General features: G+C 38.5%; 248 protein-coding genes, 1 tRNA gene, 1 other RNA gene, 2 pseudogenes and 2 riboswitches (2 of these 254 only partly in view). Of the genes and pseudogenes, 59 read left to right on the top strand and 193 right to left on the bottom strand.

The features are described from left to right. Positions 1-109, top strand: the 3' portion of a protein-coding gene (locus LIS78_RS24915; RefSeq protein ID WP_195781685.1) for an AMP-binding protein. Its footprint begins 1,478 nt before the window's first position; only the last 109 of its 1,587 coding nucleotides appear in the window; its start codon lies off the left edge, out of view; it ends in the stop codon at positions 107-109. A gap of 119 nt (positions 110-228) precedes the next feature. Next, entirely contained in the window at positions 229-906 is a 678-nt protein-coding gene (locus LIS78_RS24920; protein ID WP_013059577.1) for an MgtC/SapB family protein, read from the top strand. A gap of 27 nt (positions 907-933) precedes the next feature. Here the strand turns inward: LIS78_RS24920 and LIS78_RS24925 are convergent, their stop codons facing one another. The 7 genes from LIS78_RS24925 to LIS78_RS24955 all read right to left on the bottom strand — a co-directional run bounded on the left by LIS78_RS24925 (position 934) and on the right by LIS78_RS24955 (position 6,803). Further along, complete coding sequence (locus LIS78_RS24925; RefSeq protein ID WP_195781684.1) at positions 934-1,542, bottom strand: NAD(P)-binding protein; 609 nt, start codon at positions 1,540-1,542, stop codon at positions 934-936. After that, on the bottom strand, positions 1,523-2,290 hold the full coding sequence (locus LIS78_RS24930) for a sirohydrochlorin chelatase (RefSeq protein WP_229754516.1): 768 nt from the start codon (positions 2,288-2,290) through the stop codon (positions 1,523-1,525). Before LIS78_RS24930 ends, LIS78_RS24925 begins: the two co-directional genes overlap by 20 nt. A gap of 13 nt (positions 2,291-2,303) precedes the next feature. Further along, positions 2,304-3,083 carry a uroporphyrinogen-III C-methyltransferase gene (gene cobA, locus LIS78_RS24935; protein ID WP_057239738.1) on the bottom strand — a complete coding sequence of 260 codons (780 nt, stop codon included), beginning with the start codon at positions 3,081-3,083 and terminating at the stop codon, positions 2,304-2,306. A gap of 91 nt (positions 3,084-3,174) precedes the next feature. Then, entirely contained in the window at positions 3,175-3,774 is a 600-nt protein-coding gene (cysC, locus tag LIS78_RS24940; RefSeq protein WP_014457932.1) for an adenylyl-sulfate kinase, read from the bottom strand. 12 nt (positions 3,775-3,786) lie between these two features. After that, positions 3,787-4,938 carry a sulfate adenylyltransferase gene (sat, locus tag LIS78_RS24945; RefSeq protein WP_195781681.1) on the bottom strand — a complete coding sequence of 384 codons (1,152 nt, stop codon included), beginning with the start codon at positions 4,936-4,938 and terminating at the stop codon, positions 3,787-3,789. A gap of 52 nt (positions 4,939-4,990) precedes the next feature. Further along, on the bottom strand, positions 4,991-6,070 hold the full coding sequence (cysP, locus tag LIS78_RS24950) for a sulfate permease (protein ID WP_195781680.1): 1,080 nt from the start codon (positions 6,068-6,070) through the stop codon (positions 4,991-4,993). Between the two features lie 19 nt (positions 6,071-6,089). Then, positions 6,090-6,803 carry a phosphoadenylyl-sulfate reductase gene (locus LIS78_RS24955; protein ID WP_209150721.1) on the bottom strand — a complete coding sequence of 238 codons (714 nt, stop codon included), beginning with the start codon at positions 6,801-6,803 and terminating at the stop codon, positions 6,090-6,092. A 254-nt stretch (positions 6,804-7,057) separates the two neighbouring features. After that, a riboswitch (SAM riboswitch) is annotated at positions 7,058-7,160 on the bottom strand. A gap of 313 nt (positions 7,161-7,473) precedes the next feature. Between LIS78_RS24955 and cdaS the strand changes: the two genes are divergently transcribed. From cdaS to LIS78_RS24970, 3 genes are all read left to right on the top strand, one after another. Next, positions 7,474-8,100 carry a sporulation-specific diadenylate cyclase CdaS gene (gene cdaS, locus LIS78_RS24960; RefSeq protein WP_195781678.1) on the top strand — a complete coding sequence of 209 codons (627 nt, stop codon included), beginning with the start codon at positions 7,474-7,476 and terminating at the stop codon, positions 8,098-8,100. A 97-nt stretch (positions 8,101-8,197) separates the two neighbouring features. Further along, positions 8,198-8,581 carry a VOC family protein gene (locus LIS78_RS24965; protein ID WP_060745800.1) on the top strand — a complete coding sequence of 128 codons (384 nt, stop codon included), beginning with the start codon at positions 8,198-8,200 and terminating at the stop codon, positions 8,579-8,581. Positions 8,582-8,648: 67 nt separating this feature from the next. Then, positions 8,649-9,437, top strand: a complete 789-nt coding sequence (locus LIS78_RS24970) for a potassium channel family protein (RefSeq protein WP_028409582.1) — start codon at positions 8,649-8,651, stop codon at positions 9,435-9,437. 9 nt (positions 9,438-9,446) lie between these two features. Here the strand turns inward: LIS78_RS24970 and LIS78_RS24975 are convergent, their stop codons facing one another. From LIS78_RS24975 to LIS78_RS24990, 4 genes are all read right to left on the bottom strand, one after another. Then, positions 9,447-9,851: a YugN-like family protein gene (locus LIS78_RS24975; RefSeq protein WP_195781677.1), complete on the bottom strand. Its 405-nt coding sequence runs from the start codon at positions 9,849-9,851 to the stop codon at positions 9,447-9,449. A gap of 97 nt (positions 9,852-9,948) precedes the next feature. Next, on the bottom strand, positions 9,949-10,128 hold the full coding sequence (locus tag LIS78_RS24980; RefSeq protein WP_195781676.1) for a hypothetical protein: 180 nt from the start codon (positions 10,126-10,128) through the stop codon (positions 9,949-9,951). A gap of 131 nt (positions 10,129-10,259) precedes the next feature. After that, positions 10,260-11,609, bottom strand: coding sequence for a glucose-6-phosphate isomerase (locus LIS78_RS24985; protein WP_013059589.1), 1,350 nt, complete (start codon positions 11,607-11,609; stop codon positions 10,260-10,262). Between the two features lie 245 nt (positions 11,610-11,854). Then, positions 11,855-12,103 carry a hypothetical protein gene (locus tag LIS78_RS24990; protein ID WP_229754515.1) on the bottom strand — a complete coding sequence of 83 codons (249 nt, stop codon included), beginning with the start codon at positions 12,101-12,103 and terminating at the stop codon, positions 11,855-11,857. 214 nt (positions 12,104-12,317) lie between these two features. On the opposite strand from LIS78_RS24990, the gene LIS78_RS24995 reads away from it, so the two are divergent. From LIS78_RS24995 to mnhG, 7 genes are read left to right on the top strand one after another with little or no spacing between them, the layout of a single operon-like run. Next, entirely contained in the window at positions 12,318-14,723 is a 2,406-nt protein-coding gene (locus LIS78_RS24995) for a Na+/H+ antiporter subunit A (RefSeq protein WP_209150723.1), read from the top strand. Further along, positions 14,720-15,142 carry a Na(+)/H(+) antiporter subunit B gene (locus LIS78_RS25000; protein ID WP_013085301.1) on the top strand — a complete coding sequence of 141 codons (423 nt, stop codon included), beginning with the start codon at positions 14,720-14,722 and terminating at the stop codon, positions 15,140-15,142. Before LIS78_RS24995 ends, LIS78_RS25000 begins: the two co-directional genes overlap by 4 nt. Continuing rightward, positions 15,142-15,483, top strand: coding sequence for a Na(+)/H(+) antiporter subunit C (locus LIS78_RS25005; RefSeq protein WP_013059592.1), 342 nt, complete (start codon positions 15,142-15,144; stop codon positions 15,481-15,483). The genes LIS78_RS25000 and LIS78_RS25005 overlap by 1 nt, the downstream gene beginning before the upstream one ends. After that, positions 15,473-16,957 (top strand): Na+/H+ antiporter subunit D, encoded by a 1,485-nt coding sequence (locus tag LIS78_RS25010; RefSeq protein WP_252284481.1) that lies wholly within the window; start codon positions 15,473-15,475, stop codon positions 16,955-16,957. Before LIS78_RS25005 ends, LIS78_RS25010 begins: the two co-directional genes overlap by 11 nt. Positions 16,958-16,963: 6 nt before the next feature. Beyond that, entirely contained in the window at positions 16,964-17,440 is a 477-nt protein-coding gene (locus LIS78_RS25015) for a Na+/H+ antiporter subunit E (protein WP_252284482.1), read from the top strand. Then, positions 17,441-17,725, top strand: a complete 285-nt coding sequence (locus tag LIS78_RS25020) for a Na(+)/H(+) antiporter subunit F1 (protein WP_013059595.1) — start codon at positions 17,441-17,443, stop codon at positions 17,723-17,725. Further along, positions 17,709-18,071, top strand: a complete 363-nt coding sequence (gene mnhG, locus LIS78_RS25025) for a monovalent cation/H(+) antiporter subunit G (protein ID WP_195783201.1) — start codon at positions 17,709-17,711, stop codon at positions 18,069-18,071. Before LIS78_RS25020 ends, mnhG begins: the two co-directional genes overlap by 17 nt. A 42-nt stretch (positions 18,072-18,113) precedes the next feature. Here the strand turns inward: mnhG and LIS78_RS25030 are convergent, their stop codons facing one another. After that, positions 18,114-19,277, bottom strand: coding sequence for an iron-containing alcohol dehydrogenase (locus LIS78_RS25030; protein WP_043977206.1), 1,164 nt, complete (start codon positions 19,275-19,277; stop codon positions 18,114-18,116). A 220-nt stretch (positions 19,278-19,497) separates the two neighbouring features. Here LIS78_RS25030 and LIS78_RS25035 point away from each other — a divergent pair, with 220 nt between their 5' ends. Further along, a complete protein-coding gene (locus LIS78_RS25035; RefSeq protein ID WP_013059598.1) occupies positions 19,498-19,728 on the top strand; it encodes a DUF378 domain-containing protein in 231 nt (76 codons plus the stop codon). Between the two features lie 36 nt (positions 19,729-19,764). On the opposite strand, the gene yugI is transcribed toward LIS78_RS25035, so the two are convergent. The 3 genes from yugI to LIS78_RS25050 all read right to left on the bottom strand — a co-directional run bounded on the left by yugI (position 19,765) and on the right by LIS78_RS25050 (position 22,034). Next, positions 19,765-20,166, bottom strand: coding sequence for a S1 domain-containing post-transcriptional regulator GSP13 (yugI, locus tag LIS78_RS25040; RefSeq protein WP_013059599.1), 402 nt, complete (start codon positions 20,164-20,166; stop codon positions 19,765-19,767). Between the two features lie 207 nt (positions 20,167-20,373). Then, positions 20,374-21,534, bottom strand: a complete 1,161-nt coding sequence (locus tag LIS78_RS25045) for an aminotransferase (RefSeq protein WP_013059600.1) — start codon at positions 21,532-21,534, stop codon at positions 20,374-20,376. Continuing rightward, positions 21,534-22,034, bottom strand: a complete 501-nt coding sequence (locus LIS78_RS25050; protein ID WP_013059601.1) for an Lrp/AsnC family transcriptional regulator — start codon at positions 22,032-22,034, stop codon at positions 21,534-21,536. Before LIS78_RS25050 ends, LIS78_RS25045 begins: the two co-directional genes overlap by 1 nt. Before the next feature lie 158 nt (positions 22,035-22,192). Between LIS78_RS25050 and LIS78_RS25055 the strand changes: the two genes are divergently transcribed. After that, positions 22,193-23,041, top strand: coding sequence for an alpha/beta fold hydrolase (locus LIS78_RS25055; protein WP_252284483.1), 849 nt, complete (start codon positions 22,193-22,195; stop codon positions 23,039-23,041). Between the two features lie 167 nt (positions 23,042-23,208). Beyond that, positions 23,209-24,381, top strand: a complete 1,173-nt coding sequence (locus LIS78_RS25060) for a MalY/PatB family protein (RefSeq protein WP_195781671.1) — start codon at positions 23,209-23,211, stop codon at positions 24,379-24,381. A 35-nt stretch (positions 24,382-24,416) separates the two neighbouring features. On the opposite strand, the gene LIS78_RS25065 is transcribed toward LIS78_RS25060, so the two are convergent. Both LIS78_RS25065 and LIS78_RS25070 read right to left on the bottom strand, forming a co-directional pair. Then, the gene (locus LIS78_RS25065; RefSeq protein WP_252284484.1) at positions 24,417-24,941 is read right to left on the bottom strand and encodes a superoxide dismutase family protein; all 525 of its coding nucleotides are present in this window, start codon (positions 24,939-24,941) and stop codon (positions 24,417-24,419) included. Positions 24,942-25,044: 103 nt separating this feature from the next. Further along, complete coding sequence (locus tag LIS78_RS25070) at positions 25,045-25,242, bottom strand: hypothetical protein (RefSeq protein ID WP_116516552.1); 198 nt, start codon at positions 25,240-25,242, stop codon at positions 25,045-25,047. An 85-nt stretch (positions 25,243-25,327) separates the two neighbouring features. Between LIS78_RS25070 and kapB the strand changes: the two genes are divergently transcribed. Further along, a complete protein-coding gene (kapB, locus tag LIS78_RS25075) occupies positions 25,328-25,708 on the top strand; it encodes a kinase-associated lipoprotein KapB (protein ID WP_195781669.1) in 381 nt (126 codons plus the stop codon). A gap of 36 nt (positions 25,709-25,744) precedes the next feature. Here kapB and kapD read toward each other — a convergent pair whose 3' ends face one another. Together kapD and LIS78_RS25085 are read right to left on the bottom strand one after the other, a co-directional pair. Further along, positions 25,745-26,359 carry a 3'-5' exonuclease KapD gene (gene kapD, locus LIS78_RS25080; RefSeq protein WP_013059607.1) on the bottom strand — a complete coding sequence of 205 codons (615 nt, stop codon included), beginning with the start codon at positions 26,357-26,359 and terminating at the stop codon, positions 25,745-25,747. Positions 26,360-26,703: 344 nt separating this feature from the next. After that, positions 26,704-27,087: a hotdog fold thioesterase gene (locus tag LIS78_RS25085; RefSeq protein ID WP_195781668.1), complete on the bottom strand. Its 384-nt coding sequence runs from the start codon at positions 27,085-27,087 to the stop codon at positions 26,704-26,706. Positions 27,088-27,193: 106 nt separating this feature from the next. Between LIS78_RS25085 and LIS78_RS25090 the strand changes: the two genes are divergently transcribed. The 3 genes from LIS78_RS25090 (at position 27,194) to LIS78_RS25100 (ending at position 28,583) form a co-directional block, all read left to right on the top strand. Then, positions 27,194-27,562 carry a YuzC family spore coat inner layer protein gene (locus tag LIS78_RS25090; RefSeq protein WP_195781667.1) on the top strand — a complete coding sequence of 123 codons (369 nt, stop codon included), beginning with the start codon at positions 27,194-27,196 and terminating at the stop codon, positions 27,560-27,562. A 176-nt stretch (positions 27,563-27,738) separates the two neighbouring features. Continuing rightward, a complete protein-coding gene (locus tag LIS78_RS25095; RefSeq protein ID WP_209151776.1) occupies positions 27,739-28,275 on the top strand; it encodes an HD domain-containing protein in 537 nt (178 codons plus the stop codon). Positions 28,276-28,391: 116 nt separating this feature from the next. Then, the gene (locus LIS78_RS25100) at positions 28,392-28,583 is read left to right on the top strand and encodes a hypothetical protein (RefSeq protein ID WP_013059611.1); all 192 of its coding nucleotides are present in this window, start codon (positions 28,392-28,394) and stop codon (positions 28,581-28,583) included. 52 nt (positions 28,584-28,635) lie between these two features. Here the strand turns inward: LIS78_RS25100 and LIS78_RS25105 are convergent, their stop codons facing one another. Both LIS78_RS25105 and LIS78_RS25110 read right to left on the bottom strand, forming a co-directional pair. Then, on the bottom strand, positions 28,636-29,955 hold the full coding sequence (locus LIS78_RS25105) for a Na+/H+ antiporter family protein (RefSeq protein WP_252284485.1): 1,320 nt from the start codon (positions 29,953-29,955) through the stop codon (positions 28,636-28,638). Between the two features lie 266 nt (positions 29,956-30,221). Continuing rightward, complete coding sequence (locus LIS78_RS25110; protein WP_195781665.1) at positions 30,222-31,715, bottom strand: leucyl aminopeptidase; 1,494 nt, start codon at positions 31,713-31,715, stop codon at positions 30,222-30,224. Between the two features lie 246 nt (positions 31,716-31,961). On the opposite strand from LIS78_RS25110, the gene LIS78_RS25115 reads away from it, so the two are divergent. After that, entirely contained in the window at positions 31,962-32,438 is a 477-nt protein-coding gene (locus tag LIS78_RS25115; RefSeq protein WP_045291581.1) for a divergent PAP2 family protein, read from the top strand. A gap of 42 nt (positions 32,439-32,480) precedes the next feature. On the opposite strand, the gene spsC is transcribed toward LIS78_RS25115, so the two are convergent. The 3 genes from spsC to LIS78_RS25130 all read right to left on the bottom strand — a co-directional run bounded on the left by spsC (position 32,481) and on the right by LIS78_RS25130 (position 34,871). Beyond that, positions 32,481-33,128: a stationary phase survival protein SpsC gene (spsC, locus tag LIS78_RS25120; RefSeq protein WP_209150726.1), complete on the bottom strand. Its 648-nt coding sequence runs from the start codon at positions 33,126-33,128 to the stop codon at positions 32,481-32,483. An 81-nt stretch (positions 33,129-33,209) separates the two neighbouring features. Next, complete coding sequence (locus LIS78_RS25125) at positions 33,210-33,533, bottom strand: YuiB family protein (RefSeq protein WP_195781663.1); 324 nt, start codon at positions 33,531-33,533, stop codon at positions 33,210-33,212. Positions 33,534-33,656: 123 nt separating this feature from the next. Next, complete coding sequence (locus tag LIS78_RS25130) at positions 33,657-34,871, bottom strand: NAD(P)/FAD-dependent oxidoreductase (RefSeq protein ID WP_195781662.1); 1,215 nt, start codon at positions 34,869-34,871, stop codon at positions 33,657-33,659. Positions 34,872-35,364: 493 nt separating this feature from the next. Between LIS78_RS25130 and LIS78_RS25135 the strand changes: the two genes are divergently transcribed. Beyond that, the gene (locus LIS78_RS25135; RefSeq protein WP_195781661.1) at positions 35,365-36,357 is read left to right on the top strand and encodes an NAD(P)/FAD-dependent oxidoreductase; all 993 of its coding nucleotides are present in this window, start codon (positions 35,365-35,367) and stop codon (positions 36,355-36,357) included. Positions 36,358-36,383: 26 nt separating this feature from the next. On the opposite strand, the gene LIS78_RS25140 is transcribed toward LIS78_RS25135, so the two are convergent. The 4 genes from LIS78_RS25140 to LIS78_RS25155 form a co-directional block, all read right to left on the bottom strand. Continuing rightward, complete coding sequence (locus tag LIS78_RS25140) at positions 36,384-36,902, bottom strand: hypothetical protein (protein ID WP_195781660.1); 519 nt, start codon at positions 36,900-36,902, stop codon at positions 36,384-36,386. Positions 36,903-37,051: 149 nt separating this feature from the next. Then, positions 37,052-37,417 (bottom strand): HesB/IscA family protein, encoded by a 366-nt coding sequence (locus tag LIS78_RS25145; RefSeq protein ID WP_013059620.1) that lies wholly within the window; start codon positions 37,415-37,417, stop codon positions 37,052-37,054. 75 nt (positions 37,418-37,492) lie between these two features. Beyond that, entirely contained in the window at positions 37,493-38,347 is an 855-nt protein-coding gene (dapF, locus tag LIS78_RS25150) for a diaminopimelate epimerase (RefSeq protein ID WP_195781659.1), read from the bottom strand. A 302-nt stretch (positions 38,348-38,649) separates the two neighbouring features. Then, entirely contained in the window at positions 38,650-38,889 is a 240-nt protein-coding gene (locus tag LIS78_RS25155; RefSeq protein WP_033580454.1) for a YuzB family protein, read from the bottom strand. Positions 38,890-39,272: 383 nt separating this feature from the next. Here LIS78_RS25155 and LIS78_RS25160 point away from each other — a divergent pair, with 383 nt between their 5' ends. Beyond that, entirely contained in the window at positions 39,273-40,337 is a 1,065-nt protein-coding gene (locus LIS78_RS25160; RefSeq protein ID WP_013085326.1) for an NAD(P)/FAD-dependent oxidoreductase, read from the top strand. Between the two features lie 43 nt (positions 40,338-40,380). On the opposite strand, the gene LIS78_RS25165 is transcribed toward LIS78_RS25160, so the two are convergent. Next, on the bottom strand, positions 40,381-40,707 hold the full coding sequence (locus tag LIS78_RS25165) for a YuzD family protein (RefSeq protein ID WP_195781658.1): 327 nt from the start codon (positions 40,705-40,707) through the stop codon (positions 40,381-40,383). A 193-nt stretch (positions 40,708-40,900) separates the two neighbouring features. Here LIS78_RS25165 and LIS78_RS25170 point away from each other — a divergent pair, with 193 nt between their 5' ends. Beyond that, positions 40,901-41,131, top strand: a complete 231-nt coding sequence (locus LIS78_RS25170; RefSeq protein WP_013059625.1) for a NifU family protein — start codon at positions 40,901-40,903, stop codon at positions 41,129-41,131. An 89-nt stretch (positions 41,132-41,220) separates the two neighbouring features. Here LIS78_RS25170 and thrB read toward each other — a convergent pair whose 3' ends face one another. The 5 genes from thrB to yutH form a co-directional block, all read right to left on the bottom strand. Continuing rightward, positions 41,221-42,135, bottom strand: a complete 915-nt coding sequence (thrB, locus tag LIS78_RS25175) for a homoserine kinase (RefSeq protein ID WP_195781657.1) — start codon at positions 42,133-42,135, stop codon at positions 41,221-41,223. Beyond that, complete coding sequence (gene thrC / locus LIS78_RS25180; protein ID WP_025752680.1) at positions 42,129-43,190, bottom strand: threonine synthase; 1,062 nt, start codon at positions 43,188-43,190, stop codon at positions 42,129-42,131. The genes thrB and thrC overlap by 7 nt, the downstream gene beginning before the upstream one ends. Next, on the bottom strand, positions 43,190-44,491 hold the full coding sequence (locus LIS78_RS25185; protein WP_195781656.1) for a homoserine dehydrogenase: 1,302 nt from the start codon (positions 44,489-44,491) through the stop codon (positions 43,190-43,192). Before LIS78_RS25185 ends, thrC begins: the two co-directional genes overlap by 1 nt. A gap of 241 nt (positions 44,492-44,732) precedes the next feature. Beyond that, positions 44,733-45,722 carry a 2-hydroxyacid dehydrogenase gene (locus tag LIS78_RS25190; protein WP_209150728.1) on the bottom strand — a complete coding sequence of 330 codons (990 nt, stop codon included), beginning with the start codon at positions 45,720-45,722 and terminating at the stop codon, positions 44,733-44,735. A 117-nt stretch (positions 45,723-45,839) separates the two neighbouring features. Then, positions 45,840-46,841 carry a spore coat putative kinase YutH gene (gene yutH, locus LIS78_RS25195; protein ID WP_013059630.1) on the bottom strand — a complete coding sequence of 334 codons (1,002 nt, stop codon included), beginning with the start codon at positions 46,839-46,841 and terminating at the stop codon, positions 45,840-45,842. Between the two features lie 176 nt (positions 46,842-47,017). Between yutH and LIS78_RS25200 the strand changes: the two genes are divergently transcribed. Continuing rightward, entirely contained in the window at positions 47,018-47,518 is a 501-nt protein-coding gene (locus LIS78_RS25200) for a phosphatidylglycerophosphatase A family protein (RefSeq protein ID WP_013059631.1), read from the top strand. A gap of 37 nt (positions 47,519-47,555) precedes the next feature. Here the strand turns inward: LIS78_RS25200 and LIS78_RS25205 are convergent, their stop codons facing one another. Both LIS78_RS25205 and LIS78_RS25210 read right to left on the bottom strand, forming a co-directional pair. Then, the gene (locus LIS78_RS25205; RefSeq protein ID WP_013059632.1) at positions 47,556-48,326 is read right to left on the bottom strand and encodes a TIGR01457 family HAD-type hydrolase; all 771 of its coding nucleotides are present in this window, start codon (positions 48,324-48,326) and stop codon (positions 47,556-47,558) included. A gap of 71 nt (positions 48,327-48,397) precedes the next feature. Continuing rightward, positions 48,398-48,835, bottom strand: coding sequence for a DUF86 domain-containing protein (locus tag LIS78_RS25210; protein ID WP_195781652.1), 438 nt, complete (start codon positions 48,833-48,835; stop codon positions 48,398-48,400). Positions 48,836-48,997: 162 nt separating this feature from the next. On the opposite strand from LIS78_RS25210, the gene LIS78_RS25215 reads away from it, so the two are divergent. Further along, positions 48,998-49,264, top strand: coding sequence for a DUF3055 domain-containing protein (locus LIS78_RS25215; RefSeq protein WP_195781651.1), 267 nt, complete (start codon positions 48,998-49,000; stop codon positions 49,262-49,264). Between the two features lie 48 nt (positions 49,265-49,312). Here LIS78_RS25215 and LIS78_RS25220 read toward each other — a convergent pair whose 3' ends face one another. Further along, positions 49,313-49,588, bottom strand: a complete 276-nt coding sequence (locus tag LIS78_RS25220) for a YutD family protein (protein ID WP_013059635.1) — start codon at positions 49,586-49,588, stop codon at positions 49,313-49,315. A gap of 196 nt (positions 49,589-49,784) precedes the next feature. Here LIS78_RS25220 and LIS78_RS25225 point away from each other — a divergent pair, with 196 nt between their 5' ends. Then, positions 49,785-50,426 (top strand): YhcN/YlaJ family sporulation lipoprotein, encoded by a 642-nt coding sequence (locus tag LIS78_RS25225; protein ID WP_252284486.1) that lies wholly within the window; start codon positions 49,785-49,787, stop codon positions 50,424-50,426. A gap of 119 nt (positions 50,427-50,545) precedes the next feature. Here the strand turns inward: LIS78_RS25225 and lipA are convergent, their stop codons facing one another. After that, complete coding sequence (gene lipA, locus LIS78_RS25230; RefSeq protein ID WP_013059637.1) at positions 50,546-51,445, bottom strand: lipoyl synthase; 900 nt, start codon at positions 51,443-51,445, stop codon at positions 50,546-50,548. A 316-nt stretch (positions 51,446-51,761) separates the two neighbouring features. Here lipA and LIS78_RS25235 point away from each other — a divergent pair, with 316 nt between their 5' ends. After that, positions 51,762-52,763, top strand: a complete 1,002-nt coding sequence (locus LIS78_RS25235) for a M23 family metallopeptidase (protein ID WP_280640298.1) — start codon at positions 51,762-51,764, stop codon at positions 52,761-52,763. A 61-nt stretch (positions 52,764-52,824) separates the two neighbouring features. Here LIS78_RS25235 and yunB read toward each other — a convergent pair whose 3' ends face one another. The 20 genes from yunB to LIS78_RS25335 form a co-directional block, all read right to left on the bottom strand. Next, on the bottom strand, positions 52,825-53,577 hold the full coding sequence (gene yunB, locus LIS78_RS25240; protein WP_013059640.1) for a sporulation protein YunB: 753 nt from the start codon (positions 53,575-53,577) through the stop codon (positions 52,825-52,827). A gap of 89 nt (positions 53,578-53,666) precedes the next feature. Then, the gene (locus LIS78_RS25245; RefSeq protein ID WP_013059641.1) at positions 53,667-53,969 is read right to left on the bottom strand and encodes a YunC family protein; all 303 of its coding nucleotides are present in this window, start codon (positions 53,967-53,969) and stop codon (positions 53,667-53,669) included. Between the two features lie 131 nt (positions 53,970-54,100). Further along, on the bottom strand, positions 54,101-54,955 hold the full coding sequence (locus LIS78_RS25250) for a DUF72 domain-containing protein (protein ID WP_252284487.1): 855 nt from the start codon (positions 54,953-54,955) through the stop codon (positions 54,101-54,103). 102 nt (positions 54,956-55,057) lie between these two features. Next, positions 55,058-56,455: a Fe-S cluster assembly protein SufB gene (gene sufB / locus LIS78_RS25255; RefSeq protein ID WP_013059643.1), complete on the bottom strand. Its 1,398-nt coding sequence runs from the start codon at positions 56,453-56,455 to the stop codon at positions 55,058-55,060. Between the two features lie 45 nt (positions 56,456-56,500). Beyond that, entirely contained in the window at positions 56,501-56,935 is a 435-nt protein-coding gene (sufU, locus tag LIS78_RS25260) for a Fe-S cluster assembly sulfur transfer protein SufU (protein WP_013085338.1), read from the bottom strand. Then, entirely contained in the window at positions 56,925-58,145 is a 1,221-nt protein-coding gene (locus LIS78_RS25265) for a cysteine desulfurase (RefSeq protein WP_252284488.1), read from the bottom strand. The genes sufU and LIS78_RS25265 overlap by 11 nt, the downstream gene beginning before the upstream one ends. Continuing rightward, positions 58,145-59,452, bottom strand: coding sequence for a Fe-S cluster assembly protein SufD (gene sufD, locus LIS78_RS25270; RefSeq protein ID WP_014457887.1), 1,308 nt, complete (start codon positions 59,450-59,452; stop codon positions 58,145-58,147). Before sufD ends, LIS78_RS25265 begins: the two co-directional genes overlap by 1 nt. 17 nt (positions 59,453-59,469) lie before the next feature. Further along, complete coding sequence (gene sufC, locus LIS78_RS25275; RefSeq protein WP_013059647.1) at positions 59,470-60,255, bottom strand: Fe-S cluster assembly ATPase SufC; 786 nt, start codon at positions 60,253-60,255, stop codon at positions 59,470-59,472. 239 nt (positions 60,256-60,494) lie between these two features. Next, positions 60,495-60,860, bottom strand: coding sequence for a carboxymuconolactone decarboxylase family protein (locus LIS78_RS25280; protein ID WP_013059648.1), 366 nt, complete (start codon positions 60,858-60,860; stop codon positions 60,495-60,497). Positions 60,861-60,982: 122 nt separating this feature from the next. Next, a complete protein-coding gene (locus tag LIS78_RS25285) occupies positions 60,983-61,819 on the bottom strand; it encodes a MetQ/NlpA family ABC transporter substrate-binding protein (protein WP_013059649.1) in 837 nt (278 codons plus the stop codon). Positions 61,820-61,836: 17 nt separating this feature from the next. Next, positions 61,837-62,505: a methionine ABC transporter permease gene (locus LIS78_RS25290; protein WP_013085342.1), complete on the bottom strand. Its 669-nt coding sequence runs from the start codon at positions 62,503-62,505 to the stop codon at positions 61,837-61,839. Further along, positions 62,498-63,523 carry a methionine ABC transporter ATP-binding protein gene (locus LIS78_RS25295; protein WP_252284489.1) on the bottom strand — a complete coding sequence of 342 codons (1,026 nt, stop codon included), beginning with the start codon at positions 63,521-63,523 and terminating at the stop codon, positions 62,498-62,500. The genes LIS78_RS25290 and LIS78_RS25295 overlap by 8 nt, the downstream gene beginning before the upstream one ends. Positions 63,524-63,654: 131 nt before the next feature. After that, a riboswitch (SAM riboswitch) is annotated at positions 63,655-63,762 on the bottom strand. A gap of 180 nt (positions 63,763-63,942) precedes the next feature. After that, positions 63,943-64,242 (bottom strand): thioredoxin family protein, encoded by a 300-nt coding sequence (locus tag LIS78_RS25300; RefSeq protein ID WP_013059652.1) that lies wholly within the window; start codon positions 64,240-64,242, stop codon positions 63,943-63,945. A gap of 14 nt (positions 64,243-64,256) precedes the next feature. Further along, entirely contained in the window at positions 64,257-64,607 is a 351-nt protein-coding gene (locus LIS78_RS25305) for a toprim domain-containing protein (protein WP_013059653.1), read from the bottom strand. 181 nt (positions 64,608-64,788) lie between these two features. Further along, positions 64,789-65,034, bottom strand: a complete 246-nt coding sequence (locus LIS78_RS25310; protein ID WP_013059654.1) for a YusG family protein — start codon at positions 65,032-65,034, stop codon at positions 64,789-64,791. Between the two features lie 79 nt (positions 65,035-65,113). Continuing rightward, the gene (gene gcvH / locus LIS78_RS25315; RefSeq protein WP_013059655.1) at positions 65,114-65,497 is read right to left on the bottom strand and encodes a glycine cleavage system protein GcvH; all 384 of its coding nucleotides are present in this window, start codon (positions 65,495-65,497) and stop codon (positions 65,114-65,116) included. A gap of 135 nt (positions 65,498-65,632) precedes the next feature. Further along, positions 65,633-65,989 (bottom strand): arsenate reductase family protein, encoded by a 357-nt coding sequence (locus tag LIS78_RS25320; RefSeq protein WP_013059656.1) that lies wholly within the window; start codon positions 65,987-65,989, stop codon positions 65,633-65,635. 115 nt (positions 65,990-66,104) lie between these two features. Then, positions 66,105-67,889: an acyl-CoA dehydrogenase FadE gene (locus LIS78_RS25325; RefSeq protein ID WP_013059657.1), complete on the bottom strand. Its 1,785-nt coding sequence runs from the start codon at positions 67,887-67,889 to the stop codon at positions 66,105-66,107. 23 nt (positions 67,890-67,912) lie between these two features. Beyond that, entirely contained in the window at positions 67,913-69,091 is a 1,179-nt protein-coding gene (locus LIS78_RS25330) for an acetyl-CoA C-acetyltransferase (RefSeq protein WP_013059658.1), read from the bottom strand. 12 nt (positions 69,092-69,103) lie between these two features. Next, positions 69,104-71,485: a 3-hydroxyacyl-CoA dehydrogenase/enoyl-CoA hydratase family protein gene (locus LIS78_RS25335; protein WP_180896375.1), complete on the bottom strand. Its 2,382-nt coding sequence runs from the start codon at positions 71,483-71,485 to the stop codon at positions 69,104-69,106. Between the two features lie 184 nt (positions 71,486-71,669). On the opposite strand from LIS78_RS25335, the gene LIS78_RS25340 reads away from it, so the two are divergent. Then, positions 71,670-71,819, top strand: coding sequence for a YuzL family protein (locus LIS78_RS25340; RefSeq protein ID WP_013059660.1), 150 nt, complete (start codon positions 71,670-71,672; stop codon positions 71,817-71,819). A 79-nt stretch (positions 71,820-71,898) separates the two neighbouring features. Here LIS78_RS25340 and LIS78_RS25345 read toward each other — a convergent pair whose 3' ends face one another. From LIS78_RS25345 to LIS78_RS25370, 6 genes are all read right to left on the bottom strand, one after another. Continuing rightward, positions 71,899-72,816, bottom strand: a complete 918-nt coding sequence (locus LIS78_RS25345; protein WP_013059661.1) for a proline dehydrogenase family protein — start codon at positions 72,814-72,816, stop codon at positions 71,899-71,901. Positions 72,817-72,993: 177 nt separating this feature from the next. Then, the gene (locus LIS78_RS25350; RefSeq protein WP_013059662.1) at positions 72,994-73,251 is read right to left on the bottom strand and encodes a YusU family protein; all 258 of its coding nucleotides are present in this window, start codon (positions 73,249-73,251) and stop codon (positions 72,994-72,996) included. Beyond that, on the bottom strand, positions 73,244-74,014 hold the full coding sequence (locus tag LIS78_RS25355) for an IucA/IucC family C-terminal-domain containing protein (RefSeq protein ID WP_013059663.1): 771 nt from the start codon (positions 74,012-74,014) through the stop codon (positions 73,244-73,246). Before LIS78_RS25355 ends, LIS78_RS25350 begins: the two co-directional genes overlap by 8 nt. Next, positions 74,004-74,831 (bottom strand): ABC transporter ATP-binding protein, encoded by an 828-nt coding sequence (locus LIS78_RS25360; RefSeq protein ID WP_013059664.1) that lies wholly within the window; start codon positions 74,829-74,831, stop codon positions 74,004-74,006. Before LIS78_RS25360 ends, LIS78_RS25355 begins: the two co-directional genes overlap by 11 nt. 26 nt (positions 74,832-74,857) lie before the next feature. Further along, positions 74,858-75,907: a FecCD family ABC transporter permease gene (locus LIS78_RS25365; RefSeq protein ID WP_013059665.1), complete on the bottom strand. Its 1,050-nt coding sequence runs from the start codon at positions 75,905-75,907 to the stop codon at positions 74,858-74,860. After that, a complete protein-coding gene (locus tag LIS78_RS25370; protein WP_013059666.1) occupies positions 75,904-76,908 on the bottom strand; it encodes a FecCD family ABC transporter permease in 1,005 nt (334 codons plus the stop codon). Before LIS78_RS25370 ends, LIS78_RS25365 begins: the two co-directional genes overlap by 4 nt. A 179-nt stretch (positions 76,909-77,087) precedes the next feature. Between LIS78_RS25370 and LIS78_RS25375 the strand changes: the two genes are divergently transcribed. Continuing rightward, a complete protein-coding gene (locus tag LIS78_RS25375; RefSeq protein ID WP_013059667.1) occupies positions 77,088-78,074 on the top strand; it encodes an ABC transporter substrate-binding protein in 987 nt (328 codons plus the stop codon). 111 nt (positions 78,075-78,185) lie between these two features. Continuing rightward, a complete protein-coding gene (locus tag LIS78_RS25380) occupies positions 78,186-78,359 on the top strand; it encodes a YozQ family protein (protein WP_013085357.1) in 174 nt (57 codons plus the stop codon). A 34-nt stretch (positions 78,360-78,393) separates the two neighbouring features. Here LIS78_RS25380 and LIS78_RS25385 read toward each other — a convergent pair whose 3' ends face one another. Both LIS78_RS25385 and LIS78_RS25390 read right to left on the bottom strand, forming a co-directional pair. Further along, entirely contained in the window at positions 78,394-78,531 is a 138-nt protein-coding gene (locus LIS78_RS25385) for a hypothetical protein (RefSeq protein WP_014457868.1), read from the bottom strand. A gap of 36 nt (positions 78,532-78,567) precedes the next feature. Then, a complete protein-coding gene (locus LIS78_RS25390) occupies positions 78,568-81,678 on the bottom strand; it encodes an efflux RND transporter permease subunit (RefSeq protein WP_013059669.1) in 3,111 nt (1,036 codons plus the stop codon). Positions 81,679-81,947: 269 nt separating this feature from the next. Between LIS78_RS25390 and LIS78_RS25395 the strand changes: the two genes are divergently transcribed. Beyond that, positions 81,948-82,820, top strand: a complete 873-nt coding sequence (locus LIS78_RS25395) for a TetR/AcrR family transcriptional regulator (RefSeq protein WP_252284490.1) — start codon at positions 81,948-81,950, stop codon at positions 82,818-82,820. 24 nt (positions 82,821-82,844) lie between these two features. On the opposite strand, the gene LIS78_RS25400 is transcribed toward LIS78_RS25395, so the two are convergent. After that, positions 82,845-83,429 (bottom strand): DUF502 domain-containing protein, encoded by a 585-nt coding sequence (locus LIS78_RS25400; protein WP_013059671.1) that lies wholly within the window; start codon positions 83,427-83,429, stop codon positions 82,845-82,847. A 171-nt stretch (positions 83,430-83,600) separates the two neighbouring features. On the opposite strand from LIS78_RS25400, the gene LIS78_RS25405 reads away from it, so the two are divergent. Together LIS78_RS25405 and LIS78_RS25410 are read left to right on the top strand one after the other, a co-directional pair. Beyond that, positions 83,601-84,023 carry an SDR family oxidoreductase gene (locus LIS78_RS25405; RefSeq protein ID WP_013059672.1) on the top strand — a complete coding sequence of 141 codons (423 nt, stop codon included), beginning with the start codon at positions 83,601-83,603 and terminating at the stop codon, positions 84,021-84,023. Between the two features lie 129 nt (positions 84,024-84,152). Continuing rightward, positions 84,153-85,355 (top strand): MFS transporter, encoded by a 1,203-nt coding sequence (locus LIS78_RS25410; RefSeq protein ID WP_013059673.1) that lies wholly within the window; start codon positions 84,153-84,155, stop codon positions 85,353-85,355. Positions 85,356-85,546: 191 nt separating this feature from the next. On the opposite strand, the gene LIS78_RS25415 is transcribed toward LIS78_RS25410, so the two are convergent. The 4 genes from LIS78_RS25415 to LIS78_RS25430 form a co-directional block, all read right to left on the bottom strand. After that, on the bottom strand, positions 85,547-86,173 hold the full coding sequence (locus tag LIS78_RS25415) for an FMN-dependent NADH-azoreductase (protein ID WP_013059674.1): 627 nt from the start codon (positions 86,171-86,173) through the stop codon (positions 85,547-85,549). 142 nt (positions 86,174-86,315) lie between these two features. Further along, positions 86,316-87,671 (bottom strand): sensor histidine kinase, encoded by a 1,356-nt coding sequence (locus LIS78_RS25420; protein ID WP_013059675.1) that lies wholly within the window; start codon positions 87,669-87,671, stop codon positions 86,316-86,318. Beyond that, positions 87,649-88,374, bottom strand: a complete 726-nt coding sequence (locus tag LIS78_RS25425) for a response regulator transcription factor (protein WP_013059676.1) — start codon at positions 88,372-88,374, stop codon at positions 87,649-87,651. Before LIS78_RS25425 ends, LIS78_RS25420 begins: the two co-directional genes overlap by 23 nt. A gap of 158 nt (positions 88,375-88,532) precedes the next feature. After that, positions 88,533-89,660: an MGDG synthase family glycosyltransferase gene (locus LIS78_RS25430; RefSeq protein WP_013059677.1), complete on the bottom strand. Its 1,128-nt coding sequence runs from the start codon at positions 89,658-89,660 to the stop codon at positions 88,533-88,535. A gap of 162 nt (positions 89,661-89,822) precedes the next feature. Here LIS78_RS25430 and LIS78_RS25435 point away from each other — a divergent pair, with 162 nt between their 5' ends. The 4 genes from LIS78_RS25435 (at position 89,823) to LIS78_RS25450 (ending at position 92,036) form a co-directional block, all read left to right on the top strand. After that, the gene (locus LIS78_RS25435; RefSeq protein ID WP_252284491.1) at positions 89,823-90,449 is read left to right on the top strand and encodes an undecaprenyl-diphosphatase; all 627 of its coding nucleotides are present in this window, start codon (positions 89,823-89,825) and stop codon (positions 90,447-90,449) included. A gap of 135 nt (positions 90,450-90,584) precedes the next feature. Further along, a complete protein-coding gene (locus tag LIS78_RS25440; RefSeq protein WP_252284492.1) occupies positions 90,585-90,830 on the top strand; it encodes a hypothetical protein in 246 nt (81 codons plus the stop codon). 99 nt (positions 90,831-90,929) lie between these two features. Further along, entirely contained in the window at positions 90,930-91,367 is a 438-nt protein-coding gene (locus LIS78_RS25445; protein WP_013085370.1) for a MarR family winged helix-turn-helix transcriptional regulator, read from the top strand. Positions 91,368-91,394: 27 nt separating this feature from the next. Then, a complete protein-coding gene (locus tag LIS78_RS25450; protein ID WP_252284493.1) occupies positions 91,395-92,036 on the top strand; it encodes a nitroreductase family protein in 642 nt (213 codons plus the stop codon). Positions 92,037-92,073: 37 nt separating this feature from the next. On the opposite strand, the gene moaD is transcribed toward LIS78_RS25450, so the two are convergent. The 5 genes from moaD to LIS78_RS25475 are packed head-to-tail and all read right to left on the bottom strand — an operon-like array spanning position 92,074 to position 95,585. Then, positions 92,074-92,307 (bottom strand): molybdopterin converting factor subunit 1, encoded by a 234-nt coding sequence (gene moaD, locus LIS78_RS25455; protein WP_195781631.1) that lies wholly within the window; start codon positions 92,305-92,307, stop codon positions 92,074-92,076. 2 nt (positions 92,308-92,309) lie between these two features. Then, positions 92,310-92,774, bottom strand: a complete 465-nt coding sequence (locus tag LIS78_RS25460) for a molybdenum cofactor biosynthesis protein MoaE (protein ID WP_195781630.1) — start codon at positions 92,772-92,774, stop codon at positions 92,310-92,312. Beyond that, on the bottom strand, positions 92,771-93,298 hold the full coding sequence (mobB, locus tag LIS78_RS25465; protein WP_195781629.1) for a molybdopterin-guanine dinucleotide biosynthesis protein B: 528 nt from the start codon (positions 93,296-93,298) through the stop codon (positions 92,771-92,773). The genes LIS78_RS25460 and mobB overlap by 4 nt, the downstream gene beginning before the upstream one ends. Then, complete coding sequence (locus LIS78_RS25470; RefSeq protein ID WP_209150745.1) at positions 93,286-94,551, bottom strand: molybdopterin molybdotransferase MoeA; 1,266 nt, start codon at positions 94,549-94,551, stop codon at positions 93,286-93,288. The genes mobB and LIS78_RS25470 overlap by 13 nt, the downstream gene beginning before the upstream one ends. 17 nt (positions 94,552-94,568) lie before the next feature. Beyond that, positions 94,569-95,585, bottom strand: coding sequence for a molybdopterin-synthase adenylyltransferase MoeB (locus LIS78_RS25475; protein ID WP_195781627.1), 1,017 nt, complete (start codon positions 95,583-95,585; stop codon positions 94,569-94,571). Positions 95,586-95,746: 161 nt separating this feature from the next. Between LIS78_RS25475 and mobA the strand changes: the two genes are divergently transcribed. Beyond that, on the top strand, positions 95,747-96,316 hold the full coding sequence (gene mobA / locus LIS78_RS25480) for a molybdenum cofactor guanylyltransferase (protein WP_195781626.1): 570 nt from the start codon (positions 95,747-95,749) through the stop codon (positions 96,314-96,316). A 12-nt stretch (positions 96,317-96,328) separates the two neighbouring features. Here the strand turns inward: mobA and moaA are convergent, their stop codons facing one another. The 3 genes from moaA to LIS78_RS25495 form a co-directional block, all read right to left on the bottom strand. Further along, entirely contained in the window at positions 96,329-97,345 is a 1,017-nt protein-coding gene (moaA, locus tag LIS78_RS25485) for a GTP 3',8-cyclase MoaA (RefSeq protein WP_195781625.1), read from the bottom strand. A gap of 46 nt (positions 97,346-97,391) precedes the next feature. Next, positions 97,392-98,138 (bottom strand): formate dehydrogenase accessory sulfurtransferase FdhD, encoded by a 747-nt coding sequence (fdhD, locus tag LIS78_RS25490; protein ID WP_434092372.1) that lies wholly within the window; start codon positions 98,136-98,138, stop codon positions 97,392-97,394. 66 nt (positions 98,139-98,204) lie between these two features. Continuing rightward, positions 98,205-98,549, bottom strand: coding sequence for a Na-translocating system protein MpsC family protein (locus tag LIS78_RS25495; RefSeq protein WP_013085380.1), 345 nt, complete (start codon positions 98,547-98,549; stop codon positions 98,205-98,207). A gap of 350 nt (positions 98,550-98,899) precedes the next feature. Here LIS78_RS25495 and fdhF point away from each other — a divergent pair, with 350 nt between their 5' ends. From fdhF to modB, 4 genes are all read left to right on the top strand, one after another. Continuing rightward, positions 98,900-101,839 (top strand): formate dehydrogenase subunit alpha, encoded by a 2,940-nt coding sequence (gene fdhF / locus LIS78_RS25500; protein WP_195781623.1) that lies wholly within the window; start codon positions 98,900-98,902, stop codon positions 101,837-101,839. Positions 101,840-101,850: 11 nt separating this feature from the next. Continuing rightward, positions 101,851-102,330 carry a helical membrane plugin domain-containing protein gene (locus LIS78_RS25505; RefSeq protein WP_195781622.1) on the top strand — a complete coding sequence of 160 codons (480 nt, stop codon included), beginning with the start codon at positions 101,851-101,853 and terminating at the stop codon, positions 102,328-102,330. Between the two features lie 125 nt (positions 102,331-102,455). Continuing rightward, a complete protein-coding gene (gene modA / locus LIS78_RS25510) occupies positions 102,456-103,253 on the top strand; it encodes a molybdate ABC transporter substrate-binding protein (RefSeq protein ID WP_252284495.1) in 798 nt (265 codons plus the stop codon). A gap of 7 nt (positions 103,254-103,260) precedes the next feature. Continuing rightward, positions 103,261-103,917 carry a molybdate ABC transporter permease subunit gene (modB, locus tag LIS78_RS25515; RefSeq protein WP_013059693.1) on the top strand — a complete coding sequence of 219 codons (657 nt, stop codon included), beginning with the start codon at positions 103,261-103,263 and terminating at the stop codon, positions 103,915-103,917. A 155-nt stretch (positions 103,918-104,072) separates the two neighbouring features. On the opposite strand, the gene ssrA is transcribed toward modB, so the two are convergent. The 15 genes from ssrA to LIS78_RS25590 form a co-directional block, all read right to left on the bottom strand. After that, positions 104,073-104,434: a transfer-messenger RNA gene (gene ssrA / locus LIS78_RS25520) on the bottom strand. 137 nt (positions 104,435-104,571) lie between these two features. Then, on the bottom strand, positions 104,572-105,039 hold the full coding sequence (smpB, locus tag LIS78_RS25525; protein ID WP_013059694.1) for an SsrA-binding protein SmpB: 468 nt from the start codon (positions 105,037-105,039) through the stop codon (positions 104,572-104,574). A gap of 151 nt (positions 105,040-105,190) precedes the next feature. Then, positions 105,191-107,533, bottom strand: a complete 2,343-nt coding sequence (rnr, locus tag LIS78_RS25530; RefSeq protein ID WP_209150747.1) for a ribonuclease R — start codon at positions 107,531-107,533, stop codon at positions 105,191-105,193. Positions 107,534-107,571: 38 nt separating this feature from the next. Beyond that, complete coding sequence (locus LIS78_RS25535; RefSeq protein WP_195781619.1) at positions 107,572-108,312, bottom strand: alpha/beta hydrolase; 741 nt, start codon at positions 108,310-108,312, stop codon at positions 107,572-107,574. Positions 108,313-108,579: 267 nt separating this feature from the next. Continuing rightward, complete coding sequence (gene secG, locus LIS78_RS25540; protein ID WP_014457843.1) at positions 108,580-108,813, bottom strand: preprotein translocase subunit SecG; 234 nt, start codon at positions 108,811-108,813, stop codon at positions 108,580-108,582. A gap of 208 nt (positions 108,814-109,021) precedes the next feature. Then, on the bottom strand, positions 109,022-110,317 hold the full coding sequence (gene eno / locus LIS78_RS25545) for a phosphopyruvate hydratase (RefSeq protein ID WP_195695730.1): 1,296 nt from the start codon (positions 110,315-110,317) through the stop codon (positions 109,022-109,024). A 24-nt stretch (positions 110,318-110,341) separates the two neighbouring features. Further along, positions 110,342-111,874 carry a 2,3-bisphosphoglycerate-independent phosphoglycerate mutase gene (gene gpmI, locus LIS78_RS25550; protein ID WP_209150748.1) on the bottom strand — a complete coding sequence of 511 codons (1,533 nt, stop codon included), beginning with the start codon at positions 111,872-111,874 and terminating at the stop codon, positions 110,342-110,344. Then, positions 111,874-112,629, bottom strand: coding sequence for a triose-phosphate isomerase (tpiA, locus tag LIS78_RS25555; protein WP_013085385.1), 756 nt, complete (start codon positions 112,627-112,629; stop codon positions 111,874-111,876). Before tpiA ends, gpmI begins: the two co-directional genes overlap by 1 nt. A 175-nt stretch (positions 112,630-112,804) precedes the next feature. After that, positions 112,805-113,989, bottom strand: a complete 1,185-nt coding sequence (locus LIS78_RS25560) for a phosphoglycerate kinase (RefSeq protein ID WP_195781618.1) — start codon at positions 113,987-113,989, stop codon at positions 112,805-112,807. A 309-nt stretch (positions 113,990-114,298) separates the two neighbouring features. Beyond that, the gene (gene gap / locus LIS78_RS25565) at positions 114,299-115,306 is read right to left on the bottom strand and encodes a type I glyceraldehyde-3-phosphate dehydrogenase (protein ID WP_013059702.1); all 1,008 of its coding nucleotides are present in this window, start codon (positions 115,304-115,306) and stop codon (positions 114,299-114,301) included. Positions 115,307-115,352: 46 nt separating this feature from the next. After that, complete coding sequence (locus LIS78_RS25570) at positions 115,353-116,381, bottom strand: sugar-binding transcriptional regulator (RefSeq protein WP_013085386.1); 1,029 nt, start codon at positions 116,379-116,381, stop codon at positions 115,353-115,355. A gap of 133 nt (positions 116,382-116,514) precedes the next feature. Further along, positions 116,515-116,763 carry a glutaredoxin family protein gene (locus LIS78_RS25575; RefSeq protein WP_043977322.1) on the bottom strand — a complete coding sequence of 83 codons (249 nt, stop codon included), beginning with the start codon at positions 116,761-116,763 and terminating at the stop codon, positions 116,515-116,517. 12 nt (positions 116,764-116,775) lie between these two features. Further along, the gene (rpoN, locus tag LIS78_RS25580; protein WP_074681734.1) at positions 116,776-118,086 is read right to left on the bottom strand and encodes an RNA polymerase factor sigma-54; all 1,311 of its coding nucleotides are present in this window, start codon (positions 118,084-118,086) and stop codon (positions 116,776-116,778) included. 291 nt (positions 118,087-118,377) lie between these two features. Continuing rightward, positions 118,378-119,052, bottom strand: a complete 675-nt coding sequence (locus LIS78_RS25585) for a DUF8580 domain-containing lipoprotein (RefSeq protein WP_195781616.1) — start codon at positions 119,050-119,052, stop codon at positions 118,378-118,380. A 201-nt stretch (positions 119,053-119,253) separates the two neighbouring features. Further along, positions 119,254-119,325, bottom strand: a tRNA-Arg gene (locus LIS78_RS25590). A gap of 220 nt (positions 119,326-119,545) precedes the next feature. On the opposite strand from LIS78_RS25590, the gene clpP reads away from it, so the two are divergent. After that, positions 119,546-120,133: an ATP-dependent Clp endopeptidase proteolytic subunit ClpP gene (gene clpP, locus LIS78_RS25595; protein ID WP_013059707.1), complete on the top strand. Its 588-nt coding sequence runs from the start codon at positions 119,546-119,548 to the stop codon at positions 120,131-120,133. Between the two features lie 33 nt (positions 120,134-120,166). Here clpP and LIS78_RS25600 read toward each other — a convergent pair whose 3' ends face one another. From LIS78_RS25600 to uvrB, 25 genes are all read right to left on the bottom strand, one after another. Next, complete coding sequence (locus LIS78_RS25600) at positions 120,167-120,421, bottom strand: HPr family phosphocarrier protein (protein ID WP_013059708.1); 255 nt, start codon at positions 120,419-120,421, stop codon at positions 120,167-120,169. Between the two features lie 28 nt (positions 120,422-120,449). After that, entirely contained in the window at positions 120,450-121,394 is a 945-nt protein-coding gene (gene whiA / locus LIS78_RS25605; RefSeq protein WP_013085390.1) for a DNA-binding protein WhiA, read from the bottom strand. Positions 121,395-121,427: 33 nt separating this feature from the next. Next, positions 121,428-122,414 carry a gluconeogenesis factor YvcK family protein gene (locus LIS78_RS25610; RefSeq protein WP_013085391.1) on the bottom strand — a complete coding sequence of 329 codons (987 nt, stop codon included), beginning with the start codon at positions 122,412-122,414 and terminating at the stop codon, positions 121,428-121,430. Further along, positions 122,411-123,304 (bottom strand): RNase adapter RapZ, encoded by an 894-nt coding sequence (gene rapZ / locus LIS78_RS25615; RefSeq protein ID WP_013059711.1) that lies wholly within the window; start codon positions 123,302-123,304, stop codon positions 122,411-122,413. The genes LIS78_RS25610 and rapZ overlap by 4 nt, the downstream gene beginning before the upstream one ends. Before the next feature lie 41 nt (positions 123,305-123,345). Beyond that, a complete protein-coding gene (locus tag LIS78_RS25620; protein WP_013059712.1) occupies positions 123,346-123,804 on the bottom strand; it encodes an 8-oxo-dGTP diphosphatase in 459 nt (152 codons plus the stop codon). Positions 123,805-124,107: 303 nt separating this feature from the next. Beyond that, the gene (trxB, locus tag LIS78_RS25625) at positions 124,108-125,061 is read right to left on the bottom strand and encodes a thioredoxin-disulfide reductase (protein ID WP_013059713.1); all 954 of its coding nucleotides are present in this window, start codon (positions 125,059-125,061) and stop codon (positions 124,108-124,110) included. A 111-nt stretch (positions 125,062-125,172) separates the two neighbouring features. Then, the gene (locus LIS78_RS25630) at positions 125,173-126,675 is read right to left on the bottom strand and encodes a tetratricopeptide repeat protein (protein ID WP_209150749.1); all 1,503 of its coding nucleotides are present in this window, start codon (positions 126,673-126,675) and stop codon (positions 125,173-125,175) included. A 181-nt stretch (positions 126,676-126,856) separates the two neighbouring features. Next, positions 126,857-127,480, bottom strand: a complete 624-nt coding sequence (hisIE, locus tag LIS78_RS25635; protein WP_098602610.1) for a bifunctional phosphoribosyl-AMP cyclohydrolase/phosphoribosyl-ATP diphosphatase HisIE — start codon at positions 127,478-127,480, stop codon at positions 126,857-126,859. Next, complete coding sequence (gene hisF / locus LIS78_RS25640) at positions 127,477-128,235, bottom strand: imidazole glycerol phosphate synthase subunit HisF (protein WP_025752585.1); 759 nt, start codon at positions 128,233-128,235, stop codon at positions 127,477-127,479. The genes hisIE and hisF overlap by 4 nt, the downstream gene beginning before the upstream one ends. Then, positions 128,235-128,969 (bottom strand): 1-(5-phosphoribosyl)-5-[(5-phosphoribosylamino)methylideneamino]imidazole-4-carboxamide isomerase, encoded by a 735-nt coding sequence (gene hisA / locus LIS78_RS25645; protein WP_195781614.1) that lies wholly within the window; start codon positions 128,967-128,969, stop codon positions 128,235-128,237. The genes hisF and hisA overlap by 1 nt, the downstream gene beginning before the upstream one ends. Continuing rightward, complete coding sequence (gene hisH, locus LIS78_RS25650; RefSeq protein WP_195781613.1) at positions 128,956-129,603, bottom strand: imidazole glycerol phosphate synthase subunit HisH; 648 nt, start codon at positions 129,601-129,603, stop codon at positions 128,956-128,958. Before hisH ends, hisA begins: the two co-directional genes overlap by 14 nt. Continuing rightward, on the bottom strand, positions 129,604-130,188 hold the full coding sequence (hisB, locus tag LIS78_RS25655) for an imidazoleglycerol-phosphate dehydratase HisB (RefSeq protein WP_013059719.1): 585 nt from the start codon (positions 130,186-130,188) through the stop codon (positions 129,604-129,606). Positions 130,189-130,263: 75 nt separating this feature from the next. Continuing rightward, on the bottom strand, positions 130,264-131,532 hold the full coding sequence (hisD, locus tag LIS78_RS25660; RefSeq protein ID WP_209150750.1) for a histidinol dehydrogenase: 1,269 nt from the start codon (positions 131,530-131,532) through the stop codon (positions 130,264-130,266). A gap of 15 nt (positions 131,533-131,547) precedes the next feature. Further along, positions 131,548-132,180, bottom strand: coding sequence for an ATP phosphoribosyltransferase (gene hisG, locus LIS78_RS25665; protein WP_013059721.1), 633 nt, complete (start codon positions 132,178-132,180; stop codon positions 131,548-131,550). Beyond that, a complete protein-coding gene (locus LIS78_RS25670) occupies positions 132,180-133,361 on the bottom strand; it encodes an ATP phosphoribosyltransferase regulatory subunit (protein WP_043977360.1) in 1,182 nt (393 codons plus the stop codon). Before LIS78_RS25670 ends, hisG begins: the two co-directional genes overlap by 1 nt. Before the next feature lie 183 nt (positions 133,362-133,544). After that, the gene (locus LIS78_RS25675; protein WP_013059723.1) at positions 133,545-134,072 is read right to left on the bottom strand and encodes an acyltransferase; all 528 of its coding nucleotides are present in this window, start codon (positions 134,070-134,072) and stop codon (positions 133,545-133,547) included. Beyond that, a complete protein-coding gene (gene ppaX / locus LIS78_RS25680; RefSeq protein ID WP_209150751.1) occupies positions 134,069-134,716 on the bottom strand; it encodes a pyrophosphatase PpaX in 648 nt (215 codons plus the stop codon). The genes LIS78_RS25675 and ppaX overlap by 4 nt, the downstream gene beginning before the upstream one ends. Positions 134,717-134,776: 60 nt before the next feature. Next, complete coding sequence (gene lgt / locus LIS78_RS25685) at positions 134,777-135,610, bottom strand: prolipoprotein diacylglyceryl transferase (RefSeq protein ID WP_028412041.1); 834 nt, start codon at positions 135,608-135,610, stop codon at positions 134,777-134,779. A 16-nt stretch (positions 135,611-135,626) separates the two neighbouring features. Further along, on the bottom strand, positions 135,627-136,562 hold the full coding sequence (gene hprK / locus LIS78_RS25690) for an HPr(Ser) kinase/phosphatase (protein ID WP_013059726.1): 936 nt from the start codon (positions 136,560-136,562) through the stop codon (positions 135,627-135,629). A gap of 191 nt (positions 136,563-136,753) precedes the next feature. Further along, positions 136,754-137,119, bottom strand: a complete 366-nt coding sequence (locus LIS78_RS25695; RefSeq protein WP_013059727.1) for a phage holin family protein — start codon at positions 137,117-137,119, stop codon at positions 136,754-136,756. 2 nt (positions 137,120-137,121) lie between these two features. Continuing rightward, complete coding sequence (locus LIS78_RS25700; protein ID WP_013059728.1) at positions 137,122-137,316, bottom strand: PspC domain-containing protein; 195 nt, start codon at positions 137,314-137,316, stop codon at positions 137,122-137,124. A 41-nt stretch (positions 137,317-137,357) separates the two neighbouring features. Next, entirely contained in the window at positions 137,358-138,449 is a 1,092-nt protein-coding gene (locus LIS78_RS25705) for a DUF4097 family beta strand repeat-containing protein (RefSeq protein WP_057244835.1), read from the bottom strand. Between the two features lie 38 nt (positions 138,450-138,487). After that, on the bottom strand, positions 138,488-138,799 hold the full coding sequence (locus tag LIS78_RS25710; protein WP_014457822.1) for a hypothetical protein: 312 nt from the start codon (positions 138,797-138,799) through the stop codon (positions 138,488-138,490). A gap of 87 nt (positions 138,800-138,886) precedes the next feature. After that, positions 138,887-141,763, bottom strand: coding sequence for an excinuclease ABC subunit UvrA (uvrA, locus tag LIS78_RS25715; RefSeq protein WP_060745844.1), 2,877 nt, complete (start codon positions 141,761-141,763; stop codon positions 138,887-138,889). A 6-nt stretch (positions 141,764-141,769) separates the two neighbouring features. Continuing rightward, entirely contained in the window at positions 141,770-143,749 is a 1,980-nt protein-coding gene (uvrB, locus tag LIS78_RS25720) for an excinuclease ABC subunit UvrB (RefSeq protein ID WP_055991626.1), read from the bottom strand. A gap of 336 nt (positions 143,750-144,085) precedes the next feature. On the opposite strand from uvrB, the gene LIS78_RS25725 reads away from it, so the two are divergent. Beyond that, entirely contained in the window at positions 144,086-145,747 is a 1,662-nt protein-coding gene (locus LIS78_RS25725) for a sigma-54 interaction domain-containing protein (RefSeq protein WP_252284496.1), read from the top strand. A gap of 65 nt (positions 145,748-145,812) precedes the next feature. On the opposite strand, the gene pruA is transcribed toward LIS78_RS25725, so the two are convergent. From pruA to ftsE, 8 genes are all read right to left on the bottom strand, one after another. Continuing rightward, positions 145,813-147,384: an L-glutamate gamma-semialdehyde dehydrogenase gene (gene pruA / locus LIS78_RS25730; protein ID WP_252284497.1), complete on the bottom strand. Its 1,572-nt coding sequence runs from the start codon at positions 147,382-147,384 to the stop codon at positions 145,813-145,815. Between the two features lie 27 nt (positions 147,385-147,411). After that, complete coding sequence (locus tag LIS78_RS25735; protein ID WP_195783195.1) at positions 147,412-148,326, bottom strand: proline dehydrogenase family protein; 915 nt, start codon at positions 148,324-148,326, stop codon at positions 147,412-147,414. Positions 148,327-148,643: 317 nt separating this feature from the next. Beyond that, the gene (locus LIS78_RS25740) at positions 148,644-148,868 is read right to left on the bottom strand and encodes a DUF2198 family protein (protein ID WP_195781608.1); all 225 of its coding nucleotides are present in this window, start codon (positions 148,866-148,868) and stop codon (positions 148,644-148,646) included. Between the two features lie 26 nt (positions 148,869-148,894). Then, positions 148,895-150,085, bottom strand: a complete 1,191-nt coding sequence (locus LIS78_RS25745) for a PDZ domain-containing protein (protein WP_116074765.1) — start codon at positions 150,083-150,085, stop codon at positions 148,895-148,897. Positions 150,086-150,247: 162 nt separating this feature from the next. Next, on the bottom strand, positions 150,248-151,687 hold the full coding sequence (locus LIS78_RS25750) for a S41 family peptidase (protein WP_252284498.1): 1,440 nt from the start codon (positions 151,685-151,687) through the stop codon (positions 150,248-150,250). Between the two features lie 173 nt (positions 151,688-151,860). Further along, positions 151,861-153,069: a murein hydrolase activator EnvC family protein gene (locus tag LIS78_RS25755; protein WP_252284499.1), complete on the bottom strand. Its 1,209-nt coding sequence runs from the start codon at positions 153,067-153,069 to the stop codon at positions 151,861-151,863. A gap of 161 nt (positions 153,070-153,230) precedes the next feature. Then, positions 153,231-154,121 (bottom strand): permease-like cell division protein FtsX, encoded by an 891-nt coding sequence (gene ftsX, locus LIS78_RS25760; protein ID WP_014457813.1) that lies wholly within the window; start codon positions 154,119-154,121, stop codon positions 153,231-153,233. Next, positions 154,111-154,797: a cell division ATP-binding protein FtsE gene (gene ftsE, locus LIS78_RS25765; RefSeq protein WP_014457812.1), complete on the bottom strand. Its 687-nt coding sequence runs from the start codon at positions 154,795-154,797 to the stop codon at positions 154,111-154,113. Before ftsE ends, ftsX begins: the two co-directional genes overlap by 11 nt. A 341-nt stretch (positions 154,798-155,138) precedes the next feature. Between ftsE and LIS78_RS25770 the strand changes: the two genes are divergently transcribed. Next, entirely contained in the window at positions 155,139-155,675 is a 537-nt protein-coding gene (locus LIS78_RS25770) for a flavodoxin family protein (protein ID WP_195781605.1), read from the top strand. Between the two features lie 25 nt (positions 155,676-155,700). On the opposite strand, the gene cccB is transcribed toward LIS78_RS25770, so the two are convergent. The 6 genes from cccB to secA all read right to left on the bottom strand — a co-directional run bounded on the left by cccB (position 155,701) and on the right by secA (position 162,923). Continuing rightward, positions 155,701-156,021: a cytochrome c551 gene (gene cccB / locus LIS78_RS25775; RefSeq protein WP_195781604.1), complete on the bottom strand. Its 321-nt coding sequence runs from the start codon at positions 156,019-156,021 to the stop codon at positions 155,701-155,703. Between the two features lie 124 nt (positions 156,022-156,145). Then, positions 156,146-156,862, bottom strand: coding sequence for a twin-arginine translocase subunit TatC (gene tatC / locus LIS78_RS25780; RefSeq protein ID WP_209150753.1), 717 nt, complete (start codon positions 156,860-156,862; stop codon positions 156,146-156,148). Positions 156,863-156,921: 59 nt separating this feature from the next. Further along, positions 156,922-157,140 (bottom strand): twin-arginine translocase TatA/TatE family subunit, encoded by a 219-nt coding sequence (locus LIS78_RS25785; RefSeq protein ID WP_114896989.1) that lies wholly within the window; start codon positions 157,138-157,140, stop codon positions 156,922-156,924. 29 nt (positions 157,141-157,169) lie between these two features. After that, on the bottom strand, positions 157,170-158,903 hold the full coding sequence (gene phoD, locus LIS78_RS25790; protein ID WP_425334728.1) for an alkaline phosphatase PhoD: 1,734 nt from the start codon (positions 158,901-158,903) through the stop codon (positions 157,170-157,172). Between the two features lie 305 nt (positions 158,904-159,208). Then, positions 159,209-160,307 (bottom strand): peptide chain release factor 2 gene (prfB, locus tag LIS78_RS25795; RefSeq protein ID WP_195781601.1). Its coding sequence is split into 2 segments (ribosomal slippage): positions 159,209-160,243 and positions 160,245-160,307, totalling 1,098 coding nucleotides; the frame shifts between segments, so codons are not numbered across the junction. 99 nt (positions 160,308-160,406) lie between these two features. Continuing rightward, on the bottom strand, positions 160,407-162,923 hold the full coding sequence (gene secA / locus LIS78_RS25800; RefSeq protein ID WP_195781600.1) for a preprotein translocase subunit SecA: 2,517 nt from the start codon (positions 162,921-162,923) through the stop codon (positions 160,407-160,409). A gap of 226 nt (positions 162,924-163,149) precedes the next feature. Here secA and LIS78_RS25805 point away from each other — a divergent pair, with 226 nt between their 5' ends. Continuing rightward, positions 163,150-163,554, top strand: a complete 405-nt coding sequence (locus LIS78_RS25805; protein ID WP_209150755.1) for a GNAT family N-acetyltransferase — start codon at positions 163,150-163,152, stop codon at positions 163,552-163,554. Between the two features lie 71 nt (positions 163,555-163,625). Here LIS78_RS25805 and hpf read toward each other — a convergent pair whose 3' ends face one another. The 5 genes from hpf to LIS78_RS25830 all read right to left on the bottom strand — a co-directional run bounded on the left by hpf (position 163,626) and on the right by LIS78_RS25830 (position 167,817). Then, positions 163,626-164,177, bottom strand: coding sequence for a ribosome hibernation-promoting factor, HPF/YfiA family (hpf, locus tag LIS78_RS25810; RefSeq protein WP_013059750.1), 552 nt, complete (start codon positions 164,175-164,177; stop codon positions 163,626-163,628). A gap of 189 nt (positions 164,178-164,366) precedes the next feature. Beyond that, positions 164,367-164,705 carry a flagellar protein FliT gene (gene fliT, locus LIS78_RS25815; protein WP_209150756.1) on the bottom strand — a complete coding sequence of 113 codons (339 nt, stop codon included), beginning with the start codon at positions 164,703-164,705 and terminating at the stop codon, positions 164,367-164,369. Between the two features lie 2 nt (positions 164,706-164,707). Further along, entirely contained in the window at positions 164,708-165,109 is a 402-nt protein-coding gene (fliS, locus tag LIS78_RS25820) for a flagellar export chaperone FliS (protein ID WP_209150757.1), read from the bottom strand. A 16-nt stretch (positions 165,110-165,125) separates the two neighbouring features. Then, positions 165,126-166,934: a flagellar filament capping protein FliD gene (fliD, locus tag LIS78_RS25825; protein ID WP_209150758.1), complete on the bottom strand. Its 1,809-nt coding sequence runs from the start codon at positions 166,932-166,934 to the stop codon at positions 165,126-165,128. A 202-nt stretch (positions 166,935-167,136) separates the two neighbouring features. Further along, the gene (locus tag LIS78_RS25830; protein WP_195781595.1) at positions 167,137-167,817 is read right to left on the bottom strand and encodes a hypothetical protein; all 681 of its coding nucleotides are present in this window, start codon (positions 167,815-167,817) and stop codon (positions 167,137-167,139) included. 332 nt (positions 167,818-168,149) lie between these two features. Here LIS78_RS25830 and LIS78_RS25835 point away from each other — a divergent pair, with 332 nt between their 5' ends. After that, the gene (locus LIS78_RS25835; RefSeq protein ID WP_209150759.1) at positions 168,150-169,547 is read left to right on the top strand and encodes an amino acid permease; all 1,398 of its coding nucleotides are present in this window, start codon (positions 168,150-168,152) and stop codon (positions 169,545-169,547) included. A 37-nt stretch (positions 169,548-169,584) separates the two neighbouring features. On the opposite strand, the gene LIS78_RS25840 is transcribed toward LIS78_RS25835, so the two are convergent. Then, positions 169,585-171,297, bottom strand: a complete 1,713-nt coding sequence (locus LIS78_RS25840; protein WP_195781593.1) for a high affinity choline transporter 1 — start codon at positions 171,295-171,297, stop codon at positions 169,585-169,587. A 629-nt stretch (positions 171,298-171,926) separates the two neighbouring features. Here LIS78_RS25840 and betB point away from each other — a divergent pair. Both betB and gbsB read left to right on the top strand, forming a co-directional pair. After that, on the top strand, positions 171,927-173,417 hold the full coding sequence (gene betB / locus LIS78_RS25845) for a betaine-aldehyde dehydrogenase (protein WP_195781592.1): 1,491 nt from the start codon (positions 171,927-171,929) through the stop codon (positions 173,415-173,417). 21 nt (positions 173,418-173,438) lie between these two features. Further along, entirely contained in the window at positions 173,439-174,641 is a 1,203-nt protein-coding gene (gene gbsB, locus LIS78_RS25850; RefSeq protein ID WP_195781591.1) for a choline dehydrogenase, read from the top strand. 42 nt (positions 174,642-174,683) lie between these two features. Here the strand turns inward: gbsB and cudC are convergent, their stop codons facing one another. The 16 genes and pseudogenes from cudC to LIS78_RS25930 all read right to left on the bottom strand — a co-directional run bounded on the left by cudC (position 174,684) and on the right by LIS78_RS25930 (position 186,571). After that, a complete protein-coding gene (gene cudC, locus LIS78_RS25855; RefSeq protein ID WP_195781590.1) occupies positions 174,684-175,238 on the bottom strand; it encodes a choline uptake/conversion transcriptional regulator CudC in 555 nt (184 codons plus the stop codon). Positions 175,239-175,464: 226 nt separating this feature from the next. Further along, on the bottom strand, positions 175,465-175,695 hold the full coding sequence (gene csrA, locus LIS78_RS25860; protein WP_115655067.1) for a carbon storage regulator CsrA: 231 nt from the start codon (positions 175,693-175,695) through the stop codon (positions 175,465-175,467). Between the two features lie 24 nt (positions 175,696-175,719). Further along, positions 175,720-176,142 (bottom strand): flagellar assembly protein FliW, encoded by a 423-nt coding sequence (gene fliW, locus LIS78_RS25865; RefSeq protein ID WP_209150760.1) that lies wholly within the window; start codon positions 176,140-176,142, stop codon positions 175,720-175,722. 81 nt (positions 176,143-176,223) lie between these two features. Then, a pseudogene (flgL, locus tag LIS78_RS25870) lies at positions 176,224-177,103 on the bottom strand (flagellar hook-associated protein FlgL). A 2-nt stretch (positions 177,104-177,105) separates the two neighbouring features. Beyond that, positions 177,106-177,579: a flagellar basal body rod C-terminal domain-containing protein gene (locus tag LIS78_RS25875; RefSeq protein WP_434092373.1), complete on the bottom strand. Its 474-nt coding sequence runs from the start codon at positions 177,577-177,579 to the stop codon at positions 177,106-177,108. After that, positions 177,580-178,629: pseudogene (flgK, locus tag LIS78_RS25880) on the bottom strand (flagellar hook-associated protein FlgK); the annotation flags it as partial. Positions 178,630-178,647: 18 nt separating this feature from the next. Then, complete coding sequence (locus LIS78_RS25885) at positions 178,648-179,109, bottom strand: flagellar protein FlgN (protein ID WP_229754667.1); 462 nt, start codon at positions 179,107-179,109, stop codon at positions 178,648-178,650. A gap of 21 nt (positions 179,110-179,130) precedes the next feature. Beyond that, positions 179,131-179,385, bottom strand: a complete 255-nt coding sequence (gene flgM, locus LIS78_RS25890) for a flagellar biosynthesis anti-sigma factor FlgM (protein WP_195781587.1) — start codon at positions 179,383-179,385, stop codon at positions 179,131-179,133. 159 nt (positions 179,386-179,544) lie between these two features. Next, positions 179,545-179,958, bottom strand: coding sequence for a TIGR03826 family flagellar region protein (locus LIS78_RS25895; RefSeq protein WP_209150763.1), 414 nt, complete (start codon positions 179,956-179,958; stop codon positions 179,545-179,547). Between the two features lie 61 nt (positions 179,959-180,019). Beyond that, entirely contained in the window at positions 180,020-180,712 is a 693-nt protein-coding gene (locus LIS78_RS25900) for a ComF family protein (RefSeq protein WP_209150764.1), read from the bottom strand. Then, the gene (locus LIS78_RS25905; protein WP_252284502.1) at positions 180,709-182,217 is read right to left on the bottom strand and encodes an ATP-dependent helicase ComFA; all 1,509 of its coding nucleotides are present in this window, start codon (positions 182,215-182,217) and stop codon (positions 180,709-180,711) included. The genes LIS78_RS25900 and LIS78_RS25905 overlap by 4 nt, the downstream gene beginning before the upstream one ends. A 79-nt stretch (positions 182,218-182,296) precedes the next feature. After that, positions 182,297-183,142 (bottom strand): DegV family protein, encoded by an 846-nt coding sequence (locus tag LIS78_RS25910; protein ID WP_252284503.1) that lies wholly within the window; start codon positions 183,140-183,142, stop codon positions 182,297-182,299. A gap of 106 nt (positions 183,143-183,248) precedes the next feature. After that, positions 183,249-183,686: a YaaR family protein gene (locus tag LIS78_RS25915; protein ID WP_209150766.1), complete on the bottom strand. Its 438-nt coding sequence runs from the start codon at positions 183,684-183,686 to the stop codon at positions 183,249-183,251. A gap of 148 nt (positions 183,687-183,834) precedes the next feature. Further along, positions 183,835-184,239 (bottom strand): flagellar export chaperone FliS, encoded by a 405-nt coding sequence (gene fliS, locus LIS78_RS25920; RefSeq protein ID WP_245210726.1) that lies wholly within the window; start codon positions 184,237-184,239, stop codon positions 183,835-183,837. A gap of 422 nt (positions 184,240-184,661) precedes the next feature. Further along, positions 184,662-185,345 carry a response regulator gene (locus LIS78_RS25925; protein WP_013059772.1) on the bottom strand — a complete coding sequence of 228 codons (684 nt, stop codon included), beginning with the start codon at positions 185,343-185,345 and terminating at the stop codon, positions 184,662-184,664. Between the two features lie 77 nt (positions 185,346-185,422). Further along, the gene (locus tag LIS78_RS25930) at positions 185,423-186,571 is read right to left on the bottom strand and encodes a sensor histidine kinase (RefSeq protein WP_013059773.1); all 1,149 of its coding nucleotides are present in this window, start codon (positions 186,569-186,571) and stop codon (positions 185,423-185,425) included. Between the two features lie 439 nt (positions 186,572-187,010). On the opposite strand from LIS78_RS25930, the gene LIS78_RS25935 reads away from it, so the two are divergent. Together LIS78_RS25935 and LIS78_RS25940 are read left to right on the top strand one after the other, a co-directional pair. Continuing rightward, positions 187,011-187,646 carry a YigZ family protein gene (locus LIS78_RS25935; RefSeq protein ID WP_013085443.1) on the top strand — a complete coding sequence of 212 codons (636 nt, stop codon included), beginning with the start codon at positions 187,011-187,013 and terminating at the stop codon, positions 187,644-187,646. 196 nt (positions 187,647-187,842) lie between these two features. Continuing rightward, entirely contained in the window at positions 187,843-188,841 is a 999-nt protein-coding gene (locus LIS78_RS25940; RefSeq protein WP_028412005.1) for an LCP family protein, read from the top strand. Between the two features lie 38 nt (positions 188,842-188,879). On the opposite strand, the gene LIS78_RS25945 is transcribed toward LIS78_RS25940, so the two are convergent. Beyond that, positions 188,880-189,932, bottom strand: coding sequence for a glycosyltransferase family 4 protein (locus LIS78_RS25945; protein ID WP_013059776.1), 1,053 nt, complete (start codon positions 189,930-189,932; stop codon positions 188,880-188,882). A 630-nt stretch (positions 189,933-190,562) separates the two neighbouring features. Here LIS78_RS25945 and LIS78_RS25950 point away from each other — a divergent pair. Both LIS78_RS25950 and floT read left to right on the top strand, forming a co-directional pair. After that, complete coding sequence (locus LIS78_RS25950; RefSeq protein WP_013085444.1) at positions 190,563-191,096, top strand: NfeD family membrane protein; 534 nt, start codon at positions 190,563-190,565, stop codon at positions 191,094-191,096. Between the two features lie 20 nt (positions 191,097-191,116). Then, positions 191,117-192,646 carry a flotillin lipid rafts scaffold protein FloT gene (gene floT / locus LIS78_RS25955; protein WP_013085445.1) on the top strand — a complete coding sequence of 510 codons (1,530 nt, stop codon included), beginning with the start codon at positions 191,117-191,119 and terminating at the stop codon, positions 192,644-192,646. Between the two features lie 36 nt (positions 192,647-192,682). On the opposite strand, the gene LIS78_RS25960 is transcribed toward floT, so the two are convergent. From LIS78_RS25960 to galU, 3 genes are all read right to left on the bottom strand, one after another. Then, entirely contained in the window at positions 192,683-193,390 is a 708-nt protein-coding gene (locus LIS78_RS25960; protein ID WP_013059779.1) for a WecB/TagA/CpsF family glycosyltransferase, read from the bottom strand. Positions 193,391-193,456: 66 nt separating this feature from the next. After that, a complete protein-coding gene (locus tag LIS78_RS25965; RefSeq protein WP_209150768.1) occupies positions 193,457-194,740 on the bottom strand; it encodes a nucleotide sugar dehydrogenase in 1,284 nt (427 codons plus the stop codon). Positions 194,741-194,985: 245 nt separating this feature from the next. Next, complete coding sequence (galU, locus tag LIS78_RS25970; RefSeq protein ID WP_029319374.1) at positions 194,986-195,870, bottom strand: UTP--glucose-1-phosphate uridylyltransferase GalU; 885 nt, start codon at positions 195,868-195,870, stop codon at positions 194,986-194,988. A gap of 241 nt (positions 195,871-196,111) precedes the next feature. Here galU and LIS78_RS25975 point away from each other — a divergent pair, with 241 nt between their 5' ends. The 4 genes from LIS78_RS25975 to LIS78_RS25990 all read left to right on the top strand — a co-directional run bounded on the left by LIS78_RS25975 (position 196,112) and on the right by LIS78_RS25990 (position 201,918). Continuing rightward, the gene (locus LIS78_RS25975; protein WP_209150769.1) at positions 196,112-197,674 is read left to right on the top strand and encodes a replication initiation protein; all 1,563 of its coding nucleotides are present in this window, start codon (positions 196,112-196,114) and stop codon (positions 197,672-197,674) included. Continuing rightward, positions 197,667-200,297, top strand: a complete 2,631-nt coding sequence (locus LIS78_RS25980; RefSeq protein WP_209150770.1) for a DEAD/DEAH box helicase — start codon at positions 197,667-197,669, stop codon at positions 200,295-200,297. The genes LIS78_RS25975 and LIS78_RS25980 overlap by 8 nt, the downstream gene beginning before the upstream one ends. A gap of 297 nt (positions 200,298-200,594) precedes the next feature. Further along, on the top strand, positions 200,595-201,641 hold the full coding sequence (locus LIS78_RS25985; protein ID WP_209150771.1) for a C40 family peptidase: 1,047 nt from the start codon (positions 200,595-200,597) through the stop codon (positions 201,639-201,641). 139 nt (positions 201,642-201,780) lie between these two features. Next, entirely contained in the window at positions 201,781-201,918 is a 138-nt protein-coding gene (locus tag LIS78_RS25990) for a hypothetical protein (protein ID WP_195783343.1), read from the top strand. Between the two features lie 268 nt (positions 201,919-202,186). Here the strand turns inward: LIS78_RS25990 and ssb are convergent, their stop codons facing one another. Next, the gene (gene ssb / locus LIS78_RS25995; RefSeq protein WP_014457774.1) at positions 202,187-202,549 is read right to left on the bottom strand and encodes a single-stranded DNA-binding protein; all 363 of its coding nucleotides are present in this window, start codon (positions 202,547-202,549) and stop codon (positions 202,187-202,189) included. 96 nt (positions 202,550-202,645) lie between these two features. On the opposite strand from ssb, the gene LIS78_RS26000 reads away from it, so the two are divergent. Beyond that, a complete protein-coding gene (locus LIS78_RS26000; RefSeq protein WP_195781577.1) occupies positions 202,646-203,083 on the top strand; it encodes a YwpF-like family protein in 438 nt (145 codons plus the stop codon). A gap of 26 nt (positions 203,084-203,109) precedes the next feature. Here LIS78_RS26000 and LIS78_RS26005 read toward each other — a convergent pair whose 3' ends face one another. Then, positions 203,110-203,289 carry a hypothetical protein gene (locus LIS78_RS26005; protein ID WP_195781576.1) on the bottom strand — a complete coding sequence of 60 codons (180 nt, stop codon included), beginning with the start codon at positions 203,287-203,289 and terminating at the stop codon, positions 203,110-203,112. 318 nt (positions 203,290-203,607) lie between these two features. Between LIS78_RS26005 and LIS78_RS26010 the strand changes: the two genes are divergently transcribed. Next, on the top strand, positions 203,608-204,030 hold the full coding sequence (locus LIS78_RS26010) for a helix-turn-helix domain-containing protein (RefSeq protein ID WP_209150772.1): 423 nt from the start codon (positions 203,608-203,610) through the stop codon (positions 204,028-204,030). 28 nt (positions 204,031-204,058) lie between these two features. On the opposite strand, the gene fabZ is transcribed toward LIS78_RS26010, so the two are convergent. The 32 genes from fabZ to spoIIR all read right to left on the bottom strand — a co-directional run. Beyond that, complete coding sequence (fabZ, locus tag LIS78_RS26015; protein WP_013059788.1) at positions 204,059-204,493, bottom strand: 3-hydroxyacyl-ACP dehydratase FabZ; 435 nt, start codon at positions 204,491-204,493, stop codon at positions 204,059-204,061. 83 nt (positions 204,494-204,576) lie between these two features. Further along, complete coding sequence (locus tag LIS78_RS26020; protein ID WP_209150773.1) at positions 204,577-205,398, bottom strand: flagellar hook-basal body protein; 822 nt, start codon at positions 205,396-205,398, stop codon at positions 204,577-204,579. Positions 205,399-205,421: 23 nt separating this feature from the next. Next, the gene (locus tag LIS78_RS26025) at positions 205,422-206,246 is read right to left on the bottom strand and encodes a flagellar hook-basal body protein (protein WP_252284504.1); all 825 of its coding nucleotides are present in this window, start codon (positions 206,244-206,246) and stop codon (positions 205,422-205,424) included. Positions 206,247-206,360: 114 nt separating this feature from the next. Next, positions 206,361-207,362 (bottom strand): rod shape-determining protein, encoded by a 1,002-nt coding sequence (locus tag LIS78_RS26030; RefSeq protein WP_209150775.1) that lies wholly within the window; start codon positions 207,360-207,362, stop codon positions 206,361-206,363. A gap of 186 nt (positions 207,363-207,548) precedes the next feature. Next, positions 207,549-207,812, bottom strand: a complete 264-nt coding sequence (spoIIID, locus tag LIS78_RS26035; protein WP_013059792.1) for a sporulation transcriptional regulator SpoIIID — start codon at positions 207,810-207,812, stop codon at positions 207,549-207,551. A gap of 275 nt (positions 207,813-208,087) precedes the next feature. Continuing rightward, positions 208,088-208,918 (bottom strand): stage II sporulation protein SpoIIQ, encoded by an 831-nt coding sequence (gene spoIIQ / locus LIS78_RS26040; RefSeq protein ID WP_028409695.1) that lies wholly within the window; start codon positions 208,916-208,918, stop codon positions 208,088-208,090. 161 nt (positions 208,919-209,079) lie between these two features. Beyond that, the gene (spoIID, locus tag LIS78_RS26045; protein ID WP_195781571.1) at positions 209,080-210,102 is read right to left on the bottom strand and encodes a stage II sporulation protein D; all 1,023 of its coding nucleotides are present in this window, start codon (positions 210,100-210,102) and stop codon (positions 209,080-209,082) included. Between the two features lie 161 nt (positions 210,103-210,263). Continuing rightward, positions 210,264-211,568 carry a UDP-N-acetylglucosamine 1-carboxyvinyltransferase gene (gene murA / locus LIS78_RS26050; protein WP_013059795.1) on the bottom strand — a complete coding sequence of 435 codons (1,305 nt, stop codon included), beginning with the start codon at positions 211,566-211,568 and terminating at the stop codon, positions 210,264-210,266. 31 nt (positions 211,569-211,599) lie between these two features. Further along, positions 211,600-212,340: a YwmB family TATA-box binding protein gene (locus tag LIS78_RS26055; RefSeq protein WP_195781570.1), complete on the bottom strand. Its 741-nt coding sequence runs from the start codon at positions 212,338-212,340 to the stop codon at positions 211,600-211,602. A gap of 160 nt (positions 212,341-212,500) precedes the next feature. Then, complete coding sequence (locus LIS78_RS26060) at positions 212,501-212,737, bottom strand: DUF1146 family protein (protein ID WP_013059797.1); 237 nt, start codon at positions 212,735-212,737, stop codon at positions 212,501-212,503. Positions 212,738-213,011: 274 nt separating this feature from the next. Further along, positions 213,012-213,416: a F0F1 ATP synthase subunit epsilon gene (locus LIS78_RS26065; RefSeq protein ID WP_013059798.1), complete on the bottom strand. Its 405-nt coding sequence runs from the start codon at positions 213,414-213,416 to the stop codon at positions 213,012-213,014. A 26-nt stretch (positions 213,417-213,442) separates the two neighbouring features. Then, the gene (gene atpD / locus LIS78_RS26070; protein WP_013059799.1) at positions 213,443-214,864 is read right to left on the bottom strand and encodes a F0F1 ATP synthase subunit beta; all 1,422 of its coding nucleotides are present in this window, start codon (positions 214,862-214,864) and stop codon (positions 213,443-213,445) included. 36 nt (positions 214,865-214,900) lie between these two features. Further along, complete coding sequence (locus tag LIS78_RS26075; RefSeq protein WP_013059800.1) at positions 214,901-215,758, bottom strand: F0F1 ATP synthase subunit gamma; 858 nt, start codon at positions 215,756-215,758, stop codon at positions 214,901-214,903. Between the two features lie 105 nt (positions 215,759-215,863). Then, entirely contained in the window at positions 215,864-217,372 is a 1,509-nt protein-coding gene (gene atpA / locus LIS78_RS26080; RefSeq protein WP_013085461.1) for a F0F1 ATP synthase subunit alpha, read from the bottom strand. A 15-nt stretch (positions 217,373-217,387) separates the two neighbouring features. Then, on the bottom strand, positions 217,388-217,933 hold the full coding sequence (locus LIS78_RS26085) for a F0F1 ATP synthase subunit delta (RefSeq protein ID WP_013085462.1): 546 nt from the start codon (positions 217,931-217,933) through the stop codon (positions 217,388-217,390). Continuing rightward, on the bottom strand, positions 217,930-218,448 hold the full coding sequence (locus tag LIS78_RS26090) for a F0F1 ATP synthase subunit B (RefSeq protein WP_013085463.1): 519 nt from the start codon (positions 218,446-218,448) through the stop codon (positions 217,930-217,932). The genes LIS78_RS26085 and LIS78_RS26090 overlap by 4 nt, the downstream gene beginning before the upstream one ends. A gap of 102 nt (positions 218,449-218,550) precedes the next feature. Next, positions 218,551-218,763 (bottom strand): F0F1 ATP synthase subunit C, encoded by a 213-nt coding sequence (gene atpE / locus LIS78_RS26095; protein WP_013059804.1) that lies wholly within the window; start codon positions 218,761-218,763, stop codon positions 218,551-218,553. A gap of 90 nt (positions 218,764-218,853) precedes the next feature. Next, entirely contained in the window at positions 218,854-219,564 is a 711-nt protein-coding gene (gene atpB, locus LIS78_RS26100; RefSeq protein WP_013059805.1) for a F0F1 ATP synthase subunit A, read from the bottom strand. Positions 219,565-219,582: 18 nt separating this feature from the next. Continuing rightward, positions 219,583-219,954, bottom strand: a complete 372-nt coding sequence (locus LIS78_RS26105) for an ATP synthase subunit I (protein ID WP_013059806.1) — start codon at positions 219,952-219,954, stop codon at positions 219,583-219,585. 6 nt (positions 219,955-219,960) lie between these two features. After that, positions 219,961-220,182: an AtpZ/AtpI family protein gene (locus LIS78_RS26110; protein WP_013085464.1), complete on the bottom strand. Its 222-nt coding sequence runs from the start codon at positions 220,180-220,182 to the stop codon at positions 219,961-219,963. Positions 220,183-220,479: 297 nt separating this feature from the next. Then, positions 220,480-222,672, bottom strand: coding sequence for a S8 family serine peptidase (locus LIS78_RS26115; RefSeq protein ID WP_209150777.1), 2,193 nt, complete (start codon positions 222,670-222,672; stop codon positions 220,480-220,482). A 67-nt stretch (positions 222,673-222,739) separates the two neighbouring features. Further along, positions 222,740-223,891 carry a non-hydrolyzing UDP-N-acetylglucosamine 2-epimerase gene (wecB, locus tag LIS78_RS26120; RefSeq protein WP_195781568.1) on the bottom strand — a complete coding sequence of 384 codons (1,152 nt, stop codon included), beginning with the start codon at positions 223,889-223,891 and terminating at the stop codon, positions 222,740-222,742. A 22-nt stretch (positions 223,892-223,913) separates the two neighbouring features. Further along, positions 223,914-224,543: a uracil phosphoribosyltransferase gene (gene upp, locus LIS78_RS26125; protein WP_013059810.1), complete on the bottom strand. Its 630-nt coding sequence runs from the start codon at positions 224,541-224,543 to the stop codon at positions 223,914-223,916. Between the two features lie 213 nt (positions 224,544-224,756). Further along, the gene (glyA, locus tag LIS78_RS26130) at positions 224,757-226,001 is read right to left on the bottom strand and encodes a serine hydroxymethyltransferase (protein ID WP_013059811.1); all 1,245 of its coding nucleotides are present in this window, start codon (positions 225,999-226,001) and stop codon (positions 224,757-224,759) included. A gap of 117 nt (positions 226,002-226,118) precedes the next feature. Next, entirely contained in the window at positions 226,119-226,670 is a 552-nt protein-coding gene (locus LIS78_RS26135; protein ID WP_374726329.1) for a TIGR01440 family protein, read from the bottom strand. Between the two features lie 35 nt (positions 226,671-226,705). Further along, a complete protein-coding gene (gene rpiB / locus LIS78_RS26140; RefSeq protein WP_195781566.1) occupies positions 226,706-227,167 on the bottom strand; it encodes a ribose 5-phosphate isomerase B in 462 nt (153 codons plus the stop codon). Positions 227,168-227,247: 80 nt separating this feature from the next. Further along, positions 227,248-227,676 carry a low molecular weight protein arginine phosphatase gene (locus tag LIS78_RS26145; RefSeq protein ID WP_025752493.1) on the bottom strand — a complete coding sequence of 143 codons (429 nt, stop codon included), beginning with the start codon at positions 227,674-227,676 and terminating at the stop codon, positions 227,248-227,250. Positions 227,677-227,726: 50 nt separating this feature from the next. Continuing rightward, positions 227,727-227,882, bottom strand: coding sequence for a hypothetical protein (locus LIS78_RS26150; protein ID WP_209150778.1), 156 nt, complete (start codon positions 227,880-227,882; stop codon positions 227,727-227,729). 24 nt (positions 227,883-227,906) lie between these two features. Then, complete coding sequence (locus tag LIS78_RS26155; protein WP_195781564.1) at positions 227,907-228,467, bottom strand: manganese efflux pump MntP; 561 nt, start codon at positions 228,465-228,467, stop codon at positions 227,907-227,909. Positions 228,468-228,534: 67 nt separating this feature from the next. Then, complete coding sequence (locus tag LIS78_RS26160) at positions 228,535-229,575, bottom strand: L-threonylcarbamoyladenylate synthase (protein WP_195781563.1); 1,041 nt, start codon at positions 229,573-229,575, stop codon at positions 228,535-228,537. 192 nt (positions 229,576-229,767) lie between these two features. Continuing rightward, positions 229,768-230,214 carry a GNAT family N-acetyltransferase gene (locus LIS78_RS26165; protein WP_195781562.1) on the bottom strand — a complete coding sequence of 149 codons (447 nt, stop codon included), beginning with the start codon at positions 230,212-230,214 and terminating at the stop codon, positions 229,768-229,770. Between the two features lie 85 nt (positions 230,215-230,299). Then, positions 230,300-230,686, bottom strand: partial view of a stage II sporulation protein R gene (gene spoIIR, locus LIS78_RS26170; RefSeq protein ID WP_209150780.1) — the final stretch only. It continues 507 nt past the right edge of the window; 387 of the gene's 894 nt are visible here — the last part of the coding sequence; its start codon lies off the right edge, out of view; its stop codon occupies positions 230,300-230,302.

Consider the following 230,686-nt stretch of genomic DNA (forward strand, 5'->3'; position numbering starts at 1 on the left):
TTTCAAAATTCCGGAACATATTTATTTTATAGACGACTTTCCCATGACGGCATCCGGCAAGATTCAAAAATACAAATTAAAAGAAAAGATCGTAGCCCTTTATAAATAATCAGATTTTTTTGAATTTCACCTGTCATTATGAAGAAAAGTTTACTATACTGATACATATCTGTTTTTCTTCTTTCATACAGATATAAACAACAATGTTTTTTGAAATAGGTGAAAATAATGGAAAATGAAATGTTGCTCAAATTAGGTATTTCCGCTGTACTTGGTCTTATTATTGGAATTGAAAGGGAACTAAAACGAAAGCCTGTTGGTTTAAAAACATCTCTCGTAATTTCCATTATTAGCTGTTTACTCACGATTGTTTCGATTGAGTCTTCTCAAATCTTTAATAAAGGTGATCACATCACAATGGACCCGCTTCGTCTGGCCGCTCAAATTGTTTCTGGAATTGGTTTTTTAGGGGCCGGTGTCATTTTACGAAAAGAAAATGACAGCATCTCAGGGCTTACAACAGCGGCTATTATCTGGGGAGCAGCAGGTATAGGCATTGCTGTAGGTGCAGGATTTTATCCTGAAGCTATTACCGGAGTTGTACTGCTTATCATCAGCGTTGAACTTCTTCCCTTCCTTATTACTATTTTAGGGCCTAGGCAACTGCGCGAGAAAGAGCTCATTCTTCAACTCAAGCTGGCTGATAAGCACAATATCTTTGATACAACTAATAGCATTAGAGAAAAGAATATTACAATTAAAAATATTCGAATTAAAGATTTAGACACCAATGAATTGTATATACGAATGAAAGTGTCAGTTAATAACCAGCGCCCTACTACAGAAGTGTATTACGAAATTCAAAAAATCAGCGGTATTCGAAGCATTGAAGTTGAAAATGTATAAATAAAAAAACGGCCAATTGGCCGTTTTTTATTTATATTTTTCAATCTGTTGTAAAAATTCCCTCTGTTTTACTAGAGACAGCCGGTATTGATCATCGATAATTTCTGTTAATAACTCATGTTTACGGCTCTTTGACACATTCAATCTGTGGATAAGAACTCTGCATTCATACAAAAACTGTGTATACTGTGTGTAACTCTCATCATAATTTGAGGATAAGTCTTCTTTGATTCGTTTTGTCAACAAAGGACTAGCGCCATCTGTGGATATTGCTAGCGATAATCTCCCTCTAGAAAACTGTGCAGGAATTTGAATATTTCCATCGGAAAAACTGCTGGCCATATTAACCAACTGATCATTTTTAATATGCTGCTTAACAAACTTATTAACAGCTTGATCATTTGTAGCCACAACAATAAAAAAAACATTAAGTAAGTCTTCTTCTCCTACTTTTTTTCTTTTTACACGCAGCTGATCTTTAGCTTCCCACTCAGTTATTTCAGCTGAAACAGTTGGAGCAACCACTGTAATGGCTGCTCCTTCTTGTAAAAAACCTTTAATTCTACGAGTTGCGATTGTTCCGCCCCCAACTACTAAGACCGAACGACCCTTTAAATCAAGCATAACGGTATACATCGTATTGATTTCCTTTGCTCGATAATAACGTTTTTACTTGGTGACTTAAAATGTGTGCAAGTCCATCATGATAACCTAGGTAGTTCGCTAAGATAAACTGCTGGGCATCTGTTGATAACTGCTTCAACTCTTTCTTAATTTCGTTCATTAAAATACCGGTAAACAAAAGGTAAGGAAGAACAAATACTTGCTTATACGAAGTTCGTTTAGCAAGGTGTAGGCCTTCTTTTAAATTAGGTGCAGCGGCAGCTAAATAGCATGTGCTCACTTCTTTAAAAGCTCCTTTACCTTTTAGCAGTTGAGCTATTTCGTTAAAATCTTTTTTTACAGCAGGATCACTGCTTCCTCTGCCGACCAACAATACCATCGAATCTTCATGCTTATCCACATTGGTTTCATTGATTCTCTCTACCAAGATATCAACAATTCGTTCGTCCACGCCGAACGGTTCTCCGTACAGCACTTCTACCTGTGGATAACGTTCATACACTTTTTGTATTTCTTCGGGTATATCATGCTTTGCATGCGCAGCTGTTAATAACAGAAGAGGCACAATTGCAATACGAGTAGCCCCTTGTTCAATACATGCTTCAAATCCTTGTTCAATAGTAGGGGAAGCTAGTTCTAGGAAACAAACTTCTTGAATGGGTACATCTAGATTATTTTTACATCTTTCAATAAAAGCAACTGCCTGATCAGCGCCTTCTTTTACGCGGCTGCCATGGCAAACATATAAAACTGCATCCATATAATCAACCTCTTTAGTAAGCTTCTTGTGCATACGAATAGTAATGCTGTCCAGTCTTCTCAAACCAATTTAATCGGTCATGAAAATTTACAACTTCACCAACGATAATCATACTTGGATTTTCAATTTGTTCTTCTTTAACAATATCAACAATTGTACCAAGAGTTCCAGTTACAGTGCGCTGGTCCGCACATGTTCCCCAGTGAATCAATGCAATTGGCGTAGCTGAAGTTTTTCCATGTTTCATTAACTGTTGGCAAATGTACGGTAAGTTCCGCACCCCCATATAAATTGCAAGAGTATCTACACCTTTGGCTAGGCTATCCCATTTGATTGCATCATGCTCGCTATCTTTACGATGGCCTGCTACAAAAGCAAAGCTTGCGCTGTATTCCCGGTGAGTGACAGGGATTCCTGCATAAGCAGCGGCTGCGATACCTGATGTAATTCCTGGAACAATTTCAAATGAAATGCCCTGTTGCACGAGAGCTTCTGCTTCTTCCCCTCCGCGTCCGAATACAAATGGATCTCCGCCTTTTAAGCGCGTTACAATTTTTCCTTTTTTAGCGAATTTCACTAAAAAGTTGTTGATTGTTTCTTGCTTGAGGGTATGGTAGTTCGGAAGCTTTCCGCAGTAAATGATATCTGCATCACTTTTAGCATACTCCAGCAGGTCCTTATTCACTAAACGATCATATAAGATAACATCTGCTTGCTGAATTGCTTTCAACCCTTTTAATGTAATTAAATCTGGATCTCCTGGTCCTGCACCGACTAGATATACTTTCCCCATGAATGCCTTTCACCCTTCCATCATTTCCACGTCTCCGCAGTGCTCCCACATTTTAATTTGAATTAGAACAGCGGACAAAGTCCGCTGTCATTTAGATAAATTTTCGGTTAGCTAAATATTCAATAACAGTTTGTACACATTCTTCTACAGACTGTGTGCTTGTATTAATTGTTAATTCAGGGTTAGCCGGTGACTCATACGGAGAATCAATTCCTGTAAAATCACGGATTTCTCCGCTTCTTGCTTTTTTGTAAAGGCCTTTTGGATCTCTTTTTTCACATTCTTCTAACGGACACTCCACGTATACTTCCAAAAATTCATTCCCCTCTAAGATCTCACGCACTTGAGCGCGATCCTCTTGGAATGGAGAGATAAATGCTGTTAGTACCACTTGACCGCTGTCTACAAATAGCTTAGAAACCTCACCGATACGGCGAATATTTTCTGTACGATCTTCAGCAGAAAACCCTAGATTCTTATTTAAGCCGAAACGAACATTGTCACCATCTAATACATAGTTGCGAATATTTTTATCAAAAAGCGCTTTTGCCACTGCGTTTGCTACGGTAGATTTACCTGAACCCGAAAGACCTGTAAACCATAATACAAAACTGTGATGATTATTTTGCTCGCGTCTTTCCTCTTTTGTAATTCCAGCATCATGCCACGTAATGTTTGTTGATTTGCTCACTTCAACCGCTCCTTATTTTGAAGATAATTTTTGTTTTGCTAATCCTTTAATTAACACTTCAATTACTTCTTTACGACTGAATGTGCTTGGTGGCACTTCTCCGTTACGAAGCATTTCACGTACCTTTGTTCCAGATAGAATCATATGATCTTCCTTGCTGTGAGGGCATGTTTTCGTTGATGCCATCGCTTCACACTTCTTGCAGTAGAAGCTGTGTTCAAAGAATAAAGGTGTAATTCCTAATTCATCTGCTGTAAAGTTACTGAAGATTTTTTGTGCATCATATGTTCCATAGTAGTCACCAACACCAGCGTGGTCACGGCCTACAATGAAATGCGTGCATCCAAAGTTTTTTCGAACCATTGCATGGAAAATAGCTTCTCTAGGTCCAGCATAGCGCATCGCAGCAGGGAAAACTGCTAAAGCTACACGATCGCTAGGATAATAGTTCTCTAAAAGTACTTCATAACTTTCCATACGGATATCTGCTGGGATGTCGTCTGACTTTGTTTCTCCTACAAGAGGATTTAAGAACAGGCCGTCTACAATTTCTAATGCCGTTTTTTGAATATATTCGTGCGCACGGTGAACAGGGTTACGAGTTTGGAATCCAACAACCGTTTTCCAACCGCGTTCTTCAAATGCTGCTCTTGTTTCAGTTGGATCTAGGTAATACTTTTCAAAACGCGTTTTAGGTGTACGTTCTACAAGTACGATTGGACCTGCTACGTATACATTTGGGCGTTCCATCATTTTTTTCACGCCAGGATGAGCAAGTTCTGCTGTGCGGTACACGTTTTCCGCTTCCTTTTCTTTATTTGGCGTATATACTTCAGAAACTTCTAAAACACCATACGTTACGCCGTTTTGAACAAGTTTTACTTTGTCGCCAATGTTTAATTCTTTAGCTTGCTCTTCTGTTACAGGAAGAGTGATAGGAATACTCCATACTGTTCCATCTGCTAGACGCATATTTTCAACAACTGATTGATAATCTTTTTCTCCTAAAAACCCTGTAATTGGGCTGTAAGCACCAATTCCAATTAGTTCTAAGTCACTTAGAGCCATGTTATCTACTTCGATTTCTTTTGTTAGTGAAGTGTAGTCATATGTTGGTTGATATAAATTAATTAATTCTCCACCGTGTGCTTGAATTGTTGTCATTTTGTAAAATCCTCCTTAAATAATTAACACAATATAATAAAAAGCACTTGAATCACGCAGTCATTTTTTCTTTTTCCGACTGCAAGCTTGCTCTTTTTCTTCTAGTCGTTCTAGCTAAGCTTAGAATACCTGCTGTGGCAATACATCCGCTAGCTAGCACCACAAATGAATATAAGTCGCTTTCAAGTACTAATTTCACAAGAACATATGAGATTACGAGTGAAAATACAGGCGATACCACCCAAACCTTCAACATTTGAATAACCACTTCGCGCTGTTCTTTCGTAAATCCCGTTTTCGCTGCGCCTATTCCAATGATAGAAGACGTAGTAACCTGTGTAAGAGGTACTGGCAAACCAAACAATGAAGCGACTGTGACAAGAGAAGCACCAGTACCTGAGATAATGCACCCTTCTCCTACAGAATAGCGAGTAATTTTTTTTCCGTTTGTTTCAATAACTCGGCCTCCTAGTAAAAGAGCTCCGAGCGCGACCGCCAACCCTCCTGATACAACACCCGTTTTAGCATCCATTAATCCAGCTCCTACTAGAGGACCGACAGCATTTGCCACGTTGTTCATTCCAGCTGAGAAAGCTTCAAAGAATCCCGTCACTATAACTAAAATCGTTAAAACTCTTTTCCACTTTCCCTCTGCTTCTTTTTTATGCGCTCTGCGCTTTATCACTTTCCCAATTAAAAAAGCAATGACAAATGAAACAAGCGGAACAATGATCCAAAAAGACATTACAACTAAAAGTTTTTCTACATACAGCGATTGATAAGCTACTCCTACTCCAACAACTGAGCCAACTGTTACTTCACTTGTTGATAGAGGGATACCAATCAAATTCGCGAAAAAGAGTGACAGCGTTGCAGCAGCCAGAATGATAATAACTAACTCTACTGACAGTAATTTTTCAGGTATGATACCTGAACTGATGGTTTTCACCACCTCACCGCCTCCGGTAATGGCTCCAAGCACAATACCTATAGCACAGATGAACAGGGCCACTCTTCGCTTTTTAATCGCACCGGAGCCGTATGAAACGCCCATAGCAGCTGCTGCACCGCTTGCCCCAATATTCATTGCAAAAAAAAGTGCAATGATAAAGGCAACATATAAAAGCATCATTTATTCAGCTCTTTCGTATTTAAGATTCGTGTAATCCGCACTCAACTTTTTGCGTACCTGCCCATCTTCCTGAACGTAAATCGTCTACATTGTAGGCAGGTGCGGTACAGGGCTCACAGCCGATACTTGGGTAGCCTTGATCATGAAGTTTGTTATATGGCAAATCATGCTTATACACATAGCGCCAAATTTCCTTCCAAGACCAATGAATTAACGGACAAACTTTCACCTTCTTGAATTTCTCATCCTTATTAAAATAATTCGTATTGGCACGAGACTCAGACTGCTCGCGTCTCAAACCAGAAATCCACGCATCATAAGGAGCAAGAGATTCTCTTAATGGGATGATTTTTCGAATTTGACAGCATAGGTTAGGCTGACTCTTCCAAAGCTCATCTCCATGTTTTTCAGCTTGTTCTGCAAGAGTTAAATCCGGTTTTTTCATATGAATACGTAAATCAGGGAAGCGTTCTTTAATTGCATCAATCACTTCATATGTTTCTTTAAAATGAACGCCCGTATCTAAAAAGACAATTTCAGCATCTTTTTTCACTTTTGAAATTAAATCAATTAACACGATTCCTTCGATCCCAAAGCTTGATGCATAGATAATTGAATCTCCGTAGGTATCATACGCCCACTGCAATGCTGAAAGGGCTCCTTTTGTTTCATCTTCACTGTTGAACTCTGGAAATGTATCGCTCCAGTTTTCGTACGTATATAAATCTGCCATTTTCTTCACTCCAATTCTTAGTTATCCGCGTTATCCAATAAAAAAAGACGGTTTTACCCACTAGAATTGGATAAAACCGCCTCTAGTGTGTCTAGTCAGCGAAACTATTTAATTCTTACTTTGCTTCAACGTGTTCAAAGATTTGTTTTAAGTCGGGAGTTACAGTCATTGGTGTCCCTCCTTAAATTATTGCTTGCGCTATATCAAAATAAAAAGTCTTCCATATTGAAAGACTGGGTAGGCAATAAATTTTTACCTTATCTTTCAAAATGATACACACTTTGCTGGAATTAGCACCTTGCTAAGCAGGTTGCCGGGGTTCAGTGGGCCAGATCCCTCCACCACTCTTGATAAGCATTTTTTAAAAATTTTAGCATATTTAGAATATTTGTCAACATTAAAAATCGTATATCCGATAAGAAAACTATACTTTAAATTCACAGAAATATCTATACTTTTATTTAAAACAACATATGTAAATTTAACCCAAATGTGAACATATCAGTTTATGAAACGCTTTCTTTTTTCTCCAACTTTTTATATTCTCTTGCTAAATAAAACACAAAATAAATCTCTCTATAAAATTAATAAGGGATTTATAAGCTTTACGGATAATTCACCCACATTAGCACACATTACAGATAACACTGACAGATAGGAGCTGTATAAGATGGAGAGACCATCCTTTCAATTAGACGATACAATTAAAAATAACGTGCGAACATATTTACAGCAGATTTCAACTGAAGCCTCTAATTTAATTAAGCATTTAGACACGAGTGATCATTGTATCCTATGTGATTTTGAGGAGATGAGAAGGTTATTTCAAGATGTTCAAGCTACGGCCGCCTCTTATTACTTGCGTCATTACTTATCGCCTTATACATTTGAATATGCTGCTCTGTCCTTAGCTATTCATAACCTTTCTGAGAAACGTCACGGCGCTTTAATTGTCATTGAACGGGAACAAAATGTAGACCCTCTTATTCAAAAAGGAATGCCTATTCAAGCTCCTGTCAGCGCTACGCTAGTTGAGACGCTGTTCTATCCAGGAACACCCTTACATGACGGAGCCGTCCTAATTAGAAATAATCAGCTTATTTCAGCTGCTAATGTTTTACCTCTCTCGTCTATTATTTCAACGAACAAAAAATTAGGAACACGTCACCGTGCAGCCATTGGAATGTCGGAAAAATCGGATGCATTAATTTTAGTTGTATCTGAAGAAACAGGTAAAATTTCGTTTGCTCTTGATGGAAGCCTCTACCCTATTCACTCCAGCAAAAATATGATTTAAGAGCCCTTTCCTGATAAGCAGCCCTATCTTGACTTCTATATCCTTTCTCTTTAATATATTTCATAGTTTTTACATACTATAGATACGGGTGATGCATATGGCAATTTTAAAATTTGAACATGTAGGCGTTCAAGTAAAGGATATAGAAGAATCTATTGAGTTTTATACACAAAAAGTGGGATTAGAGCTCATCGAAACACTACCACATACCGATCCGTCTTTGAAACTAGCTTTTCTAGGTTTAGAAGGCAATGTAATCGTAGAGTTAATTCAAGGGTATAACTCAAGCTTACCTAACGAAGGTAAAGTTCATCATTTTGCGCTGGCGGTAGACGGAATTGAAGAGGAGTTTGAGCGTTTAAAATCAGCAGGCGTTTCATTTGTGGAAGAAAACATTGTAACTTTGCCAAATGGAGCAAGATACTTATTTTTCTACGGTCCAGACAAAGAATGGATTGAATATTACGAAGTAAAAAGATAAAGATATCTTATACCTTCAGTGAAAAATGGTCATACTGTGGCTATGACTAATCACTGGAGGTTTTTTTATGATGGAATGGCTATTATTTCGACTTTTTCGTCGTTCTATTTTAGTGCGGCTTCTTTTTATTATCGGCTGCCTTGTTCTACTTTTCGGCATGCTTATACATTTCCTAGAGCCGCAAACGTTTGGGAATGTGTTTGAAGGAATTTGGTGGGTTATTATTACAATCTCGACTATAGGGTACGGTGATTTTGCTCCGACCACTACGATTGGAAGGTTAGCTGCAATTATTTTAGTCCTGATCGGAACTGGATTTATTACTACTTATTTTGTCACGCTTTCTAAAATTGCTGTTTCCGCTGAGAGTGCTTATTTGGAAGGGAATTTAAAATTTTATGGAAAAGATCACTTCATCGTTGTCGGGTGGAATGAGCGCGCCAAACTCGTGTTAGAGTCTTATCGCGACGCATTTCATAAAGAAGACATTGTTCTTATCGACGACTCTCTGACTAAAAACCCCATGATTTGTGATCGCGTTCATTTTATTAAAGGAAGTCCCTCTCACTATGAAGTATTAGAACTTGCCAACGCTCGGTACGCAAAAAAAGTGCTGATTACTGCGGATCAGCATAAGACAGAAGAATATGCAGACATGAATACAATTGTTACGTTAGTCGCTCTGCAAGGATTGAACCCTTCTATTTACAGCATCGTTGAACTGTTAACAAAAAAGCATATTCAAAATGCGCAAAATTTGGGGGTGAATGAAATGATTAAAACAAACGAGTTGATTAGTCAAGTCATGTACGAACATATTTTTGTGAAAAAATTAGAGAGTTTAAAAAAAGAATAGTTTCTTCAATTACTGAAGCAGCGCCTCTTCTGCCTCTCTAATTAGCTCTTCTCCTAAGCTGATATACTTTTCTGGAAGTGAAGCGTCTGCGTCTTGGGGTTCTGCAAACTGATTAAATGAAGCACTCACATTTCCATTGTGAACATTGTCATCTAGACCAATTTGATATTTATGTGAAAGTAAAAATGGCGTACCAATTTGTACGGTTGTTCCTTTAGAATCCAGTTCTCCATTCGTAGCTGTAAACGGGATACGTAAAAACTGATAGCCGACTTCATCATTCATCTTATAGTCGAATGAACCATGATCATAATCCCAATTTCCTCCAATGTTATACCCAAGCGGCTTAAGCGTTTTTTCTAATTCATAAAGCTTGAATAATGTGCCATCTAATCTTGAAGATAATTCAATCATGTTATCCCTCCTCTGTTTTAACATGTCCTTTTTCCAGCGTTTTATCCTTTATCTCAAAAGCAAAAAAGAGGTTGAGACATAACTAAATGAATCCAACCTAAAGACGAACATACTGGATAAAGTAGCTCGTATAAATCGCTTGTGACACCGCAGTTGATTTCCGTGCAAGGCTTCGCTTTCCGCGGGCGGCCGATGAGCCTCCTCGTCGCTTGCGCTCCTGCGGGGTCTCATCCCTTCCGCTTTTCCCGCAGGAGTCTTCGCCTTGCCCTCCAATCAACTGCTAGAAGGAACTAAACAGATGAAACTATATTCACCATACCCAAAAAAAACGAACCACTAATCAAACATGTTGATCAATGGTTCGTTTTTCACTTGGGCTAAAATACTTTTGTACCGGCCTCTTTTTACTTATTTCAAACGCTTTTCTAATTCTGCTTTTTTCTCTTCAAAACCAGGTTTTCCAAGAAGAGCAAACATATTTACTTTGTATGCTTCTACTCCCGGCTGATCGAATGGGTTTACGCCTAATAAATAGCCGCTGATTGCGCACGCTTTTTCGAAGAAATATACAACATATCCAAACGTATACTCATCTAACGCCGGAATGTTTACAACTAAGTTTGGAACGCCTCCATCTGTGTGAGCAAGCATTGTACCTTGGAACGCTTTTTTATTTACAAAGTCAACTGTTTCACCAGCTAAGTAATTTAATCCATCTAAGTCCGCTGCATCTTCTTCAATTGTTAGCTCATGACGAGAATCTTGAACTTGTACAATTGTTTCAAAAATATCACGACGACCTTCTTGTACATATTGACCTAAAGAATGAAGATCCGTTGAGAAGTTAGCAGATGAAGGGTAAATACCTTTTTGGTCTTTTCCTTCACTTTCGCCAAATAACTGCTTCCACCACTCAGCAAAATATTGAAGAGCTGGCTCATAGTTAATCAGCATTTCAATTGTTTTTCCTTTATTATAAAGAACGTTACGAGCTACAGCATATTGATAAGCAGGGTTCTCTTCTAGCTCTGATGATGAGAATGCTTCTTGAGCATCAGCTGCCCCTTTCATCATTTGTTCGATATCAAGACCTGCAGCGGCAATTGGTAATAAGCCAACCGCTGTTAATACGGAATAACGACCGCCTACGTCATCTGGAATAACAAATGTTTCATAGCCTTCTTCGTCCGCTAATGTTTTTAATGCGCCCCGTGCTTTATCTGTTGTTGCATAAATACGCTTGCGCGCTTCTTCTTTGCCGTACTTTTCTTCTAATAATTTACGGAAGATACGGAAAGCAATCGCTGGTTCTGTTGTTGTACCAGATTTTGAAATAACATTAATAGAGAAATCTTTATCTTGTAAAACGTCCATTAAGTCTTTCATGTATGTTGAGCTGATGTTGTTGCCAGCAAAAATAACTTGCGGCGTTTTACGCTGTTCTTTTGATAATGTGTTATAGAATGAATGCTGAAGCATTTCAATAGCAGCACGAGCACCTAAGTAAGATCCTCCAATACCGATAACAATTAATACATCTGAATCAGATTTAATTTTTTCTGCACTTTTTTGAATGCGTGCAAATTCTTCTTTGTCATACTCTGTAGGAAGGTCTACCCATCCTAAAAAGTCATTTCCCGCACCTGTTTTCTCATGAATTGAATGGTGAGCTACTTTCACGGCATCACGTAAGTATGTAAGTTCATGTTCACCAAAAAATGATAACGCGTTTGAATAATCAAAACGAACATGTGTCATAGTCTGTTCCTCCATTAAAATATCTTTATTTTTCACTTTATCGAAACTGTTAGCTGAATTCAAGTGAATCCACTTACAATTTGACACAATCATTATAGTTTGTTGAAACTGCAATCATTGTATGTACCCTTTTATTTAACGATAAATTCAGTTGTGAAGTCAACTAATGTTCTTTGATTACAGGACGTAATTCATGCACGATTACGCAAATAATAAGCAAATAAAAAACGACTAAAGAGTGGTCTTCAATCGTTTTTTATTTGCTTATCGCTTGGTGCAATATAGTTCATTTCACCTATTTTTACATATTGTCTCGGTTTATAAGAGGCTTTTAACAGGGAAGAGTCTATTGATATGGAATTTTCAGCTTGGTTTTCAGAAGTGATTAGCATCCTGTTTTCTTCTTTCATTTCTAAGTGATTATTAAGTACAAATCCGCTCATGCATAGGGCGGTAAAAATGAGAAAACTGATGGTTATTTGTTTCCTATACATTTCCATCACCTCACTCTTAGAGTGACAATTTCATCTGATTTTTATACGTCTAAAAAAATTTTTTTATATTTTTTTTATGGTTTTTTTGACGAGTTTCTATTTATTTAATAAGCCTTGAAAATTCCGCTGATACTAAGAATTAGCATGGATGCATGCATAATTAAATTATTATATAATCGGTTACAGAATTGAATATCACAAGGAGGTTTGTCTTTTGTCGTGGTTGCATTTGGTGATTTTATCGCCTTTTTTATTAGCCTTTTTTGTTCCGCTTCTGTATAAGAAATTCCAGCGTATTCATACAGGGTGGTTCGTTTTACCTCTTCCACTTGTGTTGTTCATTTACTTCACACAATATATTAGTGGCGTTTCTAAGGGGGAAACATATCTACATTCCATGAAATGGATACCTAGTCTAGGCATTAACTTTGATGCTTATGTGGATGGACTTGGGCTTCTATTTTCTCTATTAATCACCGGAATTGGGACACTTGTTATTCTTTACTCCATTTATTATCTTTCTAAGACAAAAGAAGCACTGCATTCGTTTTATGTCTATTTGCTTCTTTTTATGGGTTCTATGCTAGGAGTTGTATTATCAGACAATCTAATGAGCCTTTACAGCTTTTGGGAATTAACAAGCCTTTCATCTTTTTTATTGATTGGTTATTGGTACAAACGAGAGAAATCTCAATACGGAGCCTTAAAATCTATGCTTATTACCGTATTCGGAGGACTTTCCTTATTAGCAGGAATTGTGTTGTTATATGTCATGACAGGTACTTTCAGCATACGCGAAATTATCTCAAACGTAGATGTAGTGACATCTAGTCATCTATTTATTCCAGCTCTAGTCCTCATTTTATTAGGGGCCTTTACAAAATCTGCTCAGTTTCCTTTTCATATTTGGCTGCCAGATGCTATGGAAGCTCCAACCCCAGTGAGTGCATACCTTCATTCAGCTACAATGGTAAAAGCGGGAATTTATCTTTTAGCAAGACTCAGCCCTGTATTTGCTATAAGCGCCACTTGGTTTTTTGTTATTTCAACTGTAGGACTAATTACGCTGCTTTGGGGCTCATTTTCAGCAGTAAAGCAACAAGATTTGAAAGGAATTTTAGCCTTTTCAACGATTAGTCAGCTCGGGATGATTATGTCCCTTATAGGAGTAGGCAGCGCAGCTATTTACTATGACTTTTTAGACGATAATATCTACTTAGTGGCTCTTACTGCAGCCGTTTTCCATTTGATTAACCACGCTACCTTCAAAGGGAGTTTGTTTATGGTAGTAGGCATCGTCGATCATGAAACAGGCACCCGTGATATTAGAAAGTTAGGTGGGTTAATGAGCGTTATGCCTGTGACATTTACCATTGCCATCATCGGGGGATTTTCAATGGCAGGTCTTCCTCCCTTTAACGGATTTTTAAGTAAAGAGATGTTCTTTACAGGCATGGTAAACGTGACAAAAATGGATATGTATAGCATGCAGACGTGGGGAATTTTGCTGCCTATCATTGCTTGGGTGGGAAGTATTTTTACTTTCGTCTATAGTATGATTCTTGTCTTTAAAACCTTTACAGGCAAATACCAGTCCGAAAAGTTGGAGAAGAAGCCGCATGAAGCGCCAGTAGGCATGCTTATTTCACCTGTTATTTTAGCATCACTGGTTGTTATTTTTGGCTTTGCTCCTAATTTATTAGAATCAACTATTATTGAGCCAACAATGGCCTCTATCGCACCTAGCCTGCTAGAGGCAGGTAAAGAATATCAAGTGCATATCAAATTTTGGCACGGCTTTACGCCAGAATTATTTATGACGTTAGGGGTCATCACATTTGGTATTTTGTTATTTATGACGCTTCAAAAGTGGTCAAAAATTTATACACGATTCCCTTCTTCTTTAACGCTTAATAACGGCTATAATTATGGAATTAAAAGGATGGAAAAAGGCTCAACCCGTATCATGAAAACATTAATGACAGGATTTATTAGAGACTATCTTTTAATCATTTTTACGTTTATAGGCATTTTACTCCTCGTAACGCTCTTTTCTCAGAATGCCTTTGCAATTGATCTAAAAGATACTGCTTCTATCGGCGTTTATGAAGCCATACTAGCATTTGTAATGGTTGCAGCTACTATTACAACTTTATTGGCAAAATCACGCCTCACAGCCATTATTTCGCTGGGAGTTGCCGGGTATACACTTTCTTTATTTTTCATATTATTCCGTGCCCCTGACTTAGCTTTGACTCAATTAGTGATTGAAACTGTATCCGTATCCCTGTTTTTACTATGTTTCTACTACTTGCCGGAGTTTCGCAAGCGAAAAGTAAGGGTGAAGTTTCAGCTGCCAAACTTACTGGTTGCCCTTCTTGTAGGAGCGACCGTTACATTGCTTGGCATATCAGCAAACAGCACAAAACTATTTGAATCCATCTCACATTACTTCATTGAAAATAGTTATGAAAAAGCAGGCGGCGAAAACATGGTGAATGTGATCCTTGTTGACTTCCGCGGATTTGATACATTATTTGAAATTACCGTACTTTGTATAGCAGCTCTTGCTATCTATGGCATGGTTCGTCTTCGGTTAACAAAGGAGGAAGAAGAGTGAAAAAAAATGATTTGATTTTACAAACAACGACAAAAGTAGTCACGTTCATTATTATCATTTTTGCCATTCATCTCTTCTTTGCAGGTCATTATACACCTGGAGGAGGGTTTGTTGGGGGACTTACTACCTCAGCTGCCCTTGTATTACTACTGCTGGCTTTCGATATAAAAACCGTATCGAAAGTCATCCCATTTGATTATAAGAAGGTTGCGGCTTCCGGACTGCTGCTAGCTATTTTAACCGGGCTGGGGTCATTTATTTTCAAAGTCCCCTTTCTCACTCACACGTACAGCTATTTTAACCTTCCTCTTCTCGGGAAAACATCTTTAGCTACAGTTGTACTATTTGATTTAGGTGTATATCTAGTAGTTGTTGGTGTTACGATGACCATTATTCAAACGATTGGAGAGAGTGAATAGTGGAAATATTAATGTCCATAGTGGCAGGGATTCTATTTACTGCCGCTGTATATCTTATGTTATCCCGCAGCTTACTGCGAATTATTATTGGAACAGGCTTATTAAGCCACGGCGTTCACCTGTTGATTTTAACGATGGGCGGATTAAAAGGAGGAAGTGTTCCCCTTCTGGGAGAAAAGGCTTCTTCTTATACAGATCCTTTACCTCAAGCACTAATTTTAACTGCCATTGTCATAAGCTTTGGCGTCACTTCTTTTTTCCTTGTACTAGCTTACAGGGCTTATCAAGAACTCGGAACAGACGATATGGACAAGTTAAGGGGAAATGAACATGACGAGTAATTTTGTAATCATCCCACTGCTTATCCCGTTTGTTGTAGGTGTTGTGCTCATTTTTTTCAAAGACAATATTAAACTTCAAAGGATAATCAGTGTTTTATCATTAATCACCACCACTGCTTTGGCTGCATATTTAGTACAGTTGGTTCAATCAAAAGGTGTTTTAACTCACGAGCTTGGGAACTGGAAACCTCCTTTTGGAATTGTTCTAGTAGCGGACATGTTCGCTTCCCTTCTCGTACTTACTGCTAGTATCGTAACACTATGCTGCGTTCTTTTTGCTTTTCATACAATTGGCGAAAGACGTGAACGTTTTTACTTTTATTCGTTTGTGCAGTTTTTATTAGTAGGCGTATTCGGCGCTTTCTTGACAGGTGATATCTTTAACTTATTTGTCTTTTTTGAAGTCATGCTTATGTCTTCGTACGCTCTTATTGTAATTGGCGGTACAAAAGCACAGCTTCGAGAGTCTCTTAAGTATATTTTAGTCAATGTCATTTCATCCGCTTTGTTTGTAATTGCTGTTGCTTATTTGTACGCCGTAACAGGAACTCTCAACATGGCAGATCTTTCACAGCGAATTGCTGAGGCAAACCAACCGGGAATTTTAACAACCATTGGCATGCTTTTATTTATTGTATTTGCATTAAAAGCAGCTTTATTTCCAATGTATTTTTGGCTTCCAGGGTCGTACAGTGCGCCTCCACCCGTCATTATCGGATTGTTTGGTGCGTTGCTAACAAAAGTAGGAGTTTATTCGATTTTCAGGACTTTTACTTTACTGTTTTATCACCACCCTGAATTCACTCATCAAATTATCGGTTACGTTGCGCTTTTGACGATTGTTGTTGGTGCAGTAGGCGCCATTGCTTATTCGGATGTTAATAAAATTTTAATTTATAACATTATTATTGCTGTCGGAGTCATTGTCTATGGGGTGACTTTAACAACAAAAGCAGGTTTTGAAGGAGCCATTTATTATTTGATTCACGACATGATTATTAAAGCAGCTCTCTTCCTTCTTGCTGGAAGCATCATTCGAATAACTGGAACAACAAAATTAAAGAAAATGGGTGGATTAATTAAAGACTACCCGCTGCTTGGCTGGATGTTTTTTATCGCTATTATTTCGTTGGCAGGAATTCCTCCCTTAAGCGGCTTTATTGGAAAATTCCTTTTAGTTCAGGGCGGCTTAGAATCAGAGAGCTACACGTTTGTAGCGGTTTTACTAGTTTCAAGCCTGCTCGTTTTATATTCTGCCATTAAGATTTTCATGAGCTGCTTCTGGGGTGAACCTACGCTTTCTGCTGGTCAGGAAAAGGTATCCCTTAAAGGAATTCTATACCCATCCGCTATCTTACTTGCTGTTTCTGTCTTTTTAGGACTAGGTGCAGAAGCTGTTATTCCTTATGTGTCAACAGCCGCTCAAACGCTTATGGATCCTTCAATTTATATCCAATCGGTGTTAAAGGAGTAGATCTGCATGTCATTTCAACTATTATTAAACGTAATCATTGCATTCACATGGATGTTTTTGAGAGGGCTTTGGACACTGCCTTCCTTTATTATAGGGTTTTTCTGGGGAGCGGTACTGCTGGTTGTTTTCCGCCGTTTTTTTCACAGACGTTTTTACTTGCATAAAGTGTATGCGATCATTAAGCTGCTGTTTATTTTTATACGAGAATTATTCAAAGCCAATATTGCAGTGACTAAGGACGTATTGCGCCCTAAATTAAATATCCAGCCAGCCATCTTTGCAATGCCAACCCGTCTGGAGAGTGAATGGGAAATTACCATTCTTTCTCTTTTAATTACGCTAACGCCAGGCACACTGGTGATGGATGTGTCAGATGATAATTCTACTATCTATATTCATGCAATCAATACAGACGATATTGATGACATTATTACAGATATTCAGCAAACATTCGAAAAAGCTATTATGGAGGTGAGTCGTTAAATGCTCGATATTTTTTTAAACGTTTCGCTCATTCTCATTTCTGCTTCAACTATTGGGTTTGTTTATCGAGTGGTGAAAGGTCCGTCGACTGCTGATCGGGCAATGGCCCTTGACGCTATTGGAATTAACATCATTGCCATCACGGCCATCATCTCGATTATTTTTCGAACCCAGGCTTTTTTCGAAGTCATTTTACTGCTAGGCATCATAGCCTTTGTAGGTACCGTTGCTTTTTCTAAGTTTTTAGAGAAAGGAGAAGTGATTGAATATGAACGTGATCAGTGAAATCATTGTAGGAGCTTTGGTACTAATAGGGTCTCTTCTGACAGTTGTAACCATGATTGGGCTTATTCGCTTGCCTGATACGTATACAAGAAGTCACGCTGCCTCTAAAAGTGCTACCTTAGGCGTCCTGTTTATATTAGTGGGCTGCTTACTCTACTTTTGGCTTGACACTGGCCATATTAGTGCACGGTTAATTTTAGCGATTGTCTTTGTGTTTATCACCTCTCCTATCGCTGGGCATTTACTAGGAAGAGCGGCTTATTACAGCGGAGTTCCTCTTTCTGATAAGACCGTTCGGGATGATTTGAAAACCAAACAGCAGAAAAAGCTTACCCATCATGAATAGAAAAACGCCGTGCGGTTTGCACGGCGTTTTTTATCGAGAATCTTATAAAGAAGCGCGTAGAATTGCTAGTACATCTTCTTTGTTTAATTTTTTAAATTTACCAAATTCACCTTTAGCCATCGCACGATCAGCCATAAGATCTAATTTATCTTCACCAATATCATAATCAGCTAAGCGAGTTGGTGCACCTAGGCTTGACCAGAATTCACGAAGCTTATCAACACCTTCAAGTGCTACTTCTTTATCTGTCTTGCCTTCCGTATCTACGTTAAATACGCGTACAGCTACTTGCTTGAAGCGATCTACGTTCTCATCCATTACGTGTTTCATCCAGTTCGGGAATAAAATTGCTAATCCACCTGCATGTGGAATGTCATATACAGCTGATACCGCATGCTCAATATTGTGAGTAGCCCAATCGCCTTGGTGTCCCATTTGTAACATACCGTTTAATGCGATTGTACCATTGTATAAAATCGTTTCACGTAACTCGTAGTTCTCTAAGTCGTTTAATAACTTTGGTCCCGTTTCAATAACCGTTTGCAGTACTCCTTCACACATGCGATCTTGAAGGGGTGTATTTGTTGCAGCATGGAAATATTGTTCAAATACGTGGCTCATCATGTCGACCATGCCATAAACTGTTTGATTTTTTGGTACAGTAAATGTATTAACCGGATCTAAGATAGAGAATTGAGGGAATGTTGCCGGACTGCCCCAGCCGTATTTTTCTTGTGTTTCCCAATTTGTAATAACAGAACCAGCATTCATTTCTGAACCTGTTGCTGCTAATGTCAGCACTGTTCCAAATGGAAGAGCTTCAGCTGCGAATACGTCGCGGTTAATGATGTCCCATACGTCTCCATCATATTTTGCGCCTGCTGCGATTGCTTTTGTACAATCGATTACGCTTCCTCCGCCTACTGCAAGTAAAAATTCAATACCGTTTTCTTTACAAATATCGATTCCTTTTCGAACAGTTGTCAGACGAGGATTCGGCTCTACTCCCGCTAACTCATGTACTTCTGCATTCATGTCATTCAGTACATCCATTACTTGATCATATAAACCGCTGCGTTTTACGCTTCCTCCGCCGTATACTAATAATATCTTTTTACCAAAGCGCCCTGCTTCTGTTTTTAATTGCTCTAATTGACCTTTACCAAAAATTAATTTTGTAGGATTATAAAATGTAAAATTGTTCACTATAAACTCCTCCTTACGAGCTTGATTACATGCATCATTATGAAGAACAACTTTTTGATTGTAAAGAAAATTGACTTCCTAAAGATTATTCCCTGTTGACTAGACGCTCACCCCATCCAAATGAACGTTTATTTGTCTGTATCTTCCAAAAGTAAACATGCATATTTCCCTCAAAAAAAAGCAGGCTAATAAGTGAACTACAAAACAAGGAGGGTTCATCATGAGTGGTATTCAACGCATTGCGCTCGTATTAACGATTATTGGAGCAATTAACTGGGGACTTATTGGCTTTTTTCAATTTGATTTAGTAGCAGCAATCTTCGGCGGTCAAACATCTGCTTTCTCCCGCATTATTTATGGATTGGTTGGAATCGCAGGACTGATTAACCTAGGTCTATTATTTAAACCTTCTGCTGAAGTAGAGCGTACAGAACCTAGAACGGAACATTAAAAAAAGAAGGATAGCTAAGCTATCCTTCTTTTTTTCTTATTTCTTAATTAGATCTTCGCGGTTTGATTGCTCAATCCACTCTTCTAATTTTTCTTTTAATGTGTTGAATCCTTGAGTAGATTCAGTGTGAACTGTTGCTTGACCTTGACGCTTTTTAGCAGGTTTTTTAGGTGCAGAAGCTTCAGTTTTTTCTGGAGCTGGCTCAGTTGCACGAATAGATAAACCAATTTTACCAGTTGACTCATCAACAGATAAAACTTTAACGTTTACTTCGTCTCCTACTGATAAATGTTCGTTAATATCTTTAACGAAGCCATGTTTTACTTCTGAGATATGAACTAATCCTTGAGTTTCTTCATTTAATGCAACGAATGCACCGTATGGTTGAATTCCTGTTACTTTACCTTTTGTAACAGTACCGATTTCAAATTTTGACATATAAACACTCCTAGATACCTTATTATTTTCACCATTATAGCCAATTTAAAATTATAGCACAGTTCATAGATTGAATCAAAAAGTAGTTATACTATATTTATTATTTACCAATTTCGTCACAAATATAAACTAACACTACATTTCATCATAGCAAAAAAGATATTATATCAAACCGTCTATACGATATGACATAATATCTTATTTTTATTATAACTTATTTTCAACAAAACGGCTAATCCGTTTTATGGATTCTTCTAATGATTCCATTGAAGAGGCGTATGAACAGCGAATATGTCCCTCTCCGCCTTTTCCAAATACATTGCCTGGCACCACAGCTACTCGCTCTTCAAGTAAAAGCTGCTCAGCGAATTCTTCCGATGACAATCCAGTTTTCTTGATAGACGGGAATACATAAAACGCTCCTCCGGGAGAATGGCATTCCAGACCAATTTGGTTTAATGACTTCACCATATAGTTCCGTCTTCTGCGATAGCTTTTTCTCATCTCTTCTACGTCATGCTGCCCATTTTGTAGTGCTTCAATTGCTCCATATTGTGCCATGGTAGGCGCACACATCATTGTATACTGATGAATTTTCAGCATTGCTTTAGCAATCTCAGTTGGTGCACATATGTAACCAAGACGCCATCCAGTCATGGCAAACCCTTTAGAAAAGCCAGAAATAATAATGGTTCGTTCTTTCATTCCTTCTAAAGAAGCAATAGATGTAAACTCTTCATCATATGTTAATTCTGCATATATTTCATCCGTGATAACAAGCAAGTCATGCTTTATTACAATATCCGCAATAGCCTGCAGCTCTTCTTTAGATAGTGAGCTTCCTGTTGGATTATTAGGAGAGCATAAAAGAAGGGCTTTCGTGTTGCTTGTAATGACTTCTTCAATCTGTCTAGGCTGTAGTTTAAACTCTGTTTCTGCCGTTGTTTCAATTGCCACAGGAACTCCTCCTGCTAGAGAAATTAACGGACTGTAAGACACAAAGTTTGGCTCCACGACAATAATCTCATCTTCAGGATTAATCAAAGCTCGCATTGTAATGTCTAAAGCCTGACTTCCTCCAACGGTCACAATAATATCATCTTTATAATCATACGAGACGTTAAAATTTCTTTTCATATACTTCATAATTTCAAAGCGGAGCTCTAAAAGCCCCGCATTTGCTGTATAAGAGGTATATCCTCTTTCCAACGATAAAATACTCGCTTCTCGAACAGCCCAAGATGTGACAAAATCAGGTTCACCTACTCCAAGAGAGATGACGTTATCCATACTTGCTGCTAAATCAAAAAAGCGGCGAATACCTGAAGGTTTCAGCTGTTGTACAGTTGTTGACAAGCGCTCTTTCATTACGGAGACACCACGATTCTGCGATCTTCATCGCCTTGGTCGTAGATGGTACCATCGTGCTTGTATTTTTTCATAATAAAGTGAGTCGTTGTAGATAAAACAGAGTCTAGCGTAGAAAGCTTTTCAGAAACAAAAAATGCTACTTCAGACATTGATTTTTCTTCAATAATAACAGACAAATCATATGCTCCTGACATTAGGTACACGGATTTCACTTCTTGAAAACGATAGATGCGCTCCGCAATCTCGTCAAAGCCTACTCCTCGCTTTGGTGCAACTTTTACATCTATCATAGCCGTGACGCCCTCATGTCCATCTACTCGTCTCCAGTTAATATCAGCTGAATATTGCACAATTACTTTTTCTCTCTCTAGCTTTTTAACAATATTAGAGGTTTCTTCAAACGTTAAATCCACCATTTTTGAAATACTATCTATTGAAATACGGCTATTTTTTTCTAGAATTTCTAAAATTTCTAACTCTTTTTCTTCTAAGAACACCGCGTTCCCCTCCTACAACGATTAAATTTTTTCACTTTTTCCATTATATCAAATTTAAACACATCTTTAATGTGAAATCTATACCGGTAATTGAGTTTCATTTTATAGATTGCTGGAAATTAGGACAGACTAGAAAGAAAAAGATGGAGTGAAACAAATTGACTGAATCTAAAATTACTTGCCACCAGCGTACTTTTAATGGAGTCAATGTTTACTACGAATGCCATAACTATCACCCTGATAAACCAGCTATTGTATTTATTCACGGCTTTTTATCATCTAGTTTTAGCTTTCGACGTTTAATTCCTTTATTTGAAGATACGTTTTCTATCATTACGCTGGATCTTCCGCCATTTGGGCGAAGTGAAAAATCGTTAACCTTTCAATACTCGTATAAAAACTTAGCCAGAATTGTCATTGAGTTAATTGAATATTTAAAATTGAAAGATGTTGTACTATCGGGACACTCAATGGGAGGACAGGTTTGTTTAAACGTAGCAAAGTTAAAGCCTTCTTGCGTATCGAAACTAGTTCTTCTGTGCAGCTCAGCTTATTTAGGACCCTCACATTATGGGTTGGTCATGTCTTCTTATGTTCCCTTCTTTTATCTATGGGTAAAAACGTGGCTGTCTCGCAAAGGTGTATTAGGTAACTTGCAAAATGTCGTATTTGATCATAAGTTAATCGACGAAGAAATGATTGATGGCTATACTGAACCATTTTTGGATGACCGTACGTTTATGGCTTTAACAAGAATGATTCGTGATCGAGAAGGAGACTTATCATCAAAGGATTTGCAGCACATAAAAAAACCAAGTTTACTCATTTGGGGAGAAGAAGACCAAGTTGTTCCTTTACATCTCGGACGCAAGTTAAAAGATGATTTAACAGACTCTACCTTTATCTCTTTAAAGGAAATTGGACATCTTTTACCAGAAGAGTGTCCCGACATTGTGCAGTCTCATATGGTCGATTTCTTGTACGGTGAAAAAGCCCTGTCTCAATAATGACGGGGCGAGTTCGTATATTTCATACGAGGCGCTAACTTTAATAAAAAATTTGTTAGTGGTTCTTCAGAAATTTTTTCATTTTTTTATTGACTTCACAAGTTAACTTCGTTGACAAACATATTAAAAATAAGCAAACTATTATATTAAAAAAGGGGGTACTTTTATTGTCTACTTATTCTTTTGATCAATTAATTAATCGTACAGGTACACAGTCCGTAAAGTGGGACAAAACTGATATCGTTTTTGGAGCAAAAGATGTTCTGCCTTTTTGGGTAGCTGATATGGATTTCCAAGCGCCGCCTAATGTTCTTCAAACCATTAATGAGCGTGTCAAACACGGTATTTTCGGCTACACTTCCCCTACTGAATCTACGGCAAATGCTTTATCATCTTGGGTAGAAAAAAAACATCAGTGGACCATTGATCATGAATGGATTACATACAGTCCAGGAGTTGTATTTGCCCTGAGTATGGCTATTCAAGCATTTACAGAACCAGGAGATTCAATTTTAATTCAGCCTCCAGTCTATACTCCATTTTTTAACATGATAAAGGTAAATGATCGAGAAGTTGTTGAAAATCCGTTAAAACTTGCAGGCGATAAATACGAAATTGATTTTGCAGATTTAGAGAAAAAATTTGCAGAAGGTGTAAAATTAATGATTCTTTGCAGTCCTCACAATCCAGTAGGACGCGTGTGGACAAAAGAAGAACTGAAGAGGCTTGCCGATCTTTGTCAAAAATACAATGTATTAATTGTTTCAGATGAAATCCATTCTGATCTAATTTACCAGCCTTATAAACACATTCCCATTAGCATGGTGAGTGAAGATGCGGCCAATCGAACCATTACGTGTATGGCCCCTAGCAAAACATTTAATATACCGGGACTTCAGGCTTCAGCTGTTATTATTCCAAATGAGAAACTGCGCACACAGTATGTTCAGCAGCAGCAAAAACAAGGGTTTTCTAATTTAAACACATTCGGAATAATTGGGTTAGAGGCGGCTTATAGCGAAGGTGAAGAGTGGCTAGAAGCACTGCTTGTGTATCTGAAGAAAAATGTAGATCTCGTGACGCGTTTTATAAGTGAGAACTTGCCTGAACTGCGAGTGGTTCAGCCAGAAGGAACTTATTTACTATGGATTGACTGCAACAAGCTACATTTATCAGAAGAAGAATTACATGAACGCTTATTAGAAAAAGGTAAAATCGCCGTAGAAAAAGGCGAAAAATACAGTTCCACATATGGAAAAGGTTTTATCCGCTTGAACATTGGCTGTTCACATGAACAACTTCAAGAAGGATTAAATCGCTTAAAAGTAGCTTTAACGTAAAAAACAGCGTTCTTTCTCACGAAAGAACGCTGTTTTTAATGTTTTTTTGAAATAACTCCGCAGGCGATTCGCTTGCCAGAATTACCTGATGGCTCTGTCATTCCGTCATCACCTTGTTCGGTAATAACAAGGGATGAACCATCCATACGCTTAACGAGAGATGTCTTTCCTTCTTTTAACGTGACTTGAGGAACCATATCTGTTCCTGTATACGTCTGATCGTCTTCTACCACAATATTTTTCATATCGCCTAAATGCGGTCCTTTTGGATTTAACAGTCCGTGTTTCTTTTTATCAGGATCAAGGTGATTGCCCGCACTTTTAAAGTTAGGAGCTTTGCAAATTCCCATTTCATGAATATGTACGCCGTGTTTGCCAGGTGTAAGTCCGCTTAAGTTGTACGTAAACTCAATTCCATCGGCCTGCTCTTTCAACTTGACTGTACCGATGCTATCTCCATCTGCGTTATAGACTTTGACTTCTTTATTGGATATTTCTTTTTCCATACACCCCGTTAACAAGAAAAAAGGCACGGTTCCAATGAGTAGTAGTTTTTTCATGTTGCCCTCCAATCGCGTATGCACTAGCGAAAGTTTTAGATGTCTTTCCATAGATTGTCCAGCAACATATTATTTTAAACGCTTACATTTTATTTGCATTTCATTACAGTGATTTCTTATTTTCCTGTTCTTTCAGCTTTGCTTCTAATTCCTTCGTTTTTTCTTCTTCTTTTTTAGAAACCTTAATGATTAAACGCCATACTGCAACTGCTGCTAGCACAAAAATCGCCATAGTAGCAAAAGCAGGAATATATTCTCTTTTATCTTCCGGAAAATAAAGCAAAAACATTAAATACATCATGTACAACATCCTTTCATAGAAACGGTAGGGGGTTTTGATTTATACTGTTGATAACAAACACTTTACTTAAAGGAGATCTGGCAATATGACATTTACAATTGGTCAAACCGTTACGGCACTTTATAAAACTGGGAAATACATCGGTGAAATTACACAAGTTCGAGATTTACATTATGTTGTGCGAATTCAAGCTGTGTTAAAGCATCCAGAACAAGGTGACTTACATAATCCTGGACAAGTGGACGTACCTTTTTTTCACGAGCGAAAAGCACTTTCATTTCGAGAGCAGGCCAATATTCCTCAAAAAATGGTTCATCTCTATGAAGACAGCATTCCCGATTATAAAGATTCACTAAAAAAAGCACTTGAATTAAAGATAGCTGAACAACAAGCCAAAGATAGCCCTTTTGCTCAAGCAAGTATTGCCTGTTTAGAAGAGTTAAAAAAAGAGTACGGTATTCATTAAGCAAAAAGCCAAATTCACATAGAAGTGATTTGGCTTTTATAATGCAAATTTATTTAATACTTTTGAAAAATCGATTCGATCTCCTATGGTCGTTGGCTCCGGTTTTTGAAGGTACCGCTTATCTTTTTCTACAAGCTTAAAGATGTTGAGTGTCGTCATCGCATCATCAAGCGCGCAGTGGTGCTTTCCAGTTCCTTCTTTACCATACTCTTGCACAGCTTTCCAAAGGCCAGTTTGATTTTGATCTCCAAAAAAGCGCTTATACTCCATTGAAAGATCAATTTCTTTACCTGCAAAAGGAAATGGCACCTTATTTTTTTGACAGCACTGCCTCAATACTTTCATATCCATGTTCCCCCATGTAATAATCGTGCTGTGTTTATACATGCCCAGTCGCTGTACAAGCTGCTCTAGCGTAATGCCTTCATTTACTTGATTTTGTTCGATATGGAGAAATGATTTACAGCGCTCAGTTAATTTTGTAAAGTGTGTAGGCTGTACGTAAGAGGAGAAACGATCAATGATTTCTTGATTTTTAACAAACACCAAACCAACTTCAATGATTTCCGGAAAAAAGCCTTTTGGAAAACCCTTATACTCTGGCATTGTAAATTCAAAATCAATGAATAAATACTGAGAGTTCTTATCCAATATTATCACCCCTTTGTAAAATAAACCGCCCTACTATATTAATGCTATTATAGCACGATTGAACAATCGGAAGGTCTATTTTCTGTTCTTATTTTTAATATTATGAATATTCTAGTTGCTGAATAAAAAGAATACTTTACTACTACTATATTCTAGAGCATGTCTCTATGCGCAGGGTAACTGTCACGAATAGACATAATTTCGCTTATTTTTTTACCTATTTTTTCACTTTTTTATGTATCCGCTCTTCCAAATTCTCTTCAAACTCTAACACGAGTGTGTGAGGTGGCTCCTTCTGACTCCAAAAGCATACCTCACACCTTCTAGACTAAGCATTCTTATGTTTAAGCTTTAGGCAGAATAGCAAGCGTACATCTGGATATACAGATTAAATTCTCTTCTTCATCTTGAATTTTCACTTCCCAAACCGCTGTTTTTTTTCCTTTATGTAAAGGAACGCCTATAGCTGTAACTATTCCTTCTTTTTTCCCTTTGATATGATTGGCATTAATTTCTAAACCTACGCAGATTTCTTTTTCGAGATCTACACTTTTAATGGCACCTAGACTAGCCACAGTTTCAGCTAACGCCACCGATGCTCCTCCGTGTAAAAGCCCGAATGGCTGACGCGTTCGCTCATCAACAGGCATCGTCGCTTCCACTCTTTGTTCACTCGCACTAATAATCTCAATCCCTAATGCTTCTAACAGCGTATCTTTCGTTTTCATATACATACCTCCCTTTGTATCTAGTATACAATAACGGTTTTGCTACAACATATACGAACCCTCTACATATACATAATAAAAATCCGTTTTCTAGGAGGATTCTTATATGAAATCATTTGCTCCCTTGTCTTACTATTGGCCATCGTACTACATGCCTCACCCTTATACATACAGGGTACCTAACTTACCTGAGGCGGACATTGCGACATTTCAGCAATCTCTTAAAGTTATTCCCTCTACCATGCAAAGCGCTACTATATTTATTCAAAGAGCTAATACTTCGCCAAATTTAATAAAAAAAATAAAAGCTGCTGCTCAAGAATCCAAAATGAGTGAAGTAAAAAGACTCATTCTTTCCACTGGTGTTAAGACAAAAATCGAGGTTTTCTATACCCCAGACTATATTAAAATTACATTTATCCATCCCGATAACCAATTTGACTGCTGTCACGTTTCGTTAAATATTAGATGGTAAAATACAAGGAAAAAAGTCTTATTTTCTTCAAAAAAAGATGTACATGTTGTTTCGTTTCGAATATTATAATATATGCCATTTTTGTATGTAAAAACAAATTACACGATAATTGTATTTAGGATACAAATATGATATTGTATTTGGAAATATATTTTTTCTTTAGGAGGGATGACATGATGAGACATGTTACGCTAGTAGAAATTTTCACGCATCCTATCGCTCAAAAATATTTAACTCGATCTGGCATTGCGCATGCTGTATCCGTCGCCTATCATGCGTTTCGTCTATCTGTACAGCATAATGTAAACCCCGATTTAGCTACAAAAGCAGCGCTGCTTCATGATATTGGCCACTACGAATGGTACACAAATGGTCAGTGGGATTATGAGAAGTATCGTCAAAATGATATTCACGCTATTAAAGGTGCTGAACGTGCACATAAATTACTCATTCGTTTAGGTGAGGAACCTCAGGCGGCAAAAGAAATTGCCTTAGCTATTTTACTACACACAGACTCATATTTGCCTGAAGGAACAATTCAACAACGCCCTCTTCAAAAAGTAGTCAAACTAGCTGATGAAGCTGATGAAGAGCCAGGCGGCAAACACCATTACCGTGAATTGGAATATAATCTGGCTGTAAAGAAAATTAAGGAGCTTGATAAGAAAGTGCTTGAACTTCTACATTCCAACCAATTTAAACAGTTAGGCTGACAGGATTAACTCCTTTCATAAGAGTTAATCCTTTTTGTTATTTCTCCTCATAATTCCCTGCAAATTACTCATACTACTTATTGATTCTCATTTTTAGTTAGTTAGGAGGAAGAAGAATGTCTAAAAACGCTAGAGGTTACGTGCAAGATTCTTGTACATCATTAAATCAGGCAAAAGCAAGCCTTGAACAAGCTCTTCAAACAGTAGAGAAAGATTCAAATCGTGAACGTATTGAACAATCTCTTCAGGCTGTAGAGCAAGCATTAGGAGCTTGTGACAGCACTGCTTCTACTCTTTCTCAAGCATGAAAAAAAGCAGCCGGTTTTGATCGGCTTCTTTTTTTCATTATAGGCCCTCTATTTACAAGATAACCGAGGCAATCCATCCAAAAATAATAAGTGGAATGTTATAGTGAAGAAAAGTTGGTACACACGTCTCCCAAATATGATCATGCTGACGATCGACTGCCAACCCAGATGTGGGTCCAAGCGTACTGTCTGAAGCTGGTGAACCAGCGTCTCCAAGCGCTCCCGCTGTACCAACAATACAAATCGTCGCCATTGGACTCATACCAAGTTCTAAGCAAAGAGGAACAAAAATCGTCGCGATAATTGGAATGGTAGAGAAAGAAGAACCAATGCCCATTGTCACTAAAAGCCCGATGACAAGCATAAGAAATGCACCAAGCATTTGATTCCCCCCAATAAGAGCAACAGAATCTTTTACAAGCGCTTCTACATCTCCGGTTTCTTGAAGAACTTTTGCAAAACCAGAGGCTGACAGCATAACGAATCCAATGAAAGCCATCATTCTCATTCCGTTTGTTAATACTGGATCTGCTTCACTCCACTTCAAAGCTCCGCTGAAGTAAAGGACAACAATTCCTGCCAGCGCTCCAAAAATCATAGAATCTACTAAGAGCTGCACAGTTAGAGCTGCTACAATCGCAACCAAAGCTATAATAATGCCTCTTGTTGTATAACCTGTACTCTCTTCTGCACCTTGATCAATGTCAATGTCTTCATACCGACGTGGTTTGCGGTATGAAATAAAAACAGCAAACAATAAGCCCGCTATCATTCCTAAAGCTGGAAGAGCCATCGCTGCGGTAATATCTCCTTTATCAATCGTTAGTCCACTTTCTTTGATGTTAGTAAATAAAATGTCATGATAAATCTTACCGAATCCTGCAGGCAAATACATATAAGGTGTAATCAACCCAAATGTAATAACGGTTGCGACTAATCGGCGATCGATTTTCAACTGATTAAATACTTTTAATAGGGGTGGAATTAAAAGTGGAATAAATGCAATGTGAACCGGGATAACGTTTTGAGAAAAACATGAAATAATAAGGATTATCAATAAGATCAGTACTTTTGACAGTGACTTCTTTTTCGTTTCTCCTTCTTTCCCTACTATTTTTAACGCTAGCTGAACAACGGCATCAGGCAGTCCCGTTCGAGAAACAGCCATTGCAAATCCTCCAAGCAAAGCATAGCTTAATGCAACAGAGGCACTGTTTCCAAGACCATCTGTGTATATACTGACTGTATCTGTGAGGCTGATCCCGCCAACAAGTCCTCCAATTAGAGCTCCGACTGCTAAAGAAAAGACAACGTTGATACGCAATAAGCTCAAAATCAGCATCACGAGCACAGCTATTAATATTGCATTCATTTTGAAACCTCCATTTTTCTTTTTACTTTATCTCACTAAAACATTAGAGAGATAAACAACATGTTCATTATATTAGGTATAGAAAAAAAGTCAATCATCTTGCTAATTAAACGTTTGTTTAACCTCTCTCCAGCCTTAACATTATAAAGATTTTTCTAAATAATCTTTTCTTACTAAAAAGAAAAAACATTATGTAAACATATTAAAAAGAAGCATCCTCGATGCTTCTTTTTACGTTTCTTTATATCACTGCTATGTTCTTTTCATTAATTGGCTTCAAATGAACAAACCATTGCAGCTAGTGTTCGCACCATCACGCCTGTTGCACCTGAAGGTCCTAATTCATGAGAAGCAGCGGACGTTGCAGTTCCAGCAATATCCAAATGAACCCATGGTGTTTTCTCTGCAAACTCACCAATAAAGGTTCCTGCCATAATTGCGTGCCCCTCCCGTCCAGGAGAGTTGTTTAAATCTGCTACCTTACTTCCCCGAACACGCTTTTTGTCTCGTTCTGTAATAGGCAGCTCCCAAATCGGTTCGCCTGTCTCAATGCTTGCTTTCGCTATTTGCTGCAATAAAGCAGAATCATTCGTCATTGCCCCAGTTGTATGTGTACCAAGAGCTACAATTACACCACCCGTTAATGTCGCCACGTCTACTAAATAATTTGCTCCATGATGCTTGGCATATGAAATACCATCAGCTAATGCTAAACGCCCTTCAGCATCTGTGTTCAGCACTTCTATTGTCTTTCCATTCATTGCTGTAATAACGTCATCTGGTTTAAAAGCACGCGCGCTAATTACATTGTCCGTTGATGGAATGACCGCTACTACGTTTTGATGAGGTTTTAATTCTCCAATCGCTTCCATTGCACCAAGAACAGATGCAGCTCCACCCATATCTGTTTTCATGCCTACAATCCCGTCTTTAGATTTAATAGAGTAACCACCTGTGTCAAAGGTAATCCCTTTTCCTACCAACCCAATAACGTCTTCCCATTTTTCTTTGCCTTTATATTTCAGTACGATCATTTTAGGAGGCTCTGCGGAACCTTGATTGACTGCTAACAGGGCGCCCATTCCTAATGTTTCCATTTCTTCTTTTTCTAAAATTTCATATTCAAAACCGTATGTATGTGCCATTTCTACTGCATAATTAGCTAAATCTGTAGCCGTTAGCATATTGCTTGGTAAGTTAACGAGGGTGCGCGCTGAGTTTGTTGCTTTTCCGTACGTATATCCAACCAACGCAGATTGTACAACGTCTTTATAACAAGAAAACAGTTCAATTTTCTCAAGCTTCTTGTCAGGTTCATTTGATTTCTTTTTATAGTTTTCAAACTCATACATAGCAAGCTGTTGAGCTTCTCCTAATAAAGCTGCAGTTTCTGGATCTGACCACGCTCCTGTATCAAATGTAGAAAGGGCGACCGATGCGTTTGAAATCTTCGCTTCTTTTAACTTTTTAAATAAAAGCCCAAAGCTCTCTTTGAGCCCATTTTTAGTTAGCGCTTGTTTTCGTCCGAGCCCTACAAAATAAAGACGTTTTGCTCCTAATTTTCCTAGTGTATGAATCGTTGATATACGTTTTTCTTGTACACGTATATCCCCTTCCTTAATCAAATGAATGAGCTGTCCACCTAAAGCATCATCAATTTCTTTTAGAAGGCCTTCAAACTGTTGGTTTTGATTAAATAAACCGATTACGAGCGCTTCTGCTTGGCGATCAACACCAAATGTTTCTACATGCGAAAACATAAAATTCCTCCCTTTTACGTATAGATATATTATTTTTATTTATCATCTGCTTTGTTTAATCTATTCAGCAAGTGGAATATATAACATATTCACCACTGTTTTCATCTATATACATATGATAGCAGAAATACAATTTTTAATCACAGTTCAAAAACCTTAGTTTCACACATATACTTACATCTACCGCTTTTTTTCATCATACGGATTTAGCTTTTCAGACATTTTAAGTTGAGGGAGGACATCTCAATGGAGTTATTCTCAAATTTTCCACTTTGGAGTTCATTAATCGCTATTTTCTTTGCTCAATTTATTAAAATTCCCCTTTCTTTTGTAGCTACTAAAAAAATAGACGGCAGCTTATTTTTTAGTACGGGGGGCATGCCAAGCTCTCACTCCGCCGCTGTAACTTCCTTAGCAACTGCCATTGGGCTAGCAGAAGGTCTTAAATCCCCTATTTTTGCTCTCTCCGCTATTTTTGCCATCATTGTCATGTTCGATGCTAAAGGAGTAAGAAGACACGCAGGAGAGCAAGCAACGGTTTTAAATCGTTTGGTTGAAGACTTTCAGCGCGCAGTAAAAGAGGCAAAGTTGTGGACGACCAATGAAGAGGACGAAAAACAAGTGAAGCTAAAAGAGCTGCTTGGGCATAAACCCATTGAAGTTTTCTTTGGAGCCTTAACAGGAATAGCAGTTGCTTTTGTGATGTATTATGTATGGCCATAAAACATAAGAAAACACATGAAGAATTCTTCATGTGTTTCTCGTTTATTTCACCTGCTGACGAAAAACTTGCATCGATTTCTTTTCGTTCAGCATTGTTAACTCTTCTTCAGTTAAACGGCCGTCTCCTGATTTCACTACATAGACGTTTAATTCTTTCTTACCCCATATGTTATACACATCAGAAACAGTTTCAAAGTATAAATCAAGATGATTGCCTTTAATAGCCCCACCTTTATCTGCTACCACTCCGTAGCCATAGCCCGGAATAAACAAGATCGTGCCGATTGGAAATATGGTTAAATCAGCAGCGATAGTTGAATATAAGTCACGTTTTACTTTAACGCCCGAATATGTAATACCATACCCTGGATGATTGGGATTTTTCCCAGTTGATTCGTAACCAGCTGTGTAACCCGTAGCCAATACATTCTTAGTTGGATAACGCGACCAATCAAATGCTTCTTCAATCGTCAGACGCTCTTTCTCATTGCTAGCTGCTTCAGCTCTTAGTGGTTTTAGAAATGATGGTAAGAGCCTTTCATTCATTAGAGGATGCCCTATACGGTTTATAAAAGGCATAGATTTGATGACTGTGATTATTGGGACGCCAGTAATTGCTTCATATGTCGTAAACAGCGCTCCAACCAGTAATAGGCACATAATGAATCGCTTTGCTATTTTTCCAATCATTGTGATTTCCACAACTCCTCTCACGAATCTATTTGTTTCCAACATAAAAACAAATTATTCGTTTGCGAGAAGAATTTACATTTAAAACATTTGGTATCCTCTTGTTCGTAAAGATTTAATGGTAAGCCCTGAAGCTAGTGCACCTATAAACCCAGCCATTAAAATCGCAATGTCAGCTGTAGCTAAAGAGAGCAATTTTGCCCCTAGCTGCTGAAAGGATTGAGCGGGATGTTGAATGTAATCAACTGCCCGTACATCATCAATAATAAAAATAAAAATCACGGGATAAATAATGGCCATAATCCAAGACATGCGAAGCAGCATATTCAATAAGAAACCGATTCCAAAAAACAAAACAAAAAACAACAAGATGGAGATAATTAGTACAGGCACACTCATTTCCATTGCTTTTCGCCTCCGTTACTCTTTATACTCTCAGTTTACTTAAGAGTAATCAAGGCGTCAATCACAGAAAAGTAAGTTAATACCAAAAAAAGCAAAAGGTTTAAAGACCTTTTGCTTTTTGTTTTAAAAGAAATTAAATTTTCCCTTTTTCAATACAAGACCTGCTCCGCCTTGAAGGAAAAGCGAGCGATTATCAACAACTTTTTTCATAAAAGATGCGCTTGAACCAAATAGTTTCCGACCGTATACAACGCCAATTGCGTCATCATGCCCTAATGAACATACCGTTCCTTTAATATCTGGTTTGAACTCGCTTAATTCTTTTTGACCTTTCATCAAACGGCTAATATTTTCAGCGCAGGTACCGCCTTGCTGCATAGCGATTTGAGCTGTTGGCGGATAAGGACGTTCTGTTTCCGGGTTAATCATTAGTGAACAATCTCCAATAACAAACACATCTTCATGTCCTGGTGCCAGCAAGCTATTGCTTACTTTTACACGTCCGCGCATGTTCTCAAATCCAGCTTTTTCAATTACATGACTGCCTCGAACTCCTGCAGCCCATACAACTGTTGCTGATTTGATTTCTTCCACTTGGTCATCTTTTGATACAATAATTCCTTCTTCTGTACACTCTTTAATCGCTGTTCCGATCTTGAACTCGATTCCTTTTCGTTCTAGTTGTGTTACCGCATATTCTACAAGTTCTGGATCAAAGCCTGGTAAAGCTGTAGGCGCTGCTTCTACACAAATAACGCGTACTTTTTCACGCGGAATATCAAACTCTTTGCAAAGCTGAGGGACTCGGTTCGCTAATTCTCCCACAAATTCAATGCCGGTAAAGCCAGCACCCCCAACAATAATTGTCAGAAGTTCGTCTCTTTTTTCCGCTTCATTGTTGTACGTCGCAAACACATAATCAATATGCTCACGAATTTGACGTGCTGCATTAATGCTCGTAATGGTAAATGCATGTTCTTTTAAACCTTTAATTCCGAAAGTTTCTGCTTCATATCCTAAAGCAACAACTAAATAATCGTACGTTAGCTCACTGTTTTCAAGAAGAACACGCTTTTCATCTAACTTAATATCTACGACCGTGTCTTTAATAAATGTAACCTTATTTGTGTTAATTAAATTTTTAACAGGAACACGAGAGCGATCTTGATGAATTGTACCTGCTGATACTTCATGAAGCCATGTCGTTTCGTAGTGGTAATCGTTTTTATTTACCAAAACAATTTCCGCATCGCTAGCCCCCAGTTTCTTTTGTAAATTAACAATTGTCATAATGCCGCCATACCCGGCACCCAAAATGACGATTTTAGGCTTTTTCATAGGAATGTCATCCACCTTTTTTAGTTATAGTCACAAGTATGTCTTACAAATATAATGATAAGAGCAATTTTATTTGGTTTGCTTTTTTATGTTAGTTTGAGCAAGAACGATCATCGCTATCCATTTATTATTCATATAAGAAAAATAATGTGAACCACTTCACGTTCTTTTTTAAAAAAATACATTTTTTCTTTTTCAAAAAAATGTAAGCATAAGTCCTAGCTTGATTTACACAAACATCTTATGCTTTTTTAATCGTTTTTTCAACCCTTCACTTTGTATTTACAAGCTTTTAAATTTTCAATTACTTTCCTGTATACCCAGTTTTATATTTGACCAAAACGTGTGGTTATGTTAATGATTGCAAATACTGATCATTAAGTTGAGAAAGTTTCTCAAACATTCCAGCGTGTTTTAATGATATTTTATAATTTACTATGCTATCATAAAGTAGAATATGCATTGGCACAGAACAATCTAGAGGTGATTATAAATGAAAGAAGATAAACAAGTATATGATATTACCATCATCGGAGGCGGCCCTACAGGCTTATTTACAGCATTTTATGGCGGTATGCGTCAAGCGAGCGTGAAAATTATTGAAAGCTTGCCACAGCTTGGGGGACAGCTTTCTGCTTTATATCCTGAAAAATATATTTATGACGTAGCTGGTTTTCCAAAAGTACGCGCTCAAGAATTAGTCAATAACCTAAAAGAGCAAATGGATCAATTTAAACCTGCAGTTGCGCTAGAGCAAGCCGTAGAAAAGGTAGAAAAACAAGCGGACGGCGTATTTCGATTAACTACTAATTCTGAAGTCCACTATTCAAAAACACTTATTATTACGGCTGGAAATGGTGCCTTCAAGCCCCGTAAAATCGAGCTAGAAAACGCAGAACAGTTCGAGCAAACGAACCTTCATTATTTTGTGGATGATATGAACAAATTCAAAGGCCGCAAAGTATTAGTATGCGGGGGCGGGGATTCTGCTGTAGACTGGTCTCTTATGTTAGAGCCGATCGCAGAAAAAGTAACGTTAACTCATCGCCGAGACAAGTTCCGCGCTCATGAACACAGCGTAGAAAACTTGCATAATTCATCAGTTGATATTAAAACACCATATGTACCGGTTGAATTTATTGGAGATGACCGTATTACACAAGTTGTGTTAGAAAATACAAAAGGCGAAGAAAAGACAGTAGTAGACGTAGATGATGTTATTGTAAACTTTGGATTTGTTTCTTCTCTAGGTCCAATTAAAGAATGGGACTTAGATTTAGAGAAAAATGCAATTGTTGTTAACTCAAAGCAAGAAACAAATATTCCTGGCATCTATGCAGCAGGTGATGTCTGCACATATGATGGAAAAGTAAAACTCATCGTGGCAGGATTTGGCGAAGGTCCGACTGCCGTTAATAACGCTAAAGCATACATTGATCCAAAGGCTCGCTTACAGCCTATGCACAGTACGTCAATGTTCTCATAAAAAAAGCAGGCTCTCGCCTGCTTTTTTTATTGCTGGATTGGTGTAACCATTCGATGAATGATTTCACTCATCATTTCTGCATCACTGCTTATTAAACAGATTTCATAAAAGTAATGGTTTCCTTCTTGACTAGTTACGCTCATTCTGTAGGCCTTCAAACCTTCGAGCTTGCTTAAATATTTTACTACCTCTGATTGACCGACAATACGTTCAATAAGCAGAATATGCTCTCCTTCAACTGCTCCGTAGCTTGCGGCCAGAGATGCGTTAGCATTTTCATAATAGCGAATGTAAGGTTCAGAATGGTTAAGAGACGCAGAGGACGAGTTTTGATGACAGGCTTCACCTGAGGAAAAAGGCAAATGTTGAACAAATAAATGCGATTCACTGAAGTGAATACTTTTTGCATCCTTAGACTCCATTTTCCTACTTTCAAGTTTTAACCAGTTTATAAACCCCTTCCATAGAATAGGCAGAGTGTTTTTTTTGCGAAAACTTCCGTAACCTCCTACTTGTTCCGCGTCGTAACGAGTCGCATCTATCAAATCCGTTCATCTCCTCTTTTTTATTGAGTATAAAAAAGACTGATTATTCAGTCAACATGTTTGGTAGATGATGTAACATACAAAAATTTCTCACTAAAAAAGCTTTCTTCACCAGATGAGGTGAAGAAAGCTTTTTTATAAAAATATACTTAGCACTCTTCAGGAGCACCTGCGTTGCTTGCTGTACGGAAAGAAGAGCCGCAGCCGCATGCTGCAATGGCGTTCGGGTTATCAATTGTAAACCCTCCGCCTAGCATAGATTGCTTGTAATCAATTTTTACATCTTTTAAAATTGGAGCACTTTCGCTATCTACAAGAATCTTAATGCCATGTTGTTCAAACAGCGTATCGTTTTCATTTACTTCGTGAGCAAAACCCATGCCGTAAGAAAGACCTGAACAGCCTCCTCCATTTACATTAACACGTAAATAAGCATTTTCTTCTTCATGTTCTTTCATCATATCTTTTATTTGAAAGCTTGCAGCTTCTGTAATTGTTAGGATATCTTGACTCATTTTTAAACAGACCTCCTTTTTTGTTTAGTATACGACGAAATGTCTGTGACGACAAATCGTCTGCCTCTTCATTTTTTAATAATAATACGTGCCGTCACAAATCACATTGGCTGGACCTGTCATTAATACATTGCCTTTATTTTGCCAAACAATCGTTAAATCTCCTCCAGCGAGGTGTACGACAGTAGGAACATCTTTTTTCGTCTTCTCATTTAACACAGAAGAAACAACAGCAGCGCATGCTCCTGTCCCACATGCTTGAGTGATACCCGAACCTCTTTCCCATACACGAAAGTTCAGCTCTCTTTCGTTCACTACCTCAACAAATTCAACGTTCACTCCTTCTGGGAAACGCGAATCTTTTTCAACCACAGGGCCTAATGTAGTAAGAGGCGCTTGTTCAATATCATTTACGTAAAAGACGACGTGAGGATTTCCCATTGATACAGCCGTCCCTTTTAACCGTTCTTTTCCAAATTCCATCTCTTCATCAACAACTTGGTGTTGGCTTGCTCCCGTCATTGGAATTTGTTCTCTAGCTAAAATAGGCTCTCCCATATCGATTGTTACTTCTGGAACTTCATTTCCCTGCGGATGCACCGTTGCTTCTACAACTCCAGAAAGCGTTTCGATAAAAAATCTTTCGCTTGTTACTAAATTATGTTCATATGCATATTTAGCTACACATCTTAAACCGTTTCCGCAGTTTTTTGCTTCCGAGCCGTCATTATTAAATACGCGCATTTTCACATCTGCACGTTCAGATGGACAAATAAGAATCATTCCATCCGATCCGATTCCCGTATAAACATTTGAGACTTTTACAGCAAGCGGTGCTAACTCTTGCTCTTCTATATGTTCTTCAAACATATTTACGTAGATATAGTTGTTGCCAAGCGCATGCATTTTTGTAAACTGAAATTTTTTCATATTATCACCCATTATTTTTTTATGTAGCTCTAGTATAAAGTGATTCTCTTTTGTACACAATAATATCATCCCCCGTTTTTTTAGCTCCTTAATCATAAAGATTAAGGGGTTTTTTATTTTGTCCTCCTTTGGAGTATTAAAAAACAAAATAAGCATTATGATTGCAAAGAGGATGGTTAAAGCGCAGATATTTGCTCAAAAACGCATAAAAAAGCACGGCAAAACTAGCCGTGCTTACATCATCTATTCTATTAGCCTCATGTCCCTCTCCTGATAAAAAGAGATACGACAGCGGGGATAGTTTAAAACATTGGGTTTTCTTCTAAATGAATGTAGATATTATCTACTAACTGTTCAGGTGTTTCCGCCGTAACAATCTCTCCGTTCACCAAGGCAAATAAAGATTGTGAACATTTCCCGCAATAACCTAAACATCCGTATTCAATAATATCTAGATTTGGATCTTTTTCAAGCTTTTCTAAAGCTGCTTGAGAACCGCTGGCTAAATTGCTAACGCAAAATTCAATAATTGGCTGTATCACGTTTTTCACCTCTCTACTATTAGTTTATCCTATCTCCTTTCATTTTCAACGTCAACTTTGGAAATTTACGTTCATTTTGCACATGCTTTTTAGCTTCATAGACTTTTTTCAAAAAAACGTATAAACAAAGCTTCATTACGGGGATAGCTTGAAATTATGTTGAAACATATTGTGGTTTTTTATTAATTTAGTTATACTTTTATGTATAGAAAACCAAACGAGGTTATATTAAATTATTATTTAAGTAAAATATGTTATCTTATATAGCCTTTCATATCTTTTTGGCAACCATCCTTATTAACGGTAATTTGTACTCTCCTATTCTTAAAAGCAAGAATAATAGAGAGAAAACAAAAATGCATGAAGCTAAAGGGGAAATTCACATGAAGAACCTTGTCATACTGGGCGGCGGATACGGTGGTATGCGCGTTTTGCAGCGCCTTTTTCCGAATCAATTGCCTAACGATGTAGAAGTAACGCTTATTGACAAAGCACCTTATCACTCACTAAAAACTGAATTCTATGCACTTGCAGCTGGAACAATCTCTGATCAGCATGTTCGTGTTGCTTTTCCTGAACACCCTCGCTTAAAGATTCGCTACGGCTGTGTAAAACGCATAGACCTGAAAGAGAAATGTGTCTATGTGGATGATCAAATGATCGCTTATGATGACCTGATTGTAGGACTCGGATGTGAAGATAAATATCATGGAGTTCCCGGAGCTCTTGAGCATACATACAGCATTCAATCCATTGATGCTTCACGAGCAACTTATCAGACATTAAACAACTTGCCCGCCCACGCTACTGTTTCAATTGTAGGAGCTGGATTAAGCGGAGTAGAACTAGCAAGCGAGCTAAGAGAAAGCCGCCCGGATTTAAAAATCATCTTATTTGACCGCGGTAAATTAATTTTATCTGCTTTCCCAGAACGTTTAAGTAATTACGTTCAAACTTGGTTTACTTCAAACGGTGTCGAAATCGTAAATAGTGCTAATATTACAAAAGTAGAACCGAACATTCTTTATAATCATGATGAGCCCATTCAAAGCGATGCAATCGTGTGGACAGCGGGTATCCAGCCAAATAAAGTGGTACGCGATTTAGACGTAGAAAAGGATCCTCAAGGACGCGTCGTATTGACAAAATACCATAACTTGCCTGACGATGAAAATGTCTACATTTTAGGTGATTGTGCAAGCCTACCGCATGCACCAAGTGCTCAGCTTGCAGAAGGTCAGGCTGAACAAATTGTGCAAGTACTTCTTCACCGCTGGAAAGGCGAAGCACTTCCGGATGAATTGCCAACTATTAAATTAAAAGGCATACTTGGTTCATTAGGCAAAAAGCATGGATTTGGCTTAGTTGCCGAACGTCCAATTACAGGACGCGTAGCTCGATTATTAAAATCAGGTATTCTTTGGATGTATAAACACCACAGTGGATAAAATAAAAGCCGTTAGATGACTGACAATCTAACGGCTTTTTTCATTATGATGCGCAGAAACCATACTTCTCCATTTCCTCAAATACGCGCTTTAATTTCGGATTGCCTTCCCCAACAATTTCTCCATTAATGACCACTACAGGATAGAATAAATCTTCCTCAATCACACGCTTGGCAAAGGCTGCCTTCTTCGGATCTGCAGGCGGCTCGTTTATATCTACATATGTGATAACAAACGGTTGGTTCGGATATTTGCGAGAAATCGCTGCCTCTAGCCAATCATAGGTGTCTTTTGAAGACGGCAGGTTAACACAGCTTGCACAAACAATTTCAGCTCCATAAATGCACACTTCTACCTCAGTTGATTGCATAGCACATCCCCCTTGAATCTTTACATACAAACTGTACGATTATTCACACTTTTACTTCATTATGAATACTATTTTACACAAAACTGATTCATTGCACATCTTTTTCTTTTAAGGTAACATTACGATGTATACTCCAATAGATTTTTCATGAAAGACCGTTTATAATAAGAGTAGAAGAAAGGAGTCGATAGTTATGTCAGAAATGCACGAGCAAGTTCAAGAAGTATTAGAAAAACTTCGTCCGTTTTTACTTCGCGACGGTGGAGACTGTGAGCTAGTAGACGTAGAGGATGGTATTGTAAAATTACGTCTTTTAGGCGCTTGCGGAAGCTGCCCAAGTTCAACAATTACGCTAAAAGCTGGTATCGAACGTGCCCTTTTAGAAGAAGTACCTGGTGTAGTTGAAGTAGAACAAGTATTCTAATCTCTTTGATTTTATGATAAAAGCAACCTCCCATTTTATTGGGGCTTGCGAATAAAAAATCCTCATTCAAATGAATGAGGATTTTTTTATTAGCTCGTTGTCACTTCAGCTTCTACAAATACACCTTTGCGATCAATTTGTAAAACATCTATTTCGCAGTTCGGCAGTAAAGCATACATATGTTCAGCAATCGCTTTGCCTTTTCCTTTTGGTGCTAAACATAACACACTCGGACCGGCTCCACTTAGTGACACACCGTATGCGCCGAGAACTTTTGCTTCTTTTCGCACAAGAGAAAGCTCTGGCACGAGTCTCATGCGATAAGGTTCGTGATATAAATCTTTCTCCATAAATTCGCCTACCAGAGGTAAATCTTTATTTAACAGGGCTGCTACTAGCATGTTCCCGATTGCCCCAGCTTCTACTGCGTGGCGATAATTAATATCCGAAGGCAGCACATCACGAGCATCGGTTGTTTTTAATTCATATTCTGGAATAGCCATCACGATATCGACATCAAATTCAGGTATTTGAGCAATATATGTTTCATTTTCATGATGGTAACCAACAACGATTCCGCCGTAAATAGAAGGGCTGACGTTATCGGGATGTCCTTCCATTAAGCTGCTGATGCGAAGCTTTTCTCTTTTTGATAAACGCAAGTCACACAGTACATTGGCCAGCTCGATTCCAGCTACGATAGCCGATGCGCTGCTTCCAAGTCCCCTTGCTAATGGAATATTGCTCCAAACAGAGACCTTCGCACTTGGAAGATCAATGTTAAATTGACGAGCCACGTCTTGTGCCACTTCATACATTAAGTTATCTGTACCTGTAGGAATACTTTGCACTTCTTTTGTCTCAGCGATAAAAATCCATTCGTCATGACGCTCTACTGTTAATCTTAAGTAGCGAGATAAAGCCACTCCAATGGAATCAAACCCTGGCCCTAAATTAGCAGAGCTAGCTGGGACCGTAATGACAAAACGTTCATTTTCTAGCATGAAGCAACGACACCTTGGATATACTCAAATACCTTTTCTTCATCATTTGGTAAAACCACTGGCTTTACATTGTGAGCATCGATTGCTACGTTTGGATCTTTTAATCCGTTACCTGTTAGTACAGCGACAACCGTTGAACCTTTTGCAATTTTACCAGAAGCTACATCTTTAAACACACCAGCTATTGAAGCGCAAGAACCTGGCTCTGCAAATACACCTTCTTTGCGTGCAATTGTACGATATGCTTCTAAGATTTGTTCATCTGTTACTTCATCAATTTTTCCGTTTGATTCTTTTGCTGCGTTTACAGCATAATCCCAGCTTGCTGGATTTCCGATTCGAATAGCCGTTGCAATTGTTTCTGGATTTTCGATAACTTGATTACGCACGATCGCCGCTGCACCTTCTGCTTCAAACCCGTGCATATGAGGAAGAGACGTTTGGTGACGTTCACTGTATTCTTTGAATCCTTTCCAGTAAGCTGTAATATTACCTGCATTCCCCACTGGGATAGCTAAAACGTCAGGCGCTTTTCCAAGCTGTTCACAAATCTCGAAAGAAGCTGTTTTTTGCCCTTCAATACGGTATGGGTTCACGGAGTTTACAAGTGCAACTGGTGATGTTTCACTTAGCTTACGAACCATAGAAAGCGCTTGGTCAAAGTTTCCTTCAATTGCTACAATTTCTGCACCATACATAACAGCTTGAGCTAATTTCCCCATCGCAATTTTCCCATTTGGAATAACAACGATACAGCGCATGCCAGCGCGTGATGCATAAGCTGCTGCAGCTGCGGATGTGTTACCGGTAGATGCACAAATAACCGTATTGCTTCCTTCTTCTTTTGCTTTTGCTACAGCCATTACCATTCCGCGGTCTTTAAATGACCCCGTTGGATTTAACCCTTCTACTTTCACGTGTAAATCAATGCCTAGCTCTTTTGATAAATGAGCAAGATGAATTAAGGGCGTATTTCCTTCATGTAGTGTAAGCATAGGTGTTTTCTCTGTTACAGGTAAAAATTCTTTATATTCAGCTAATAGACCTTTCCACATCATACTGTGCCAACTCCCTCTACGCGGTAACTGCTTTTTACATTTTCTACAATTGGTAAATCCCGAAGCTGCTGAAGGATTTCCTCATAATCTTTTTGAGATGTTTTGTGTGTAACAACAACAATTTCAGCTAATTCGCTTCCTTTCACAGGAAGTTGGATAATTTTTTCGAAGCTCACGCCACGCTCTGAAAATAGTGTTGTTAATTTTGCAAATGCTCCAACTTGATCTTTAACATGAATACGTAAGAAATGCTTCGAGAACATTTCATCTTCTGTTTTTAACTGTTTTGGATACTGAGGTGTTACCGCACTTTTCCCATTCACACCTAAACGCATGTTTTTCATAACACCTACTAAATCTGATACAACAGCAGTGGCAGTTGGCAGGCTTCCTGCCCCCGGTCCATAAAACATCGTCTCGCCGACAGCTTCTCCGTATACATATACAGCGTTGTACTCATCGCTTACTGAAGCAAGAGGATGTGTATCTGCTAAAAGAGTTGGTTGAACACTAACTTCTACATTGTCTCCGTCACGATGTGCATATCCAATCAGCTTCATCGTATAGCCTAATTGTTTACTATATTGCAAGTCGTCTTCTGTTACTTCTGTAATACCTTGAACACGAACATCATCCAAGTCAATTTTCATTGAAAAGCCTAGTGTAGCCAAGATTGCCATTTTGCGAGCAGCATCTAAACCACCTACGTCAGAAGTTGGATCCGCTTCAGCATATCCTAAATCCTGCGCTTCTTTTAACACTTCATCATAAGCGCTTCCTTCTTTTGTCATTTTCGTTAAAATGAAGTTTGTTGTTCCATTTACAATTCCCATCATTTTGGTAATACGATCAGATGCTAATCCATCTGCTAATCCACGAAGAATTGGAATACCGCCTGCTACACTTGCTTCATAAAATAAATCACAGCTATTTTCAGAAGCTACTGTTAATAATTCTGAGCCGTAAACTGCCATTAAATCTTTGTTTGCCGTTACAACATGCTTTTTATTACGAAGGGCTGTTAAGATATAATCTCTTGTTTCTTCAACGCCACCCATTACTTCAATGACAACGTCAATCTCCGCGTTATGTAAAACGTCTTCAACATTCGTTGTTAATTTATCTTCACTGATTTCTACGTCACGTTTCTTATCAATATCTTTAACTACTACTTTCTTAACTTCTACAGGACATCCGACTTGATGACTTAATTTATCCTGATGATTTTCAATAATTTTGACTACTCCGCTTCCTACCGTTCCTAACCCTAATAATCCTACTGAAATACTTTTTGTCATATTCCTCACCTCTGTGTTCTTTCTACGTATACATTTGTTCTCTTATAGAGGACATTATAGACCTTATTTTTCTTTTTTACAAGGTTTACTTGCCATCTTTTCTCGTAAACTCGTTAAAAAAATTGGTATATAAAGATAAATGTAAATTTTTAAAATATTTCATTTTATTATCATAACATGGCTACCACTGTTTTTTAATAAAAAAAAGACAATTTCACCGAAATGAAATTGCCTTTTTCCACTATGATTTTTTCGCAAACGCTTCTTTATTTACAATTGTAATAGGAGACTCGTTTGTGAGAACTGCTTTAATGTTTTTTACGCATAAAGAAATCATTTCCGTGCGCGTTTCGATACTCGCACTGCCGATATGAGGAAGAGCTACAACATTAGGCAATTGAAGAAGAGGGTGAGAAGCAGAGATAGGCTCTTGATCGAATACATCCAAGCCAGCTCCAGCAATTTCACCGGATTGAATCGCATGTAACAATGCTTGCTCATCAACCACTGCTCCTCTTGAAGCATTAATAAAAATCGCAGTTGTTTTCATCTGTTCAAATGCTGATGCATTAAATAAATGTTTGGTTTCGTCCGTTAACGGTGTCAAACAAATAACAAAATCAGATCGTTCAAGCAGCTCATTTAACTCACAGTAAACTGCATCGAGCTTTTTTTCTGCTTGAAGGTTGCGGCTTCGATTGTGGTACAAGATTTCCATATCAAAACCTGTAGCACGTTTCGCAAGCGTCTCTCCAATTTTCCCCATTCCAACAATACCTAATGTTTTATGATGAACATCTCTACCTGCTAACAAAAATGGACTCCAGCTTTTCCACTGATTTTCTTTCACATATCCAGCAGCTTCTACTAAACGTCTAGCTACACTCATTAATAAACCAAACGTTAAATCTGCTGTTGTATCAGATAAAACATCGGGCGTATTAGAAACGATAATTCCTCGTTCAGTTGCCGCTTCTACGTCAATATTATCGAATCCGACCGCCAAGTTAGCTACAAGCTTTAAATGAGGAGCTTGCGTAAGCAATTCACTGTCAATACGATCTGACAGCATTGTTAATAGAGCATGTGCGTGCTTAGCTTTTTCACAAAGCAGCTCATGAGGGACTGCCTCATCTTCTTTATCCCACATTTCCACATTCGCTACTGCCTTTAAAGGTTCGATTAATTCATTCGGTATTTTTCTCGTAATAAATACAAACGGCTTGTCCATATGTACGCCACCTCTTTATCCTTTTTAAACTGCATGCACAAAAACAAAATAGAAAAACGGGTTTGGATTATCCAACACCTATTTTTCTATTTTATCATATTCTATAGTAATCGCTTTTTAATGAATCCATGTTAATTCAGGAATGTGATAACGAGACGTTGAAATACCCACCGACTGGTAAAAGCGCTTCAGAAAAGCTTCGTAGTGAGAAGAATGAGCTAATACTCCTTCCAGCTTCTCATAATACTTTTGTTTTTGCCGCTCATCTTGTACACTGTAGTACCCTTCAATTACCTCAAAATAATGAACAGGAAAAAGAAGTCTAGCATATAACAGTCTCCATGAAAAAGAAGAAAGCGGATTTACCTTTTCGTATTCACTTAAAAACTGATGCATGTGCCTTTCATCGACAGCGTATGTTAATAAATATTGTTCCCTTATATATTCAGCTATATCTCTGCTCGGATGATCGAAGACCCAATCTGCTGGGAGCTTGTAAACGTAGTCCTCCCCCCATGTTTTTTGCCCAAACCGATGATGACAAATCGTCGCAGCGTCAACTGAACGAGGCAAATCGTCAATTTCCGTGTCTACTAGGTATTGAATAGCATTTTCCGTTAATCCTAGGTAATAAGGAAAAGTTTCTAAAAAACGTTTTTCCATCTCTTGATTAGGCAAAGCACGTAATCTTCCATACCAAAATTGCTCCATCTGGTCGAGACGCTTCTCCCACATGGACTTCCATTGCCCTAGCCGGTTTGCTTTTTCCACTTCATAAGGAAACAGCCTCCCTTTTTGATGAAAAACAGCTAGCTCGTGCCCAGGTGAAAAATTGGGGTTTTTCTCTTCCGCAAGACAGCGGCAAATGATAAATTTTTCAGTTTCAGTTTCTGTAATCATTTCACCATTCAAATTAGGCATAAATGTTGCCACATGGCGATCACCTTGCCCCATCAGAAATTGACTCATTTGATATAGTTCATTTAACTCGTCTTGTTCCATTTGCTTTACATTAATGATTGTATATAAAATATCTCGATACTGAAAACCTTCAAATTTACCAACGGGCATAAATTCATTTGGACGTAATCCGTAGTGCTCATAAATGGTTTGTATCATTTTAATCCCTCTCTTCATTCATTCAAGAAATTATATGATGGAAAACAACATTACTTGTCATAATATTTACGGAGGAATGAATAGATTAGAAATACACCATTTATAGTTATTTACTCCGGGTTAGTAGTATGAAACAACTTTAGACTTAAAAATATATAGAAAACAGGTGATGATACTTGGAGAAAAAACATACACAAAGTGAGTTAGAAAAAAAAGCAAGAGAATGGTTAATAGAACGCGGCGTGGCTCTTACAGACATTGCTGAACTGGTCTATTACTTGCAAAAAAAGTATCACCCAAACTTAACAATCGAAGACTGTTTATATAACGTTGAGCGCGTCATTTCTAAACGAGAAGTTCAAAATGCTATTTTAACGGGTATTCAATTAGATGTCCTCACGGAAAAAAAAGTTATTGAGCCGCCTCTGTTGGATATTCTTGAGAAAGACGAAGGTTTATACGGTATCGACGAGATTTTAGCATTATCGATTGTAAATGTGTACGGATCAATCGGCTTTACCAATTACGGGTATATTGATAAACAAAAGCCAGGTATTCTAGAACGATTAAACGATAAATCGACTGGAGAGTGCCATACTTTCTTAGATGATTTAGTAGGCGCAATTGCCGCCGCTGCTTCTAGCCGGTTAGCGCATCGGGCTGCCAGTCAAGAATAGGTTCTAAAAACAAAAAAAGCTGTCAATTGACAGCTTTTTAAATTCGCTCCATCCACTCTTTTAGTGAATCTACCGTATAAGTTGGCTTTTTCTCATATCCTTCTAGTAACTCTCTTGTTGTTACCCCTGTATGGACTAATAATGTATCTAAGCCTGCATTCATCCCTGCTAAAATATCTGTATCATAATAATCACCAATCATGATTGTTTCTTCTTTTGGCGTACCGATGACTTCAAGGGCTTGCTCCATAATAATACTTTCTGGTTTGCCAATAAATACTGGATTTGTTTGAGTAGAAACCGTAATAACGGACGTGATAGATCCATTACCAGGCAGTAGGCCTCTTTCAGTAGGAATCGCAATATCTCCGTTCGTTGAAACAAAAAAGGCGCCGTTTCGAACGTTTAAACATGCTTTTGCTAATTTTTCATATGTAATTTCTTGATCCAAACCAACAACTACAAAATCCGTATCTTCCTCTTCAATGGTAAATCCTTTTTCAAGCAACGCATGTCGGATTCCTTCTCCACCAATTACATAAGCTGAAGCATTTGCTTTGCGTTCATGCAAATAATTAGCTGTTGCCTGACTTGTTGTAAAAACTTGCTCTTCTGTTGCAGGAATGCCAAATGCCTCTAGCTTTTCAGCTACTTTATCAGGCGTTTTTGTTGAGTTGTTTGTTACAAATAAATAAGGAATTCCTTTTTCCTTTAATTTAATAACAAAATCACGTGCCTCGGCAATTAGCTCTGTTCCTTTGTACATTGTTCCGTCTAAATCAATCAAATATCCTTTATATTCCTTCATGTTGTGTGATCTCCTTTCAAGTGTCATACTTGAAATCATAGCTTATTTTTTATACTACTACAACTTTGTCTTTAGTTACGAAAAGCAGACACAGGTCCTAATTCTGTTTCTAGGTATGTCCTTACGCGCTCTGAAAATGCTGCCAATACGTCTTTATGCTGCATCACTTTTTGATAAATATCCTGATGATTAACATCCACATATTCTTGAACAAGGCTTTTACGCAATTGAACGATCTCTTTTAATGGCGTTTCTTCCTCTTTTTTAACCACTTTCTCATCAACTAAAATGTCAATGATATCGTCGTAACTGCCTGGATCTCTCATAATAAATCCATCAATCATTGCATTCCCTACATCTAAAACGTTTTCAATTAAAAGATGTACAATTCTCTCTAATGCCTTTTTCTCTATTTCTGTGTTCCAGCTCGAATGCTCAGTGAACAAACGAACATGTTCATCAAAAAAACCAAGCGTGGCTTCTATTTTTTCACGATCTACAAAGTACATATTATTTCCTCCCTAGTTGTCAGCTCTCTATAAATCTTTTTTCATAAACAAACGGGGTTCCTGTTCTATTTTATCATGACCCATTATCCATTTGATAAATTCATTTTTGTTTTTGACCTTATTTGATATGATACAAATACAACCTACGAAAGGAGTATACCTATGAGCGAACGCTTTTATCTATATGACGATGTTGTATCTACAAAGACCCGGTTTGTCAGCTTTATGGGCGAAAATCAACGATTTGATTTAGCTATTATCCAAACCGACCGTTATTATGGCAAACAAGTTGTTCTTGATATTCAAGGAGGACGTTTTGCCATTATTGGTCAAGATGACCTTGAAGAACCAAACTATCTTGAAGAAGTATTTAAATTAAACAATGAAGACGGTCAGGAACTTCGTGAATTTTTATATGAAATGATCTAAAAAAAAAGGCAGCGTGAAGGACAATTAGTGTCTTCGGCTTGCCTTTTTTTACTTATGGACTTTTTTTAAGACAAAATACGCACAGCCAAAATTACAATATTCATGTAAATAGTCCTGAAGCGTACTAATCTTCGTATCATACGTTGCCTTTTGATTTCGGTCATCAAAAAAGCCTCGCAGTCGAAGCTGATTGTATCCCCAATCTCCCACAATATAGTCATAGCGGCTCAGCACATCGATAAAGCGACCTCTAAACGCCTCTTCATTAAATGCCTCGCGCTCATCTTTTAATACTTCATAACAAATATTATTGATACAGACCATTGCTCACACCTCTTCTCTTAAAATTTACCATACCATAATTATGATGATGAAACCATCAATTAACATGAAATTTTTCACGTATAAGCAGCACTCTAATCCTGTAGGAGTTTTATCGGTATACCTACTGATCTTTTATGCTCCACATGAAGGTTCGCCGGTTTACCTGGCGTACGATATTTAATTACAGGAGGTGGAAATGGTGAAAAAATCTATTCTTGGAATCGCTTTGATAACAAGTATTTTAACCATCGGCTGTCAAAATAAAAACACAGCTGAAAATGAAAATTTATCACCAAACAACCCAGATGCCATTAATGTAAACGAGCCTAATCATTATTATAATCCAAATAATAATACCGGCACAAATTATGGATATGTCCGATACACTAAAAACACAAATGAACAAAATTCCAATATGAACCAAGTAGGAACATTTAATCGAGAAGAAGCAGCCGACAATATTAGTAAACTGAGCACCGCTATTCCAAATATTAAGCAAGCCGCTACGCTAGTAACCGATAAAGATGTGCTTGTTGCTTATAAAACAGATGCTAAAAATAGGAATAACGCAGCCGATCAGGTAAAACGTACAGCTATGTCTGTAGTTCCTCGTTATTATCATGTATACGTCTCAGATAATCCGAAACATATGGACCAAATCGAAAATATTAGTGAAATGAATACGCAAACGAATGATGCTAGAAAACGAATCGATGGAGTTATTCAACAAATGCTACAATCTCCCCAAGGGCGTAAAATGAACGGCGGAGAAGATGCAAACGGTAGAGAGAAAAACGAATTGAATGAATCGATGACGGACAAAGATATGGTGGAATAAACGAAACAGATAAAATCTAAGTTCACCGTAACAAAAAAACGAACCACTAATCAAACAGTTTGATTAGTGGTTCGTTTTTCACTTCGGCTAAACTACTTTTGTTCCAGTCTCTTTTTACCTTATTTGCTTTCTTGTGCTTTGTTTTTTGCAGCAGCGTTAACTTGCTCATCTGCATGGTAAGAAGAACGTACAAGAGGACCTGCTTCAACATGGCTGAATCCTTTTGATAAAGCAATCTCTTTTAGCTCTTCAAACTCATTTGGATGGTAATATTTCTGAACTTTTATGTGCTTTTTAGTTGGCTGCAGATATTGCCCTAGCGTCATAATATCTACGTTATTCGCACGCAAGTCATCCATCGTTTCAATAATTTCTTCTTTTGTTTCCCCTAGACCAAGCATGATACTTGATTTTGTTGGGATATCCGGCTGCATTTCTTTTGCACGGCGAAGGAACTCAAGAGAACGCTCATATTTAGCACGAGCACGAACACGAGGCGTAAGGCTGCGTACTGTTTCAATATTATGGTTTAGAATATCAGGACGTGCGTCCATTACAATACGTAAGTTCTCTTCCACACCGCCCATATCAGAAGGCAATACTTCAATTGTTGTAAATGGATTTTTACGACGAATCGCACGAATTGTTTCAGCTAATACGCTTGCTCCTCCGTCTTTTAAATCATCGCGAGCTACTACTGTAATAACCGCATGTTTTAAGTTCATTAGCTGAACAGAATCTGCTACGCGTTCTGGCTCTTCTAAATCTAATTCTGTTGGTAAACCTGTCTTAACCGCGCAAAAACGACAGGCACGTGTACATACTTCTCCTAAAATCATAAAAGTTGCCGTACGACGAACAGCCCAACACTCATGAATATTCGGACATCTTGCTTCTTCACAAACTGTATGAAGGTTTTTCTCACGCATCATTTTCTTTAAGCCTGTGTAATTTTCGTTTGTGTTTAGCTTAATCTTCAGCCACTCGGGTTTGCGGACATGCTCTTCTTTTGTTGCCATATTATCAACTCCACCAATCTAGAAAATGTCTATAACCTATATGCTTAATTTTAACTACATATTAAAAACATAACTATATGTCACTTTATCATAAAAAAGTGAGATTCGACAAGTTGTCTGCTCTTTATTTCCCTCAGTTTTCTTCTATTTCCCATCCAAATGTGTGCGTTTTCATCCTCCGTATAATTTCCATTTATCTTCTGAATAAAATTCTTTAAAAAAGTTTTGAAGCGATTTCCATTAATTAATATTTATGAAATCTTTTTTCTCGCTGCAAACTAGTGTTACACACTATTTTTAGAAAGGGGGAAACACGATGCGCAAAACGATTATCTTACTTTTTATGTTCATCTCTATATTCACAGGATGGCACCACGTAACAGCTGAATCTTCAGCAGATCAAGAAAAAATACTTATTCAAAAGAGATTAGAGCTGTATAAACAAATGGAAGCCGCTACTACGATTCCTTGGTATTACTTTGCTGGGATTGACCAGTATGAACGAAATATTCGACGCTCTCATAAAGATATTCCAAGAGAAAAAGGTGCGATCGCCATTTATTATCCTCCAGAAAAATGGTCAGGTTCTTTAAATCCAAATTTGGAAGATACAAACCCACTTACTATTTCTCTCCTAGGGGGGATGGGTAAAGATGGGAACGGAGACAAAAAAGCAGACCAATTTAATGATGAAGATATGCTTTTTACAATAGCAGATTATATTCGGACGTTCGGGGTGTCCCAAGACTATATTAAAATTGCGCTTTGGAACTATTATCACCGCGCTAAAGCGGTTGATATTATTTTAGGGAATGCTAAAATTTTTCGCCATTACGGTCGCATTGATTTAAAAGGTTCTTCATTTCCTGTGCCTCTCCGTGCGAACTACAGTTATCGCAGTACATGGGGAGATGCGCGCGGCTGGGGTGGAAAACGAATTCATGAAGGAACAGACATTTTTGCAGATTACGGAGTTCCAGTAAAATCCCCTTGCTATGGCATTATTGAGCTTAAAGGATGGAATAAATATGGAGGCTGGCGAATCGGTATTCGTGACCTTCATAATAATTATCACTATTTAGCACATTTAAGCGGATTTGCAAAAAATTTAAAAGTAGGACAAATTGTAGAACCAGGAACACTCATTGGCGGAGTAGGAAGTTCCGGTTATGGACCTCCTGGAACTTCTGGAAAATTCCCTCCTCACTTGCATTATGGAATGTATAAAGATAACGGCAAAAATGAGTGGTCGTTTGACCCATATCCTCAGTTAAGAACGTGGGAAAGAAATGATCGTTTAGAACTAAAGAAAAAATAAAAAGCAGGAAGCTGATGCTTCCTGTTTTTTTATCCTGATGCTTTAAGTTAATATCATATTGTTAATTTTTCTTCGGAAGTTCAATTGCCGGAGAAGACGAATTTCCGCCGTTAAAATAGTCAGGAACATTTCCAGGGATAACGGTCCCTCCTACCGGGATTGTAGCCGTAACGGTTGTTTTTCTCGTTGCAAAAGGGATAATGATTTGCATGTTTACTTTTACTTTGATAGATACTTCAAGAAACGCATTATTTATTCCATACTCCTCGATTTTCCGCACTACGTCTGTTTGAACGTCACCGATAGCATGAAACTTAACTGGAATCAGCGGACCTAGATTTCCAAGCAGCGCATTATTAGTAGCTTGCCCAAGAGGAACTTGGTATACAATTCCTTGATTCCGCAACTTTTCATTTTTTTCAATACGAATATCTGTTGGAAGTTCAAGTGCATCTAAATTCCCTTTCTCTGCCTCTTTTAAATTAGCTTGAACAAATGACGTAGTTTGAGCTCTAACCCGATTTACAAGCGCTGTGTCAATTTTAGCTACTTGACCGTTAGGTGTAGATTCCACTTTAATGACATCTACATCTAGCTGATCGAGTACCTGTTTATTTACCGCTTTATTAATAACTAAAGTTGCAATCTCTTTTGTTTGTGCTTCAGCATATTTCATTAACGTCGGTTCAATCCCTCTATTAATTAGCCATAACCCTACACCCGTAGAAAGCATAAAAAAAAGAAAGGTGAGCAACAGAACGTAGCGAAAAGGAAGCGGGCCTTTTCTTGTTAATTTCCGACGAAGTTTAACCAAAAAAAATCCCTCCTTACAAGCTATATGTATGCATGTATACGGAGGTTCACGCTTCTTTTAAAAAGTTTTATCTTAAATTCTCCACTATATTAAAGCATTTTCAATAAAGCATCTTTGCCAATTGTTCCTTTAAAAATCCCTCTTTTTTCAGCTTCAAGCGTTACAGATTCAAGCGGCGCTTCAAGAAGCTGCTCAATTGTACGTACACCTACAGCTCTTCCAGCTATTATTTGACGATCAGCTAATTTATCATTTAATAGACCTACGTCTAGTGCTCCGCACATAATGTACCCTTTATCTGATGAGATTGTTAACAGAGTTGTTTTTGGCAGCAATACGGTAACTGCATTAAACGTATGACCTTCAATTACGATAGGCGCTAAGGTAATCATAGTAACTCACTCCTTTCTTAATCAATTTATGATTTTGAAAGAAAAAAGTGAGGTTTTACATATACTTTTCTACCTATTTGACGTTTATATTCCTTCTTCCTTATTTATATAAACTTTTATAGGACTCAGTGCTAAAATTCATTAAAAAAATCTAATTGTTTAGGAGCTAAATTCTCATATTCAATATTTAATAAACTCATGAGCTGTTTGGCATTATGTACAGCATCTCCGCCGGAGTTATTATTAAACAACAGGTAAATGTCCTTCGTTTGTTTTTGCAGCTTTTCAAGACGTTCTTTCCACTCTAGGAGCTCTTTTTCATTGTAACGATACAAAAACCTTACCGCTCGCCAATTGCCTTCTGCTGGCTTGTTCCAGCCGTGTACGTTTCGTCCATGAAAACGTATGAGTGTTTTCTGTTTATCTGTAGCATGAATGACAATTGGAATAGATCCTTCTCCTGCCTGCGGTTCATCACAAATACCATGAATCCAGTTCTCTTGTTCCATAAACGTTAGCGTTTTATCATAGAAAAATGGCTTAAACCAAGACTGATTTCGAAACTCAAGGGCTACTGGCAAATCTCCAAACTTTTCACGGCTATATCTCAAATAGGCCACGTTTTCTTTTGTACAGTCAAACCACGGCGGCATTTGAAATAAAATCATACCAAGCTTATTCGATGTTACGTACGGCTTAACTGATTCTAAAAATGCATGAAACATTTCTTCCTTGCTATCAAATGGATTTCCTTCTCTCATATGCCCTGTCATACCTTGATAGGCTTTTACCACAAAACGAAAAGATTCCGGTGTATCGTTCACCCATTTTTCTACATTTGATGTTGGTTGAATTGCATAAAAAGATGAATCGACTTCAACAATTGGAAAATGGCCTGCATATACGGCAAGCTTGTCTCTTGATGAAACCCCCGCTTCATATAATGAATCATGATCTCCCCAGCCTGTGACTCCAATATAAATCATGCCACTCCTCCTCTATGTTCTTAGCTTCGCTTTTCTTTATTTTAATACAAACGATACAAAAAAACTCGTTTGCATAAACAGCAAACGAGTTTTGATCTATTATTAACCGATTGAACCTTCCATTTCAAATTTGATTAGACGGTTCATTTCTACTGCATATTCCATCGGAAGCTCTTTTGTAAATGGCTCAATAAAGCCCATTACAATCATTTCTGTTGCTTCTTCTTCAGAAATACCGCGGCTCATTAGATAGAATAATTGTTCTTCAGATACTTTTGATACCTTCGCTTCATGCTCAAGTGAGATGTTGTCATTTAAAATCTCATTGTACGGAATTGTATCAGAAGTTGATTGATTATCCATAATCAGCGTATCACACTCAATGTTCGCACGTGCACCTTCTGCTTTACGGCCGAAGTGTACGATACCGCGGTATGTTACTTTACCGCCTTGTTTTGAAATTGATTTTGATACGATCGTTGAAGATGTGTTCGGTGCTAAGTGAATCATTTTTGCACCAGCATCTTGGTGCTGTCCTTTACCAGCAAGGGCAATAGATAATGTCATACCACGTGCACCTTCACCTTTTAAGATAACAGCTGGATATTTCATTGTTAACTTAGAACCGATGTTTCCATCAATCCATTCCATTGTTGCATTTGCTTCACAAACCGCGCGTTTTGTTACAAGGTTGTATACGTTGTTCGCCCAGTTTTGAATTGTTGTATAGCGGCAATACGCATCTTTTTTGATGATGATCTCTACAACGGCACTGTGAAGGGAGTTTGTTGTATAAACAGGTGCTGTACAGCCCTCTACATAGTGAACGTGTGAGCCTTCATCAGCAATAATTAACGTACGCTCAAACTGTCCCATATTTTCAGAGTTAATACGGAAATAAGCTTGTAATGGTGTATCTACTTTTACGCCTTTTGGTACGTAAATGAATGATCCACCAGACCAAACCGCCGAGTTAAGTGCAGAGAATTTGTTATCCGTTGGCGGGATAACTTTTCCAAAATGCTCACGGAAAATATCTTCGTTTTCTTTTAGCGCCGTATCCGTATCTTTAAATACGATACCTTGTGCTTCAAGATCTTCTTTCATATTGTGATAAACAACTTCAGATTCGTACTGAGCTGATACACCCGCAAGATACTTTTGCTCTGCTTCAGGAATACCTAGTTTATCAAACGTTTGTTTAATTTCTTCAGGAACTTCATCCCAAGAGCGTTCAGACTTCTCAGATGGTTTTACGTAGTACGTAATTTCATCAAAGTCTAAGCTTGCCATGTCTCCGCCCCACTGTGGCATTGGCATGTTGTAGAAGTGCTCTAGAGATTTCAAACGGAAGTCAAGCATCCATTGTGGTTCCTCTTTCATACGAGAAATTTCTTCTACGATTTCTTTTGTTAAACCGCGTTTAGAGCGGAAAATTGATACGTCTTTATCGGAAAATCCATATTTATAATCGCCGATTTCTGGCATTTTTTTAGCCATCTTTTATTACCCCCTACTTGATAGGATTGGGAATGAATGAAGGTCTTATTTTTGTTCGTTAAGACCTTTTTCCATCGCTTTCCACGCTAGTGTTGCACATTTAATACGCGCAGGAAATTTTGCTACACCTTGAAGTGCTTCAATATCTCCTAAATCTATACTATCATCATACTCTTTACCTTGCATCATGTCAGAGAAGATATGGGCCATTTTAAACGCTTTGTCTACTTCTTGACCTTTAATTGCTTGTGTCATCATTGAAGCTGATGACATTGAAATTGAACATCCTTCACCTTCGAACTTTGCATCCACCACTTTGCCGTCCTCTACTTTTAAAGAAAGTTCAATGCGGTCTCCACATGTCGGGTTATTCATATGAATGTTCACAGTATCTTCATTCAACGTTCCACGATTACGCGGGTTTTTATAATGGTCCATAATTACTTGACGATAGAGAGTATCTAAATTATTAAAAGCCATTTGTAAAATACTCCTTCGTTTTTATTAATGATGATACCAATTTATCTACTTCTTCTTCCGTGTTATACAAATAGAAGCTTGCACGTGCAGTAGAAGATACGTTTAAATATTTCATCAGCGGCTGCGCACAGTGATGACCTGCACGAATCGCAATTCCATCAGCGTCTACTACTGTTGCAACGTCGTGCGGATGCACATCTTCAATATTAAACGTCACAACACCCGCTCGCTCTTTCGGTCCGTAGATCGTAATTCCATCTACTTGCGATAAGCGATCCAGTGCATACTGCGCTAACTTGTGCTCATGTGCTTGAATATTATCTAAACCAACTTCTTCTAAGAAATCAATCGCTGCACCTAAACCAATTGCACCTGCAATGATTGGCGTACCCCCTTCAAATTTCCAAGGAAGTTCTTTCCACGTTGATTCGTATAGGTTTACGAAGTCAATCATTTCGCCGCCAAACTCGATTGGTTCCATTTTTTCAAGAAGCTCTTTCTTTCCATAAAGAGCGCCGATTCCAGTCGGCCCGCCCATTTTATGTCCAGAGAAAGTAAAGAAATCACAGTCTAAATCTTGTACATCCACCTTCATATGAGGCGTACTTTGTGCACCATCCACAACCATTACTGCACCGTTAGCATGTGCAATTTCTGCAATCTCTTTTACTGGGTTAATTGTACCCAATACGTTAGATACTTGCATGATCGATACAATTTTGGTGTTGGATGTAATCGTGCTTTTTACCTCTTCTAGTGAAAGTGCATGATCTTCTGTTAATGAAATATATTTTAACGTTGCACCTGTTTCCTTGGCAACTTGCTGCCAAGGAATGATGTTGCTGTGATGCTCCATATAAGTAATCACAATTTCATCACCAGGTTTGAGATTAGCACGGCCATAGCTTGCAGCTACTGTATTAAGAGCTGTCGTTGTACCGCGCGTAAAGATAATCTCTTCCGTTGATTTTGCATTAATAAACTTACGAACCTTTTCACGAGCGCCTTCGTATCCGTCTGTTGCTCTTGTACCAAGCGTGTGAACACCTCGGTGTACGTTTGAGTTATATTCTTTATAATACTTCTCAATTGCTTCAATTACAGCAAGCGGCTTTTGTGAAGTTGCTGCACTGTCTAAATAAACGAGTGGGCTGCCATTTACCTCTTGGTCTAAAATAGGAAATTGTTTACGAATATCAGAGATATTCATTATCGAACTTTCCTTTCAATTAAATCTGTTAATTGCTTTTTAACCGTTTCGATTGGCAACTCGTTTACAACTGGTGCTAAGAACCCGTGGATAACTAGACGTTCTGCTTCTGTTTGCGGAATACCGCGGCTCATTAAGTAGTAAAGCTGAATTGGATCTACGCGTCCAACAGATGCAGCGTGCCCTGCTGTTACATCGTCTTCATCAATTAGAAGAATTGGGTTTGCGTCTCCACGTGCTTTTTCACTTAACATTAACACACGAGATTCTTGCTCAGCGTTTGATTTAGACGCACCGTGTTCAATTTTACCGATACCGTTAAAGATTGAAGACGCGCTTTCTTTCATAACGCCGTGTTTTAAAATGTAGCCTTCAGAATGTTTTCCAAAATGTACGATACTTGTTGTTAAGTTTTGAGACTGCTCTCCACGTCCAACTGTTACCGTTTTTGTATCTCCATATGAACCGTCGCCCATTAGATACGTTGTATTTTCAGAAACTGTATTTCCTTCACTCATTAAGCCTAAAGCCCACTCAATGCGACCATCTTTGCCCGCTACGCCGCGGCGGTTCACATAAGTAGTTGTACCTTTAGCTAAGTAGTCAACAGCCCCAAATGTTACTTTCGCATTGCTGTTGGCAAATACTTCCGTCACGATATTGACAACACCGTTTGACTCTTCAGCAGTAGCAATGTAGTTTTCTACATATGTTACTGAGCTGTTGTCTTCAGCTACAACAATCACATGGTTGAATAAAGCAGCTTCTTCATCTTCACGGACAAATACAGCTTGAAGCGGCTCTTGTACTTCTACATTTTTAGGAACGTATACAAATACACCGCCGTTTAATAACGCTGCGTTTAATGCAGTTAAACGGTGCTCATCTACTTTAACTCCGTCTTTCATGAAGTACTTCTCAACAAGGTCGCTATGCTCTTTAGCAGCTGTTTGAATATCTGTGAAGATAACGCCTTGAGACTTTAGCTCTTCTGTTAATGTTGAATATGCTGCTGTTTGGTCACGCTGAACATATAGATTTTTAACAGCTTCTGTATCAATCAATGCTTTAACCACTTCTGGAAGCTCGTCTACAGATGAGATTGTGCTTGCCTGTGAAGTGTGCTTGTCAAATGCAGTAAAGTTCCATTTCGAAATGTTTGTTTTATCTGGCTTTGGAAGTGCAAGATCTTCTGCTTTCGCAAGAGCTTGTAAGCGAAGATCTAGCAGCCAACTTGGTTCATTAGCTTCTTTTGAAAAGCTGCTGATGTACTCTTGATCAAATGGTAATTTCGTATCAATAGTCATAGAGATCCTCCTAACTTTTAAGCTTCTTGCTCTACAGTTTCGTCTTCAATACCTAATTCTTGTTTGATCCAGTCATAACCTTCTGCCTCTAGACGCTGTGCTAATTCTGGTCCGCCTGATTTTACAACGCGACCTTGCATCATAACGTGAACTTTATCTGGTGTAATGTAGTTTAGTAAACGTTGGTAGTGAGTAATCATTAAGCAACCAAACTCGCTGCCGCGCAGTTCATTAATACCTTTTGATACAACTTTTAACGCATCGATATCTAAACCAGAGTCGATTTCATCTAAAATTGCAATTCCTGGTTGAAGCATCATTAATTGAAGAATTTCATTACGTTTCTTCTCACCGCCAGAGAAACCTTCGTTTAGGTAACGCTGAGCCATGTCTTGATCCATTTCTAAGAAATCCATGTTTTTGTCTAATTGACGGATGAATTTCATTAGTGAAATTTCTTCGCCTTCTTCACGACGAGCATTAATTGCTGAACGTAAGAAGTCTGCATTTGTTACCCCGCTGATTTCACTTGGATATTGCATAGCTAGGAATAGACCTGCACGAGCGCGCTCATCTACTTCCATCTCAAGTACATCTTCGCCGTCTAGCGTGATGCTTCCTTGTGTAACCTCGTATTTAGGATGTCCCATGATTGCTGAAGATAATGTTGATTTACCAGTACCGTTTGGTCCCATGATTGCATGGATTTCGCCGCCCTTAACTTCTAAATTAACACCTTTTAAAATTTCTTTACCTTCAATTGCAACATGAAGATCTTTAATTGTTAAAGTTGACCCTGCCATATTAAAACCTCCAGTTATAGACGTATATAGTAAAAAACGATATACCTATATCTTTTTAATTATTCTCATTTTATTCTCATTACAATCTTATAACAAATGAAAACTTATAGCAACCTTTTGACCCAAAAGGTTTTAAACCATTATGTACGTTTTTCAAGACTAAATCCACTCATAAAAAAGTTGCCTTAAAAGACTCCATAGAGCCTTCTAAGACAAGCTTTTTTACCCACTTTATTTACTTAGTGCGTGTGGCTAGTCAGTTCTGAAATACACTCTTGGACAAGCGTAACGGACTGACTCATCGCTGCGCCTCCGCCAAATGCTGCTGACACTCCGCATGCTTCTAAAATTTCTTGCTCAGTTGCACCTTGATCAATGCAGCCTTTTGTATGATAAATCATACAGTACTCGTCTTGAGCTACTACGCTGATTCCTAACGCGATTAACTGCTTTTCTTTTTTAGAAAGAGAACCTTCTCCAAAACATGCTTCAGTAAACGCATTAAACGTTTTTGTTACTTCCGGCAATTTTTCACTAAATTTCCCAACACCCATTTTATAATCATGAAGTGCTTGCTCAGTTGAATGACGTGCTTCTTGCTGCATAACGTCAGCTCCCATCATCAGTAAAGTTTTCACGGTTAGTATGCGTGAGAAAAATAAGAGTTATTCGTTTTCCCGCATACAAAAAAAGCACTTGCCCAGAGTGGGCAAGCGCTTTTCTTCTATTATTTATTTACCGGCAGTACTCCGCCTTTGTATTTTTCTTTAATGTAGTCTTGAATTTCTTTAGAGTGAAGAACTTTCACTAAAGCTTTCACTGTATCTTTATTTTCGTCGCCTTTGTGAACCGTAATGATGTTTGCATAAGGGTTATTTTCTTTACTTTCCACTGCGATTGGATCTTTTACTGGATCTAAGCCAGCATCGATAGCATAGTTAGCATTGATAACAACAGCGTCACCTTCATTATTTTTGTACATTTGAGGTAACAATCCGCCTTCAACATCGGCTTTAAATTTTAAATTCTTCGGGTTTTCTACGATATCTTTAATTTGTGCATCTATTTTCTTTACGCCTGGTTTTAATTTGATTACGCCGGCTTTTTCAAAAATCGATAAAATACGTCCTTGCTCTGCTACTGCATCACGCATAATAACTGTGCCGTTTTTCGGAAGATCTTTTAAGCTTTTGTATTTTTTAGAGTAGATACCGATTGGTTCAATGTGAATGGCACCGGCACTTACAAAATCATACCCTTTTTCACCCTTGTGATCTTTTAGCACTGAATTCATATAAGGAACGTGCTGGAAGTAGTTTGCATCAATTTCATTGTTTGCAAGAGCTGTGTTCGGTAAGATGTAATCTTGGAATTTTTTAATTTCCAAGTCGATTCCTTGTTTTTCTAAAATCGGTTTTGCTTGTTCTAAAATTTCAGCATGAGGCGTATTAGATGCACCCACAACAATTTTCTTTTCATCTTTTGATCCATTGTTAGATCCACATGCAGCTAATCCTACTACTAGCGCAGATGTTAGTGCTAAAGCCGAAAGCCATTTTTTCATAATAAATAATCCTCCCTTTATCTTTTATCAATTTTTGCAGTAATCGCATCTCCAATAAGTTGGATAATAAATACAATAATCAAAATTAAGATCGTAGCAGCTAGCGTTACATCATTATGACTGCGCTGGAATCCTTCTAAATATGCAAGATTCCCGAGACCTCCAGCTCCAATCACACCCGCCATTGCCGTATAGCCGACTAACGCAATCGTCGTTACCGTCAAACCAGAAATTAAAGCTGGCAGCGATTCAGGTAACAGCACTTTAAAGATAATAGTGCTTGTTGTTGCTCCCATTGATTTAGCAGCTTCAATAACACCTTTATCAATTTCACGCAGACCAATTTCTACAAGACGCGCGTAAAATGGTGCTGCTCCAACAATTAGAGCAGGTAACGCTGCATTAGCGCCTAAAATACTTCCTACCAATGCTTTGGTAAATGGAATCAGTAAAACAATTAAAATAATGAATGGAATGGAACGAAAGATATTTACAACTGCTGACACAATGGCATATAAAGGTTTGTTTTGCCAAAGCTGTCCTTTGGACGTTAAAAATAAAAGCAAGCCTAATAAAATACCTAGAACAAACGTGGCTATAACTGAAATAGCCGTCATATATAGTGTTTCATTTGTCGCTTGAATAAAATCATCTAAAATAACGTTTGGAAATAGTTTCTCAAGCATTTGTCATTACCTCCACTTCTACCTGCTGCTCATGAATGTATGCAATGACTTTTTCAACTTCTGTTAATTCTCCGTCTAAATGAACGAACAACGTTCCGTATGAACCTGTTTGTGTATGAGAAATCTTTCCTTGCAAAATATTAATCGTTACATCAAACTGTTTTAAAATCGTTGTAATGAGCGGTTGCTCTGCTTTTCCGCCAACAAACGTCAGCTGAATAATTTGCCCGCTTGGATATAACTCCTGTACTTGTTCAATTGTTTCAAACGTTTCTTCTGGTTCAGAAATCTGTTGAACGAATCGTTTTGTAATCGGCTGCTTAGGTTTTCTGAATACTTCTAGCACTTGTCCTTCTTCTACCACTGCCCCATTTTCCATAACGGCTACCCGATGACAAATTTTACGAATAACGTGCATTTCATGAGTAATCAATACAATGGTTAACCCTAGCTTCTCATTAATATCTACTAACAGATCTAAAATGGAATCTGTCGTTTGAGGATCAAGCGCTGATGTTGCTTCATCACACAGCAATACTTTTGGGTTATTGGCTAGCGCTCGAGCAATACCAACACGCTGCTTTTGTCCACCGCTAAGCTGTGATGGATAAGCATTTTCACGCCCTTCAAGCCCGACTAGCTTGATAAGCTCGTCTACTCGTTTCATTCTTTTTTCTTTTGAGATCCCTGCTATTTCTAACGGAAAGACAATATTTTCTCGCACCGTACGCGACCACAAGATATTAAAGTGCTGAAACACCATACTGATTTCTTGTCTAGCTTTTCTGAGTTTTCCGCCTTTAATTTTTCCAATATCATTACCTGCTACTTCGACCGTTCCTGTCGTTGGTGTTTCTAACCCGTTTAGCAAGCGAATTAAAGAACTTTTCCCCGCTCCGCTATAACCAATAATTCCGTAAATTTCACCTTGGTTAACGGTTAGATTCACATTATCAACAGCTGTTACTTGACCGCTTTTAGCCTGATAAATTTTTGTAACGTCTGTTAATGTAATCATATTTCTTCACCTTCTTTAGTAAAAACTTAATTATGTTAGGTTGCCCTATAGGATGAAAAAGCCGTAAAACAATTTTCCTCATTAAAAAAGCCTCTCTGCGCATGACAGAAAGGCTCGATATTTAATCCTTTCTCTCATCTTTCAAAGCGCATAGCTTTGCAGGAATTGGCACCATTTCAGTTAGTCTGACGGTTGCCGGGTTTCACAGGGCTCAGTCCCTCCACCTCTCTTGATAAGAGTTCGCAACAATTATTTTGTTTTTGGGAAATATTCATTCATTTATGAACATTCATGAGTGTGATTTTAGCATGTGTCAGATAGGCTGTCAACAGATTTTGTTCTTGGGATAATATCCCAAGATTTCAACAACCCCAACGGTTTGCTCTCTTTCAATTTCTTCATTTTAAACAAACGTTTGATTATCGAAGCTCTTCAAGTACGTGCTCGATAGAATGAAACGCATAGAGTTTTTTTACCATTTCGCCATTTTTCACTTCAATCAAACAAGGTACACTTTCAATTGAAAATACTTCTGCTTTTGAAGGCATATAATTTAAATTGCTCATTCCGATGGTCACACCGGGCAGCATCGCTTCTGCTACGGTTAACATTTTTTTTGCCAGCTGACATGTCCCGCAAAAAGGTGTATGGAAAAAGATAAACGCTCTTTGTCCTTCTTTTAACTGATCGTCAAGCTGTTTTTCGCTCCATTCTTGCATGTTGCTCATTCCTTTTATGTTAAAAATTCTGCATTAACATCGATATTGGCACTCAGTAATACTGTTGCTATGTGATGTCTAGGGGCGGCAGCAACCTCTCGGTACATTTTATCAATATATAGATGCTCTGCTTCCGGAAGCTCTCGTTTAAATTGTTTTCTTAGCTTATTCCCTGAATCATCAGAGTCAACGAGTATGTATACCTCTTTGTTAAACGTAAAGTCAATAATTTCATCCAGCTTTGATAAACTAATCGTACCGTTTGTACAGATAATTTCAATTGGTTCTCGAATGATATCTTGGATACGTTTTTTATCTGATTTTCCTTCGACAATAATTACTTTTTCGATTTCAATTAGCCCCATTTTCATCACCCATAATCGTCAGTTGTATAGTAACATCATTTCTTTATGCTATACAATATTCGTTAATGTATCACAGTTCACCTGTTTTTTAAAAGAAATTTGCAAGAAAGAACTGTTTTAAAAGGCAGCTTAGGCCATATTGTTTCCATAAAACAAGAAAAACAGCGGCAGTTGCCACTGTTTAGCACCATCCTGCTTCTTCGTCGCAGTCTGTATATTTTTGCGTTTCACCTTGCTTTTGTACATCCGTATATTGGTAGAACTTATTATTTTCTTGCGAATACCCTTCTTCAAAGCGGTATTCATTGCCGCTTGTTCCGTAACTAACTTCACCAATTGGCTGCTTATCAACATATAATTTCATGCCGCCGTCATGAAATTTAGCTGTAACGCGATCTGTAACGTCCATTTTTTGTTTTTCAAACATAAAAAGACACTCCTTTAGCTTGTTTACTAATAGAGTGTCCAGTCAAAAACTTTTCATAAAGACAATTTATGGAGGAATATTATCCTTCGTTTGTCATTTCTTCGTATTGCTCTGCTGTCATTAGCTTGTCTACTTGAGAAGCATCAGACGGTTTGATTGTAATCATCCATGCTTCTTCGTATGGAGATTCATTAACAAGCTCAGGGCTATCGCTTAAGTTGTCGTTGACTGCTACAACTTCACCGCTAATTGGTGCATAAAGCTCAGAAACTGTTTTTACTGATTCAACGCTACCAAACGGCTCGTCAGCTTCTACTGTTGCTCCTACTTCTGGCAGTTCAACGAATACGATGTCGCCAAGCTCAGCTTGAGCGAAATGCGTAATACCTACGCGGACAACGTCTCCTTCTGTTTTTACCCATTCATGCTCTTCAGAATAACGCAAATCTTTTGGTGTACTCATCTTAATCCCTCCAAAATATGTATCTTAATTTGTTTATATAAAAAGCGCCTTCAACGTGGAGAACACTTTCTACAACCTAAAATAACTTCCTATTAACAGTGTAACGTAAAAGGTAAAAATTTTCTATTTGAAAACTTACTTCCATACGTCCTCAAACTGCTCTTCTTTGAAGCCAAGCGTTACTTTTTGTCCATCTGTTAGCAGCGGACGTTTAATTAACATGCCATCTGACGCAAGAATAGACAGAAGTTCGTCTTCACTCGCACTGCTTACTTTATCTTTAAGCCCTAATTCGCGATACTTTTTACCGCTTGTATTAAAGAATTTTTTTAATTCTAAGCCGCTGTTCTGATAATAAGATTGCAGCTGCTCTTTTGTTGGCGGGTTTTCTACAATATGAATTTCTTCATACGCTACTCCGTTATCATCCAGCCACTTCTTTGCTTTTCGGCACGTACCACACTTTGGATATGAATAAAAAAATAATGACATTTCGTCAACCACCCTTTATTTTAAGCTTTTTTCGTATTTTAACACATCCTTTATCATTTACCTAGATAGAGGCTTCTTAAACAAAAAGAAGCTCGCGAAGCGAGCTCCTTTTCCCTTAAACTGTAAACTTCTCTACTTCTAAAAGCGTTTTTGCAATCTCGCGCTTTACGCTAATCACATTGATTGGTGTATAGCGCGTTAACTTGCGAAGAGACGAAAGCATGACTCTAAGCGTATCACCTTGTTCAACGCCAATTAACGTTTCTTTTGCATCTGCTTCAATTCGATTAAATGCTTCTTGGCAAAATACTTGCGTATATTTTACTTTCAAGCTGTTTTGATCTGCACCTGTTTTGGAAATTGCTTTTTCAGTACGTAAAACAGTGGATTCCATTGCATATACGTTACTAATCATATCGGAAATATTAACGAGAATTTCTTGTTCTTTCTCTAATTCTTTACCATACTTCTGTGCAGCTAGACCTAAAAGCAAGAGCGCAATTTTCTTCCCATTTTGCACAAGCATTTTTTCTTGATCTAACGGCTCATTTCCTACTTCCTGCGGCATAAGCATCATCAATTCTTCTTGAAGCGTTTGTGCTTTTTGAAGCAGCGGAAGCTCTCCTTTTAGCGCTTTGCGTAAATATGTGCCTGGTACTAAGAGTCGATTAATTTCATTTGTTCCTTCAAAAATACGGTTAATGCGAGAATCACGATACAGGCGCTCAATTTCATACTCGCTCATAAAACCATAGCCTCCGTGAAGCTGCACCCCTTCATCTACGATGTAGTCAAGAGATTCCGTGGCAAACACTTTGTTTAATGAGCATTCAATGGCATATTCAGCAATGGAAGCGGCAATTTGTTTTCCGTCTTTTTGCTGTTCTTCTGAAAGCTGGCCCATATGGTCTTCAAAAAGTCCTACCGTACGATAGACGGAGCTTTCAGTTGCGTACAATTTAGAAGCCATTGTTGCTAACTTTTCTTGGGTTAATGAAAATTTAGCAATGGGCGTTTTAAACTGCTGACGCTGGTTAACATATTGAGACGTAATTTCTAACGCACGTTTACCTGCTCCAACTGCTCCAACTCCAAGCTTATAGCGCCCAATATTTAAAATGTTAAACGCAATCACATGGCCTTTTCCAATTTCACCTAACACGTTTTCTTTTGGAACAAGCGCATCTTCAAGAATCAACGTTCTTGTTGATGAACTCTTGATTCCCATCTTCTTTTCTTCCGGTCCAACCGAAACGCCTGGGAATTGGCGTTCAACGATAAAAGCAGAAAATTTATCGCCGTCGATTTTCGCATACACCACGAACACATCAGCAAATCCGGCATTCGTAATCCACTGCTTTTCTCCATTTAACACATAGTGTGTGCCTTCGGCGTTAAGGCGAGCTGTTGTGCGAGCACCGAGGGCATCGGAACCAGAACCAGGTTCTGTTAACGCATATGCGGCTATTTTTTCCCCAACTGCTAAAGCAGGTAAATATGCTTGTTTTTGCTCTTCTGTTCCAAATAAGACGATTGGCAATGACCCAATTCCTACGTGAGCACCATGAGTGATGGAAAACCCGCCTGCTCGAGACATTTTTTCAGCAATTAAAGCGGAGGTAATTTTATCCAAACCGAGTCCGCCGTATTCTTCCGGTACATCTGCACCAAGTAACCCTAATTCACCAGCTTGTTTTAATAACTTGACAGAACGGTCAAACTCATGCTTTTCTAAATATTCCACTTGTGGAAGGACTTCATTTTCTACAAATTCATCTGTCGTTTTGGCAATCATCTTTTGTTCAGATGTATAATCCTCCGGCGTGTAGACACGGCTTGCATCGCCTTCTTCAATTAAAAAGCTTCCACCTTTAATCATTTGTTTTGTTCTATTTGACATGTTCATATCCCCCTTTGAAATGATTATGCTAACAATTCAAATACACCAGCAGCTCCCATTCCTCCGCCAATACACATCGTGACAATTCCAAACTGCTCATTTCGACGCTTCATTTCGTGCATTAAGCTAAGAGTCAGCTTAGCTCCGGTACAGCCTAATGGATGACCTAAGGCAATAGCGCCTCCGTTTACATTTACTTTATCTTCATTAATATTTAATTCACGAATAACGCCAAGTGCTTGAGAAGCAAATGCTTCATTTAATTCAAACAATCCGATATCAGAAAGCTCCAGCCCTGCTAGTTTAAGAGCTTTAGGGATGGCAGCTACCGGGCCAATCCCCATTACTTCAGGCGGAACTCCTCCAACTGCAAATGAGCGAAACTTAAGCAAAGGCTTTAACCCTTCTGCTTCAGCTTGTTCTTTATCCATTAGAAAAACGGATGCAGCTCCGTCACTTGTCTGCGAAGAGTTTCCAGCTGTTACGGATCCTTTAACCGAAAAAGCTGGACGAAGTTTCCCTAATACATCCGCAGTTGTGCCAGGACGAACTCCTTCATCTTGAGAGAACATCAGCTTTTGTTCACGGAGCTTATTGTTTTCATCCACTTTTCGAAGCGTCACTTCCACCGGAACAATTTCGTCGTTAAACTTCCCTTCTTGAAGTGCTTTTGCTGCTTTTTGATGGCTGCGTACAGCAAACGCGTCCTGGTCTTCACGTGAAATGCCGTATTTCATGGCCACTTGTTCTGCTGTATGTCCCATGCCCATATAATACTCCGGCGCATTTTCAACCAGCTGAACATTCGGACGCGCTACGTTTCCAAACATCGGAACAAAACTCATTGATTCTGCTCCTCCAGCTAACACTGCTTTGGCTTGCCCTAGCATAATTCGTTCTGCACCATAGGCAATACTTTGCAAACCTGATGAACAATAACGATTAATCGTTATTGCTGGCACCGTATAAGGCAAACCCGCAAGAGCGCCAATATTTCGAGCCATATTCAAACCTTGTTCTGCTTCAGGCATCGCACAACCAATAATTAAATCATCAATTGGTCCTTCGTATCCTCCTGCTCGGCGAAGAGTTTCTTTAACCGCAATGGCCCCCAAATCATCAGGTCTAACACTTGCCAGTGAACCTTTTTTTGCTTTTCCAACCGGTGTCCTAGCACCTGCTACAATAACTGCTTCTCTCATTTTTTCTCCCCCTTAATTACGCAGTGGTTTTCCTTTAACTAACATGTGCTGCATACGTTCTTGAGACTTCGCTTCTCCAACAAGGCTTAAAAATGCTTCTCTCTCTAAGTCCAGTAAATACTCTTCATCAACTTCCGAACCAAACGCTACACGTCCTCCGGCTAACACAAATGCTAACTTACTAGCAATTTTATAATCATGTTCTGATATATATCCTGAATACTTCATGGATTGGGCTCCTAGCAGCAACGTTGCATATCCTGTTTCTCCAACCACAGGAATCTTAGTTCTTACAGGTGGTTTATAGCCCGTGTCATGTAAAGCAAGGATTGAGTTCTTCGCATCATTCAGCAAGTGATCTCCGTTTACGCTGATGCCATCATGGCGGTTTAAAAAGTTTAGCTGTCTAGCTTCTGCAGCAGAAGTAGATACTTTTGCAGTAGCAATTGTTTCAAATGTTTTATTGGCAATTTGCTGGAGATCGAGCGTTACACCGTTAGGTAAACCATTTAGCTGTTTGATATAAAGCTCCTTATTACCTCCTCCACCAGGAATGAGTCCGACTCCTACTTCTACAAGGCCCATGTAAGTTTCAGCAGAAGCTTGGATTTTAGCTGACGGTAAGCAAATTTCTGCTCCGCCTCCGAGAGTCATCGCAAATGGAGCTGCAACAACCGGCTTTTCATTATATTTCACCTTCATCATTGCCTGTTGAAATTGTTTAATAACAAATTCAATTTCAAAATAATTGTCATCTTGTGCTTCCATTAAAATCATAGCTAAGTTAGCGCCAACGCAGAAATTTTTCCCTTGATTTCCTATGACCAGCCCTTTATAGTTCTTATTCACTTCTTCAAGAGACTGATTTAATAAGCTAATAATGTCTAGCCCGATTGCATTGTTAGGAGAGGTGAACTGCAGGCACGCCACATCATCTCCTAAATCAATTAAACTCGCTCCGCTGTTTTCTAAAATGACATTATTTTGAGAACGTAAAGATGACAGGTGAATCACCTTTTTATTTTCTTTTACTGCTTTATACTCATCATCTTCGTAGTAAAGCGTTTGACCTTCCATTTCTTTATAGAAGCTTGTAAATCCATTTTCCTGCATTTGTTTTACCCATTGCGGAACTGCTAAGCCAGACTGCTCCATCTTCTCAATTGACTTTTCTAAACCAATTGCATCCCACGTCTCAAAAGGACCCATTTTCCAACCAAATCCCCACTTCATAGCTTGATCAATGGCCACGATATCGTCGGCGATTTCATTTTTTAACTGTGCTGCATATACAAGAACGGGACTGATCACATTCCAAAGAAGCTGGCCGGCACGATCACCCGAATATATAAGCGCTTTCATTTTATTTTGCAGCCCTTTTGCCTGCTTGCTTAATTCGGTAGAAGCTGTTTTTAACTTCTTTCTCTCGACGTATTGAAGTGTACTAGGATCAAGTTCCAAAATTTCCTTTCCTTTCTTCAAAAAGAAGCCTTGCCCCGACTTGCTTCCCAGCCAGCCATTTTCCTGCATTTGTTTCATAAATAAAGGGACATCGAACACTTCTTTTTCTTTGCCTTCTACTTTGTCAAATACATTGTTGGCCACATGAATAAATGTGTCTAGTCCCACTACGTCTAACGTTCGAAACGTTGCGCTTTTTGGTCTTCCAATTAAGGGGCCCGTCACAGAGTCAACTTCTCCCACACTGTAATTACCTTTTAACATTTCTTGAACGGTCACAAGTAAACCGTACGTACCGATACGGTTGGCGATAAAGTTAGGCGTATCTTTTGCAATAACTACTCCTTTACCTAATACATCTTCACCAAACGTTTTCACATATTCAACAATTTCTGATTTTGTGTCATGAGTTGGAATGATTTCTAATAACTTTAAATAACGCGGTGGATTAAAAAAGTGCGTTCCTAAAAAATGCGCTTTAAAATCTTCTGAGCGTCCTTTAGCCATTTCGTGGATCGATATTCCTGAAGTATTTGAACTTACAATACTTCCTTTTTTTCGTACACTGTCAATTCTTTCAAACAACTGCTGTTTAATATCAAGACGTTCCACTACTACTTCAATAATCCAATCACAGTCGCTTAACTGCTGTAAATGATCTTCAAGATTTCCTGGAGTAATTAACGATAGTGATGACTTCGACGTTAAAGGCGCCGGTTTTTGCTTCGTTAATTTAGCTAGAGCAGTTGTACTCAACCGATTTCTCACTTGCCTATCTTCAAGCGTTAGCTGCTTTTTTTCCTCGTCTGCTGTTAATGAAGTTGGAACCACGTCTAGCAAAAGCGTTGGAATTCCTACATTTGCTAAATGAGCTGCAATTCCAGAGCCCATAACTCCTGAACCTAAAACGGCGGCTTTTTTTATGTTCATAATTATCCCCACATCCCCTTTAATATATTGAATGAATGGTCATTCATTTTATGCGTAAAAAAAGAGAGTCACTGTTAATCTCTGTTTTTACTATAAAACATTTTTTAAATTTTCGCAATATATTCACAATATTATCTCTAACTATTTTTAATGTGTTTGGTTATCTTAATACACAGGAGGTGATTTTGTGAGCAAATTAAAGAAGGATCCATCGTCAGCAGGCGTAAGCGCAGCAAGCGTTAAAGGAAATGCTGGACCGGTCAATGAACCGCACGGACGCGGCAAAAAGACATCTCAAAACCAACAGTACACAAAGCATAACACTCAAGGACATTAACCTCAAAATCGAACATGAGTAATCGAATCATGTTCGATTTTTGATTATTTCTTACTTTGTCATCACGACCATTTCATTATTATTTTTTTACAATTCCTTTTAAGACAAATGCGACATTTGCAGGTCTTTCTGCAAGGCGCCTCATAAAGTACCCATACCAGTCCGTTCCATAAGGAACGTACACTCTCATTTTATATTGTTCTGCTACGAGCTGAACTTGCCTTTCTGATCGAATGCCGTATAGCATCTGAAATTCAAACTGATTCATTGAAATTCCATGCTTTTTAACAAACTCTTTTGCATACTGAATGATTCGTTCATCGTGAGTAGCAACTGCTGTGTAGTGACCGTTTAATAAGTGGAGTCCAATTATGTTTTTGAAGTTTTCATCTACGTCTTCTTTATCAGGAAACGCCACGTCTGCTGCTTCTTTGTACGCCCCTTTCACTAACCTTAATTTAGGAGCATAAGCATCTAATTCACGGACGTCACTTTCTGTTCGATATAAGTACGCTTGAAGCACCGTCCCTACGTGTTCATACTCATTTTTTAATTGTTTAAATAGCTTAATCGTCTTGCTGCATCGCTTATAGTCCTCCATATCAATCGTCACAAATACGCTATATTTTTCCGCTTCTTCAAGAATACGTCGCATATGATGAAGTGCCAAATCCTCTGAAATATCCAGTCCCATAGACGTTAATTTTAAAGAAATTTCTGAATCTAATCTTTCTTTGTGTATAAGGTGAATGGCCTTTATGCATTGAGCTGCAGCATGATCAACTTCAGCTTCACTTTCCACAAACTCGCCAAGATAATCAATCGTTACTTTTAATCCCTGTTCATTTAGCTTTTTTATCACACTAACAGCTTCATCGATGGTTTCCCCTGCAACAAAACGTGCTGCTCCAAAACGTAAGCCATAGCGCTTAGCCAGCTTTGTTAACTTTTTGCTTTTTGATAACAATAAAAAAAAGTTTCTTATCGTTTGTTCCAAAGCAACCCCCCGCCTTCACTTGTCATACGCCTCACAAAATTTATTTAATTATCATTAATTTTACCATTTTTTAAACTAGATAGATAGGCACCCTTTATTAACATATGCATACAAAATCAAAAAGCGACCGAGAGCTTTTTGATAAAAAAACATCCATCAGCTTTGTGATGAATGTTTTTATTCTGGTTTTCGCTGTGACGCTCGATGCGCTTCATTCAGCTCTTTTATTTCCTTCACAATCTCGACCATTTCCGCTTTTGCTTCTGGATATAATTGATTCCAATGCTTTGTTAAAGGCGGCATGGATTTTGAGATATGGTTGTAAAGTGCCCACATTTTCACTTTTTCCTGCAGCTGTTCGTCACTTTGACCAACCATTAGTTCCGTATACTTTTCAATCAAACCGTCGAATTGCTCTTGAAAGGTTTTACTCATGCACAATCACTCCTTTCTTTGGTTTACAAATAACCGGACACGTTCGACAATAAGTCTTTTTATCTCCTGTTTGGTAAGACAAACAGCACGTTTGCCGACCTCTTATCTCCTGCTTTTGCTTCTCTACATATGGAGGAAGTGAACTGTACCTAGCAAACGGATTATGATGGTATGAACCAAAGTGATGACCCTCAGCTTCTTCCAACACGTATCGTAAATTCTTTTGTACTTGCACATTTTCTATTTCTTCATTTGCCAAAAGCAAATCATAAAGCCAGTGGATATAAACAGCTACGTTTTCCCATAGAGTCAGCTTCGAGATTTTTGTCACTTTACGCAGCGATGACCATATCGGCTCAATGTGATGAGCAAACAATTCATCAAGAAGTTCATCAAGAAGAATTTTCCGATTGTCCTCTGTTACTTCTTTCGTCTCAATTTCTGAGATAAACACTTTTGGGAGCCACATAGTTTCAGCGTCTTCTGTATGCAACGAAACATTTTTAGTCGATGCGTTTATCTTTTTTTGAAACACAATAAATGAATACAAAGCCGCCACCACAACAAAGCTATACCGCTTCGCTAACATGGAAGCAGCTGCTCTCAAGTTATCAGCCTCCATCGTCTGTTGAATCCACAGCAGCTGCATCCTCAGCGTGCTTTCGTCCATGCAGCTGGAGGGAGACAACCTATACAGCGAGTTATCTTTAAACGTACAGCGGAATTTTTCTGCTAACTCGCTTTGCTCTTTCTTATTGAGCATGCTGCGTTTCAACGCGCAGCTTATTCACAATACATCGTCCGCGCCCATGAGGAATACAAAGAGGCGTTCCAAATAACGGATCCACCGTCACTTCACAGTTCATATTAAAGACTCGCTGTACTAAATCGCAGTTAATGACTTCTTCTGGTCTTCCCTGTGCATAGATTTTTTTATCTTGAAGCGCCACAATATGATGAGCATAGCGGCAGGCTAAGTTTAAATCATGCAGCACCATTACGATGGTACGATTTTCTTTTTCATTCAGTTCAAACAACAAGTCCAAGATCTCAATTTGATGCGTCATATCTAAATACGTTGTCGGTTCATCAAGTAAAATAATATCCGTATCTTGTGCTAATGTCATAGCAATCCATGCGCGCTGACGCTGTCCTCCAGAAAGCGAATCAACTTGACGATCAGCCAAGTCTGCTAACCCTGTTGCTTCGAGTGCATTTTGTACTTTTTCTTCATCTTCTTGAGACCACTGACGGAACCAATTTTGATACGGATAGCGCCCTTGTTTAACAAGCTGAAGCACTGTCAACCCTTCAGGTGCAACAGGACCTTGCGGAAGGATTGCTAGCTGCTTTGCAATTTCCTTTGTCGGAAGAGAGGAAATTTTAGAGCCTTCTAGTAAAATAGAGCCGGCATGTGGCTTTAATAATCTTGCTAGTGAACGCAGCAGCGTAGATTTTCCGCATCCATTACTGCCGATAAAAACCGTAATCTCACCCTTTGGGATGGTAACGTCAAGCTCATCTATAATCATCGCTTCTCCATATGATAATGTTAGCGATTTTGTTTCTAACGAATGCATGCGAATCGCTCCTTCTACAAAGAATGCTATACGTTTCTTTGTTTGTATAGTAAATAAATGAAGTACGGTGCGCCAATTGCAGCTGTAAATACACCTGCTGGCACTTCGATTGGCAAGAAAAATGTTCGGCCAATTAAATCTGCTGCTGTGATTAAGATTGCTCCGATTAATGCCGATAGCGGTATTAAAGCTCCGAATGAAGAACCTACCAGCTTTCGGGCAATATGTGGAGCAAGCAATCCTACAAAGCTAATTCCGCCGGCAAATGCAACGGCGCTTCCTGTTAAAGCTGTACTCATCAGCAATAGTGCCAAACGATTTTTTTGAACGCGACTTCCAACGTTAGTCGCAATTTCTTCACCTAATTCTTGAACATTTAAATTTCGAATCATTAAAATCGTGATTATAACTAGCCCTATTGTAACAGGAACTAGTATGGAAACACTGGCCCAATTTGAGCCATACACCGTTCCTGTGATCCAAATATTTGCCTGACTAGCGCGATAGATAGGACCCATAATCATAAACAGCGTGGTCATAGCTTTCGTTAACGCTGTTAATCCAATTCCTATTAATACTAGTGTAATAGGAGAGACGCCATTTTTCCAGGCAAACACATAAAGTAAAAGCGCCACTGCCACTGCACCTAAAAATGCGCTAACAGGCATCCAATTAATACTTACGGTTAACGAGTTGCTTTTATCACTAAATAGTGTCAAAAATAACACTACACCGACTGACGCTCCTCCTGTTAATCCAATTAAGTCTGGTGAAGCAAGCGGATTTCTCACAAGCCCCTGCAAGATAGCGCCTGCAATAGCTAGGCAAATACCGGCACAAATGGCAACAATAATGCGTGGAAGTCTGAAAGATGTAACAACTAATCGTTCAAACTCCAATCCATGACCCGCTAAAATTTTAATCACACGAAGTGGATTAATAAATAAGTCACCCGTACCTGCACTCAATAAAAAGAGAGCAACAAGTGCAGCTGAAAATCCAATAATGATCAGAGCTGCTTTTATGTTAACCAAAAATGAAATTCTCTTTAAGCGAAGAGATAAGTATGTTTTCATGACGCCTTTGCCCCTTTCCTTGCCATATAGATAAAGAAAGGTGTACCAATAACAGCAGTCATGACTCCAACAGGGATTTCTTGAGGCATAATGACATACCTGGCCGCAACATCGGCTAATAAAATTAAGATCCCGCCGGCAACCGCACTATAGGGAAATACCCAACGATAATCTTGTCCTACAATTGCTCTTACAACATGAGGAACAATAATTCCGACAAAGCTGATCGGACCGGCTACTGCAACGGCTCCACCAGCTAAAATGGCAATAATGATGCCGCTTATAATTTTGACAAGAGCCGTTCTTTGACCTAATCCTTTAGCTACATCTTCACCAATCGTTAAAATATTAATTTTTGAAGCGATAAAAAACGTGACAATGATTGCTGGTACTATATAAGGCAGTATGCCATACAGCATTTCCACCTTGCGTCCTTGCACAGATCCAGCCAGCCAAAAGAGAACTTGATCAAGTGAAGATTCATCCACAGCCAGCAGTCCTTGTGTTAAAGAAGAGAAAAAGGCTGCAATAGCCGCTCCTGCGAGCGTCAATTTAATAGGCGTTAATCCTTCTTTTCCGATGGACCCAAGAAAATAGACAACCACTACGGTTAATGCCGCTCCTACAAATGCAATCCATGTAAAAGCTTGAAGTGAATTGACCGAAAAAATCATCACTGCAACAACAATAAAAAAGCTGGCCCCAGCGTTCACACCAATAATATCCGGTGAAGCAAGTGGGTTTTTCGTTAACGCCTGCATCATTGCTCCTGCAATTCCTAAACAAATACCTACCACAGCACCGATTATAGCGCGCGGCAATCGAATATTTTGAATAACTATGTGCTCATTCGAACCGTTAAACGCTTGAAAAGCTTCAAATGCTGTCTTGATACTTGTATCTGTGTATCCGAGTACGATACTTAATCCAATACAGATTAAAAGCAGCATGATTCCAATGATGAGCCCCATTACTTTCATTTGAACACTGCGTAGCATCATTTTCATTGCTCTCCTCTAAGATGATTCCTATATATATCTAACCTTTAGTTTAGGAAACATTGAAAAAAGTGTCAATGATTTTGAGAATCATTTTCAATTTTTAATTGACACCGCTTAAAAATTAGAATATTATCTTAATTGTTAATGAAAATCATTATCATTTAAGAGGGGGAAGAGATGTGAATACATATTCTAAAGGCAAGTTGTCATATTTGTTATCCATTCTTACCATTATGACACTGCTTGTGCTGGCAGCCTGCGGTAATTCAAACAGCGCTGACGGCGATAAAAAAGAAAAAACGGAAGGTTCTGGCGAAACTTATACAGTAAAACACGCAATGGATAAAACAGAGATTAAAGGAACACCTAAACGAGTGGTCGTTTTAACAAACGAAGGTACTGAAGCTCTTCTTGCAATGGGTGTAAAGCCTGTGGGTGCTGTTCAATCATGGTTAGGAAATCCGTGGTATGACCATATTAAAGGTCAGATGAAAGGCGTTAAAAGTGTAGGTACAGAAAGCGAGCCAAGCTTAGAAGCAATCGCAGCTTTAAAACCTGACTTGATTATCGGAAATAAAATGCGCCAAGAAAAAGTATACGATCAGCTGAGTCAAATTGCTCCGACTGTCTTCTCTGAAGAACTGCGCGGAGACTGGAAGTCAAACTTTAAGCTATATGCAAAAGCTGTAAATAAAGAAGAAAAAGGTAAAGAAGTATTAGCGGACTACGACAATCGCATAGCTGATTTAAAGAAACGTCTTGGTAATCAGTTAAAACAAAAAATCTCAGTTGTACGCTTTACAGCTGGAGACGTTCGTATCTATCATAAAGATTCGTTCTCAGGCGTTATTTTAGATCAGCTTGGCTTTGCTCGCCCTGAATCTCAAGACAAAAATGATTTTGCTGAAATGAATGCAACAAAAGAACGCATTCCGGCAATGGACGGCGATCAGCTATTCTACTTCTCTTATGAAACGGGAGACGGCGAAGCAACAAAGCTTGAAAAAGAATGGATAAACGATCCGCTTTTCAAAAAGTTAAAAGTAGCTCAAGAAGACCATGTTCATAAAGTAGATGATGCTACTTGGAATACAGCAGGCGGCGTGTTAGCAGCTAATATCGTACTTGATGATATTGAAAAAATCTTCTTAGATAAAAAACAATAATAATATGAAAGAAAGAGCTTCGACCAATCGAAGCTCTTTTTGCATGTATAATGTATTTCCTTTCATCGCACACTAACCGTGGTCTCACTTTATTAAATAGGAGTGGTGAAAATGAATTCAAAAAAACAGCCTAAAAAGCAGCCTGATACAAATGAAATGGCTGACCGTCAGTTCGAAACAGAAGATTATAACCGACAAGATGCACTCTCACAAGGTCTAGCAGAAACACATGAGCAAGTAAGCGACGCCTATCAAGAAGGATCATTTGAAGATACAGATCGTTAATAAAAAAAGAGCTGACTCTAAGTCAGCTCTTTTTTTATTTTGAATGCTGCCATGCCGTTTTAGGCAATGACATGGACATCCACTGCTGGCGCTTTGATTTATCAATCGTTACTTTCTTTGCTTTAATTCCTTGTTGAATCAGCTGTTTCATTAGTTTATCAATTGACTTCATCGCTATTCACCTCAAAAGCGGAAATTTGTTTTGCTTCTATTTTTTTACTTTTTTGCGCTTAAACTTCATAAAAAACTCATAGACAATTGGAACGATAATGAGCGTAAGCAGCGTAGAACTTGTTAGTCCTCCGATTACCGTAACCCCTAGCCCTTTTGAAATAAGGCCTCCACCTTCAAATCCAAAAGCTAATGGAAGCAGTGCACCAATCGTTGCAATAGCTGTCATTAAGATCGGGCGAAGACGTGTCATTCCAGCTTCTAGTAACGCTTCACGCGTCGACAGACCCTCTTGCTCTTTATGAATCACGCGGTCAATCAGCACAATTGCATTTGTTACCACAATTCCAATCAGCATAAGAGCTCCAATCATCGAAGAAATGCTGATCGTTTCTCCAGAGATTAAAAGCGCCACTAGTGCACCGATGAGTGTAAATGGAAGTGAGAATAAGATAGCAAATGGTGCTAGCCCTCCACCAAATGTCAGTACTAGTACGAAGTACACGATACCGATGGCTGCGAGCATAGCAATTCCTAATTGACTAAATGAGTCATTAATTTGCTCTGATGCTCCGCCAAAGTTAATATCCATATCACTTGGCAAATCAATTTTCTTCACTTCTTTTTGGACGTTAGAAGAAACGCCGCCTACATCGTCACTCTTAATATCGGCACTTACCTCTGCATAAATTTTATTATCACGGCGAGTTACCGTATTCGATGTTTTACCCTTTTTAATATCGACAACTTCATTTAATGTAACTTCCTGTCCAGTTTGAGAGGTCACTTTTGTGCTTGAAAGTTCGGCAAAAGTAGAGAAATCCTCTTTTTCTTTTGGAAGGTATACGTTAATTTCGTTTCCGTCTTTTTGGATAGTCGTTAATACTTCACGCTGTCCAAGGTTCGAAATTTGCATGCCGATTTGACTAGCAGACAAGCCCAGTTCAGCGGCTTTCTTTTGATTCGGTACTAGCGTATATTCATCAAACGTATCTGAAAGCGTAGAATCGACATTTTTCAGTTCTTTATGCTTTTCTAAAACATGCTGAACTTTATCAGCATAAGGTTTGATTTCATCTAAGCTATCTCCGTAAATAAGGACGTTTAATGAATTATTGCTGCCGCTAGACGCCGTATTCATTGAGCCCCATTCACCTTGATTCGCTTGTTTATTAAGAGCTTTTAATACTTTATCCTGCTCTTTATCAAAGTTTTGTGTATCCTCGTCATATTGCACAAATGTTAAAACGTTATTTTTGCTTCCCGGATTAAAAGAGTTACCTTCACCGAACGAATACTGAACCGTTTTGACACCATCTCGCTTCATCAAGTACGCTTCTGCGCGATTTGCTGCTTTTTCTACGTCGCTTTGAGACTGTCCGGCTTTCGGTGTATACGTAAGCGTCAGCGTTTTTTCTTGATCGGATGATAAGAAGCTCACGCCAATAGAAGGAACTAAGAATAAACTTCCTACTAACAGTAGTACGGCTAACCCAAAGGAAATAAGCTTATGGTTTAGCGTCCAGTTCAAAATTCGCTTATATCCGTGCGCTAGTTTGCTTGGTTTTTCTTCTTTTACTTTTACATTTGTTTTAAATAACGAATGAGCAAGCATTGGCACGAGTGTTACCGCTACTAGCAGTGATGCTAACAGTGCAAAAACAACGGTTAACGCAAACGGTAAGAATAGCTCTCCTACCGGTCCTTCTACTAGACCTAACGGTAAGAATACGGCCACGGTTACGATTGTAGAAGAGAAAATTGGAACAAACATCTCTTTCGTCGCCGCGACAATTAAATCTTTTCCTTTAAGCTTTTCTTCCTGATAAGCCATGCGGCGGTAAATATTTTCAATAACGACAATGGAATCATCTACAACCCTTCCGATGGCTACAGTCATCGCTCCAAGCGTCATAATATTTAAAGAGATATCCATTGATTTGAGCGCTAAAATGGCGATTAATAACGAAAGCGGAATCGAAATAACGGCAATAATCGTTGAACGAATATCACGTAAAAATAAAAGAATAATAATAACCGCAAAGACCGCACCGATAATAGCTTTATTTAGCATCGTATGAACAGAATCTTCAATCGGTTTACCTTGATCAAAAATATTGTCAACGTGAAGGTCTTTATTTTTCTTTTCTAGGCTATTCATTTTTTCTTTAATATCATTTACAACATTTACTGTGTTCGCATCCTTCGCTTTGACAACTTGTACAGCAATTGAAGGTTTTCCGTTCGTGCGAGAAATAGATTCTGCTTTCCCCGTCACTTTAATATCCGCAATTTCTTTTAATTTCACAGTTGGAATAGAAGCTGCGGACGGCGCCTGCTGCACGGCTCCTTGTGTCTGCTGCTGGCTCATTCCTTGTTGCTGATCTTGAGCAGCTCCTTGACTAGGAACAGCTGGAATCTCTAAGTTTTCCAAATCTTTTTCTGCTGTCATCTTTCCGTCTACCACAACAGATTTTTGAGATCCATCCATCGTATACGTACCAGCCGGCACTTTTGCATCAGATGCTTGGATAAGCTTTTTCACCGTATCTTCATCGAGTCCCAGCTGCTTGAGCTTGTCTTGTTTGAATACAAGTTCTGCTTCTTCAACTTGTTCTCCTGACACACTGACCGAAGAAATCCCTTGCACTTTTTCAACTTGTGGAACAACGGTATTTTTTACATACTTCGTTAATTCTTCTAATGATTTTTTATCATCTGAAACGCTTAATGAAATAATCGGAAAATCACTAATGCTTTGTCTTGAAACATTTGGTTCCTCTACATCATCTGGCAGATCTACGTTTGAAAGAGCTCGTCTAACTTCGTCTTCTGCCTTCTCCATATCTTTACTAAAGCTATATTCAACTTGAATAGTAGCCATATTTTCATAAGAAGATGAGCTAACTGTCTCAACGCCGCTCAGTCCCTGAAGCTTTTGTTCAATCGGCTTACTCACCTTATCTGCCACTTGTTCCGGAGTGGCTCCCGGATAAGTTGCAGTGACTGTTACAACAGGCGTTGAAATATCAGGAATGGTCTCTAGTTTCATATTAAACCCTGAATACAGCCCTGCAATAATGACAAAGAGTGTTAACAGCCATACTGCAAATTTATTTTTCAATGAAAATTTAATAAACTTCCCCAATGCATATCCTCCTTCAAATATATGTATACTAATAAAATTGACTGATCGGTCACAACAACTTAAAATATAAATGACTAACCGGTCAGTGTCAACCCTAAGCAGGCTCTCTCCTAACATGTTCATAATAAAGACATATTTACGATAAATCGTTTTTTAAAGGAACTGACTCCCGGTTTTAACTTTGATATATACCTTTATCTTTTTTAGTGTATGATACTATTATCTAACGAAATGAATGGCTAAATTGTTCAATAAAGGAGGTAGAATACATGAAAGAAAAAGAAAAGAGAATAATTGAAGCTTCGATTAAGCTTTTTGCCAAAAAAGGATTTAATGCTACCTCTGTGCAAGAAATTGTAGATGAATGCAACATTTCAAAAGGTGCATTTTACCTGCACTTCAAATCTAAGGATGCACTTCTATTATCAATTCTAAACTTTTACTATGAAAAGCTCTTTAGCTCTGTTTATGCTCTCGACGAGGAAGTAAACGATGCCCGCAACCGCTATATGAATCAGCTCATCTATTTCTATGAATTTATTACGGAGCACAGAGATTTTATTATCATGCAAATTCGTGAAAAATCTATTCCATTTAACAAAGAAGTGGAGACCTTTGTTCATAAAATGCAACGAGAAACGTTTTACTTTCATCGCAAAAGCCTCGTTAGCGTATATGGAGAAGACGTAACTCCTTATATCTCGGATTTAACGAAAATGATTGAAGGTATTCATCATTCCTTTTTAGAAATTATTATCTTCAATCAATTCGAGCTTACCTTTAAAGAAGTAGCACAGTACATAATGGACCGAGTTGATGTGTTAGTAGAAGATTTATTAGCTAGAAAACCTCGTCCCCTTATTCCCGCTTCTTTTGGTGAAGATATATACGGAAAGGAACGAACGACTTTTCTAAGTAAAAATGAGCAGGTAAAACAAGCTCTTGAGGAAATTAAACATCTGCTAGACACCAGCGATCATATTTCTGATGAGTACGCAGACAGCTTTCACATTTTACAAACGGAGCTAAAAAAAGATAAGCCTACCGCTGCTATTGTAAAAGGCATGGTTGGAAATTTAACGGAACTTAAATCGTTGGAAGAACCGCTTAATCTTTTAACAGCCTTACTCCAACAAAAATAACAGAAGGCTTCAACAAGCCTTCTGTTATTTTTCTGCTTTTGAACTAGATACTCCCCCAGATAACACGAACTTCATTGCTTCTTCCGGCTTAATATCTAACCATTCAATTTCTTCTTTTGGAATCAAAAAAGTAAAACCAGCTACTTGAAAAGTTTGTGGAACATAGACGGCGAAATGGTCTTTTAACGAGTGAATCACCTCTTCTACTTCTTCAGAGGTCACAAACCCTATGACTTTCATTGACGTGCCGGGCATCGTCACTAAAACTACTTTTGAAAAGGACTTTTTCTCTCCAAGAAAAGATTGAAACGTATCTTTAATGACGGTATATAGCGTTTTAACAAGCGGTATTCTTTCTAACAACCGGTCAATTAAGTTAATAATTTTCCCCGTAAAAAAACGAGTAGATAACCACCCTAATAACGTAATTAAAACAAGAGTCGCTAAGATTCCAATACCAGGTATGTAATCCTGCTTCATATAGGGCTTCAATACGTTCCCTAAAATGCTATCTAAAAAATTAAACACTCTTACCAAAATATAAATAACAAGGATAATAGGGACAATCGTTAAGAGTCCATTAATAAAACTTTTTATGATTGCTTTCATGCAAACACCTCATTTTTTCTGACATACTGCTGTTCATTATACAATGGATTTGCCTTATCTGCGTCTCTTTATTTTTATTCACATATGTATAAGCTAGCAACTTTTTATCAAAATAATGGATGGGTACATGAACATGCATACTTATATACTTATTTTTTCGGAGGGATACAATTGGGACGTCTAGAATCAAAAATTGCTGTTATTAAAGGGTCAAGATCTGACATAGGAAAAGCAACCGCTGAACGCTTTGCAAAAGAAGGCGCGGTTGTTATTTGTGCCGATATTAATGTAGACGGTGTGAAAAAAGTAGCACAAGAAATTAAAGATGCTGAAGGTGAAGCATACGCCTACTATATCGATGTAACTGAAGAAGAAAAAGTAAAAGAGTTCGCAGCGGAAATTGAAAAGAAATTTGGAAAAGCTTATGAATGGGTTGATCCGATGGGCCGTCTAGGCAAGCCGGAAGAAGTAGCAGGTGCGGTATTATTTTTAGCATCCGATGATATCTCATATGTAACAGGTGATTGCATTACGGTAGACGGCGGTCATATGGCTTATACATGGCCTGGAAAAATGCTTTACGATAAAATGTGAGAATAAAGCTAGCTCTATACCATTAGGTATGGAGCTTTTCCGTTTGAATTTTTTCTTTAAAATAGACGTGACATTATGTCAAGACAGGTGTAAACTTAAAGCAAAATTCTTTGCTTCTAGGAGGAAGACATGAAAACAAAACAATTATCAGAACGTCAGCTTCTTGGCATCGCAGGACTAGGATGGCTCTTCGATGCGATGGATGTTGGCATTTTGTCTTTTATCATTGCAGCTCTTCACGCTGAATGGGGGCTTTCCCCTACTGAAATGAGTTGGATAGGCAGCGTCAATTCTATCGGAATGGCCGTTGGAGCTTTGGTGTTTGGATTGCTGGCTGATCGAATTGGGCGAAAAACCGTTTTTATTGTTACCCTTGTTCTTTTTTCAGTAGCAAGCGGCCTTTCAGCTCTTACTACTACACTTGCTGCTTTTTTAGTATTTCGATTTTTAATTGGAATGGGTTTAGGAGGAGAGCTTCCTGTTGCTTCTACACTTGTTTCTGAGACCGTGGCGCCGGAAAAACGCGGTAAAGTGGTCGTCTTGTTAGAAAGTTTTTGGGCGTTTGGCTGGCTATTGGCAGCGCTTATTTCTTACTTTGTAATCCCAGCTTACGGGTGGCAGCTAGCGCTTATCCTAACCGCTATTCCAGCGTTTTATGCCATTTATTTGCGCATTAAACTGCCGGATTCTCCTCAGTTTGTAAAAGCAACAAAGGAAAAGAAAATGTCGATTGCGGACAATGTAAAAAGCGTGTGGTCTAAGCCTTATCGCCAATCTACGATTATGCTGTGGGTTCTGTGGTTTTGCGTTGTATTTTCATATTATGGCATGTTTTTATGGTTACCTAGCGTCATGGTCATTAAAGGGTTTAGCTTAATTAAAAGCTTTGAATATGTATTGATTATGACATTAGCTCAACTGCCTGGCTACTATACGGCTGCTTGGTTTATTGAACGCATGGGCCGAAAATTCGTATTGGTTACTTATTTGTTAGGTACTGCTGCCAGCGCATATATCTTTGGAAATGCGGAGTCACTTTGGCTGCTGCTAACAGCAGGTATGCTGCTGTCTTTCTTCAATTTGGGCGCTTGGGGAGCTTTATACGCGTATACACCTGAGCAATATCCGACATCTATCCGAGGCACAGGAGCTGGAATGGCCGCTTCTTTTGGACGAATTGGAGGAATTTTAGGGCCGCTGTTAGTTGGATATATGTCAACGCAAGGTACGTCTTTAACCGTTACGTTCTCAATCTTTTGTGCAGCTATTTTGATTGGTGTCATTTCGGTTGTTTTTCTAGGAAAAGAAACTAAACAAAAGCAGCTCGCATAAAAAAGACGCTCTTTTAGAGCGTCTTTTTTTGCTTATTATTTATTTCCTACTAAACCTTCTTTATTTACCTCCACTTTGATATCATAATGAGCAGCTATTTCTAATCTCGTTTTACCGGTTATATTTTTAAAAGTATACAATAGAAATATAAAGAAGCCAGACTTTGTAAGCCTGGCTTTTACTACTGTTATTTAAAATGTTTTGGCTGCTTGTACTGCTTGTTCTAGGCCGCTTTTAATAATTTGTTGAGCACGATCTGGAAATTGATTATGCCCTTCAATAATAACAGAGTTCACCTTTGTGATGCCAAAGAATTGAAGTATGCTGCTGACATATTTAACGGCCATTTCGACAGCGGCTGACGGACCTTCTGAATATACTCCACCTCGTGCATTTAATAACATCACCTTTTTATCGCCTAGTAATCCCACAGGACCTTCTGGCGTATACTTAAACGTTTTGCCTGCTTGATTTAAATAATCAAAGTACGTATGAAGCACGGCCGGCACAGTAAAATTCCAAAGCGGAAAAGCAATGACAATTTTATCAGCTTTCACAAATTGTTCTAAGTAATGATTCGCAATTTCTGCTGCTTTATTTTCCGCTGCTGTCACTTCTAATCCTCTTGCTAATTTAAACTGACCGTTTATCATGTCTGCATCTAAATAAGGAAGTTCTTCTTTGAACAGATTCAATTCTATTATTTCTTCACCTGGATGCGATTGTTTGTAGCTTTCTAAAAACGCATCATATAGTTTCACGCTTACGGCTTCACTTGTCGATCTGTCATTTGCTTTTATAAAAAGAGTATAACTCATACTAAAACCTCCACTGATTGTTGATACTCTTATCTTATTCGCTTTTTTCTTGCATTTCGAACGACTTTGTAATGAAATACCTTCATACTTTAGTCGGAGAAAAATCATATAATCACACAAAAGCCGCCTAACGGCGGCTTTCTCAGTTTGTAGATGAAATGGGAAGATGAATAACAACTTCCGTGCCTTGTTCTTCTTCACTTTTAATAAAAATCTCGCCCTTGTGCTGACGGACAATAGTTTGTGCAATCGATAGTCCAAGCCCCGTTCCTCCCGTAGCTCTGCTTCTAGCTTTATCAACTCGATAGAAGCGTTCAAAAATATGTGCAAGATCTTCTTTTGGAATGCCAATTCCATAGTCTTTTACTTTGATAATGACATCTTCCTGCTCTTTTTCAACGGTCACTTCAATTTTATCCGTACTGTATTTAATTGCATTATCAAGCAAAATAATCAACACTTGCTTCATTTTCAGTTCATCCACTTCAATCATAATGGGCGTTTGATCATAATGAAGAACTAATTCTCTTTTGTATACCTGCTGCAGCTGCTTAACGATTTGTTCAAAAATAAGAACAAGATCTGTTTGCTTCATATCAAGCGTTTGTTCTTTTTCCACACTTGCCAGATCAAGCAGCGTTTCAATCATTTTTTGCATTTTGGTTGCTTCCGCATAGATGGTGTCGATCGCATCCAGCGTAATTTCTTCATTTTTAATCCCTCTTCTTCTTAATAAATTAGAATAACTGCGAATAACGGTTAGAGGGGTTTTTAATTCATGAGAAGCATCGGAAACAAACTGGTTTTGCTTTTCAATATTTTCTCGCAAGCGGTCAATCATATGATTAAAGGTAACGGTCATACCCTGCAGTTCATCTCTCGTTTCCGTTTGAATGAGGACTTTTTTAGGAACACCGCTCTCTTCAATCTCTTTCATCGTTGTGACCATATTTTTAATAGGATGCATAATGACGCGTGATAACCATCTTCCTCCTAAAAGAGACAGTAAAATGGACACAAGCGAACAAAAAATCAAAATTGATAGCAAAATATCTTTACGGGTTTCAAAACCAGTCAGGAGCTCACCAATTTCCAGCGTTTCAACGACTTGATTATTGACTTTGACAGGCATGCGAATAACCAATACTTGCTTTTCTCTGATTTTGCGAAGCTTCACCTTTTTTTTCTTTGAAAATTCGGGCTTAATTTTCACCAGATGAGGATCATTTGATACTTGGTTAATGACCGTAGAATTTTCTGAGACTGTTCGGATAAATGAATGGTTGGTCAAATAAAATTTTAGTAACTCTGGCGAGAGCTCCACGGAATGATCTTGTTGACCTTTTTGAATAATCTCGCGTGCTTTTTCGAATAAAATGTCCTGTTCCATATTCACCGTAGATTTAGTAAAGGAGAAAAAAACAACGATGTTCATGATTAATAAAATAACCACTAGCCATGCTGTTGTCAGCAAATTAATCTTCGTCGTGATCTTCATGTTTCTCCTCTTTCATCATATATCCTACGCCCCGCACCGTATGAATGAGAGAAGTAGAAAAACCTTCATCTACTTTTTTTCTTAAGTGGCGAATATACACATCAATTACGTTTGTTTCTCCTTCATATTCATAACCCCAAACGTTTGTGAGAATTCCTTCTCTCGTGACAATTTTATTTTTGTTCGTAAGCAAATACACGACTAAATCATACTCTTTCGGTGTCAACGTAATGGATTCATTGTTTCTTAGGACTTCCCTTGTTTCAAGATTAATGGTCAAATCACTGATCGTTAAGAGCTCCGCTTCAGCTTCTTTCGTTCCTGATGCTTCTACGAGCGAACGATAGCGAATACAAGAGCGAACCCGTGCTAACAGTTCTTCAATTTCAAACGGTTTTGTAACATAATCATTAGCTCCTTGGTCTAAGCCCATTACCTTATCCAGCGTCGTATTTCTGGCAGTTAATAAAATAACTGGCGTAAATACTTCCGCTTTCCGAAGTCTTCTTAACACCTCAATACCGCTCAGACTTGGAAGCATCACGTCTAGCAAAATGAGGTCATATTGAGCCGATGTTGCCGTCTCTAACCCCGCTTTCCCGTCGTACTCAACATCTACTTCATAATCTTCAAATTCCAATTCAATCTTTAACACTTTCGCAATTTGCGCTTCATCTTCCACAATTAAAATTTTCTCTTTCATGTTATACACCTCTCACCACATGTCTTAAGTGAAAGAATAGCTTCTTTAGATAAAAAAACAACACCTTTTTCAAAAGATGTTTGTTTTTTTATCTAAACCCTACTTTTTCAACATACTTGTCTTTTAGCTTATCCTTATTGTTTGTAAACATGAATGTTTTACGCATGAAGACCAATCGTTTGCTTTTCACCTAAAATCCAATTGACTACTGCTAAAAGTTCTTCAGGCGTTTGTGCTTCGATTTCTTTATGGTAAGCAGCAATCGCGTTATATAATGTGCTCATTTTATCAGCATCCTGCAGCACTGCCTGCAGCTGACTTTCTAACGATTGATCCGCCTTTAGTTCTTGAACTAAGTTTCGTTCTGTTAAATAGCGTAAATTCACTTCTTCTTGACCTGGTAAAGCAGAATGAACAAAAATCGGTAAATTCTTGCGAAGAGCTTCACTGACCGTTATACCACCTGGCTTTGTTACAATAGCATCCACTCGTTCATACAGTTCATTCATTTCTGTGCGTGATGAAATGTACGGAATTGGTGTAACGTGCTGTAATTCCCATCCCTTGATTTCTTCATATAACTTTTGATTTTTGCCGCATAAGACAAAGTAATGAAAATGGCGCGCATCTTTTAAATCATTGTAGAAATCCATAATATTGCCTAAGCCGCTGCTGCCTCCAGCAATTAAAATATTTCGGTTACCAGGATGCTTAAATGTTCTTGTTTTTGTTATTTCTTCATGTACCGGTATTCCTGTGACCATCATATTTTGAAGTGGAATTTCACTTTGAGCACGAAGTCCTTTTTTTACTTCTTCACTAGGGAGAAAGTGAAAATCAATCTCTTCTTTTCCCCATAAATTATTAATAAAGAAATCCGTGTAGACATTTATAATAGGTACATCGCACTTGCCTTTTGCTTTTAATTGACTGAGCAAATAAGAAGGAAACCCATGTGTGCATATAATTAAATCCGGATTTTCTTCTTTAACTAAGTGCTCCATTTTTTTTGCGAATACGTGATGATACCATTTGAATGAATGAACAGGCGGTTCATAAAAGAGATGTTTGTATGCCATATTGTACGTTTCTGGAGCATAACGAATCCATTTCAAATATGTGCCTGTGACCACTTTTTCTAATAGTTCGTTTGTATAGCTTAATAAATCTATTTTTTTATAACAAATATTTGTTGTTCTTCTTTCCAATATATCCATTAACGCCTCTGCCACTTGATGATGACCAGAAGGCATTTTTAGAAGAGGTAAAAATAAAACCTTTTTCAACTGTTTCATCTCCTATTCTAAAAGCAGTTTCTTCCTCTCCTTTTTATATCATTAAATGCCCTTAAATTTTGGATTTTAATTGATTTTTAATGTGAAATTCATTGTTTTTTTAGAGTGTCAATCTAAACTAAGAGTGAAAAGTACTGCATAAGGAGAAAACAAATGAACCTTAATTACGAAGTATTTCAATGGATTAACTCGTTTGCTGGTAAATCCAGCGCAATGGATTCTGTAATGATTATCATCACGAATAGCGTTCCTTATTTTATAATGGCTTGTTTGCTTTTGCTTTGGTTTAGCGGAAAAACAGAAAGAACAATTTATCACCGTTATACGGCTTTATACATGTTGTTTACAATTGTACTTTCTCTATGTATCAATGAAGTCATTCACCTGGTGTATTACCACCCGCGTCCGTTTGTGACTCATCACGTTCATAAGCTGATTCCGCACCCGGCTAATTCATCTTTTGTGAGTGATCATTCGATTTTAGTCTTTTCTGCTGCTTGGATCATGTCGTTACGAAAAAACAAATGGAGAAGCGTCATTTTTATATGGGCTTTCATTTCGGGTCTTTCACGTATTTACGTAGGCGTTCACTACCCAGCAGATGTACTTGGAGGCATGGTGGTCGCGGGAGCTATCGGATGCTTTATTATATACGTTTCAGCTAAAACAGCTCCTCTTATTCAGCGATTATTCTGGATTCACGATTTGATTATCAAGCGTATTCCGTTTCTATCTCCCTATACGCATGAACAAATTAGCAAAAAAAATCATTCTGCTTAAAGCAGCCTGGGACAAAAATAGTTTAGTTGAAGGAAAATCCGAACGAGTTTGATTCTTGATGGAGAATCAAACTCGTTCGGATTTTTTTATGGTTATGGTGAACGTAGGTTTCATGTATGTAGCTGCTTCTAGCAGTTGATTGGAGGGCAAGGCGAAGACTCCTGCGGGAACAGCGGAACAGGTGAGACCCCGCAGAAGCGCAAGCGACGAGGAGGCTCAGCGGCCGCCCGCGGAAAGCGAAGCCTTGCACGGAAATCAACTGCGGTCGAGCAGGCAGTCCAGATTATATATCCATATTGTTCACCTTTGGACGGGATTCATTTCGTTACGTCCCAGCCTCTTTTTTTTATTATTTTAAAAAAACAACGTTCACTTTCTTGACTTTCACTTTTATTTATTTTATATTAGTTGATATATCAAACATTGATGTATCAACTATTAATTCATCAATAAATATCATAGAAAAAGGGAGCGACTTTCTTGTCACATTCATGTTCTGAAAAAGCAAATGTTCTGTATGCTCTGCAAGAAGTTAATAAACAAATTAATCAAAAGTTTGAGCATTGTACCGGTGTTAGCCAATCACGTCTTGATATTTTACATCAGCTTTATGAAACAGGTGAAATGAGTCAAAAGGCGCTTCAACAGCAAGTAAACATTGACAATGCTGCAATTACAAGGCATTTAAAGCAGCTCGAAGAAAGAGATGTTGTATCACGCCGTAAAAATCCTGATGACAACCGCGTAACATTTGTAAAGCTTACGAAAAGCGGACATGAAAAAATCGGTGCATTTCGAAACGAAAAAGCTCGCTTTATTGATGAAGCATTTAAAGATTTCAGCGAAGAAGAACAGCTGCTTCTTTCCAAAATGCTGGAGCGTTTAAAAGTAAACATTTCGGCCATTGAACGGTCATAACATTTTTAACATAAAGGAGAGTTCATCATGACACAAACAAAAACACTAAACAATGATTTCCAAGATATTATTACAGGGCGCAGATCTATTCGTTATTACGATCCATCTGTTAAAATCAGCCGTGAAGAAATGAAAGAAATTTTAACAGAAGCAACTCTAGCTCCATCTTCTGTTAATGCACAGCCTTGGCGCTTTCTAGTAATTGATAGCCCTGAAGGAAAAGAAACACTAGCTCCGCTTGCTAAATTTAATCAATCACAAGTAGAAACATCAGCAGCTGTTATCGCTATATTCGGCGATTTAAAAAGTGAAGAAAATTTAGATGAAATTTACGACAAAGCTGTTGAACTAGGCTATATGCCACAAGAAATTAGAGATATGCAAATTCCTAAAATCAAAGCGCACTACGCAGCTGCTTCTGAGGAATTAAATAAAGAAACAGTATTAATTGACGGCGGTTTAGTATCCATGCAGTTAATGCTTGCTGCACGTGCTCATGGTTATGATACAAACGCTATCGGCGGCTATGAAAAAGATCAAATCGCCGAAGCATTTGGTTTAGACAAAGAGCGCTATGCACCGGTTATGTTACTTTCAATCGGCAAAGCAGCAAATAGCGGTTACCCATCTGTACGTTTACCAATCGAAAAAGTAGCTCAATTTAGATAATAAAAAAGGTGCTGTGTATTCAGCACCTTTTTTTATTTTATCCTCCACTAACGGGCGGAATGAATGCAACTGTATCTCCCGTTCCAATGGTTTCTTCATCTGTTACAAACTCTTCGTTGACTGCTGTCATCGTTTGATTCAGAGAGGACAGCTTATATGTTTTTTGCACATACTCCTTTAATTCCTTCACTGTTATATCTTTCTTATCAATTGTTACCTGTTCCACTCCAGCCTCTTCACGTATAGCAGCGAAAAATAATACGTTAATCATTTTTACATCTCCTTCAATGGCTTTCCTTCAGGATATTGTTTCGTTTCTAACTGATCTCCAATCCATTTTGTTCCGTCTTCCCAAAATTCCTTTTTCCAAATTGGCACAATTTGCTTAATACGTTCAATAGCATACTCGTTTGCTTCATAGGCTGTTTTGCGATGGGGAGAAGAAACGGCAATAACTACTGCAATCTCTGTTATATCAAGCTTCCCAATTCGATGAGTAATAGCTGTCAAAGCATCCGGCCACCTTTCCTGAATTTCGTCACCAATTTGGCTGAGCATTTTCACTGCCATTGGCACATAGGCTTGATATTCAAGAGAGAGCGTCTTTTTGCCTTTTGTAAATTCTCTTACTGTTCCAATAAATGTTGTAATAGCTCCGGCTTCTCTTCTAGAAACTTTTTCAATTATTTCATCTACCACGATTGGCTGATTTACTACTTCAAATAAGTGCTGATTCATCTTCTTTCCCCCGCTTCTTTCAATAAAAAATTAAGATAAAGCTCTTCTTCTTGTAAGTGAAATATTGGATATGCTCGCTGCACTTCTTTTTTAAGCGGAACGTGACTAATCACGCATATAATATGGGTTAGAGAGGAAAGTAGAGCTAGATCTTCTTCACTTCGAATTAAGACTACTTTTCGATAAGATTCCTTTTTATATCCTTCAACAAAGATGACATCTGGCGAGAAAAATTGATAAAAATCAATCAGTTTTTTTAGACTCCAGTCTTTACTATCTGCCGTAAGCTGTAGAATTCCATCTCCTTCTACACCTGCCACATCAGCACCTGCTTGATGGTGACGCTGACTGTCTTTTAGCTGACTGCTACTATCTGGAGGTCCGCCGTGTCCATGGTGCTTGATAGAACCTACACGTAGATCGAATTGTTTCGCCTTTTTAATTAACTTTTCCACTAAAGTAGTTTTGCCGCTGTTTTGAAATCCAACTACTTGTAAAACGGTGCAACGTGCTACCAAGGCCATTCACTTCCTTGTACGTCATCTAGCAATAAGACATCAACCAGCATTCCTTCCTTGTATCCTCTCGTTCCTCCAGGAAATATAATTAACGTATCCGCATGAGCTAAAGACGAAACCGCACTAGATTTTGTAAAGCTTAATGGAGAAGCAATCAGCTGTCCTTCCCTGTACGAAAGCCTGCCAGATACAAAACGCATAAAAGGATTTGGCTTTAAAAAATCTTTTCCTAACAAAGCTTTTTCTTTCCGAAGATGAGGGGTTCTTTTCCCCGCATATGTACTGATTACCGGACGAGCCAGAAGTTCAAAACCGACGTAGCACGCTGTAGGGTTCCCCGATAAGCCAAATAAAAGCTTCTCTTCCATACGTGCAACTGTTGTCACACTGCCTGGTCTCATCGCTATTTTGTTAAAAAGAACTTCCGCTTGTAATTGTTTATACACATCCGGTAGATAATCATAGTCTCCTACTGAAACACCGCCCGTTGTAATCAGCATGTCTACTTCTGATAGCGCAGATTTTACCGCGCTGTAGCACTGATTTAAATCATCGGGCATAACACCAAAATATTTCACTTTCCCTCCGGCTTTTTCAATTTGTGCACGAAGCATATGAGCATTGCTATTACGAATTTTACCTAGCTGAACAGGATCACTCACTTCCACTAGTTCACTTCCCGTTGCAAGTATTCCAACTATAGGCTTTTTGAAGACAGCTACTTTACTATAGCCAAATGTGGCTAGTAGAGCAGCTACTCCCGGTGTGATATACGTTCCTTTTGACGCGAGCACAGTACCTTTTGTTGTTTCTTCTCCTTGAAAAGAAATGTTATCTCCGCTGTTAAACGAACGCTTGATTTGAACGATGGGCTGATTGTCTCTCGTATATTCTTTTGTTACTTCAAGCATCGCAACTGCATCGCAGCCTTTTGGAATAGGAGCTCCTGTCATAATACGCACAGCCTGCATGGCGTTGACTCTAGGTTCAAAGATAGAACCTGCTCCTATCTCTCCTCGAACAACCAGTTCTACTGGATGAAGTGATGATGCCTCTTTCGTATCTTGTGACCGAACGGCAAAACCATCATATGGAGAACGATCAAAAGCAGGAATATCATGATCTGCCATTAAATCTTCAGCTAAAAATCTGCCGTGAGCTTCTTCAAGCGCAATGATTTCTTGCTTTCTGTTTTTTGCATACTGCATCACTCGCCCAACGCATTCTCCGACAGGGATAGGAGTTCGCTTTTCTTTCATTCTTTTCACTCCTTTACTCATCCTAGTAAACGATAATATAAGCTTCTTGCAAATTGAATATCATTCGTTCCATGAATAAATACACGGCCATCTTGAAAAATTACAAAGCGCTGCTCTGGAAGCTGACATGACAGAAGATATGGATTACGGTCTACTTTCCCCTGTTTTTTTAACCGTTTTTCCAATTCATCGAAGTTGTACAAATGGCGCTGCGAGGGTCTGATTTGAACCGTCTCTCTGCCGCACAGAACTTCTGTTTTAAGCTGATTTTCATACGCTAAGTACGGATATGTTCGGGTCGATCCGCAAGAAGAACATTTATCACTTTTCATTTTGCTCGTCTTAAATTCAGCGTGCTGATTATTCCAGACGTCAAAGGTTAGAAATGTGTGGCGCAAAGCTTCAACATCTTCGACTAAAATTTTTAATGCTTCGGTTATTTGATAGGCTGCCACGATTTGAACAGCTGGACTAATAATTCCTGCTGTCTCACAGGTTGCTCCTCCGACAGGCACTTTTTTCAATATGCAGTGCAGACAAGGGGTTACATTTGGGATAACGGTATAAGTGGTGCCATAACTCCCTACACATGAGCCGTATATCCAAGGAACTTCATACTTATGTGACAAATCATTTAAAATAAAACGGATGTCGAAATTGTCTGTCGCATCGATGATCACATCAGCTGTTTGGACGATACTTTCTAAATTAGCAGGCTGAGCATCCATCACCAGCGCTTCAACCTTCACTTCCATGTTTATTTGACACAAACGATTTTTTGCTGCTACAGCTTTAGGTAGTTTGTTTTGCGCATCTTGTTCTGTATAAAGCTGCTGACGCTGTAGATTACTCCATTCTACATAATCACGATCTACAAGAGTCAATTTTCCAATTCCAGCACGAACGAGGGCTTCTGCGCTAGCACTGCCCAGAGCTCCTGCACCTACAACTAAAACATGCTTGCTTCTAATTTGCTGCTGCCCTTTACTTCCAATTGGCTGGAAAAGCTGCTGACGTGAATAACGTTCTGTCACTCTTTTCTCTCCCTTTCTCTTTCAATCTCTGGCTTCACTATCTATTCCTTCGTCAAAGATATTTCTTTAAAAACATGCTATTATACACATAAAGCTAAGCTGCTTTACAGAGGCATTTTTGCATAAATATACAAATATATTTTGATGGAGGTATTTAATAAATGTCCATTGCCGGTATTGTATTAGCAGGAGGAAAATCTTCTCGCTACGGTCAACCAAAGATGTTTGAAACCTATAACAAGAAATCATTTTACGAATATAGTATAGATGCATTAAAAGAAAATCACGTCACACCTATACTTGTGTCTACCAACCAAGATTTACTCCCTTATTTTCAAAGAAAGGATGTTGCATTTGCAGTTGAAAAATGCCCGTATCAAGGACCTTTGTATGCAATTCATCACGCTTTAACTGCCATCGATTGCTGCGCTGAATGGTTCTTTATTCTTTCTTGCGATATTCCTTTTATTAATGCTAAGTTTGTTCATCACATGATCACACTGACTCAAACGGACTCACCTGACATTGTTCTTCCTGTTCAGCCTGATCACATTCACCCGCTTCTAGCACTCTATCACCGTAGAACGCTTCCTCTTATTGAACAACTCGTTACACAAGGTGAAAGAAGGCTTACACAATTGTTGAATCAGACAAACGTCCTTCGCGTGCCTTTTTCAGCAGAAGATCCCACTTTTATAAATGTGAATCATCGCAGTGATTGGCATGTATAAAGCTTTTTTGAATTATCCACCAATATGAGACATTTCCACTTTTTCAGCGCCTTGGACCTGTCTTCCGTTAGCTCGTTCGTCTGAGTAACGATCTTTCCGATGATTCCAGATATCAGAAATGGTGTCACAAACAGTACGATCAGATGCTTCTGACCGTATCAGTGTCCGGAGGTCATATCCTTTTGACGCGAACAAACAGGTATAGAGCTTTCCTTCAGCCGATACTCTTGCGCGTGAACAAGTGGAACAGAATGAATCTGTGACAGATGAAATGATACCAACTTCCTCTTCTGTCCCGACGTACCGATACCTGGTGGCTACTTCTCCCGTATAATGAGGTAGAATTTCTTCAAGAGGCATTTCTTGTCCAACTATATCAAGAATTTGTTTCTTTGTTATAACCTCATCCATTTTCCATCCGTTTGAATTTCCAACATCCATATATTCAATGAAACGCAGCGTATGTTTTTTGTCTTTAAAATATTGGGCCATCGGAAGAATATCCTGCTCATTCTTGCCTTTTTGAACAACCATGTTTATTTTGACTGAAATCCCCACAAGAGCTGCTGCTTCTATTCCTTCTAATACTCGTTTTACGCTTCCTCGATTTCCATTCAGCTCTTGAAACCTCACTTCATCAAGTGAGTCTAAACTAACAGTTACTCTTGATAACCCCGCTTTTGATAAGGCTTCTGCATGCTTCTTTAACAGTGAACCGTTTGTTGTTATGGCAATATCATCTATACCCTCAATTTGCTTCAGACGATTGATTAGATCTGGCAAGCCTTTTCTTAGCAGCGGCTCTCCTCCCGTTATACGCACTTTTTTCACTCCTAGCGATGCGAATAATCTAGTGAGTCTCTCTAATTCATCAAACGAAAGAATGTTTTCGGCAGGTAAAAATGGATAGTCTGCCCCAAAAATTTCTTCAGGCATACAATATCGACAGCGAAAGTTACAGCGATCTGTTACTGACAAACGCAAGTCTCGTAAAGGACGCTTTAAAGTATCAACTATAGCGTATGACATCTGCCTCATCTCTCCTCTCTCTAGCTGTCAGCTTCTCCACAGCAGATTAACTCTCTCTTAAAATTCTTTCCGGGCATGTATAAATATTCAACGAATTATTTCGAATAAACCCTACCGTTGTAATTCCCAATTCTTCTGCTAGATTTAAAGCAAGTTCAGTCGGGGCGGATTTTGAAAGAACCACTTCACACCCGATCTTCGCTACTTTCAACAAAATTTCTGAAGAAATACGGCCGCTGAAAACGACTACTTTATCTCTAATTGAAATATGGTGTTTTAAGCAATACCCGTATAGTTTATCTAGAGCGTTATGCCTACCAATGTCCATTCTGCTAAGCATAAAACCATTTTTATCACAAATGGCAGCGTTATGAACGCCACCCGTTTCTTGAAACGTAGCAGCAGATTGCTGCAGCTTATTCATCAATTGAAAACAATCCTTACTTGAAAGTTCTACCGATATATCATTCATTTTTTTAGCAGTCAGCGCATCATTTATAAAGACAAACCCTTGTCTGCTCGCCCCGCAGCAAGACGTGATATATCGTTTATTTTGAAGGTTTTGAAAATACGGGTTTAATTTATCTATTGTAACATGAACATACCCTTCTTTTTCTTGAACCCATATGTTTTTAATGTCTTTGTATGCTCGAATAACCCCTTCAGATGCTAAATAGCCAATTACCATATCTTCAATGTATTGTGGGCTACATACCATCGTGACAAACTCTTCTTCATTAATTTTCACGGTCACAGGAAACTCCGTTACAATTTTATCTTCCACGCTTTCCATTTGACCATTTTTAAATCTAAGAACTGTACGCTTCTTAACGGTCGAGTTCATGTGATGTCTCCTTTTTTAAATAATGTTTTTATCAAAAACGAATACGGAAACCGCTATATTTTCTTTTATTTTCATATCTGAAAATAAATTAACCAACTTTGCCCCTACCAATTCTTCTAGCCCTTCCGGCGGATTCGATGCATATACATCTTGGATCATTTTTGTTCGAGCTAGATGAACCATGTCACATCCTTCAGCAGTGCTTGCAATAAATGTTTCTGTCGGAGTTAAATTTCCATACAGTGTTGAGACAGCCATATTTTCAACAAAAACCGTATGTATTCTTTCCGGTCCTTTTCCAAATAAATCTTTTCGAAGCTTCCGAATAATATCATTAAATTCATGAATAGTTTTTGACATAATCAACGCTCTCCCACCGATTAAAATTAAATTGTGCATTTTATTCCTACAGTTTTTTTATCATAAATCAACACTTTAAAAAATAAAAGCCTAAAATCTTTGCAGCAAAACTTTTGAAGAGAGTTGTGCATTTAAAAACGTAGCGATATAATTATAGATAACCGAGATGGAATAATAATAATAATGAATTGTTATTACTCTATCACTTTTTCTTAACGATATAAATGGGCCGGATTGGCATATTAGTAAGACCTGCTAGTAAACTATTCCACCATGATTGCACTTCCCTTATTTGATTAGGCGTGTGTATTCATGGTGGTTTTTTGTTTTTATATAAAGGAGGAAAACAAATGAGTCGTGAAACCATCACTGTTCATATAAATGGTAACGAATACAAGGCAGCTTCAGGCTCTACCATACTCGAAATTATTAATCAGCAAAGCATTGAGCACCCTCAGATTTGTTATGTGCCTGAAGTGGACCCTATTCAAACTTGTGACACATGTATCGTTGAAATGAATGGCGAGTTAGTTCGTTCTTGTTCTACAAAAGCTGAAAACGGCATGAAGATTGAATTACAATCAGCACCCGCAAAAGCGGCACAAACGGAAGCAATGGATCGTTTATTAGAGAATCATTTGCTATACTGCACCGTTTGCGATAATAACAATGGAAACTGTAAATTACATAACACAGCCGAAATGATGGAGATTGAACATCAAAAATACCCCTATACGCCAAAGGCCTCAGAGAATGAAGTCGATATGTCTCATCCGTTCTACCGTTATGACCCTAATCAATGCATTGCTTGTGGACAATGTGTAGAGGTTTGTCAAAATCTTCAAGTTAATGAAACACTCTCTATCGACTGGGAAGCCAAACGTCCCCGCGTTCTCTGGGATGACGGTGTAGCAATCAATGAATCTTCTTGTGTGAGCTGCGGTCAATGTGTAACCGTATGCCCTTGTAATGCCTTAATGGAAAAATCCATGCTTGGAGAAGCTGGATTTATGACTGGACTTCCAAAAGACGTTTTAAATCCAATGATTGATTTAGTTAAAGAAGTAGAACCCGGATACAGCGGAATTTTTGCTGTTTCAGAAGTGGAAGCAGCTATGCGCGAAACACGCACGAAAAAAACAAAAACTGTCTGTACATTTTGCGGAGTTGGATGTTCATTTGAAGTATGGACAAAAGGCCGTGAAATCCTTAAAGTTCAGCCTAGCTCTGATGCTCCCGCAAATGCTATTTCAACCTGTGTGAAAGGAAAATTCGGCTGGGATTTTGTAAACTCTGAAAAACGTATTACTAAGCCTTTAATCCGAAAAAATGGCGCATTTGTAGAGTCGTCATGGGAAGAAGCCCTCGATTTAGTAGCAAGCAGGTTAAGCTCTATCAATCAGCAGTATGGACATGGATCAGTTGGTTTTATCTCTTCTTCTAAGATTACAAACGAAGAAAACTATGTTATTCAAAAGCTGGCTCGCCAAATGTTTGAAACAAATGACGTAGACAACTGCTCTCGCTACTGTCAGTCTCCTGCAACTGATGGATTATTTCGAACAGTGGGAATGGGAGGCGATGCCGGCACGATAAAAGACATCGCAAAAGCTGGACTGGTTATCATCGTTGGAGCTAACCCTGCTGAAGGTCACCCTGTATTAGCAACTCGTATCAAACGCGCGCATAAGCTTCATGACCAAAAACTAATCGTCGCAGATTTGCGCAAAAACGAAATGGCTGAACGCTCTGACATTTTTATCAGTCCAAAACAAGGTACGGACCAAGTATGGCTAATGGCTGTAACAAAATACATGATTGATCAAGGATGGCACAATGAAAAATTCATCCAAGAAAACGTCAACTATTTTGAAGACTTTAACTCTTTGCTTGAAAAGTACACGCTTGAATATGCTGAGCAAATTACGGGTATTCCGGCAGCAACACTCATTCAAATAGCTGAAATGATTCGCGACGCAGATGGAACCTGTGTGCTGTGGGGCATGGGCGTAACGCAAAATACAGGAGGCTCTGATACATCAGCTGCTATTTCAAATCTGCTGCTTGCTACCGGAAACTATCGACGCCCTGGAGCAGGCGCTTATCCGCTCCGAGGCCACAATAACGTCCAAGGAGCATGTGATATGGGAACTCTTCCTGCTTGGCTTCCAGGCTATCAGCACGTCACAGACTCAGTCGCCCGAGAGAAATTTGAAAAAGCATACGGTGTAAAAATTAAAGACAAGCCAGGGCTTGATAATATTCAAATGCTTCATTCAATTGATGAAGGAAAAATGAAAGCCATGTACCTTGTCGGAGAAGATATGGCTCTTGTTGATTCAAATGCTAACCACGTACACGAAATATTATCAAATTTAGATTTTTTTGTCGTCCAAGACATTTTCCTTTCGAGAACGGCTCAATATGCTGATGTTGTACTGCCCGCTGTTCCTTCTCTTGAAAAAGACGGAACGTTTACCAATACGGAGCGACGTGTCCAAAGATTGTATCAAGCATTACCAACGCACGGTGATTCAAAGCCGGATTGGTGGATTGTTCAAGAGATTGCCAACCGCTTAGGTGCGAACTGGACGTATACACATCCTGGTGATATCTTTGCAGAAATGGCTAGTCTATCACCTCTATTCAGCCAAGCCAGCTACGAAAACCTAGAAGGCTGGAATAGCTTCTTATGGGGGAGCTTAGAGGGAAAAAGCACGCCGTTACTTTACGTCGATGGGTTTAATTTCCCAGATAAAAAAGCACGCTTTGCTTTATCACATTGGGTACTTCCTGCCGAATTCCCAGAAGAATATGATCTACACATTAATAATGGAAGAATGTTAGAACATTTTCATGAAGGGAATATGACCAATAAATCGAGCGGCATCCAATCAAAAGTACCGGAAGTATTTGTAGAAATTTCACCTCAGCTTGCCAAGGAGCGTGAAATTGAAGAAGGTTCGCTTGTCAGATTAATCTCACCGTTTGGAGCAGTAAAAGTACAGGCATTAATTACAGAGCGAGTAAAAGCAAATGAGCTGTATCTTCCAATGCACTCTGTTCATAAAGATTCGGCGATTAACTTCTTGACGGGACCTGCAGTCGACCAACGAACAAATACGCCGGCTTACAAACAAACAAAAGTACGGATGGAAGTATTAAACAAAGGTGGAGAAACGCCTTTACCGTCTACAAATCCGCGTAACAAAAAACGTCATCCTCAAAATGGGGTCGAGGTTCAGCGTAAATGGAACCGTCCTGGCTACGTCCATTTAACAAGTAAATAGGAGGAGAAAAGATGGCACAACCTATTACAGAAATTAAGAAACCTCTTCTAAGCGAGGAAGAAGAAAAACAACAAAAATTAGAAGATTTAACTTCTCTGCTGGCAGATAATGAAGAAGCGTTGAACCGTATTCTCGGTATTGTTGGCGAACTTAACGACATGGGTGTTCTTGAAGCTGCTGATTCAATGATTCAAGCGAAAGAAAAAATCTCAAAAATTGCGCTTCATCAAATTTCCAGAGAACCGGTAACCAATTTAATTAATACTCTTATGGGTGCAAGCAGCGGTTTGATGAAGGCAGACCCAGAGGTAACGGCTAAACTTGTAAATAGCGCAACAGCTGGTATGAACGAAGCGAATGAATATGTAAAAACAGGAAAAAAAGTAAGTGCATTAGCTCTTATAAGAGCGCTAAACGATCCAGATGTCAATCGTGCAATTGGATTTGGACTTCACTTTTTAAAAGGAATGGGCAAAGCGTTGGAAGAATAAATGAAGCAGCGACTTGAAAGTTTTCCCCCTTTCAAGTCGCTGTTTTCTTTTTAGGAAGTCAAATTCTAAATGAACGTGATATAGTTATACTAAATTGCTCTACTACAACTAATTGAGGTGACACGATGCAACAATACTTTAAACCCTTATTCGCACTATTATTTTTAATTATGTTTACTGCTGCTTGTTCGAACGAAACAAATACAGATCAATCAGCAGCTCAGCACAAAAACATCAGCTTAACGATATCCGCTGCGGCCAGCTTAAAAGATGCGCTCACTGATATTCAAAAGCAATATGAAAAAAAGCATCCAAATATAGACTTGAAATTTAATTTTGGAGCTTCAGGCTCGCTGCAACAGCAAATTACAAACGGCGCACCTGTTGATTTATTTTTTTCAGCAGCGGAAGACAAGTTTGATGCACTAGTAAAAGCAGGAGCTATCTCTAAGGAAAAGGGTACTGACTTGGTTAGCAATGACCTTGTGCTTATCGTGCCAAAGAATAATACGTCTGCTATCACAAATTTTGAAGATCTATCAAAGCCGATTGTTCAAAAAATTGCACTTGGAATACCAGAATCCGTTCCTGCAGGACAGTATGCGAAGGAGACTTTTGAACACCTGAACCTCTGGAAAAACATTGAGCCAAAAACCGTCTATGCTAAAGACGTACGCCAGGTTCTTTCCTATGTAGAGACAGGAAACGTTGAAGCTGGGGTGGTTTATAAAACCGATGCCTTGATTTCAAAAAAGGTGAAGATTGTCGCTACTGCAGATAATAGCACTCACAAACCAATTGTATATCCTGTAGGCGTTATTAAGGATTCGAAACATCCACAAGAAGCAAATGCTTTTTATCAATTTTTACAAAGTAAGACGGCTCTTGACACTTTAAAGAAATACGGTTTCACTGCAAATTGAGGCCGCTATGATTCAAGAATTTTTATCTCCTCTTCAGCTATCGCTTAAAATTGCATTAGTAGCAGGATTTGTCGTTATTATTTTAGGCACTGTTATAGGAAAACTGTTATCAAGGAAACACTTTAAGGGAAAAGTGATGATTGAAACGGCGTTAATGCTCCCGTTGGTTCTCCCTCCGTCCGTTGTTGGATTTTTATTGATTGTTATCTTCGGGAAACACAGCCTGCTCGGCCGGGCAATTGAATGGGTCTTTCAACAACCCGTTATTTTCACATGGTGGGCAGCTGTTATTGCATCCGTTGTCGTTGCGTTTCCGCTTATGTATCAATCTGCCAAAACAGGCTTTCAAGGCGTAGATTACGAAATTGAAGACGCAGCTCGAGTAGATGGTGCAAGCGAATGGAAAGTCTTTTTCTTTATTTCCATCCCTTTAGCTTCTAAAGCCATCGTAACAGGAGGAGTGTTAAGTCTGGCAAGAGCACTCGGAGAATTTGGAGCCACTTTGATGTTTGCTGGCAATATTCCAGGTGAAACTCAAACTGTCCCTACCGCTATCTACGTAGCAATTGACTCTGGAAACATGAATCTCGCTTGGCTATGGGTTATTTCAATCGTCTTTCTTTCCTTTCTTATGCTGCTTTTTGTTCAGCTTAAACAAAAGTAAAAGGATGCCTCTTTGTGTAAGAGGCATCCTTTTATTTCTTTCCTGCTTTTTTCAATTTTACATAAGTCATAAATTAAAAAGGAGCTAATCAAATGAAGAACATACATTTGATTAACTCCTGTTATAAGTAAGGTAAGCCACCATACAATATGTATTGGTGGAGACGGTGGGAGTCGAACCCACGTCCAGAAATATCGCCACTTAAGCGTCTACGAGTGTAGTTGGCATATTGATAATTCGCGAGCTGTTCTGCCTACCAACAGGCGTCCCAGTCGCTAGTCTGATTATTCTCTTCCTTCGTCCTCAGACGGCGAACTCCGGCGTAGCCCACTTAAAGTGAGTCCCTTACCCTACCACATGGGCGATGGAGGGAGGAACCGCTAAGCTACTATTATGCAGCTAAAGCGAAGTTATTGTTAGATTTGCCAGTTATTATTGGCGTTGATGTTTTAACGAGGCCATCTCCTCGACTCGCAACCTAAGCTCGAACTACCCCTGTCGAATCCGTAACGTCCCCATATAAAAGGGAGTCGGAATGTGTAAGAAAAAATCTTACATCAGATAGCGACTTCAGTGTGCAAAATGAAATCTAACTGATAACAATACTTATTATATCACAAAATGAGCATTTTGCAATTGTAATATTTTGTAATATCACATCTTTTGACGATCACGAAATGCTCGTTCGATATCGCGCTTCGCTTCTTTTCGCTTTAAGTCTTCACGCTTGTCATATTTCTTTTTACCCTTACCAAGCCCTAGTAAAACCTTTGCGTATCCATTTTTTAAATACACTTTTAAAGGAACTAATGAATAACCCGTTTCTTTTGAATAGCCAATTAGCTTGCTGATTTCACGCTTATGCAGCAATAGCTTTCGTGTACGCAACGGCTCATGATTGTATCGATTTCCTTGTTCGTAAGGACTAACGTGCATATTGTGTAGAAATACTTCTCCGTTTTGCACACGAGCAAAAGAGTCCTTTAAATTTACACGCCCATTACGAATTGATTTGATTTCCGTTCCTTGTAGAACAATACCCGTCTCATATGTTTCTTCAATAAAAAAGTCGTGGCGGGCTTTTTTGTTTTGTGCAATTAATTTCCCTTCACCTTTTGGCATAAAACGTTCCTTCCCTTCAGCCGTACTTACGTATATGTATGATATTATGTATCATTTTACTGTATGGAAATCTAAACAACAACTAAAACGTTTAATGGAGCTGTTTTGAAGCAGAAGGAATACCCTTCTGCTTCACTGCTGTCGATTTCGATTATTTACGCTTTTTCTTTTTGCGCTTAACATTTGGGGCACCCTCGAAGAATCTCTTTTTCTTTTTCTTCTTTGGCTTTTGAGTAGACCACTCTTCATTTTTGCTTCGGCTGCCCTCGCGACCTTTTCCTTTGTCATCTTTGCGTGACTTTTGTTTTGCCTTAATCACTTTAGGACGGTCTTTAGATAAGCGTTTGCGACTTTCTTTCATTCCTACAATAATAAAGTCAACTGAACGCTCGTCTTTATTCACATCGGCAACTTTCACTTCAATTTCGTCTCCAATTCGGAAGACATTGCCCGTTTTTTCTCCAATCATCGCATAGTGACGTTCGTCGTAACGATAATAGTCATCTGTTAAGTCACTAACGTGAACTAAACCTTCAATCGTATTTTCTAGCTCCACGAACATTCCAAAGTTTGTAACAGAGCTAATAATACCATTAAATACTTCCCCAACTTTATCAGCCATAAACTCAGCTTTTTTCATATCGTCCGTTTCCCGCTCAGCGTCAACTGAACGACGTTCCATATTAGAAGAATGCTCAGCAACATCAGGCAGAAGCTCGCGCCATTTTTCTTGCGTTTGCTGATCTGTTTTTCCTTCAATTAAATACGTGCGAATTAGACGATGAACGATTAAATCCGGATAACGACGGATTGGAGACGTAAAATGCGTATAGAACTCCGCTGATAAACCAAAGTGCCCTAAACTTTCTGCTTCATATTTCGCTTGTTTCATCGAACGAAGCATAACAGTCGAAATAACCATCTCTTCAGGCGTACCTTTTACTTCTTCTAAAATATCTTGCAGTGCCCGCGGATGAATATCGTTTCCTGTTCCTTTCACCGTGTAACCAAAGTTTGTAATGAACTCTAAGAAACGAGTAAGCTTCTCTGCATCTGGATCTTCATGAATACGATAAATGAACGGTACGTTCATCCAGTGAAAATGTTCTGCTACTGTTTCATTAGCCGCTAGCATAAATTCTTCGATTAGCTTTTCAGCAACCGAACGTTCACGCAAAATAACATCGTGCGGATGGCCATCATCGTCTACTAATACTTTTGCTTCTTTGAAATCAAAATCAATGGCACCGCGATCCATTCTCTTTTTACGAAGAATAGCTGCCAGCTTTTCCATACGCTCAAACATCGGAACAATTGGCTCGTAGCGTTCTAACACTTCTTCGTCTTTATCCACTAAGATTTTGTTAACGTCTGAATACGTCATTCGTTCTGTCGTTTTGATGACACTTTCAAAAATCTCATGTTTCACTACTTCACCCTGTGGATCGATTTCCATCTCACAAGAAAGCGTAAAACGGTTAACTTTTGGATTTAATGAGCAAATTCCATTAGATAAACGGTGAGGAATCATCGGAATAACTCGGTCTACTAAATAGACGCTTGTTCCGCGCTCTGCTGCTTCTACATCAATCGGAGAACCTTCTTTAACGTAGTGACTTACATCTGCAATATGGACGCCTAATTTGTAGTTTCCATTTTCAAGCTCTGTAACCGTTACGGCGTCATCCAAATCTTTTGCATCTGCTCCGTCAATGGTTACAATAACTTGATCACGAAGATCGCGGCGGTTGCCGATATCTTTTTCATCAATCGTTTCAGGTGTATCAATTGCTTGTGTTAAAGCATCAGCAGGAAATTCTTGAGGAAGACCGTGCTTATGGATAACAGAAATGATATCGATCCCCGGATCGTTTTTATGTCCAAGAATTTGAACAACTTTTCCTTCTGCATTCATGCGGCCTTCCGGATAGGTTGTCAGTTCTACTACTACTTTATGGCCTTCAACTGCACCGTTTCTTGCTGCTTTGGGAATAAAGATATCACCTGCAATTTTTTTGTCATCCGCAATCACAAAGCCAAAATTTTTGCTTTGCGTATACGTACCTACAATTTGCTGGGTACCTCGTTCTAAGATTTTTACAATGGTTCCTTCACGACGAGCACCTGATGATTCTGATGACACTCTTGCAAGCACAATATCTCCGTGCATAGCATTGTTTGTTTCAGTAGGGGGAATAAATACATCACCCGCATCTTTTTCTTCAGGAACTACGAACGCAAACCCTTTTGCATGTCCGCTTACTTTCCCTTTGACAAAATTCATTTGTTCCGGCAGCCCGTAGCGATCGTTTCTTGCTCGGATAATTAAACCCTTCTCTTCCATAATAACAAGTGTCTTCACAAACTCTTTGAATGACTCTGCATCCTCAGTATTAAATTCTTTTGCAAGCTCTTGGACAGTCAAAGGTTTATAATTATCCCTTTTCATAAAATCCAATATTTCATTTATATAGGGTTGATTTTCTTCTTTCACATCATGTCCCTCCTTTTTCTTTATTCGTATTATCTCTATCACCAATCAAGTGATTCCAAAAATGCATATACATCCTCGTGAAGCTGATCACGCTCTTTATCAAAGGTAATGGTATGACCAGATTCTTCGTACCATTTTATATCTTTTGTAGGAGACTCGACGCTATTATAAATAATATTGGCGCTGTCTGTATTAATCATATGATCATGACGACCTTGTACAACAAATGTCGGTGCATAAATCATATCAACTGAATTTCGCACTTCAGCGATTAATCCCTGTAAAGACTTTAATGTGTTCATTGGTGTTTGCTTGAACTCTTCCATTTCTTGTTCAATCTGTTCAGACGATTTACCTTCACGCTTTTTATATTCGCGTGCATACGCTAAAACACCTTCATACATGACTTCTTCACTCTTTATATACATAGGGGCGCACATAGGCACAATACCCTTTATAGGTACAGTGTAACCTAATTTCAGTGAAAATACGCCACCTAGTGAAAGACCTACAGCGGCAATACTTTCATGACCTTTGCTTTTCAAAAACTCATAGCCGTCCATGACATCTTTCCACCAATCTTTTGGACCAGTATGAACAAGTTCTTCAGGCGCTACGCCATGTCCTTTGTAATGAGGTGCGTGGCATGTGTATCCTTTTTTCTCTAAAAAACGACCTAACATACGAACATCAGCAGAATTTCCGGTAAAACCATGAAGTAATAAAACAGCTTTTTCGCCGCCTTCAAATGTAAATGGCTTTGGTTGTGCAATTTTCATATATCATTTAACTCCTTTTAGTTATAATATCTGCAGTCCTAATAGAAAAAAACATGTATTTATGTGACGGTCATCACATAACAAGAGATGTGGCCATCCACTTTTACGCTTTTATACTATATTTAGTACTTTTTTCTAAAGCTATATTATATCATTACTTAAAAATGAAATTAAAGTATTCAACACGCCCATTAAAAAACCACCTAATACATAAGTTGGTATACACCAAGTACATATGCATTAGGTGGCAGTCTATCCAGTAACATATTAAAGTTTGAAATAAGATACAGCAAGTGTTAACGCAAAGAATAAGATAGATAACACTACTGTCAAACGGTGTAAAACTAAGTCAATTCCACGTGCTTTTTGTTTCCCAAATAACGTTTCAGCTCCACCGGAAATAGCTCCAGATAATCCAGTAGTTTTACTTGATTGTAAAACGACCACAACAATCAAAGCAATTGAAACAATCACTAGCAAAGTAATCAGCAATGTATGCACTAAGACACACCTCCTACACCAAGTAATAGTCAATCAGCGGGGTTTCTTCATCCCTTCTGATTGGCATTACCGGGGATAAAGTACGCGCACTACGCTAAGGTTAATTTATCATAAAAAACCCTCTCGTACAAGTAATGGCAGTGAAATACACCGGATTTTAACGTAAAAAAACGGATGACAATCGTCATCCGTTTTTTATAATTTCAACTTATTTTTTTAAGTTGTAGAAAGATTTAGCGCCATCGTATACAGCTAAAACACCTAGCTCGTCTTCGATGCGTAGTAATTGGTTGTATTTCGCAATACGATCTGTACGGCTCATAGAACCAGTTTTGATTTGACCAGCGTTTGTTGCAACAGCGATATCAGCGATTGTTGCATCTTCAGTTTCACCAGAACGGTGAGAAACTACTGCTGTGTAACCAGCACGTTTAGCCATTTCGATAGCTTCGAATGTTTCAGTTAATGTACCGATTTGGTTAACTTTGATAAGGATAGAGTTACCTACGCCTTGTTCGATACCTTGAGCAAGTTTTTTCGTGTTTGTTACGAATAGATCGTCACCAACAAGCTGTACTTTGCCGCCAATGCGCTCAGTTAATAGCTTGTGACCATCCCAGTCATTTTCGTCTAAACCGTCTTCGATTGAAACGATTGGGAATTCGTTAACTAACTGCTCGTAGAAATCTACCATTTCAGCAGAAGTTACGCCTGTACGGCCTTCGCCTGCTAAGTCATATTTACCAGTTTCTTTGTTGAAGAACTCAGAAGAAGCTACGTCCATACCTAATTGGATGTCTTTACCAGCTTCGTAACCAGCTTTTGTGATTGCTTCTACGATTACTTCTAATGCTTCACGGTTAGAACCTAAGTTAGGAGCGAAACCACCTTCGTCACCTACAGCTGTGTTTAAGCCTTTAGCAGCTAAAACAGATTTTAACGCGTGGAATACTTCAGCACCCATACGGATTGCTTCTTTGAATGTAGGAGCTCCTACAGGTAAGATCATGAATTCTTGGAAGTCAACGTTGTTATCAGCGTGAGAACCACCGTTGATGATGTTCATCATTGGAGTTGGTAATTGCTTAGCGTTGAATCCACCAAGGTAACGGTATAATGGAAGACCTACGAAGTCAGCTGCTGCGTGAGCTACTGCCATAGATACACCAAGAATAGCGTTAGCACCTAATTTACCTTTGTTTTCAGTACCGTCTAACTCGATCATAAGGCGGTCGATACCGATTTGATCAGTTACGTCCATACCTACTAATTCAGGAGCGATAATTTCGTTTACGTTTTCTACTGCTTTTAATACACCTTTACCTAGGTAGCGAGATTTGTCACCATCGCGTAATTCTACTGCTTCGTATTCACCAGTAGAAGCACCACTTGGTACTAAAGCGCGTCCGAAAGCGCCTGATTCAGTATATACTTCAACTTCAACTGTTGGGTTACCGCGAGAATCTAATACTTCGCGTGCATAAATGTCAAGAATTGCTGGCATTTTAAAACTCTCCTTTATAATTAATTATTTAATTAATGTTTTACCTGTCATTTCTTTTGGCTGTGCTACATCTAGAAGAGTAAGCATCGTAGGAGCTAGATCTCCTAGAATACCGTCTTCACGAAGTTCTAAGCCTTGTTTGGTTACGATTACTGGAACAGGATTCGTTGTATGAGCCGTCATTGGATTACCTTCAAGCGTAATCACTTCATCAGCATTACCATGGTCTGCTGTGATGATTGCTGTACCGCCTTTAGCTAAAATTGCATCTACAATTTTGCCTAAGCACTCATCTACTGTTTCAATCGCTTTTACCGTTGGTTCTAACATACCTGAATGGCCTACCATATCAGGATTTGCAAAGTTTAATAAAATAGCGTCTTGCTTATCGCCTTCGATTTCTGCAAGCAACGCGTCCGTCACTTCATAAGCACTCATCTCGGGTTTCAAGTCATATGTTGCTACTTTTGGTGAATCGATTAAGATACGTGTTTCACCAGGAAACTCTGCTTCACGTCCACCGCTCATAAAGAACGTTACGTGAGGATATTTTTCTGTCTCGGCAATACGAAGCTGCTTTAAGTTATTTTGAGATAATACTTCACCAAGCGTGTTATCTAAGTTAATTGGCTTAAAGGCTACATATCCGTCAACTGTTTCGCTGAAGTGAGTTAGACATACAAAATGTAAGTTTTTCGGATGTTTTTCACCGCGATCAAATGAGCGGAAATCTTCGTTTGCGAACGTATTTGAAATTTGAATTGCGCGATCCGGACGGAAGTTGTAGAAAATAACTGCATCTTCGTCTTGAATTGTCGCAACTGGCGATCCGTCTTCTTTTGTAATAACAGAAGGTAAAACGAATTCGTCATAGATTCCATTTTCATACGAATCTTTTACGCACTCTTCAGCGCTTGTATATGATGGACCTTCGCCGTACACCATTGCGCGGTATGATTTCTCTACGCGCTCCCAGCGTTTGTCGCGGTCCATTGAGTAGTAACGTCCTGAAATTGTTGCAATTTCACCAACGCCGTACTCTTCAATTTTTTCATTAAGTTCTTTTAAATACGTTTCAGCAGATTGAGGTGCTACGTCACGACCATCTAAGAAGCCATGAATATAGACTTTTTCTAAGCCTTCACTCTTAGCTAGACGCAATAATGCATATAGATGTTCGATATGACTGTGTACACCGCCATCAGATAAAAGTCCGAAAAGATGAAGGTTTGTACCCTTTTCTTTTGCGTGCTTTACAGCTGCTAGAAGCGTTTCGTTTTGTTCAAACTCGCCTTCACGAATTGCTACGTTTACACGAGTTAAGCTTTGGTACACAATTCGGCCTGCGCCGATGTTTAAGTGACCTACTTCAGAGTTACCCATTTGGCCTTCTGGTAAGCCTACAGCTTCTCCAGACGCCTGAAGTGTAGCATGAGGATACTCGTTCCAGAAACGGTCGAAGTTTGGTTTTTTTGCATGTGTTACCGCATTACCTTTATCTTCATCGCGTAATGCAAAACCATCTAAGATGATTAATGCTACTGGCTTTTTACTCATTACTTACCAGCCTCCAAAAGCTGTAAGAAAGAATCTGCTTCTAAGCTTGCTCCACCTACTAAAGCTCCGTCAATGTCTGATTGAGACATATATTCTTTAATATTAGCAGGTTTTACGCTACCGCCGTATTGAATACGTACAGCATCTGCAACATCTTGAGAGAATTGTTCTGCAACAACGCTACGGATGTATGCACAAACTTCGTTTGCACCTTCAGCAGTTGAAGATTTACCTGTACCGATTGCCCAGATTGGCTCATATGCGATAACCGTTTGCTTTACTTGCTCATCAGTTAGACCAGCTAATGCTTTTTGTACTTGATTAGCTACAACTGTTTTTGTTTGATCTTGTTCATACTCTTCGTTTGTTTCACCGCAGCAAACGATTGGTGTTAAACCGTGTTTGAATGCAGCAATTGTTTTTTGGTTTACTGTTTCGTCCGTTTCAGCAAACATTTCACGACGCTCAGAGTGTCCTAAAATGACATAGTTCACACCTAAGTCTGCTAAGGCAACAGGGCTCACTTCTCCAGTGAAGGCACCGTTTTCTTCAAAGTGCATGTTTTGTGCACCAATTTTTAAGTCTGTGCCTTTAGTCGCTTCTACTAAACGATCTAAAAATAGTGCAGGTGCACATACTACTGAATCTACGCTTTCAGGAGATGGTACTGCTCCTTTTACTTCTTCAACAAAGCTAGTTGCTTCAGAAAGTACTTTGTTCATTTTCCAGTTTCCTGCAATAATTGGTTTACGCATGTATAACACCGTCCTTTGTTTATTGTGGGTTTTCCCTTCACGCGTTAGATGTCCAAGAGGGTGCTGTTAAAAGTGATTCGGTCCCTTTTATCTCTTGGTCACCCTTCTTCGCTGCTTGATAATGTTTTATATTATCAGTCGTCAGGTCGGTCCTCCGTCTTACTGAAACATAAACTTACTTATCGTTTAATGCAACTACGCCTGGAAGTTCTTTACCTTCCATAAACTCTAGTGACGCACCGCCACCTGTAGAAATATGGCTCATTTTATCAGCTAAATTGAATTTTTCAACAGCTGCTGCAGAGTCTCCTCCGCCGATTACTGAATATGTGTCAGTTGCTTCTGCTAAAGCTTCAGCTACTGCTTTTGTTCCGTTAGCAAATGCGTCTAATTCAAATACACCCATTGGTCCGTTCCAAATAACTAACTTAGAGTTTTTGATTACGTCAGCATAGATTTCACGCGTTTTCGGTCCTGCGTCTAAGCCTTCCCAATCGCTTGGAATGTTTTCAATTGATACAACTTGAGTATTAGCATCATTTGAGAAGTCATCTGCTACTACCACGTCCACTGGCATGTAGAAGTTTACTCCGTTTTTCTTAGCTTTTTCCATGAAAGATTTTGCAAGTTCAATCTTGTCTTCTTCAAGAAGTGATTTACCTACTTCATGGCCTAGTGCCTTAATAAATGTGTAAGAAAGTCCTCCACCGATGATTAAGTTATCTACTTTATCAAGCAAGTGGTCAATTACACCGATTTTGTCTTTAACTTTTGCTCCACCAACGATTGCAGTAAATGGACGTTCTGGGTTTGATAATGCTTTTGAAAGCACATCAAGCTCTTTTTCCATTAAGAAACCTGCTACTGCTGGAATATGTTGTGCAATTCCTTCTGTTGAAGCATGCGCACGGTGAGCTGCACCGAATGCATCGTTTACGTACACGTCTGCTAATTCAGCAAATGCTTTTGCTAATTCAGGATCGTTTTTCTCTTCACCTGGGTAAAAACGTACGTTTTCAAGTACTAAAACATCGCCTTCGCTCATACCGTCGATTGTTTTCTTTACTTCTTCACCAAAAGCTTCGTCAGCTTTTGCAACGTCTTTACCAAGAAGAGCTTGTAAACGTTCTGCAACAGCATTTAGACGTAACTCTTCAACAACTTCGCCTTTTGGACGTCCAAGATGGCTAGCTAAAATTACTTTTGCACCTTGTTCTACTAAATATTGAATAGTAGGAATAGCTGCACGAATACGAGTTTCGTCTGTTACTTTCCCGTCTTTCATTGGTACGTTAAAGTCTACGCGACAAAATACTCGCTTTCCTTTTACATCGATGTCTTTCAACGTTTTTTTGTTCATCGTTAAAAGGCCTCCTTAAGTATTTATGGTACTAAGCAAGTAGGCTTCTATGTAATCATCAATCCACAAACCACCGTACATTTCATTTTATATATTGGCGCCTTTCTATATAAAGTGAAACTCCAGTTAGCTGCTTATGACGCTTTTTCATGTAGAAGCCAATACATAAATCAAGGAAGAGGGGGTATGCCCCTCTCTTCCTTAGCAAGTCTTATTATAGTCGTTCTATTTTCAGATATCCAATAAAAAAGGAAAGTCTAGTCGATTTCTGTCTTATTGAATAAAATAGAAACGAATTTTAAGTTATTCTTATAGTCCTTTAGCAGCGATGTATTGAGCAAGGTCTACTACACGGTTAGAATATCCGCTCTCGTTGTCGTACCAAGAGATAACTTTAACCATGTTACCTTCCATTACCATTGTAGATAATGCATCGATTGTAGAAGAGTTGATGTTACCATTGTAGTCACCAGATACTAGTGGCTCTTCGCTGTAACCAAGGATACCTTTAAGATCGCCTTCAGCAGCTTCTTTAAGAGCGTTGTTTACATCCTCAACAGTTACTTCTTTGTCAAGTTCAGCAACTAAGTCTACTAAAGAAACGTTTGGAGTTGGAACACGCATAGCTCCACCGTTTAATTTACCTTTTAATTCAGGTAATACTAGAGATACAGCTTTAGCAGCACCAGTTGAAGTTGGGATGATGTTTTCAGCAGCTGCACGAGCACGACGGTAATCTTTGTGTGGTAAGTCTAAGATTTGTTGGTCGTTTGTGTAAGAGTGAACTGTTGTCATCATTCCGCGTTTAAGACCGAACTTGTCATTTAACACTTTAGCAAATGGCGCTAAGCAGTTAGTTGTACAAGAAGCGTTTGAAATTACGTTGTGGTTAGCCGCATCGTATTTGTCTTCGTTAACACCCATTACGATTGTGATATCTTCGTCAGATGCTGGAGCAGAGATGATTACTTTTTTAGCTCCTGCTTCTAAGTGTTTTGCAGCGTCAGCGCGTTTTGTGAAGAATCCAGTAGATTCAACAACGATTTCTACGCCTTGTTTGCCCCAAGATAATTGAGCTGGGTCACGTTCAGCAGAGATTTCGATTGTTTTACCGTTTACTACTAAGTTGCTACCATCTACTACTACTTCTGCATCTAATTTTCCGTGTACAGAATCATATTTTAAAAGGTGAGCAAGCATGTTAGCATCTGTTAAGTCGTTAATTGCTACTACTTCAACGTTATCATTTTTTAAAGCTGCACGGAATACGTTACGGCCGATACGACCAAATCCGTTAATACCAATTTTTACTGCCATGGGTATTTCCTCCTTGAATGTAAAAAGTATTTTTTTATATGAGGGATTAATTAAAATCCCTTACTAACTCTTTCGCGGCGCCTTCATCTGTAATGAGAATCGAATCATGCGCTTGTTGCATAAACGCTTTAATTGCCTTTGCTTTTGATGAACCTCCTGCAACAGCAATAACACATTTATTGTTCTTTAAATCATCGAGTTGTATGCCAACTGTTTTAACTTTATGAACAACTTCGCCTTGATGATTAAAATAGTATCCAAATGCCTCACCTACAGCATGTCCATTTTTCACTTTTTCTAAGTCAGCTTGTGGTGTTTTACGGCGTTCTGCCATTGTCATAGCGTCTCCTATTCCATGAACAACCATACCAGCAGACTTAATTAAATGAAGCATGTCTTTAATAGATGGTTCACCGATAATGGATCGGTATGCTTCATCACTAAGCTGATCTGGAACATGAAGCAAGCGATAGTGACTCATGGACTTTTCAGCCATCTTAGCACAAATCGTATTTGCTTGGTTTTGTACATTTTCACCTAGCCCTCCGCGAGCAGGTACAAAAAGTACATCAGGGTGTTTTAAATCAGGTGTCATCATTTCGGCAACGGCGGCAAGCGTGGTACCACCTGTAACAGCAACGGTATTTTTTTTACCAACAAGGCGCTCCTTGATACACGAAACAGATGCTCGACCCATTTCATTTTTGACCCAAGGAGACTGATCACTATCTCCAGATACAACAACAACTTCTGATAAAGAAAACGCCTCTTTTAATGTTGTTTCCAATAATCGAAGTCCTGAAACTTCCTTCATTACTTCTTCTAATTCAGCCAGAAGGAGTTCTCCCTCATTTGTAAGCGTCATTCCACTAGGGTAAATGTCAATCAAATCTTGTTCTTTTAAGAATGTTACTTCGCTTCGTAACACACGCTCTGTTAGCCCAAGGCTTACAGCTAAGTTTCTGCGGCCAATCGGCTGCATTAAACGTATGTATTGCAAGATTTGATAGCGCTTTTGCATAACTGAGAGAAGTTCAGGTAATAATTTTCGTTGTACTTCTATTAAAGAACGCATGTTAAAATCCCCTTAAGGCATAAACTCGCTGGACACATTTTGTCCCATATAGACATATTATGTCCCACCTTGCGCAAAAAAAATTCACCCTGCTACAAAATCTATTCTAACAGGAGTGAATCCTTTATTCAACTCATGTGTTGCCTATTTTTAAAAGTAAGCGTTTTCTTAACGGAATACCTGTTATTTTTCCGTATTCCACTTCTTCTCCATCCATTTCTACTACAGGAATGGCAAGATGATACTTTTCCAGCCACTCATCGTTTTTGTAAATATCTCGTTCAATAAGCTGAAAGGGAAACTCCGACTGCAGCTCTGCAAGCAGCTTCTTTGCATCATCGCATAAGTGACAGCCATTTTTGGTATACAGTACGACTTCCACATTCCCACTCCTTTACTGCGTGACAAAAAGTTTTCGTTGACTGGATGGTAGAACGTTTAATTGATCTCGATATTTGGCTACCGTTCTTCTTGAAATAGTAACGTTATAATTGCTTTGCAAGACGTTAGCCAACTGCTGATCTGAAAGCGGACGCTGTTTGTTTTCTTCTGATACTAGCTTTTTAAGCAGTTCTTTTACGTGAGTTGTAGAAGTCGCTTCGTTGTTGCCCAGTTGAATACTAGTTGAGAAAAAAGATTTCATTGAAAAGGTGCCAAAAGGCGTTTGAATATATTTGTGCCGAGTAGCACGGCTAATCGTTGATTCATGCACAGACGTTTGTTCCGCTACTTCCTTCATTGTTAACGGCTTCAAATACGAAGGACCCTTTTTAAAAAATGCTTCTTGTTCAACGAGTAAGGTATTCATTAATGCGTTTAATGTATCTTTGCGTGTGTGTAAACTTTTCATAATCCATTGAAATTCACGATATTTCTCTTGCAAATAAGAAAACATTTCTTGGTTCTGCCTATTTTTCAGCTGAAGTTTGTATTGTTCATTCACTGAAAGACGAGGTTCCAAATCCTCATTTGCATAAGCAACGACATTTCCATCTTCAATTTTTACAATAAAATCCGGTACAATGAATCGTTCATTGGACTTCATATAAAATGATCCAGGACGAGGATTTAATTTCTTAATCTGTTCATGTAATTGTTGAAGAGCTTCAAGTGAGATTTGACATAACTTTGAGATTTTCATCCATTTTTTATACGCAAATTCCTCAAAGTGATGTGTCAAAATTTGCTCTATTTTTTCTGTCCATTGATTACTTCTTTTTAATTGAAGCATTAAGCACTCTTGTAAACTTCTTGCCCCTACTCCTGCCGGGTCCATCTGCTGCACAAGTTGAAGAGCCTTTTCAACCTGCTCTTGACCTTGGCCAAGCTGGTTAGCAAGTATGATTAACTCATCGTGCAAATAGCCGGCATCATCCAGACTATGAATAACAAATTCAACGGCTGCCTGCTCACATTCATCTAATTTTAACAATGCGGATTGATTCATTAAATGTTCGTACAGCGTTTCTTTAGGAGCTGGTATACTGCTCATATAATCTGTTGAATCAGAAGTTGCATGATTTTTTTGATTGTGAGATGTATAGACGGGCAGCTCTGAAAAATCTATAAGCGGATTTTGAAGCGCCTGCTCATGTAAAAACGCTACAATATCCATCGATGAATATTGTAAAAGAGAAATAGCTTGTGATAATTCTTTTGACATCGTCAGCTTTAACGACTGCTGCTGAAATAATCCAATCTCCATTATTTCTCCCCTCCCCTTCATCTATTTTACTATAAAAACGCTTTCAAAGAGCATGTAACTATTTTTTATATGTAATTTTTTCATCAAAAAATCTCCGTCAACCTTTGCTAACGAAGCGGTTCATCCTATTTTTAATTACTAACCATCAAAAAAGTAATAGAGCTATGTACCTTTATAACTTTTCATTATAATTCGCACCAACCACATGACATGATCCGAGTAATAATCCGACATGACGTTTTCTTCGTCATGTCGAATTTTCTGCATGTGTATAATATATAGAAGAATTACTTATTGAATGGTTTGTGCCATTTGCATAAACTTGTCCAAGTTTTCTTCGTCATTTTTCGTGAAGATGGTTAGCTTCATTGGTTTCTTTCCTTTAACCAACACGACGTTTACCGTATGATCGCCAGATGTGGCTTCATACCAAACAGAATCTTTGAAGATTCCATTCTCTTCAAGATTCTTTTTCTCTGCTGCATTTTTATTAACTGCTGTTGCCGTTTGTTTAACAGATTGAGCGGCCTCGTCCATCGACGTTTCTGATGAGAGCATTTCAATACGCATAAATTGAGAATCATCTGAAGTTAATACTAATGCATCTTTTCCTGGTTCTTCACCCGTTAGTTTATAGCCGTCCATTACTTGGATAGAATAGTCTTGTTCTGGGCTTTTTATTGGTTTTGTTTCTGAAGAAGGCGTCGGCTGTTTATCTTCAGCTGTTTCGCTAGTTGATGACTGACTTCCTGAAGGTTTGGTTGAGGCCTCGCTAGAATCAGCATCTTTTTTCGTCTCTTCTTTTTCAGCGCCTGATGTTTGATCAGATTTAGAAACCGTATCCTGCTGAACATTTTCTGCTTGATCATTAGACTTCGGCTGAGCAGAATCTTCGTTCGTCCCGCATGCAGATAGCAATAGCGCTAACGATGCACTGACAATGAAAAATTTGTTCTTATATTTCATATTTATTCCTCCTCCGTGTTTCTTTTCCTTATATACTGTTTTATAGTATTCTGACAAATTCCGCAACCGGTACAATGGAATTAATTTCTTGCTTCCTTGCGCGTATAAAGGGTTATAGGAGAAAAATAAATATTATTCTTTGAAAAGATGAGCCTTTTTACTCAAAATAAAAAACGTTGCGTAATCCGCAACGTTTTAAGACGCCCTCGACAGGATTCGAACCCACCCTAAGAGAACCGGAATCTCTTGTGCTATCCACTACACTACGAGGGCATATTTGTCACAACTTCCATTATAGGAGAGAAAACTTCTCTTTTCAATAGAATACTACGTTTATTTTTTTTAGAAGGGGGAAAAATTTTAATAATGTCAAAGAGGAATACATAGTCTTTTAAGCGAATATGTGTAGTAGAGGTTCTTTTGTTTGACCTTTATTGACCATACGTGTATTATAGGTACATAACAAATTATTCTTGTTAAGGAGGAATTTAATATGAACTTAATTCCTACAGTTATTGAACAAACAAACCGTGGTGAACGTGCTTATGACATTTATTCACGTTTATTAAAAGACCGCATTATTATTTTGGGTAGTGCTATTGACGATAATGTAGCTAACTCAATCGTTTCTCAGCTTTTATTCTTAGCTGCTGAAGACCCAGAAAAAGATATCTCACTTTATATCAACAGTCCAGGTGGCTCTATTACAGCTGGAATGGCTATCTATGATACGATGCAATTCATTAAGCCAAAAGTTTCTACAATTTGTATCGGTATGGCTGCATCAATGGGTGCTTTCTTACTGGCTGCTGGTGAAAAGGGCAAACGTTTTGCTCTTCCAAACAGTGAAGTAATGATTCATCAACCTCTTGGTGGTGCTCAAGGACAAGCTACTGAAATCGAAATCGCGGCAAAACGTATTCTATTCTTACGCGAAAAACTAAATTCAATTTTAGCTGAGCGTACAGGTCAACCGTTAGAAGTGCTACAACGTGATACAGATCGTGATAATTTCATGACTGCTGAACGCGCTTTAGAATACGGTCTAATTGACAAAGTATTAGAAAACGACCCTAAATAAAAAAAAGCCTTTCCCGCAGCGGGAAAGGTTTTTTTATGCATCGTTCTCTACATAAGCGACTAACGCATCCATTGCTTCTTTTTCATCTACCCCTTCAACAATGAGCGTAATAAGAGAACCGTTATTAATCGCTAAGCTCATTAACCCCATGATACTTTTAGCGTTGACTACTTTCTCATCTTTCTTCAAGTACACATCAGATGTAAAACGAGTTGCTTCTTGCACGAATAGTGCCGCAACACGAGCTTGTAATCCCGTTTTTAATTTTACTTCTACTTGTTTTTCCATGATAAAATCCTCCCCCTTGCAATTCCCCTTATGTGACTGGCTGACCGGCGCGAAGCTTGTCTGCTATTTGGTCAATTTTACGCAACCGATGGTTAATGCCCGATTTGCTAATTTGACCTCCAGATACCATCTCACCAAGCTCCTTTAACGTAACGTCTTGGTATTCTACACGCAAACGAGCAATTTCTCTTAGCTTTTCTGGTAAGATGTCTAATCCAGCTGTTTCATCAATATAACGAATGTTTTCCACTTGACGAATAGCCGCTCCGATCGTTTTATTTAAGTTAGCTGTTTCACAATTAACTAAGCGATTAACGGAATTTCGCATATCTCGGACGATTCTTACATCCTCAAACCGTAAAAGAGCGTTATGGGCTCCAATGATATTTAGAAACTCCGTAATTTTTTCAGCTTCTTTCAAATAGTTAATATAGCCTTTTTTCCGTTCTAATGTTTTACTATTCAATTGAAATTCGTTCATTAAATTGCATAAAGCTTCGTTGTGCTCTTCATACAATGAAAAGATTTCAAGATGGTACGATGATGTCTCTGGGTTATTAATAGAACCGCCGGCTAAAAATGCGCCTCTTAAGTAGGATCGCTTACAGCATTTCTTTTGTACTAGCTCTGGTGAAATACGATGTGTAAACGTGAATCCTTCTTCTACAATTTTTAAGTCTTCCAAAAGCATTCTCGTTTTCTCTACTAATCGAACAATATACACATTGTTTTTCTTCAACCGCATTTTCTTACGCACAAGCAGTTCTACTGACACATCATAATTTTTCTTAAGCAGGACATAAATGCGCCGAGCAATCGCTGCGTTTTCTGTTTGAACATCAACTGTGAATTTTTTATTCGAAAAAGAAAGTGAACCATTCATTCGAATTAATGCAGAAAGCTCTGCTTTTGCACAGCAATCTTTGACTTCTAAATTCGTTAACTCTTTTTTTGTTTCTGATGCAAATGACATAACTTCACCTCCAATCTACATACGGAAATAGTGTTAAACACCCGTATTCGCTTTACCTTGCAGCGATGTCAGCATAGAATACACAAGCTTTGCTACTTTTTTTGTATCATGCCTAATTACGCTGCCGTCATACTGAATAATTTGATCTTCAATCACTTCTAACCCTAATTTTAGCAATACTTCACGATCATATTCTACAGGCTGAGCCTGCTCTACTTGATATTTCTTTTTCAAAGGTGCTGGAATAGGTGCATTATTGACGATAATCGCATCTAAAAATGCACACGGCATATGATTGTAAAGCGCTTTAATATGATCACTTGCCTTAAAGCCCAATGTTTCACCCGGCTGCGTCATCACGTTGCATACGTACACTTTCTTTGCTTTTGTCGAACAAAGCTCGTTACAAATATCCTGCACCAGTAAATTCGGCAAAATACTTGTATAAAGACTTCCAGGCCCCAGTACAATTAAATCAGCGCGTCGAATAGCTTTTATTGTCTCGACAAGCGGTTTCACATCGGCGGGCGATAAAAATACTTTATTAATTTTTTTATTGACTTCTGGAATTTTAGATTCACCTGTTACGATGGATCCATCTTGCATCTCCGCATGCAGCACAACACTTTGATTAGCTGCTGGAAGTACTTTCCCTCTGACGTTTAGTACTTTGCTCATTTCTCGTATAGCATGCACAAAATCGCCAGTAATAGACGTCATAGCTGCAAGCAACAAATTGCCAAGAGAATGGCCTGTAAGCTCATTTCCTGTATCAAATCGATGCTGAAAAAGCTCTTCAACTAGTGGCTCTACATCAGATAAAGCAACTAGCACATTTCGAATATCACCAGGAGCAGGGATTTCAAGTTCATCGCGCAATCGGCCAGAACTTCCCCCGTCGTCTGCTACGGTTACGATGGCTGTAAGATCAAGAGGGTATTCCTTCAACCCTCTTAACAGCACTGGTAAACCCGTTCCTCCCCCAATGACGACAACTTTTGGAAGCTGTTCACTGCTCATCTATGATTTTCCTTTCTCCTCTCAATGTCACGATGAGAAATATGAGTTTTGTATTCATTCTGGAAATGGTGACCTAAATATTCAGCTAATGTGACGGAGCGATGCTGTCCGCCTGTGCATCCTATAGCAATGACCAGCTGGCTTTTACCTTCTCGCTTGTACTGTGGAAGCATAAACGAAAGTAAGTCTACTACTTTTTCAATGAACTTTTGAGTTTCCGTCCATTTTAATACGTAAGAAGAAACCTCTTCTTCAAGCCCTGTTTTAGGACGCATATGATCAATGTAGTGAGGGTTTGGCAAAAAGCGCACATCAAAGACTAAATCAGCGTCAATAGGTACACCATATTTAAAACCAAACGACATCACATTAACAGTAAAAACCTGTGAAGCGTGCGACGAAAACTGAGTTAAAATCTTTTCTCTAAGCTCTCTTGGTTTTAACTCTGACGTCTCATAAATAAGCTGAGCTCTTCCCTTTAACTCCTCAAGAAGCTCACGTTCCATACCAATTCCTTCTAAAGGTAAACCCGAAGGAGCTAGCGGATGTGAACGTCTCGTTTCTTTATAGCGTGTCACCAATACAGAATCTTTTGCATCTAAAAATAAAATTTGTGGCGTGACCCACGTTGTTTCACTCATGTTATCTAATGCTTCAAACAGGCTTTCAAAAAACTCTCTGCCTCGCAAGTCCATAACAAGAGCAACTTTATTCATTTTATTCCCTGACTCTTTCATGAGTTCTAAAAATTTCGGTAGCAATGTAGGGGGTAAATTATCTACACAAAAGAACCCTAAATCTTCAAAACTCTGAATTGCTACTGTTTTTCCTGCACCTGACATTCCAGTAATAATCACTAATTGAATATCGCTTACAGACCCAGTACTCATTTTCCATCCCCCTCAATCTATGCATACATGTCTATTTATCATTAACAAGGATCAATTCGATAAGATAATAACTCGAAATCCGTTGTATACGTAAAGTTGCCATAAATAACACCCGACCCTTTTGCTACATAATCGATAATGTGATGATCTCCCGGTGCCATCGGCAATTCACTTACTTCACTCAAATTATGCCAACCGAGTTTGCCTTCTTCTGATTCTAGCACATTTGTCCCATCAAAATCTGTAGCAAAAAAAGTAAACATCATCCATTCAGATGAAATTTGATCGTTTTCTTTCATCGTAAAAGTAAAGATACCTTTTACAGTGGGATTTTTCAAATAAATTCCCGTTTCTTCACGAAATTCTCTTACAACAGAGTCTTTTACAGATTCTCCTTGCTCCATTTTCCCACCCGGGGCCACCCACCAGTTTCTTCGTGGCTTTTGAAGCAACAATACTTTATCGTCTTTCATTAATACACAATTTGTGACCCTTTGCATGTTTTCCACCTCATCATATGTATACTGACATTTTCTTTTATTATACTACGAAACAAACTTCTCTCACAACGGAGATGAACTAACTATTACTAAATTTTCTGAAAATAGACCCTTGCTGTTATATACGTAAATTCAATCTGTTATAGTCACAAAAAAGAGGCATAGGAACACGTCCTATGCCCGACATACATATATTTTATAAAAGGGGGTCAATTACTATCTATATAGTACCCCATCAATGTTTCACAGGTGTTACAGAACAGTTAAAACCGAATTACGTTTTGTAAAAGATTGATTTCAGCCTTATTGCTGAATAGCTTTTAACTTTTCTTTTAACTCTTCTACATAGTGCTGAGCCGCTTGAGCAGCAATGCTGCCATCACCTGTAGCTGTTACAATTTGACGAAGAGCCTTTTCACGAACGTCTCCAGCTGCGAACACACCTGGTACTTTTGTTTCCATTTGCTCGTTCGTTTCAATATATCCTTCTTTATTTGTGATGTTTAGACTTTCGAATGGTTTTGTTAGTGGAACCATTCCAACATAAATGAATACGCCGTCCGCACCGAACTCGCGCTCTTCACCTGTTTTTGTGTCTACTAACGTTACGCTGCCTACTTTACCGTCTTTTTCATTTACTTCCTTGACCGTTGTATTCCAAATAAAATCAACTTTTTCGTTGTCAAATGCGCGCTGCTGTAGGATTTTCTGCGCGCGAAGCTCATCGCGTCGGTGAATAATTGTTACTTTTGTTGCGAAGCGTGTTAAATATACGCCTTCTTCAACCGCAGAGTCTCCACCGCCTACAACAACTAGCTCTTTACCTTTAAAAAATGCGCCGTCACATACAGCACAATAAGATACGCCGCGGCCGCCTAGTTCTTTTTCTCCTGGCGCGCCTAATTTTTTATATTCCGCACCAGTAGCAACGATTACTGAACGTGTTTTATATTCTTTGCTGCCTGCACGAACTGTCTTGTATTCTTCTCCGTCGATGATTTCTTTAATATCACCGTACGCATATTCCGCACCGAATTTTTTTGCATGCTCAAACATTTTGTTAGAAAGGTCAGGACCAAGGATATGATCATAACCTGGATAGTTTTCTACATCTTCCGTATTAGCCATTTGACCGCCTGGAATTCCGCGTTCAATCATTAGTGTTGATAAATCTGCACGAGATGTATATACAGCAGCAGTCATACCTGCTGGGCCTGCCCCAATAATAATGACATCATAAATTTTTTCTTCTGTCATTGCTTTACACTCCTTTTAGGAAATTCCTTCGTAGTTGATTCCAAATTTATGGATAATTATTTCGTTATCACTATCCTAATATGTTCTTCCTATTATCGTCTATTTTTTTGCTCAATTTAATAACGTATTCACAATTTTACTGTACTTTCTAACTGTTGCAGCGGAAATGGAATATTGTTTTGCCGCATCAGCTTGAGTAATAACCTGCCTTTTTTCTTTCGCCCATATATATGTGACGGCTGCAGCCCATGCATTTACGTTCACATGCTGAAAATCATAGGATTGTTTATATACCTGTACATATACATAAAACCAAAAGCTTAAAAGATCCTGGGTATCACTTTCAGCCTGCGATTCCATCTCCAGTTCAATAACATCTGCCACCTCAAAAATCACATGTTGTTTATCCTGCCATACGTACGTATATACTTCATCCAAAAGTGTACTCATATGTATGGACGACTTGATTTCTTCTAAAAGAAGCAGACGCTGCTGTTCAGGAAGCTTTTTTGCCATATACAAGCTGTAAAGCTGATCGTGAACATTTTTTGTTGCACACTTCTGTTTCGCTGTAACATCCACTTTCGATTGAAAAACCTTCGCAGCTTTTTGACTGATGCGCCAAGGCTCCTCTCCTTCTTTATCAGGAACGTCTTCCAATGCCAGCTTCCACATTTCTTTAGCGAACGCTTCACGTCCGGTATAGTAAGAGGCATATGAGAGCCAATAATGAAATGAGTTGTCTCCTTGAAATCCTTGTGTATAAAGCTTTTTTAACCATCTGTATGATAGTTTGTATTGACCAATCAACGCAAATGTTGCTCCGAGCTTATAGCGGTGTTCAAATGACATCGGATAAACGCGGCTAAGCCCGTCTGTAAGCTCCTCAACTTCTTTATGCTTATGGCAATAATAATAGAAAATCAGCTGATTGCATAACGCATGAAGATTTCCAGGGTTTTTCTCTAATACTCCATTCAGCAAATCCATTGCCTCATCAATTTTATTTAAATAAAAATAAGCTAACGCTAAATTATTATATGCAGACCAGAATTCTGGATACTCATCAATTATTTCAGTTAACAAATCCACTGCTTCTTCAAAATTCGTTTCTTCAAGCAGTCTTTTTGCTTGTTCTTGTTTTATAATCAGCATGTCGCCTAGCTGATTTTTAGGCTCTTCATCTTCTTCATCCACATCAATTGATAGTAAATCTAACAGATCTGTAGCCGATCGAAAGAGGTCACCATTTGGAAAATGCTCAATGTAATACATCGCGTATTTTTTTGATTCTTCAAACAGTCCAAGATGCGCATAGCTGTTGGCTATATAGTAGTAACAGCTTCCTAATGTATCGTCCATATGATGAATCACATGGAGAAAAAGCTCGTTGGCATCTTGATAATCTCCCCGCTCCGTTAAAGCTACTCCAACGTGTGTAAGAAGCTGTGGATTACGGGCATTTTCTTTGTTTGCACGCGTTAAATACTTGAGCGCTTTATCTGACTCCTCTTCTTCAAACGCCTGCAGCGCTTTTTCGAAATAGAAGTCACCCGTTTGCGAAAATGGAATTACTTGTGCCATTTTTTGAATTACTTTTGAGTGTTTTTCCATTAAGCCCTCCAAATAAGTTGATAATTTCGACGTTCGTAGTATATCACATTTGCCAAGAAGTTTAATACCTCTATTCAAAAAAGGAGCCTGCAAGCATCCGTTTCTTGACGCAAATAAGAGAAGGTTTTGCCTCTTTTATCTAAAATGAGACAACTCCTTCTCTCCTTTCACTATGTGGCTATTAGCTAGAGTGACGCTCTTTTAATACTGATAGGACATCGTCTAAAGGCAGCTTTTGCTCACGAAGTAAAACAAGTACGTGGTACAATAAATCTGCAACTTCCCACTTCAGCTCATCATGGTCACGATTTTTTGCTGCAATAATCACTTCACCAGCTTCTTCTCCTACTTTTTTGAGGATTTTATCTACGCCTTTATCAAATAAGTACGTCGTATAAGCTCCTTCTGGCATTTCAGCTTCACGCTTAGCGATTACTTCTTCTAGCTCATTAATAATAGCAAACCGATTATCGTTTTGTTTATTTTCACCAAGAATTGTTTCATTAAAACAGCTGTAAGCCCCCGTATGACAAGCAGGACCTTGAGGCTCCACTTTTACAACAAGAGAATCAGCATCACAGTCATATGCCATGCTCACAATTTTTTGTGTGTTCCCAGAGGTTGCGCCCTTGTGCCACAACTCTTGTCGAGAACGGCTGTAAAACCATGTTTCACGTGTATCAATTGATTTTTGAAGTGATTCTTCGTTCATATAAGCCAATGTTAAAACTTCTTTGCTCACAGCGTCTTGTACAATAGCTGGTACAAGTCCACCACTGTTGAATTTAATGTTTTCAATCGTCATCGAATGCTCACTCCTTGTTGTTTTGCATAGCTTTTAATTTCTTTTACAGATGTTTCTTTATAGTGAAAGATCGAAGCCGCCAAAGCCGCGTCAGCTTCTCCTTTTTCAAACGCATCGACAAAATCTTGACCATTTCCTGCGCCGCCAGAAGCAATAACAGGAACGCTCACCGCTTGGCTGACTGCTTTGGTTAATGCTAAATCAAATCCTGACTTTTCGCCGTCTTTATCCATACTCGTTAACAAGATCTCACCCGCACCTCGCTTCACTGCTTCTCTTGCCCAGTCAATTACTTCCCAGTCCGTTGCGTTGCGGCCTCCGTGTGTATAGACTCGCCATGATTGTAAGCTTTCATCGTACTTAGCATCGATTGCTACCACAATACACTGAGCTCCAAAAAAGTCGGACCCTTCTGTAATCAGTGCTGGATTGAGTACGGCCGCTGTATTTAATGACACTTTGTCTGCACCAGCACGAAGCATTCTCTTCATATCTTCTAGTGCATTAATTCCTCCGCCCACCGTAAAAGGAATCGCTAGCTGAGATGCTACTTCTTCTACAACATGTACCATCGTTTTGCGTCCTTCATGAGAAGCAGAAATATCTAAAAAGACTAATTCGTCTGCGCCTTCTTCATCGTAAAATTTCGCCAACTCTACAGGATCTCCTGCATCTCGAAGTTCCACAAACTGAACTCCTTTTACCACGCGGCCGTCCTTTACATCTAAACAAGGAATGATTCGTTTTGTAATCATTAAGCTTTCACCTCTTGAAGTGCTTCAGCTACTGTAAACTTATTTGTATAAAGTGCTTTCCCTACAATCGCACCAATAACGCCGTCAGCTTCATATTTCTTTAGTGCATCTAGATCAGCAAGTTTACTAACTCCCCCTGATGCAATCACACCTTTTCCAGTAGCCCTAGCCATTTCAACAATTCCTTCCACATTAGGACCAGACAGCATACCATCCGTAGAGATATCCGTGAAAATAAATGTTTCCGCGCCAGCATTAGCCAATTCTTTTCCTAGTTCTGTCGCTTTGATTGTAGATGTTTCCACCCAGCCTTCCGTCGCAACATAGCCATCACGTGCATCAATACCAATAGCAATACGCGCACCATATTCCTTCAGCATTTTTTTCACAAATTCAGGATTAGAAATAGCTGCACTTCCTAAAATAACGCGGTCAATTCCGTTTTCTAAATAGTAAGCAACGTCAGCTTCTGAGCGAATGCCTCCTCCAATTTGCACACGTACATCTAATTTCTTTTTCACACCTAGCACAAATTCATCATTCACGCGCTTGGCCGCTTTTGCGCCGTCCAAATCAACCATGTGAATCCACTGAGCACCTTCACTTGCGAATTGTGTGGCCATATCTACCGGAGAATCTCCGTACACCGTTTCTTTTGTGTAATCTCCTTGAAGCAAACGGACGCACTTTCCTCCGCGCATATCAATGGCTGGATATATTTCAAATTTGCTCATACGATGGGCTCCTTTTCTCTACGAAGTTTGCATAATTTTGCAGCATTTGCATTCCGATTGCACTGCTTTTTTCAGGGTGGAATTGAGTGCCAAATACGTGTTCTTTTCCAACAACTGCTGGAACTTCAACATCATAAGGACTTGTTGCTAAAAGCACGTCTTGGTCATTTGTTTTTACGTAATAAGAGTGAACAAAGTACACGTGGCCTTCACTGATTCCATCAAGCAGAGCAGACTGCTGATGAAAATCTAAAGAGTTCCAGCCCATATGCGGGACTTTATATGTCTGTCCTTCGGCAGTAATGCCGGGAATACGCTCGACTCTCCCTTTTAACAGTTCCAGCCCTTTTGTTACGCCGTTCTCATCGCTTTCTTCAAATAACAGCTGCATACCTAAACAAATTCCAAGCAAAGGCATTCCTTTTGATACTTCTTCTTTAATAAAGTCCGTCAGCTTTGTTTGATTCAGCTGTTCCATCGCATCTTTGAATGCTCCAACTCCAGGAAGAATCAGTCCTTTTGCCTTTCTTAGTTCTGCAGGATCTGCGGAGATAATATAGTCATAGTTTAATCGTTCAAGAGCTTTACTTACGCTGTATAAGTTTCCCATCCCATAGTCAATAATGCCAATCATTTACAACATCCCTTTCGTCGAAGGCACACCTTTGACACGCGGATCAATCGTTGTCGCTTCGTCCAAAGCACGTGCTAATGCCTTAAATACCGCTTCAATAATGTGGTGTGTATTTTTACCGTAGTGTACGATTACATGTACATTCATGCGAGATTCTAATGCAAATTTCCATAAAAATTCATACACAAGCTCTGTATCAAATGTACCGACGCGCGACGCGGGAATGTCACCTTTAAATTCAAAATGAGGACGATTGCTTAAATCTACTACAACTTGAGCCAACGCGTCATCCATTGGTACAAAAGCATTTCCATAGCGTTTAATTCCCTTTTTATCACCGAGCGCTTCTTTGAACGTTTGACCAAGGCAAATACCGATATCTTCCGTTGTATGGTGATCATCAATCTCCGTGTCTCCATCTGCTTTTACATCAAGGTTAAACTGTCCGTGTTTTGTAAATAAATCGAGCATATGATTTAAAAAAGGAACGCCTGTATCAATGTTCGCTTTTCCTTCTCCATCGATTCCAATCGCTAATGCAATATCCGTTTCGTTTGTTGTACGTTTAATACTTGACTCTCTCATTGTGAAACTCCTTTCAACTGTGCATGTAATAAGTAAAGAAAACAACATTTCTACTCTTTTCTTTTAATCTCCACCTTATTTTTTAAAGCGTTCTTCAACCGCCCTTGCATGAGCTTCTAGCCCTTCTAAACGAGCAAACGCTGCGATTTTCGAGACATTTTTCTGCAGGGCTTGTTGGCTGTATGAAATGATGCTAGACTTCTTCACAAATGAATCAACTGATAAAGGACTTGAGAATTTTGCTGTCCCATTTGTTGGAAGAACATGGTTTGGTCCCGCGAAATAATCGCCAACAGGTTCTGAGCTGTATCTTCCTAGAAAAATAGCACCGGCATGACGAATGGAACCTAAAAGTTCAAGTGGACTTTCAGTCATAATTTCTAAATGCTCAGGAGCTAATTGATTAACAGCCTCAATCGCTTCTTCTAATGACCCGGTCACATAAATAGCGCCATGGTTATCAATAGAAGGTTTTGCAATTTCTTTACGAGGTAAAGATTCTACTTGTCTTTCCACTTCTTCTTTAACAGCTTCGGCTAATTTCATAGAAGGTGTAACTAAAATACTTGAAGCTAATTTGTCATGTTCTGCTTGAGACAATAAATCAGCGGCCACTTCGTTCGGCTTAGCCTTATCGTCTGCTAGTACGACAATTTCACTAGGTCCAGCAATTGAGTCAATGTCTACTAAGCCATATACTTCTCGTTTCGCTAATGCAACAAAGATATTACCAGGCCCTACAATTTTATCGACGGGTTGAATTGTTTCTGTTCCATAGGCAAGTGCTCCTACTGCCTGAGCTCCCCCTACTTTATAAATCTCTTTGACCCCAAGCTCACTCGCTGCTACCACTACTCCAGCAGGAAGCGCGCCGTCTTTTCCTGGAGGTGAAACCATCACGATACGTTTTACACCTGCCACTTGAGCAGGAATGACATTCATTAAAACGGAAGAAGGATACGCCGCAAGGCCTCCCGGTACATAAACACCTACTGCATCTAAAGGCGTTACTTTCTGCCCTAAAATGGTGCCGTCTTCTTTTGTTGTCATCCAAGACTGCTCGACCATTCTTTCGTGGTAATCACGAATGTTGTCAGCAGCTTCACGAATGATTGACAGCATATCTGAATCAACCAGCTCATAAGCACGCTTCTTTTCTTGTTCTGTCACAAGCAAAGAAGAAAGCTCAACGCCGTCAAATTGGGCTGTATACCTTTTTAAAGCTTCGTCTTTTTGCTCTTGCACCTGCTTTAAAATATTTACGACAATTTCTCTTTGAGCACTCGTCCCTTGATCAATCGTACGCTTTAAGCTCACTTGTTCTGTTACACGTGTAATTTTCAATGTATGTCACCTCTTTTATACAGGTTGAACCACTTGGGCTAAACGATTCACTAAATCATCAATTCGTTCGTCTTTTAAACGATAGCTCACAGGGTTCACAATCAAACGCGATGTAATATCTTCAATGTGCTCCAATTCAACAAGTCCGTTCTCTTTTAGTGTTTGTCCCGTTGATACAATATCAACGATCCGATCAGCAAGGCCGATTAAAGGCGCTAATTCAATCGAACCATTCAATTTAATAATTTCTACTTGCTCTCCTTGCTCCCTGAAATAAGTAGATGCTACATTTGGATATTTGGTTGCCACTTTTTGAGCAATTTCTGATTTTTTAGCATTAGGCAAACCGGCAACGGCCAGATGACATTTACTAATATTTAAATCCAACAGCTCATATACATCTCGTTCTTCTTCTAACATTACGTCTTTGCCTGCAATACCAAGATCCGCTACTCCGTATTCTACATAAGTAGTAACGTCCATTGGTTTTGCTAAAATAAAGCGCATGTTCTCTTCAGGAATGTCTACAATCAGCTTGCGCGAATCGTCAAATTCTGGCGGCAATTGAAAGTCTGCTTGACGCAAAAGTTCAGCTGCTTCTTCAAAAATACGTCCTTTTGGCATTGCAATTGTTAATAGTTCACTCATTATTGTCCCCCCTTGCCTCGTTTTCCAATTAGAAACGTGACTTCTTCAAACTGTGCAGTAAATACATCAACATCATCAACGCCTGCAATTTCCTGAGTCACTACCCGGTATCCTTGCTTGCGCTGTTCAGCAGCTAAAGCTAATGCCTCATCTAAACGCTCTTGACTATATAATATGCCGTATACTGCTGAAGGCTCATATACTTCTTCGCCCAGCGCTTCAATTAAGCGGTCGAGCTGAATTCCAAATCCTGTAGCTGGTGTTTTAGACGCAAATTTTTCAAGAAGCTGGTCATAACGTCCTCCATTACCGATATGGAAACCAACGTTTTCAGCAAAGACTTCAAATAAAATACCTGTGTAATAGCTCATATGACTGACTAAGTTAAAATCAATTTTAATTTCATCCGTTACACCGTACGCATCAAGCATATTCCATAGCTTTTTCAAATCACCGGCGGCTTTTTTACCAGCTTCGTTCTCAACTAGTTCAACCGCTTCTTCAATCTTCTTTTCATCTCCGCGCAGGTTAAGCAGCTGAAGGAGACGCTGTTTATCAATAGAAGATAGATTCAAATCTTTTACATGATTACGATAGCCCACGTAATTTTTCTCATATAAAAAGCGGCGAAGCACGTTAGCACGTTCTTCATTTCCGACAATTTCTAAAAAAAGCGAATTAACAAACCCGATGTGGCCAATTGCCACTTTAAATGATTTAAGTCCCGCTCTTTTTAAGGCGCCGATCATGAGAGCAATGACTTCAGCATCGCTGCTCATCGTAGCGTCTCCAATTAGCTCAACGCCTATTTGTTCAAACTCCGCCGGGCGGCCACCCTCACGCTGCTGAGCTCGGAATACATTTGCTTCATAAGCTAAGCGCAAAGGAGAATTATTTAAAAGTTTTGAAGCGGCCACACGTGCAAATGGCGTTGTTACATCCGGTCGCAGCACAAGCGTATGCCCTTCTTTATCTAAAAGTTTAAACAATTGTTGATCTAAAATAGCTGATGCGCTTCCTACCGTCTCGTAGTATTCCACAGTAGGCGTTGCCATATATTGATAGCCCCAGCTGCTGATTTCATCTGCTAGCTGATTGCGAACTTGTTTTTTTCTTTCAAAAAGAGCTGGCAGGGTATCTCTCATTCCAAGGGGTTTTTCAAACATAAATAACTTTGACATTCCGACACGTCCTTTAAGCTTGATTTTATCTATTAAGGAACCATTGATAGGTTGATTTCACTTTATCACGCTAATGCATTAGCGAAATAACAAATTAAAGTTATTGATAGTTTACACCCGATAAAGTCAGCCGTCAACCGCCAGCTGTTCAAATTTACAAAAAAAACCACAGCTTAGTTCTTGCTAAGTTGTGGCTTTAGGTTCTGCTTCCCTGCGCTTTTCCATTTCTTCTTTTGTATAGATGACACGCATAGGGTTACCTCCAACAAAGAAACCGGGTGCTACATCTTTATGAACCACCGTTCCAGCCGCTACAACCGCTTCATTGCCTATTGTTACACCTGGAAGGATGGTGCTATTTGCTCCAATCATCACTTCATCCCCAATGATGACATCTCCAAGACGATATTCCGTTATCAGATATTCATGAGCGAGAATAGTTGTATTGTATCCGATGACCGTATTGCGTCCTACTTGTATTTTTTCAGGAAACATAATATCGAGCATCACCATAAGGGCAAAGGATGTTTGAGGTCCTACTTTCATCCCTAAGCACGCTTTGTACAGCCAGTTTTTCATCGAAAGAAAAGGCGTATAACGAGCGCATTGAATGATTAGGAAGTTGCGCACTACTTTCCAAAAAGGCACGGTCTTATAGACATGCCAAAGGGAATTAGCTCCTTTAACCGGATAGCGCGTCGTTTTTCTCACTGACGTTCTCCTTTTAATATATCAATTAAATCCGTCATATTCTCTAAAATAATATCAGGATTATAATAAGCGATATGATCTCTTCCTTTTGCACTCCAAGCAACTCCAGCTGTTTTCGTATAAGCTCTTTGGCCAGAAACGATGTCGTGATGGTTATCTCCCACCATCAGCGCTTCTTCAGGTTTAGCATCAAGCAGCTTCAGTGCTTTTTCTACTGGCTCAGGATGCGGCTTTGCATTTGTTACGTCTTCAATTGCAACAATTGTATCAAAGAACTGATCTAACTTTGTTAACTTAAGCCCCATCATGACCGTATTTCTTTGCTTTGTTGTGACAATACCTAATTTATAATCCTGCTCGTGCAGCCATTTAACTGTTTCAAGTACGCCTTCAAATTCTTTAACAAGCAAATCGTGATTGGCTAGATTATGCGTGCGATACATCTCAATCATTTCGTTTACTTTCGTTTTATCCATTTCTACAAACGTGTCGTATAAAGGAGGTCCCATAAACTGTAAAATATCTTCACGAGTATATTGTTCAGGATAATAGTGATTAAGCGTATGAGTAAACGAGGCAATAATTAATTCATTTGTATCAATTAACGTACCGTCTAAATCAAACAAAACCGTATTAATCGTCATTATTCATTTCCTTCCCTTGCGTCAAATCAAGTTTGTGTAAACCTTGTAGCTTTTCTTCATTTACGCCTTAGATTGCGCTTCTTCATTCTCTAAGTATTTCTGTTTACTCATTCCCGTCACGCGGCGGATAATAATTAAAATAATGGCTATTACAATCAGTGCAAGTGAAACAACTTGAGCGATTCTGAGTGTATGCGTCAGCATTAAGCTATCCGTGCGAAGCCCTTCTACAAAGAAGCGTCCAACTGAGTACCAGATTAAATAAGATAAGAAAATTTCTCCTTTTCGCAGACTGGTGCGGCGAAGTACCATCAACAAGATAAATCCGGCAAAATCCCATAATGATTCGTATAAAAACGTAGGATGATAATATGTACCGTTAATATACATTTGGTTAATAATAAAATTTGGAAGGTGCAACCCTTCTAAAAAAGCACGGGTAACCGGCCCCCCGTGTGCCTCTTGATTCATAAAGTTTCCCCAGCGCCCAATGGCTTGGCCAAGGATTAAACTAGGCGCAGCAATATCAGCCAACTTCCAAAATGAAATCTTTTTTACTTTCGAATACACAATGGCAGTTAATACGCCTCCGATTAAGCCACCATGAATGGCAATCCCCCCTTGCCAAATCTGAGGTATTTCATTTAAATGCTTTGAATAGTATCCCCATTCAAAGGATACATAATAAATTCGTGCACAAATAATAGCTATTGGCACAGCAAATAAGATAAGATCAACAAATGTATCTTTTGATAAGCCTCTTCTTACGCTTTCTCTGGTCGCAATATAAAGACCTAATAGAACACCTGCACCGATAATTACGCCGTACCAGTAGACCGTTAGAGGGCCAATTTCAAGGAAAACGCGATCTAACGGCTGAATAGTTGCTTCCACAAGTTAACACCCTTTCTTATAAATCTTCACGATCTCCTTCTTCAATTACATCTGTTAGACGTGCAGAAAATTGTTCTGCTGCGTTAATACCCATACGCTTTAAGCGGAAGTTCATTGCTGCCACTTCAATGATAACAGCTAAGTTTCGTCCCGGACGTACTGGCAATGTAATTTTTGTAACGTCTGTATCAATAATTTTCATTTTATCTTCTTCTAAACCAAGGCGATCATAATGTTTCTGCTGATCCCATGTCTCTAACTGAATAACAAGTGAAATTCGCTTATAGCTTCGTACAGCTCCTGCGCCGAATAGCGTCATCACATTGATGATCCCTAGTCCTCGAATTTCAAGCAAATGCTCGATTAAACCAGGCGCGTTTCCTACAAGCGTGTCTTGATCTTCTTGACGGATTTCCACACAGTCATCGGCTACTAGGCGATGTCCCCTCTTAACAAGCTCTAGAGCTGTTTCACTTTTACCAACGCCGCTTTTTCCCATGATTAATACACCAATTCCGTATATATCAACTAATACGCCGTGCAGGGCAGTAGTAGGTGCTAGCCGGCTTTCAAGAAAATTCGTTAAATGGCTGGAAAGTCGCGTTGTTTTAAAGCTTGAACGCAGCACAGGAACTGATTCACGCTCTGAAGCTTCGATAAGTTCTTTCGGTACATCCATTTCGCGCGAAACAATGATAGCCGGCGTGATATCTGTACACATCTTTTCCATTCGAACTTTTTTTTGTTCATCATCTAACTGTTTAAAAAATGATAGTTCTGTTTTACCTAACAGCTGGATACGTTCTGCTGGGTAATATGTAAAATAACCTGCCATTTCAATACCTGGACGTGAAATATCACTCGTTGAAATAGGGCGGTCGATTCCTTCTTCTCCGCTAATAAGCTCTAATTTAAATTTCTCAATGATGTCTTTTGTACGTACTTTAACCACCGTGCATCCTCCTTTTATGAACAGTCATATACCTGTTCATGTCTACAGTATATCCAACTCTCGCTTTTATGTCGCGTTTGGTTCTACTAGCCTTTTTATTTTATCATTAATACGGAAAGAAAAGAAAAAAAAGATGGCATAGGCTGCATCGCCTTACCATCTTTTTTAGAAAATTAAATATTGCAAGAAAGTTATCTTCTATTTTGAAGCGGTTCAACAATCACTCGTTGAATAAGCGCATTTAAAAGCGACATGATTACTGAGGCTAAAAGCGCTGTACCAAACCCGTCAATATTAAAAGAATCTCCCATAACACTTTGTGTAATCATCAGCGTAATGGCATTAATGACGAATAAAAATAGGCCAAGCGTAAGAAATGTCACCGGCAGGGTAAGTAAAATTAAAATCGGCTTAACAAACACATTCAAAATCGATAGAATCAAGCTCGCGATAATAGCTGCACTGACTGATTCTAAGTGAAAGGTGTCGATATAACCTGCGATTACGATTAATACGAGGGCATTGATTAAAATACTAATGATTCCACGCAATAACATTTTTAGAAATCTCCTTCTTCATTTGGAACTAAAAACACAAAAATCATATATAAAATGACCGGGGTACCTACTGTAAAAAATAAACTGATGATAAACAATACGCGCAGTAGTGAAGCATCTATTCCGATATACTGAGAAATACCGCCGATAACACCCGCAAGCTTGCGATTTGTTCGCGAACGATACAACTTTCGCACGTTAATCATCTCCTTTGCTTTTTTACTAAAACAAGCGTTTTCTATTTTATAACAATTGAGCCCGTTTTGGATTCAGCTAACAATTTATAGCCTTTAGGCGAAGCGACATTGGCTTTGAAACGAAGTTGTTTCATCACCGTTTCTTTTTTCTCATCTACTATTTCCATCTCAGGAAGTGTACATGTAAAATTCCCAAAGTTAGATTTCAAATCTCCATCAACGGAGAGGTGGGGCGGCGTATAGAGCGTAATGCTCCCCGTAGTCGTTTTGAAAAATGCTTTTTCAATGCGCTCTCCTTTTAAATACGTATCAATATCTCCGTTAAATGTTTGAACGTCAATTTTCTTTGTGTCCCCATCAAATTTAACCGTTCCATTGATTGTTTCAAGCTCACATTTTGAAGCGAGTATTCGAGAAAGTTCCATATGCCCATTTGATGTCTCCATTTCAAGAGAATGGCTATTCACATCGTAAAAGCGGATGGTACCATTAGCTGTTTTGGCTTTCAGGTCTCGTACGCTTAGTCTTTCCCCATCGATTGAACCATTAAACATACGGAGCTTGACGCGTTCATATTCCATTTCTGGAATATAAATAATCGCTTTCACCTTCATTTGCTTTTGCTGAATTGCAAAGCGCAATTTGCCATTTTCAATGGAAAATGCCGTATGCTGCAAGAAAGTGCGGCGCGCTTCATCCGAATTCTCTACTTTGTAGATAGCAGCTTCACACTCTATTCGTACTTCTGTACTCCCCCAAGGTCGGAGTTGGACGCTTCCATTTGCTAAATCTACATCAATCTCTTGAATATATGCTTCTGATTGTTGAAAGATGTGCTGAACGTCAATCGAAGGACCAAAGTTAAAATCTAAATCTCCTTCTTTTACTTTTTTTACCGTTTGATCTACAAATGTAAATAATTTTTCCTTTAAAGAGCTTTGAGATGACTTAGAAGCGTACGTTTTTTTCTGTTTTCCTCCTACATAAGGGGATAGCTCAGCTTTATCAGGCGTAGCATAGGAAGAATCATTAGCTGAGTCTTTTTCCAGTGAATTTAGCAAAGTTAAAGCCTCATCTACGCTAAGTTTTCCTTCTTCTACCATCTGTAAAATTTGTTTGCGCTTTTCACTCATACGTTCCATCTCCTCTTTACGTTTTAGTCATTTAACTTTTATCTGCTTAATATTTGTATCCCTTTTACAATATTCCATACAAATACAACAACATTAACTAAAGAAACAACAACTAAAGCTACAATTAAAAGAATAAATACCGTTCCACTAGAGCCAGTAAGAGCAGGAAGCAAGAAGAATAAGAACAAGATCGCTGTAGCGATAGGTAATAAATGTGACAAAAATGCAGTTTTTGCATGTTTCTTTACTTCTATGTTATGAACAACAAAATAAATAATAATAGGTAATAAAAATGGTGCAAAGAAAACGCTAAAATAATTTAAGGAAGATAGTACGCGATTTCCTTCCATAATAATCAACTCCTTATATCATGTATTACGGTTTAATGAGTTAAAAAGTTTCATTCTTTATAAAAAAGACACCAATGCTGGTGTCTTTTAACGAGTTAATGCCTCTGCTTTTTCAACTTTTTTCTCCATACGCTTACGGTCACGTTCTAAAATTGGCTTCAAATAATGACCCGTATAGGATTCTTTTACTTTTGCCACTTCTTCTGGCGTACCCGTAGCCACAATTTGTCCGCCTTTATCTCCACCTTCAGGCCCTAAATCAAGCAGGTAATCAGCAGCTTTGATGACGTCTAAATTATGTTCGATCACTAGAACCGTATCTCCATTTTCAACTAAACGCTGGAGCACTTTTAATAATCGTGCAATATCATCGACATGAAGACCGGTAGTCGGTTCGTCTAAAATGTACAGCGTTCTTCCTGTTGAGCGGCGGTGAAGCTCTGAAGCTAACTTTACACGCTGTGCCTCTCCACCGGATAAAGTAGTAGCCGGCTGTCCAAGCGTGATATAACCAAGTCCTACATCGTAAATTGTCTGCAGCTTCCGCTTAATCTTTGGAATGTTTTCAAAGAAGTGAAGCGCGTCTTCAACCGTCATATCCAACACATCTGAAATGTTTTGATCTTTGTATTTCACTTCTAAAGTTTCACGATTATATCGTTTTCCGTGGCAGACTTCACAAGGGACGTATACATCTGGCAAGAAATGCATTTCAATTTTAATAATACCGTCTCCTCGACAAGCTTCACAACGGCCGCCTTTCACGTTAAAGCTAAAACGGCCTTTTTTATATCCGCGCACTTTTGCTTCGTTTGTTTGGGCAAATACATCTCGAATGTCATCGAATACACCTGTATACGTTGCAGGGTTCGAACGAGGCGTACGGCCTATTGGAGACTGATCAATATCAATGACTTTATCTAAGTGTTCAATGCCTTTGATTTCTTTATGTTCTCCTGCTTTGCTTTTTGCTTTATGCAGCTTTTGCGCCAATGATTTGTGAAGGATATCATTTACAAGCGTACTCTTACCTGATCCAGATACACCTGTAACAGCCGTGAACATACCTAACGGAAGCTTTGCTTTTACATTTTTTAAATTGTTTTCTTTTGCTCCTATAATTTCAATCATCCGATCTTTATCTATTGACCGTCTTTCTGCTGGAAGAGGAATAAACTTCTCTCCTGATAGATATTGACCCGTTAAAGAGTTTTCATCCTCCATCACTTCCTGAGGCGTACCTTGAGAAACAACGGCACCCCCGTGTACGCCGGCTCCTGGTCCGATATCAATTAAATAATCAGCTGCCATCATCGTATCTTCGTCATGTTCTACAACAATCAACGTATTTCCAATGTCGCGCATATCTTGCATTGTGCGAATTAAGCGATCATTGTCACGTTGATGAAGACCGATAGAAGGTTCATCTAAAATATAAAGAACCCCCGTCAAGCGAGAACCAATTTGAGTAGCCAAACGGATCCGCTGTGCTTCTCCTCCTGAAAGAGTTCCAGCAGAGCGGTTCAATGTTAAATAATCAAGTCCCACGTTAATGAGAAAGCTTAGACGCTCACGAATTTCACGCAGTATCATATCCGCAATCTTCATGTCTTTTTCAGATAGGCTGAGACTTTCAAAAAAATCATATGCTTCTTTTACTGAAAAGCGTGTTGTATCTCCTATATGCTTTTCGTCAATAAGCACCGCTAAGCTTTCGCGTTTTAAGCGATTTCCTTTACATTTTGGACAAGCTTGCTGAGCCATGTACTTTTCCATTTGCTCACGGATATAATCTGAACTTGTTTCATGATAACGGCGTTCTACGTTCCGAAGCACGCCTTCAAATTCGATATGATTTTCTCTTACTTGGCCAAAATCATTTTCATAGCGAAAGTAAATTTTTTCTTTACCGCTGCCATATAATACTTTATCAAATAAATGTTCCGGGATATCTCGCACCGGCACGTCCATATCGATGCCGTAATGTGTACATACGGCTTCAAGCAGCTGCGGGTAGTATTGAGAACTTGTTGGCTCCCAAGGTGCAATTGCGTGCTGACGAAGCGTTAAGTCATAGTTAGGAATAACTAAATCTTTATCTACTTCCAATTTCGTTCCTAACCCGTCACACGTTGGACACGCCCCGTACGGACTATTAAATGAAAACATGCGGGGCTCAAGTTCTCCAATGGAGAAACCACATTTTGGACAAGCATGATGCTCACTAAAAAGCAGTTCTTCTTCACCTATCACGTCAATAATTACTTTCCCTTCTCCAAGGCGAAGAGCTGATTCCAAAGAGTCCGACAAACGAGCGGCTACACCTTCTTTTACAACAACGCGATCAATCACTACTTCAATGGAGTGCTTTTTGTTTTTTTCCAGTTCAATTTCTTCTGTTATTTCACGCATTTCTCCGTCTACTCGAATGCGAACGTACCCTTCCTTTTTAATATCTTCTAATACTTTTACGTGGGTGCCTTTTCGGCCAGATACCACAGGGGCCAGTACTTGAAGTTTTGTGCGTTCAGGGTACTCTAAAATTCTATCTACCATTTGCTCAATCGTTTGAGACGTAATTTCAATTCCATGATTAGGACAAATCGGCTTTCCTACACGAGCAAACAAAAGGCGCAAATAGTCATAGATTTCGGTCACAGTTCCGACGGTTGAACGAGGGTTTCGGCTCGTTGTTTTTTGATCGATTGAAATAGCAGGCGACAATCCTTCGATCGAATCTACATCGGGCTTATCCATTTGACCTAAAAACTGTCTTGCATATGCCGAAAGCGACTCGACATAACGTCTTTGTCCTTCTGCATAGATTGTATCGAAAGCCAAAGAAGATTTACCAGAACCTGATAACCCTGTTAACACCACTAATTTGTCTCGTGGGATTTCAATATCGATATTTTTCAAATTGTGGGCTCGTGCACCTTTTACCACGATTTTTTCCATCGCCATGTTTTATCACCCTTCCGCTTTTAATTCTAGAATCAAGTCACGAAGCTCAGCTGCGCGTTCAAAGTTAAGCGCTTTGGCTGCTTCTTTCATTTCTTGTTCCATTTCTTCTACGAGCTTTGCTTTTTCTTTTTTGTTGAGCTTATCAAATGCCGGTGCTTCTTCATACGTTTCTGTATCTTCTGCTACTACTGTTGCACGAATTGAGCCTCGAACTTCTTTTTGAATCGTTGTTGGTGTAATACCATGCTCTTCATTGTAAGCTTCTTGAATACTTCTACGACGCTTGGTCTCATTGATAGCAATGTCCATGGAGTTTGTGATGCGATCTGCATACATAATGACATGTCCATTAGCATTTCGCGCAGCACGTCCGATGGTTTGAATAAGCGATCGTTCTGAACGCAAGAATCCTTCTTTATCCGCGTCTAATATGGTTACTAACGAAACTTCCGGAATATCTAAACCTTCACGAAGTAAGTTAATTCCTACAAGCACATCGTATTTTCCAAGCCGCAGCTCTCGGATAATTTCAATACGCTCGAGCGTCTTCACCTCAGAGTGAAGATATTGAACTTTAATGCCGATTTCTTTTAAGTAGTTCGTTAAATCCTCAGACATTTTCTTTGTTAACGTCGTAACGAGTACTCGTTCATTTCGCTTAATCCGGTCGTGAATTTCTCCAATTAAATCGTCAATCTGCCCTTCAATTGGTCGAACTTCAATATTTGGATCCAATAATCCCGTTGGACGGATAATTTGTTCAATCACATCAGGTGCCTTCTCAAGTTCGTAAGGACCTGGTGTTGCGGAAACATGAACAATTTGGTTAATATGCTGTTCAAATTCATCAAATTTAAGCGGGCGGTTATCTAATGCGGACGGCAGGCGGAAACCATGGTCCACTAACACTTGTTTACGCGCTTGGTCTCCATTATACATTCCTCTAACTTGAGGAATCGTAACGTGTGATTCATCCACAACAAGAAGGAAATCTTCCGGGAAGAAGTCCAGCAGTGTATAAGGTGTAGAACCAGCGGGACGAAGCGTTAAATGACGAGAGTAGTTCTCGATTCCCGAACAAAAGCCCATTTCTCTCATCATTTCTAGGTCGTAGCGCGTGCGCTGCTCCAAGCGCTGCGCTTCTAAAAGCTTTCCTGCTTCTTTTAGCTTCTCTAGCTGTTCTTCTAATTCTTTTTCAATGTTTTGAATGGCAACACGCATTTTTTCTTCTCTCGTGACGAAGTGAGATGCCGGGAAGATAGCTACATGTTCACGATCTCCAATAATTTCTCCTGTTAGAGCGTCAACTTCTCGAATGCGGTCAATTTCATCCCCGAAAAACTCGACGCGAATACAGTGTTCATCTCGAGATACAGGAAAAATCTCCACAACATCACCGCGAACGCGAAACGTTCCGCGCTTAAAGTCAATATCATTTCTTTCGTACTGTACATCCACTAGCGTACGAAGCAGCTGATTGCGCTCTTTTTCCATTCCTACTCGAAGAGATACGACCATTTCTTTGTATTCTTCCGGAGACCCTAATCCATAAATACAGGACACGCTGGCAATAATAATGACATCTTTTCGTTCAAAAAGAGCAGAAGTTGCCGAGTGACGAAGTTTATCAATTTCATCATTAATGCTTGCATCTTTTTCAATAAATGTATCTGTTTGAGGTACATAAGCTTCAGGCTGATAGTAATCGTAGTAACTGACAAAGTATTCGACTGCGTTATTGGGGAAAAACTCTTTAAACTCACTGTACAATTGACCAGCAAGCGTTTTGTTATGAGCCATAATTAATGTCGGCTTATTTATTTCCTTAATAACATTAGACATGGTGAAGGTTTTTCCCGTTCCTGTAGCACCTAACAAAACTTGATGCTGCTTACCTTCTTTAATTCCTTTCACAATCTTTTCAATTGCCTTTGGCTGATCACCTTGCGGTTGATATGGGGATACTAATTCAAACTGATCTTTCAAATGAAGGCCTCCGTTTCCATTTTCTTGTTTTATCTATTTTTTATTACGATATGTAAAAACCGAAAACACGAACTGATATTCGTATTTTATCACTTTATAATCATAAATGAAACTAATGAGTATTAATCTTATATAGTGTTTGTTTGTTTTTATTTTTTACCCTGTTACTTTATTACCCACTAAATTCTTATACTACCCTTTTCGAAGGGAATACAACTCTTTGGATGAAAGCAATAAAAGAGAGTAAGCTGCGTAATTGTTTGAAAAAGATAGGCTTTTGCGCCAATTTCTAAATTATGATACAGTATAAAAAATATGTACTGAGAGGGGTTTAGTATGGCAAGCGTTGATCAAGTTCTTATAAATAACTCCTTTACAACAGTTGAAGAATCAACTTCTTTAGCTAAAGTGAAATCTGAACTTTCAAACTATGATTTCGTTGTAGTCACAGCAAGTACCTTTTATGTAATACAAAAAGATGAACGATACCTTTTAACAGGTCATGACGAGGCATCGTCCATTAAAAAAGTAATAGCGGACACAAATTGGCCTTCATCTTCTACTTCTACGTTAGCCAATTTACAAGCCAACACAAACTGGAACAGACCAGTCCTCATTCAAGCAGAAAACCAAGAAACCACAATAGGACTTGTAACACCTTCACAGTGGATTACACATTTGCATAGCCAAAATGAGATATTAGCTTCCTATTTTGATACATTGGCAGAAACCATTAATGATGCAGTGACAGCGGTCGATAATGAAGGAAATGTAATCTTGTGGAATACTGCTGCGGAACATACGTATAAGATTCAGAGAGATGATATTATTGGTAGAAAAATCGGAGAGCATTTCAAAGATGAATCCATCATTCTACATACGATTCTAAATGAAGGGCGCCCTGTGCGCGGAACGTATCATCGTCCTAATGAACAAACTCACGTGCTCATCAATGCATCTCCTATTATAAGAAACAATCGAGTCATAGGTGGAGTCGCAACTGAACATGACATTACCAATATTGTAAGATTAAATGAAGAAATTGATGTGTCTCTTCTCATTCCGAAAGATAATCCATTTTCTTCTTTCGCGGGTATCAGTCCTGAAATTAAGCAAGCTGTTGACATTGCCAAAAAAGTGGCATCTACAGATATGCCTATTTTATTAACAGGAGAACCTGGTTCTGGGAAAGAAATGCTGGCTCAGGCCATCCACTACGGGGGATCCAAACATAAAGAACCTTTTTTATCTTTAAATTGCGCCACTATTCCATCTGGACTCCTGGAAATTGAGCTCTTTGGTCATCAAAAAGATGTCTTTTCAGAAGATCCAACGACCATTGCGGGAAAACTGGAGCAGGCTCATAACGGGACGTTATTTATTGAAGAAATTGATAAAATGCCTCTTGAAATTCAAGTTAAGTTTCTCCGTTACTTGGAAGAACGATCCTTTTATCACGTTGGAGGCACGGAAGAAATTCAAGTCCAAACCCGAATTGTAGCCTCTACCACGACACCTTTGGAAGAGTTGCTAAAAGCCGGTGAATTCCATGAAAATCTTTACTATTTGCTGACCGTCATTAATATTATCATTCCGCCGCTTCGAGACCATAAAGAAGACATTGAAGCATTGACTCAGCAATTTGTACAGGAATTTAGTAAAAAGTATAAAAAGAAGGCCCCTTTCATCAGCTCTGAAGTTCTCGAAGCCTTTATGCAATACGATTGGCCAGGCAATATTCGCGAGCTGAGGAATACAATTGAACGAATGATTTTTCTAAGTGATCAGTCGTTGATTACCCTTACGCACCTTCCTGACAATCTGAAGGATGCAAGTTCCTTCACAGAAGTTCAAAAAGAAGAAGATTCTCTCCAAGAAGCTAGGCTAATAGAAGAGACTCTTCAAAAAACCTATGGAAACAAAAGTGCAGCAGCAGATCTACTTGGCATTTCACGCGGCACCCTTTATAACAAAATCAAAGAATATGGATTAAACTAATCAAAAAATTCGACACAAGCATCTTTAGCTTCGTGTCGAATTTTTTAATTTCCCTTAGACTGAACTTATTTCTGTTTTCTCGCTGTCATCTTCCCTTGTGTAAATAATAGAAGATAATCATACCCTCCGGCTTTCGAGTCCGTTCCGGACATATTAAAACCTCCAAAAGGATGAACGCCAACTAATGCTCCTGTACATTTTTTGTTAATATATAAGTTACCGGAGTGCATAGTAGCTAACGCCCTCTGAATTCTCTCTTCGTTTTCAGAGAAAAAAGCTCCCGTCAAACCGTAGTCAGTTTCATTGTAAATCTCAATGGCTTCTTCCCAGTTAGCTGCTTTTGTCAATGCAAGGACGGGTCCAAAAATCTCTTCTTGCATAATTCGTGCTTTTGAATCCACATCTTTGAATACTGTAGGTTCTATATAGTAGCCATTTCCGGGAGCTTTAGCTCCTCCGGCAATAAGCTTTCCTTCCTCTTTGCCAATTTCAATGTAGGCTAGTACTTTTTCATACGCTTTTTGATCAATAACAGGCCCCATAGAAGGATTGTCTTCAGGCAGTCCGACGGTTAATTCTTTCGTTAGTGCGGCTACCTTTTGGGCAACCTCTTCATAAACAGATTCTACAATAATCGCTCGAGAGCCAGCGGAACACTTTTGGCCTTGAAATCCAAACGCAGATGCTACGATCGCTTGCGCTGCCGCATCTAAATCTGCCGTTTCATCTACCACAATGCCATCTTTTCCTCCCATTTCAGCAATGACGCGTTTCATCCAAATTTGTCCAGATTGTACTTTTGAAGCACGTTCATAAATGCGACATCCTACTTCTCTTGATCCTGTAAAAGAAATAAAACGAGTTTGAGGATGTTCGACTAAATATTCTCCAACTTCTATGCCATCTCCAGGGATAAAATTCAGAACACCAGACGGAAGACCGACTTCCTCCATTAATTGAACAAATTTCGCAGCAATAACCGGTGCAGAATCAGCTGGCTTTAAAATAACTGCATTTCCAGATACAATTCCAGCTACAGTCGTTCCAGCCATGATGGCAAGCGGAAAATTAAAAGGTGAAATGACTACTCCTACGCCTAAAGGAATATACGTCATCTCTGTTGTTTCACCTTCTACTGGCTTTAAAGGCCGATGCTCATTCGTTTCACTTAAACGAATCATTTCTCGCGCATAAAATTCCATAAAGTCAATAGCTTCCGCTGTATCCGCATCTGCTTCTGCCCAGTTTTTCCCCACTTCATAAACGAGCATGGCAGAAAATTCATACTTTCTTTCTCTCATCAGACCTGCTGCTTTGAATAGATAATCAGCACGTTCAGCAGGCGGGACGTTCTTCCATGATTGAAATGCTGCTGATGCTTCTTGCATTGCCCGCTCAGCATAAGCTTTAGTGCCACGGCTTACTCTGCCAATCACTTCATCTACCTTTCCCGGGTTCGTAGATACAATCACTTCTTCTGTTGAGATTTTATCTTTTCCAATCGTGAGAGGATATGTTTGTCCCAGTTCTTTTTTCACTTTCATTAACGCCGCTTGCATCGCTTGTTTATTCTCTTCTAACGAAAAATCAGTAAACGGTTCATTTTTAAAAACTGAGATTTTTGTACTTACTGTCATTTCAACCAGTCCTCTTTAATTAGAAATTTATTTCGCGAAGTTTTTCAGCACGAACCATACGTTGGCGGGACGCTCTGCTAGGCGTCTCATGAAATACCCAAACCAATCAATGCCGTAAGGAACATAAACCCTGACTTTATAACCTTCTTTTACCAGACGGTCCTGCAGCTCTACGCAAATTCCATAAAGCATTTGGAACTCAAATTGGTCATTTGAAATACCATTTTCTCTTACTAATCGTTTTGTGTACTGAATCATTTCTTCATCATGACTTGCTACAGCTGTATAGTGCCCATTTAATAAATGCATTTTAATGATTTTTTTATAGTTTTCATCTACGTCTTTCTTTTCCGGAAATGATACTTCTGGTGATTCTTTATAAGCTCCTTTTACTAGACGTAAATTGGCTTGATATTGATGTAAGTCATTCATATCTTGTTCTGTACGATAAAGATACGCCTGAATCACAATTCCAACATTATCGAATTCTTTGCGTAATTCTTTATACATATCAAGGGAGATTTGGCAGTGCAAGTAGTCTTCCATATCAATTCGAACAAAAATATTATTCATCTTGGCCGTGTGTAGAATTCTGCGCATATTTTCCATACAAAGCTCTTTGCTAATATCCAATCCTAAAGAAGTCATCTTTAATGATAAATTTGATTGAACGCCCGATTCTGCAATGGCTTCTAGTGTCTGAATGCACATGGCAGTAGACAACCTGGCTTCCTCTTCTGTAAAAACAAATTCTCCTAAATGATCGAGTGTAACAACTTTTCCACTATTGTTAAGCTCCTTGGATGTTTGAATTGCTGATTCGGTTGAGTCTCCAGCAACAAAACGAGCTGCCCCCATCCTCAATCCATACTTTTTAGCTAATTTGTTCATTGAATGATTTTTGCCAAGCGACTGAAACATCGTTCTCATTAATACTTCCATCAATCCTAAACCTCCTTTTATTTTTTAAAATTAAAAAATAAACTAAATTTTCAGATTAATAATTTTATTTTTCTATACCCTTCTCACATTTCTGTACACTCATTTAAATAAATTTATACATAAGTGTTTAAAATATTTTATTCATGAACACATTTGTCTAATTAACTTGATTATACTCGTTCATTAAATGAACCGAAACAATATTGTTATAAGTTCTAACTCATTTTTTTTACATAAAAAAGCTCTCCACGTTGTGTAGAGAGCTTTTGTGTACAGTTTAATAATAAGCGATTAACTTATCATCAAAGCAACAATCTTTATTTTCCAGCTGCTAACATGCTTTTTGCATATATAAAACCGATGGCTGCTGAAAGTAAATCTATTAAAATAATAAGCGGATAATCTGCGTACCCTTTATATACAGAAACAGCTATCAACAAAAGCGTCAGCGCTGTGGCAACATATAAGTTATATGTTACTCTAGCAAACAGAACAAGCAATATGGCGGGTAGAAAAACTGCGGCAATCGTTTTGATTTCCACAAACATTTCTCCTTTTTATCCGTCTTTTAACCAGCTTGTGAATCACGTTTTGTATAATTGTGTACAAACAAAATACCTAGTTCATGATGTTCGTTGTCATACAATGCTCGCTGAGTAAAGCGAACTTCTCCATTTTCGTCAATAACTTCTAGCTTACAAAAAGCACGGTTATTAACTTGTAATGCTTCATAAAATTTATGGACTTCAGATATAGCGATTCCATTTACCTTAATAATCACTTCTCCTACTTTCAAACCCATTTTCTCTGCCGGAGAATGAGGGATGATTCCTAATACAACCAAACCTTGTGTACGTTTAGTAAATAGTGCGGGCGCTTTTTCATCGCTTCGACGCTGCTGCAAACGAATCCACTCTCTTCCTATGATCGCTAGAATAACAACAGCTACAGCGGCAAGAGGATAAAAAATAGCAGCAATCGTAATGATCGTTAATCCCACGCCTAATGCTAATACACGCTTACCGGTAAATTCAATAGATTTAAACGGCACCATACTTTGAATTCGCTGATAAAAACCGATAGCAAAAGGAACAAAAAACAGGCTAAATGATGTTCCGTCAATAGATAACACAGGCCACCATGGAAACACAGACGTAATGGCGCTGCCTGGAATTAAGACAAAAAGCGGGACAACCCATAATTTTTGAGAGTAATGAGCTCCGATTTCCTGCCCTCTTTTACTTTTCACAATGGCTGGAGACGTACCTTTTGCTCCAAATTTCCAAATTAAATATCCTTCTGCTAATACAAGCAGAGACATTAAAATAGTAAGAGAAGGTAAATCTGCGTTATGAGCTTGCACAGACCACGTTTGAATAAATCCTTCACCGAAACCAGATGCAGGAATAAGCAAGGTTGCAAGCACAGCCAGTCCTACCGTATAAGAAGGAGAAAGCCATTTAAACGTCCAAGGGCCGCTTATGATAAAAGTTAAAACAGCTACAAGTACAATCGTTCCTATAGATACATAGACACCTAGCAACACGGTAACAACGGATAAAATCAACCCAATAATGATACCTGGAAAAAATAAATATTTTGCTTCTAAAATAAAATCAAACACGCGAACATGAAAATTCTGACGCTCTCTCTTGACGCGAGAAAGACCTACAAAAAACGAGACGAGCAGAAATAAATAAGTTAACGGATGTAAAAACAAACGCCCGATACCTTTTAAGAGCTCTAATGCAAAATCCATTTTTTCACCACCTGTATTTTTCACATTTTTATTACAACATTTACGATTGATTGTTATGTATCATAGGCTTCTTTATTTTATCAAAATGCATCACTAACCGACAATGTTGTTTTTACTAAAAAAGTTCCGTGCTTTGGAAAAGCACGGAACTTTTTCTACTTCTTATTGACTAGCTAGCTTTAAAGCCGTTTGAAGCTGACGATCTTCATCTTTTGATTTGATTTTTTCTAGCAGTTTTGTTTGTAAAAGCGCTGCTGTATCTTCATCGATTTCACCTGTAGCTTTTTGCTTATTGGCTTTTTGGAATGCAGTTACAGCTGTTTCTGTCTCTTTACTAAAATATCCGTCTGTACGTCCAGGTTCAAAGCCAAGGCCTTTTAGCATCACTTGAGCATTCTTCACTTGGTCACCTGCCATATCACGTGTTAATGGCTTTTTATCAACTTGAATTGGATTTGCATAATAATAATCCGGCTGCTTGACTTCTACTGTTGGTTTTATACCTTTTTCGTTAATCCAGTTTCCATCAGGCGTTAGCCATTTATAGAACGTTAATTTTAAATTACTGCCGTCTTCCATTGGAACAGCTTGTTGAACCGTTCCTTTTCCATAGGATTTTTCACCGACTAGCTTGTATCCTCCTGCTTCGTTTAATGCCCCGGCAAGAATTTCAGAAGCGGATGCACTTCCTCCATCAATCAAGGCCACAATTGGATAATCCTTTTGCTTTTTCATTGAAGAAACCACTTTTTGACGTTCACCGTTACGATCTTCAATTTGGATATATGGCTTTTTATTCGTTACTAATTTATCGAGCATTTTTTCAACGCTCGTTAAATAGCCACCAGGATTTCCACGAACGTCTAGAACTAAGCCATCAATATTTTTATTTTCAAGTTTTTTCAACTGTTTCGTAAATTCGTCTCCCGTTGACTCAGAGAATGACGTAATTTCCATGTAGCCAATTTTTTTATTGTTTACATTTTTAACAGAAGAATAGACGGTTTCAATTGGAATCTCATCTCTTACAACTTTTACTTTCATCGTTTCTTTCACGCCTGGTCGTTGAACATCTAATGTCACGGTAGAGCCTTTTTTACCGCGAATTTTTAATACCGCTTCATTCAATTCAAGACCCGCGATACTTTTACCATCGATCTTTAAAATCTGATCATTTGGTTTTAATCCTGCTTTTTCCGCAGGAGATTGTTTAAATGGAGCTACGATTGTTACTTTTCCATCTACCATGCTTACTTCAGCGCCAATTCCCTCAAACGATGAATCAAGAGACTGCGTGAATTGCTGTGCCGTTTTCTTATCCATGTAAGATGAGTGAGGGTCTCCTAAGGTTTGTACCATTCCTTGGATTGCGCCATCTAATAATTTTTTGTCATCTACATCTTTGTAATATTTTGAAGATATCAGTTCATAAGCTTGCTTGATTTTGTCTAGCTCTTCCTTTTCCACTTTACTATCATTTGAAGAAGTTGTAAGGGGGGTACTGACCGTTCCAGCATTTGCATACTGAATGCCAAAATATGTACCTGCTGCTCCAACAACTAAGGAGAGTGCCATTAATAGTGCAACGATTTTCCGATTCAAGTTCTTTCATCCTCCTCAACCTTAAGCCATCTCTTCTTATTATAATAGATACAACCAAAACTATGTAATAAAAAGGATGCATGTGTTATTTGTAGCAAAAGGCACCACACAAATCAAGTGCGATGCCTTTTTGTTAAACTATATGTTGAGCTTGTACCACGTATGCTAGGAACTTAAAATTTAATATAACTTTCAGGGTTTACAGCGGAACTTTTGCCTTTCCAATCGCCTTTATGCAATTCATAATGCAGGTGAGCACCAAACGAACGCCCTGTGTTCCCTATATAACCTAATTGTTGACCTTTATTGATAGATTGACCACTCGAGACGCTGTAGCTCTCTAAATGAGCATAAACTGTAACCCACGTCTGACCTTCTACATTGTGACGAATAAATACGGCATTACCAAAAGAAGAAGAATGATATGCTCTAATTACCTTTCCGCTTGCTGCGGCTACAACTGGCACACTTTCTCCTCGCTTTCCAATATCAATACCGTAGTGTCCTCTTCCAAACGTTTCTCGATATCCAAAATGAGATGTTACCGGGCCCTTTGCCGGCCTCATAAACGACCCGCTTGTAACAGGGGGTGCCTCCTCTGTTGCCCCAGCTTTTTCAATTTCTTGCTGTTGAGCTTGCGCTGTATTTTTTTGATCAGCTAAAATAGAAGCTTGCTCTTCTAATCCAACGGCTTCTTCATTAAATTCTTTTTCCTGATCTTTGAGTGTTTGCATGAGCTGATTCTTTTCATCCACTTGTTTTTGCAGCTGCGAACGAAGATTTTTAAGTTCTTCAAGCGCTTTATTTACTTCTGTTAGCTTGTTTTGAACTTTTGTTTCTTTCTCTTCTTTTGCCTTTTTATCGGCTTCATGCTGCATTAACAAATCGCGGTCAGCCCCTACAATTGTCGAAACCGCACTCACTCTGCTAATAAAGTCTCCGAAGCTTTCAGAGCCTAGCAGTACATCTATGTAATCCACAGACCCGCCGTTTTCTTGTAAAGCACGAGCACGCTTTTTTAATAGCTCATTTCGTTTTTCAATTCGTTTTTTTACAACGTCAATTTCGTTTTTCAGCTTTTCGATGTCTTGCTTTGCTTTTTCTACTTCAGCTTCACGACTGCGGATGTCTTCATTTGTTTGTCCGACTTCTGAATCCAAGCGCGCAATCTCAGCTTCTTCGTTTTTTTGCTTTTCTTGAACTTCTTTTAATTTCTCTTTACTTTGATTAATATTTTGGTTCACATCATCACTTTTTTTCTCTAAATCACTGAGTTTAGTAGTGCTGGTACTTTCTGCATAAGCAATTTTTTCATTACCTATCCAAGCTGCACTTAGTCCAACTAAAACTGCTGCTGTCATTACTAATGTCTTACGTGTCATTTGTTTCTCCCCATTTGCACATATTTCCCCGTATAAACGGGCATTAGCAAGACCCCCATTAGCACTTTTTTCTATTTTTTATGTGTAATTACACAACAACCTCACATTTGATAAACATCAAATGTGAGGTTGTTGTAATCTATTATGTTAAAAATCTATTCTTATTTTCGTAAGAACTTACGGATGGATAATGTACTTCCCCACATCCCAATTAGACCGCCGATTACTAGTAATAATAGCGACACTTGAAGCACGAATGGAAAGGCAGGTAAAAGTTCAAAGAATCCATCAAACTTAGGTTGAACTTCATTATATAAAACGCTGTACACGCCGATAATAACTGCAATTGGCACAATAGAACCAAGCACTCCTAAAAACAGACCTTCAATAAAGAACGGCCAGCGAATAAAGGAGTTTGTGGCTCCAACTAAGCGCATAATTTCAATCTCTTCACGGCGAGCTACAATCGTAATTTTAATTGTATTTGAAATTAGGAACATTGCTGTAAATAGAAGCCCTAAAATCAGTACTACTCCGATATTACGAGCTACTTTCAGCACTTTAAATAACTTTTCAACTTGATCTTGTCCGTATTGAACTTTTGCTGCATACGGATATTTCTCAATTTGTTTAGCTACTTTTGCGACATCAGTCGGCTCTTTTGTTTTAACAACAAATACATCATTTAATGGGTTTTGCTGTTCAAACGGTTCAAAAGCTTGTCCTTCATCACCCATACTATTAATTAAATCTTTTAACTCTTTATCTTTAGAAGAAAACGTCACCGTATCAACTTGCTTAATTGCATCTAGCTTTTCTTTCATTGCTTTTCGATCATCTGCTGTCGCTGCAGCATCAACGTGAACGCGAATTTCCACATCATTTTCAATCAATTTAGCAATGTGGTTTAAATTCATCATCAACATAAAAAATACGCCTACAAGCAAGAGCGTCACGGTAACCGCACTTGCAGATGCGAATGTCATCCAGCCGTTTCTTCCTAAACTTTTAGATCCTTCACGTAAGTGGCGACCGAATGTTCTAGCCTTCATATCCGTATTCACCTCTTACTTCATCGCGCACAACATTTCCATTTTCAATCGCAATTACGCGCTTTCGAATTGTATTTACAATTTCACGGTTATGCGTTGCCATTAAAATAGTGGTACCGCGTTTATTAATCTCCTCAAAGATATCCATAATTTCCCACGAAGTCTCCGGATCAAGATTCCCTGTCGGTTCGTCGGCGATGACAACCTTAGGACTATTCACAATCGAACGCGCAATAGACACACGCTGCTGCTCTCCTCCAGATAGTTCATCAGGGAAAGAATCCATTTTACCCTTTAACTTAACAAGCTCTAGCACCTCTAGCACTCGCTTTTTAATTTCTTCGGGACTTTGCTCAATTACTTCTAGTGCAAAAGCAATGTTTTCATAGACCGTTAATTTTGGAAGCAGCTTGAAATCTTGAAAGACTACACCAATATGACGTCTAAAGATAGGAACTTTGCTATCTTTTATTTTTGCTACATTTGCACCGTTTACAATGATATTTCCGGAAGAAGGCTTTTCTTCACGATACATCATTTTAATAAAAGTGGATTTTCCTGCTCCACTTGGTCCTACGATATAAGCAAACTCACCTTGATTAATCTTGATGCTAATGCCATTGATTGCTTTTACACCGTTCGGATACGTTTTATATACATTTTGCATTTCAATCATAAGTAATCACCTAATCAAGTGTGTTATTTTAATACTATGTAAAACTTGTCAAAATACGACAAAACTCTACAATTCAAACCAAAAATTCGACTCTTCTCACGCGCTTTCTCATTATAACATCACTCTTCGTGAAAATAAGCCCCAAAAATATTACATTTTTATTTCAAATATGACATAAGTAGGATATTTTTAGTAAGGCATGAGAATTTATCCTTATTTTTAATTTTGTTATTTTTTACTGTTTATTTGCTTCTTATGAATATCGTTAGGCAGAGCACATTTATGTCTACTTTTGTACAAACAAGGTATGATAAATAAGAAAAAAGATGAGGAGAGGTAGCATGATCACCATTTATGGAAGTTCACGAGAAAACGGAAATACGGAAGAATTGGCTAAAGCAGTCTTGAGTGGGATCGATACTGAAGAAGTTTACTTACGTCAGCATACCATTCACCCTATTACTGATATGCGTCACGATGAACATGGATTTACTAATCAACAAGATGATTATTATGATATAGCGAAAAAAATGGCAGCACACGATACTATTCTATTTGTTACACCTCTCTACTGGTACGGTATGAGCGGATTGATGAAGAACTTTGTGGATCGTTGGTCTGAAAGCCTCAGAGATTCAACCATTAATTTTAAAGAACAAATGAAAAACAAGCGCGTTTATGTATTAGTAGTCGGAGGCACAGGCGCATCTGTAAAGGCCCTTCCTCTTATTATGCAATTTCAATACATTGTCGATTTTATTGGTTCTTCCTTTAGCGGGTACATTATTGGAGAAGCAAATGCACCTGGAGACATAGCGAAAGATGTCAAAGCTCAAGAGCAAGCCATTGTCTTAAACCAAGAATTAAAGCAGCTTTAACACAAAAATAAGACGGATATCCGTCTTATTTTTTCTTTGCCAGCCAAGCAGCAACTTTTTTGGCATCTTCTTCATTAATTAGTCCTTTTGGCATACCGCCTTGACCATTATTGATAATGTTTTCAATTTCAGCTTCCGAGTGCTTGCTGCCTACATGTTGCAAGCTTGGTCCATTCGCTCCTCCTAAATCTACTCCGTGACAGCCTGTACAGTTTTTCTTCACAATATCTTCTGCACTCGCTGAAGATTCACCAGCAGATTCATTTTTAGAGCTTCCTCCGCCTCCTCCGCATGCGGACAAAACAAGCGCTAGACCGATTGTTAACGTCAGTAATACTTTTTTCAAGCCTTCTCCCCCTTGTTGTAGAGTTTTCACTCTATTATAACCTACTCCAGAATGTTTAAAACACTCTGTTTACAAGGACTTTGTTTCAATTTCATGAATTCTCTCATCACACTTATGTATACGATTAAGCAATTGATTCGTTTCCTAAACGTTTTTTGTATACTACGCGCGAAATTGTCACACTGAGCTCATATAAAAGAAGCAGCGGGACAATGACTAAAATATCCGAAATAAAATCAGGAGGAGTAATAAGTACGGATATCACAATTAAAGCAAAATATGATAGCTTCCTTGCTCTAGCTAACCTTAATGGATTTAGAACCCCTAGACGCGTTAAGAATAAGACAACTAAAGGCATTTCAAATAAAAAACCAAATGGTAAACAAAGATTAAGCATAAAACGAAAATAATGCTCAGCCGTAAACATCAGTGAAAACTGATCATTCGACAGGCCCGTTAAAAATGCTAAAACCATTGGAAATAAAACAAAATAACCGAACCCCAGCCCGCTTACAAACAAAAGAAAAAAGAATGGAATGAAGGTAATCAGAACCTTATATTCTTCCTTTTTTAACCCCGGTGAAACAAACCGAAATACTTGATAAGCAGCTACTGGAAGCGTAAAAGCAAGCGCAAAAACAAATGCAATCACCATATAAATCCATAAGATTTCACTTGGTCCAAGTACAGCAAGCTTGCCGTCCAAATCTTTCACTAGCCACTGATAAATATCTTGTACAAATATAAAACTGACAATAAGTAAAACTACAAATGCACAAAGTGTTTTAATAATACGAATCCGCAATTCTTCAAGGTGCTCCATCAAACTCATTTCTCCCATCGTATTCCTCTCCTTTCTGACAAGTAGAAATAGACGAGTTTCCTCGTCTATTTCTTTACTTACAATGTCGATTCATTCTCTTTTTGTTCAGAAACGGTTGCTGCCTGCTTTTCTTTGACACTTTCATCATCTGATACGAGCCCTTTTGCAGCTCCTTTAAATTCAGTTAATGTTCGCCCAAACGCCCGTCCAACTTCCGGCAGCTTAGACGGCCCAAAAATAATTAAGGCAATGACTAAAATAATAACCAAACCAGGAATTCCAATATTAGAAAACATACTTGACCTCCTTTCTCTTACTTAGCTCTCTAATGCTTTACTTTTTCCTTCTTTTTCAACTCTTGTTTTTCATGTGCTTTCCCGTGTGCCCGCATACGATCTTCCTCTACTTCCTTAGAAATTTTTAATCCACGCGGCACGTTATTTACTTCAACTTCCGTCATACCTTTGCCATCTTTTTTATATTGAAAGGAAGCTCGTGTTGAAATTTCCGCACCAGGTTCTGTTACAAAAGGCATAACGCGATAATCAGCTTGCCATATATCAGGAGTTACCGTACACCTTACATATCCTCTGTAATCATTAAAGAATGTGAGGTGTGGATTTTGACTTAAAATTTTATCCGTGTCTGCTCTTTTATCTGCTCCGTTCCCTCCGGAAGTGATGGAGGTGCCGACGAACTCTGCACCAATAATTCTAGAATTAAGATTGGCAAAATCCGTGTGTAAATTAGAAGCCCAGTTAGCGTGTACATCTCCAGTTAGTACAATGACGTTGTCCAACTTTTTCTTTTCAATAAAATCAATGACACGCTGACGATTCGCCGTATACCCATCCCATGCATCCATGCTGTATGTAGGCTTAGCCACAGTTCCAAATTTTCTTGGCGCAAAGAAAATTTGTTGAGCCAGTACGTTCCAGTGACACGCTGACTTTTCAAGATTAGTAAAAAGCCATTTTTCTTGTTCACTCCCCAATAGCGTACGTTTGGGATCAAGTGATTCTGGCGTTTGCGGCTTTGTTCCGTCTCCGTTTGCTTGATCGTCTCTGTATTGACGCGTATCCAACACTTGAAAGGAAGCTAGTTTCCCATATGAAAAGTCACGATATAATCTCATATCCGCTCCGTGGGGCAAGGATGTTTGACGCAAAGGCATATGTTCGTAATAAACTTGATAAGCTGCCGCGCGGCGTTGAATAAACGCTTCTGCTGATTGGCCTTTTTCAGGAATTACATTTGCATAATTGTTTTCTACTTCATGGTCATCCCACGTCACAATCCACGGAAAAGCAGCGTGAGCAGATTTCAAATTAGCATCTGACCTGTACTGAGCATGCCTGTTTCGATAGTCTTGAAGCGTTTGAATTTCTGCGCTGCTGTGAGTACGAACGTTTCCGCTTGCAGCTACGTACTCGTTTGGTCCATATTCATAGATGTAATCGCCCAAATGAACTACAAAATCTAATTGTTCTTTAACCATATGTTCATAGGCTGTGAAGTAACCATGTTCATACTGCTGACATGAAGCGAACGCAAACGTCATGCTGGCTACTTCTGCATTTGCTGAAGGAAGTGTTTTTGTTTTTCCAACCGGGCTTAACTCATGACCGCTTTTAAATCGATAATAGTAAATATGGCTTGGCTTTAATCCTTTTACATCAACGTGAACAGAATGAGCAAGTTCAGGTCTAGCCATTTCTGTTCCTCGTTTGATGATTCGATGAAAGTCTTCATCTGCAGCAAGCTCCCATTTTACTGGAACGGGTTGATTAGGCATTCCCCCGCCATTCAACGGGTCTGGTGCTAATCTTGTCCAAAGGACAATGCTATCTGCTAAAGGATCTCCTGATGCGACCCCTAGAGTGAACGGGTAGCTCGAAAATTTAGGCGCTGCAGCTGAAACCTCTACTGCATTTAAACCGATAGACTGAGCAATCGTTAATCCAAGCGATACTCCAGCTACTTTTCCAGCTCCTTGTAAAAAACGGCGTCTATCAAACCCCTTACTCGAAGAAAAGCTATTCTGTTTTACTTGCTCTATTAATTCGTTTAACGATTTATTTTCCACTGTACATGCCCCTTCCTCTTGGTTTAGCTCAAATTATAAAAGCGATTTGTAAAAGAGGTATAAAGGATTGTAAAGAAGCACTTACCGCAAAACAGGTATTTTTAACCATTTTATTTCATTGACAAAATAAGCGAACTGACGACAGCAATCTTTAAATTTCTGCATTTTCTTAATTTTCTTTTTAACAATAGTTCTTTACGCTCGTTTTTCTTCATCCAAATTTTACAAAGTCCCAACAACTAAAAAAAGGAAGCATACCTAGGTATGCTTCCTTTTGATTAAATATGAGAACGTAAATACGCATCGATAAACGGATCTAGATCTCCATCCATTACACTTTGCGTGTTTCCGACTTCGGTATTTGTACGGTGATCTTTTACTAATGAATACGGATGGAATACGTAAGAACGAATTTGACTTCCCCATCCAATATCTTTTTGTTCTCCGCGAATTTCAGCTAGCTGCTCTTGCTGCTTTTCAATTTCTAATTGATACAACTTAGATTTTAACATCTTCATTGCTTGCTCACGGTTTTTAATTTGTGAACGTTCCGTCTGACAAGATACGACTACATTAGTTGGAAGGTGAGTAATACGAACAGCTGAATCTGTTGTATTGATATGCTGACCTCCGGCACCGCTTGCACGATACGTATCAACCTTCAAATCTTCCGTACGAATATCAATTGAAATTTCATCGTTAAATTCCGGCATAATGTCGCACGATACGAATGATGTATGACGACGGCCCGATGAATCAAACGGAGAAATACGAACGAGACGATGAACGCCTTTTTCAGCTTTTAAATACCCGTACGCATTATGGCCTTTAATTAAAAGCGTTACACTTTTAATACCAGCTTCATCTCCAGGTAAGTAATCAAGCGTTTCTACTTTGAAACCCTTTTTCTCCGCCCAGCGCGTATACATACGTAGTAACATCGAACCCCAATCCTGTGATTCTGTTCCACCAGCACCTGGGTGCAGTTCTAAAATGGCATTATTTTTATCATACGGCTCGCTTAAAAGCAGCTGTAATTCAAAGTCATTCATGCCCGAAATAAGCTCTTTTAATTCACCAACTAGTTCTTCTGCTAAATCTTCATCGTATTCTTCTTTTACAAGTTCATAAGATACTTGTAAATTTTCGTATGTTTCATCCAAGTGGTTAAATTGATTTACTGCATCTTTCAAACCATTGGCTTCATTAATAACAGTCTGAGCTGCCTGCTGGTCATTCCAAAAATTTGGATCAGCCATAGTCTCATCTAATTCATCGATACGAGCTTGTTTTGTATCGAGGTCAAAGAGACCCCCTAAAGTCCGCTAATCGCTTAGCTGTTTTGTCAAGTTCTTGCTTAATTTCTACTAAATCCATGAGTTAAACACCTCTATTTTATTTTTGACGCACAGGAAGGAAATGAGAAGACTCATTTCCTTCCTGTACTAGTTCATTCTATACTAATTGACTCTTACTTTATGATTCTTTACCGCAGCAGTTTTTATACTTTTTGCCACTTCCGCAGATACAAGGATCATTTCGGCCAACTTCTATCGCATTTACTTTTGGCTTCTTCTTAGCCGGCGCGTCTCCTTCTTTTGGATGAACAGCCGCCTGACCTTGCGCTACCTCTTGACGCTCAAGGTTGTTGTTAATTTCTGCTTTCATGATATACTTCGTCACTTCTTCTTCAATGGTTGCAATCATATTTTCAAACATCGCAAAACCTTCCATTTGGTATTCGCGAAGAGGATCTGTTTGGCCGTACGCACGAAGGTGGATACCTTGGCGAAGCTGATCCATCGTATCGATATGATCCATCCATTTAGAATCAACTGCTCTAAGAACAACAACTTTTTCAAATTCACGCATTTGTTCTTCAGGGAGCTGCTCTTCTTTTTCATTATAACGAGCTTTTGCATGATCTACCAGCAGTTCTACCATTTCTTCAGGCTCTTTACGGCGAAGATCTTCTTCTGTGACTTCACCTTCCTCAAGAACATTAGCATTTACGTAATCAATAATCGCTTGTAAATTCCATTCTTCTTCTAATTCTTCACGCGGTGTGTTTACTTCAACCACACGCTGTAGCGTTGATTCAATCATACGTTCTACAATCGCACGTAGGTTGTCTGAATCAAGCACTTCAAAGCGCTGTTTGTAAATAACTTCACGCTGTTGACGAAGCACGTCATCATATTGAAGCAATTGTTTACGCGCATCGAAGTTATTACCTTCAACGCGTTTTTGAGCGGATTCAACAGCTCTTGTTACAATTTTACTTTGAATTGGCTGTGAGTCATCCATACCAAGGCGATCCATCATTGCCATCATATTATCTGAACCAAATCGGCGCATTAATTCATCTTCCATGGATAGATAGAATTGAGATACCCCTGGGTCCCCTTGACGTCCAGCACGTCCGCGAAGCTGATTATCAATACGGCGTGATTCATGACGCTCTGTACCAAGTACAGCAAGACCCCCAGCTTCAACGACACCTTCACCTAGTTTGATATCCGTACCACGACCGGCCATATTTGTTGCGATTGTTACCGCACCTTTGTGACCCGCATTTTCGATAATATCCGCTTCACGCTCATGCTGTTTTGCATTTAAAACGTGATGGCGAATGCCTTTTTTCTTTAATAAAGCTGATAAAATTTCAGATGTTTCAATCGCAACTGTACCAACAAGAACAGGCTGTCCTTTTGCGTGACGCTCGGCAATATCTTCTACTACCGCATTAAACTTGCCTTCCATTGACTTATAAATTAAATCCGCTTTATCGTCACGTGAAATTGGCTTGTTTGTCGGAATAACAACAACGTGCATATTGTAAATATTACGGAATTCTTCTTCTTCCGTTTTAGCTGTACCCGTCATACCTGATAATTTTTCATACATACGGAAGTAGTTTTGGAATGTGATCGTAGCTAACGTCATGCTTTCATTTTGAATCTCAACATTCTCTTTAGCTTCGATAGCTTGATGCAAGCCGTCGCTAAAACGTCTTCCTTTCATTAAACGACCAGTAAACTGGTCAACGATTACGACCTGATCTTCATCAATTACATAATCCACATCGTTTTGCATCGTTACATGTGCTTTAAGCGCTTGATTGATATGATGGTTTAGTGCTACGTGTGAAATATCAAATAAGTTTTCAATGCCAAATGCCCGCTCGGCTTTTGACATACCTTCTTCCGTTAACTGAACACTTTTTGTTTTGATATCAAAAGTAAAATCGGTTTCTTTATCAAGCGTGCGAACGAATGCATTAGCTTGAATATAAAGCGCAGTTGATTTCTGCGCGCTGCCGGATATAATAAGCGGCGTACGTGCTTCATCAATTAAGATAGAGTCAACTTCATCGATTACGGCAAAATGAAGCGGACGTTGAACCATTTGTTCTTTGTAAAGCACCATGTTATCACGTAAATAGTCAAATCCGAGTTCATTATTTGTACTATACGTAATATCCGCTGCATATGCTTCTTGCTTTTCTTCACGCGTTAAATGGTTTAGATTTAACCCTACTTTCAAGCCTAGGAATTCATATAAACGACCCATTTCACTAGCATCACGGCTCGCTAAGTATTCATTGACTGTTACTACATGTACACCTTTTCCTGTAATGGCATTTAAGTATACAGGCATAGTAGCTGTCAACGTTTTACCTTCACCCGTTTTCATTTCCGAGATATTCCCTTCATGCAGAGAAATACCCCCCATTAGCTGAACTTTGTACGGATACATGCCTAACACACGTTTCGCTGCTTCACGTACAACCGCAAAAGCTTCATCTAATAGGTTATCGAGCGATTCGCCATTTTGGTAGCGTTGTTGAAATTCAGCTGTTTTTTCACGAAGCTGATCGTCCGTTAAAGACGCTATTTCAGGACCTAACGCATCAATTTGGTCCGCCATTTTTTCTAAACGGCCGATTTGGCGCTGATTGCCGTCAAACACTTTTTTAAATAATCCAAGCATATTAAAACGCTCCTCTATTTATAATCAGTACATTTTATACTATTTTCATTCATATCTGTATCTTTCATTATAAAACATTCTGAGTAAAATTGTAACATTGCAGCTAAACAAGTAGCAACTTGTACCCTTTTTCGTCTGTCTCTTTACTAGTACTACTCTATTAACGAGTTATTTTCTATTGTGATTTCCCCTGCCTCACTCTTACAATAAAAAAGGGGAATGTAGAATGAACGTTCAATTGATTACAAAAGAACAAGCTTGGGAAGTCCGACATACCGTCATGTGGCCTGATAAAGATTTCAGTTATATTCAGCTGAAAGATGATCCATCAGGCATGCACTATGGACTGTTTGAAAAAGGAGAGTTAAAATCAGTTGTTTCCTTATTTATAACAGGTGATGAAGCTCAATTCCGGAAATTTGCCACTCTCAAAGAAGAACAAGGAAAAGGGTATGGCAGTCATTTGCTAAAAGAGGTGTTGCTCAAGGTAAAGAGCCTTGGGGTACGAAGAGTCTGGTGTAACGCACGAGAAAATAAAGTCTCTTTTTATCAGGCGTTCAACATTAAAAAAACGGCTCGTGTATTCACCAAATCTTCTACACGCTATGTAGTGATGGAACTATTTTTTTAAGCAGCTAAAAAGCAGCGTGCGGAGGCACACTGCTTTTACTTTACTGCTCTTGCTTAAGAGAGCCTATAATCTTAGTTTGGTTCAATCAATCCATATCGTCCATCTTTTCTTCGATATACAACGTTTGTAATGTTGGTCTCAGCGTTTGTAAATACAAAGAAACTATGTCCTAACATATTCATTTGCAAAATAGCCTCTTCACTATCCATTGGCTTTAAATTAAATCGTTTTGTACGAACTAGCTCTAATTCATCTTCTTCAGTTGCAACAGCTACGTTCGCTTCGCTTTCTAATGCTGCGAACAGATACTTCTCAGCGCCTTTTTCACGCATTTTTCGATTTACTTTTGTTTTATGTTTACGAATTTGACGCTCTAATTTATCTAGGACAAGATCGACAGCTGCATATAAATCACTGTGTGTCTCTTCAGCTCTCAATACGAGATCATTCATTGGGATTGTGACTTCTATTTTTTGATCGTTATTGTAGACTTTTAAGTTTACATTTACGTCAGCAGTTGGTGTTTCGTCGAAATAACGCTCTAACTTACCAAGCTTTTTCTCTACGTATTCCCTAATTGCTGGAGTCACCTCAATGTTTTCACCGCGAATGTTATACATCATGTTCGAACTCCTCCTTTAATCCATTGCTATACCTCTACAATTCTACAATACCCGACACAATCCCTTCCTAAACTATTAAAATTTTTTGAAAATTTAGTGAAAATTTTTGGAACCTGAGAAAAGTTTATGAAAAAACCAAAAAAATAGACCTTCTTCATAAGAAGAAGGGTTGTATTTTTTTACGCAGAATTAATTTTTTTTATCGTAAAACATCCCATCAAACGATTTCGTTTCGTAAGGGTTTACATAGCTGTTATTATGCTTTTTTTTCGTTTTTAACAAACGGAGATCTACCATAATTTGATGCCGAATTAAGATCAGCTTTTGATCAATTGCCTTATTCATTTCGACAATTTTCTTACCCATCGATTCATTATCCCTACTTTTTGGCGGCAGTTTCTCTATGAGGTCACGTCTTTTTAATAGAAGATACTCTAACTTTTGAATGCCTTCTTCTCGATTTTTGTCAGAAAATGTTTGAGTAAGCCGATAAATCTCATCAGTTAGCTGATATAGGTCGTTAATCATATTTATGCTTGACCGCCGCTTCCATGGACTTGCTGGCGGTGAAGCTGCACAACTTGCTTCCATGTATCGCGGAATTCTGTTACATATTGTTCGGCTTCATCCAAGCTTGCTGTGTCATTTTTTGTATTTGCTTCAATTAAACACTGGTTAATATAGTCATACATAGCCATCATAGACTTAGCAACTTGCACGTTTGTATCAAGGGTAATCATTAGTTCTTGAATAATATTTTGTGCTTTTAACAGATTCGTATTTTTCAGCTCAATATTTTTTTCCTGTATGCCTGTTCGTGCAAGTTTGATAAATTTTAAACACCCGTTATACAACATAAGCGTTAAATCTCCTGGAGAAGCAGTCTGAACAGCTCCTTGCTGATACGCTTGATACGGATTATTTGCTGTCATAAACTTTCACTCCTTCTTAACTAAAATATTGCGATAACTGCGCGCTTTGAGCATTTGCATTTTGAATGGCTTTTTCCATTGCTGTAAACTGACGATAATATCGGTCTTCTATTTGTGTGAGCCTGCTTTCAAAACTAGTGATTTGGCTATTTACGCTTTTTAAATTACGCCCAAGCAAAAATTGTTCACTTGTCCATGTTGAACGGCCAGCGCGCTGCTCAACTTTGGATACGGTTTGAGTAATCGTATCTCGTAAACGTCGTACAATCCCTTTTTCACTTGTTGTACTTCCACTTTTCATAAATAAATCCATGACTGACTGCGGGTCTTTTTCAATTGCTTCTTTTAATTTAGTTCCGTCACCTTCTATGACTAGCTTGCCTCGATCGCTATAGTTTGCGCTAGTTGAAATACCGATGTCGGTTAGCTGCGAAAATGCTCCGCTCACTCCTGATACAAAGGCATACCAGTTAGAACGCATCTGGTTTAGCCCGCTTGATAAAATTGAGTCTCCTTTTAACAAACCGCTTTTCGCCTTATCATCCCATTGCTCAGCTTGTTTATCCGTTAGTTTTTCTCTTTCTTCATCAGTCAAAGGCTGATAGTTCCGGTCTCTTTCTTCCGTAATCTTTCCGTTAATCTTCTCAATCAGTTCATTGTATTTGGTCACAAAATCTTTAATTGTATCAAATACTTTCTGCGTATCATTGCTTACATTAACGCGCACATCTCCTGTAAAATTATTTTGGAGGGTATAGGTAACACCTCCCGTTGTAAACGTATTGGATTTACGGGTTGTTTCTAGACCGTTTAGCGTAAACTTTGCATCTGTTCCGCCGGTTTCTTTTTGAGTATCTAATTTTAAGAAACTTTTTAAAAACGCTCCTGAAAACACCATCTTTTGACCGCCTGCACCACCGGCTTTTGACAAATCTCCTGTGTCTTTGCGAGTAAAGACAACTTTATCTGTTCCTTCATCGTAAAAGGCTGAAATACCTACTTTTGAATTACTAAGTTGGGTCAAAACAGTATTTAATGACGCTGAACCATCAAATTCAAATGACATACTGCCGTCTTCATTATCTCCTGTTGCTTTTCCATTACTGTCATACGTTGTAATAGAAAACTGGAGGACATTTTGCTTATACGTAAATCCTTGAACAGTGCTACCGTTTGCTAACGTGGAACCGAATGTCATTTCGCCCGTATTCATATTAACGAATACATCATTCTCTCCTATTAAAGTAGGATCGCCTGTAGTTTTTATATTAAATTCTTGAGAAGATTCTTTATTTTTCACTTGAATAGAAGAAGGCAGGCTTCCCTCAAAAATGGCTCCTTTGGATAACTTGGAAGTCTTTGTATCAGCACTTATTGTAATATCAGGTTGCTTGACCTCTTTTCCACTCCACGCACTGCCAAGCAAGGTTTTTTGCTCCCATAAACTTTTAGTAGGGTCAATAGTGCCTTCTGAAGAGCCTTCTGAAATTTTCCCACTACTGATATTTTGCGCAGCAGTCGCCATTATCACGTTTGAAAGTGTATAAGACGCGTTACCTGCTGAGGAAGTAGCTGCCGCTTTTACTTTCGTTTCATCTGCTGAAGATACCGTTTTAGACGAATAAGAAGACTGCAAGGTCATATTAAAAGCGAGATTATTAAATTCTGATAATAGCAAGTTCATAGAGCGATAATCATCTCGCTGCCACTCTAACGTTTGCTTTTGTTTTTTCATTTTATCAATAGGCATACGTTCAGCCTTCATTAAATCACTGACGATTTGATCAATATCCATTCCGCTTGCTAACCCACTTACTCTTACCACTTACCATCACCACCATTTTTTTATTCATCTATTCATCAACTGTTAGCCATAAAATATGAGTGTTTTTTTTTCGAATCACCCTATTCGTTTATAGGTTCAACACTTCTCTATTTTGTATCGGTAAAACAGAAATTTTTTTCATAGGTCAAATGGTGCAAGATAGAAAAAGCTCACTTATTTTAGAAAATAAGTGAGCTTTTTATTATTGACTAAACATGTTCAGTTGGCGAGATAAGTTTCTTTGAATATCTTTAGGGATAAGGTATGGTGCTAAATTTATAATATCTCGTAATGAAGCAATGGTTACTGAAGCGGATAAATTTATATATTCGTCCGTTGTATCTGCTTGTTCAAACGAAATGGAGTCTGGTAAGTTAGTGAGTAGAGTAATTTCATTCATTTCTTTATCAACCGTCACATCAGAAGACTCATCAATATTTAAACGATCCCACACAAGAGACATAGGAATCGGCATTCTTCCTAAATGCACGCTGTTCACTTTTAAAACAAGCTTTCCGTTTTCGGCTTTTGGCGTTACATCCACTACAAGCTGCGATTCCATAAAAGATACCACATGTTTATTAATATAAAATTTCATATGTTCCGGGAGTAACTCAGCTTCTGCTCCTTCAATCGTTTTATCTTTTTCAGAAAGATAGCTGCGCAAATAATCATTAACATCGCTCTCACTTAATCGGTATCCTAAAATAGGAGATCCACCGTTAAGTTCTAGTGACGTCGCATGCGCCGACTTTTCTTGTGCTAATGAAGATAAGGAAGCAGTTTGATCAAGCCTTTCAACATTCTTAACTGGACTAACTAAAAAATACAAACCAAATAAAAGAATAATAAATAGAAAAATAACAGCTATAAACTTCTTCAACTATACGCACCCTCTCAAACATTTTTCTTGGAATATAATACCGATTTCTCTTTTATCATACAAGATAAATAAGATAGTTGTCGAAAATCCGCATAAAATTTACGTATATAGCAGAAATTCCACGCAATAAATAAGTCGAAAACGACTAATCTAAGTCTTTTAAGACTTAAAATACTGTATGTTTAGTAACTTAAAGACTGATTTTAATAGTAATTTGATAATTGGCACACTTCTTGCTTATTATAAAGGTAAGGGGAGGAATTTCTATTTATATTTTCAGAATTTACTTTATTTTCTAATAGTCTTTCGATAATTTTAAAGGAGTGAATACGATGGGAAACAAAACAGAATCACACGGAAAGTTAAAGCAACGTCACGTTTCCATGATTTCCATTGCAGGTATTATCGGAGCCGGCTTGTTTGTAGGAAGCGGATCCGTTATTAACGCAACAGGCCCAGCAGCAGTAGTTTCATATGCAGCAGCCGGACTGCTAGTCGTTCTATTGATGCGTATGCTCGGTGAAATGGCTATGGTAAACCCAGATAAAGGCTCATTCGCAACATATGCTCAGCAAGGAATTGGCGCGTGGGCAGGTTATGCTGTTGGATGGCTTTACTGGTTTTTCTGGCTAATTGTAATTGCGATTGAAGCCACTGCAGGAGGAGCAATTGTTCATGAATGGCTCCCTTCCGTACCAATTTGGCTTTTAAGCTTAATCTTAACCTTTGCATTAACTTTAACAAACTTGTTCTCTGTCAAATCATTTGGAGAATTTGAATATTGGTTTGCTATGATTAAAATTGTGGCAATCGTTGCTTTTATGGGGATCGGTTTAGCTATTATTTTCGGATTAATCCCAGGTACATCTTCACCTGGTCTAGCTAATTTAACGGGCCACGGAGGCTTTATGCCAAAAGGCACGAACTCTATCTTTTTAGGGGTTATTACCGTTATTTTCTCTTATTTTGGAGCTGAAATTGCAGCTATTGCAGCTAGTGAATCAGAAAATCCAGCAAAAGCTATCACAACTGCTATTCGCAGTGTCGTATGGCGAATTTTAATTTTCTATATTGGTTCAGTTGCTATTTTAGTAACTCTTTTACCTTGGAACTCAGCTGATTTACTAAAAAGTCCATATGTAACAATGTTAGAAATGGTCAATATTCCAGCAGCTGCACAAATTATGAATTTAGTCGTATTAGTATCCGTTTTGTCTTGCTTAAACTCTGCTTTGTATACGAACTCACGAATGATTTTATCATTAGCTCAAAAAGGACAAGCTCCTCGCGTTTTAGCAAAGGTAAGCAAATCAGGCGTGCCGGCAAGAGCCGTATGGATTAGCACAGCTGCCGCATATGTATGTGCTATCTTTAGCTTCGTTTCGCCGGATAAACTCTTTTTATTCTTAGTTAATGCATCAGGAGCCATTGCTCTTATTGTATATTTAGCTATCGCTATTTCTCATTTACGCCTGCGCAAGAAAATGATTCAAGCTAACCAGCCAATTAAAGGAATGAAAATGTGGTTGTTCCCGTATTTAACATACGCAACAATTGCTGTTATTACCGTGATCTTCTTATCAATGGCATTTATTGATTCGATGCGCTCACAGTTTTTCTTAACTCTTGGATTAACCGCTGTGGTTCTTCTTTCATACTCGTTCATCAAAAAAACAAACAACAAGCGACCTGACGATCAATTTTCCGAATCAGAAAATATTGCAAAATAAAAAAGCCGCATCTGCGGCTTTTTTATTTTGCTTTTGATTATTTCTCAACCGATATGTCACGATGAAGATTTCGAAGCGGCTGAGGAGGGCAAATACGTCGCGTTGCGTAAGAAACGATAAAAATAGTTAACAACCCGCCTACCATCGCAAATGTACGAAACGGAAACATGACCACTCCGTCTTCAATCATCGGATACGGAAGCAGCGCTTTTAAATGAAGCAGTGGTTCTCCTCCACCGATTCGAAGAACAAGAGACACAATAAACCCAGCCAAAGATCCGTGCCAGTTAGCTCCTTTAAAGAATAAAGCACAAACCAACTGCGGAAAAAGTATGCAATACACGAGGTCCCCTGATAAATACCATAAAGAGTAGACACTCTCAGAGTTTAAAGCAATTAGAGTTGCTCCCGTTCCAATGATAATGATAGAACGTTTAATAACTTTATCTAACTGCGCCTGTGTCGCATTTGGTTTTACAATCGGACGATACACGTTCCAGGCTGCCATCCCCGAAGCTGAAAGTAACGAAGCCGCTACTGCAGCCATGACGGCAGCAGCTAGGCCTCCAAGCGCAATCGCTCCTACTAAATCAGGCGTTAGGTATTTAAATACATACGTTAAAATCATGGACGCGCTCTCAGGGCTTGACGCTCCAAATGAAGACCAGTCTGCACTATAACCTATCATTCCTATTAAAGTTGGAGGCAAGGCCGCTAACGCGCAAAAGATGCCGGCTGTAATAGATAGCCACATTGCTGCTTTTTCATTTTTAGCAGATAACACGCGCTGAAAATAAATTTGCCATGGAATACCACCAAAAATAAGTAAGAATGTGCTATCCCACCATTGCCAATATGTATTTCCCCATTTCGGATCTTCCCAGCCTTTTAATGGAGGAAATAAATGAAGAGAACCAGTCATGCCTTCTGAATAAGTAGAAAAAACGGCTCCCACCCCTCCCGTATTCGAAAATGCAAAGGGAAGCACCAGAAATAGGCCTAAAAACATAATAGAAAGCTGTAAGATATCGGTATGTGCTACTGCCCACAAGCCGCCAATCACGGTGTATGCAATGGCAATAAGTGCGGAAAGAATGATGGAAATTGAAAAACTGAGGCCTAAAATCACACCGAATGTTGTTCCTAAAGCAGTTAAGATAGCTGCGCTCCAAAACAGCTCTCCCAGTATAGCTGGAAAATAAAGAACCGTAGCCATTTTCTTACCGAAACGAGATTCTAGAGGATCGAGCATTGTCATAAACTCAAACCTTCTCATCTTTCTAGCAAAAAAGATACCGCCTAAAATCAAGCTGATTGAATAACACCATGGGGCTTGGGTCCATGTCAGCCCTGAGGAATAAACGGTTTCGGCCGTTCCAGCAATATACCCTCCACCTACCCAAGTGGCGGTCATTGTGAACATTGAAATCCATAGCGGCATAGATCTTCCTGCAACAAGCATATCATCTGATTTTCCTTTTTTACTTGCAGCGGCTCGAGCACCAATAAAATAAATAACACCATACATAATGAACATTAAAATGAGGCCTGGCCAATAGAGATCTGGATTATAGAGAGAATAGATAAATGCGACAACCATAAAGATGGAAAATCCTATAATAGTTGTCCATAAGGGGGTTAGTAGACGGTTGTTCCTGTTTGATTTCCCTGAAAAGTCAGAAGTCTCATTCGACTTTTCAGGCCTGGCTTGTTGTGTGTCTGAACGAAATGGCTTTTTAGCATTTTGCATCGTCTCACATCCTTTAAATTGATAAAGAAATCTAAAGACATCATTGTCCTTTATTCCTTTTTCCTACCAGCATACAATTAAACCTAAAAATAGATTTTTTAGAATAAAATATAAATAGTTGGATTATAAATACCAATGTGAAGGGGAGAAATTACGTTTATATAGTTATATTAAAATAATTTAAATTTACTTTTTTTACTATTTTGCTAAGAGCTCATAATTGTTTTCATCTTTTATCTAAACTCCTTTCTTAATTTCCACATTCAAAATCCTTTGTTTTTCAAGGTTTGTATGCAAGCAGATATAGTACTATGGTTAATATATCTGAATGTTTAGTATATTGTCAAAAAAGTTTGAGTGTTTTCATATAAAAAAAGAATAATATTCTCATAGCTCATACATAAAAAAACCTTTTGTATCAAGGGACATAGCAATCAGTGATTTTTTATCACTTTTTGTTAAATTTTTTCTTAATATCCGAATGATTAGTCTCTTACAGAGAAGATAATCTGATAAATTCAGAACATTTGGAGTTTTTTTGATTTGACTAAATTAAATAACCGATGCTATAATTCGAATTATTAAGAACGTTAAATATAAATTTAACAAATTCTATTATTTGGAGGTCGATGCTATTGGAACAAACACTTACGCTTGAAAAAATGCACATAAACGGCGAATGGGTTGAAGCACGCAGCGGCGAGAAAAGAGAAATTATAAATCCTTTTAATCAAGAGGTTATCGCTGTCGTTACAGAAGGAAATCGTGCTGATACTGTAGAAGCTATTGAAGCAGCTAGAAAAGCTTTTGATGCAGGTGAATGGTCTAAATTTACAGCGGCCCAAAGAGGTTCTTTACTATTTAAAGTAGCGGAAGAAATTCGTAATGATCGTGAAGAACTCGCTAAACTTGAAACCTTAAATACTGGAAAAACCCTCGTTGAAAGCCTGGCAGACATGGATGGAATTGCTGATGTCTTTCAATACTATGCTGGATTAGCAGATAAAGATGGTGGACAGATGATTGAGTCACCTAATCCCGATTCTGTTAGCCGCGTTGTCCGCGAACCTGTAGGTGTATGCAGCCAAATTACTCCTTGGAATTACCCTTTATTGCAAGCCTCTTGGAAATTGGCTCCGGCACTTGCTGCTGGGAATACAATTGTTATTAAACCAAGCGAAATCACCCCTTTAACAACTATTCATATGATGAAAATTTTTGAAAGAGTTAGCTTTCCAGCAGGCGTCATTAACATTGTACTCGGCCCGGGTGCGACCGTTGGACAAGAAATGGCAGAAAGTCACTTAGTAGATTTAGTTTCCTTTACAGGTGGCGGTGTATCTGGCCGTAAAGTCATGCAGGCTGCCGCAGGCAACTTTAAAAAAATTGCTCTTGAACTCGGTGGGAAAAATCCGAATATCGTCTTTGCTGACGCTGACTTTGACACTGCGGTTGACTATGCATTAAATGCGGTCTTCTTTCATGCCGGTCAAGTTTGTTCAGCTGGTGCGAGATTACTCGTTCAAGATGATATTCACGATAAATTTGTTTCAGCAGTTATTGAACAAGCCAAAAAAATTAAGCTAGGGGACGGCATGGATGAAGCCACTCAAATGGGACCCGTTATCTCAAAAGAACACCTAGCTAAAGTGGAACATTACATTGAGCTTGGCAAACAAGAAGGTGCTTCTCTTGTTTTAGGCGGCAAGCGTCCAACTCAGGACTCTTTACAAAAAGGCTTATTTATCGAACCAACTATTTTTACAAACTGTCATGGGGATATGAAAGTTGTCCAAGAAGAGTCATTCGGTCCGATTATGACAATTGAGCGCTTCAGCACTGAAGAAGAAGCGGTATCACTTGCTAACGATACAATCTATGGATTAGCTGGAGCTGTTTGGACACGTGATATGAATCGAGCTGAACGTGTAGTGAAAGCACTCCGTATGGGAACAACTTGGATTAACGATTATCATCCCTACTTCCCGCAGGCTCCTTGGGGAGGTTATAAGCAATCTGGGATTGGACGAGAGCTTAGCCATATCGGGCTAGAAGAATATACGGAAATTAAACATATTTACACGAATACAAATCCACAGCCAATGCGCTGGTTTCAATAAAAATTAAGGGGGAATTTAAAGATGTTTATGCGATTTGAAAGAATGGAACGTTTAAAAAGTTTTGAGATGCCAACGGTTGTAAAACATGGAATTGGTGCTGTAAAACACACTGGAGAGGAAGTTAAAAATCTAGGTGTATCTAAAGTTTTATTGGTAACAGACCCAGGTGTAAAGAAAGTAGGTTTAGCAGATCCTGTAATCGCTAGTTTAAAAGAAGCGGACGTAGACGTTATTCTATTTGACCAAGTAGAAGCCAACCCTTCTATTCATGTAGTAGCGGACGGCACAAAAATGTACAAAGAAAATGAATGCAACGGACTAGTAGCTGTTGGGGGCGGAAGTTCAATGGATACGGCAAAAGCTATTGGTGTAGAAGTAGCCCATAATGCTCCCGTCTTAGATTATGAAGCAGCTGAAGGGAAAAAACCTTTAACAAAACGTATTCCTCCTTTAACAACAATCCCTACAACTGCGGGTACAGGAAGTGAAGTCACACAATGGGCCGTCATTACGGATCCTGTTCGTGAGTTTAAATTTAATACAGGTGGACCTTTAATTGCTGCTCACTTAACAATTATTGATCCAGAACTGCACGTATCTATGCCTTCACATATTACGGCCGGTACAGGAATTGACGCATTAGCTCATGCAATTGAATGTTATACATGCCACTTTGCACAACCAATGACAGACTCTGTTGCTTTATTGGCTATTGAGTACGTTGGAAAATACTTACGACGTGCAGTTGCAAATGGACAGGACATCGAAGCACGCTATGGAATGGCGCATGCAGCTATGCTTGCTGGCCTTTCATATGGAAGTGAATCTGCAGGAGCAGCCCACGCGATGGCTCAAACATTAGGAGGCATTTATCCAATTGCCCATGGCCCTTGCGTAGCAGCAATGCTAGGTCCTGTAATGGAATATAACTGGATGGGTGAGCCTGAAAAATTTGCGCGCATAGCTCAAGCTTTAGGAGTTAATACACATGAATTAACTCTTGAAGAAGCAGCTCAAGCAGCTGTTCGTGAAGTATATCAACTAGTTAAAGATGTACAAATCCCTTCTTTAGAAGAACAAGGTGTTCCAAAAGAAGCGGTTTCTCGCTTAGCTCAAGAAGCATTTAATGATCCACAAACAGTTGGTAACCCTCGTGATTTAACTGTAAAAAGTTACGAATGGATTTATAACCGCTGTTTTGAAGCTACGCCATTAACCGTATAAAAATGATAAAAAGGCTGTTGATTTTTCAACAGCCTTTTTTATTTACTCTTTCGCTAATTCTTCATTTAAAATATCGATGATTCTTCGGTCGTCAAAAACTTTCACTACTTTTTTTAAGAAATGATAATACTGTTTTGACTCTATAATCTGCGCTAAATTACGCTTTGCTTTTACTGCGATCTCCTCAGGCACATCTTCATCATTTAAAAGAATCTGCAGCTTGTTTTCCGCTTCTTCGATTGCCTCTAAGTTAACTGAAATTTCTCTTTGCCACTTCTTACAGAAAAATGAAAAAAAGGACTTAGAAAAATCTTTTTCTGCTTCATATAAGTCTTTTCGAACACCTTTTTTCCACACTTTGTGGACCATATCAATATTTTGCAGTGAACGAATGGATGTACTCATCGTTGGTTTACTCATACCCAATTCTTCACTCATTTGATCTAATGTAACAGGCTCATCCATAAAATAAAGCATGCCATACAGCCTTCCTACTGAAGGTGTGACACCATATAAATCCATTGTATCAGCTAAAGCGCTGACAACCACATCTTCTGCTTCTTTTAATAAATCATGATACTCTTGAACATCACTCATTTACTCTTCTCCTCTTTTGTTAAATTTATTTGAATTATACTTAATAAATTTAATGATACACGATAAAAAGGAAAAAAACAGAAATTCAGTTCAATTTTTTGATAAAAAAGAAGCCTTCTCTTAAAGAGAAAGGCTTAAGACATAGTGGGGAATACTATATGTTTATCTTTCCCGATTTAGATATTATTTATACCGTATATTTTTGATTATTTTCAAACTGATCGTTTTATTTCTTTTTCGGTAATTGTTTCAGCATATCAATAGCATGTAATGTAATTTGAGAAGCACTTTTATTTTCGTTACGTATTTCTTCATAAACCTCTTGTCTATGAATATCTACAGACTTTGGAGCTTGAATTCCTAACTTTACTTGATCACCATTAACTGCAAGGACGGTCACTTCAATTTCATCACCTATTTTGATTGTTTCATTTAACTTTCGAGTTAAAACAAGCATGGACTCACTCCTTATCTCTTCCTCTTACTCAAATAACCTGTGCTTCGTTTCGTAAGCTGTATTCATTAAAATCACTTGCTTAGCAAGCTGTTGTTTTGTATTAATAATAACAGGAGCCTGCAAATTAGCCGTTATCTTTTCCACAGAATCTGACATCGTAAGCAATACGTAAACAGCTGCATCTTCCGCTTGTTGTAATTGAAGCTTTTCGATTTCCTGAGGTTCTAGTTGAAAATCATAATCTAAAAAAAACTGAAATGGATCCGTGATAATAAAAGCTAATTCTTTGGTTTGAATAGACTGCATAACTTGGAAAGCTTCGGCTTCCGGAAGTGGTAAAATAACAAATTCAGTTTCTTCCAAAAAACCTGGAATCCCTTGATTGAATGTCAGTGTTTGCTGATTATCTATTTCTATATCTCCATGATAGCTTGTTGAAATTTTCATCTCATCACACCTTTGCTAATTGATTTTTTCTTGTTATCTTTTTTCATTGTAAAAAAGTTCCTTCTGTCTAGAAGGAACTTTTTAACGCAAGAAATCTAGCAGCGTAGGCTGAATAATTTGAGCACCTACTCCCAAAGCAGCACGATGCACGCTTTCTTGTACGGTTAAATCCGTAATGACTTTTTCAATATCTGCATCTTCATTATTTGAAAGCATCTTAGTAGCCGTAATTTCCTGTGAATCAAGGCGGTTTTCAATCAACTCAAGCCGATTGCTCCTTGCTCCCAATTCAGATCGCTCTGCTAATAGCGTAGACAGCTGCGTGTCTACCTGTGTAGAGAGATCTTTTAGTGAGTTTACATCGTTTTGTTCAAAAGCTGTTTGAACATTGTTCATTAAGTCGAATGCACCTTGTCCAAAAATGTTTTCAGGATGAATATTGACTCTCAGCTGGATACCTTTTGATACTTCAACTGAAAAAGGATCCAGGTTAATATTCGATTCTATCATACCGGTTGCATTCTCACTTATAGGCGGTGCTCCTACATTTACACCGTTAAAGATATAGTTTCCTGCCACCTGCGTATTGCCTACTTGCATATAATCCAGCTTTAACTGTTCAATTTCACGTGCAATCGCTTGGCGGTCATCACTTTCATTCGTACCGTTTAACCCTTGCACGACCAGCTCTTTAGTGCGCTGAAGAATGGAATTGACTTGTTCAAGTCCTGATTCTGAACTATCAAACCAAGACTGGGCTTCTGTTAAATTACGTTTATATTGATTTACTTCAGAAAGATTAGAACGATAAGCCATTCCTTTAGTAGCCACTACCGGGTCATCCGAAGGACGAGTAATTTTCTTTCCCGTTGATAATTGGTTTTGAAGTGTTTTCAGCTTAATAGCTATTGCTAATCTGTTTTAACGAATTAACCGCTAACATTCCTTGTGTGACACGCATCTTTACCTTCCTCCAGTTCCAAGACCGTTTACAATTTTATCAAGCATTTCATCAATCATAGTCACCATACGGGCACTAGCGTTATATGCATGCTGAAACTGAATCATATTGGTCATCTCTTCATCTAATGAAACTGCACTGGTAGACTGGCGCCTTTGCTCCACAGCTCCCTGGAGAGTTTCTGAATTACTTTTTAAGCGATTAGCTTGTTGGGCATCTACTGACATTTGGCCAATGACAGATTGATAAAAGCCATCTAATGAAACATCTCCGTTCCCGGAATTAATAAGCACCTTTTGACGAAATTGAGACAATAGCTGAGCATTTTGTCCATCTCCTTTGCGGCCAGTTCCATCATCCCCAGAAGAGGCCGAAGAAGCGGCAGCAATATTGTTTGTGTTTTGTTTAATTTTATCAGCAATAACAATTCCAGTTGCAGCTCCTTCTTTCTGAGAAATCTCATTAAAAAAGGACATACCAGTATCACCATCTAGCGTGACACCTTGTTGGTGCTTATCATTAAACCAGTTTACGAATTCATATGCCATTTCATCTAAATCATCAATCATTGAAGCGTAAACACCTGTTTTTTTACCGCTATTATCCATATATCCAGAAGCCTCAATTAACCCTTTAAGTTTTCCTTGAGGAAATGACTCAGGGTTCCGTATCTCATCCCCTATATGAATTTCCGTCACATAGGAATCTTAATTTGTTGTCAAACTGATGGCATTTACTTGATGAGTTTTCCCATCTAAAAGAGTAAGAGGGCCTTGAGACGTTTGAAGCTGAACCGTTACCACTCCTTCTGACGTTGCAGAAGCGTTCCCGCTGCTTTTTGTATACTCTAAAAAAACCGGCATAAATTTAGAAATCTCATCTAGCAACCGATCTCTTTCATCATACAAATCATTAGGCAAATAGCCATTCGGTTCTACGTTTTGTATTTGTTGGTTCACATTATTTATTTGCTCTAGCAAAGAATTCACTTGTGTTACGGCTACGTCACGCTCGTTTTGTAAATCACCTTGAATCGTTTTTAAAGAAGTAGATAAATAAGAGAAAGTATCGCCTACTGCTTCAGCTCGTTCAATCATAACAGACCTGGTTCCTGCTTCTGAAGGGTGTGAAGCTAAATCTTGAATGGACTCAAAGAATTGATTAAAAACAGCTGAAAGTCCATCTTCAGTAGGTTCATTCATAATTTCCTCCATTTTTTCAAGAGCACCAGCGCGTGTATCCCAATACCCCACTTTAATGGTTTCATCTCGATACTGGGTATCTAAAAATGTATCACGTATTCGCTCTACCGTGCTGGCTTCTACTCCCATTCCTATTTGACCCGCAGTTCCAGTCTGATTCATCCCTGGGGCTGGATAGGCTGGGAACGTTTCTAAACTTACTCGCTGACGCGTATAGCCCGGCGTATTTGCATTAGATACGTTATGGCCAATCGTGTAAAGAGTCGCTTGTTGGGCGTCCATTCCTCGTTTAGCCACCTGCAAACCATGAAATGTTGAACTCATTCTGCTTTCCTCCGTTCTTTATGCCTTCGAATTAAAAATAGAGTTGGACTGAAACGATCTATTATTTGTTTTTGTGTAATTGAACGAATCCTCTCGTTTCGATGGAACAAGAAGGTCTAGTTCGGTATGAATCAGCTGCAAAGACTGTGTGAGCAGCTGATTGTTTAAGTCATTTGCATACTTTATATCTTGAATTATATCTATTAGCTGTTTTTGAAAGGGTATCAAGATGGAGTATTCAGAGAATGAGCCTGCTATTTCTTCAATGGAGTGAGCAGCATGTCCGCTTTTTTCCATCGCTTCTATACGTTTTGTTTCCAATGCAGAAATAGCAGCTATATGAGATTGCTCTTTTTGTAAAGAAGCCGTCAATGCCTTTACATCTTGTTTAATAATAAAATTCGTTTTCTCTTTAACAATGACAGACAAACTTTTGTGAAGCGTTACTTGTTTTTCTAGTATCGTTTGAATTTCTTGCACGTTCAATCAATGTCAGTCCTTTTATTTTTTATAGAAATCTACAATACTTTTAGCAATTTCTTTTCCGTTAATTTCGTATGTTCCGCTGTTAATTTGCTGTTTTAGTTTCTCCAATTTTTCAAGTCTTTCTGGAGATGGTTCATTTTCCTGAAGTTTCTTCGCCTCAGATGAAATATGAATCTGATCTTGTGGGTTTTTTTTAGAGACCTGTTCTGTTTTTTCTGATTGTTTTTTGTACGGATTTATTCCAAATAAGTTCGATGGATTAATCTTCATCTCTCTCACCTCTTTTTATATTTGTATCCGTTATCTCTATTCATTATATCGGAATTTCCACCTAAACCTTTAGCATCGGCAAGGAAGTTGAGACCATTTTCACAGTCCACCTTAAACATAGGTCTATAGATAGAGCATCTGCAAACGCTCAGCACACTTTTACTCTTTTTTCCTTTCGTTAGAACGATAGGTGGGACGCGTCGGCTCTTCATTTGAACGAATCATCTCACGATTATGCTTTTCTAACCCATGTTTAATTTCTTGAGAACATGAATTGCAAAGTTTCCCTTCTCGAATCTGAGCGTTGCATTGCATGCATGGATAGCTTATATTTGGAAAGTTAGTTAGCACTAAGCGACCTTGTCGAATAAATTGATGAATTAACGAATCTGAAACGCCCGTTTCTTTCATCACTTCGTAAGTCGTTGCTGTACGATTTGCTCTTTTCTTCAAGAATGAAGAAACACGTTGAAATAGAGCTTCTTCTTTGTCAAAACATGATTTACATATGTTTATTGATCCAATTTTTACAAATAAATGACCGCATTCCCTGCAATTATCTAACGTTCCCATATTCGAAACTCCTCATTTGTTTTTTATTTTACTATCGGTCAAAGTTTCAAATTATACATCTTCATGCACGAATTAAAGTGAGCGAACGAACTGAACGTGCCCCAGCTTCCTGCAAACACTTTGCTGCTTGGCGCACGGTTGCTCCTGTTGTATAAATGTCATCAATCAAGAGAAATTCTTGATTCGTAACCATTGAAGAATCGACTACTTTAAATTCCAGCCTTTCTGTCAGCCGACTTCGCCTATTTTTCTTTGATTGCTTTGTTCCTGAACAACGAACAAGAGGCATTTCTATGTTGTCACTAATCAGTTCAGCTAGCGCTAAAGATTGGTTAAACCCTCTTTCGTATAATCTCTCGTCCGTTAAAGGTATAGGAACCAGTATAGCTTTTGGATTACATTCTTTTTTATAGAACTTATACCACTGCTCCTTGAATGCTTGGATAATTTCATAGTCTCCTTGAAATTTAAAACGTTCTATTATGCTTTGCATAAAATCATTGTACGTATAAAGAGAACGGTTAAAAAAAGATGCATCATTCCATTTCTGACAGTCCTTACATGTGTCTAGCTCATAATGAGAAGGAGCCAGGTCTGCAAGAGAGCGGCCGCACCCCCTGCAAATGCTACTGGTGATGATGGGACATCTTTGCAAGCAAACAGTGCAAATCCTGTCCGTTGAAGAAGGTTTTAACAATGACCTCCAATCGAAAGAAGAGACAAGAGGTTCAAAACAAATAAGACATATTGTCATCGATCAATCAGTCCTTCCTTATAAGCTAGAGCATTCATATATTCAATATGTTCTTTTGCTTTTCGCATAGACAGAGATTGCCCATAATGAAAAAAGGCCACGTCTCCCGTTGGAAATTGAGCACTCCTCCCTACTCTTCCTGAAATCTGAACAAGAGCACTTTCAGTAAAAATCGTTTCTTCTGCTCCCAATACTGCAACATCTATGTTGGGGACCGTTACGCCTCGTTCTAAAATTGTTGTCGTTACTAAAATAACTAGCTGCCCTTCTCTAAATTTCATTACTTTTTCTTTTCGCTGGGAATCTTCAGCATGAACACCTTCTACCTTTTCAGTCAGCTTTCGAATCATGTCTGTGATAGGGACAATCCACTTAACTTGTGGAACGAAGATAAAGCATTGTTTTCCTTCCTCTATTCTTTTTTTCAGCCATTTCTCGACATTAGCAGGCAAAATACCTGATTTCATTTTTTTCTTCCAATTGCCACACCATTCAAACCGGGGAACAGGAATAAGCATTCGGTGATAGCGGGCTGGAATTTTAACTACTTGTTTTTTTCCTTGCTCAACGTCTTTTTTTAATAATTCACTTGGAGTCGCTGTTAAATAAATCTTTGATGCAACAGGTTTAGCTGCTTTTGCAACAGCATAGTGCAGCATAGGCTCTGTTGAATAAGGGAATGCATCTACTTCGTCAATAATCAGCACATCGAATGCTTGATAATAATGCAGAAGTTGATGAGTGGTAGAAATGATAAGAGAGGATTCATGAAAACGGTCTTCGCTACCTCCATACATAGCCAGCACGGACGTATCGGGAAATGCCGATTGAATTCTTGGTTTTAGCTCAATAACTACATCTGTTCTTGGAGTAGCAATACAGACTTGCTTTCCGCTGTTCAACGCTGATTCAATACCTTTAAATAAAATTTCCGTTTTTCCTGCTCCGCAAACAGCCCAAATTAACAGCTCTTCGTCCTTTCTTATAGCTTGAATGAGTTCATTTGAAGCACGTTCTTGGGCTTTAGACAGCGTTCCTTTCCAATTCATCACGCTGCTTTTTGGCAGGACATTGCTTGCTGGTCCTTCCCAGTTTATAAAGGGTGTGCACTCACTTACTTTGCCCATTACAATACACGCTCGGCAATAGTAACACTCCTGGTGACATTTACTGCATGGAAATGAAGCAAAATAAAAGGGGCTATCACTTCCACACCGGTTACATTTATATTCGTTTTCTTTCTGGGTAAGTGCTTTTTGATAGGAAATATATCCGTTTAGATAATGTTCATGAATGAGAGATAAAGGATAGGGAGTCTGAGTTAGTAGAAGCTGCTTTCCGCTTAGAGAGCGTTGAAGATCTAAAGAGTAGGGGTATGAAGGATTTAAAGGTGGAGTTCTCCACGTATCGATTTTTGAGAGAGGAAAAGCAGCTGGGCTAGGTACTTGAACGGGATCTAGCAATTCTTGTTTAACAGTAAAAAGCATATCTTCATTCCTTTCCATGTTTATCGTACACATCTATATACGCAAAAAAAGGTGTTTTTTCCTGCAAAAAAACCAAATCAAATGATTTGGTTTTCGATTACTTTTTATACCAGCCTATACCGATGGCACCTTCACCTAAATGCGTGCCAATGACAGCGCCAAAATAAGAAAGGCTCCATTCAATATGAGGATATTCTTGTTCTAACTCTCGTTGAATTTCTTTTGCTTCATTTTCACGATTAGAATGAATAACTACAGCTTTCATAGGTACATTTTCTTTTGCATCCTCATGAAGAAGCTCCGTGATTCGTTTTAATGCTCGCTTACGCGTGCGAATTTTTTCAAACGGAACAATTTTTTTAGATTCAAAATGGAGCACGGGCTTTACTTGAAGCAGACTTCCGATAATAGCCTGAGCTGCATTTAGGCGACCTCCACGCTGTAAGTGCGATAGATCATCTACCATAAAATACGCACGCATCGATAGTTTCATCTCTTCAAAACGCGCAATGATTTCGTCAGGGTGTTTATTTAATCGGACCATTTCGGCTCCTTCAATTGCATAAAAGCCTTGAACCATACAGCTGATTTCTGAATCAAATACGTGCACATCAAAGTCTTCTACCATGCTACCTGCCGTCAAAGCACCCTGATACGTTCCGCTAATTCCACTAGATAATGTAATAACGATAGCTGCATCGAATTGATCTCGTTTTAACTGTTCAAACAACTCTACAAATTCTCCGATAGCAGGCTGAGAAGTGGTTGGAAGATTTTTTGCTTCTTTAATTTTTTCAAAATATTGATCTGCAGTCATATCTACTTCTTCACGATATGTTTCTTCACCAAAAATAACGCTTAGCGGTACCATATGTATATGATAGTTTGATCGAATTTCCTCTGATATATAGGCGGTACTATCTGTAATAATTGCTGTTTTCATAAGATAGGGATCCATCCTTTGTTATATAAAATAATTTCACTCTATTCTACAACATTTAGGATTAAAATGCATGTAACGAGAGGTTTACCTATTAGTAAAAGCTCCCTCACGTATACACATTAATTAACAAACCTTGAATTTCTCCAACCCGCTTGAGTAAATTTAAACTGTCTTTTTCTTTTTGAAGGATATCATTTGTCAAGTCAACTAGTTTCGTATCCACTTCTTTCACTAACTTATATACTTTAGTCGTTCCTCTATGATTAAATCCTCTTTCTTCATGCAGTTCAAAACCATTTTTAACGACTTCGTTCATAAACTGCTTCACAAGCGTCTTGTATTTCCGCAAAGAATCAATAGTTTGACTTTTCACTAACTGCTTTCCCTGTTCTTCAATTTTATTTATCACTTGAGTTAAATGTTCATAGGTCAGTTCTTTTTGTTTCTTGACCATTACTCCTGTAAATGAAACCGAACCACTTACTTCTTTTTCTCTAATGAGATTCACGGAAGAAGAAAGACCGTTAATTCGCTGTACCTCCACTATGTATCTCTCCTTTCTCTGTTAGTATAAACTCCATTCAATTTAGACTTTTAGATGTGCTAGCTTGATTAGGTGAAAAGTTTCGAGAGGCATCTGATGCGTGGATATGATGATTATCCTTTAGCTAAGAGTGATACTTATATGCTGTTCATAAGAAGACAGCTTGTTTTTTTCGGGGCGAAGAGGTAACTTTAGGCGTTGCTTTTAACACTTCATTCCAAGCGTTAGAAAGCTTCTTCATCATTTGTTGAACTTCACATAAAATAAACGTATCTTTTTTAAAATTAGCCATAATTAATCGCTCAGACATATAGTTGTAAAGGGTATCTAACTGCTCTGCAATGGTACCTGCTTGATATGTTAAGCCAATTCCTAGCCGATATAAAATATCGTTGCACTGTTTAATTTTTTCATTCGCTGTAAAATAATCGCTGTGTTGAATTGCTATAACAGCTTCATCAATATTTTGAATAATTTTTTCATACATCATAGCTGTTAGCTCTTGCGGAGATTTATGATAGATTAATTCTTCCGTTATAAAATTCAGCTTCATCACCTTCTTGTCTTCTTTAAATCAGTTTTCTATTTGTTTCACTAAAAGCTAACTCTTAAATTTTTAAAGGACACCAGTTAAGGTTCGAATAAATTCTTCTACGGCCTCATATGTATCTGAATGTATTGAAGACCTTCTTTTACAAGAGCATGCATCAACTTGATGAACATTGGTTTGAGGTATGGATGCTTTCGTCGAAGGTTGTAGGATCCTTAAGATTTCCTTTATGCTTAAGCGAAGTTGAAGGACGAGTAAATGCGTAAAGGTATCACTCTTCGCCTTCCTAAAAGATATTTTCTTCCCTTAACCTATCGGTTGTTTTCCTCTCTCATTAAACATGACTTTTTACCCACAATTTCAAAAAAAGTTATAAAAAGAAAAAAAAAGTCCGATATACCTAGCGGTATACCGGACTTTTGAACTTATCTTACTTCTACCCAACCATTTTTGATTGCAACAACAACAGCTTGAGTACGATCATTTACATTCATTTTTTGCAAAATATTACTCACATGGTTTTTAACGGTTTTTTCACTAATATATAATGCTTCTCCGATTCCTCGGTTACTTTTACCATCAGCTAACAGTTGTAGCACTTCGCACTCACGACGTGTTAACAAATGTAGTGGACGGCGAATCTCAATTGGTTCGTGCGGATAAGAAGACGATTGTCCTTGAGCTGCTAGTCGACGGTACTCTTTTACTAAACTATGCGTTACTTTCGGGTGTAAATATGAACCACCTTCTGCAACTACTTTCACCGCCTCAATTAACGCATCCGCATCCATTTCTTTTAGCAGATAGCCTCGTGCACCTGTTTGTAAGGCATGAGTTACATATGTCTCATCATCATGGATAGATAAGATAATAACTTTAGCGTCCGGATTTACTTCTACAAGCTTTTTCGTAGCTTCTACACCATTTACAGCCGGCATGTTAATATCCATGATTACAACATCAGGTTGATGTTCTTCTACAAGGTCAATAACTTCGCTACCGTCGTCACCTTCTGCAACTACTTCAAAATCTTTTTCGAAATCTAAAATTCTTTTTACTCCTTCACGGAATAATTGGTGATCGTCGATTATGATAATTCTTGTCTGCATGTTTGATTCCTCCCCAAATCGAACAACAAATGTTTTACTCTATATTGACCCCTATTTATATACATATCTCTGCCTTTTTAAGCGGCTATAATCGGTACTTTAATCATAACAAGCGTGCCTTGGTTAATTTTCGAATGAACAGAAATAGTCCCATCTAACAAATCAACACGCTCTTTCATTCCTATTAAGCCGAACGAATTCTCTTTTTTCTCTTCTTGATTAAAACCGCAGCCGTCATCTTTGACAAGCAAAATAGCGTGTTCATTGTTGAACTCTATCTTCACTTGGATTTCTGTCGCGTCTGCATGTTTTAATGCGTTCGTTACAGCTTCTTGCACTAGACGAAACAGTGCTACTTCTAATTTTGAAGCAGTTCGCTTCTCTTGTCCAATGGAAATAAACGTAATCCGAGGCTTGCCTTCGTTATAATCTTCGATTGTATCAAGATATTTACGCAGTGTCGGAATTAGACCTAAGTCGTCAAGTGCCATCGGTCTTAAATCATATATAATTCGACGCACTTCGTATAGGGCAGAACGAACCATTTTTCGTAAATCTCGAATTTCTTCCATTGCTTCTTTTGCACTACGTTCCCGGTAAATTCGGTCAATTAATTCCGATCTCATCATAACATTTGCAAGCATTTGAGCTGGGCCGTCATGAATCTCTCTTGACAAACGTTTCCGTTCCTCTTCCTGAGCTTCAATAATCCGAAAGCCAAAATACTCTTTTTGAATAGCATCTTCTACTATTTCCCCTACTTGTTTTAAATCACTTGTTAAATAATTTAACACAACGGAAATTTGACCTACTAGGTGATCTGCACGTTTAATCGTTTCTTCCAATGTAAGCAAGCGTCTTTCTAGTTCATCTCGACGATTACGCAGCTGATATTCGCTTTGCTGATTCATCAGCAGCTTGGTTTGTAATTCGTGTGCTTTTTCATAAGCGTCTTTTACTTCAGGCTCTGAATAAATTTGAAAATGTCGGCTCACATCAGACAAACGCTTTCGAGCCAACCTTGCCTGAGTTTCCAATTTATCGCCTTGCTCTATCGTCTCAAGAACTTTTCCTTTTAACACTTCTAACTCTTCTTTAATTTGCTGATATTCTTGTCTGGCATCTTCAGAAAGGCGATAGACTTCATTTTTACTATCTCCCACTGTGCCAATAATCTTCTCAAAAATTTCATCAAGTGCCTTGCTTGTTAATTTATGTTTCGACATTTACTCACCCCAAACTATACTCACATTCGGAGAAATGTCTATACGTTCATGCTATATATAGTATTCGTATGACCTATCTGAATTGTGAGGATAAGATCCATATTTTCTCCCTATCTGACTTTTTATATCCAAAAAGTAACGGTTGTTTTTAGTACCCTCAAACTCGACATCAATCAACGCTTGACTCGCGTTATTTGAATAGATTACCATTTACGCTCACTCTTCAACAGTGACTAACTTCCTGTTTAAACCATTTCATTATTTAGCTATACAAGCCTGCACACTCTTTTATTATAACGTATATTCTGTATGGCTTGTTTAAGTGATGTTGAATTTGATTAATTGATGTCTTTTCATAAACATTTTATACTAATAGCAAGTAAACAGTACGTAAATACCCGTTTTTCTTCTATTTATAACGCTAAGGAGGATTTTTTGATTGTTATCACAATATTATACCGTAAAACAAGAAGGTTCACATGAAATCACTATTCAAAAATCTAGATTCATTTGTCATATGAAACGTGTAACAACTGAGGAAGAAGCTCAGCAATTTATTCAAGACATTAAAAAACAGCACTGGAATGCTACTCATAACTGTTCAGCTTACCTAATTGGAGAACGAGATCAATTTCAAAAAGCAAACGATGATGGAGAACCAAGTGGAACAGCAGGCGTACCAATGTTAGAAGTGCTTAAAAAGAGAGGCTTAAAAGATACAGTGGTCGTCGTTACGCGCTATTTCGGAGGCATTAAATTGGGCGCAGGTGGCTTGGTACGCGCGTATGGAAAATCCGTTTCCGAAGCGTTAAATGAACTAGGTACAGTCAAACGAACTCTCATGGCGGTTATGCATACAACCGTCGACTATACATGGCTTGGAAAATTAGAAAATGAGCTTCGCAGTTCCGTTTATCTATTAAAAGAAATCCACTACGCAGATATGGTAGAGATTGAAACATTTGTAGAGGAAGCTCAAACAGAAGCATTTACTGAATGGATGACCGAGCTAACAAACGGCCAAGCAGATATTCGAGCAGGTGAGACGACCTATTTAGAAGAAGATGTAGAATGAATTATTTACTCTTATTAAAAAACATTGTACAATTGATAAATAGCGCAACTATTCTGATGGTTGCGCTACTTGTCAATGAGTAAAAAACCTCGTACAGATGCATAGCTTTGACGAGTTTGATTCATACATTCCAATTTATAACACATACTAAGTGTCACAATAAGTGTTCGAATATACGAATAAAAGGAGAAACCGTATGGCTCAATATAGACGTTTTCAAAAAAGAGTAAACAAACGGAAAAGAAAACGAAGGCTTTTTACATTTTTTCTGTTACCTATCCTTATTTTAGGGCTTTCTGCAACCGCTTATGGCTCTTATTTATTTGTTAAAGCTAAAACAGTAGCTTCTGATTCTTATGAAGGACTCGGAGATCGCGATAATTCTCCTATGCGTGATCGTAAAATCGATCCCAAAAAAGATGATATATCCATTTTATTTATGGGCGTAGATGATAGTGAAACCAGGAAATTCGGAAAATCAGCCCGTACAGATGCTTTAATTTTGGCGACCTTTAACGAAACAAATAAAACCGTAAAGCTTGTAAGCATACCTCGAGATTCGCGGGTTTATATACCTGAAGTGAACAAAAAAGATAAAATTACTCATGCCCATGCTTACGGAGGTCCAAAAGCAACTGTAGAAACGGTAGAACAGCTGTTTAATGTCCCTGTTGATTACTATGTTAAAGTGAATTTTAAAGCTTTCACAGACATTGTAGACTCACTTGGGGGAATCGATTTTGATGTACCTTATGCGATGAGTGAAAAGGACTCAAAAGATCGTCATAATGCTATTGTCTTAAAACCAGGAAATCAACATTTAAATGGCGAAGAAGCGTTAGCTGTTGCTCGAACACGAAAACAAGACAACGATATTGAGCGAGGAAAAAGACAACAGCAGTTGATTGAAGCCATGATTAAAAAAGCTGCTTCCATTGGATCACTAAATAAATATGGAAATCTTATCGAAGCTGTTGGCGATAATATGAAAACGAATTTAATGTTCGGTGAAATGCTTTCGTTTTATGATTATGCTTCGAAAAAAGTAGACATCGAAACCATTAACTTAGACGGTAGCGATGAAAAAATTAACGGCGTTTACTACTTCAAACTAGACAATGATTCAGTGGAAAAAGTAAGTGAAAAGCTCCGCAAGCATTTAGGCATTGAATCAACTTCAGATACAACAGAATAATTAAAAAGACCTCTTGGATATCCAAGAGGTCTTTTTAATTAATTTTTTAAACGAAGTCCACGAACCATGTTAAGAATTGGCCTGTATGTCTTATCAACTAGTCCTATCTTTTCAACGATAATTTCAATCGCTACAAGGAGGATAGCTAGTACAAGAAAAGACCCCCACATTGTTTGTACCTTTGAGAAGATAACTGCCGCTAAACCAAATATCGCACTCATTCCATAAATAATTAAAACCGTTTGTCTATGGCTGTACCCTAAGCGCAACAAGCAATGATGCAAATGAGATTTATCAGGAGCCGATAGCGGTTGATTTTTTACGATTCGGCGAATAATAGCAAAGAACGTGTCTGAAATTGGTACTCCTAAAATAATAACTGGAACAATGAAGGAAATAACCGCTACATTTTTAAATCCTAACAGAGACAATACAGAAATCATATAGCCTAAAAATAGTGCTCCTGTATCGCCCATGAAAATCTTAGCGGGGTGAAAGTTGTAAAACAAAAATCCGAGCGTACTTCCCAATACGATGAAACCCATGCTTGTCACAAACACATTGCCCATCATAATAGCCATACCCGAGATGGTAATCAATACAATAGAGGAAACGCCGGCAGCTAATCCATCCAATCCATCAATTAAATTAATAGCATTGGTAATTCCTACAATCCATAATACCGTAATTGGAATGCTTAACATTCCGAATTCTAATTTTCCGCCAAACGGCAAGTTAATGAAGTCAATTTGGACTCCACCGTATACAACAACAATTAATGTCGCTACTAGCTGACCGCCTAATTTGATTTTAGCGGATAGCTCAATCATATCATCTAAGACACCAGTAATGATGATAATGATGCTTCCGATTAAAATCGGCAGCGCATATTTACTGTCAGGCTGTAAAACGAGGTATCCAATAAGAAAACTAAAAAATATCGCCAAACCTCCAAGGCGAGGCATAATTTTTTGATGAACTTTTCGTTGATTTGGTTTATCCGTTGCACCTATTTTAAACGCCAGCTTCTTAACCAGCGGAGTGATCAGAATAGATGTAATAAAACAAATAAACAAGGTCAAATATAGCATGGAGACCCTCCTCAGGTTTATGTTAACCAAAACCATAAAAAATGTATCCAACTTTATATAATTGGATAGTATTTCAAATTGCGTATAACAATAATTACTTACTTATTCCCAAAATGGATTATATCACAATGATTCTACTACTTAAATAGAAATTTATTCTCAAAAATTAGCACATTTACAAACTATTAATAGAAAAGAACTGTATTTTTTGGTGTATAAACAGCTGATTTACTTTATTCTTATGTGGTTATTTTATGTAGAACATTTTCTTTACTATATTTTATTAAAATATAAGCAAACTCCCCCCTTTTCGTCTAATTTATTCGTCATCTCTAACTCTTTTTCCTTTTTATTAAGCATATTTAAACCTTTATTTTTATTTCACATGGCCCCACTCATTATATGAACAAACTTTTGACCTATGCATATCCACTACTTCAAACAACATTCACTGAATCGTTGTCCTTATCTTATATCATTTAAAAGTTAAAATATAGTGAAATGGACAGAGATAAAATCAAACAAAAAAAGGAATTTTATCAAAAAAATGAAACTTTTTTTCGATACGGTTCGTAATACATAGTAGAAACAGCATCAATCATCTTACATAAAGGGGGTGTTGAATGAACTATGTTCGGTCTATCTGTTCAAACAGTGTATTTGTATGGATTAATTATCTGCGGAAGCCTCACCTTCTTATACATTTTATTTAGCGATTTGTTAGATGGATTATCTGAAGCGATACCTTTTTTTAACCCCACTCTTCTTTTTTCTTTTTTAACATTCTTTAGTGCCAGTGGATATTTGTTCGCCTATACGTCATTGCAAAATTATTGGATTATTTCGATTTCCGCTCTTATTGCCCTTCTACTCGTTATTTTGCTCAACGTTTTCGTATTGATTCCTTTATCATCGGCTGAAGAGTCTCTTGCTTTTACTGAAGATTCGTTAAAAGGAAGACTTGGTACCATTATTACTTCTGTTCCTGCAGATGGTTATGGAGAAGTATTTATCGAAGGGGTTAGCGGCACTATCTCCAAACCCGCTGCCAGCTTTAAAAACACTGCTATACCTTTAGGCAGCAAAGTGCTTGTGGTAGATATACAAAGGGGCAACGCACTCGTTGTGATTTATGAAGAAGTTATGACCAATCACTCATTATAAATAGTATTAGGGGGAGTTTTATGTTTTCAACACCTATATTAGTTGTCGTTGGAATTGTTGTTTTTTTATTAATAGCGCTGATTGCCGTATTTATTACAAAATACCGTACAGCAGGTCCAGATGAAGCGTTAATTGTAACAGGAAGCTATCTGGGAAATAAAAACGTGCACGTCGATGAATCCGGAAACCGCATTAAAATTGTTCGCGGCGGCGGTACGTTTGTGCTGCCAGTTTTTCAGCAGGCTGAGCCTCTGAGCTTGCTATCAAGCAAACTGGAAGTATCTACACCTGAAGTATATACAGAACAAGGTGTTCCTGTTATGGCTGATGGGGTATCAATCATTAAAATTGGAGGTTCTATTTCAGAAATTGCAACGGCCGCTGAGCAGTTTTTAGGCAAAGCAAAAGAAGATCGTGAAACCGAAGCTAGAGAGGTCTTAGAAGGTCACCTTCGCTCGATTCTTGGTTCTATGACGGTAGAAGAAATTTATAAAAACCGTGAAAAATTTTCTCAAGAAGTACAGCGCGTAGCTTCACAAGATCTGGCTAAAATGGGGTTAATTATTGTATCGTTTACAATTAAAGACGTTCGGGATAAGAACGGCTATCTAGAATCTCTAGGGAAACCTCGTATTGCTCAAGTTAAGCGAGATGCTGACATTGCAACAGCGGAAGCTGAAAAAGAAACAAGAATCAAGCGTGCTGAGGCTCATAAAGATGCCCAAAAAGCAGAGCTTGAGCGAAATACGGAAATCGCGGAAGCTGAAAAAATGAATCAGTTAAAAACCGCTGAATATCGTCGTGAACAAGATATTGCCAAAGCTCGTGCTGACCAAGCATATGATCTAGAAACAGCTCGCGCGAAACAAGATGTAACAGAACAAGAAATGCAAATCCGCATTATTGAACGTCAGAAACAAATTGAATTAGAAGAAAAAGAAATTCTTCGTCGTGAGCGTCAATACGATTCTGAAGTAAAAAAGAAAGCAGATGCAGATCGTTACTCTGTTGAGCAATCCGCAGAAGCTGAAAAAGCAAAACAGCTTGCTGAAGCAGACGCCAACAAATATCGAATTGAAGCAATGGCTAAAGCTGAAGCTGAACGCGTTCGAATTGATGGCTTAGCAAAGGCTGAAGCTCAGCGTGCCCAAGGTGAATCTGAAGCTGAGATTATCCGCTTAAAAGGTTTAGCTGAAGCAGAAGCTAAACAAAAAGTAGCTGAAGCATTCGAGCAGTTCGGTCAAGCGGCTATTTTAGATATGATTATCAAGATGCTTCCTGAATATGCAAAACAAGTTGCAAGTCCTTTAGCAAATATCGACAAAATTACGGTTGTGGATACAGGAAGCAATGGTGAAAACAGCGGAGCTAATAAAGTGACTGGCTATGCAACAAACTTAATGTCTTCTCTTCAAGAATCGCTGAAAGCATCCTCAGGTATAGATGTGAAGGAATTGATTGAGAACTTTTCTGGAAAAGGAAATGTGCGACAAAGCTTGCACGAACTAACGGATGAAATCAAGCAACAAAACAAGAAAGAAGATATCTAAAAATAAAAAGCATGCGGATATAATCCGCATGCTTTTTTAACCTCTTAACACTCGAAGAAGAAACCTAGGTAATTCTAACTGACGCTTCCATCTCCATGGTTCTTTTAACAGTCGATAAAGCCACTCTAAACCAAACTTTTGAAAAACAGCAGGTGCTCGGTTCAATCGTCCTGAAATAACATCGAACGAGCCCCCTACGCCTTGATAAACAGAAGGATTAAGTTTCTCTTTATGAGCAATAATCCAATTTTCTTGGGCTGGACTCCCTAAAGCCACAAAAACAATTTCTGCTCCTGAATCATTAATCGTACGTTCAATGACTTCTTCATTTTTTTCATAGCCATTTAATGTTCCAACAATTAAAATCCCTGGAAACATCTCTTCCAACTTAGCTTTGGCTTCATCTGCAATTCCAGGCTTGGCTCCGTATAAAAAAATTCTTTTACCGTTATTCGTTGCTTCTTTACACAGCTTCAGCATCATATCAATACCCGTTACACGCTCACGAATACGTCCCTTTTTGAGCTTTGAAGCTAAAATCACACCGATTCCATCTGGAATTTGATAAGTCGCCTGATTCAATAGTGACTTCAATTCCCTGTCTTCTTGTGCTTTCATAATTTTTTCAGGGTTGATTGCTACAATAAATGATTTTCGGCCTTTATCTATATCCTGAAGTAACTTTACCGCTAGCTCATCGTACGTGTCGCTACAAACGTCTATTCCTAAGATGTTTTCCTTCATTAAATCACCCGTATGTTGATTTTTTAGTTTTTTACAAACGAAAGACAGGCTGTTCAGCCCGTCTTTTTATAAAGTAGAAACTTTTGAATCACCAAGTAACACTACGTCAAAGCCTGCTGCTTTCCATTGATCACGCTGAATGCAGTTTTTCGTATCAAAAATAACTTTTGTACGCATGTGATTTTCAACAGATGATGGAAGAAGCTCTTTGAACTCATTATGATCTGTTAAAATAAGAATCACATCCGCATGTGCAACAGCTTCATCCAAACTTTGCGTCTGACGTTCGATTTTATTCTCTTTGATATGAGGATCAAATGCTGTGTAATCAACGCCCAGCTTTTCTAAATGATGAAGTACATCTGTTGATGGACTTTCACGCATATCGTCAATATTCCCTTTAAAAGCTAAACCTAAAACAGCTACACGTCCATGTTGAATGCCCTTTTCATCTAGTAGGCTTTTCGTTTTCAATGCTGTATATTCAGGCATTGAATCATTTGTATGACGAGAAAGAGAAATAATTTTTGCCAGTTCTGGCTGAAGCTCCGTTAAGAACCAAGGGTCAACAGCAATACAGTGGCCGCCTACACCAGGACCTGGTAAATGAATGTTTACACGTGGATGATAGTTCGCTAACTTAATCGCTTCCCACGCATTTACACCAATTTTTTCACTGATTTTTGCCAGCTCATTTGCAAACGCAATGTTCACATCACGATATGTGTTTTCGATTACTTTCACCATTTCAGCTGTTGTAGCATCCGTTACGTGAATATTTCCTTTTACAAATGTTTTATAAAGCTCAACAGTCAAACGACTAGACTCTTCGTTAATACCACCGACAATACGGTCATTATTTACTAGTTCCTCAAATACTTTTCCTGGAATAACGCGTTCAGGTGAATGAGAAACAAATAACTCACTGCCTAATTCTAAACCAGTTTCTTTTAGCACAGGTAGCATAACGTCTTCTACTGTACGCGGAGGAACTGTGGATTCTAAAATTACTAAATTTCCTTTACGAACGTAAGGAACAATCGATTTTGTCGCTTCTCGAACATAGTTCAAATTTGCCGTTTTATCTTCATTAATTGGTGATGGTACAGCAATAATAAAAATATCCGCCTCTTCAGCCGTTGTGCCTACCGTGAAGTGGCCGTTGTCAACTGCTGATTCTAAACGTTCTTGTAAGCCGTTTTCTTCTATATGAAGTTGCTTATTTTTAATTAATTCTACTGCTTTTTCATTTACGTCGACACCATGTACATATAAGCCGTGATTGGCAAACATAACAGCTGTCGGTAAACCTATATATCCTAAACCAACTACACACAATTTCTTTGTCATTGCAGAAAATCTCCTTTATATGACATGCTTAATAAATAAAACCTATCTGATATTATATCGAAAAATGTCATTTCATGATAGCATTTATATAAAAACATGAAATAATTTCTTTTACTTATTATTATGTAACATTTTATGAGAATTCATCAATAAACGATATAACCATCTTTTGTACAACAAGCTCTAACCCAAAAGAACTATTGAAAATCTCCTTGATTCCCAATAGTTCCCCTAGTAAATATATTTTACATATGCCCTTCTTTTTCGACAATTTCTCTAAAATAGCTCACTAACTCTTCTCGCAGCGGTTCTCTTTGCAGAGCTAAATCAATTGTTGCTTTAATGAATCCAAATTTATCTCCAACATCATAACGTTTTCCTTCGAAATAATAAGCAAGAACACGTTGAAATTCATTCAGACGTAAAATAGCATCTGTTAATTGAATTTCTCCTCCTGCGCCAATCTCTTCTCTGCTTAAGATATCAAAAATTTCCGGTGTTAAAATATAGCGCCCCATAATTGCATAGCCTGAAGGGGCCTCTTCTGGATTCGGTTTTTCAACAAGCGTTTCTACGTCTAATAATCCTTTTTCAAGAGGCTCTCCTTTAGGACCTACAATTCCGTACTTTGAAGTTTCTTTCCTAGGCACCTCCTGTACACCAACTACAGCGCATTCATATTTTTCGTATACGTCCATCAACTGTTTCAAACAAGGGGTTTCTGATTGAACTACATCATCGCCTAGCATAACAGCAAAAGGTTCATCTCCGATAAAACTTCTTGCACAGTGAATGGCATGACCTAATCCTTTAGGTTCCTTTTGACGAATGTAGTGAACATTAGCCAAATTCGAAATCCCCTGCACTTCTTCGAGCATGTCCCACTTTTCCTTTGCGGCTAATGTTTCTTCTAACTCATATGATTTATCAAAATGGTCCTCGATTGCTCGTTTTCCGCGACCGCTTACAATTAAAATATCTTCAATACCTGATGCTACTGCTTCTTCCACAATGTATTGAATCGTTGGTTTATCTACAATTGGCAGCATTTCTTTAGGCTGTGCTTTTGTAGCCGGCAAAAAGCGTGTCCCTAATCCAGCTGCTGGAATAATAGCTTTACGAATTTTCACTTACTTTTCCTCCTGTCAATGTCAATCGTGCTTATTGGTTATAGTATAGTAAGTCTGCGATTGAGTATGTACACAAAGTCATGTTGAATCCATTTCTTTTTATAAAGAGTCATGTTGGATTCTGCTTTATCATAACAAAAGATTTTGTATAATTCTATTTTTATCATTTATAATGAAAAGAAAATTAATCACTTATAAATATAATTTTATGCTCCACTTATGTATAGAAAGGAATGGGATTATGAGTTCGTTTTCAGATCACTTACAGCACCAATTTATACATCATTTCCCGTACAGTGATGCACGCTATCGTACGAATGCCCAAGCAGGACTAGACCTTTACCGTACCCATTCATTCTTCATTTTGCACAATGATGAACAGATATTAAACGTTAAAATCGATTCGTTTTATGTTGAACTAAACAAGCAGCTGCTCACTGAAAGTACCTGTTCTTGTCAGCATAACGGATTTTGTGAACACTGCTTTGCAGCATTTTTTTATATGTATTCATTAATAGAACCGCTTGCGCCCTTATTCAAAGAATGGCGAAACCATGAAAAAGCAGCTTTGACTATGCTATCTGCCAAACAAGTGTTAAAAAAGCCGAAGGCAACTTTTCAAGAGTGGAGACAAACTTTTGAGGAGCAGTATACGCTTTTTATGCAGGGGCGGCACGAAAATGACCGTTCCATTTATCATGAATATTATAAGTACTATTACCGTGCTTTAGTGAAAAAGGCTCCTGAGCATCCATTGCTTTATGCTTTATTTTGTATGTATGGAGCGGTTCATACATTCTATAAACTATCAGCTCAATTACAGGCACATCAGCTTTCTACTAACATCGAGGAATCATTCGTATGTAGTCACGTCTACAAAATAACAAATGAAATTTATGCTACCGCTGATTCATTAAAGCAAACGAAATACGATGAAGATGCATTATCTATTATAGAGGACAGCATTCCATACATCCGAGAATTATTGCATAAAGATATGCCTTTACAATATGAACGTATTGAGATTTATCGCGTTATTTGGCAAAAAGTCTTCACGTTAGAAAATTGGCGAAAAAATGAGGAACGCGAATTAAAAGCCAAGCACGGTTCTTTTATAAACAATACAGCTCTTTCCTATCTTTTATTCCTTCAAGAAAAAGATGACGAAGCAAAAGAACGTTTGAGCGATGAAACATTACAAATGATTCCCTATCTTATTCCTTGGTTAAATGATTTATTGCACGAAAAAGAAACTGACCGCTTTGCTCAGTGGGGCTCTTATATAATGGCCTATATAGGAGATTACGTACGCACCGTTCCGACTACTTATCAAGGAAGCCGAAACATGGTCTCCATGATTGTAAATTTATTTCAGCACTATAAAGACTTAACGAACGATCAAACTTTGTATACTGAAGCATTGCAAACATTACTTCCCTATAGTTTTATTGAATATAGTGATTTTCTATATGCTTCTGACCAATTGAAAAAGTGGGTTGAATTACAGGTGCTTCTTCAATATGACAGCATCAAATATGACGAGCAAACGATAGAAGCCTTAAAACAAAAAGATGAAAAGCTGGTTATTCCTCTTTATCATCAAATGATTTCAAAGCTGATTTACGAAAAAAAGAAAAGCAGTTATCAAGAAGCCTATATCTACTTACAAGAATTAAAGAGACTTTATCTACAAATGAATCGCTCTCTACTATGGGAACATTATATAGAAGAATTAACGATAAAAACGAAGAAACAGCGCGTATTTCAACAACTATTAGAAAAAGGAGATTTACTGAATGTTTGATTTGTTTCATTTAACACTTGAAGTCGAACCTGTACACGGTGACTTTTTTCTCTACTGTGTATCACCTAGCGGCCAAATTTTGCTCCCTGATACATGGAAAGATGCGCTGTTTCTATGGCATGAACAGACCTATTACGGAAGCGAAGTTACACAGGTTGAGATTAATGGAAAAAAAGGAATTCTTGTTTCTGCATGGCAAATGTTCACTTTCATACAATCACCTATTCAACAGCATGTGTTGAAACCGGCTTTGTCCGCTTCAGCGGAAGCTTATCAGCAAATTGCAGTCGATATGACAAGGAGGATTATCCAAGGGAAATTTCATTCTCTTCCTTTTAAAAAACAAATGACTGGATCGCTTTCACAAGCTGATGAGCAAGAGTGGCGAGCACAAATTAAAGAGAGCCTATTAAAAAAAGAAGGAAAAGACTTTTTAATAAGCATAGAAGGTGAGAGCTATAATCCTCCCTTTGACCTTTCATTGCGTATTGTAGAGCCAACGACCGATGGAGATGTATGGACGGCTGAAACATTCGTGATTCCCCACGATGAAGCCAAAGAACCTTTTATACTGGGAAGAACGCTTCCTAAAGAGTGGAATCACTACGAATCATATATCGCTTACGAACACGAACGATGGAAAGCATTGGCTCCTACTTTATACCAAAAAGGAGCGTTTATTCAGTCTGTCCTAACAGATGAGGAAGTATGGGAATTTCTAACTCAAGATAGTGCAGCATTGATTAAACAAGGTGTCTCTATCCATTTGCCAAGCTGGTGGGAATCATTAAAAAAAGCCACTATAAAAGTATCTGGCGCTATAGAAAATACTTCATCTGCATTGTTTGGTAAACAAGCTATCAGCAGCTTCCGCTGGTCATTTTCTATTGGCGATCAAACTTTCTCAGAAGAAGAGTTTCGGAAATTAGTCGAACAAAAACGCCGATTATTATCTATTAATGGACAGTGGATTCAACTGGATTCTAGATTAATTAAACAAGCGCAGAAAATTGTTAAAGAAGCTAGTAAAAAAGGCGTCTCAATTCATGAAATTTTAAAAACGAAGCTAACCTACATGGCAGACAGTAAAACTGATGAAGAAGAGGTAAAAGTTGAGTTCCAACTCCCCGCTTCCTTTCAATCATTTATTACATCCTTAACGGATTTAGAACGGCTGCCGGAAGTGCTGCCTCCTTCTGCATTTAAAGGTGTATTAAGACCTTATCAGCAGCAAGGTTTGAATTGGCTCATGTTTCTGAGAAAGTTTAACTTAGGAGGATGTCTAGCAGATGACATGGGGCTAGGTAAAACCATTCAATTAATTAGTTATTTAACAAACATTCATCAGTTACATAGCTCTCCTTCTCTTATCGTTTGCCCAACTTCTTTAATTGGAAATTGGGAAAAAGAATTCCAGAAATTTGCCCCTTCTCTTCGTGTTCATGTTCATTACGGGACGAAAAGAACCAGCGGAGACGCATTTGAGAAGATATGTGAAAGTACTAACGTTGTGATTACGACGTATCAAGTTGCCCTTTTGGATGTCGAATTGTTGAAAGGGTTTATGTGGAACAGCATTACCTTAGACGAAGCACAACATGTTAAAAACCCGCAGACTAAACAGGCGAGAGCCATCCGGCAGCTGCAAGGAAGACACAAAATTGCGCTAACTGGAACTCCAATTGAAAACCGTCTGCTGGAACTATGGTCATTATTTGAATTCATCAATCCTGGTTACTTAGGAACAATCAATTCATTTAAAAACCGATTTGTAGCCGGCATTGAAAAAGGCGAGAAACCTGAACGAACTGTTGAGCTCAAAGCACTCATTCAGCCTTTCTTATTGAGAAGAACAAAACAAGATAAAAACATCGCCCGCTCACTGCCTGATAAACAAGAACAAAAAGAATATATTCCGCTAACAGCAGAACAGGCCTCACTTTACCAGGAGCTAGTTCAAGGAATGCTTCAAGAAACAGAGGAAAAAACAGGATTTGAACGAAAAGGCATGATTTTGCAAACACTAAATAAGCTAAAATTATTATGCAATCATCCAGCTTTGTACTTAAAGGAAAGTGCAGCTAAACAAACGGTACGGCGATCTCATAAAAGTGAAAAAATTATTGAACTCGTAGAGAGCATTCGCACACAGCAAGAAAGCTGTTTAATCTTTACTCAGTATATTGAAACAGGACTCATGCTGCAAAGAACCTTAGAAAAAGAAATCAACGAGCCGGTTTTATTCCTTCACGGAAGTTTGTCAAAAGAACAAAGAGATGAAATGGTTGCTCAATTTCAAGCAAGGAAAAAAGCCATCTTTATCCTTTCTCTTCGCGCAGGTGGAACTGGCTTGAATTTAACAGCTGCAAATCACGTTATTCATTTTGACCGATGGTGGAACCCAGCCGTTGAAAACCAAGCAACCGATCGCGCCCATCGAATTGGGCAGAATAAATTTGTTCATGTTCATAAGTTTATTACAAGAGGAACGATTGAAGAAAAAATTGATGAAGTGATCAATCAAAAACAACATCTAAACAATGAACTCATCCAAGGAGATCAATGGGTAACAGAACTTTCTAATAAAGAACTACAAGAGCTTCTTGCGTACAGAAATGAATAAGAAAAATTATAAAATGTGTTACGACGTTACTAAAAAGAGGACTTTTTTACTTGTCCTCTTTTTTTATTAGATCATTCGACATAAAAAAATAAGTGTAAATCATTTTTCAGCTACTGATAAAGATACAAAAAGCACAATAAATAGCGTTTTTTGAATAAAAAGGTATTTTTATAGCGAAAAAGACCCTTTACTTTCTCTTTAAATTCCAGCATATTTATACATATAATATTTTTGTAATTTAATAGATATATTGGAAAAATAAACACGAAACATTTACATAATTAGGGGGATTTATTAATGAAAAAAAGGCAGCTCGCTTTATCTCTAGGCGCCATTGTTGGCGGGACATTCCTATATCAAGCTTCAGCTGAAGCATCTGCTTCAACTGTTCAAGTCAAAGCTGGAGATACACTTTGGTCATTATCTACCAAATACCATACAACGGTAGAAGCTTTAAAAAGCGTAAATAAGTTATCTTCAAATACAATTCGCATAAGACAAACGTTATCGATTCCTTCTGCTTCAACCTCTCAACCATCTAATAAGGAAGAAAAGCCTTCAGCTCCTGCTACTGGTTCAACCTATAAAGTTCAAAGCGGCGATACCCTTTGGAAAGTTGCTACTCGTTTTAATATGAGCGTAGAAGAATTAAAACGTTTGAACGCTCTTTCTTCTAACATTATTTATATTAACCAAACGTTAAAAGTAAATGGAAGCAATAGCGCATCGACTCCAACTACGAGTAAACCAGCAGAAACTCCTTCTAAGGATGCAAACGGAACTTACAAAGTTCAGCGTGGAGATAGCCTATCTAAAATAGCTTCGACATTTCACATGAGCGTCAGTGAGCTAAAACAAATAAACGGATTAACGTCTAATACGATTTATGTAAATCAACAATTAAAGGTATCAAAAAGCAGCCAAACAACTACGCCAACAACAAAACCAAGTACATCCACACCTTCAACTTCTAACGGAACATTAAATGTATCGCAAATGATTTCAGATGCAAAACGTTATATAGGTGTTCCTTACAAATGGGGTGGCACAACTCCTTCTGGTTTTGACTGCAGCGGATTCATTTATTACGTAATGAAACAACAAATTTCTACAACGCGCTATACGACGGCTGGTTACTGGAGTGTATCAACACCCGTAAGTAATCCACGGCCTGGAGACTTAGTGTTTTTTAATACATATTCTAGCGGTCCTACACATATGGGCATTTACCTTGGTAATCGTCAATTTATTCATGCTGGGTCTTCTACGGGTGTAACCATTGCAAGCTTAGATAACAGCTACTGGAGCAAGCGCTACTTAGGTGCAAAAAGATTTGCTAAATAATTGATAGAAGCTGAGACAAAAGTATTTTAGTTGAAGGAAGATCCGAACGAGTTTGATTCTTGATAGAGAATCAAACTCGTTCGGATTTTTTCATTGGTAGGGTGGATGTAGGTTTCATATATGTAGGTGCTTCTAGCTGTTGATTGGAGGGCAAGGCGAAGACTCCTGCGAGAAAAGCAGAATAGATGAGACCCCGCGCGCAAGTGACGAGGAGGCTCATCGGCCGCCCGCGGAAAGCGAAGCCTTGCACGGAAATCAACAGTGGTGTAACAAGTGATCCATACTATCTCATTTATCCCATTTGTTTGTCTTTAGATTGCCTTGATTCAGTTATGTCCCAATCTCTTATATACAGCAAAAAAAAACCGTTAAATGATTTAACGGCTGAAATAGAGGAATAGTTCGGGGGTAGTGAATACTTTGATTTTCTCTCTTGAGAACATAGAAAGAGCCTTGCTCTTAAAGAGGATCTATCTTCTATTATGATAGATAAGGGAAATTAAAACCTTACCTGAACTAATCACCCCCTTTCATACTAGATAACTTTATTCTTCTTGTTGATTTGAATCAAATGAAGAAGAACCGGATGGCTTTCCACTTAAAAACTTAACAGCATCAGCCACAACGTCGGTCATATATACTCGTTGCTGAAGATTATTTTCAAACGTGCGCGTTTGTACACGCCCTACTACACCTACAACCGCTCCTTTATCACAGTAAGCAGCCGTATTTTCTGCATTTTTTCTCCACAGCGTAATGTTGACAAAATCAGCATCATATTCACCCTCAACATTTCGAAACGTTCGATTAATTGCTAAAGTAATGGTAGATACTGCAATCCCTTCATGGGTATATCGAAGCTCCGGTTTTTTTGTCAGTCTTCCTACAAGAACAATATGGTTAATCATAGTCTACCACTCCAACTGATTGAATAATGGGAATCTTTAAGCTCATTCATGTTATAATATGGATAACCTACTATTTACGTAAAGGAGGAAACATCAATGAAAACATTTAAACTTGTGTCATTTCAATTGGTTGATGATCAAGAAAAGCGTCAGTCTGTCTCACTAACTAATGGCCTTATTATTAATAAAGAAGACGGCGAAAATAACTGGATTTTAGAAGCAGTTATCGATAAGAAATGGTACGATGAATTTCATGTTTTTTTGAAAGATAAACAAAAAGTGACGGTAGAAGCTAAAATTACGAAAGAAACAAATGATCCGGCTACCTTTATAGCTACCGTGGCTTCCATTACTTCAATTGGTGAAAATCGTATTAGTTTGTTGATGAAAGGTGTTTTAAAAGAACGGAGACTTCATTATGCTGAAATGCTCTTAGAGGATTTAATTAACCAAGGGTTATCAGGTCAAGATTTACTTCAACAGTTCAAACTGCAGCTTCGAAACAGACCGATAAAAAGTACATCTAAAAAATAAGTCAAGTCATCTCAAGGTGTCTGGATTTAAAAGAGAGGATTATTGTTTGCGGTCTTTTTCGTTGGTCCATGAGAAGGGTAAAGAAAAGAGACTTCACTGGAGAGGTACCTTTCTTTTTTTCCTAAAAATAAATGAGCACGACTAGAACGTTTTAAACGATTATCTCTTATGCGAGCGCCTTGCCTTTTTAAATAAAAATTTGTCATTTTTTCACTCCTTTTTCTTTGTAATTCGTATATTAATGCATTTTCCCCCGTTATTCAACCATTTTTTTCAATATACCGAACAAAAAATAGGATTTTTTTACTATAAAAACCTCTATTTTTGTTCTTTTTTTTATATCCATGCAGGAAAATGAATCTTTTTAGAGAAAAAAAAAGAAATAAAAACAGGTTTTATTCCCTTTATTGCAGAAGGTAAAGTGTATATGTTTCATATTGTGCGAATTTAGCATGTTAGAAAGAATATGAACTACATTCGAACAATGAGATACATACTTATCTTTACGAAATCAGGTGATGTATATGAAGGGTTTTGGAGAAAGAATTAAGTATTTCAGACTAAAAGGAGGATTTTCGCAGGAAGAATTAGCAAATCAATTAAATGTTTCGCGTACAACTATTTCGAAGTGGGAATGTTCGAAACAAACGCCTTCCATCTTTGACTTTCTATCTCTATGTAATTGTTTTCAAGTTACGCTAGACCAACTTATTGAGCCTTCCTCTTATAAACAAGATCATTTACATGATTTCCAACTTCTTTACTTAACAAGAAAACGTGAGTCTGATTCATGCGACGATGCAATTTTAAAACTCATAGATAAACAGCCCTCATTGAAAAATTTGCTCTTACAATTTTCATCTCTGTCACCAACTCTTCAAAAAGAGTTGCTAACGGATATTATACCTTTATTAAAGAAACTTTTTTCTGCTTTGCAGCGCCAATAAAAAAAGCTGCATCAGCAGCTCTTATGTACTATTCTTTTTTATCGCCTAAAGCAAACATAATATCTGTTTCGCAGACTAACTCTCCATCTACAGTTGCGATACCTTTTCCTTTGCCAATAGATCCACGCGCACGTACAATTTCAACCTCTAAACGCAGTTGATCACCAGGTCTTACTTGCTTTTTAAAACGGCAGTTGTCAATGCCTGCAAAAAATGCTAAACGTCCTTGATTTTCTTCTTTTTTCAGCATAGCTACTGCTCCTACCTGAGCCAAAGCTTCTACAATTAAAACCCCTGGCATCACAGGATAGTCAGGGAAATGCCCGTTAAAAAATTCTTCATTGGCAGATACGTTTTTTAAACCAACTGCTTTTTTTCCCTCTTCCACTTCTAAAATACGATCAACCAATAAAAATGGATATCGGTGTGGAATAATTTCTTTAATTTGTTCAATATCAAGCATAAATAAGTCTCCTTTCAAACCGCATGTAACATACGATACTATTATCAATATACAGAATGCTCAATTGAGAAGCAACTACTTGCTTAAGCTCTGATTCCATTCACCAAGCCCATCATTTGGTCTGCAATTGAAATAGAGCGGGAATTAAATTGATACGCACGTTGAGCAATGGACATATCAGTGAGTTCTTTGCTCAAATCTACATTTGACTGTTCCAAATTCCCTTGCTCTACGTCTGCTGTTTCTCGAGCTTTTCCAGTCAAATCTGTAAACATATTCGGTTGGTTCATCCCTGCTGGAAAGGCAAATAGATTTTCTCCTTTAGCTTCTAGCACCTGCGGCTTTTGGATATTTGTTAACCCAAGGGTAAACTGGTCAACGCCCGTATTCGTAGTAACCGTTATCGTTCCACTTCCATCAATTTGTATATCTTTGAACGCGTTACTGAAAATAATAGCTTGACCATTTTCCCCCAGCACATCCTGACCAGAACCGTTTACTAATTTAACATTGTTCGGGCCTTCAGGGCTAAGATGAAAAGAACCATCTCGCGTATATTGTACAGGCTGTTGGGAATCGTTTACGGCAACTTGAAAATAAACGTTTGGATTTGATGCAGCTACATCTAATAGTTTATCTGTATTCTGAAAAGCACCCTGCGTCATATTCAAGCTCGTTTGATCTAAATAAGCGCCTGTGCCTTGCCGAATTCCGGCTGGCGTAAGCCGCTTTTCTGTTCCCTTATCTTCTTGATTGTTTACTTGTTGATACAGCATATCATTAAATGAAGCATCTCTCGATTTATATCCTGTCGTATTTGTATTAGATAGATTATGACCAATAACATCAAGCTGCTGCTGCAGCTGTCCCATCGTATTGGCCGCTGTTATCATTGTACGGTTCATCCTTCTCATCTCTCCTGTTGCTTTTAGCGCACACGCCCAATTTCATTTGCCGCTTTATCCATGCTTCTATCATAAGCTTGCATTATTTTTTGATTTGCTTCAAAAGCTCTGTAAGCCGTTAGTAAATCCGTCATACTTTGAGCAGCATCTACATTGGAACGTTCAACAAATCCTTGCTTTAACTGATAAGAAATGCCTGGATTATTCCTTGCTGAAGGCAAGGGCTGATTGTTTAGCGTTTCATACAATCCATTCCCCGCCTTTTTAATCGTTTGTAAATCACTAGCATAAGCAATATCGATTTGTGCAACCTGCTGATTATTTTCCGTTACGTTACCTTGTGAATCAACTGTAAAGTTTTCACTTTTTAGTTGAATTGGTTGATTATTTGTATTTAATACATAAGCTCCGGTAGACGTAGTTAAAAACCCTTCTTGATCTAATGTAAAATTACTGTTTCTTGTATATTGAGGCGTATTATCAGGGCTTTGTACCACAAAAAATAGTCCGCCCTCTTTTGTAGGCATATTTTGCTCCATCAATGCAATATCAGTTGATTGAGACGTTTGCTGAAGGTCACCTTGTGTAAAATTTGGAACTGTTTCTTGCATATACACGCCCGTATTAATCGCACCTATGTCTTTTTTGTTCTGAACAGAGATGTTACGGTCAGTGGGTAAATCTTCAGATTCCATTCGCTGCAGCAACATATCAGGAAATGCCTTTAACGTACCTTGATCTGCTTTAAATCCTGGCGTATTAGCATTTGCTATGTTATTCGTTAATAAGTCAGTTTGACGCTGTTGAGACAGCATACCCGCTGCTGCCGTGTAAAACCCTTTAAACATACTTCATCCTCCTTACAAGTAAACGTTATTCGTTATAGCCAGCTGACAGAGTATAATAGATAAAAGAAGAGACTCCTCTGTATGAAATGAGCCAATAGAGGAGTCTTCATTTATTTAAACAATATTACGACGAGATAGTTTATCAATATTATCGAGCATAATACCTGTTCCAACAGCTACACAATCCATTGGATTTTCTGCAATTAGCACAGGCACCTTTAATTCTTCCGCTAACAGCTGATCCATACCATGAAGCAATGCTCCACCGCCAGTTAAAATAACGCCTCTGTCTATAATATCGGCAGAAAGTTCGGGAGGTGTACGCTCTAATACACTTTTCGAAGCTTGTACAATGACGCTGACAGACTCTCTAAGTGCCTTCTCTACTTCTTCAGAATAAACAGTAACCGTACGAGGTAGGCCTGAAACCATGTCTCGCCCTCGAATGTCTAGCTCTTCATTACGAGCTTTAGGAAACACCGTACCAATTTTCACTTTAATTTCTTCTGCTGTACGCTCTCCAATTAAGAGCTTATATTTTTGCTTAATGTACTGCAAAATTTCGGCATCAAAACGATCACCAGCCATCTTAATAGAAGCTGCTGTTACGATATCGCCCATTGAAAGGACAGCCACATCGGTTGTACCTCCACCAATATCTACGACCATATTTCCGCTCGGCTGAAAGATATCCATCCCAGCGCCAATAGCCGCGACTTTTGGTTCTTCTTCCAAATAAATGGTTTTTCCACCGCTCTTTTCAGCAGCTTCGCGAATTGCTTTTTGTTCAACAGAGGTAATATTTGTTGGACAACAAATTAAAATGCGAGGCTTGGATAAAAAACCTTTTACATTTAATTTGTTAATAAAGTGTTTGAGCATAGACTCTGTAATTTCGAAGTCAGCAATAACACCATCTTTTAAGGGACGAATGGCAATAATATTACTGGGCGTTCTTCCTACCATACGTCTCGCTTCTTCCCCTACTGCTAGCACTCTATTTGTATTTTTATCAATCGCCACAACAGACGGTTCATTTAACACAATTCCTTTGCCTTTAACGTGAATTAAGACGTTAGCTGTACCTAAATCGATACCAATGTCTTTTGCTAACATACCTTAAATCCTCCTTCTATTTACATATCTTTGCATGATAATCATTCTTTTTTCCTAATTTACTATTTTATCACAATTTGTATATGTATGTTGTTATTAGCAAAAATATTTATTATATACCTATTTTATCCAAAAAATAAAATGCCCTATACTACCTCTATAAAAAAGGCAATATTGGGCATTTTTTCATTTTACAGTTTCTTCTTCCTTTTTGTACTTTAATTTTGTTGCTTCTCCTCCACGCAAATGCCGAATAGATTTATGATAATCAAGAATTTCTTTTACTTCATTTGCTAATTCAGGATTTATTTCTGGTAGACGCTCTGTTAAATCTTTATGGACAGTACTTTTCGAAACGCCAAATTCTTTCGCAATTACACGAACTGTTTTCTTTGTTTCTACAATATACTTTCCAATCTTGATAGTTCTCTCTTTGATGTAATCGTGCACACTACTCGCCCTCCCCAAATTGGATATGAGAAGTATCCAAGGGAATGTATATATTATCCCTTTTCTAACATTCTCTTTATAGGTTTGTAACAGTTTATTAGCTTGTGTGCAGATATATGCTAGAAAAGTCAGTAAGGACAAGTGATTTCTTATATTTTTTTGAAAATTTAGTGTTTTTTATTTACTTTTTTAACATAATGCATCTCATTTTAGAAAAATTCATAAAAAAAGAAGCTCGGTTTTATCCAGCTTCTTTTCGTATTTATGGTCTTGCCTTATGCATTTGGTTTAGACGTATCTGTTGAAGGTTGTTTTGAATCTTTATCTTCTTTAGTCTTTTCATCAGATGATTTTTCGCTATCCTTTGATTCTTCAGAAGAAGAGTCGTCTTTTGGTTCTGTCACTTCAGCTGCTTTGACTTCTTTGATAGAACTAACAGATTTTCCAAAATAACTGCTTGGATTAATTGCTACACCATCTTTACGAACTTCAAAGTGCACATGTGTTTTTGCTTCTTGATTATATAAGCTTTTTCCAGCTTTTGCGATCGTTTGGCCTTGTTTAACAATATCTCCTACTTCTACATCAGCTTTCTCAAGAGATTGATACTGTGTTACTAAACCATCTTTGTGATCAATTTCTACTACATAACCTAGTAAAGGATCTTTTGTTGCTTTTGTTACTGTACCGCTAGCTGCTGCTACAACATCAAATGATTTATCTCCCTTAACAGCTAAGTCAACACCTGTGTTTGGATGATACGTATTGTTGTAGAAAACTAGTGCTTCTTCTTGTTGTTTTTCAGATGCTTGATCGTCGTAGAAAGGCTTTTTCACGATAGCTGATGCTTCACTAGCAACTGGCATTTTTAAATTTTCAAGCGAAGCATTTACCTCTACAGCATCGTCTCGATAAGCCGTACCGTCTTGGCTATAGCCGCTTTTGTCTTCTTTGCTAATATCGTTTCCATTAGCTTGAAACCAAAGGACTGCTGTAAGAATAATTGCTGCACTCGCTAAATAGATAGCCGGGAACACCCAACGCTTTCTAACTAATTTTTGAACTTTCGATTTTGGAGAAGTACGTTTCTTTTCTTCCTCTCTCATATATCATCACCTCAGCAATCAGTCTGAACACAATTGAATGAATATATACACAGCGATAAAAAATTTTTTTCGATTATTTTTCAACAGATGAATCTAAAATATACATTTTATTTAAAAAAAGTGAAAAACATAAAAAAGACCCTGCTATAAGGGTCTTTGAATTAGCGTTTAGCTGTCAATTGTGCAACAAACTGATCGTTAGGGGTAATGGCAACACCTGTATAATAATGAGTAACAATATCTTTATACGTTTTTCCTTCCAGTGCCATACCATTTGCTCCGTACTGACTCATCCCAATACCATGTCCATATCCTTTTGTGTTGATGATAATTTCATTACCTTTTTTTGTCCAATGAAAGTCGGCTGACGATAAACCCAGTTTTTCCCGAACATCTTTTCCCGACAGTTCTTTACCGTTTATCTTTACGTAATCTACGCGCTGCCCCGGCGTTCTAGAGACGATTTCACCTACTGATCCACTGTTTGTTAATTTCACTCCAAGCCTCTGTTCAAAGCTAGCAACAGACATTACTTTCTGATTTGTAAATTCAGGAGACTTTTTATCCCATGGACTAGCTACACTTTTTAGATAAGGAATGGAATTCTTCCAATACGCTTCTGAATTTTCAGTGTAACCATTGCTGGTAGAAAAGAACGTAGCATTAATTGGCTTATTTTTATACGTAAGAATTTGACCTTGGGTGTCCTTCACTGCTTCTTGAATTTTTTTGATTTTCCAATCATAGTCTTTGTTCCATCTGCTTCTTAGCTCATCTTTATTTAAATATACTTGGTACTCTACGGTATCAGTCACATCCGCTCCTTGGGGAAGATGACTATTTCCATTCATCATAGTTTGCACAATATAGGTTCTGGCTGCCAAACTTTGAGCCTTAAGTGCTTCAAGTTCAAAAGTAGCAGGCATTTCAGCTGCTACTACCCCTACAAGATAGTCTTCGAGCGGCAGTTTTTCTACTTTTTTCGTTTCCGTACGATAAACACTGACGTCAAGAGGAGACGCTGTCACTTTTTGTAGTTTTTCGGCTTTTGGGGTCTGTTTGACATTTTCATGTAGCTTTCCATCTGTCTTTTCAGTAAAAGGAACAACGAGAAGTGTTGGGATGAGTAACACAACGAAAAAAAAGATGACTCCTAGTACGACGATTGGCTTTGCTTGTTTCATGAACGCCTAGCCTCCATATCTATTATTTTGACAAGGAACACCTAATCCCTATATTCCATATGTATGGAGGTGGACAACCTTTTATGACAGCAAACCGGCCATAAGGGTCGTCCAACGACAAAAAAAGCATCTCGCTATGAGATGCTTTTTTTATGACATATTTACTTGACGTCTGAAGCCTGTTGAGTTTGTTCTACTTGCTTTGTTTCGTCATTTACACGTTCAATATCAGCGCCTAAAGCGGCTAATTTATTGTGGAAATTTACATAACCACGATCAAGGTGTTTTAATTCCGTTACACGCGTATAGCCGTCTGCTACAAGTCCTGCTAATGTTAACGCTGCTGCTGCACGAAGATCTGTTGCTGCTACTTCAGCGCCTTGTAGTTGAGAAGGTCCGTTAATAATAACAGAGCGTCCTTCAATTTTAATATCAGCGTTCATGCGGCGAAACTCTTCTACATGCATAAAGCGGTTTTCAAAAACTGTTTCTGTAATCATACTTGTGCCTTCTGCTGCTAATAATAATGCCATCATTTGAGATTGCATATCCGTAGGGAACCCTGGATGAGGCATTGTTTTAATATCTACTGATTTTAGCTTTTCAGGTCCTACAACACGTAAGCCGTCGCCTTCTTCAGTAATTTCAACACCCATTTCTTCCATTTTAGCAACAAGTGAACTGATGTGCTCTGCTACTGCACCGCGTACAAGTACATTTCCACCTGTAATAGCTGCTGCTACCATGAATGTTCCAGCTTCGATGCGATCTGGAATAATTGCATGTTCTGCACCATATAATTTATTAACACCTTCAATACGGATCGTACCAGTTCCTGCACCGCGAACTTTAGCGCCCATTGCATTTAAGAAGTTTGCTAAGTCGACAATCTCAGGTTCTTTTGCTACGTTTTCCATAATTGTAGTGCCTTCCGCTAATGCTGCTGCCATCATAATATTTTCTGTGGCGCCTACACTTGGGAAGTCTAAATAAATTTTAGCACCTTTTAGTCTTCCTTCAACTTTTGCATCAATAAAACCATTTCCTACTTGAACTTTAGCACCCATTGCTTCAAAGCCTTTAAGATGCTGATCAATCGGTCTTGATCCAATCGCACATCCGCCAGGTAAAGCTACACGAGCCTCACCTGTACGCGCCAATAAAGGACCCATTACAAGTACTGAAGCACGCATTTTTCTTACATATTCAAAAGGTGCATCTGTTTTTAACTCTCTTGATGCATCTACAACTACACGATTTGTTTCAAAGTCTACTTCTGCATTCAGATGTCTTAAAACTTCGCCAATCGTAAATACATCGGAGAGAGCTGGTACATCATTTAGAATTGTTTTTCCTTCACTAGCTAATAAGGTTGCAGTGATAATAGGTAAAACGGCGTTTTTTGCTCCTTCAACTTTAACTGTACCGCTTAATCTATTTCCACCGCGGACGATGATTTTTTCCAAGGTATTCCCCTCCGCGTCCATTTTCTCTATATTAATATTCAGACGTAATGATAGGTGTGCCAACAACTATGGTTGTTTGACCGCCCATTCTTGTCTTGCGTAATGCAATTTGTAAGTTCATTTCCTGCTTTTTCGTTTGAAGAGCTTCTTTCCACAGTCCAGTATATGCTGAAACAGAGGTAAATGACTCTTCCACTAGAGATTCCACTGGTTTAGCATTGAAAGCTCGTAATAGGTCTTGAATTTCAACAGACAAAACACTTTCCATCTTATCATTGATTTCCCCTGTTGCACAAGAGAAAATTATGGGTTCTGATAGGAAAATTTTTTCATAATTTGCCTGAAATACATTTTGAAAATGGGTCATATTTTTTTCTTTTAAACCTTGTCCCGTTACATGATACGATATGTACGCATTGCTGTGTTCATCGATCGCATAAGTTAACAGAATGACTTCGTTCACATCTTCACTTTTGCGTGTACCTATTGCTTTCCATAGGTCTCTTTCCCTCTTCACTTCCCATTTAAAACCTCTAAAATTACTTTTGATACTTTTAGCTTGCGAATAAAAGGTTTTTTGGTCAGTAACAGCTTTTACTTCTTCTCTTGCATACAACGATACTTCAGTTAACGAAACATGCTGCTTATTTAAGGTGTGAACAATCTTCTCAATAGTAGTTTCATTGTTTTGGGCATTGCTCACATAACTTCCATGATATACGAATAAGCCAGTAATGAAAATAGCCAAAAAGACACTAATTTTTTTAAACATTTCGCCACTCCCTCTCCGTACTCATCAGTCTTTCCAGAAGGCGATGATACATACATGAAAAGGGTCGTCATATTTAGACATAGTGACATACATTAGCGTATAAATTCGTATATCTTCAATGAATGAACGTCTATTTTATCATAGACTCATAGCTTGCCAATCATTGAAAAAATGAGGGAATGCGCTGTGACCAAAATAAATAATCCAAAAAGAAATTACTTACTGTTGATGAAATCGTAATGGTCAATAAAATAAGCATTAATTTTGCTTGAAACACATGATTAGGTTTCATCAGCTTTTCAATTTGAAAGCCTTGCAAAGCATACCAAGTAATCACAATAAAAATCAAATGTGAAATCATGGTTAGTAACGTTTGCTGTTCAATTCCTCCAAACAATAAAAGCACTCCTTTTAAACACCATATGAAAAGAAGAGACGATCATCGTCTCTTCTTTTCATATTAAAGCACACTTATGCAAATTCGTAAACGGTAACATGAAAAACATTTATTTTATTCCCTATTTTAAGATCCTTTTCCATTATTGAGCAAAATAAAGAAGATGGATGCGCTTAGTTAAATGGAATATATAATCATAGATGAATGCTATTTGCTCTTCCCCTTTTGTATAATAGAGCAAAAAAGCCCTCTCATTCGTTTGAGAGGGCTTTTTTTAGAACTTACGTTGACTAATATCTAAACGATTGACTGCCCGTTTTAAGGCAATTTCAGCACGCTTAACATCAACGTCGTCTTGTTTGCTATCAAGGCGCATTTCAGCGCGCTTTTTCGCTTCTTCTGCACGAGCTACGTCAATCTCTTCAGCTGTTTCAGCAGCCTGTGCAAGAATTGTTACTTTGTCAGGTCTTACTTCAAGAAATCCTCCGCTAACAGCCACAAGTTCTGTACTGCTTGCCTTCTTCAAGCGGACGGCTCCAATTTGTAAAGGAGCAACCATCGGAATATGGCCATGTAAAATACCAAGCTCACCGCTCTGTGCTCGGGTACTTACCATTTCCACTTCTGATTCGTAAACTGGGCCATCAGGAGTCACTACACTGACATGGATTGTCTTCATTTAAAAAACCTCCTATGTCCCTTAAATTAAACTTCTACTCCCATACGTTTCGCATTTTCAATAACTTCTTCAATGCGACCGACTAAACGGAACGCATCTTCAGGTAAATGATCGTATTTACCTTCCAAGATCTCTTTAAATCCTTTAACAGTTTCTTTTACAGGAACATAAGAACCTTTTTGACCTGTAAATTGTTCTGCTACGTGGAAGTTTTGAGACAAGAAGAATTGAACGCGACGAGCACGTTGTACAACAAGTTTATCTTCATCAGATAACTCATCCATACCTAGGATTGCAATGATATCTTGTAACTCTTTATAACGCTGTAACGTTTGTTGAACTTGACGCGCAATTGCATAGTGCTCTTCTCCAACAATTTCAGGAGATAAAGCGCGAGATGTAGATGCTAATGGATCTACCGCAGGGTAAATACCCATCTCTGATAATTTACGCTCTAAGTTTGTTGTTGCATCTAAGTGAGCAAATGTTGTCGCTGGAGCTGGATCCGTATAGTCATCGGCTGGTACGTAAATCGCTTGAATCGATGTTACAGAACCTACGCTTGTTGACGTGATACGCTCTTGAAGCTGACCCATTTCTGTCGCTAATGTTGGCTGATAACCTACTGCTGATGGCATACGGCCAAGTAATGCTGATACTTCTGAACCGGCTTGTGTGAAACGGAAGATATTATCGATAAAGAATAATACGTCTTGACCTTGTTCGTCACGGAAGTATTCTGCCATTGTTAATCCTGTTAATGCAACACGCTGACGTGCACCAGGTGGCTCATTCATTTGTCCAAATACCATAGCCGTCTTCTTAATAACACCAGAATCTGTCATTTCATGGTATAAGTCATTACCTTCACGCGTACGCTCACCTACACCAGCGAATACCGAAATACCGCCGTGCTCTTGAGCAATGTTATTGATTAACTCTTGAATTAATACTGTTTTACCTACACCGGCACCACCGAATAGACCGATTTTTCCACCTTTAATGTAAGGAGCTAATAAGTCCACTACTTTAATACCTGTTTCAAGAATTTCAGCTTGTGTAGATAGATTTTCGAACTTTGGTGCTTGACGGTGGATTGGATCACGACGTGCACCTGCATCGATTGGGGCGTCTAAGTCGATTTTTTCACCTAATACGTTAAATACACGACCTAACGTAACGTCACCAACTGGTACTGAGATTGCTGCACCTGTATCTTCTACTTCTAATCCACGAACTAAGCCGTCAGTGGATGACATTGCTACTGTACGAACTGTGTTATCACCTAAGTGAATCGCAACTTCTAATGTTAATTCGATTGCAACTTCACTTGCACTGCTCGGTTTATGTGAAATTTTAAGGGCGTTATAAATTGCCGGAAGGTGTCCGTTGTCAAACTTTACGTCTACAACTGGACCCATGATTTGAGTAACGCGTCCTTTTGTCATCGTGTTCCCTCCTAACTTGCTTTTCCATTAAACTTTCTATTCTAACGCTGCCGCTCCGCCAACAATTTCCGTAATTTCCTGGGTAATTGCCGCTTGACGTGCACGGTTATATGACAATGTAAGATTATTGATAAGATCTTTTGCGTTGTCTGTTGCACTTTTCATCGCTGTCATACGAGCAGCATGCTCACTTGCTTTTCCATCAAGTAGGCCGCCGTAAATTAAACTCTCTGCATACTGAGGAAGTAATACTTCTAAAATCTCTTCTTGTGATGGTTCAAATTCATAACCAACAAGTTTACCAGAAGGTTGAAGATCTGTTAGAGGCAATAGCTTCTTCTCCGTCACTTCTTGTGAAATCGTATTGATAAAGTGATTGTAGTATAAGTAAAGTTCATCAAACGTACCGTCCGCAAACATTTGAACTGTTTGTGAAGCGATTCCTTGAATGTCGGCAAAAGCTGGCTGATCTGCTAAGCCTGTGATTTCAAGTAAAACCGGAATACCGCGTTTTACGAAGAAATCTCTCCCTACTCGTCCAATTGCAATCACACCGTATTCATCAGGTGATTGATGGCGTTCTTCAATAGCTTGAGATACTTTTCGCAAAATATTACTGTTATATGCTCCTGCTAGACCGCGATCTGAAGTGATTACGATATAACCAGTCTTCTTCACGCTGCGCGCAGTTAACATTGGATGTGAAGCGCCTCTGCTGCCTAGGGCTACGCTTGAGACTACCTCTTGAATTTTTTCCATGTATGGAACAAACGATTTTGCATTTTGTTCCGCTCTATTCAGCTTTGCAGCTGAAACCATTTCCATTGCTTTCGTAATCTGGCTCGTTTTTTTCGTCGATGTGATTCGAGTTTGTATATCACGTAATGATGCCAAAGGTTTCACCACCTTGTTTTAGAAGATCACGTGGTATGAAAGGTGAACAAATGTTCACCTTCACCTTATTGAAAGATTGTCTTAACATACCATGCTGACAATATATTATTCAGATGCAATAAATGTTTTCTTGAATTCTTCAAGTGCTGATTCGAATACGCCAGCTTCAGGAAGGCCACCAGTTGTACGGATTGATTCAAGTACTTCTTTACGGTTTGATTCTAACCATGTTAAGTACTCGTCTTCAAAGCGTGTAATATCTGATACTGGAACATCATCTAAGAAGCCTTTTGTTAATGCGTAAAGCACAGCTACTTGTTTTTCTACGCGAAGCGGTTTGTGTAAACCTTGTTTTAAGATTTCAACTGTACGCGCTCCTCGATTTAATTTTGCTTGAGTTGCTTGGTCAAGATCAGAACCGAACTGAGCAAACGATTCAAGCTCACGATAAGATGCAAGGTCTAGACGCAGTGTACCTGCTACCTTTTTCATCGCTTTAATTTGTGCAGATCCCCCTACACGTGATACAGAAAGACCAGCATTAATCGCAGGACGTACGCCTGAGAAGAATAGATCTGACTGTAAGAAAATTTGTCCGTCTGTAATCGAAATTACGTTCGTTGGGATATAAGCAGATACGTCTCCTGCTTGCGTTTCAATAAATGGAAGAGCTGTTAATGAACCTCCACCTTTTGCGTCCGATAACTTTGCCGCACGCTCTAATAAACGAGAGTGCAGATAGAATACATCCCCTGGATACGCTTCACGACCTGGAGGGCGGCGTAATAGTAATGAAAGTTCACGATAAGCTGATGCTTGTTTTGTTAAGTCATCGTAAATAACAAGTACGTGCTTGCCGTTATACATAAACTCTTCACCCATTGTTACCCCAGCGTATGGTGCTAAGAATAATAGTGGAGCTGGTTGTGAAGCTGATGCTGTTACAACGATTGTGTAATCTAGAGCACCGTGTTTACGTAATGTCTCTACTACGTTACGAACTGTTGATTCTTTTTGGCCAATCGCTACATAGATACATACCATATCTTGATCTTTTTGGTTTAAGATTGTATCGATTGCTACCGATGTTTTACCCGTTTGACGGTCACCGATAATTAACTCACGCTGTCCACGACCGATCGGCACAAGTGCGTCAATCGCCTTGATACCTGTTTGAAGCGGCTCATGTACTGATTTACGATCCATAACGCCAGGTGCAGCACCTTCAATTGGACGTGTTTTTGTTGTTTCTACTGGGCCTAAGCCGTCTACTGGCTGACCTAATGAGTTAACAACACGACCGATTAACTGCTCCCCTACTGGAACTTCCATGATGCGTCCTGTACGGCGAACTTCGTCACCTTCACGAATTTCCGTATATGGTCCTAAAATAATGATACCTACATTGTTTTCTTCTAAGTTTTGTGCCATTCCCATGACACCATTTGAAAATTCAACCAGTTCTCCAGCCATGACATTGTCGAGGCCATGAGCACGTGCGATACCGTCCCCAACTTGGATAACAGTACCTACATCACTCACTTTAATCTCAGACTGATAGTTTTCAATTTGCTGCTTGATCAGCGCACTAATTTCTTCAGCTTTGATGCTCATGAATTTCACCCCTATCTACGATCTATGTGCAAGAAGTCCTCGGTGGATCGTTTCTAATTTGCTGCTAATGCTGCCATCATAGATACGATTACCAATGCGAAGCTTCACGCCGCCGATTAGGCTTTTATCTACTATATTTGAAATATTTAACGTATGTTTTCCAACTTTGGAAGCAAATGATTGCGAGATTGCTCTTTTCTCATCTGCACTTAAAGGTTTGACAGAATAAACAGTTGCATCTGCCACGCCACGTACTTCGTTCGCTAGGAAACGATACTCTTGTACCATTTGGCTAACAATTTGAATGCGGTGACGCTCTAATAATAGAAGAACCGTATGTTGAACAGTTGGTGAAAGTTCAGCAAATGCCTCACTTACAAACTGTTTTTTTCGCTCAATTGTAATTTTTGGATGAGTTAATACATCCATTAATTCAGGTGTTTTAGCAAACACCTCTTCAACGATTTGTAGCTGGTCTTGCATTTCATCGATCATCTGTTTTTCTGTTGCTAATTGAAAAAGAGCTAGTGCATAGCGCTTGGCTACAGCTGGTTGACTCATCGTACATCCCCTACTTCTTGGATATATTCATGAATTAACTTCTCTTGATCTTGTTCAGAAAGTTCTTTTTCAATAACTTTCGACGCAATTAAAACAGATAATGAAGCAACTTGCTCACGTAACGCAGCAACTGCTTGATCTTTTTGCTGTTCGATTTCTTGTTTTGCTGCAGCTTTTAGACGCTCAGACTCTTCGCGTGCTGCCGCAATGATTTCTTCTTTTTTATCTTCTGCAGACTTTCTAGCGTTTTCCATCATTACTTGCACTTCTTGACGAGATTGCTTTAAGATTTCACGCTGCTCTTCAACAAGCTTCTTCGCTTCCTCATTTTGCTTTTCTGCTTCATCAATCTCACCGGCAATATGCTCTTCACGTTTTTTCATGATTCCCATTACAGGACCAAACGCGAATTTTTGAAGTAACGCAAGTAGGATAAGGAACATCACTAATTGGAAAAGAATATCTCCACCATTAATGCCTGCTGCTCCTAACACAAACATGTTCGACACGGCCATGTTCACTCCCTTCAGAGACTCCACATATATAATTTACTTATTAAAGACATAAAGTAATGGCGAAGGTTCTTTTGAATGATCTTCGCCACATGTAACACATTATTATTTACCTTGTACCATGAATGCAATAACTACGGCGATAATTGGAAGCGCCTCAACTAAGGCAACCCCAACGAACATCATTGAAGTTAATGTACCACGTGCTTCTGGTTGGCGAGCTGTGCCTTCAATCGTCTTAGAAACGATAAGACCGTTACCAATACCAGCACCTAGTGCCGCTAAACCAATCGCAATTGCAGATGCTATTAAACCCATTTTATAAAGTCCTCCCTTAATATATATGATTTTGTTTAACTAAGTTTTGTTTTGTCCAAATTGGGTATTACTTGAACAAAGCTTTATAAATTAATGGTCGCTACTCACTTTGTGAGATAAATAAACCATCGTTAACATTGTGAAAATGAAGGCCTGAATTGCGCCTACAAAAATACTGAATCCTTGCCATAAAAGCATTGGAATAGCAGCTCCAATTGTACCTAGGAAGCCTGTTGTTGCTAAACCAGCTAGCAAGCTTAACAAAATTTCCCCAGCATAAATATTACCGTAAAGACGAAGGCCAAGCGTTAACGTATTGGCAAACTCCTCGATAATCTTAAGCGGGAATAAAAATGCCATTGGCTTGAAGTAATCTTTCGTGTATGCAGAGAAACCTCGCATTTTAATACCATAATAATGTGATAGTACAACTACCATAACGGCTAACGTCAGCGTAATTGCTGGATCAGCGGTTGGTGATTTCCACCATAAGTTATGGTCAATCACGATGGCAAATGGAAGACCCAACATATTTGACACAAAAATGTACATAAGTAAAGTTACACCTAGCGTCAAAAAGCGGCCACCTGTTTTCCAATCCATATTGCTATTAACGAGTCCTTTAACAAAATCTAAGACCCATTCAATAAAGTTTTGTGCACCGCTTGGCTTCATAGCAAGAGTACGAGTACATAAAACTGCAATTAAGAATACAATAACAGAAGCTACGGTAACCATAAGCAAGTTACTTTGACTAAAAGTAAGGCCTAGAAACTCTATAGTTGGTGATTCATGACCCAACTGTGTTCACCTCTCTTTCTATCTTCTACGCATATTTTGAACAACTAAATCTATGATAATGACAACATAATACGTCATTAATCCCACAACTACACTAATAATATGAAAGGTTTTTGGATAAGAGATGGTAATCACAACTGCGAGAGCAGCTGTTGCAAATCTTACAACAGTCCCAATTGAACGGGGCTTTTTCCCCTCATCCAACGCCTGTCCAAACTGCTCAAACTTTCTTACTAAGTTCCACAAATTATACAAACTCAGGGCGGTTCCTAAAATTAAACCTGCAAAAACAGCCTTATAACTTGTAAATCCCCAGCCGAGAACGTATAATGCTAACAAATACAATATGTATGAACGAAGTCTTGGAAAAACGTGCTGCAAATCCTGCATGAATTATTAATCTCCTGAAAAAAAATGGTGGACTGTCCGCAGCATCATAAAAACACCTGCTGCTAGCCCTGAAAGAAGGCCTAAAATCAAAAATAGTGGTTCGGTGTCAAGCCATTGATCAGCCCATCTTCCAGAGAATAAGCCAATTAAGACTGAACCTGCTAACTGTGATAGAATGATTGACACTAATGCCATCGCTTGCAAAGGATGACGGTTGCGATCTTTCATAAGCTCATACCCCTTTTGCAAAATTTTCTTTTTTCCGAATTCTCTATCGTTTTTATAGCTCAATATATGATAGAAAGGCAAAAAAAATTGCTAATAAAGGTAAAAACAGCTAATAAAATACGCAGAAATATCAACGGTTTTCACAGGTTGAAAACCTTATCATTTATATTCCCTGTAAGCATACAATAGCGTATATTTAATGTCAATGTGTTTAAGCTAAAAACTTCACAATCTCTTCTTATTGTTCACATTTCTGCCACACATAAAACCTCTTCAAATGAAAACATTTAAAGAGGTTCATTCAATCGTTATTGTACTGTGTACAACCTGCTCTTGTCTATGCTTTTTCACAAATGCAAATATTTGGTACGCTCCCGGTACAAGCGATTCATCAATCGTTATTTTTCGTTTTCTCATGCCTCTTTCTACATCAACGTCAACATCTAAATACGATACAAACTGTAAAGACTGCTTATCAAAAAGAGCAACGCCTAACTGATCTGCTCCTTCAGGCAAAAACAGTTCATAGCTATACGTATTTTTCTCTTTTTCCGCCGCTACTTGCAATCCCATGACACGAGGATAATCTGGAATGCTAACCATGTACATATAAGGAAGCGAAAATGTTTCACGTGAATCATTTATTTCCAAATATCCGTCATATATACCTTTATTTTTAAAACGGGGCTGCACCGATAAAGTGACAGCTATTTCTTTTGTCTGATGGGGTGGCACCGTGACAGGTAATGGAACATCCCAGTTCACTCCTTCATCCCTTTTCGGAACGTTTAAGCGATACGTTTTTGCTTTATCAGACTGGTTATCAATTTTAAATGATAAGACTTTCTTTGATGGGCGTGTAAAAATACCGAAAGATAAAGAAGATGGATAAAATAAAGAGTCTGCTGTGACAGCTTTTGCTATTTGAATTCTCCCGGCTCCTTGTTCATATACGCGATACGTTTGACCGTTTAGCTGCTGCATTACTTTACTTGTGTTCATCAATGAAGCTTTGACTTGTTCAGGAGACCAGTTCGGGTGAGCTTGTAAAATAAGAGCGCACGCTCCAGCTACATGCGGCGCAGCCATACTTGTGCCATGCATGCGTTCATATCCGCCAGGAACTGTACTATTAATGAAGTAACCAGGTGCGACGACGTCCGGCTTGATTCCCCAAGTAGTCGTTACAGGCCCTCTTGAACTGAAAGATGTGAGCAAGTCTTGCACCACTTGCTTGCCAGTGCGTAAGTATGGTTGTTGAGACTGAATGTGTTGATTAATGGTATCACCGCTTTTTTTACTTACCCATATCACTGGAATATTTACTGACTCTTTTAGTTTACCGATTATGCTTTTTTCAGTCGGACTATATAAAATAACGGCTTTTGCTCCTGCCTGTTCAGCTTGTTTAATCTTTTTTTCAACCGCATTTCCTTCTGCTTTTAGCAAAATGACGTTACCCAACGCATGCTTTTGCTCTTTGGAGTATTGTTCATTTATTACACGCAGCGTTTGATTAAACGTCCATGGACGAGACCCTTCTACTGGCGCCATCATAACTTTTTCTTTGTTAAACCCGATTGTTAGAAATTGAACTGTTGTCGGGGAAACAGAAGCGCCAACGGAAATAGCTTTTTCCGCTGTACCTGGAGAGCCCACGGTCCATAAACCTGGACCTGAATTGCCGCTAGATGTGACCGTTACAATTCCTTTTTCAACAGCTCGATCTAACGCTAAGCTTGTTGGTAAATCAGGGCCATTCACATCATTTCCTAATGATAAATTAATAATATCTACATCATCTTGAATTGCTTTTTCGATAGCTAGAATAACACTTTCAGACGTTCCAGCTCCTCCAGGTCCAAGAGCTCGGTATGCGTAGATCTCCGCTTGAGGTGCTACACCTTTAATATTTCCATTTGCTGCAATAATACCAGCTACATGAGTGCCATGCAGAGTAGGCTCTCCTTGCTCCCGAGTTGTTTCCATCGGCTCATAATCTTTATCTATTACATCATACCCTCCCCTGTAGGTTTGTTTTAAATCGGGATGAGAATAATCAACACCCGTATCGATGACGCCTACTTTGATCCCTTTTCCTGTTAAGCGCTGATTATAAGTATCAAATAAGCCTCTTACCTGTTCTGAGCCAATGAAGGTTACGCTATTTTCTTCTGCAACCTGGTAGTTTTTAATAGAATGTGAACTAATAATAGAAGGATTATGAGATAGTTTTTCCAAATCCGAGATGGAGCCGTTTAACGAAAGTCCTGTAAACACCGTGTGAAATTCGCTCTTAATCTTTATATTAGGATAATTTTTTTGTAGCTGACTTTTAAATTTGGCGAATTTTTCTTTTTCAATCATGACAATTATTGATTTTTCCTGATGATTCATTTCTTGTTTTATAGAAGGAAATGTGGGATTGAGCGACATTTGCCCTCCCCCGCTTCCCAATATAAAGCTAATCATTAACCATTTAATCCACATAAAAAAACACCTCTCACACTATCGTGTCTCAAAGAGACACTTTTCATGTGAAAGGTGTTTAGAAATCTTACGAAAGCGGATTAAAAACTTCCGGTCTGTTTTCACGACGGTTGAAATAGTAGCTAATAGCATCACAAATGCGTTTAGAAGCTAAGCCGTCTCCGTAAGGATTCGATGCTTGTGACATTTGCTTATATACGTCTTCATCTATTAACAGCTCTTTTGCTAGCGCATAAATCGTTTCTTCTTCCGTTCCTGCTAGTTTGAGCGTCCCTGCTTCAATTCCTTCCGGTCGCTCTGTTGTATCACGAAGTACCAATACAGGTACGCCTAATGAAGGAGCTTCTTCTTGAACACCGCCCGAATCTGTCAAAATAATATGAGCGCGCTCAGCGAAGTTATGGAAGTCAATTACATCTAACGGTTCAATTAAATGAATGCGTGGGTCATTTCCTAAGATATCGTTTGCTGTTTCTCTAACTACCGGATTCAAATGAACAGGATACACAACTTGCACATCTTCATGTTCATCCACAATACGTTTAACAGCACGGAACATGTTTTTCATTGGTTCGCCTAAATTTTCGCGGCGATGCGCCGTTAATAAGATAAGACGATCATCTCCCAATTTCGTTAACACTTCATGCTCATATGTCTCTTTTACTGTCGTTTTTAACGCATCGATAGCTGTGTTTCCAGTCACAAAGATTCGCTCTTCTTTTTTATTCTCTGCTTGCAAATTAGCTGCAGACTTATCGGTTGGAGCAAAGTGCAAATCAGCAAGAACGCCTGTAAGCTGACGGTTCATTTCTTCCGGATATGGAGAATATTTATTCCATGTGCGCAAACCTGCTTCAACATGTCCCACCTGAATTTGATTATAAAAAGCTGCTAATCCGGCAATAAACGTCGTAGTTGTATCGCCGTGTACAAGTACGATGTCCGGCTTTACTTTTTTCATTACGTCGTCCAAACCTTCTAATCCTCTGGTCGTTACGTCCATAAGGGTTTGGCGATCTTTCATAATGTTCAGATCATAGTCAGGCTGAATGTCAAAAATGCTCAATACTTGGTCTAACATTTCACGGTGCTGAGCCGTTACTGTAACAATCGCTTCGAACTCCTCCGGTCGCTTTTTAAGCTCTAGCACTAGAGGGGCCATTTTAATTGCTTCTGGTCTTGTCCCGAATATCGTCATTACTTTAATTGGCTGCTTCATGTTCATCACCCGAATCTACAAATTATTTTGTACCGAATAAACGATCTCCTGCATCACCTAAACCTGGAACAATATATCCATGGTCATTTAGTTTTTCATCTAATGCCGCAATGTAAATATCTACGTCAGGGTGTGCTTCTTTTACGATTTCCACGCCTTCAGGAGCAGCAATTAAACACATAAATTTAATGTTTTTAGCGCCTCTTTTTTTAAGAGAGTTGATTGCTTCTACAGCTGACCCTCCTGTTGCAAGCATAGGATCTACTACAATAAAGTCACGCTCTTCTACATCATTAGGCAGCTTTACATAATATTCAACAGGCTGTAATGTTTCTGGATCACGATATAAGCCAACGTGTCCAACTTTGGCAGCTGGCATTAGTTTTAAAAATCCATCTACCATGCCGATACCAGCACGAAGAATTGGAACGATACCAAGCTTTTTCCCTGCAATAACTTTTGACTTTGTTTTGCAAACCGGTGTTTCAATTTCAACATCTTCTAGCGGTAAATCACGTGTCGCTTCAAAAGCCATTAAGCTTGCCACTTCATCAACTAATTCACGAAACTCTTTCGTTCCCGTTTTTACATCGCGTATGTAAGTTAATTTGTGTTGAATAAGCGGGTGATCAAATACGTATACTTTGCCCATTGATATCTCTCCTTATATATAAAGATGTACACATTAAAATACCATTCAACGAATTGAATGGTACGTACTAGTAAAAACATATCTCTTGCTAATTAAATTTATACATTGCATTCATTTTACAGAAAAAAGTTTTTGAGTTCAAGCATTATTCAAAAAATGATTGAATTGCTACCACTTTCTCCATAAAAAAACAGGCACAAAGGCCTGTCTCTCTTAAAGTGATTTATACATTTCAAACTTGCTTGTTAAAGCTTCAACGCGTGTTTTAGCTTCAGCTAACTTTTCTTCATCTTCAATATTTTTAAGCGTTAATCCGATGATAGAAGCAATTTCATCCATCTCTTCTAAGCCAAATCCGCGAGTTGTAACCGCAGCTGTACCAATACGGATACCGCTTGTTACAAATGGGCTTTGCTCATCATAAGGAATTGTATTTTTGTTTGTTGTAATACCTACATCATCAAGTGCTTTTTCAGCTACTTTACCTGTCAAATTCATTGAGCTTACGTCGATTAACACAAGGTGATTGTCTGTTCCTTCAGATACAAGAGCAAATCCTTCTTTCTTTAATCCTTCTGCTAAACGGTTAGCATTGTCGATGATATTTTGAGCATAGTGCTTAAACTCATCTTGCAATGCTTCACCAAATGCTACTGCTTTTGCAGCGATAACGTGCATCAATGGACCACCTTGAATACCAGGGAAGATTGACTTATCAATCTTTTTCGCAAATTCTTCTTTACATAAAATCATACCGCCGCGTGGTCCGCGTAGTGTTTTATGTGTTGTAGTTGTAACGAAATGAGCATGTGGCACAGGATTTTGATGAAGTCCTGCAGCTACTAGACCAGCAATGTGAGCCATGTCTACCATTAAATAAGCGCCTACTTCATCAGCGATTTCACGGAAACGCTTGAAGTCGATTGCGCGTGGATATGCGCTTGCACCAGCCACAATTAATTTTGGTTTATGTGTACGAGCTTTTTCTAATACATCATCGTAGTTAATACGATGTGTTTCACGATCTACACCATATTCGATGAAATTGTACTGAACACCACTAAAGTTAACAGGACTTCCGTGCGTTAAGTGACCGCCGTGCGATAAATTCATACCAAGTACTGTGTCTCCAGCCTCTAAAACAGTGAAGTATACAGCCATGTTTGCTTGTGCACCTGAGTGAGGTTGAACGTTCACGTGCTCTGCTCCGAAAATTTCTTTTGCACGATCACGAGCTAAGTCTTCTACTACGTCCACGTGTTCACAACCGCCGTAGTAACGTTTAGCTGGATAGCCTTCAGCATATTTATTTGTTAAAACTGAACCTTGTGCTTCCATTACCGCTGTTGTTACAAAGTTTTCTGAAGCAATTAGCTCAATCTTAGTACGTTGTCTTTGTAATTCATCCTTGATCGCATTATAAACTGCTGGATCTTGTTGCATTAGTTGTTTCTCCATCAAAATCCTCTCCTCGTTTCGTATTCGCAATGTTCGTTATTTGTTAATTCAACTACATTGTAACATGATTTATTTAGAATAAAAAAGAAAAAATGTGTATTATTTTAATATATTTAATTACGAAAGTTCGTAAAACGCTCTCATTCCACCAATTAGTTTTGGACGCGTCTTTGCTAAAGTAACATGAGCGTGTCCAACTGCGTTTAACGTACAACGAACGGGTACTGCGACATGCTTTAAATGCATACCAATGAATGTATCTCCAATATCAATACCGGCATCAGCTTTAATAAACTCTACCAAAACAGGATCTTTAAGCTGGCCATAGGCCTGTGTAGCCATCGCTCCACCTGCTTTATGAATAGGAACAACACTAACCATTTCTAAACGCTCTTTGCGAGCTAATTCTCGTTCTACTACCAGTGCTCGATTGAGATGTTCACAGCATTGAAATGCTAAGTTGACACCCGTTTTTTTTCGAAAATCTGCTAGTGTATCAAAAATCATTTCTGCGACTTCCATTGCGCCTGCGGTTCCTATTTTTTCACCAATTACCTCGCTTGTACTGCATCCAATGACAAGTGTATGTTCTGAAGACAACTGCACTTGTGCTAAAAAATCAGATAAAACTGTTTCCAACTGCTCTTTCCATTTCGTAAGTTCAGACACGTTTTTCTTCCTTTCTTTCATTGAATACGTTCACATTATACAGTTACTGTTGCATCGCTTTGCTGCTCGTACTGTTTAATTTTATTCACGCGATTTTCATGTCGACCGCCTTCAAATTCTGTCATTAACCAAATTTTCGCAATTTCACGTGCAAGTCCCGGCCCAATGACACGTTCACCCATTGCCAGAATGTTGCTATCATTATGTTCTCTTGTCGCTTTTGCACTGAACGTATCATGCACTAGAGCGCAGCGAATTCCTTTTACTTTATTAGCTGCTATACTCATACCGATGCCTGTTCCACAAATAAGAATGCCTCGACTTACTTCTTGGCTCGCCACTTTTTGAGCAACAGGAAGTGCATAATCCGGATAGTCTACAGACGCTGTGCATTCACACCCTAAATCCACATATTCAATATTTAATTCTTCCATTAAAGAGATAATTTCCTGTCGCAAATTTATACCGCCGTGGTCAGATGCAATAGCTATTTTCATCTTTGTTTCCTCCTCATACATACCTTCGTCTTATATTAAATTTCTGTTCATTTTAATCCAGCAAAAATTTATGGGACCTTCTATAATTTGTCGACTATTTTGTTAATCATACGCTCTAACTCTTCTAAAGTCTGTTCGTACGTCTGTAATGATCCGCCAAACGGATCAGATACTTCACCTTGCTCGTCGGCAAATTCTTTTAGCGTAAATAATTTATCACTTACGTATGGAGCTTGGTTCAAAATCAACATTTTATGCTGCTCCGTCATCGTAAAAATATAAGTAGCCCACATCAATTGTTCTTCCGTTAATGCTGCCGAAGCATGAGAACAAGCTATGCCTTTCTGGTGAAGGGCAACTTGTGCATGAACAGAAGCTTCACTTCCATTTGAAGCGAATACGCCTGCAGACTTCACGTTTATTCCATCTATCTCTTTAGCTTTGAGCAACGCTTCTGCCATAGGGCTGCGGCACGTGTTTCCTGTACATACAAATAAGATGTTTTTCAAGATACATCCTCCCTTGCTTTCACTATGTTCGACTATGTTGATATTCCACCCTATTGTATCTCTATTGCTTGCATAAATCCAGTTAGCTTTTCTGGGTATTTTTTATCCATTATCGCTTCATCCATCTCAAAAAAACGACTTCGCTTTCCTTCTTTTATCGCTACAATCCAAAAGAAGCAAAAAAAGACCATAACCTGCATGGTCATGATCCTTTACCTATTTATATATAGTTAAAAAGGTAGTAACAATTTGATTCCGAAAGCTAATAAAATGCTCCCGCCCAGTGCCTCACTATATGAACCAAGCCAACCTTGTACTCTTCTGCCTAGCAGCAGTCCTAACCAAGTTAATAGCATACTCACTACGCCAAAAACAATAATGGTCAAAAACGTTCTTGCCCCAAAAATACCTAAGCTAAGTCCAACAGAAAAACTATCTAGACTCACGCTGAGCGCAAAAAATAACAGTCCAAAGCCAACTGGTTTGATAAACGGCGTATCGTCATGCTTAAAGGAGGAATAAATCATCTGCGTCCCAAGAATCAGCAATAAAATTCCACCGCCATAGGTAGCAAACATTCCAAGTTTATCAGACAAAAGTCGTCCAATAAACATGCCTAACAGCGGCATCCAAATATGAAATACACCGATAACAACACCAATGTAGAAAATTTGGCGAAAGCGTAAACGAATTAATCCCATTCCCAAACCAACTGAGAAAGCATCCATTCCTAAGGCAAACGCCATAATGACTAACGTGATCATTTCACTAATTAACTGAGATACATTCATCTTTACCCTCCTCGGACGTGCTCCTATTTCAAAATATGCACATTCGAAAAGGTTTAGAAGATGAATTTTATTGCTTAATCACATGATGTCCTGCAGCTTTCATTAATCGATTCATAACGGCATGACCGACTCCTTCTTCAGAAAAACTTTCACTAACGATAATATCTACATCGCACTCATTAAATGAACGAAGCGACTCGTATAAGTGGCTAGCAACCGTCTCTAAATTTGAACGAGATCCACATGTGATAACCGCATCCGCTTTATACGCATCTTCATGTTCAGACGTCGTTAATACCCCCACTCGCTTACCCTGATCTTTATAGCGATCAATAATAGATTGGAAAAAATCTGAACTGCCGTCAACAATGACAAGCGGTGCATCAGGTGCGTAATGCGTATATTTCATACCTGGAGATTTTGGCGCTTCTTTATCACTTATTAACGCTCGATCTACTTTTACGGGACCAATGACATTTTCCAACTCTTTCTGAGTAATGCCGCCCGGCCGTAAAATGATAGGAATCTCTTCCGTACAATCAAGGACAGTCGACTCTACTCCTACCCCTGTTGCTCCTCCATCTACAACTCCGCTAATACGCCCTTCTAAATCATTCATCACATGATGAGCTAGAGTGGGACTTGGCTTGCCGGAAAGGTTTGCACTAGGAGCTGCGATAGGCAAAGCCACTTTTTTTAATAATGCGAGGGCTACCGGATGTGATGGCATTCTCACTGCAATGCTGTTTAAACCAGCCGTAACCTTATCTGAAACTCGATCTTTTTTGGGTAATATTACTGTAAGAGGACCCGGCCAAAAAGCATCGATCACCTTCTTTGCTTTTGAAGGAATCGACTCTACAAATGTATGAAGCTGCTCTTTATCTCCAATATGAACAATAAGAGGGTTATCACTAGGACGTCCTTTCGCTGCAAAAATTTTATCCACAGCTTTATCCGATGTTGCATCTCCTCCTAATCCATACACCGTCTCTGTAGGAAAAGCAACCACTTCGTGATTGCGCAGCAAATCTGCTGCTTCTTCTATCTGTGGATAAATATCTTTTTCGTTCGTAAAATTATCCACAACCCATAACTTAGTTTCCATCTTCTTCAACTCCTTTTTCTTTCTATATCTAGGTTTTTTTTACTTTAAAAGTACAATATGTATCAAAGATAGTAAAATACATGCATTCATTATATCAACAAACAAGCTTTATCCACAAAATGTGGATAAAGCTTATATTTTTGTGAATAACATTGTGGATACCCCATTAAAATGATTTATCCACATTTTCTTTTAACTAGCTGCATAAAACATCACGTAGACATCCTGAGGATTTGGTAACTTTTTTAAATAAGAATGTTCTTTTAACAACTCAGGCAGTGCACTGTAAGATGTTTGCTGAAAATTCATCATTTGAAAAAAATGTAGAGAAGATGCCTTATTTGTTAGTAAATATAGTTGCTTCACGCCATGCTTTTGAGCCAGCTGGACGATGCTTTTAAATAGCAGCAGAATATCAGATTGTATTAAAGAAGGTGACACGACAAGGGAGCGGAGAATTCCATCCACACCTTCTTTTTCAAACCCAACTGTTGCTAGCAGCTCGCCTTCTTCATTTTCCATTATGACAAATTGATGAATATGCTCTTCCACACCTGCTGTGCTGATGCCCGCTTTTTGTAAAAACTGTTGAATTCGAATATAATCACTTTCACTGGCAATTTTTAATTGTTCTCTCATTTTAATCACCTCAACTTGTTTTCTAGTAACAAATCTATGAGATGATTAAAAAAAGTAGAACTGAATTTTATTTTTAATGATTCTATTAATTAAATACTGACGATACCCATTCTACTACAAAAAACTTAACTTCTACAGAATCTTCTTTTGATTTAGAATCAGCTTTTTTCTTAGATGAAACAGACTTTTCAGCTTCTTTAATTTCCTTTTTTTCAGCCTTAGCACTTGTTTCTTCCTTTACTGTGCCGCTTGTATCTTTTGCAATTGCTTCTTTGGAAGATACTGTTGGTTGAGAAGGTTCCTCAGCTTTCTGCTCAATAGAATCCGATGTAATAGTTGCAGATTGGATTTCTGTTTTCACTGCGGGTTCTTTACTTTCAGCCGATTTGTCATCTGTTTTGTCTGCAGATTTTGATTCAGAAGCTCCTGGTTTCTCTTTTTCTTCCTTTGGCTCTTCTTCAGATGGCTCTGG

It is taken from the genome of Priestia megaterium, from assembly GCF_023824195.1.
In the GTDB taxonomy this organism is placed as follows: Bacteria; Bacillota; Bacilli; order Bacillales; family Bacillaceae_H; genus Priestia; species Priestia megaterium_D.

Coding starts and splice junctions, on each gene's coding strand:
- LIS78_RS24920 (WP_013059577.1), top strand. CDS start 229: ATGGAAAATGAAATGTTGCTCAAATTAGGTATTTCCGCTGTACTTGGT.
- LIS78_RS24925 (WP_195781684.1), bottom strand. CDS start 1,542: ATGTATACCGTTATGCTTGATTTAAAGGGTCGTTCGGTCTTAGTAGTT.
- LIS78_RS24930 (WP_229754516.1), bottom strand. CDS start 2,290: ATGGATGCAGTTTTATATGTTTGCCATGGCAGCCGCGTAAAAGAAGGC.
- cobA (WP_057239738.1), bottom strand. CDS start 3,083: ATGGGGAAAGTATATCTAGTCGGTGCAGGACCAGGAGATCCAGATTTA.
- sat (WP_195781681.1), bottom strand. CDS start 4,938: ATGACAACAATTCAAGCACACGGTGGAGAATTAATTAATTTATATCAA.
- cysP (WP_195781680.1), bottom strand. CDS start 6,070: ATGATGCTTTTATATGTTGCCTTTATCATTGCACTTTTTTTTGCAATG.
- LIS78_RS24955 (WP_209150721.1), bottom strand. CDS start 6,803: ATGGCAGATTTATATACGTACGAAAACTGGAGCGATACATTTCCAGAG.
- cdaS (WP_195781678.1), top strand. CDS start 7,474: ATGGAGAGACCATCCTTTCAATTAGACGATACAATTAAAAATAACGTG.
- LIS78_RS24965 (WP_060745800.1), top strand. CDS start 8,198: ATGGCAATTTTAAAATTTGAACATGTAGGCGTTCAAGTAAAGGATATA.
- LIS78_RS24970 (WP_028409582.1), top strand. CDS start 8,649: ATGATGGAATGGCTATTATTTCGACTTTTTCGTCGTTCTATTTTAGTG.
- LIS78_RS24975 (WP_195781677.1), bottom strand. CDS start 9,851: ATGATTGAATTATCTTCAAGATTAGATGGCACATTATTCAAGCTTTAT.
- LIS78_RS24985 (WP_013059589.1), bottom strand. CDS start 11,609: ATGACACATGTTCGTTTTGATTATTCAAACGCGTTATCATTTTTTGGT.
- LIS78_RS24990 (WP_229754515.1), bottom strand. CDS start 12,103: ATGTATAGGAAACAAATAACCATCAGTTTTCTCATTTTTACCGCCCTA.
- LIS78_RS25010 (WP_252284481.1), top strand. CDS start 15,473: ATGACGAGTAATTTTGTAATCATCCCACTGCTTATCCCGTTTGTTGTA.
- LIS78_RS25015 (WP_252284482.1), top strand. CDS start 16,964: ATGTCATTTCAACTATTATTAAACGTAATCATTGCATTCACATGGATG.
- LIS78_RS25020 (WP_013059595.1), top strand. CDS start 17,441: ATGCTCGATATTTTTTTAAACGTTTCGCTCATTCTCATTTCTGCTTCA.
- mnhG (WP_195783201.1), top strand. CDS start 17,709: ATGAACGTGATCAGTGAAATCATTGTAGGAGCTTTGGTACTAATAGGG.
- LIS78_RS25035 (WP_013059598.1), top strand. CDS start 19,498: ATGAGTGGTATTCAACGCATTGCGCTCGTATTAACGATTATTGGAGCA.
- yugI (WP_013059599.1), bottom strand. CDS start 20,166: ATGTCAAAATTTGAAATCGGTACTGTTACAAAAGGTAAAGTAACAGGA.
- LIS78_RS25045 (WP_013059600.1), bottom strand. CDS start 21,534: ATGAAAGAGCGCTTGTCAACAACTGTACAACAGCTGAAACCTTCAGGT.
- LIS78_RS25065 (WP_252284484.1), bottom strand. CDS start 24,941: ATGAAAAAACTACTACTCATTGGAACCGTGCCTTTTTTCTTGTTAACG.
- LIS78_RS25070 (WP_116516552.1), bottom strand. CDS start 25,242: ATGATGTATTTAATGTTTTTGCTTTATTTTCCGGAAGATAAAAGAGAA.
- kapB (WP_195781669.1), top strand. CDS start 25,328: ATGACATTTACAATTGGTCAAACCGTTACGGCACTTTATAAAACTGGG.
- LIS78_RS25085 (WP_195781668.1), bottom strand. CDS start 27,087: ATGAAAACGAAAGATACGCTGTTAGAAGCATTAGGGATTGAGATTATT.
- LIS78_RS25090 (WP_195781667.1), top strand. CDS start 27,194: ATGAAATCATTTGCTCCCTTGTCTTACTATTGGCCATCGTACTACATG.
- LIS78_RS25095 (WP_209151776.1), top strand. CDS start 27,739: ATGAGACATGTTACGCTAGTAGAAATTTTCACGCATCCTATCGCTCAA.
- LIS78_RS25100 (WP_013059611.1), top strand. CDS start 28,392: ATGTCTAAAAACGCTAGAGGTTACGTGCAAGATTCTTGTACATCATTA.
- LIS78_RS25105 (WP_252284485.1), bottom strand. CDS start 29,955: ATGAATGCAATATTAATAGCTGTGCTCGTGATGCTGATTTTGAGCTTA.
- LIS78_RS25110 (WP_195781665.1), bottom strand. CDS start 31,715: ATGTTTTCGCATGTAGAAACATTTGGTGTTGATCGCCAAGCAGAAGCG.
- LIS78_RS25115 (WP_045291581.1), top strand. CDS start 31,962: ATGGAGTTATTCTCAAATTTTCCACTTTGGAGTTCATTAATCGCTATT.
- spsC (WP_209150726.1), bottom strand. CDS start 33,128: ATGATTGGAAAAATAGCAAAGCGATTCATTATGTGCCTATTACTGGTT.
- LIS78_RS25125 (WP_195781663.1), bottom strand. CDS start 33,533: ATGGAAATGAGTGTGCCTGTACTAATTATCTCCATCTTGTTGTTTTTT.
- LIS78_RS25130 (WP_195781662.1), bottom strand. CDS start 34,871: ATGAAAAAGCCTAAAATCGTCATTTTGGGTGCCGGGTATGGCGGCATT.
- LIS78_RS25135 (WP_195781661.1), top strand. CDS start 35,365: ATGAAAGAAGATAAACAAGTATATGATATTACCATCATCGGAGGCGGC.
- LIS78_RS25145 (WP_013059620.1), bottom strand. CDS start 37,417: ATGAGTCAAGATATCCTAACAATTACAGAAGCTGCAAGCTTTCAAATA.
- dapF (WP_195781659.1), bottom strand. CDS start 38,347: ATGAAAAAATTTCAGTTTACAAAAATGCATGCGCTTGGCAACAACTAT.
- LIS78_RS25160 (WP_013085326.1), top strand. CDS start 39,273: ATGAAGAACCTTGTCATACTGGGCGGCGGATACGGTGGTATGCGCGTT.
- LIS78_RS25165 (WP_195781658.1), bottom strand. CDS start 40,707: ATGCAATCAACTGAGGTAGAAGTGTGCATTTATGGAGCTGAAATTGTT.
- LIS78_RS25170 (WP_013059625.1), top strand. CDS start 40,901: ATGTCAGAAATGCACGAGCAAGTTCAAGAAGTATTAGAAAAACTTCGT.
- thrB (WP_195781657.1), bottom strand. CDS start 42,135: ATGCTAGAAAATGAACGTTTTGTCATTACGGTCCCAGCTAGCTCTGCT.
- thrC (WP_025752680.1), bottom strand. CDS start 43,190: ATGTGGAAAGGTCTATTAGCTGAATATAAAGAATTTTTACCTGTAACA.
- LIS78_RS25185 (WP_195781656.1), bottom strand. CDS start 44,491: ATGACAAAAAGTATTTCAGTAGGATTATTAGGGTTAGGAACGGTAGGA.
- LIS78_RS25190 (WP_209150728.1), bottom strand. CDS start 45,722: ATGGACAAGCCGTTTGTATTTATTACGAGAAAAATACCGAATGAATTA.
- yutH (WP_013059630.1), bottom strand. CDS start 46,841: ATGATACAAACCATTTATGAGCACTACGGATTACGTCCAAATGAATTT.
- LIS78_RS25205 (WP_013059632.1), bottom strand. CDS start 48,326: ATGAAGGAATATAAAGGATATTTGATTGATTTAGACGGAACAATGTAC.
- LIS78_RS25210 (WP_195781652.1), bottom strand. CDS start 48,835: ATGTACTTTGTAGATCGTGAAAAAATAGAAGCCACGCTTGGTTTTTTT.
- LIS78_RS25215 (WP_195781651.1), top strand. CDS start 48,998: ATGAGCGAACGCTTTTATCTATATGACGATGTTGTATCTACAAAGACC.
- LIS78_RS25220 (WP_013059635.1), bottom strand. CDS start 49,588: ATGGTCTGTATCAATAATATTTGTTATGAAGTATTAAAAGATGAGCGC.
- LIS78_RS25225 (WP_252284486.1), top strand. CDS start 49,785: ATGGTGAAAAAATCTATTCTTGGAATCGCTTTGATAACAAGTATTTTA.
- lipA (WP_013059637.1), bottom strand. CDS start 51,445: ATGGCAACAAAAGAAGAGCATGTCCGCAAACCCGAGTGGCTGAAGATT.
- LIS78_RS25235 (WP_280640298.1), top strand. CDS start 51,762: ATGCGCAAAACGATTATCTTACTTTTTATGTTCATCTCTATATTCACA.
- LIS78_RS25245 (WP_013059641.1), bottom strand. CDS start 53,969: ATGATTACCTTAGCGCCTATCGTAATTGAAGGTCATACGTTTAATGCA.
- LIS78_RS25250 (WP_252284487.1), bottom strand. CDS start 54,955: ATGATTTATATTGGAGTCACAGGCTGGGGAGATCATGATTCATTATAT.
- sufB (WP_013059643.1), bottom strand. CDS start 56,455: ATGGCTAAAAAAATGCCAGAAATCGGCGATTATAAATATGGATTTTCC.
- sufU (WP_013085338.1), bottom strand. CDS start 56,935: ATGGCTTTTAATAATTTAGATACTCTCTATCGTCAAGTAATTATGGAC.
- LIS78_RS25265 (WP_252284488.1), bottom strand. CDS start 58,145: ATGAATATCTCTGATATTCGTAAACAATTTCCTATTTTAGACCAAGAG.
- sufD (WP_014457887.1), bottom strand. CDS start 59,452: ATGACTATTGATACGAAATTACCATTTGATCAAGAGTACATCAGCAGC.
- sufC (WP_013059647.1), bottom strand. CDS start 60,255: ATGGCAGGGTCAACTTTAACAATTAAAGATCTTCATGTTGCAATTGAA.
- LIS78_RS25280 (WP_013059648.1), bottom strand. CDS start 60,860: ATGCAGCAAGAAGCACGTCATTCAACTGAGCAAGCACTTCATGATTAT.
- LIS78_RS25285 (WP_013059649.1), bottom strand. CDS start 61,819: ATGAAAAAATGGCTTTCGGCTTTAGCACTAACATCTGCGCTAGTAGTA.
- LIS78_RS25290 (WP_013085342.1), bottom strand. CDS start 62,505: ATGCTTGAGAAACTATTTCCAAACGTTATTTTAGATGATTTTATTCAA.
- LIS78_RS25295 (WP_252284489.1), bottom strand. CDS start 63,523: ATGATTACATTAACAGACGTTACAAAAATTTATCAGGCTAAAAGCGGT.
- LIS78_RS25300 (WP_013059652.1), bottom strand. CDS start 64,242: ATGCAAGAATGGAGCGAAAAACAGCTTGACGATCAGTTAAAAGAAGGA.
- LIS78_RS25305 (WP_013059653.1), bottom strand. CDS start 64,607: ATGGGGCTAATTGAAATCGAAAAAGTAATTATTGTCGAAGGAAAATCA.
- LIS78_RS25310 (WP_013059654.1), bottom strand. CDS start 65,034: ATGTTTGAAAAACAAAAAATGGACGTTACAGATCGCGTTACAGCTAAA.
- gcvH (WP_013059655.1), bottom strand. CDS start 65,497: ATGAGTACACCAAAAGATTTGCGTTATTCTGAAGAGCATGAATGGGTA.
- LIS78_RS25320 (WP_013059656.1), bottom strand. CDS start 65,989: ATGTCATTATTTTTTTATTCATATCCAAAGTGTGGTACGTGCCGAAAA.
- LIS78_RS25325 (WP_013059657.1), bottom strand. CDS start 67,889: ATGTCAAATAGAACAAAACAAATGATTAAAGGTGGAAGCTTTTTAATT.
- LIS78_RS25330 (WP_013059658.1), bottom strand. CDS start 69,091: ATGAGAGAAGCAGTTATTGTAGCAGGTGCTAGGACACCGGTTGGAAAA.
- LIS78_RS25350 (WP_013059662.1), bottom strand. CDS start 73,251: ATGAGTAAAACCTTTCAAGAGCAATTCGACGGTTTGATTGAAAAGTAT.
- LIS78_RS25355 (WP_013059663.1), bottom strand. CDS start 74,014: ATGCTCAATAAGAAAGAGCAAAGCGAGTTAGCAGAAAAATTCCGCTGT.
- LIS78_RS25360 (WP_013059664.1), bottom strand. CDS start 74,831: ATGCATTCGTTAGAAACAAAATCGCTAACATTATCATATGGAGAAGCG.
- LIS78_RS25365 (WP_013059665.1), bottom strand. CDS start 75,907: ATGAAAACATACTTATCTCTTCGCTTAAAGAGAATTTCATTTTTGGTT.
- LIS78_RS25370 (WP_013059666.1), bottom strand. CDS start 76,908: ATGATGCTACGCAGTGTTCAAATGAAAGTAATGGGGCTCATCATTGGA.
- LIS78_RS25380 (WP_013085357.1), top strand. CDS start 78,186: ATGAATTCAAAAAAACAGCCTAAAAAGCAGCCTGATACAAATGAAATG.
- LIS78_RS25385 (WP_014457868.1), bottom strand. CDS start 78,531: ATGAAGTCAATTGATAAACTAATGAAACAGCTGATTCAACAAGGAATT.
- LIS78_RS25395 (WP_252284490.1), top strand. CDS start 81,948: ATGAAAGAAAAAGAAAAGAGAATAATTGAAGCTTCGATTAAGCTTTTT.
- LIS78_RS25400 (WP_013059671.1), bottom strand. CDS start 83,429: ATGAAAGCAATCATAAAAAGTTTTATTAATGGACTCTTAACGATTGTC.
- LIS78_RS25410 (WP_013059673.1), top strand. CDS start 84,153: ATGAAAACAAAACAATTATCAGAACGTCAGCTTCTTGGCATCGCAGGA.
- LIS78_RS25415 (WP_013059674.1), bottom strand. CDS start 86,173: ATGAGTTATACTCTTTTTATAAAAGCAAATGACAGATCGACAAGTGAA.
- LIS78_RS25420 (WP_013059675.1), bottom strand. CDS start 87,671: ATGAAGATCACGACGAAGATTAATTTGCTGACAACAGCATGGCTAGTG.
- LIS78_RS25425 (WP_013059676.1), bottom strand. CDS start 88,374: ATGAAAGAGAAAATTTTAATTGTGGAAGATGAAGCGCAAATTGCGAAA.
- LIS78_RS25435 (WP_252284491.1), top strand. CDS start 89,823: ATGAACCTTAATTACGAAGTATTTCAATGGATTAACTCGTTTGCTGGT.
- LIS78_RS25450 (WP_252284493.1), top strand. CDS start 91,395: ATGACACAAACAAAAACACTAAACAATGATTTCCAAGATATTATTACA.
- moaD (WP_195781631.1), bottom strand. CDS start 92,307: ATGATTAACGTATTATTTTTCGCTGCTATACGTGAAGAGGCTGGAGTG.
- LIS78_RS25460 (WP_195781630.1), bottom strand. CDS start 92,774: ATGAATCAGCACTTATTTGAAGTAGTAAATCAGCCAATCGTGGTAGAT.
- mobB (WP_195781629.1), bottom strand. CDS start 93,298: ATGGCCTTGGTAGCACGTTGCACCGTTTTACAAGTAGTTGGATTTCAA.
- LIS78_RS25470 (WP_209150745.1), bottom strand. CDS start 94,551: ATGAAAGAAAAGCGAACTCCTATCCCTGTCGGAGAATGCGTTGGGCGA.
- mobA (WP_195781626.1), top strand. CDS start 95,747: ATGTCCATTGCCGGTATTGTATTAGCAGGAGGAAAATCTTCTCGCTAC.
- moaA (WP_195781625.1), bottom strand. CDS start 97,345: ATGTCATACGCTATAGTTGATACTTTAAAGCGTCCTTTACGAGACTTG.
- fdhD (WP_434092372.1), bottom strand. CDS start 98,138: ATGGAAAGCGTGGAAGATAAAATTGTAACGGAGTTTCCTGTGACCGTG.
- LIS78_RS25495 (WP_013085380.1), bottom strand. CDS start 98,549: ATGTCAAAAACTATTCATGAATTTAATGATATTATTCGGAAGCTTCGA.
- fdhF (WP_195781623.1), top strand. CDS start 98,900: ATGAGTCGTGAAACCATCACTGTTCATATAAATGGTAACGAATACAAG.
- LIS78_RS25505 (WP_195781622.1), top strand. CDS start 101,851: ATGGCACAACCTATTACAGAAATTAAGAAACCTCTTCTAAGCGAGGAA.
- modA (WP_252284495.1), top strand. CDS start 102,456: ATGCAACAATACTTTAAACCCTTATTCGCACTATTATTTTTAATTATG.
- modB (WP_013059693.1), top strand. CDS start 103,261: ATGATTCAAGAATTTTTATCTCCTCTTCAGCTATCGCTTAAAATTGCA.
- smpB (WP_013059694.1), bottom strand. CDS start 105,039: ATGCCAAAAGGTGAAGGGAAATTAATTGCACAAAACAAAAAAGCCCGC.
- LIS78_RS25535 (WP_195781619.1), bottom strand. CDS start 108,312: ATGAAAATTGCACAACCAAAGCCATTTACATTTGAAGGCGGCGAAAAA.
- eno (WP_195695730.1), bottom strand. CDS start 110,317: ATGCCAGCAATTCTTGACATTTATGCACGCGAAGTATTAGATTCTCGC.
- gpmI (WP_209150748.1), bottom strand. CDS start 111,874: ATGAGTAAAAAGCCAGTAGCATTAATCATCTTAGATGGTTTTGCATTA.
- tpiA (WP_013085385.1), bottom strand. CDS start 112,629: ATGCGTAAACCAATTATTGCAGGAAACTGGAAAATGAACAAAGTACTT.
- LIS78_RS25560 (WP_195781618.1), bottom strand. CDS start 113,989: ATGAACAAAAAAACGTTGAAAGACATCGATGTAAAAGGAAAGCGAGTA.
- gap (WP_013059702.1), bottom strand. CDS start 115,306: ATGGCAGTAAAAATTGGTATTAACGGATTTGGTCGTATCGGCCGTAAC.
- LIS78_RS25570 (WP_013085386.1), bottom strand. CDS start 116,381: ATGCGTTCTTTAATAGAAGTACAACGAAAATTATTACCTGAACTTCTC.
- rpoN (WP_074681734.1), bottom strand. CDS start 118,086: ATGGAGATTGGATTATTTCAGCAGCAGTCGTTAAAGCTGACGATGTCA.
- LIS78_RS25585 (WP_195781616.1), bottom strand. CDS start 119,052: ATGAAATATAAGAACAAATTTTTCATTGTCAGTGCATCGTTAGCGCTA.
- clpP (WP_013059707.1), top strand. CDS start 119,546: ATGAACTTAATTCCTACAGTTATTGAACAAACAAACCGTGGTGAACGT.
- LIS78_RS25600 (WP_013059708.1), bottom strand. CDS start 120,421: ATGGAAAAACAAGTAGAAGTAAAATTAAAAACGGGATTACAAGCTCGT.
- whiA (WP_013085390.1), bottom strand. CDS start 121,394: ATGTCATTTGCATCAGAAACAAAAAAAGAGTTAACGAATTTAGAAGTC.
- LIS78_RS25610 (WP_013085391.1), bottom strand. CDS start 122,414: ATGAGCAGTGAACAGCTTCCAAAAGTTGTCGTCATTGGGGGAGGAACG.
- rapZ (WP_013059711.1), bottom strand. CDS start 123,304: ATGAGTACTGGGTCTGTAAGCGATATTCAATTAGTGATTATTACTGGA.
- LIS78_RS25620 (WP_013059712.1), bottom strand. CDS start 123,804: ATGCAAAGGGTCACAAATTGTGTATTAATGAAAGACGATAAAGTATTG.
- trxB (WP_013059713.1), bottom strand. CDS start 125,061: ATGACAGAAGAAAAAATTTATGATGTCATTATTATTGGGGCAGGCCCA.
- LIS78_RS25630 (WP_209150749.1), bottom strand. CDS start 126,675: ATGGAAAAACACTCAAAAGTAATTCAAAAAATGGCACAAGTAATTCCA.
- hisIE (WP_098602610.1), bottom strand. CDS start 127,480: ATGACGATTGAAAACATTAAATTCAACAGTGGTGGACTTGTACCAGCT.
- hisF (WP_025752585.1), bottom strand. CDS start 128,235: ATGATTACAAAACGAATCATTCCTTGTTTAGATGTAAAGGACGGCCGC.
- hisA (WP_195781614.1), bottom strand. CDS start 128,969: ATGAGCAAATTTGAAATATATCCAGCCATTGATATGCGCGGAGGAAAG.
- hisH (WP_195781613.1), bottom strand. CDS start 129,603: ATGATTGGCATTATTGACTATGGGATGGGAAACTTATACAGCGTAAGT.
- hisB (WP_013059719.1), bottom strand. CDS start 130,188: ATGAGAGAGTCAAGTATTAAACGTACAACAAACGAAACGGATATTGCA.
- hisG (WP_013059721.1), bottom strand. CDS start 132,180: ATGAGTGAACTATTAACAATTGCAATGCCAAAAGGACGTATTTTTGAA.
- LIS78_RS25670 (WP_043977360.1), bottom strand. CDS start 133,361: ATGTCAAAGTTATTTATGTTTGAAAAACCCCTTGGAATGAGAGATACC.
- ppaX (WP_209150751.1), bottom strand. CDS start 134,716: ATGACGATTAATACGGTTTTGTTTGATTTAGACGGTACGTTAATTGAT.
- LIS78_RS25695 (WP_013059727.1), bottom strand. CDS start 137,119: ATGTTATTGCGTGGAATCATTAGTATTTTAATCAATGCCCTCGTATTA.
- LIS78_RS25705 (WP_057244835.1), bottom strand. CDS start 138,449: ATGAGTGAAAAGCGCAAACAAATTTTACAGATGGTAGAAGAAGGAAAA.
- LIS78_RS25710 (WP_014457822.1), bottom strand. CDS start 138,799: ATGGAAGGAAATCGCGTACTATCTTCCTTAAATTATTTTAGCGTTTTC.
- uvrA (WP_060745844.1), bottom strand. CDS start 141,763: ATGGCGATGGAAAAAATCGTGGTAAAAGGTGCACGAGCCCACAATTTG.
- LIS78_RS25725 (WP_252284496.1), top strand. CDS start 144,086: ATGGCAAGCGTTGATCAAGTTCTTATAAATAACTCCTTTACAACAGTT.
- pruA (WP_252284497.1), bottom strand. CDS start 147,384: ATGACAGTAAGTACAAAAATCTCAGTTTTTAAAAATGAACCGTTTACT.
- LIS78_RS25735 (WP_195783195.1), bottom strand. CDS start 148,326: ATGGAAGTATTAATGAGAACGATGTTTCAGTCGCTTGGCAAAAATCAT.
- LIS78_RS25745 (WP_116074765.1), bottom strand. CDS start 150,085: ATGGATTTTGCATTAGAGCTCTTAAAAGGTATCGGGCGTTTGTTTTTA.
- LIS78_RS25755 (WP_252284499.1), bottom strand. CDS start 153,069: ATGACACGTAAGACATTAGTAATGACAGCAGCAGTTTTAGTTGGACTA.
- ftsX (WP_014457813.1), bottom strand. CDS start 154,121: ATGAAGGCTAGAACATTCGGTCGCCACTTACGTGAAGGATCTAAAAGT.
- ftsE (WP_014457812.1), bottom strand. CDS start 154,797: ATGATTGAAATGCAAAATGTATATAAAACGTATCCGAACGGTGTAAAA.
- LIS78_RS25770 (WP_195781605.1), top strand. CDS start 155,139: ATGATCACCATTTATGGAAGTTCACGAGAAAACGGAAATACGGAAGAA.
- tatC (WP_209150753.1), bottom strand. CDS start 156,862: ATGGGAGAAATGAGTTTGATGGAGCACCTTGAAGAATTGCGGATTCGT.
- LIS78_RS25785 (WP_114896989.1), bottom strand. CDS start 157,140: ATGTTTTCTAATATTGGAATTCCTGGTTTGGTTATTATTTTAGTCATT.
- secA (WP_195781600.1), bottom strand. CDS start 162,923: ATGCTTGGATTATTTAAAAAAGTGTTTGACGGCAATCAGCGCCAAATC.
- LIS78_RS25805 (WP_209150755.1), top strand. CDS start 163,150: ATGAACGTTCAATTGATTACAAAAGAACAAGCTTGGGAAGTCCGACAT.
- hpf (WP_013059750.1), bottom strand. CDS start 164,177: ATGATGTATAACATTCGCGGTGAAAACATTGAGGTGACTCCAGCAATT.
- fliT (WP_209150756.1), bottom strand. CDS start 164,705: ATGATTAACGACCTATATCAGCTAACTGATGAGATTTATCGGCTTACT.
- fliS (WP_209150757.1), bottom strand. CDS start 165,109: ATGACAGCAAATAATCCGTATCAAGCGTATCAGCAAGGAGCTGTTCAG.
- LIS78_RS25835 (WP_209150759.1), top strand. CDS start 168,150: ATGGGAAACAAAACAGAATCACACGGAAAGTTAAAGCAACGTCACGTT.
- LIS78_RS25840 (WP_195781593.1), bottom strand. CDS start 171,297: ATGCAAAATGCTAAAAAGCCATTTCGTTCAGACACACAACAAGCCAGG.
- betB (WP_195781592.1), top strand. CDS start 171,927: ATGCTATTGGAACAAACACTTACGCTTGAAAAAATGCACATAAACGGC.
- gbsB (WP_195781591.1), top strand. CDS start 173,439: ATGTTTATGCGATTTGAAAGAATGGAACGTTTAAAAAGTTTTGAGATG.
- cudC (WP_195781590.1), bottom strand. CDS start 175,238: ATGAGTGATGTTCAAGAGTATCATGATTTATTAAAAGAAGCAGAAGAT.
- csrA (WP_115655067.1), bottom strand. CDS start 175,695: ATGCTTGTTTTAACTCGAAAGTTAAATGAAACAATCAAAATAGGTGAT.
- fliW (WP_209150760.1), bottom strand. CDS start 176,142: ATGAAAATTTCAACAAGCTATCATGGAGATATAGAAATAGATAATCAG.
- LIS78_RS25875 (WP_434092373.1), bottom strand. CDS start 177,579: ATGTCCTTTTTTAATGAGATTTCTCAGAAAGAAGGAGCTGCAACTGGA.
- flgM (WP_195781587.1), bottom strand. CDS start 179,385: ATGAAGATTAATCCATCGAACTTATTTGGAATAAATCCGTACAAAAAA.
- LIS78_RS25895 (WP_209150763.1), bottom strand. CDS start 179,958: ATGGGAACGTTAGATAATTGCAGGGAATGCGGTCATTTATTTGTAAAA.
- LIS78_RS25900 (WP_209150764.1), bottom strand. CDS start 180,712: ATGACAATATGTCTTATTTGTTTTGAACCTCTTGTCTCTTCTTTCGAT.
- LIS78_RS25905 (WP_252284502.1), bottom strand. CDS start 182,217: ATGGAAAGGAATGAAGATATGCTTTTTACTGTTAAACAAGAATTGCTA.
- LIS78_RS25910 (WP_252284503.1), bottom strand. CDS start 183,142: ATGAAAACAGCAATTATTACAGATAGTACCGCCTATATATCAGAGGAA.
- fliS (WP_245210726.1), bottom strand. CDS start 184,239: ATGAAGCTGAATTTTATAACGGAAGAATTAATCTATCATAAATCTCCG.
- LIS78_RS25925 (WP_013059772.1), bottom strand. CDS start 185,345: ATGCAGACAAGAATTATCATAATCGACGATCACCAATTATTCCGTGAA.
- LIS78_RS25930 (WP_013059773.1), bottom strand. CDS start 186,571: ATGTCGAAACATAAATTAACAAGCAAGGCACTTGATGAAATTTTTGAG.
- LIS78_RS25940 (WP_028412005.1), top strand. CDS start 187,843: ATGGCTCAATATAGACGTTTTCAAAAAAGAGTAAACAAACGGAAAAGA.
- LIS78_RS25945 (WP_013059776.1), bottom strand. CDS start 189,932: ATGCTATATTTGACCTTGTTTATTTGTTTTATTACATCTATTCTGATC.
- LIS78_RS25950 (WP_013085444.1), top strand. CDS start 190,563: ATGTTCGGTCTATCTGTTCAAACAGTGTATTTGTATGGATTAATTATC.
- floT (WP_013085445.1), top strand. CDS start 191,117: ATGTTTTCAACACCTATATTAGTTGTCGTTGGAATTGTTGTTTTTTTA.
- LIS78_RS25960 (WP_013059779.1), bottom strand. CDS start 193,390: ATGAAGGAAAACATCTTAGGAATAGACGTTTGTAGCGACACGTACGAT.
- LIS78_RS25965 (WP_209150768.1), bottom strand. CDS start 194,740: ATGACAAAGAAATTGTGTGTAGTTGGTTTAGGATATATAGGTTTACCG.
- LIS78_RS25975 (WP_209150769.1), top strand. CDS start 196,112: ATGAGTTCGTTTTCAGATCACTTACAGCACCAATTTATACATCATTTC.
- LIS78_RS25980 (WP_209150770.1), top strand. CDS start 197,667: ATGTTTGATTTGTTTCATTTAACACTTGAAGTCGAACCTGTACACGGT.
- LIS78_RS25985 (WP_209150771.1), top strand. CDS start 200,595: ATGAAAAAAAGGCAGCTCGCTTTATCTCTAGGCGCCATTGTTGGCGGG.
- ssb (WP_014457774.1), bottom strand. CDS start 202,549: ATGATTAACCATATTGTTCTTGTAGGAAGACTGACAAAAAAACCGGAG.
- LIS78_RS26000 (WP_195781577.1), top strand. CDS start 202,646: ATGAAAACATTTAAACTTGTGTCATTTCAATTGGTTGATGATCAAGAA.
- LIS78_RS26005 (WP_195781576.1), bottom strand. CDS start 203,289: ATGACAAATTTTTATTTAAAAAGGCAAGGCGCTCGCATAAGAGATAAT.
- LIS78_RS26010 (WP_209150772.1), top strand. CDS start 203,608: ATGAAGGGTTTTGGAGAAAGAATTAAGTATTTCAGACTAAAAGGAGGA.
- fabZ (WP_013059788.1), bottom strand. CDS start 204,493: ATGCTTGATATTGAACAAATTAAAGAAATTATTCCACACCGATATCCA.
- LIS78_RS26020 (WP_209150773.1), bottom strand. CDS start 205,398: ATGAACCGTACAATGATAACAGCGGCCAATACGATGGGACAGCTGCAG.
- LIS78_RS26025 (WP_252284504.1), bottom strand. CDS start 206,246: ATGTTTAAAGGGTTTTACACGGCAGCAGCGGGTATGCTGTCTCAACAG.
- LIS78_RS26030 (WP_209150775.1), bottom strand. CDS start 207,362: ATGTTAGCAAAAGACATTGGTATCGATTTAGGTACAGCTAACGTCTTA.
- spoIIQ (WP_028409695.1), bottom strand. CDS start 208,918: ATGAGAGAGGAAGAAAAGAAACGTACTTCTCCAAAATCGAAAGTTCAA.
- spoIID (WP_195781571.1), bottom strand. CDS start 210,102: ATGAAACAAGCAAAGCCAATCGTCGTACTAGGAGTCATCTTTTTTTTC.
- LIS78_RS26055 (WP_195781570.1), bottom strand. CDS start 212,340: ATGTTTAAAAAAATTAGTGTCTTTTTGGCTATTTTCATTACTGGCTTA.
- LIS78_RS26065 (WP_013059798.1), bottom strand. CDS start 213,416: ATGAAGACAATCCATGTCAGTGTAGTGACTCCTGATGGCCCAGTTTAC.
- atpD (WP_013059799.1), bottom strand. CDS start 214,864: ATGACAAAAGGACGCGTTACTCAAATCATGGGTCCAGTTGTAGACGTA.
- atpA (WP_013085461.1), bottom strand. CDS start 217,372: ATGAGCATCAAAGCTGAAGAAATTAGTGCGCTGATCAAGCAGCAAATT.
- LIS78_RS26085 (WP_013085462.1), bottom strand. CDS start 217,933: ATGAGTCAACCAGCTGTAGCCAAGCGCTATGCACTAGCTCTTTTTCAA.
- LIS78_RS26090 (WP_013085463.1), bottom strand. CDS start 218,448: ATGGCCGTGTCGAACATGTTTGTGTTAGGAGCAGCAGGCATTAATGGT.
- atpE (WP_013059804.1), bottom strand. CDS start 218,763: ATGGGTTTAATAGCATCTGCAATTGCGATTGGTTTAGCGGCACTAGGT.
- LIS78_RS26105 (WP_013059806.1), bottom strand. CDS start 219,954: ATGCAGGATTTGCAGCACGTTTTTCCAAGACTTCGTTCATACATATTG.
- LIS78_RS26110 (WP_013085464.1), bottom strand. CDS start 220,182: ATGAAAGATCGCAACCGTCATCCTTTGCAAGCGATGGCATTAGTGTCA.
- LIS78_RS26115 (WP_209150777.1), bottom strand. CDS start 222,672: ATGTGGATTAAATGGTTAATGATTAGCTTTATATTGGGAAGCGGGGGA.
- wecB (WP_195781568.1), bottom strand. CDS start 223,891: ATGAAGCAGCCAATTAAAGTAATGACGATATTCGGGACAAGACCAGAA.
- upp (WP_013059810.1), bottom strand. CDS start 224,543: ATGGGCAAAGTATACGTATTTGATCACCCGCTTATTCAACACAAATTA.
- glyA (WP_013059811.1), bottom strand. CDS start 226,001: ATGGAGAAACAACTAATGCAACAAGATCCAGCAGTTTATAATGCGATC.
- rpiB (WP_195781566.1), bottom strand. CDS start 227,167: ATGAAAATAGCTATTGCATCTGACCACGGCGGTATAAATTTGCGACAG.
- LIS78_RS26150 (WP_209150778.1), bottom strand. CDS start 227,882: ATGACCATGCAGGTTATGGTCTTTTTTTGCTTCTTTTGGATTGTAGCG.
- LIS78_RS26155 (WP_195781564.1), bottom strand. CDS start 228,467: ATGAATGTATCTCAGTTAATTAGTGAAATGATCACGTTAGTCATTATG.
- LIS78_RS26160 (WP_195781563.1), bottom strand. CDS start 229,575: ATGGAAACTAAGTTATGGGTTGTGGATAATTTTACGAACGAAAAAGAT.
- LIS78_RS26165 (WP_195781562.1), bottom strand. CDS start 230,214: ATGAGAGAACAATTAAAAATTGCCAGTGAAAGTGATTATATTCGAATT.